The sequence below is a fragment of the Halorarum sp. SLYT50 genome, assembly GCF_059821265.1.
In genome coordinates this window covers 336,377-555,797 of the sequence record NZ_CM187555.1, presented here as the reverse complement: position 1 = coordinate 555,797, position 219,421 = coordinate 336,377, and the positions used below count along the sequence as shown (strand labels likewise).

219 protein-coding genes, 8 tRNA genes, 1 other RNA gene and 8 pseudogenes (2 of these 236 cut by a window edge) are annotated in these 219,421 nt (G+C 69.1%); 132 read left to right on the top strand and 104 right to left on the bottom strand.

The window, feature by feature from the left end; all coding sequences use genetic code 11:
- The 3 genes from AC6RUA_RS02880 to AC6RUA_RS02870 all read left to right on the top strand — a co-directional run.
- Nucleotides 1-589, top strand: the 3' portion of a protein-coding gene (locus AC6RUA_RS02880; protein WP_499814438.1) for a helix-turn-helix domain-containing protein. The gene continues 65 nt to the left of window position 1, outside the view; only the last 589 of its 654 coding nucleotides appear in the window; its start codon lies off the left edge, out of view; the stop codon is at nt 587-589.
- A gap of 45 nt (nt 590-634) precedes the next feature.
- Complete coding sequence (locus tag AC6RUA_RS02875; protein ID WP_499814437.1) at nt 635-1,249, top strand: class I SAM-dependent methyltransferase; 615 nt, start codon at nt 635-637, stop codon at nt 1,247-1,249.
- 217 nt (nt 1,250-1,466) lie between these two features.
- Nucleotides 1,467-2,330, top strand: coding sequence for a lamin tail domain-containing protein (locus AC6RUA_RS02870; RefSeq protein ID WP_499814436.1), 864 nt, complete (start codon nt 1,467-1,469; stop codon nt 2,328-2,330).
- A gap of 66 nt (nt 2,331-2,396) precedes the next feature.
- Here AC6RUA_RS02870 and AC6RUA_RS02865 read toward each other — a convergent pair whose 3' ends face one another.
- Nucleotides 2,397-4,376 carry a 3-hydroxyacyl-CoA dehydrogenase/enoyl-CoA hydratase family protein gene (locus AC6RUA_RS02865; protein WP_499814435.1) on the bottom strand — a complete coding sequence of 660 codons (1,980 nt, stop codon included), beginning with the start codon at nt 4,374-4,376 and terminating at the stop codon, nt 2,397-2,399.
- 202 nt (nt 4,377-4,578) lie between these two features.
- Here AC6RUA_RS02865 and AC6RUA_RS02860 point away from each other — a divergent pair, with 202 nt between their 5' ends.
- Together AC6RUA_RS02860 and AC6RUA_RS02855 are read left to right on the top strand one after the other, a co-directional pair.
- Nucleotides 4,579-4,950 carry a hypothetical protein gene (locus tag AC6RUA_RS02860; RefSeq protein ID WP_499814434.1) on the top strand — a complete coding sequence of 124 codons (372 nt, stop codon included), beginning with the start codon at nt 4,579-4,581 and terminating at the stop codon, nt 4,948-4,950.
- A gap of 54 nt (nt 4,951-5,004) precedes the next feature.
- Nucleotides 5,005-5,628 (top strand): annotated as a pseudogene (locus AC6RUA_RS02855) (DNA-3-methyladenine glycosylase family protein); the annotation flags it as partial.
- A gap of 460 nt (nt 5,629-6,088) precedes the next feature.
- Here AC6RUA_RS02855 and AC6RUA_RS02850 read toward each other — a convergent pair.
- Nucleotides 6,089-7,441 (bottom strand): RimK family alpha-L-glutamate ligase, encoded by a 1,353-nt coding sequence (locus tag AC6RUA_RS02850; RefSeq protein ID WP_499814433.1) that lies wholly within the window; start codon nt 7,439-7,441, stop codon nt 6,089-6,091.
- 226 nt (nt 7,442-7,667) lie between these two features.
- Between AC6RUA_RS02850 and AC6RUA_RS02845 the strand changes: the two genes are divergently transcribed.
- The 7 genes from AC6RUA_RS02845 to AC6RUA_RS02815 all read left to right on the top strand — a co-directional run bounded on the left by AC6RUA_RS02845 (nt 7,668) and on the right by AC6RUA_RS02815 (nt 13,564).
- Complete coding sequence (locus tag AC6RUA_RS02845; protein ID WP_499814432.1) at nt 7,668-8,693, top strand: succinylglutamate desuccinylase/aspartoacylase family protein; 1,026 nt, start codon at nt 7,668-7,670, stop codon at nt 8,691-8,693.
- 24 nt (nt 8,694-8,717) lie between these two features.
- Entirely contained in the window at nt 8,718-9,101 is a 384-nt protein-coding gene (locus tag AC6RUA_RS02840; protein WP_499814431.1) for a hypothetical protein, read from the top strand.
- A gap of 73 nt (nt 9,102-9,174) precedes the next feature.
- Nucleotides 9,175-9,597: a succinate dehydrogenase, cytochrome b556 subunit gene (gene sdhC / locus AC6RUA_RS02835; RefSeq protein WP_499814430.1), complete on the top strand. Its 423-nt coding sequence runs from the start codon at nt 9,175-9,177 to the stop codon at nt 9,595-9,597.
- On the top strand, nt 9,598-9,969 hold the full coding sequence (locus AC6RUA_RS02830) for a succinate dehydrogenase hydrophobic membrane anchor subunit (RefSeq protein WP_499814429.1): 372 nt from the start codon (nt 9,598-9,600) through the stop codon (nt 9,967-9,969).
- 14 nt (nt 9,970-9,983) lie between these two features.
- On the top strand, nt 9,984-10,892 hold the full coding sequence (locus tag AC6RUA_RS02825; RefSeq protein ID WP_499814428.1) for a succinate dehydrogenase/fumarate reductase iron-sulfur subunit: 909 nt from the start codon (nt 9,984-9,986) through the stop codon (nt 10,890-10,892).
- Between the two features lie 197 nt (nt 10,893-11,089).
- The gene (locus AC6RUA_RS02820) at nt 11,090-12,958 is read left to right on the top strand and encodes an FAD-binding protein (protein WP_499815385.1); all 1,869 of its coding nucleotides are present in this window, start codon (nt 11,090-11,092) and stop codon (nt 12,956-12,958) included.
- 348 nt (nt 12,959-13,306) lie between these two features.
- Nucleotides 13,307-13,564: a TrmB family transcriptional regulator gene (locus AC6RUA_RS02815; RefSeq protein WP_499814427.1), complete on the top strand. Its 258-nt coding sequence runs from the start codon at nt 13,307-13,309 to the stop codon at nt 13,562-13,564.
- Between the two features lie 27 nt (nt 13,565-13,591).
- On the opposite strand, the gene AC6RUA_RS02810 is transcribed toward AC6RUA_RS02815, so the two are convergent.
- The 4 genes from AC6RUA_RS02810 to AC6RUA_RS02795 all read right to left on the bottom strand — a co-directional run bounded on the left by AC6RUA_RS02810 (nt 13,592) and on the right by AC6RUA_RS02795 (nt 18,045).
- Nucleotides 13,592-14,428 carry an ABC transporter ATP-binding protein gene (locus AC6RUA_RS02810; RefSeq protein WP_499814426.1) on the bottom strand — a complete coding sequence of 279 codons (837 nt, stop codon included), beginning with the start codon at nt 14,426-14,428 and terminating at the stop codon, nt 13,592-13,594.
- On the bottom strand, nt 14,428-15,273 hold the full coding sequence (locus AC6RUA_RS02805; RefSeq protein WP_499814425.1) for an ABC transporter ATP-binding protein: 846 nt from the start codon (nt 15,271-15,273) through the stop codon (nt 14,428-14,430). The genes AC6RUA_RS02810 and AC6RUA_RS02805 overlap by 1 nt, the downstream gene beginning before the upstream one ends.
- The gene (locus AC6RUA_RS02800; protein ID WP_499815384.1) at nt 15,266-16,687 is read right to left on the bottom strand and encodes a branched-chain amino acid ABC transporter permease; all 1,422 of its coding nucleotides are present in this window, start codon (nt 16,685-16,687) and stop codon (nt 15,266-15,268) included. Before AC6RUA_RS02800 ends, AC6RUA_RS02805 begins: the two co-directional genes overlap by 8 nt.
- Before the next feature lie 254 nt (nt 16,688-16,941).
- Nucleotides 16,942-18,045 carry a branched-chain amino acid ABC transporter permease gene (locus AC6RUA_RS02795; RefSeq protein WP_499814424.1) on the bottom strand — a complete coding sequence of 368 codons (1,104 nt, stop codon included), beginning with the start codon at nt 18,043-18,045 and terminating at the stop codon, nt 16,942-16,944.
- Nucleotides 18,046-18,199: 154 nt separating this feature from the next.
- On the opposite strand from AC6RUA_RS02795, the gene AC6RUA_RS02790 reads away from it, so the two are divergent.
- Nucleotides 18,200-18,718, top strand: coding sequence for a GNAT family N-acetyltransferase (locus AC6RUA_RS02790; protein ID WP_499814423.1), 519 nt, complete (start codon nt 18,200-18,202; stop codon nt 18,716-18,718).
- A gap of 5 nt (nt 18,719-18,723) precedes the next feature.
- Nucleotides 18,724-18,797 (top strand) — tRNA-Thr (locus tag AC6RUA_RS02785).
- Between the two features lie 102 nt (nt 18,798-18,899).
- On the opposite strand, the gene AC6RUA_RS02780 is transcribed toward AC6RUA_RS02785, so the two are convergent.
- Together AC6RUA_RS02780 and AC6RUA_RS02775 are read right to left on the bottom strand one after the other, a co-directional pair.
- A complete protein-coding gene (locus AC6RUA_RS02780; RefSeq protein ID WP_499814422.1) occupies nt 18,900-19,103 on the bottom strand; it encodes an FG-GAP repeat protein in 204 nt (67 codons plus the stop codon).
- 34 nt (nt 19,104-19,137) lie between these two features.
- A pseudogene (locus tag AC6RUA_RS02775) lies at nt 19,138-19,257 on the bottom strand (hypothetical protein); the annotation flags it as partial.
- Between the two features lie 226 nt (nt 19,258-19,483).
- Here AC6RUA_RS02775 and AC6RUA_RS02770 point away from each other — a divergent pair.
- The gene (locus AC6RUA_RS02770) at nt 19,484-19,636 is read left to right on the top strand and encodes a hypothetical protein (RefSeq protein ID WP_499814421.1); all 153 of its coding nucleotides are present in this window, start codon (nt 19,484-19,486) and stop codon (nt 19,634-19,636) included.
- Between the two features lie 152 nt (nt 19,637-19,788).
- Here AC6RUA_RS02770 and AC6RUA_RS02765 read toward each other — a convergent pair whose 3' ends face one another.
- Nucleotides 19,789-20,550 carry a hypothetical protein gene (locus tag AC6RUA_RS02765; RefSeq protein ID WP_499814420.1) on the bottom strand — a complete coding sequence of 254 codons (762 nt, stop codon included), beginning with the start codon at nt 20,548-20,550 and terminating at the stop codon, nt 19,789-19,791.
- A gap of 155 nt (nt 20,551-20,705) precedes the next feature.
- Between AC6RUA_RS02765 and AC6RUA_RS02760 the strand changes: the two genes are divergently transcribed.
- Together AC6RUA_RS02760 and AC6RUA_RS02755 are read left to right on the top strand one after the other, a co-directional pair.
- Nucleotides 20,706-21,680 carry a deoxyhypusine synthase gene (locus tag AC6RUA_RS02760; RefSeq protein ID WP_499814419.1) on the top strand — a complete coding sequence of 325 codons (975 nt, stop codon included), beginning with the start codon at nt 20,706-20,708 and terminating at the stop codon, nt 21,678-21,680.
- A gap of 133 nt (nt 21,681-21,813) precedes the next feature.
- Nucleotides 21,814-22,104 (top strand): hypothetical protein, encoded by a 291-nt coding sequence (locus AC6RUA_RS02755; RefSeq protein ID WP_499814418.1) that lies wholly within the window; start codon nt 21,814-21,816, stop codon nt 22,102-22,104.
- Nucleotides 22,105-22,464: 360 nt separating this feature from the next.
- Here the strand turns inward: AC6RUA_RS02755 and AC6RUA_RS02750 are convergent, their stop codons facing one another.
- Entirely contained in the window at nt 22,465-22,716 is a 252-nt protein-coding gene (locus AC6RUA_RS02750) for a hypothetical protein (RefSeq protein WP_499814417.1), read from the bottom strand.
- Nucleotides 22,717-23,010: 294 nt separating this feature from the next.
- Nucleotides 23,011-23,736, bottom strand: coding sequence for a DUF4013 domain-containing protein (locus tag AC6RUA_RS02745; RefSeq protein ID WP_499814416.1), 726 nt, complete (start codon nt 23,734-23,736; stop codon nt 23,011-23,013).
- A 260-nt stretch (nt 23,737-23,996) separates the two neighbouring features.
- On the opposite strand from AC6RUA_RS02745, the gene msrA reads away from it, so the two are divergent.
- Nucleotides 23,997-24,545, top strand: a complete 549-nt coding sequence (gene msrA / locus AC6RUA_RS02740; protein WP_499814415.1) for a peptide-methionine (S)-S-oxide reductase MsrA — start codon at nt 23,997-23,999, stop codon at nt 24,543-24,545.
- 241 nt (nt 24,546-24,786) lie between these two features.
- Here msrA and AC6RUA_RS02735 read toward each other — a convergent pair whose 3' ends face one another.
- Both AC6RUA_RS02735 and AC6RUA_RS02730 read right to left on the bottom strand, forming a co-directional pair.
- The gene (locus AC6RUA_RS02735; RefSeq protein ID WP_499814414.1) at nt 24,787-24,990 is read right to left on the bottom strand and encodes a hypothetical protein; all 204 of its coding nucleotides are present in this window, start codon (nt 24,988-24,990) and stop codon (nt 24,787-24,789) included.
- Nucleotides 24,987-27,362, bottom strand: a complete 2,376-nt coding sequence (locus tag AC6RUA_RS02730) for a DEAD/DEAH box helicase (RefSeq protein ID WP_499814413.1) — start codon at nt 27,360-27,362, stop codon at nt 24,987-24,989. The genes AC6RUA_RS02735 and AC6RUA_RS02730 overlap by 4 nt, the downstream gene beginning before the upstream one ends.
- A 94-nt stretch (nt 27,363-27,456) precedes the next feature.
- Between AC6RUA_RS02730 and AC6RUA_RS02725 the strand changes: the two genes are divergently transcribed.
- The 3 genes from AC6RUA_RS02725 to AC6RUA_RS02715 all read left to right on the top strand — a co-directional run bounded on the left by AC6RUA_RS02725 (nt 27,457) and on the right by AC6RUA_RS02715 (nt 29,689).
- On the top strand, nt 27,457-27,936 hold the full coding sequence (locus AC6RUA_RS02725) for a methylated-DNA--[protein]-cysteine S-methyltransferase (protein WP_499814412.1): 480 nt from the start codon (nt 27,457-27,459) through the stop codon (nt 27,934-27,936).
- A 69-nt stretch (nt 27,937-28,005) separates the two neighbouring features.
- Nucleotides 28,006-28,437 (top strand): GIY-YIG nuclease family protein, encoded by a 432-nt coding sequence (locus AC6RUA_RS02720; RefSeq protein WP_499814411.1) that lies wholly within the window; start codon nt 28,006-28,008, stop codon nt 28,435-28,437.
- A 121-nt stretch (nt 28,438-28,558) separates the two neighbouring features.
- Nucleotides 28,559-29,689, top strand: coding sequence for a pyridoxal phosphate-dependent aminotransferase (locus AC6RUA_RS02715; protein ID WP_499814410.1), 1,131 nt, complete (start codon nt 28,559-28,561; stop codon nt 29,687-29,689).
- Here the strand turns inward: AC6RUA_RS02715 and AC6RUA_RS02710 are convergent.
- Complete coding sequence (locus AC6RUA_RS02710) at nt 29,686-32,760, bottom strand: FAD-binding and (Fe-S)-binding domain-containing protein (RefSeq protein WP_499814409.1); 3,075 nt, start codon at nt 32,758-32,760, stop codon at nt 29,686-29,688. The two genes, AC6RUA_RS02715 and AC6RUA_RS02710, sit on opposite strands and share 4 nt — an antisense overlap.
- Nucleotides 32,761-32,947: 187 nt before the next feature.
- Here AC6RUA_RS02710 and AC6RUA_RS02705 point away from each other — a divergent pair, with 187 nt between their 5' ends.
- Nucleotides 32,948-33,250, top strand: coding sequence for a PRC-barrel domain-containing protein (locus AC6RUA_RS02705; RefSeq protein ID WP_499814408.1), 303 nt, complete (start codon nt 32,948-32,950; stop codon nt 33,248-33,250).
- A 269-nt stretch (nt 33,251-33,519) separates the two neighbouring features.
- The gene (locus AC6RUA_RS02700; protein WP_499814407.1) at nt 33,520-34,122 is read left to right on the top strand and encodes a hypothetical protein; all 603 of its coding nucleotides are present in this window, start codon (nt 33,520-33,522) and stop codon (nt 34,120-34,122) included.
- 109 nt (nt 34,123-34,231) lie between these two features.
- Here AC6RUA_RS02700 and AC6RUA_RS02695 read toward each other — a convergent pair whose 3' ends face one another.
- On the bottom strand, nt 34,232-35,689 hold the full coding sequence (locus AC6RUA_RS02695) for a DHH family phosphoesterase (RefSeq protein ID WP_499814406.1): 1,458 nt from the start codon (nt 35,687-35,689) through the stop codon (nt 34,232-34,234).
- Between the two features lie 116 nt (nt 35,690-35,805).
- Between AC6RUA_RS02695 and AC6RUA_RS02690 the strand changes: the two genes are divergently transcribed.
- Together AC6RUA_RS02690 and AC6RUA_RS02685 are read left to right on the top strand one after the other, a co-directional pair.
- A tRNA-Lys gene (locus tag AC6RUA_RS02690) sits at nt 35,806-35,879 on the top strand.
- Nucleotides 35,880-36,107: 228 nt separating this feature from the next.
- Nucleotides 36,108-36,626, top strand: a complete 519-nt coding sequence (locus AC6RUA_RS02685) for a hypothetical protein (RefSeq protein WP_499814405.1) — start codon at nt 36,108-36,110, stop codon at nt 36,624-36,626.
- A 274-nt stretch (nt 36,627-36,900) separates the two neighbouring features.
- On the opposite strand, the gene AC6RUA_RS02680 is transcribed toward AC6RUA_RS02685, so the two are convergent.
- The 3 genes from AC6RUA_RS02680 to AC6RUA_RS02670 form a co-directional block, all read right to left on the bottom strand.
- On the bottom strand, nt 36,901-37,293 hold the full coding sequence (locus AC6RUA_RS02680) for a hypothetical protein (RefSeq protein WP_499814404.1): 393 nt from the start codon (nt 37,291-37,293) through the stop codon (nt 36,901-36,903).
- A gap of 59 nt (nt 37,294-37,352) precedes the next feature.
- A complete protein-coding gene (locus tag AC6RUA_RS02675) occupies nt 37,353-37,649 on the bottom strand; it encodes a hypothetical protein (protein WP_499814403.1) in 297 nt (98 codons plus the stop codon).
- A gap of 130 nt (nt 37,650-37,779) precedes the next feature.
- Nucleotides 37,780-38,172 (bottom strand): pyridoxamine 5'-phosphate oxidase family protein, encoded by a 393-nt coding sequence (locus AC6RUA_RS02670; protein ID WP_499814402.1) that lies wholly within the window; start codon nt 38,170-38,172, stop codon nt 37,780-37,782.
- Between the two features lie 120 nt (nt 38,173-38,292).
- Here AC6RUA_RS02670 and AC6RUA_RS02665 point away from each other — a divergent pair, with 120 nt between their 5' ends.
- Nucleotides 38,293-39,555, top strand: coding sequence for an MFS transporter (locus tag AC6RUA_RS02665; protein ID WP_499814401.1), 1,263 nt, complete (start codon nt 38,293-38,295; stop codon nt 39,553-39,555).
- Nucleotides 39,556-39,623: 68 nt separating this feature from the next.
- Here the strand turns inward: AC6RUA_RS02665 and AC6RUA_RS02660 are convergent, their stop codons facing one another.
- The gene (locus AC6RUA_RS02660; protein ID WP_499815383.1) at nt 39,624-40,094 is read right to left on the bottom strand and encodes a universal stress protein; all 471 of its coding nucleotides are present in this window, start codon (nt 40,092-40,094) and stop codon (nt 39,624-39,626) included.
- A 145-nt stretch (nt 40,095-40,239) separates the two neighbouring features.
- Between AC6RUA_RS02660 and AC6RUA_RS02655 the strand changes: the two genes are divergently transcribed.
- Nucleotides 40,240-40,920 carry an SOUL family heme-binding protein gene (locus AC6RUA_RS02655; protein WP_499814400.1) on the top strand — a complete coding sequence of 227 codons (681 nt, stop codon included), beginning with the start codon at nt 40,240-40,242 and terminating at the stop codon, nt 40,918-40,920.
- Nucleotides 40,921-40,971: 51 nt separating this feature from the next.
- Here AC6RUA_RS02655 and AC6RUA_RS02650 read toward each other — a convergent pair whose 3' ends face one another.
- The 4 genes from AC6RUA_RS02650 to queC all read right to left on the bottom strand — a co-directional run bounded on the left by AC6RUA_RS02650 (nt 40,972) and on the right by queC (nt 44,595).
- Nucleotides 40,972-41,820 (bottom strand): TrmB family transcriptional regulator, encoded by an 849-nt coding sequence (locus AC6RUA_RS02650; RefSeq protein WP_499814399.1) that lies wholly within the window; start codon nt 41,818-41,820, stop codon nt 40,972-40,974.
- A gap of 435 nt (nt 41,821-42,255) precedes the next feature.
- Nucleotides 42,256-42,567, bottom strand: a complete 312-nt coding sequence (locus AC6RUA_RS02645; protein WP_499814398.1) for a DUF7344 domain-containing protein — start codon at nt 42,565-42,567, stop codon at nt 42,256-42,258.
- A 133-nt stretch (nt 42,568-42,700) separates the two neighbouring features.
- Nucleotides 42,701-43,879, bottom strand: a complete 1,179-nt coding sequence (locus AC6RUA_RS02640) for a pyridoxal-phosphate-dependent aminotransferase family protein (protein WP_499814397.1) — start codon at nt 43,877-43,879, stop codon at nt 42,701-42,703.
- Nucleotides 43,880-43,944: 65 nt separating this feature from the next.
- Nucleotides 43,945-44,595 (bottom strand): 7-cyano-7-deazaguanine synthase QueC, encoded by a 651-nt coding sequence (gene queC / locus AC6RUA_RS02635; RefSeq protein WP_499815382.1) that lies wholly within the window; start codon nt 44,593-44,595, stop codon nt 43,945-43,947.
- Between the two features lie 219 nt (nt 44,596-44,814).
- Between queC and AC6RUA_RS02630 the strand changes: the two genes are divergently transcribed.
- The 6 genes and pseudogenes from AC6RUA_RS02630 to AC6RUA_RS02605 all read left to right on the top strand — a co-directional run bounded on the left by AC6RUA_RS02630 (nt 44,815) and on the right by AC6RUA_RS02605 (nt 49,037).
- Nucleotides 44,815-45,717, top strand: coding sequence for an NOP5/NOP56 family protein (locus AC6RUA_RS02630; RefSeq protein WP_499814396.1), 903 nt, complete (start codon nt 44,815-44,817; stop codon nt 45,715-45,717).
- Nucleotides 45,710-46,350 (top strand): annotated as a pseudogene (locus tag AC6RUA_RS02625) (fibrillarin-like rRNA/tRNA 2'-O-methyltransferase). The gene AC6RUA_RS02630 and the pseudogene AC6RUA_RS02625 overlap by 8 nt, the downstream one beginning before the upstream one ends.
- A gap of 123 nt (nt 46,351-46,473) precedes the next feature.
- A complete protein-coding gene (locus AC6RUA_RS02620; RefSeq protein ID WP_499814395.1) occupies nt 46,474-47,577 on the top strand; it encodes a glutamate--cysteine ligase in 1,104 nt (367 codons plus the stop codon).
- Between the two features lie 58 nt (nt 47,578-47,635).
- A complete protein-coding gene (locus AC6RUA_RS02615) occupies nt 47,636-48,280 on the top strand; it encodes a helix-turn-helix domain-containing protein (RefSeq protein ID WP_499814394.1) in 645 nt (214 codons plus the stop codon).
- A 36-nt stretch (nt 48,281-48,316) separates the two neighbouring features.
- Nucleotides 48,317-48,814 (top strand): annotated as a pseudogene (locus AC6RUA_RS02610) (phosphopantetheine adenylyltransferase); the annotation flags it as partial.
- Entirely contained in the window at nt 48,813-49,037 is a 225-nt protein-coding gene (locus tag AC6RUA_RS02605) for a hypothetical protein (RefSeq protein ID WP_499815478.1), read from the top strand. The pseudogene AC6RUA_RS02610 and the gene AC6RUA_RS02605, both read left to right, overlap by 2 nt.
- 18 nt (nt 49,038-49,055) lie before the next feature.
- Here AC6RUA_RS02605 and AC6RUA_RS02600 read toward each other — a convergent pair whose 3' ends face one another.
- The gene (locus tag AC6RUA_RS02600; RefSeq protein WP_499814393.1) at nt 49,056-49,364 is read right to left on the bottom strand and encodes a transcription initiation factor IIB family protein; all 309 of its coding nucleotides are present in this window, start codon (nt 49,362-49,364) and stop codon (nt 49,056-49,058) included.
- An 83-nt stretch (nt 49,365-49,447) separates the two neighbouring features.
- Here AC6RUA_RS02600 and AC6RUA_RS02595 point away from each other — a divergent pair.
- The 3 genes from AC6RUA_RS02595 (at nt 49,448) to AC6RUA_RS02585 (ending at nt 51,581) form a co-directional block, all read left to right on the top strand.
- Nucleotides 49,448-49,532 (top strand) — tRNA-Leu (locus AC6RUA_RS02595).
- Nucleotides 49,533-49,934: 402 nt separating this feature from the next.
- Nucleotides 49,935-50,747: a diadenylate cyclase DacZ gene (dacZ, locus tag AC6RUA_RS02590; protein WP_499814392.1), complete on the top strand. Its 813-nt coding sequence runs from the start codon at nt 49,935-49,937 to the stop codon at nt 50,745-50,747.
- A gap of 3 nt (nt 50,748-50,750) precedes the next feature.
- On the top strand, nt 50,751-51,581 hold the full coding sequence (locus tag AC6RUA_RS02585; RefSeq protein WP_499814391.1) for a mechanosensitive ion channel family protein: 831 nt from the start codon (nt 50,751-50,753) through the stop codon (nt 51,579-51,581).
- A gap of 6 nt (nt 51,582-51,587) precedes the next feature.
- On the opposite strand, the gene AC6RUA_RS02580 is transcribed toward AC6RUA_RS02585, so the two are convergent.
- On the bottom strand, nt 51,588-52,142 hold the full coding sequence (locus AC6RUA_RS02580) for an acyltransferase (protein WP_499814390.1): 555 nt from the start codon (nt 52,140-52,142) through the stop codon (nt 51,588-51,590).
- A gap of 69 nt (nt 52,143-52,211) precedes the next feature.
- The gene (purD, locus tag AC6RUA_RS02575; protein ID WP_499814389.1) at nt 52,212-53,513 is read right to left on the bottom strand and encodes a phosphoribosylamine--glycine ligase; all 1,302 of its coding nucleotides are present in this window, start codon (nt 53,511-53,513) and stop codon (nt 52,212-52,214) included.
- 146 nt (nt 53,514-53,659) lie between these two features.
- On the opposite strand from purD, the gene AC6RUA_RS02570 reads away from it, so the two are divergent.
- From AC6RUA_RS02570 to AC6RUA_RS02495, 16 genes are all read left to right on the top strand, one after another.
- Nucleotides 53,660-55,816, top strand: a complete 2,157-nt coding sequence (locus tag AC6RUA_RS02570) for a thioredoxin domain-containing protein (protein ID WP_499814388.1) — start codon at nt 53,660-53,662, stop codon at nt 55,814-55,816.
- 172 nt (nt 55,817-55,988) lie between these two features.
- Nucleotides 55,989-56,072, top strand: a tRNA-Ser gene (locus AC6RUA_RS02565).
- A 20-nt stretch (nt 56,073-56,092) separates the two neighbouring features.
- Complete coding sequence (locus tag AC6RUA_RS02560; protein WP_499814387.1) at nt 56,093-56,620, top strand: 30S ribosomal protein S13; 528 nt, start codon at nt 56,093-56,095, stop codon at nt 56,618-56,620.
- Nucleotides 56,617-57,141 carry a 30S ribosomal protein S4 gene (locus tag AC6RUA_RS02555; RefSeq protein WP_499814386.1) on the top strand — a complete coding sequence of 175 codons (525 nt, stop codon included), beginning with the start codon at nt 56,617-56,619 and terminating at the stop codon, nt 57,139-57,141. Before AC6RUA_RS02560 ends, AC6RUA_RS02555 begins: the two co-directional genes overlap by 4 nt.
- A gap of 3 nt (nt 57,142-57,144) precedes the next feature.
- A complete protein-coding gene (locus AC6RUA_RS02550; protein ID WP_499814385.1) occupies nt 57,145-57,555 on the top strand; it encodes a 30S ribosomal protein S11 in 411 nt (136 codons plus the stop codon).
- A gap of 4 nt (nt 57,556-57,559) precedes the next feature.
- Entirely contained in the window at nt 57,560-58,315 is a 756-nt protein-coding gene (locus tag AC6RUA_RS02545; RefSeq protein ID WP_499814384.1) for a DNA-directed RNA polymerase subunit D, read from the top strand.
- Nucleotides 58,316-58,443: 128 nt separating this feature from the next.
- Nucleotides 58,444-58,528: transfer RNA gene (locus AC6RUA_RS02540), tRNA-Leu, on the top strand.
- Nucleotides 58,529-58,573: 45 nt separating this feature from the next.
- Entirely contained in the window at nt 58,574-58,930 is a 357-nt protein-coding gene (locus AC6RUA_RS02535; protein WP_499814383.1) for a 50S ribosomal protein L18e, read from the top strand.
- Nucleotides 58,930-59,367 (top strand): 50S ribosomal protein L13, encoded by a 438-nt coding sequence (locus AC6RUA_RS02530; protein WP_499814382.1) that lies wholly within the window; start codon nt 58,930-58,932, stop codon nt 59,365-59,367. The genes AC6RUA_RS02535 and AC6RUA_RS02530 overlap by 1 nt, the downstream gene beginning before the upstream one ends.
- Entirely contained in the window at nt 59,361-59,759 is a 399-nt protein-coding gene (locus AC6RUA_RS02525; protein ID WP_499814381.1) for a 30S ribosomal protein S9, read from the top strand. Before AC6RUA_RS02530 ends, AC6RUA_RS02525 begins: the two co-directional genes overlap by 7 nt.
- Before the next feature lie 12 nt (nt 59,760-59,771).
- The gene (locus AC6RUA_RS02520; RefSeq protein ID WP_499814380.1) at nt 59,772-59,966 is read left to right on the top strand and encodes a DNA-directed RNA polymerase subunit N; all 195 of its coding nucleotides are present in this window, start codon (nt 59,772-59,774) and stop codon (nt 59,964-59,966) included.
- A complete protein-coding gene (locus AC6RUA_RS02515; protein ID WP_499814379.1) occupies nt 59,963-60,151 on the top strand; it encodes a DNA-directed RNA polymerase subunit K in 189 nt (62 codons plus the stop codon). The genes AC6RUA_RS02520 and AC6RUA_RS02515 overlap by 4 nt, the downstream gene beginning before the upstream one ends.
- Nucleotides 60,148-61,359 (top strand): phosphopyruvate hydratase, encoded by a 1,212-nt coding sequence (eno, locus tag AC6RUA_RS02510; protein ID WP_499814378.1) that lies wholly within the window; start codon nt 60,148-60,150, stop codon nt 61,357-61,359. Before AC6RUA_RS02515 ends, eno begins: the two co-directional genes overlap by 4 nt.
- Nucleotides 61,356-62,270, top strand: a complete 915-nt coding sequence (rpsB, locus tag AC6RUA_RS02505; protein WP_499814377.1) for a 30S ribosomal protein S2 — start codon at nt 61,356-61,358, stop codon at nt 62,268-62,270. Before eno ends, rpsB begins: the two co-directional genes overlap by 4 nt.
- 518 nt (nt 62,271-62,788) lie before the next feature.
- On the top strand, nt 62,789-63,796 hold the full coding sequence (gene mvk, locus AC6RUA_RS02500; protein ID WP_499814376.1) for a mevalonate kinase: 1,008 nt from the start codon (nt 62,789-62,791) through the stop codon (nt 63,794-63,796).
- Between the two features lies 1 nt (nt 63,797).
- On the top strand, nt 63,798-64,532 hold the full coding sequence (locus tag AC6RUA_RS02495; protein WP_499814375.1) for an isopentenyl phosphate kinase: 735 nt from the start codon (nt 63,798-63,800) through the stop codon (nt 64,530-64,532).
- Between the two features lie 64 nt (nt 64,533-64,596).
- Here AC6RUA_RS02495 and AC6RUA_RS02490 read toward each other — a convergent pair whose 3' ends face one another.
- Together AC6RUA_RS02490 and AC6RUA_RS02485 are read right to left on the bottom strand one after the other, a co-directional pair.
- Entirely contained in the window at nt 64,597-65,502 is a 906-nt protein-coding gene (locus AC6RUA_RS02490; protein WP_499814374.1) for a DMT family transporter, read from the bottom strand.
- Nucleotides 65,499-66,287 carry an MBL fold metallo-hydrolase gene (locus AC6RUA_RS02485; RefSeq protein ID WP_499814373.1) on the bottom strand — a complete coding sequence of 263 codons (789 nt, stop codon included), beginning with the start codon at nt 66,285-66,287 and terminating at the stop codon, nt 65,499-65,501. Before AC6RUA_RS02485 ends, AC6RUA_RS02490 begins: the two co-directional genes overlap by 4 nt.
- Nucleotides 66,288-66,390: 103 nt before the next feature.
- On the opposite strand from AC6RUA_RS02485, the gene AC6RUA_RS02480 reads away from it, so the two are divergent.
- Nucleotides 66,391-69,177, top strand: coding sequence for an ATP-dependent helicase (locus tag AC6RUA_RS02480; protein WP_499814372.1), 2,787 nt, complete (start codon nt 66,391-66,393; stop codon nt 69,175-69,177).
- A 41-nt stretch (nt 69,178-69,218) separates the two neighbouring features.
- Here the strand turns inward: AC6RUA_RS02480 and AC6RUA_RS02475 are convergent, their stop codons facing one another.
- Nucleotides 69,219-70,469 carry a HEAT repeat domain-containing protein gene (locus AC6RUA_RS02475; RefSeq protein ID WP_499815381.1) on the bottom strand — a complete coding sequence of 417 codons (1,251 nt, stop codon included), beginning with the start codon at nt 70,467-70,469 and terminating at the stop codon, nt 69,219-69,221.
- A 692-nt stretch (nt 70,470-71,161) separates the two neighbouring features.
- Between AC6RUA_RS02475 and dpsA the strand changes: the two genes are divergently transcribed.
- On the top strand, nt 71,162-71,713 hold the full coding sequence (gene dpsA / locus AC6RUA_RS02470) for a DNA starvation/stationary phase protection protein DpsA (protein WP_499814371.1): 552 nt from the start codon (nt 71,162-71,164) through the stop codon (nt 71,711-71,713).
- A gap of 202 nt (nt 71,714-71,915) precedes the next feature.
- Here the strand turns inward: dpsA and AC6RUA_RS02465 are convergent, their stop codons facing one another.
- The gene (locus tag AC6RUA_RS02465; protein WP_499814370.1) at nt 71,916-72,056 is read right to left on the bottom strand and encodes a hypothetical protein; all 141 of its coding nucleotides are present in this window, start codon (nt 72,054-72,056) and stop codon (nt 71,916-71,918) included.
- 167 nt (nt 72,057-72,223) lie between these two features.
- On the opposite strand from AC6RUA_RS02465, the gene AC6RUA_RS02460 reads away from it, so the two are divergent.
- The 3 genes from AC6RUA_RS02460 to AC6RUA_RS02450 all read left to right on the top strand — a co-directional run bounded on the left by AC6RUA_RS02460 (nt 72,224) and on the right by AC6RUA_RS02450 (nt 74,968).
- Nucleotides 72,224-73,324, top strand: a complete 1,101-nt coding sequence (locus AC6RUA_RS02460) for an NADH:flavin oxidoreductase/NADH oxidase (RefSeq protein WP_499814369.1) — start codon at nt 72,224-72,226, stop codon at nt 73,322-73,324.
- Nucleotides 73,325-73,585: 261 nt separating this feature from the next.
- Nucleotides 73,586-74,293 carry a DUF7547 family protein gene (locus AC6RUA_RS02455; RefSeq protein ID WP_499815380.1) on the top strand — a complete coding sequence of 236 codons (708 nt, stop codon included), beginning with the start codon at nt 73,586-73,588 and terminating at the stop codon, nt 74,291-74,293.
- A 270-nt stretch (nt 74,294-74,563) separates the two neighbouring features.
- Complete coding sequence (locus tag AC6RUA_RS02450) at nt 74,564-74,968, top strand: winged helix-turn-helix transcriptional regulator (RefSeq protein WP_499814368.1); 405 nt, start codon at nt 74,564-74,566, stop codon at nt 74,966-74,968.
- A gap of 7 nt (nt 74,969-74,975) precedes the next feature.
- Here AC6RUA_RS02450 and AC6RUA_RS02445 read toward each other — a convergent pair whose 3' ends face one another.
- Both AC6RUA_RS02445 and AC6RUA_RS02440 read right to left on the bottom strand, forming a co-directional pair.
- On the bottom strand, nt 74,976-75,302 hold the full coding sequence (locus AC6RUA_RS02445; protein WP_499815379.1) for a nucleic acid-binding protein: 327 nt from the start codon (nt 75,300-75,302) through the stop codon (nt 74,976-74,978).
- 95 nt (nt 75,303-75,397) lie between these two features.
- Nucleotides 75,398-76,552: a thiolase family protein gene (locus AC6RUA_RS02440; RefSeq protein ID WP_499814367.1), complete on the bottom strand. Its 1,155-nt coding sequence runs from the start codon at nt 76,550-76,552 to the stop codon at nt 75,398-75,400.
- Nucleotides 76,553-76,662: 110 nt separating this feature from the next.
- On the opposite strand from AC6RUA_RS02440, the gene AC6RUA_RS02435 reads away from it, so the two are divergent.
- The 6 genes from AC6RUA_RS02435 to AC6RUA_RS02410 all read left to right on the top strand — a co-directional run bounded on the left by AC6RUA_RS02435 (nt 76,663) and on the right by AC6RUA_RS02410 (nt 81,509).
- The gene (locus AC6RUA_RS02435; RefSeq protein ID WP_499814366.1) at nt 76,663-77,076 is read left to right on the top strand and encodes a DUF7548 family protein; all 414 of its coding nucleotides are present in this window, start codon (nt 76,663-76,665) and stop codon (nt 77,074-77,076) included.
- Nucleotides 77,077-77,412: 336 nt separating this feature from the next.
- A complete protein-coding gene (locus tag AC6RUA_RS02430) occupies nt 77,413-77,853 on the top strand; it encodes a HalOD1 output domain-containing protein (protein WP_499814365.1) in 441 nt (146 codons plus the stop codon).
- 246 nt (nt 77,854-78,099) lie between these two features.
- An RNA gene (ffs, locus tag AC6RUA_RS02425) (signal recognition particle sRNA) lies at nt 78,100-78,413 on the top strand.
- Between the two features lie 96 nt (nt 78,414-78,509).
- On the top strand, nt 78,510-78,797 hold the full coding sequence (locus AC6RUA_RS02420) for a DUF7111 family protein (RefSeq protein WP_499814364.1): 288 nt from the start codon (nt 78,510-78,512) through the stop codon (nt 78,795-78,797).
- A gap of 218 nt (nt 78,798-79,015) precedes the next feature.
- Nucleotides 79,016-79,993 carry a winged helix-turn-helix domain-containing protein gene (locus tag AC6RUA_RS02415; protein ID WP_499814363.1) on the top strand — a complete coding sequence of 326 codons (978 nt, stop codon included), beginning with the start codon at nt 79,016-79,018 and terminating at the stop codon, nt 79,991-79,993.
- Between the two features lie 259 nt (nt 79,994-80,252).
- Nucleotides 80,253-81,509 carry a right-handed parallel beta-helix repeat-containing protein gene (locus tag AC6RUA_RS02410; RefSeq protein ID WP_499814362.1) on the top strand — a complete coding sequence of 419 codons (1,257 nt, stop codon included), beginning with the start codon at nt 80,253-80,255 and terminating at the stop codon, nt 81,507-81,509.
- A gap of 63 nt (nt 81,510-81,572) precedes the next feature.
- Here AC6RUA_RS02410 and AC6RUA_RS02405 read toward each other — a convergent pair whose 3' ends face one another.
- Entirely contained in the window at nt 81,573-82,490 is a 918-nt protein-coding gene (locus AC6RUA_RS02405; protein WP_499814361.1) for an alpha/beta fold hydrolase, read from the bottom strand.
- 85 nt (nt 82,491-82,575) lie between these two features.
- Between AC6RUA_RS02405 and AC6RUA_RS02400 the strand changes: the two genes are divergently transcribed.
- Together AC6RUA_RS02400 and AC6RUA_RS02395 are read left to right on the top strand one after the other, a co-directional pair.
- Entirely contained in the window at nt 82,576-83,214 is a 639-nt protein-coding gene (locus AC6RUA_RS02400) for a helix-turn-helix domain-containing protein (protein ID WP_499814360.1), read from the top strand.
- A 59-nt stretch (nt 83,215-83,273) separates the two neighbouring features.
- Nucleotides 83,274-84,308, top strand: coding sequence for a M48 family metalloprotease (locus tag AC6RUA_RS02395; RefSeq protein ID WP_499814359.1), 1,035 nt, complete (start codon nt 83,274-83,276; stop codon nt 84,306-84,308).
- 50 nt (nt 84,309-84,358) lie between these two features.
- Here the strand turns inward: AC6RUA_RS02395 and AC6RUA_RS02390 are convergent, their stop codons facing one another.
- Nucleotides 84,359-85,111 (bottom strand): class I SAM-dependent methyltransferase, encoded by a 753-nt coding sequence (locus tag AC6RUA_RS02390; RefSeq protein WP_499814358.1) that lies wholly within the window; start codon nt 85,109-85,111, stop codon nt 84,359-84,361.
- A 22-nt stretch (nt 85,112-85,133) separates the two neighbouring features.
- The gene (locus AC6RUA_RS02385; protein WP_499814357.1) at nt 85,134-86,018 is read right to left on the bottom strand and encodes an aldo/keto reductase; all 885 of its coding nucleotides are present in this window, start codon (nt 86,016-86,018) and stop codon (nt 85,134-85,136) included.
- A 142-nt stretch (nt 86,019-86,160) separates the two neighbouring features.
- Here AC6RUA_RS02385 and AC6RUA_RS02380 point away from each other — a divergent pair, with 142 nt between their 5' ends.
- The 5 genes from AC6RUA_RS02380 (at nt 86,161) to AC6RUA_RS02360 (ending at nt 92,229) form a co-directional block, all read left to right on the top strand.
- Nucleotides 86,161-87,300: an alanine racemase gene (locus tag AC6RUA_RS02380; protein WP_499814356.1), complete on the top strand. Its 1,140-nt coding sequence runs from the start codon at nt 86,161-86,163 to the stop codon at nt 87,298-87,300.
- Between the two features lie 561 nt (nt 87,301-87,861).
- On the top strand, nt 87,862-88,674 hold the full coding sequence (locus AC6RUA_RS02375; RefSeq protein WP_499814355.1) for a helix-turn-helix transcriptional regulator: 813 nt from the start codon (nt 87,862-87,864) through the stop codon (nt 88,672-88,674).
- A gap of 157 nt (nt 88,675-88,831) precedes the next feature.
- A complete protein-coding gene (locus tag AC6RUA_RS02370; RefSeq protein WP_499814354.1) occupies nt 88,832-90,208 on the top strand; it encodes an FAD-dependent oxidoreductase in 1,377 nt (458 codons plus the stop codon).
- A 145-nt stretch (nt 90,209-90,353) separates the two neighbouring features.
- A complete protein-coding gene (locus AC6RUA_RS02365) occupies nt 90,354-91,646 on the top strand; it encodes a hypothetical protein (protein ID WP_499814353.1) in 1,293 nt (430 codons plus the stop codon).
- A 208-nt stretch (nt 91,647-91,854) separates the two neighbouring features.
- Entirely contained in the window at nt 91,855-92,229 is a 375-nt protein-coding gene (locus AC6RUA_RS02360; RefSeq protein WP_499814352.1) for a hypothetical protein, read from the top strand.
- Between the two features lie 190 nt (nt 92,230-92,419).
- Here AC6RUA_RS02360 and AC6RUA_RS02355 read toward each other — a convergent pair whose 3' ends face one another.
- Complete coding sequence (locus AC6RUA_RS02355; RefSeq protein ID WP_499814351.1) at nt 92,420-93,550, bottom strand: hypothetical protein; 1,131 nt, start codon at nt 93,548-93,550, stop codon at nt 92,420-92,422.
- A 369-nt stretch (nt 93,551-93,919) separates the two neighbouring features.
- On the opposite strand from AC6RUA_RS02355, the gene AC6RUA_RS02350 reads away from it, so the two are divergent.
- The 4 genes from AC6RUA_RS02350 (at nt 93,920) to AC6RUA_RS02335 (ending at nt 98,892) form a co-directional block, all read left to right on the top strand.
- Nucleotides 93,920-94,048: a hypothetical protein gene (locus AC6RUA_RS02350; RefSeq protein WP_499814350.1), complete on the top strand. Its 129-nt coding sequence runs from the start codon at nt 93,920-93,922 to the stop codon at nt 94,046-94,048.
- Between the two features lie 131 nt (nt 94,049-94,179).
- Complete coding sequence (locus tag AC6RUA_RS02345; protein WP_499814349.1) at nt 94,180-96,222, top strand: hypothetical protein; 2,043 nt, start codon at nt 94,180-94,182, stop codon at nt 96,220-96,222.
- A gap of 281 nt (nt 96,223-96,503) precedes the next feature.
- Nucleotides 96,504-96,812 carry a hypothetical protein gene (locus AC6RUA_RS02340; protein WP_499814348.1) on the top strand — a complete coding sequence of 103 codons (309 nt, stop codon included), beginning with the start codon at nt 96,504-96,506 and terminating at the stop codon, nt 96,810-96,812.
- A gap of 1,111 nt (nt 96,813-97,923) precedes the next feature.
- Nucleotides 97,924-98,892 carry a DUF8606 domain-containing protein gene (locus AC6RUA_RS02335; RefSeq protein ID WP_499814347.1) on the top strand — a complete coding sequence of 323 codons (969 nt, stop codon included), beginning with the start codon at nt 97,924-97,926 and terminating at the stop codon, nt 98,890-98,892.
- Between the two features lie 167 nt (nt 98,893-99,059).
- On the opposite strand, the gene AC6RUA_RS02330 is transcribed toward AC6RUA_RS02335, so the two are convergent.
- From AC6RUA_RS02330 to AC6RUA_RS02305, 6 genes are all read right to left on the bottom strand, one after another.
- Nucleotides 99,060-99,653, bottom strand: a complete 594-nt coding sequence (locus AC6RUA_RS02330) for an SRPBCC family protein (protein ID WP_499814346.1) — start codon at nt 99,651-99,653, stop codon at nt 99,060-99,062.
- Between the two features lie 572 nt (nt 99,654-100,225).
- Nucleotides 100,226-100,582 (bottom strand): hypothetical protein, encoded by a 357-nt coding sequence (locus tag AC6RUA_RS02325; protein ID WP_499814345.1) that lies wholly within the window; start codon nt 100,580-100,582, stop codon nt 100,226-100,228.
- A gap of 96 nt (nt 100,583-100,678) precedes the next feature.
- Nucleotides 100,679-101,299: a hypothetical protein gene (locus AC6RUA_RS02320; protein ID WP_499814344.1), complete on the bottom strand. Its 621-nt coding sequence runs from the start codon at nt 101,297-101,299 to the stop codon at nt 100,679-100,681.
- A 53-nt stretch (nt 101,300-101,352) separates the two neighbouring features.
- A complete protein-coding gene (locus AC6RUA_RS02315) occupies nt 101,353-102,441 on the bottom strand; it encodes a tyrosine-type recombinase/integrase (RefSeq protein ID WP_499814343.1) in 1,089 nt (362 codons plus the stop codon).
- Nucleotides 102,438-103,070: a hypothetical protein gene (locus AC6RUA_RS02310; RefSeq protein WP_499814342.1), complete on the bottom strand. Its 633-nt coding sequence runs from the start codon at nt 103,068-103,070 to the stop codon at nt 102,438-102,440. Before AC6RUA_RS02310 ends, AC6RUA_RS02315 begins: the two co-directional genes overlap by 4 nt.
- A 353-nt stretch (nt 103,071-103,423) precedes the next feature.
- Nucleotides 103,424-103,921 carry a GNAT family N-acetyltransferase gene (locus tag AC6RUA_RS02305; RefSeq protein WP_499814341.1) on the bottom strand — a complete coding sequence of 166 codons (498 nt, stop codon included), beginning with the start codon at nt 103,919-103,921 and terminating at the stop codon, nt 103,424-103,426.
- Between the two features lie 244 nt (nt 103,922-104,165).
- On the opposite strand from AC6RUA_RS02305, the gene AC6RUA_RS02300 reads away from it, so the two are divergent.
- Nucleotides 104,166-104,600 carry an archease gene (locus tag AC6RUA_RS02300; protein ID WP_499814340.1) on the top strand — a complete coding sequence of 145 codons (435 nt, stop codon included), beginning with the start codon at nt 104,166-104,168 and terminating at the stop codon, nt 104,598-104,600.
- A gap of 57 nt (nt 104,601-104,657) precedes the next feature.
- Here the strand turns inward: AC6RUA_RS02300 and AC6RUA_RS02295 are convergent, their stop codons facing one another.
- The 11 genes and pseudogenes from AC6RUA_RS02295 to AC6RUA_RS02245 form a co-directional block, all read right to left on the bottom strand.
- Nucleotides 104,658-104,924, bottom strand: a complete 267-nt coding sequence (locus AC6RUA_RS02295) for an elongation factor 1-beta (protein ID WP_499814339.1) — start codon at nt 104,922-104,924, stop codon at nt 104,658-104,660.
- A gap of 2 nt (nt 104,925-104,926) precedes the next feature.
- Complete coding sequence (locus AC6RUA_RS02290) at nt 104,927-105,106, bottom strand: HVO_2753 family zinc finger protein (protein ID WP_499814338.1); 180 nt, start codon at nt 105,104-105,106, stop codon at nt 104,927-104,929.
- 111 nt (nt 105,107-105,217) lie between these two features.
- Nucleotides 105,218-106,436 (bottom strand): annotated as a pseudogene (locus AC6RUA_RS02285) (tripartite tricarboxylate transporter permease).
- A gap of 161 nt (nt 106,437-106,597) precedes the next feature.
- The gene (locus tag AC6RUA_RS02280) at nt 106,598-108,700 is read right to left on the bottom strand and encodes an ABC transporter substrate-binding protein (protein WP_499814337.1); all 2,103 of its coding nucleotides are present in this window, start codon (nt 108,698-108,700) and stop codon (nt 106,598-106,600) included.
- 180 nt (nt 108,701-108,880) lie between these two features.
- Nucleotides 108,881-110,041, bottom strand: coding sequence for an N-methyl-L-tryptophan oxidase (solA, locus tag AC6RUA_RS02275; RefSeq protein WP_499814336.1), 1,161 nt, complete (start codon nt 110,039-110,041; stop codon nt 108,881-108,883).
- A 201-nt stretch (nt 110,042-110,242) separates the two neighbouring features.
- Nucleotides 110,243-110,594, bottom strand: a pseudogene (rpl12p, locus tag AC6RUA_RS02270) (50S ribosomal protein P1).
- A gap of 21 nt (nt 110,595-110,615) precedes the next feature.
- Nucleotides 110,616-111,668, bottom strand: a complete 1,053-nt coding sequence (locus AC6RUA_RS02265; RefSeq protein ID WP_499814335.1) for a 50S ribosomal protein L10 — start codon at nt 111,666-111,668, stop codon at nt 110,616-110,618.
- Nucleotides 111,668-112,306, bottom strand: coding sequence for a 50S ribosomal protein L1 (locus AC6RUA_RS02260; protein WP_499814334.1), 639 nt, complete (start codon nt 112,304-112,306; stop codon nt 111,668-111,670). Before AC6RUA_RS02260 ends, AC6RUA_RS02265 begins: the two co-directional genes overlap by 1 nt.
- A gap of 458 nt (nt 112,307-112,764) precedes the next feature.
- On the bottom strand, nt 112,765-113,850 hold the full coding sequence (locus AC6RUA_RS02255; protein ID WP_499814333.1) for a metal ABC transporter permease: 1,086 nt from the start codon (nt 113,848-113,850) through the stop codon (nt 112,765-112,767).
- On the bottom strand, nt 113,847-114,671 hold the full coding sequence (locus AC6RUA_RS02250; RefSeq protein WP_499814332.1) for a metal ABC transporter ATP-binding protein: 825 nt from the start codon (nt 114,669-114,671) through the stop codon (nt 113,847-113,849). The genes AC6RUA_RS02255 and AC6RUA_RS02250 overlap by 4 nt, the downstream gene beginning before the upstream one ends.
- Nucleotides 114,668-115,675, bottom strand: a complete 1,008-nt coding sequence (locus AC6RUA_RS02245; RefSeq protein ID WP_499814331.1) for a metal ABC transporter substrate-binding protein — start codon at nt 115,673-115,675, stop codon at nt 114,668-114,670. The genes AC6RUA_RS02250 and AC6RUA_RS02245 overlap by 4 nt, the downstream gene beginning before the upstream one ends.
- Before the next feature lie 738 nt (nt 115,676-116,413).
- Between AC6RUA_RS02245 and AC6RUA_RS02240 the strand changes: the two genes are divergently transcribed.
- Entirely contained in the window at nt 116,414-117,268 is an 855-nt protein-coding gene (locus AC6RUA_RS02240) for a fructosamine kinase family protein (RefSeq protein ID WP_499814330.1), read from the top strand.
- Between the two features lie 48 nt (nt 117,269-117,316).
- Nucleotides 117,317-118,042 (top strand): hypothetical protein, encoded by a 726-nt coding sequence (locus AC6RUA_RS02235; protein WP_499814329.1) that lies wholly within the window; start codon nt 117,317-117,319, stop codon nt 118,040-118,042.
- Nucleotides 118,043-118,086: 44 nt separating this feature from the next.
- Here the strand turns inward: AC6RUA_RS02235 and AC6RUA_RS02230 are convergent, their stop codons facing one another.
- Nucleotides 118,087-118,578, bottom strand: coding sequence for a 50S ribosomal protein L11 (locus AC6RUA_RS02230; RefSeq protein WP_499814328.1), 492 nt, complete (start codon nt 118,576-118,578; stop codon nt 118,087-118,089).
- A gap of 155 nt (nt 118,579-118,733) precedes the next feature.
- On the opposite strand from AC6RUA_RS02230, the gene AC6RUA_RS02225 reads away from it, so the two are divergent.
- The 9 genes from AC6RUA_RS02225 to AC6RUA_RS02185 all read left to right on the top strand — a co-directional run bounded on the left by AC6RUA_RS02225 (nt 118,734) and on the right by AC6RUA_RS02185 (nt 129,537).
- The gene (locus tag AC6RUA_RS02225) at nt 118,734-119,711 is read left to right on the top strand and encodes an aldo/keto reductase (protein ID WP_499814327.1); all 978 of its coding nucleotides are present in this window, start codon (nt 118,734-118,736) and stop codon (nt 119,709-119,711) included.
- 138 nt (nt 119,712-119,849) lie between these two features.
- Nucleotides 119,850-120,530: a glycosyltransferase gene (locus tag AC6RUA_RS02220; RefSeq protein ID WP_499814326.1), complete on the top strand. Its 681-nt coding sequence runs from the start codon at nt 119,850-119,852 to the stop codon at nt 120,528-120,530.
- Between the two features lie 137 nt (nt 120,531-120,667).
- Nucleotides 120,668-121,741 (top strand): Gfo/Idh/MocA family protein, encoded by a 1,074-nt coding sequence (locus AC6RUA_RS02215; RefSeq protein ID WP_499814325.1) that lies wholly within the window; start codon nt 120,668-120,670, stop codon nt 121,739-121,741.
- Between the two features lie 150 nt (nt 121,742-121,891).
- The gene (locus tag AC6RUA_RS02210; RefSeq protein ID WP_499814324.1) at nt 121,892-122,857 is read left to right on the top strand and encodes a sugar phosphate isomerase/epimerase family protein; all 966 of its coding nucleotides are present in this window, start codon (nt 121,892-121,894) and stop codon (nt 122,855-122,857) included.
- A gap of 12 nt (nt 122,858-122,869) precedes the next feature.
- Nucleotides 122,870-124,024, top strand: a complete 1,155-nt coding sequence (locus AC6RUA_RS02205) for a Gfo/Idh/MocA family protein (RefSeq protein WP_499814323.1) — start codon at nt 122,870-122,872, stop codon at nt 124,022-124,024.
- Nucleotides 124,025-124,104: 80 nt separating this feature from the next.
- Nucleotides 124,105-125,613, top strand: a complete 1,509-nt coding sequence (locus tag AC6RUA_RS02200; RefSeq protein ID WP_499814322.1) for an NADH-ubiquinone oxidoreductase-F iron-sulfur binding region domain-containing protein — start codon at nt 124,105-124,107, stop codon at nt 125,611-125,613.
- Nucleotides 125,610-128,888 carry a formate dehydrogenase subunit alpha gene (fdhF, locus tag AC6RUA_RS02195; RefSeq protein ID WP_499814321.1) on the top strand — a complete coding sequence of 1,093 codons (3,279 nt, stop codon included), beginning with the start codon at nt 125,610-125,612 and terminating at the stop codon, nt 128,886-128,888. The genes AC6RUA_RS02200 and fdhF overlap by 4 nt, the downstream gene beginning before the upstream one ends.
- A gap of 174 nt (nt 128,889-129,062) precedes the next feature.
- Nucleotides 129,063-129,410 (top strand): hypothetical protein, encoded by a 348-nt coding sequence (locus tag AC6RUA_RS02190; RefSeq protein ID WP_499814320.1) that lies wholly within the window; start codon nt 129,063-129,065, stop codon nt 129,408-129,410.
- Nucleotides 129,403-129,537, top strand: coding sequence for a hypothetical protein (locus AC6RUA_RS02185; protein ID WP_499814319.1), 135 nt, complete (start codon nt 129,403-129,405; stop codon nt 129,535-129,537). Before AC6RUA_RS02190 ends, AC6RUA_RS02185 begins: the two co-directional genes overlap by 8 nt.
- A gap of 165 nt (nt 129,538-129,702) precedes the next feature.
- Here the strand turns inward: AC6RUA_RS02185 and AC6RUA_RS02180 are convergent, their stop codons facing one another.
- Nucleotides 129,703-130,557 carry an eIF2B alpha/beta/delta subunit family protein gene (locus AC6RUA_RS02180; RefSeq protein ID WP_499814318.1) on the bottom strand — a complete coding sequence of 285 codons (855 nt, stop codon included), beginning with the start codon at nt 130,555-130,557 and terminating at the stop codon, nt 129,703-129,705.
- A 148-nt stretch (nt 130,558-130,705) separates the two neighbouring features.
- On the opposite strand from AC6RUA_RS02180, the gene priS reads away from it, so the two are divergent.
- From priS to bcp, 3 genes are all read left to right on the top strand, one after another.
- Entirely contained in the window at nt 130,706-131,884 is a 1,179-nt protein-coding gene (priS, locus tag AC6RUA_RS02175; RefSeq protein ID WP_499814317.1) for a DNA primase small subunit PriS, read from the top strand.
- Nucleotides 131,885-132,692: 808 nt separating this feature from the next.
- Entirely contained in the window at nt 132,693-132,977 is a 285-nt protein-coding gene (locus AC6RUA_RS02170) for a DNA replication complex subunit Gins51 (RefSeq protein ID WP_499814316.1), read from the top strand.
- A gap of 69 nt (nt 132,978-133,046) precedes the next feature.
- Nucleotides 133,047-133,514: a thioredoxin-dependent thiol peroxidase gene (gene bcp / locus AC6RUA_RS02165; RefSeq protein WP_499814315.1), complete on the top strand. Its 468-nt coding sequence runs from the start codon at nt 133,047-133,049 to the stop codon at nt 133,512-133,514.
- An 85-nt stretch (nt 133,515-133,599) separates the two neighbouring features.
- Here bcp and idsA3 read toward each other — a convergent pair whose 3' ends face one another.
- Together idsA3 and AC6RUA_RS02155 are read right to left on the bottom strand one after the other, a co-directional pair.
- Nucleotides 133,600-134,646 carry a geranylfarnesyl diphosphate synthase gene (gene idsA3, locus AC6RUA_RS02160; protein ID WP_499814314.1) on the bottom strand — a complete coding sequence of 349 codons (1,047 nt, stop codon included), beginning with the start codon at nt 134,644-134,646 and terminating at the stop codon, nt 133,600-133,602.
- A 3-nt stretch (nt 134,647-134,649) separates the two neighbouring features.
- Nucleotides 134,650-136,002, bottom strand: a complete 1,353-nt coding sequence (locus tag AC6RUA_RS02155) for an RNase J family beta-CASP ribonuclease (RefSeq protein WP_499814313.1) — start codon at nt 136,000-136,002, stop codon at nt 134,650-134,652.
- Nucleotides 136,003-136,377: 375 nt separating this feature from the next.
- Here AC6RUA_RS02155 and AC6RUA_RS02150 point away from each other — a divergent pair, with 375 nt between their 5' ends.
- The 3 genes from AC6RUA_RS02150 (at nt 136,378) to purF (ending at nt 138,470) form a co-directional block, all read left to right on the top strand.
- Nucleotides 136,378-136,593 carry an LSM domain-containing protein gene (locus AC6RUA_RS02150; protein WP_499814312.1) on the top strand — a complete coding sequence of 72 codons (216 nt, stop codon included), beginning with the start codon at nt 136,378-136,380 and terminating at the stop codon, nt 136,591-136,593.
- A complete protein-coding gene (locus AC6RUA_RS02145) occupies nt 136,590-136,766 on the top strand; it encodes a 50S ribosomal protein L37e (RefSeq protein ID WP_499814311.1) in 177 nt (58 codons plus the stop codon). Before AC6RUA_RS02150 ends, AC6RUA_RS02145 begins: the two co-directional genes overlap by 4 nt.
- A gap of 165 nt (nt 136,767-136,931) precedes the next feature.
- Complete coding sequence (purF, locus tag AC6RUA_RS02140; protein WP_499814310.1) at nt 136,932-138,470, top strand: amidophosphoribosyltransferase; 1,539 nt, start codon at nt 136,932-136,934, stop codon at nt 138,468-138,470.
- Nucleotides 138,471-138,542: 72 nt separating this feature from the next.
- Here the strand turns inward: purF and AC6RUA_RS02135 are convergent, their stop codons facing one another.
- Complete coding sequence (locus tag AC6RUA_RS02135) at nt 138,543-138,848, bottom strand: hypothetical protein (protein WP_499814309.1); 306 nt, start codon at nt 138,846-138,848, stop codon at nt 138,543-138,545.
- 197 nt (nt 138,849-139,045) lie between these two features.
- Between AC6RUA_RS02135 and AC6RUA_RS02130 the strand changes: the two genes are divergently transcribed.
- The 9 genes and pseudogenes from AC6RUA_RS02130 (at nt 139,046) to AC6RUA_RS02090 (ending at nt 149,066) form a co-directional block, all read left to right on the top strand.
- Nucleotides 139,046-139,678 carry a hypothetical protein gene (locus AC6RUA_RS02130; RefSeq protein WP_499814308.1) on the top strand — a complete coding sequence of 211 codons (633 nt, stop codon included), beginning with the start codon at nt 139,046-139,048 and terminating at the stop codon, nt 139,676-139,678.
- A 101-nt stretch (nt 139,679-139,779) separates the two neighbouring features.
- Nucleotides 139,780-139,864: transfer RNA gene (locus tag AC6RUA_RS02125), tRNA-Leu, on the top strand.
- A 161-nt stretch (nt 139,865-140,025) separates the two neighbouring features.
- A complete protein-coding gene (locus AC6RUA_RS02120) occupies nt 140,026-140,949 on the top strand; it encodes an acetamidase/formamidase family protein (RefSeq protein ID WP_499814307.1) in 924 nt (307 codons plus the stop codon).
- 125 nt (nt 140,950-141,074) lie between these two features.
- A complete protein-coding gene (locus tag AC6RUA_RS02115; RefSeq protein WP_499814306.1) occupies nt 141,075-141,662 on the top strand; it encodes a thymidine kinase in 588 nt (195 codons plus the stop codon).
- 173 nt (nt 141,663-141,835) lie between these two features.
- Nucleotides 141,836-142,474, top strand: a complete 639-nt coding sequence (locus tag AC6RUA_RS02110) for a YIP1 family protein (RefSeq protein ID WP_499814305.1) — start codon at nt 141,836-141,838, stop codon at nt 142,472-142,474.
- Nucleotides 142,475-142,621: 147 nt separating this feature from the next.
- Nucleotides 142,622-144,753, top strand: a pseudogene (locus AC6RUA_RS02105) (DHH family phosphoesterase).
- Between the two features lie 96 nt (nt 144,754-144,849).
- Nucleotides 144,850-146,370 (top strand): sensor histidine kinase, encoded by a 1,521-nt coding sequence (locus AC6RUA_RS02100; RefSeq protein ID WP_499814304.1) that lies wholly within the window; start codon nt 144,850-144,852, stop codon nt 146,368-146,370.
- Between the two features lie 54 nt (nt 146,371-146,424).
- On the top strand, nt 146,425-148,125 hold the full coding sequence (locus AC6RUA_RS02095) for a tRNA uridine(34) 5-carboxymethylaminomethyl modification radical SAM/GNAT enzyme Elp3 (RefSeq protein WP_499814303.1): 1,701 nt from the start codon (nt 146,425-146,427) through the stop codon (nt 148,123-148,125).
- 98 nt (nt 148,126-148,223) lie between these two features.
- The gene (locus AC6RUA_RS02090; protein WP_499814302.1) at nt 148,224-149,066 is read left to right on the top strand and encodes a ZIP family metal transporter; all 843 of its coding nucleotides are present in this window, start codon (nt 148,224-148,226) and stop codon (nt 149,064-149,066) included.
- A 158-nt stretch (nt 149,067-149,224) separates the two neighbouring features.
- Here AC6RUA_RS02090 and AC6RUA_RS02085 read toward each other — a convergent pair whose 3' ends face one another.
- Nucleotides 149,225-150,481 carry a M20 family metallo-hydrolase gene (locus AC6RUA_RS02085; protein WP_499814301.1) on the bottom strand — a complete coding sequence of 419 codons (1,257 nt, stop codon included), beginning with the start codon at nt 150,479-150,481 and terminating at the stop codon, nt 149,225-149,227.
- 136 nt (nt 150,482-150,617) lie between these two features.
- On the opposite strand from AC6RUA_RS02085, the gene thrS reads away from it, so the two are divergent.
- Together thrS and AC6RUA_RS02075 are read left to right on the top strand one after the other, a co-directional pair.
- Nucleotides 150,618-152,549 (top strand): threonine--tRNA ligase, encoded by a 1,932-nt coding sequence (thrS, locus tag AC6RUA_RS02080; protein WP_499814300.1) that lies wholly within the window; start codon nt 150,618-150,620, stop codon nt 152,547-152,549.
- 620 nt (nt 152,550-153,169) lie between these two features.
- Nucleotides 153,170-153,538 (top strand): DUF8009 family protein, encoded by a 369-nt coding sequence (locus tag AC6RUA_RS02075; RefSeq protein ID WP_499814299.1) that lies wholly within the window; start codon nt 153,170-153,172, stop codon nt 153,536-153,538.
- Here the strand turns inward: AC6RUA_RS02075 and AC6RUA_RS02070 are convergent.
- Both AC6RUA_RS02070 and AC6RUA_RS02065 read right to left on the bottom strand, forming a co-directional pair.
- Entirely contained in the window at nt 153,535-153,729 is a 195-nt protein-coding gene (locus AC6RUA_RS02070; RefSeq protein WP_499815474.1) for a cold-shock protein, read from the bottom strand. The two genes, AC6RUA_RS02075 and AC6RUA_RS02070, sit on opposite strands and share 4 nt — an antisense overlap.
- 95 nt (nt 153,730-153,824) lie before the next feature.
- Nucleotides 153,825-154,715, bottom strand: coding sequence for a 3-hydroxyacyl-CoA dehydrogenase family protein (locus AC6RUA_RS02065; protein WP_499814298.1), 891 nt, complete (start codon nt 154,713-154,715; stop codon nt 153,825-153,827).
- Between the two features lie 409 nt (nt 154,716-155,124).
- Here AC6RUA_RS02065 and AC6RUA_RS02060 point away from each other — a divergent pair, with 409 nt between their 5' ends.
- Nucleotides 155,125-156,102 (top strand): transcription initiation factor IIB, encoded by a 978-nt coding sequence (locus AC6RUA_RS02060; RefSeq protein ID WP_499814297.1) that lies wholly within the window; start codon nt 155,125-155,127, stop codon nt 156,100-156,102.
- A 79-nt stretch (nt 156,103-156,181) separates the two neighbouring features.
- Nucleotides 156,182-156,361, top strand: a complete 180-nt coding sequence (locus AC6RUA_RS02055; RefSeq protein WP_499814296.1) for a DUF7836 family putative zinc-binding protein — start codon at nt 156,182-156,184, stop codon at nt 156,359-156,361.
- Between the two features lie 64 nt (nt 156,362-156,425).
- Here the strand turns inward: AC6RUA_RS02055 and AC6RUA_RS02050 are convergent, their stop codons facing one another.
- A complete protein-coding gene (locus AC6RUA_RS02050) occupies nt 156,426-156,833 on the bottom strand; it encodes a translation initiation factor IF-2 subunit beta (RefSeq protein ID WP_499814295.1) in 408 nt (135 codons plus the stop codon).
- Between the two features lie 169 nt (nt 156,834-157,002).
- Between AC6RUA_RS02050 and AC6RUA_RS02045 the strand changes: the two genes are divergently transcribed.
- Nucleotides 157,003-157,236, top strand: a complete 234-nt coding sequence (locus tag AC6RUA_RS02045) for a UPF0058 family protein (RefSeq protein WP_499814294.1) — start codon at nt 157,003-157,005, stop codon at nt 157,234-157,236.
- Nucleotides 157,237-157,352: 116 nt separating this feature from the next.
- On the opposite strand, the gene AC6RUA_RS02040 is transcribed toward AC6RUA_RS02045, so the two are convergent.
- A complete protein-coding gene (locus tag AC6RUA_RS02040) occupies nt 157,353-157,841 on the bottom strand; it encodes a DUF555 domain-containing protein (protein ID WP_499814293.1) in 489 nt (162 codons plus the stop codon).
- A gap of 89 nt (nt 157,842-157,930) precedes the next feature.
- Between AC6RUA_RS02040 and AC6RUA_RS02035 the strand changes: the two genes are divergently transcribed.
- Nucleotides 157,931-158,860, top strand: a complete 930-nt coding sequence (locus AC6RUA_RS02035) for a sulfide-dependent adenosine diphosphate thiazole synthase (RefSeq protein WP_499814292.1) — start codon at nt 157,931-157,933, stop codon at nt 158,858-158,860.
- A gap of 49 nt (nt 158,861-158,909) precedes the next feature.
- Here AC6RUA_RS02035 and AC6RUA_RS02030 read toward each other — a convergent pair whose 3' ends face one another.
- On the bottom strand, nt 158,910-159,824 hold the full coding sequence (locus AC6RUA_RS02030; protein ID WP_499814291.1) for a DNA-3-methyladenine glycosylase family protein: 915 nt from the start codon (nt 159,822-159,824) through the stop codon (nt 158,910-158,912).
- 136 nt (nt 159,825-159,960) lie between these two features.
- On the opposite strand from AC6RUA_RS02030, the gene AC6RUA_RS02025 reads away from it, so the two are divergent.
- From AC6RUA_RS02025 to AC6RUA_RS02005, 5 genes are all read left to right on the top strand, one after another.
- Nucleotides 159,961-161,730 carry a M28 family peptidase gene (locus tag AC6RUA_RS02025; RefSeq protein WP_499814290.1) on the top strand — a complete coding sequence of 590 codons (1,770 nt, stop codon included), beginning with the start codon at nt 159,961-159,963 and terminating at the stop codon, nt 161,728-161,730.
- Entirely contained in the window at nt 161,730-162,608 is an 879-nt protein-coding gene (locus tag AC6RUA_RS02020; protein WP_499814289.1) for an alpha/beta fold hydrolase, read from the top strand. The genes AC6RUA_RS02025 and AC6RUA_RS02020 overlap by 1 nt, the downstream gene beginning before the upstream one ends.
- 111 nt (nt 162,609-162,719) lie before the next feature.
- Complete coding sequence (locus AC6RUA_RS02015) at nt 162,720-163,991, top strand: OFA family MFS transporter (RefSeq protein WP_499814288.1); 1,272 nt, start codon at nt 162,720-162,722, stop codon at nt 163,989-163,991.
- Between the two features lie 181 nt (nt 163,992-164,172).
- On the top strand, nt 164,173-164,400 hold the full coding sequence (locus AC6RUA_RS02010) for a DUF8015 family protein (protein WP_499814287.1): 228 nt from the start codon (nt 164,173-164,175) through the stop codon (nt 164,398-164,400).
- Between the two features lie 492 nt (nt 164,401-164,892).
- A complete protein-coding gene (locus AC6RUA_RS02005) occupies nt 164,893-165,891 on the top strand; it encodes an ornithine cyclodeaminase family protein (protein WP_499814286.1) in 999 nt (332 codons plus the stop codon).
- 51 nt (nt 165,892-165,942) lie between these two features.
- Here AC6RUA_RS02005 and AC6RUA_RS02000 read toward each other — a convergent pair whose 3' ends face one another.
- The 4 genes from AC6RUA_RS02000 to AC6RUA_RS01985 all read right to left on the bottom strand — a co-directional run bounded on the left by AC6RUA_RS02000 (nt 165,943) and on the right by AC6RUA_RS01985 (nt 170,262).
- A complete protein-coding gene (locus AC6RUA_RS02000; protein ID WP_499814285.1) occupies nt 165,943-167,010 on the bottom strand; it encodes an mRNA surveillance protein pelota in 1,068 nt (355 codons plus the stop codon).
- 63 nt (nt 167,011-167,073) lie between these two features.
- Complete coding sequence (locus AC6RUA_RS01995) at nt 167,074-167,817, bottom strand: DUF4013 domain-containing protein (RefSeq protein ID WP_499814284.1); 744 nt, start codon at nt 167,815-167,817, stop codon at nt 167,074-167,076.
- Between the two features lie 109 nt (nt 167,818-167,926).
- Nucleotides 167,927-170,020 carry a ribosome rescue protein RqcH gene (gene rqcH / locus AC6RUA_RS01990; RefSeq protein WP_499814283.1) on the bottom strand — a complete coding sequence of 698 codons (2,094 nt, stop codon included), beginning with the start codon at nt 170,018-170,020 and terminating at the stop codon, nt 167,927-167,929.
- 160 nt (nt 170,021-170,180) lie between these two features.
- Nucleotides 170,181-170,262 (bottom strand) — tRNA-Ser (locus AC6RUA_RS01985).
- Nucleotides 170,263-170,422: 160 nt separating this feature from the next.
- On the opposite strand from AC6RUA_RS01985, the gene AC6RUA_RS01980 reads away from it, so the two are divergent.
- Complete coding sequence (locus AC6RUA_RS01980) at nt 170,423-170,944, top strand: hypothetical protein (RefSeq protein WP_499814282.1); 522 nt, start codon at nt 170,423-170,425, stop codon at nt 170,942-170,944.
- 66 nt (nt 170,945-171,010) lie between these two features.
- Here the strand turns inward: AC6RUA_RS01980 and AC6RUA_RS01975 are convergent, their stop codons facing one another.
- Together AC6RUA_RS01975 and AC6RUA_RS01970 are read right to left on the bottom strand one after the other, a co-directional pair.
- On the bottom strand, nt 171,011-171,667 hold the full coding sequence (locus AC6RUA_RS01975) for an AAA family ATPase (protein WP_499814281.1): 657 nt from the start codon (nt 171,665-171,667) through the stop codon (nt 171,011-171,013).
- A 357-nt stretch (nt 171,668-172,024) separates the two neighbouring features.
- Nucleotides 172,025-172,540, bottom strand: a complete 516-nt coding sequence (locus AC6RUA_RS01970) for a CHRD domain-containing protein (RefSeq protein ID WP_499814280.1) — start codon at nt 172,538-172,540, stop codon at nt 172,025-172,027.
- A 355-nt stretch (nt 172,541-172,895) separates the two neighbouring features.
- On the opposite strand from AC6RUA_RS01970, the gene AC6RUA_RS01965 reads away from it, so the two are divergent.
- The 3 genes from AC6RUA_RS01965 (at nt 172,896) to AC6RUA_RS01955 (ending at nt 175,491) form a co-directional block, all read left to right on the top strand.
- Nucleotides 172,896-173,936 carry a hypothetical protein gene (locus tag AC6RUA_RS01965; RefSeq protein ID WP_499814279.1) on the top strand — a complete coding sequence of 347 codons (1,041 nt, stop codon included), beginning with the start codon at nt 172,896-172,898 and terminating at the stop codon, nt 173,934-173,936.
- A gap of 304 nt (nt 173,937-174,240) precedes the next feature.
- Nucleotides 174,241-175,254 (top strand): alcohol dehydrogenase catalytic domain-containing protein, encoded by a 1,014-nt coding sequence (locus AC6RUA_RS01960; RefSeq protein WP_499814278.1) that lies wholly within the window; start codon nt 174,241-174,243, stop codon nt 175,252-175,254.
- Between the two features lie 81 nt (nt 175,255-175,335).
- Complete coding sequence (locus tag AC6RUA_RS01955; protein WP_499814277.1) at nt 175,336-175,491, top strand: hypothetical protein; 156 nt, start codon at nt 175,336-175,338, stop codon at nt 175,489-175,491.
- 80 nt (nt 175,492-175,571) lie between these two features.
- Here the strand turns inward: AC6RUA_RS01955 and AC6RUA_RS01950 are convergent, their stop codons facing one another.
- The 10 genes from AC6RUA_RS01950 to AC6RUA_RS01905 form a co-directional block, all read right to left on the bottom strand.
- Complete coding sequence (locus AC6RUA_RS01950; protein WP_499814276.1) at nt 175,572-176,318, bottom strand: TIGR04282 family arsenosugar biosynthesis glycosyltransferase; 747 nt, start codon at nt 176,316-176,318, stop codon at nt 175,572-175,574.
- A gap of 335 nt (nt 176,319-176,653) precedes the next feature.
- Nucleotides 176,654-177,250, bottom strand: coding sequence for a uracil-DNA glycosylase (locus AC6RUA_RS01945; protein WP_499815473.1), 597 nt, complete (start codon nt 177,248-177,250; stop codon nt 176,654-176,656).
- A gap of 172 nt (nt 177,251-177,422) precedes the next feature.
- The gene (locus AC6RUA_RS01940; RefSeq protein ID WP_499814275.1) at nt 177,423-177,686 is read right to left on the bottom strand and encodes a DUF7967 family protein; all 264 of its coding nucleotides are present in this window, start codon (nt 177,684-177,686) and stop codon (nt 177,423-177,425) included.
- Between the two features lie 47 nt (nt 177,687-177,733).
- A complete protein-coding gene (gatE, locus tag AC6RUA_RS01935; protein ID WP_499814274.1) occupies nt 177,734-179,602 on the bottom strand; it encodes a Glu-tRNA(Gln) amidotransferase subunit GatE in 1,869 nt (622 codons plus the stop codon).
- Nucleotides 179,603-179,705: 103 nt separating this feature from the next.
- On the bottom strand, nt 179,706-181,325 hold the full coding sequence (locus AC6RUA_RS01930) for a hypothetical protein (protein WP_499814273.1): 1,620 nt from the start codon (nt 181,323-181,325) through the stop codon (nt 179,706-179,708).
- Nucleotides 181,322-182,149: an ABC transporter ATP-binding protein gene (locus tag AC6RUA_RS01925; protein WP_499814272.1), complete on the bottom strand. Its 828-nt coding sequence runs from the start codon at nt 182,147-182,149 to the stop codon at nt 181,322-181,324. Before AC6RUA_RS01925 ends, AC6RUA_RS01930 begins: the two co-directional genes overlap by 4 nt.
- A 77-nt stretch (nt 182,150-182,226) precedes the next feature.
- Nucleotides 182,227-182,394 carry an HVO_2901 family zinc finger protein gene (locus AC6RUA_RS01920; RefSeq protein WP_499814271.1) on the bottom strand — a complete coding sequence of 56 codons (168 nt, stop codon included), beginning with the start codon at nt 182,392-182,394 and terminating at the stop codon, nt 182,227-182,229.
- 143 nt (nt 182,395-182,537) lie between these two features.
- A complete protein-coding gene (locus tag AC6RUA_RS01915; RefSeq protein ID WP_499814270.1) occupies nt 182,538-183,680 on the bottom strand; it encodes a citrate synthase in 1,143 nt (380 codons plus the stop codon).
- A gap of 76 nt (nt 183,681-183,756) precedes the next feature.
- A complete protein-coding gene (locus tag AC6RUA_RS01910) occupies nt 183,757-185,175 on the bottom strand; it encodes a class II fumarate hydratase (protein ID WP_499814269.1) in 1,419 nt (472 codons plus the stop codon).
- Nucleotides 185,176-185,267: 92 nt separating this feature from the next.
- Nucleotides 185,268-185,393 (bottom strand): hypothetical protein, encoded by a 126-nt coding sequence (locus tag AC6RUA_RS01905; protein ID WP_499814268.1) that lies wholly within the window; start codon nt 185,391-185,393, stop codon nt 185,268-185,270.
- 342 nt (nt 185,394-185,735) lie between these two features.
- Here AC6RUA_RS01905 and AC6RUA_RS01900 point away from each other — a divergent pair, with 342 nt between their 5' ends.
- Together AC6RUA_RS01900 and AC6RUA_RS01895 are read left to right on the top strand one after the other, a co-directional pair.
- Nucleotides 185,736-185,885 carry a hypothetical protein gene (locus AC6RUA_RS01900; protein ID WP_499814267.1) on the top strand — a complete coding sequence of 50 codons (150 nt, stop codon included), beginning with the start codon at nt 185,736-185,738 and terminating at the stop codon, nt 185,883-185,885.
- A gap of 80 nt (nt 185,886-185,965) precedes the next feature.
- On the top strand, nt 185,966-186,445 hold the full coding sequence (locus AC6RUA_RS01895) for an SRPBCC family protein (RefSeq protein WP_499814266.1): 480 nt from the start codon (nt 185,966-185,968) through the stop codon (nt 186,443-186,445).
- A gap of 1 nt (nt 186,446) precedes the next feature.
- Here AC6RUA_RS01895 and AC6RUA_RS01890 read toward each other — a convergent pair whose 3' ends face one another.
- Nucleotides 186,447-187,295 (bottom strand): DMT family transporter, encoded by an 849-nt coding sequence (locus AC6RUA_RS01890; RefSeq protein ID WP_499815472.1) that lies wholly within the window; start codon nt 187,293-187,295, stop codon nt 186,447-186,449.
- Between the two features lie 243 nt (nt 187,296-187,538).
- Nucleotides 187,539-188,123, bottom strand: a complete 585-nt coding sequence (locus tag AC6RUA_RS01885; protein ID WP_499814265.1) for an NAD(P)/FAD-dependent oxidoreductase — start codon at nt 188,121-188,123, stop codon at nt 187,539-187,541.
- Between the two features lie 149 nt (nt 188,124-188,272).
- On the opposite strand from AC6RUA_RS01885, the gene AC6RUA_RS01880 reads away from it, so the two are divergent.
- On the top strand, nt 188,273-188,506 hold the full coding sequence (locus tag AC6RUA_RS01880; protein WP_499814264.1) for a hypothetical protein: 234 nt from the start codon (nt 188,273-188,275) through the stop codon (nt 188,504-188,506).
- 417 nt (nt 188,507-188,923) lie between these two features.
- On the opposite strand, the gene AC6RUA_RS01875 is transcribed toward AC6RUA_RS01880, so the two are convergent.
- Nucleotides 188,924-188,997, bottom strand: a tRNA-Tyr gene (locus AC6RUA_RS01875).
- 144 nt (nt 188,998-189,141) lie between these two features.
- Here AC6RUA_RS01875 and AC6RUA_RS01870 point away from each other — a divergent pair.
- Nucleotides 189,142-189,936: a hypothetical protein gene (locus tag AC6RUA_RS01870; RefSeq protein ID WP_499814263.1), complete on the top strand. Its 795-nt coding sequence runs from the start codon at nt 189,142-189,144 to the stop codon at nt 189,934-189,936.
- Between the two features lie 13 nt (nt 189,937-189,949).
- On the opposite strand, the gene AC6RUA_RS01865 is transcribed toward AC6RUA_RS01870, so the two are convergent.
- The gene (locus tag AC6RUA_RS01865; RefSeq protein ID WP_499814262.1) at nt 189,950-191,866 is read right to left on the bottom strand and encodes a DEAD/DEAH box helicase; all 1,917 of its coding nucleotides are present in this window, start codon (nt 191,864-191,866) and stop codon (nt 189,950-189,952) included.
- Nucleotides 191,867-192,002: 136 nt separating this feature from the next.
- On the opposite strand from AC6RUA_RS01865, the gene AC6RUA_RS01860 reads away from it, so the two are divergent.
- Nucleotides 192,003-192,785, top strand: coding sequence for a hypothetical protein (locus tag AC6RUA_RS01860; protein WP_499814261.1), 783 nt, complete (start codon nt 192,003-192,005; stop codon nt 192,783-192,785).
- A gap of 63 nt (nt 192,786-192,848) precedes the next feature.
- Here the strand turns inward: AC6RUA_RS01860 and AC6RUA_RS01855 are convergent, their stop codons facing one another.
- The 3 genes from AC6RUA_RS01855 to AC6RUA_RS01845 form a co-directional block, all read right to left on the bottom strand.
- The gene (locus AC6RUA_RS01855) at nt 192,849-193,478 is read right to left on the bottom strand and encodes a hypothetical protein (RefSeq protein WP_499814260.1); all 630 of its coding nucleotides are present in this window, start codon (nt 193,476-193,478) and stop codon (nt 192,849-192,851) included.
- A gap of 89 nt (nt 193,479-193,567) precedes the next feature.
- Nucleotides 193,568-194,128 (bottom strand): TATA-box-binding protein, encoded by a 561-nt coding sequence (locus AC6RUA_RS01850; RefSeq protein WP_499814259.1) that lies wholly within the window; start codon nt 194,126-194,128, stop codon nt 193,568-193,570.
- An 81-nt stretch (nt 194,129-194,209) separates the two neighbouring features.
- A complete protein-coding gene (locus AC6RUA_RS01845) occupies nt 194,210-194,647 on the bottom strand; it encodes a hypothetical protein (RefSeq protein WP_499814258.1) in 438 nt (145 codons plus the stop codon).
- A gap of 103 nt (nt 194,648-194,750) precedes the next feature.
- On the opposite strand from AC6RUA_RS01845, the gene AC6RUA_RS01840 reads away from it, so the two are divergent.
- On the top strand, nt 194,751-195,608 hold the full coding sequence (locus AC6RUA_RS01840) for a hypothetical protein (protein WP_499814257.1): 858 nt from the start codon (nt 194,751-194,753) through the stop codon (nt 195,606-195,608).
- Between the two features lie 137 nt (nt 195,609-195,745).
- Here the strand turns inward: AC6RUA_RS01840 and AC6RUA_RS01835 are convergent, their stop codons facing one another.
- Nucleotides 195,746-196,117: a DUF8124 family protein gene (locus tag AC6RUA_RS01835; protein WP_499814256.1), complete on the bottom strand. Its 372-nt coding sequence runs from the start codon at nt 196,115-196,117 to the stop codon at nt 195,746-195,748.
- Nucleotides 196,118-196,223: 106 nt separating this feature from the next.
- Between AC6RUA_RS01835 and AC6RUA_RS01830 the strand changes: the two genes are divergently transcribed.
- Nucleotides 196,224-196,505, top strand: a complete 282-nt coding sequence (locus AC6RUA_RS01830) for a MoaD/ThiS family protein (protein ID WP_499814255.1) — start codon at nt 196,224-196,226, stop codon at nt 196,503-196,505.
- Between the two features lie 9 nt (nt 196,506-196,514).
- On the opposite strand, the gene AC6RUA_RS01825 is transcribed toward AC6RUA_RS01830, so the two are convergent.
- From AC6RUA_RS01825 to AC6RUA_RS01810, 4 genes are all read right to left on the bottom strand, one after another.
- A complete protein-coding gene (locus AC6RUA_RS01825; RefSeq protein WP_499814254.1) occupies nt 196,515-198,212 on the bottom strand; it encodes an aldehyde ferredoxin oxidoreductase C-terminal domain-containing protein in 1,698 nt (565 codons plus the stop codon).
- The gene (locus tag AC6RUA_RS01820; protein ID WP_499814253.1) at nt 198,185-198,505 is read right to left on the bottom strand and encodes a DUF7967 family protein; all 321 of its coding nucleotides are present in this window, start codon (nt 198,503-198,505) and stop codon (nt 198,185-198,187) included. Before AC6RUA_RS01820 ends, AC6RUA_RS01825 begins: the two co-directional genes overlap by 28 nt.
- 81 nt (nt 198,506-198,586) lie before the next feature.
- Nucleotides 198,587-200,116 carry an MATE family efflux transporter gene (locus AC6RUA_RS01815; RefSeq protein WP_499814252.1) on the bottom strand — a complete coding sequence of 510 codons (1,530 nt, stop codon included), beginning with the start codon at nt 200,114-200,116 and terminating at the stop codon, nt 198,587-198,589.
- The gene (locus tag AC6RUA_RS01810) at nt 200,113-200,745 is read right to left on the bottom strand and encodes a TetR/AcrR family transcriptional regulator (protein ID WP_499814251.1); all 633 of its coding nucleotides are present in this window, start codon (nt 200,743-200,745) and stop codon (nt 200,113-200,115) included. Before AC6RUA_RS01810 ends, AC6RUA_RS01815 begins: the two co-directional genes overlap by 4 nt.
- A gap of 165 nt (nt 200,746-200,910) precedes the next feature.
- On the opposite strand from AC6RUA_RS01810, the gene AC6RUA_RS01805 reads away from it, so the two are divergent.
- Nucleotides 200,911-202,221 (top strand): phosphoribosylamine--glycine ligase, encoded by a 1,311-nt coding sequence (locus tag AC6RUA_RS01805; RefSeq protein WP_499814250.1) that lies wholly within the window; start codon nt 200,911-200,913, stop codon nt 202,219-202,221.
- 214 nt (nt 202,222-202,435) lie between these two features.
- Here the strand turns inward: AC6RUA_RS01805 and AC6RUA_RS01800 are convergent, their stop codons facing one another.
- Nucleotides 202,436-202,630 (bottom strand): hypothetical protein, encoded by a 195-nt coding sequence (locus AC6RUA_RS01800; protein ID WP_499814249.1) that lies wholly within the window; start codon nt 202,628-202,630, stop codon nt 202,436-202,438.
- Nucleotides 202,631-202,944: 314 nt separating this feature from the next.
- Here AC6RUA_RS01800 and AC6RUA_RS01795 point away from each other — a divergent pair, with 314 nt between their 5' ends.
- The 3 genes from AC6RUA_RS01795 to AC6RUA_RS01785 all read left to right on the top strand — a co-directional run bounded on the left by AC6RUA_RS01795 (nt 202,945) and on the right by AC6RUA_RS01785 (nt 206,178).
- Complete coding sequence (locus AC6RUA_RS01795) at nt 202,945-204,180, top strand: low temperature requirement protein A (protein WP_499814248.1); 1,236 nt, start codon at nt 202,945-202,947, stop codon at nt 204,178-204,180.
- 63 nt (nt 204,181-204,243) lie between these two features.
- A complete protein-coding gene (locus AC6RUA_RS01790; RefSeq protein ID WP_499814247.1) occupies nt 204,244-205,092 on the top strand; it encodes a QueT transporter family protein in 849 nt (282 codons plus the stop codon).
- Nucleotides 205,093-205,305: 213 nt separating this feature from the next.
- Entirely contained in the window at nt 205,306-206,178 is an 873-nt protein-coding gene (locus tag AC6RUA_RS01785; RefSeq protein ID WP_499814246.1) for an aldo/keto reductase, read from the top strand.
- A 24-nt stretch (nt 206,179-206,202) separates the two neighbouring features.
- Here the strand turns inward: AC6RUA_RS01785 and AC6RUA_RS01780 are convergent, their stop codons facing one another.
- From AC6RUA_RS01780 to AC6RUA_RS01760, 5 genes are all read right to left on the bottom strand, one after another.
- Nucleotides 206,203-206,400 (bottom strand): hypothetical protein, encoded by a 198-nt coding sequence (locus tag AC6RUA_RS01780; RefSeq protein WP_499814245.1) that lies wholly within the window; start codon nt 206,398-206,400, stop codon nt 206,203-206,205.
- Between the two features lie 76 nt (nt 206,401-206,476).
- Complete coding sequence (locus AC6RUA_RS01775) at nt 206,477-207,202, bottom strand: energy-coupling factor transporter transmembrane component T family protein (RefSeq protein WP_499814244.1); 726 nt, start codon at nt 207,200-207,202, stop codon at nt 206,477-206,479.
- A gap of 3 nt (nt 207,203-207,205) precedes the next feature.
- A complete protein-coding gene (locus tag AC6RUA_RS01770; protein ID WP_499814243.1) occupies nt 207,206-207,925 on the bottom strand; it encodes an energy-coupling factor ABC transporter ATP-binding protein in 720 nt (239 codons plus the stop codon).
- Between the two features lie 7 nt (nt 207,926-207,932).
- Nucleotides 207,933-208,514, bottom strand: a complete 582-nt coding sequence (locus tag AC6RUA_RS01765) for a biotin transporter BioY (RefSeq protein ID WP_499814242.1) — start codon at nt 208,512-208,514, stop codon at nt 207,933-207,935.
- Nucleotides 208,515-208,624: 110 nt separating this feature from the next.
- Nucleotides 208,625-210,319 (bottom strand): NADH-quinone oxidoreductase subunit D, encoded by a 1,695-nt coding sequence (locus tag AC6RUA_RS01760; protein ID WP_499814241.1) that lies wholly within the window; start codon nt 210,317-210,319, stop codon nt 208,625-208,627.
- An 89-nt stretch (nt 210,320-210,408) separates the two neighbouring features.
- On the opposite strand from AC6RUA_RS01760, the gene AC6RUA_RS01755 reads away from it, so the two are divergent.
- Nucleotides 210,409-211,074, top strand: a complete 666-nt coding sequence (locus AC6RUA_RS01755) for a helix-turn-helix domain-containing protein (protein WP_499814240.1) — start codon at nt 210,409-210,411, stop codon at nt 211,072-211,074.
- Between the two features lie 188 nt (nt 211,075-211,262).
- The gene (locus AC6RUA_RS01750) at nt 211,263-211,835 is read left to right on the top strand and encodes a DoxX family membrane protein (protein ID WP_499814239.1); all 573 of its coding nucleotides are present in this window, start codon (nt 211,263-211,265) and stop codon (nt 211,833-211,835) included.
- A 1-nt stretch (nt 211,836) separates the two neighbouring features.
- Here AC6RUA_RS01750 and AC6RUA_RS01745 read toward each other — a convergent pair whose 3' ends face one another.
- The 5 genes from AC6RUA_RS01745 to AC6RUA_RS01725 form a co-directional block, all read right to left on the bottom strand.
- Nucleotides 211,837-212,625 (bottom strand): N-acyl homoserine lactonase family protein, encoded by a 789-nt coding sequence (locus AC6RUA_RS01745; protein WP_499814238.1) that lies wholly within the window; start codon nt 212,623-212,625, stop codon nt 211,837-211,839.
- 86 nt (nt 212,626-212,711) lie between these two features.
- Nucleotides 212,712-213,158, bottom strand: a complete 447-nt coding sequence (locus tag AC6RUA_RS01740) for a luciferase domain-containing protein (protein WP_499814237.1) — start codon at nt 213,156-213,158, stop codon at nt 212,712-212,714.
- Between the two features lie 89 nt (nt 213,159-213,247).
- Nucleotides 213,248-213,697, bottom strand: coding sequence for a pyridoxamine 5'-phosphate oxidase family protein (locus AC6RUA_RS01735; protein ID WP_499814236.1), 450 nt, complete (start codon nt 213,695-213,697; stop codon nt 213,248-213,250).
- Nucleotides 213,698-213,912: 215 nt separating this feature from the next.
- Entirely contained in the window at nt 213,913-214,065 is a 153-nt protein-coding gene (locus AC6RUA_RS01730; RefSeq protein ID WP_499814235.1) for a hypothetical protein, read from the bottom strand.
- A gap of 60 nt (nt 214,066-214,125) precedes the next feature.
- Entirely contained in the window at nt 214,126-216,219 is a 2,094-nt protein-coding gene (locus AC6RUA_RS01725) for a copper-translocating P-type ATPase (protein WP_499814234.1), read from the bottom strand.
- A gap of 295 nt (nt 216,220-216,514) precedes the next feature.
- Here AC6RUA_RS01725 and AC6RUA_RS01720 point away from each other — a divergent pair, with 295 nt between their 5' ends.
- Complete coding sequence (locus AC6RUA_RS01720; protein ID WP_499814233.1) at nt 216,515-216,865, top strand: four-helix bundle copper-binding protein; 351 nt, start codon at nt 216,515-216,517, stop codon at nt 216,863-216,865.
- 231 nt (nt 216,866-217,096) lie between these two features.
- The gene (locus AC6RUA_RS01715; protein WP_499814232.1) at nt 217,097-217,870 is read left to right on the top strand and encodes a DUF4396 domain-containing protein; all 774 of its coding nucleotides are present in this window, start codon (nt 217,097-217,099) and stop codon (nt 217,868-217,870) included.
- Nucleotides 217,871-218,070: 200 nt separating this feature from the next.
- Here the strand turns inward: AC6RUA_RS01715 and AC6RUA_RS01710 are convergent, their stop codons facing one another.
- Nucleotides 218,071-218,586, bottom strand: a complete 516-nt coding sequence (locus tag AC6RUA_RS01710) for an SRPBCC family protein (protein WP_499814231.1) — start codon at nt 218,584-218,586, stop codon at nt 218,071-218,073.
- A 162-nt stretch (nt 218,587-218,748) separates the two neighbouring features.
- Here AC6RUA_RS01710 and AC6RUA_RS01705 point away from each other — a divergent pair.
- Nucleotides 218,749-219,421 (top strand): annotated as a pseudogene (locus AC6RUA_RS01705) (permease) (it continues 730 nt past the right edge of the window).

Below are 219,421 nucleotides of genomic sequence, written 5' to 3'. Positions count from 1 at the left end.
CACGGACGCGGAGTACCTCTCGCGGGTGGAGACGGTGAACTGGAACAACCGCACGTCCCCCGCGGGGTTCCTGCTGCGAATCGAGGGCGACTACCGGCGTCTCGAAGCGGAACTGGAGGCGGACGAGGAACTGCTCGCGTACGAGGTCGTCCCCGTCACCGACGACGAGTGCTACTGCTTCCTGGAGGGCGAGGGACCCGCGGACTCCCGGGCGCTCTGGGAGAACTTCACTCGCGGGAGCCTGATGACGGTCCCGCCCGTGGAGTGGAACGACGACGGCAGCAGCACGTTCACCCTGGTCGGTACCGAGGCGGACGTCCAGGCCGCCGTCCGCGACGTCCCGGGCGGAATCCGGGTCGACGTCGAGCAGGTCGGTGGGAGCAGGGTCGACCCCGACTCCGCCGTCGGTCGCCTGACTGGGCGCCAGCGGGAGGCGGTGCGCGCCGCTCTCGACGCGGGCTATTACGACGTCCCGCGCGACGCGACCACCGCGGACGTGGCACGCGAACTGGGCTGTGCGACGTCGACGGCGGCCGAACACCTCCGGCGGGCCGAGTCGAACCTGGTCGCCGCGCTGTTCGGGGAGTGACGGCGGCCCGACGGACGTTTACCTCCGCGGGAGCGTACCCCCGCTATGGAACCCGACGACGTTCGCCGCGACTGGGCCGAGCGGACGGGGGAGTTCTCCCCGCGCTACTACGCCGGCAAGGGGGCCGACGGCACGAGCGAGTCGCTCCGCTCGACGTTCGAGTTCTACCTCGACGACGACGCCGCCCTCCTCGAAGTCGGGTGCGGGTCGGGCCGGCACCTCGACCACCTCCGCGAACACGGCTTCGAGAACCTGACCGGCGTCGACATCAACGACGAGTCGTTCGAGGTGATGGCCGAGGAGTACCCTGCGCTCGCACGCACGGGAACGTTCCGCACGGGCGCCATCGAGGACCTCCTCCCCGAGTTCGCCGACGGCCGCTTCGACGCCGTCTACTCCGTCGAGACCCTCCAGCACGTTCACCCGGACGACGCGTGGGTGTTCGAGGAACTGGTGCGCGTCGCGGGCGACCTGCTCGTGACCGTCGAGAACGAGGGGAACGGGGCGCGCCGCGGCCGCGAGGGCGCGGAGGTGAGCTACGTCAACGACGAGTTCCCGCTGTACCACCGGAACTGGAAGGAGGTGTTCTCGCCGCTGGGAGCGGTACAGGTGGTCCACGAACCGAGCGAACGCGACACGTTTCGGGCGTTCCGGGTGTAGCGTCGTCGGTCGTCGAACCCGCCTAACTCGTCGAGTCTCGCACGAACGCCACCGAACGTCCACGAGAGTTCGACTACCCGTCGTGTTGTTTCAAAAGCTAATAACTATTAAATAATTCATCGGACAGGTATCTCGCATGTATAATTGTAATAACTACTATGCGGGTCGGTCGTGAGAACCGAATCGGTCGGCAAACTAGTCGGCCACGAGACACATCATGAGACGACGAACCTACCTGCGGGCGGCCGGTGGTGTCGGCGCTGGAACGACGTTCGGTCTGCTCGGGACCGGAGTCGGCGCCGCGGCGGAACCGTGTTACTACCAGGTCGACTTCGTCGCCGGCGGCGTCGAGGAGCGACTCGGCGAGAGCGAGAACGACTTCTACGGCGCACAGAACCGTCTCATCCAGTACCTCCACGGGGAGGGCGACGAGGTGACGAAGCGCGACACGTGGCTCAACTCGCTCGACCCCGAGACGCGCGAGTGCGTCACGTCCGACCCCATCGAGGTGAGCGACGGGACGGCGTCGGTGTCGTTCACCGTCGCGGACGACTGCGAACTCGACCTCGCGCTCGCCGTCTACTCGATGCCCGACTCGACCTTCAGCTTCGGCACCGCCGACGAACAGGAACTGACGGACGCCGAGACGGGGACGTTCGGTCCCGGGACGCACACGCTGGAGGTGACGCTCCCCTGCGGCGGGCCCTCCCCGTCGCCGCCCGCGGAGGGACCGGACGTCGTCATCGGGTGGATACACTACGACGCCAGAGGGGACAACGAGTTCGACAACCTCGACGACGAGTTCGTCGTCGTCCGCAACGAGGACGACGAGACGGTCGACATGAGCGGGTGGAGGCTCGAGGACCCGGAGGACGGACAGGTGTACCGGTTCCCCGACGACGTCACGCTCGACCCCGGGGGACGGCTCGCCGTCGTCACCGGACACACGGGCGGTCCCAACACCGACGTCACGCTCTACTGGGGGCGCGACGCGCCCGCCTGGAACAACAACGGGGACACCGCGGTCCTCCGCGACGCGGACGGGAACGAGGTCGCGAGACGGGCGTACACGGGCAACTGAGGCCGAGCGGACGCGACCCCCCAGAACGGCGTCCGGCGCTGCGCTAGTCCCTGCTCCCTGCCGTTCTCACTTCCCCTCGAACTCCGGCTCCCGGTCGGCCATGAACGCGCTGACGCCCTCCATCACGTCCTCGGTGTCCATCAGGTGGCCGAACGCCTGCGCCTCGACTTCGAGACCGGCGTCGGTGTCGTCGCGTCCGGCGAGCATCGCCCGCTTCGTGTAGCGGTGGGCCACCGGCGGGCCGGCCGCCAGGTCGCGCGCGAGTTCGAGCGCGCGCTCCTCCAGTTCGTCGTTACCGACGACTTCGTTCACGAAGCCGTAGTCGGCCATCGTCTCGGCGTCGTAGCGCTCGGCGGTGAAGATTATCTCCTTCGCGCGGCCCTCGCCGACGATGTGGCGGAGGCGCTGGGTGCCGCCCCACCCGGGAATCAACCCCCGGGCGTGTTCGGGCTGACCCAGTTCGGAGCGCTCGCTCGCCACCCGCAGGTCGGCGCACGTGACGAGTTCCATCCCGCCGCCCAGGCAGTAGCCGTCGATGCCGGCCACGACCGGCATGTCCGAGGATTCGAACTTCCCGAAGGTGGACTGACCGAGCCGCGACGTCTCGACGGAGCCGAGCGGGTCGCCCGCGCCGTCGGCCATGCTCTGCATGTCCGCGCCCGCGGAGAACGCCCGGTCGCCCGCGCCGGTGAGCAACATCGCTCGCACTTCGTCGTCCGCCTCCAGTTCGTCGATGGCGTCCGACAGTTCGCCGAGCATCTCCGTGGAGACGGTGTTCATCCTGTGGGGGCGGTCGATGACGATCCGGCCGACGCGTCCGTCTCGTTCGACCCGGATGGCCTCGTACTCGGTCGCGCCGCCGTCTTCGTCGCCGCCGTCCGACCCGTAGAACCCCTCACCGGCCTCGGCGAGTTCGCGGAGGTGGTCGGACGGGGCGTACCGTTCCTCGTCCGTCTCCTCGTACCGCTCCTCGAGCACGCCGAGGAGCGACTCCAGGCCGGCGTCGTCGGCCATCTTCGCCGGGCCGTCCGGGAACCCCCCTCCGAGTTTCATCGCGCGGTCGATGTCGGCGGCGTCGGCGACGTCGTCGCCGACGAGGCGCGCGACCTCGTTCGCCATCAGGGCGAGAAGCAGTTCCCGGACGTCCTCGCGTATCTCGTCCGTCGGGATTTCGACGCCGCCGTCGTCGTAGTCGTAGAATCCCTCGCCGGTCTTCTTGCCCAGTTCCTCCGCCTCCACTTTCTCTTCGAGCAGGGGGCACGGCTCGTAGGCGTCGCCGAGCGTCTCGTGCATGTACTCCAGCACGTGGTAGCCCACGTCGATGCCGACCTGGTCGGTGAGTTCGAACGTCCCCATCGGGAGGCCCATCCCGAACTTGGTCGTGGAGTCGACTTCGCCGACCGTCGCCTCGCCCTCGTGGACCAGCCACGCCACCTCGTTCATCTGCGGGACGAGCACGCGGTTGAAGATGAACCCGGGCGAGTCCTTGCGGACGCGCACGGGCGTCTTGTCCATCCGCTCGGCGACTCCCTCGACGAGTTCGAGCGTCTCTTCGTCGGTGTGCGCGCCCGCGATGACCTCGACGAGTTGCATCCGCACGGGCGGGTTGAAGAAGTGCATCCCGCAGAATCGCTCCGGTCGGTCCGTCTCCTCCGAGAGTTCCGTGATGGAGAGGCTGGACGTGTTCGAGGCGAACACCGCGTGGTCGGCCGCGGCCTCGGTGAGGTCGGCGTACACCTCCTTTTTGATGTCCATCCGCTCGGGAACCGCCTCGATGACGAGGTCGGCGTCCGCGACGGCCTCCGACAGGTCGACGAGCGGCGTGACGCGGTCGAGCGCGGCGTCCACCTCCTCGTCGGCGATGCGGTCCCTCTCGGCGAGTTTGCCGAGCGACCACTCGATCTGTTCGTAGCCGTTCTGGACGAACTCCTCTTCGATGTCGCGCATCCGTACCTCGAACCCGGCCAGCGCCGCCACCTCGGCGATGCCGTGACCCATGTTCCCAGCACCGAGGACGGCGACCGTCTCCACGTCTGAGGCGTCCATGGAAGAGCCGTCGAACGGGCCGGGATTCAACGTTTCCCTCCGTCTCGACCGGAACGACGGACCCGTTTATCGGCGTTTCCGCTCGCGCGCCGACGGCACACCCGGACACGGGTCGCACCGCTGGCCGGTCTCGACCGACGGCGGCCGCGCTCGAGAGTGGCCGCCGACAGTTAATAGACCTGTACATACACGCGGCCGACTTATGTGCCTCTGCGGCGCGTTCGTTGACGCTATCCCCCACTCCAGAGATTCGAACGCGGTCGACGCCGTCCTCGGCGCGCTGAGCGACCCCTACCGCCGACGGGTGCTCCTCGCCGTCTCCGACTACGGCCCGCGGGGGGACGACGAGTTCACCGTCGAGTCGTTCGCCGCGGGAGGGATGGGCGAGGACGACCCGGACGTTCTGAAGACGAGGCTGTTTCACTCTCACCTCCCGGCGCTGGCGGACCGGGGCTACATCGAGTGGGACCCCGACCGGGGGTGTATCCGGCGCGGGCGGAACTTCGGGGACGTCGCGCCGTTCCTCCGGGTGCTCGTCGAGCGCGCGGACGAGTTGCCGGACGACTGGCCGTAGCCGAGTACCGGCACCGCACGGCTCATGCGTCGTCGCCCGCTACGACCGGTCACGATGAGCGACAGCCTGGACCGCGACGCCGCCGAGGACGCCGCCGAGTTCCTCCGCTCCGACCCGCTGCTCGGTCCCGTCGTCGAGGAGTACGGGACGCTGCGACTGGACCCGAGCGACGACCTGTTCCAGCGGCTCGTGACCTCCGTCCTCCGCCAGCAGGTGTCGATGGCGTCGGCCGCCGCGACCCGCGAACGGCTCTTCGACGCCGTCGAGGTGACCCACGACGGCGTGCTCGCGGCGGAGACGGACGTGCTGCGCGACGCCGGCCTCTCGCGCCAGAAGACTCGGTACGTGCGCGAGATCGCCGAGACGTTCGCGAGTGAGGGGTACACCAAGGAGTCGCTGTCCGAGGCCGACGACGACGAGATCGTCGACCGGCTGACCGCCATCACGGGTGTCGGTCCCTGGACCGCGCGGATGCAGTTGCTCTTCACGTTCGGGCGGCCGGACGTGTTCCCCGTGGGGGACCTCGGGGTCCGAAAGGGGATGGAGCGGCTGTTCGGACGCGAGATGACCCGCGCCGAGATGGTCGAGGCGGCCGAGCGGTGGGCGCCGTACCGGAGCTACGCGAGCCTGTACCTCTGGCGCGTGACGGAGGACGTCACCGCCAGCGTCGACGAGGTGCTGGAGTCGACCGCGGACACCGCGGCCGGTTCCGAGGCCGTCCGAGAGGCAGGCGAGTCGACCGACGGAGACCCCGACTCCACCGACCCGTCCTCCGCCGGCGGGACCGAGAGCCGCTGAGAGGGCGTCACCGTCGACTCCGGGGCTCGCGTCTCGAAGAAATTCGCCCGTTCCCGACGACCCTCGACCATGCCAGGCGAGGGTCGTCGCGGACGAGCGGGCCCGATGGGCCTGTGCGGCACGGCGACCCGGCGCGCATTCCGTCGCATCGGGTCTCGCCGTCTCGGAACGCGATTCGATGCAACTCCGCGCTGCAGTGGGACCACAGCCGACCCACGTTTCCCGCGCTGGGAAAGTCACACCTTCCGACGTTCCAGTTAGGAGCCACTGCTACACACGGTTAAACCCTGGCCGGGCAATCGCAAGCCGACGCCGGAGGGTTCGGTCCCCGACGGGGGCGTCACTCGAGCCGCTCTTCTTCCTCGTCCCGGTCCGGCCGCGCCGACTCGTCAGCGCGCCGCCGGACGTCGACCTGGTAGTGCTCGAGGATGTCGCGCCCGAGCAGCAGCGGGTAGTCCATGTGCGAGCGGTCCTCGACGCTGGCGGTGACCGTGTGCTGTTCGCCGCCGATGCCGATGACGAGGTCGACGACCGGCCGTGCCTTGCCCGACTTCACGCTCCCGGACTTCACGCGCGTCATACTCTTGATGGGACCGGCGCCGATTTCGGCGGCCAGCGACGTGTCGATGGACGACCGGGTCGCGCCCGTGTCCGACTTGGCGAACGACTGGGTCGACCCCTGCGTCCCGGCGACGAGCACCTCTTCGATGTAACCGATGAGGGGGGTGTCCTCCGTGCGGCGCTGGGTGGTGTGGGGCATGCAGGCGGGCGTCGTGTCGTCGAGCGTGTTCGAGAGGGTCTCGACCTGGTCGTCGTCGACGCTCCCGCCGGCGTGCTCGATGGCGAGTTTCGCGATGTAGGGGGCGGGCGAGTGTCCAGTCGCCTTGAACAGCCCCTTGAACCCGGCGGTGGGGTTGACCTCCAGCACGTACCAGCCGTCGTACCCCTGCACGAGGTCGACGCCGGCGTAGTCGAGGCCGACGGCGTCCGTCGCCGCGAGCGCGAGGTCGCGCGTCTCCTCGTCGAGCGAGTCGGTCGCGTCCTCTACCTCGCCGCCGAGCGCGACGTTCGTCCGCCAGTCGCCCTCCGGGGCGTAGCGGTTCATCGCGCCGACGATCTCGCCGCCGACGACGTAGATGCGGAGGTCGTGGTGTCGTCCCTCGTCGCGGTCGATGAGCTGCTGGAGGAACGCCTGCCGGTTCCCGACCATCGGGTTCACCGGTTCCGTGAGGTCGACCTTCCACGTCCCGCCGCCGTGGGTGCCGATGGCCGTCTTGTAGACGCCCTCGTCGCCGAACTGGTCGCGTCCCTCGTTCAGCTTGGCGTTCGAGAGCGCGAGCAGCGCGTCCGGGACCGGGATGCCCGACGCCGAGAGCGCCACCGCGGTCGCGAACTTGTGGACCGCCGTGAGCACCGACGCCGGGTCGTTGAGCATCGGTCGCGCCCGGTTGAACGTCTGAGCCAGTCCCAGCCCCTCGGCGGGGTCTTCGGTGTTCGAGAGCAGCATCCGGTTCGCGACCACGTCGACGTCGGGTTCGAGTTCGACGCCGCCGTCGTTCACCTGGACGCTCGTGTTCTCCGCGCGGAGCCACTCGGGGTCGTGACCGAGCGCCTCGACCGCGTTACAGATGGCTTTCGACTCCTTGCTCGTGTGGAGCGACAGGACGCCCACTCGGACCGATTCATCGCTCATTGGAGGTAGAACCGACCGGGCGGTGAAATGTGTCCCGGTCGGTCCGAGCGGTGGTACGGGTCCACGTATCGAGCCCCCTTCGGCGCTCTCTGACTCGGTGGGATTCGCGGAACTCCCGGGCGTCCCGTCGGTTCCCGGGAGTCTCGGGGACGCCCGAGGGCGCCGGAACTCACCGGTGATAGTTCCCTCGGGACGCTTATCCCGCCCCCTCCCCACCCGGACGGTAATGAGTGCTGACGCGGCTTTCACTTACAACGGGGGGAGAGTGGACCCGGGCGAGCGGCAGAACATCCGGTACGTGGTGAGCGAGACGTATCTCGGCGACCCGGTCCGGATTCCGGTCACCATCATCAACGGCGAACGGGAGGGGCCGACGGTGTTCCTCTCGGCGGCTGCCCACGGGGACGAACTCAACGGCATCGAGGTGGTGCGGGAGGTGGCCCACGAGTGGGACCTCTCGGACCTCGCGGGCACGCTCATCTGCATCCCGGTGATGAACGTTCCGGGGTTCATCGCCCAGCAGCGGTACCTCCCGGTGTACGACCGCGACCTGAACCGGTCGTTCCCCGGGAAGGCCGACTCGACGAGCGCCAAACGGATGGCTCACCGCATCTTCGAGAACTTCATCGAACCGTGCGACATCGGACTGGACTTCCACACGTCGACGCGCGGTCGAACGAACATGATTCACGTGCGCGCCGACATGCGGGACGCCGGCGTCGCGCGGGTGGCGCGCGCGTACGGCAGCAACGTCATCATCGACAGCGAGGGGAGTTCCGGGATGCTCCGCACGGAGGCGGCCAACGCGGGCGTCCCGGCCATCACCGTCGAGATGGGCGAGGCCCACCGGTTCCAGCGCGCGCTCATCGACGATGCGCTGGAGGGGGTCCGGAGCGTCTTCGTCGAGTACGGCCTCCAGGAGACCAGCGCCGTCCGCTGGCCGGGGTGGCGCACGGTCATCACCGACGACCGGGAGAAGACGTGGCTCCGCGCGGACGCCGGCGGCATGGTCGACATGCACTTCGAGAAGGGGTCGCTCGTCCACGAGGGGGACACGGTCTGTACCATCACGAACCCGTTCAAGGACGACAACGTCCCCGTGACCGCGCCGTTCACGGGGCTGCTCGTCGGCGTCCTGGAGAACCCGGTCGTCTACCCGGGCAACCCCCTGTGTCACCTGGTCGAACTCGGCGAGCGCACGCGTCGCGTCGTCGAACGAGAGCAGACGCCGACGAACGACGGGGGAACGTAGGCGCGCCGTAGCGCGCGAGACGACGTGTTCGAGTGGCTCTTTCCCGGCTGGTCGAACCCCGCCGGGGTCGCTGCGCTCGTCGCGGGGAGGCTCCTCGTCGACGCGGCGCTGACCGTACTCGTCGCCCGAGCCGTCGGTCGTCGAGCGGCCCTCACGCTCGCGGCGGCGGCGGTGACGACCCTCTCGGCCGTGACGATGGTGCTCCTGCTCCGACCCGGTGGGCTCGGCTACGACGCGTCGTTCCTCGACCTGTCCGGTCAGGTCGTCCTGCTCGCGTTCGCCTGGTACGCCGTCTACGTGAACCGGTCGACCGGTCGGGTCGTCGCGGCCGCCGCGGTCACCATCGCAGCGGTCGGGCTCCTCTTCGTGACGGTGGTCGTCTACGGCGAGGCGTTCGTCGCTCCCTGACCCGACTCTCTGCGCCGTCGCGCCGCCGTACACGTAACTACTATACCGCGCCGGACCGGAGCGTGGTACACCCATGAGCCAGTCGTACGACAGAGGCCTCGTCGAGGACTTCGGCCGGTGGCGGGAGTTCTCGGCGGGGATGTGGGCCTGGGTGTTCCACAAGTTCACGGGCTGGGTGCTCGTGGGCTATCTCTTTACCCACATCTCCGTGCTGAGCACCGCCGTCTCGGCGGCCGGCAACGCGCAGGCTATCGAGGCGCAAAACGACGTGTACACGGTGGTCATCTCGACGCTCGAGAGCCTCCTCGTCGTGCGCATCCTCGAAGTCGGGCTGCTCGCCGTCGCCGTCTTCCACATCCTCAACGGCTGTCGCCTGCTGCTGGTCGACCTCGGCGTCGGCCTCGACGCGCAGGACAAGAGCTTCTACGCGTCGCTCGCGCTGACGGGCGCCATCGTCGTCGCCTCCGTCCCCACCTTCCTGGAGGGGGTGTTCTAGATGGCCGAGCGCTACTCCTCGTTCGAGCGGGGCGGCACCCGGTGGCTCTGGCAGCGCATCACCGCGGCGTTCCTCGTCGTGGTGCTGGCGTTCCACTTCTTCCTGCTCCACTTCGTCAACCACGCCTACGAGGTGAGCTTCCTGGCGTCGAGCGCGCGGATGGAGGACCTCACCTACTACTCGCTGATGGTGCTGTTCCTCGTCACCGCGACGTTCCACGGCGTCAACGGCGTCTACAACGCGCTCGTCAACCAGGGCCTCTCCGGACGCAGGAAACGCATCGTCAAGTACACCCTCGTGGTCGCGAGTCTGCTCCTCATCGTGCAGGGCATTCGCACCGCGAACGCGTGGGCCGGCATCCCCCTCTACTGAACCCTACTCAATCCATGAGCACACAGATACCCGAACCAGAACGCGAATCCGAGTCCGAGGCGGAGACAGAGACGGGCGACGCGACGGCGGAACTCCCCGCCGCCCAGCAGGAGCGGATGCGCGAGAAGGCCGAGCGGCGCGCCGACCGCGAGGAACGCGCCCGGGAGGAGGCGGAGGAGCGCGCGGAGTCGGACGAGAACAGCTACCACCTGAAGGTGTTCCGGTACGACCCCGAGGTGGAGGGGAAGATGGAGCCGCGCTTCGACGACTTCCACGTCCCGTACACGCCCGGGATGACGGTACTCGACGCGCTCATCTACGCCCGCGACACGTTCGACTCCTCGCTCACTTTCCGCCACTCCTGCCGGCAGGCCATCTGCGGGTCGGACGCGTTCTTCGTCAACGGCAGCCAGCGGCTCGGCTGCAAGACCCAGTTGTCCGACCTCGAGCAACCGGTCCGGGTCGAACCGCTCCCCCACTCGGAGGTGCGCAAGGACCTCGTGGTCGACATGGAGCACTTCTACGAGCAGATGGAGGCGGTCGAGCCGTACTTCCAGACGAACGACCTCCCGGACGACGAACTCGAAGAGCAGCGCCAGACCCCGGAGAACCGCGAGAAGGTCAAGATGTCCACCCGCTGTATCTGGTGTGGCGCGTGCGCCTCCTCGTGTAACATCGCCGCGGGCGACAACCAGTTCCTCGGTCCGGCGGCCATCAACAAGGCGTACCGCTTCGCGATGGACGAGCGCGAAGGCGAGGACATGAAACAGCATCGCCTCAACGTCGTCGAACAGGAACACGGCGTCTGGCGGTGTCAGACCCAGTTCTCGTGTACGAACGTCTGCCCGAAGGACATCCCGCTCACCGAACACATCCAGGAGCTGAAGCGGGAAGCGGTCAAGAGCAACCTCAAGTTCTGGTAGCACGGCCTCAACCCCGGGATTGTTCCCGTTCTCGTGATCTCCTGCTTCCCGAGACCTCGTCGATTCCGCCGGACTGCTCACCTCCCGACGCGGGTCGCGTCCTACTGGTCGCGGCGACCAAATCCGACCGAAGCGCGGGGAGAGGTGGCAAGTCTCAAGTCGGGGCCCACCCAAGCGAGCGTAACCTCAAGATGAGCATCTACGAGCACGACGTCATCGTGGTCGGCGCGGGCGGCGCGGGACTCCGGGCGGCCATCGCGGCCCAGGAGGAAGGCGCGGACGTGGCCATCGTCTCGAAACTCCACCCGGTCCGCTCGCACACGGGCGCGGCGGAGGGCGGCATCAACGCCGCGCTCCGGGAGGGTGACTCCTGGCAGGACCACGCGTACGACACGATGAAGGGGTCCGACTACCTCGCCGACGCTCCGGCGGTCGAGACGCTGTGTCAGGACTCCCCCGAGGAGACCATCCAACTCGAACACTGGGGGATGGCGTTCTCGCGCGACGACGACGGCCGCGTCTCCCAGCGGCCCTTCGGCGGGCTGTCGTTCCCGCGGACCACCTACGCCGGCGCGGAGACGGGTCACCAACTGCTCCACACGATGTACGAACAGTTGGTCAAGCGCGGTATCGAGGTGTACGACGAGTGGCACGTGCTCGACCTCGCCGTCTCCGACGAGGAGCGACCCGAGGACCGGACGTGTCACGGCGTCACGGCCTACGACGTCCAGACGGGCGAGGTGTCGGGGTTCCGCGCGCGCAACGGCGTCATCCTCGCCACCGGTGGCCCGGGACAGGTGTACGACCACACCACGAACGCGGTCGCGAACACCGGCGACGGCGTCGCGATGGCCTACCGCGCGGGCGTCCCGATGGAGGACATGGAGTTCGTCCAGTTCCACCCGACGACGCTCCCGAGCACCGGGGTGCTCATCACGGAGGGGGTCCGCGGCGAGGGGGGCATCCTCTACAACCGCGAGGGCGAGCGGTTCATGTTCGAGTACGGCTACGCGAGCAACGACGGCGAACTCGCCTCGCGCGACGTGGTCGCGCGCGCGGAACTCACCGAGGTGAACGAGGGACGCGGCATCGACGACGAGTACGTCCACCTCGACATGCGCCACCTCGGCGAGGAGCGCATCCTCGATAGGTTAGAGAACATCGTCCACCTCTCGGAGGACTTCGAGGGGGTCGACCCGCTGGAGGCGCCGATGCCGGTCAAACCCGGCCAGCACTACGCGATGGGCGGCGTCGAGACGGACGAGAACGGGGAGACGTGCATCGCCGGCCTGTACGCGGCCGGCGAGTGCGCGTGCGCCTCGGTCCACGGCGCGAACCGCCTCGGCGGGAACGCCCTGCCGGAGCTCATCGTCTTCGGCGCCCGCGCCGGCCACCACGCCGCCGGACGTGACCTCGGCGATGCCGAGATCACGACGGGACAGCGCGGCGAGTACGAACTGGGCACCGTGGACACGCCCGTCGAACCCGGCGAGGTACGGCCGGCCGGCGACGCCGTGGCCGACGGTGGCGGCGAGCGGGCGGCCGACGGGGGCGTCGCCACGGACGCCGGGACCGGGACCCCGACCGACCTGGTCGAGCGTTCGGTCGAACGCCAGCGGGCACGCATCCAGCGGCTGATGGAGAAGGACGACGGCGTCCAGCACGCCGAGATCAGGAGCCGGGTGCAGAAGTCGATGACGCGCAACGTCAACGTCTTCCGCGAGGAGGCGGGCCTGAAGCAGGCGCTGCGCGACATCCGCGAGGCGCGCGAGGCGTACCGCGACGCCTTCGTCAAGGACCCCTCGCGGACGTTCAACACGGACCTCATCCACACCATCGAGACCCGGAACGTCCTCGACCTGGCCGAGGCCATCACGCTGGGTGCGCTGGCGCGCGACGAGTTCCGCGGCGCGCACTGGCGCGCGGAGTTCCAAGAGCGGCGCGACGAGGACTGGCTGAAACACACGATGCTGTCGTGGAACGACGGCACGCCGGAACTCTGGTACAAGCCGGTCGTCCTCCAGGGCGAGGAGAAGGAGTACGAGCCGAAGACGCGGTCGTACTGAGTCCGACCCCGAGAGTTCGTTCGACTCTCTTCTCTCCCTTCCGTCCCGTTCCCGGTCTCTCTCCCCCGGGCGCTCGCGTCGCTCGCCGCCGCGACCGGTCGCGTCGTCTCCCGGTCCGAGCGCCGCAGTCGCGTCCCCGGCCGCCCGTCACCTCCGTCGCGTGATACCTCTTCTCAGTGCGTCAGGAGTCGAAGACGACCCCCGTCCGTCCGCCGTTCGTGAGTTCGCCCTTCGGCGGGTGAGTCGACGGAACACGCGAAATCGGGCGGCTCGGGCCTCGTCGAGCGGTTTCGACCATCGTCGTACCAAGCTTTTACACGTGTCGAAGTCGTGGCGACGTGTACGAAGATGCAGGCACAGACACGACCCGAGACGGCGGTGGACGCGGCGACCGACGCGGAGCGAGCGATGGCGCGCGTCCCCGACGACGTGACCTCGCCGCGCGGAAAGCTGGTCTACCTCTACCTCGCGACGCACGGCGCGGTCACGGAGCAGGACCTCTGTGACGGCCTCGGGATGAAGCGCATCTCCCTGTACAGCATCGTCAAGACGCTCCGGTCGACCGGACACGTCGAGAAGGTCGACGACCGGTACGCGCTGGCGTAATCCGTAGTTCGGCGTATTCGGGTGCCCTCACCCGCCGAGGAAGTCCTTGCGGACCTGTTCGTCGCCCAGCAGCGCTTCCCCCGTGTCCACGTACGCGTTCTCGCCGGCCACGAGGACGTAGCCGCGGTCGCACCGACGGAGCGCCTCCTTCGCGTTCTGTTCGACCATGAGCACCGCGGTCCCGTCGCCGTTGATGCGGTCGATGCGGTCGAACATGTCGGCGACGAGGTCCGGCGCGAGCCCCGCCGACGGTTCGTCGAGTAGCAGGAGGTCGGGGTCGAGCATCAGCGCGCGCCCCATCGCCAGCATCTGGCGCTGGCCTCCCGACATGGTACCCGCCGTCTGGTCGGCCCGCTCTTCGAGGATGGGGAAGCGGTCGTACACCTCTCGTATCCGGTCTTCGGGCACCTCGTCGAGGATGTACGCGCCCATCTCGAGGTTCTCGCGGACCGAGAGGCTCTCGAACACGTTGTCGTTCTGCGGGACGAACCCGATGCCCCGGTGGATGATGTCCTCCGGCGGGAGACCGTGGATGGGTTCGCCCGCGAACTCGACGCTCCCGCCCATGTACGTCGTCAGCCCGAACACCGACTTCATCACGGTGGACTTGCCCGCGCCGTTCGGACCGACGACGGTGACGTACTCCCCGTCGGCCACGTCGAGGTCCACGCCGGTGAGAATCTGCAGGTCACCGTAGCCCGCGTCCAGGTCGCGGACCCGCAACAGCGCGTCGGCGACCGGTTCGGCCTCCGCGGCGGTCCGCGCGCCGCGCGAGGCGGGGTCGGCGTCGGAGTCGCTCCCGGTGTTCGGGTTCGCGTCGTCGGTTCCGGCGTCGACGGCCGTCGTCTCGTCGCTCTCGGCCATCAGACCTCCCCCCCGAGGTACGCCTCGACGACCCGCTCGTTGGTCCGAATCTCCGCGGGCGGCCCCTCGGCGAGCACCTGGCCCTGGTGCATGACGATGACGTGTTCGCAGTTCTCCATGATGACGTCCATGTCGTGTTCCACGAGCAGGAACGTGTTGCCCCGCTCGCGGAGTTCGTGGATGCGGTCGAGCAGTTTCTCCTCGAGCGTCGGGTTGACGCCCGCGAGCGGTTCGTCGAGCAGTACCATCTCCGGGTCGGTCATGAGCGCGCGCGCCATCTCCAGCAGTTTGCGCTGCCCGCCCGAGAGGTTGCCCGCGTACTCCTCGGCGAGGTGGGCGATCTCGAAGAACTCCAGTTGCTCCCACGCCCGCTCGACCAGTTCCCGCTCCTGTTCGACCACCCGGCTCCGGAGGCCCGGGAGCACCGAGTACCAGAACCGCTCGCCGACCTGTCCCTTCGGGGCGAGCATGACGTTCTCGAGGACGGTCATCTCCTCGAGTTCGCGGGCGATCTGGAACGTCCGAACCAGCCCCCGCTCGGCGATCTCGTGCGTCTCCATGCCGGTGACGTCCTCGCCGTGGAACCACACCGTCCCGGACGTGGGGCGGTGGACGCCCGTGATGCAGTTGAACGTCGTCGACTTGCCCGCGCCGTTCGGGCCGATGAGTCCCGTGAGCGTCCCCTCCTCGACGAAGAAGCTCGCGCCGTCGACGGCGGTGATGCCGCCGAACGTCTTCCGGAGGTCCTCGACGACGAGCGGGTGCGCCGCCGGGTCACCCTGTCTCCCGGCGTCACGCTCGCTCTCGTCGGCCGGCGACGCCGGGTCGGGGACGGACTCACTCATCGTTCGTCCCCTCCCCTCCGGCACCGCCGTCGACGACCGCGCTCGCGTCCGGGTCGCCGCCGGCCGTCGGCGGGTTCCGGCGGCGGAGCGGCACGGCCGCCGCCTCCTCCTTGCGGTGACCGAGCAGGCCCTCGGGCCGGTTCTGCATCAACACGACGAGGACGACGCCGACGAGGACGAACCGGAGCGCCGAGACGTTGTTGAGCAGGAACGCGAGCATCGGGAGCACGCGCCCCTCCAGCAGCGGTCCGGCGGCCGCCGGGAAGGTGGCCGGGGTCTGTGCGAACTCGACCGAGTTGAGGACGACCCGCCGGAGGTAGTTCGGCCCTTCCCAGATGAGCGAGGCGAACAGTACCCCCCCCAGCACCGACCCGGTGTTCGACCCCGCGCCGCCGATGATGAGCGCGACCCAGACGTAGAACGTGAGGATGGGGCGGAACGCGCTCGGGTTGGTGAACCCCTGGCTCCCCTGCCAGAGGATGCCGCCCAGCCCCATCAGCCCGCAGCCGAACATGAACGCGACGATCTTGAACCGCCGCGTGTCCTTCCCGAGCGCCTTCGCGACGCCCTCGTCCTCGCGGATGGCCTTCAGCACGCGGCCGAACGGCGAGTTCCCGACGCGCACGAGCAGCGCGTAGAACACCGCGACGGCGGCGGTGAGCACGACCAGTACGTACACCCAGTTGATGATGACGGACGGTTGGACCGCGAGGTCGAGCGTGAACGCCGGGAGGGGGACCAGGCCCAGCCAGTAGGAGTTCGGCGGGACGAGTTCGACTCGGAGGTCCGCGAACAGCGGGAACAGCACCGCACCCAGGCGCGCCGGCTCGGCGCCCGGCGCGAAGCTCTCGTAGAACAGCAGGCGGACGGGGTTCCCGGGCATCGAGATGCCCCCAGCGCCGCCCGTGCCGGTGGGTCGACCGAACACCGTGAACTCCGCGAGACCGCGCGAGGTCAGCGAGATACGGATGATCTCAGAGAGCGCGACGGTGACGATGGCGAAGTAGTCCGCGCGCAGGCGCAGCGCCGGGAGCGCGGCGACCAATCCGACGAGCGCGGCCGCGAGCATCCCGCCGACGATGCCGACCGGGAGCGGGAGGCCGAGACCGGGGACCGACCCCGCTCCGGGGTCTACCGGTGCCGAGAGGATGGCCATGGTGTACACACCGACGGCCATGAACCCGGCGACCCCGATGTTGAACACGCCCGCGTACCCCCAGTGGAGGTTCAACGCGAGCACCATCATCGCGTACACCGCCGAGAAGAAGAACACCGACGCGAGCGCGCCGACGAACCCGTTGAACGGGAGGTCGAGCGCCACCGCGAACACGAAGAAGCCGACGACGACGTGGACGAGGACGACGCCGAGTTTGTCGGGGTCGGACGCCACCCAGCGCTCGCGGAGCCACGCCACGTACGGCTCCGCCGGGGGCGCGGTGGCGACGTAGAGCAGTCCCGCGACGAGCAGTACGTAGAGGAAGCCGATGAGGCTCCCACCGACCGGGAGCGATTCGAGGTCGAAGTCGACGACGAGAGCGACGAGCGCCAGTCCGACGAGCAGGTGACCGACCGCGAGCGTCCACGCGCCGACGCCGCCGGCCGCCCACCGGGCGCGGAACCACTCGCGGTACGGCGTCCACCCGGGGACGTCGCGGTCGGCCGTCCGGCTCACGCCGTCGTCACCCCCGAGAACAGTCCAGACGGCTTGAACAGCAGGACGAATATCATCACGCCGAACGCCGCTACCGTGGTGAGGTCGCTCGGGAGCCACACCAGCGAGAGGTTCTGTGCGACGCCCATTACCACGCCGCCGAACATCGCCCCGTACACCGAGCCGATGCCGCCGAGGATGACCGCCGCGAAGATGAGCAGTAAGAGAAGCCAGCCGAACTGGAAGTTCATCGTCCCGCGTTCGAGCGCGATGAGGAAGCCCGCCGCGCCCGCCAGCCCGCCGCCGATGACCCACGTGAACCGGACGACGCGCTCGGTCGGGATGCCGGTGACGCGCGCGAGGTCCTCGTTGTCGGCCATCGCGCGCATCGCCTTCCCCAGTTTCGTCCGCTGGAGGAGGAGGTGGACTCCGACCATGAGCGCGAGCGCGACGACGACCAGCGTGAGCTGGTGGCCGCCGATTTCGACCGCGCCGCTCCCGACGGGGAGGGTGAACGCGGGCACCGACTGGGCGTCGGTCAGCCCGCGGGTCCGCTGGCTCCAGACGATGTAGACGACGTACCGGAGCGCGAGCGCGACGCCGATGGACGCGATGAGCAGCGAGATGCCCTCCTCGTCGCGCATCGGCCTGTAGACGAGGCGGTCGATGACGAGCGAGAGGACGACGGTGAAGGCGGCGGCGACGACGACCCCCGCCACGATGGCGAGCGGCGTCCCGGCGATGGAGACGCCGAGTTTGCGGGTCGATAGCTGGCCGAGAAACGCCAGCGTGGCGAGGTCGAACTGGCCCGCGCCGGCGACGAGCCACGTCGTCGACCAGCCGACGAACGCGCCGCTCGTCACGTAGTCACCGTGACCGAAGTTGGCGAAGTTGAGGATGCTGTACGTCATCGACAGGCCGACGCCCGCCAGACCGATGGAGAGGCCGACGACGAGCCCGTCCCAGAGGAAGGTCGCGAGCCGCGCGAGCGCGAGGTCGCCGGTCGAGAGCTGCCGCAGGAGGTCGAAGAGGAGTACCACGCAGACGAGCGCGGCTGCGAGCGCGAACGGGCGCTCGATGGCGAACTGCCGCCCGCGCGAGTAGGTTTCGCTGATACCCATTGTGATTCGTTCTCACGTTTTCGGGGTCCCCTCGCGTAGTTAAATGTTCGCTCACGCCGCGACGGGTTCGGTCTCCGTGACAGGACCGCCGCACGCCGGCGAGGGAGCCGTCGCGTCGGAACGCCCAAGCCACGTGGCCGCCTCGGGGACCCCGATGGACGACAGCGACGACATCGTCGTCGAGGACGCGACGGCCGAGGACGCGGAGCGGGTCGCCGAGCTGTGGGTCGACCTCGCGGCCGGCCAGCGGGCGCACGGCTCGCACCTCCGCGCCGACGCGAACCGCGCCGTCGCCCGCGACGCCGCCACCCGCCACGCCGTCGCCGGCGGACTGCTGGTCGCGCGCACCCCCGACGGCGACGTGGTCGGATTCGTCATGTTCGCCCCCGAGACGGGGAGCTACGAGCAGGACGCCGACCGGGGGAGCGTCCACAACATCTACGTCGACCCGGCGTACCGCGACCGGGGGGTCGGCGGTCGCCTGCTCGTGGCCGCGGAGGCGGCGCTGGCGGCGACGGGCGCGGACGTGGTGTCGCTGGAGGTCATGGCCGACAACGCGGACGCCCGCCGGTTCTACGAGCGGGCGGGGTACGACCCCCACCGCGTCGAGGTGGAGAAACCGCTCGACGGCGGGCAAAGCGACACCGATTCAAGGGAGGACGCGGAACGGTAAGCCGCGCCGAGGGAGCATGGGCGGTGCATGCACTCGACTTGTAATCGAGACTTCGCGGGTTCGAATCCCGCCCTCGGCTCTGTTCGGTTCGGCGCTCACGTCGTCGGAGTTTCGGCGCCGGATCGTAGGCTATCGTGCTCGGAGGCAACGCTCTCCGGGAGAGCGAACTGGCTCTACCCGGTTACCTCCCGAACACGTACACCGATCCGGAGAAGCGTCCCACATTGTTGTCTCCCGGGGCCCCGACGAGGGTCACGTCACCGGAGTCGGGAACTGCTACCGACCGACCGAAGAAGCCGTCGGCTGATGAGTCGTTGGCGACGACTCTCGCCTTGGGTCGACGTTTGGTCGGTTCGATTGAACACGTACACCGATCCGGAATCATCCCCCACATCGATGTCGCTGGCCAGCGCCCCGACGGCGACCGTGTCGCCGGCACCGTAAATCGCCACCGACCAGCCGAAGGAATCCCCTCTCGTCGCGTCGGCAGCGGCGAGCGTCGCTCGTTGGTTCCAGTTTCCGTCGGTCCGCTCGAACACGTACGTCGCCCCGGAGAGTCACCCCCCTCGTCGGCTCCCCCATAATGGTGCGATGTCCGATGAATGAGGGGCGATATCCGACGAACTTCTGTTGGGGGTGAGATGTGACGTGGGGCCCCGACGCGCACATCACTAACCACGGATAACTGACAGCAGCGGTCCCAGCTATCAACAGTGATGAGTTGGTCCGCAGGGTTATGTGAGACGAATCACCAGTCCAGGTCGTATGACCATCACCGCCAGGGGACTCGTCGGAACCGTCGCGGACATGCCGGCCGGCCGGCCGATTCTCACGTTCCTGCTCACCGGTGCCGCTCTCGTCGCCCTCGCTGTCGCGTGCGTGACGGATGCTCTCCACCGAGTCGGCGAAGGGTTCTAGTCCCGCGCGAAGCGGCAGTGGGTCGTCTCGCCGCGTCCGACGATTCCGAGACGCCGTCGACGAGCGTGACGGGCGTCTCGGCGACGACGTATATTGGCGCACAGACTCGTTCGACCACCGACTTACGACGCACCGAACCCCCGACCCGACACTTAGCCGCTCGACAGCGTCCACTCCCCGTCCGCCATCACGTTCAGGTACCCCGGGCCGTCCGGCCGCACGGTCGCCGACCCCTCGAACGCGCCCGTCTCGTCGAACACCGTCGGGCCGGTACCCATCGAGTCGAGGAGCACCGTCTCGACCACGAAGTACCCCTCGCCCGCGTGGGTGCCCCGGAACGCCATCTCGTCGTCGAACCTGAACGGGCCGAGGTACGTCGGTCCCGTCCCGCTCGCGTCGACGGGGAGCGACTCCGCCGCGCGGACGACGGTCTGTTCGAGCGTCACCTCCCAGGTCGCGCCGTCGCCGGCCTCGACGCGCAGTGCGAACGTTCCGGGCGCGGTCACGTTGGCGATGCCGGACCCCGCGACGCTGCCCTGTGCCCTCGCGACGGGGACCGCTACGTCGCCGTCGTTCCCCCCGGCGGCGACGAGGTGCATCGAGAAGTCCGCCTCGCCCTCGTAGCTGTACTCCGCGACGAGGGGAGCCGCCGCGAGACCGAACGCGTCGGTGTCCCCGGCGCCGCTCCCGGAGAACGTCTCGGGTCCGAACCCGCCGTCGGGAATCGGCGTCGCCGTGCCCCGGTCCGAAGTGGGCGTTTCGCTCGGCGGCGGCCGCTCGGTCGCACCGTCCCCCGCCCCGGTCGACGCGTCCGTTCCGGCGTCGGTCCCCCGCTGGTCCCCCGAGTCCTCCTCGCTCGAACAGCCGGCGAGGATGGCGCTCCCCGCGAGCGCCAGGTAGTGGCGTCGGTCCACGCCGTCGATGTTCCCACCGTCGGTAATGAAACGTGGGGGAACGCGGGGACTCGCTCCGCACGACCGGCCGTCCGTGAACCCGGAACCGCCGGCGCGTTCGAACCCGTCGCGCGCCACATCGTGTGATTCAAACCCCGTAGCGCGCTACGAGAGGCATGACCGACGAGGACACCCGGGACCACGTCGTTCCCGGGAGCGAGGAGGAACTGGGGACGCCCGACGTCCGCGGCTACGACTTCCGCGGGGAGTTCGACTTCGCCGAACTGCTGGACTCGTACGCGACGACCGGGTTCCAGGCGACGCAACTGGCCGAGGCGGTCGACATCGCGACGCAGATGCGGGAGGCGGACGCGACGGTGTACCTCACGTTCACGTCGAACATCGTCTCCTCCGGACTCAGAGAGACCGTGGCGTACCTGGTGCGCGAGGGGTACGTGGACGTGCTCATCACGACCGCGGGGTCGCTGACCGAGGACGTCATCAAGACCGCGAAACCGTTCAAGATGGGCGAGTGGAACGCCGACGAGTCCGCGCTCCGCGAGCGGGGCATCAACCGCCTCGGCAACATCTTCGTCCCCTCCGACCGGTACGTCTGGCTCGAGGAGTACCTCTACGACTTCTTCGACGACTTCTTCGCCGAGGAGAAGACCCGGACGCCGACGGCGTTCGCGCGCGAACTCGGCGCGACGCTCGACGACGAGGACAGCGTGTTGAAGCAGGCGGCCGACAACGACGTGCCCGTGTTCTGTCCGGCGCTCACCGACGCCGAGGTGGGCAACTTCCTCTACTACTACCGGCAGGGGTACGACTCGGAGGTGGGCATCGAAATCCTCGACGACTACGACGCGCTCATCGAGAACGGGCTGCTCGCGGACACCACCGGTCTCATCGCCGTCGGCGGCGGCGTCCCCAAACACCACGCCATCATGACGAACCTGTTCCGCGGCGGCGCGGACTACGCCGTCTACATCTCGACGGGGATGGAGGGCGACGGGTCGCTGTCGGGTGCGCCGCCGAACGAAGCGGTGTCGTGGGGGAAGATCAAGGAGGAGGACCGGAACTACACGCAGGTCGAGGCCGAGGCGACGCTCGTCTTCCCGCTGCTGGTCGCGGGCGCGTTCACGGAGTAGTCGACTCTCTACCGGTTCGGCCGGTCTGGCCGCGGACCCGTCCGTGACCGCCCCTCTCCGACGACGCAGTCTAGTCGGGCGATAACCACTGTACGCTGTCACTATCTATATCGCCCGACCGCGGGCGCGTCGTATGGGACGCGGTCGCAAGCGAGTCGTCGGGTACGACGTCTTCGAGGACGCGCGGAGGGACCCGGTTCCGTCGAAGTACGTCCTGTCGTTCGAGACGGCCGACGGGTGGTTCTACCAGTACGTCGCGACGCGGCGCGGTGACCCGTTCGAGTTCAGGCACAAACGCCGTCCCGACACCTCCGTTTCGAACTGCGAAGTGACCCCTCGCTCTATCCGCCGGTTCTTCGACCGGCGGCCCGAGTTCGAACTCGTGAACGAACGGCTCCGTTACCTCGGAACGTGGCCCGACTGACTCGGCCTACCGTCGCGTCGCGGACGGTAACTCGTCTCTCCGACGGAGTCGGACGCGCCCACACGAGACGGGGTCCGCGCCGGCTCACGCCACACGGACTGGTAGCGAGAGCCGTGGATTCATCCGCCTCTCCCGGCCGACTTTCCGCTATCGTTGTCGATGCCGTGTCGCCGTCGGACGCGACGGGTCGGCTCCCCGCCGTCGCCGGAGGCGCGACGGTCGAGCGGACGTCTCGCCGACGACGACGCTGTTCTGGTGAGCATCGACGCGGTGCGAGGGACGTCGGGCACCGACCCACGAGTCGTTCCGGTGCGTCCCGAATCGCGGCGGCGACTCGGCGAGTCGCGCGTCGGGGTCGGCTCAGAGCAGTCCGACGGCGACGGCGGCGTTGAGGAGGAACGCCAGCGCGAACCCGGCGACGACGACGAGACAGAACACCGACCCGGCGAGCCAGGCGAACCCGCTCACCCCGCTCGTTCCGACGGAACGGCGGTACGCGTACCGAGCGCTGTACGCGAACAGGGCGAAGAGGGCCACCGCGAGGAAAGTACTCACCGGGTCGAACTCGCCCGTCGCGGCCGGAATCTGTTGGAGCGAACGGGGTGGAGCCACTACTGTCCAATGTCTCCGAACTGTGATACCACTATTCACCAGTTGTTGGCCGTCCGGAACCGGACGAAATCAATCGGAACCGGTCGGAATCTATCGCTCGCGCTCGACGGTGCTCGCGCCCCTACCGCCCGCCGCGTCGTCGCCGTCGGACGACCGGAGTAACCGACCGCAGGTCGGTGCGAGAGAACGCGCAAGAGGAGGACGGCGCTGGACCGACTGGACGGACGTCCGAACTGGGGGGGACCGAACTCGCCGAGAAAACGGGGTACGCGCCGACCGTGAGCGCGTCTACACTCAGACGGTGGGACGCTCGCTGGGCTGGGTCTCCTCCTCGCTCTCGCGGACGCCGGTCGCGCGCCCCCACGTCGTGCCGATGACGTAGTAGGCGGCCACGAGGAAGTAGAACTGGACGAAGACGCCCAGCACCGTCCCGAGGCCGGGAATCACGTTCAACACTCCGCCGATGATACCGCCGACGACGAGCACCCCGAGGGCGATGAGCCATCCGGTCGCGTACGTGCCCGAGAACAGGACGGGCCGGAGCGTCCCGAACGCGAAGCCCGACCCGATTGTCCCGTGCTCGGCCACGTTGGCGAGCGCCGCGGGGATGATGTACGCGGCGACGAGGCTGAGGACGAAGCCCAGCAACCCGCCGAGCAGGAGCGCACCGAACCCGAGGCCGATGAGCCCGTCGGACCCGCTCGCGTCGCCGAGGACGAACGAGAACACGGCGCCGCCGAATACGACGGCCATGATGATGGCGGGGACGATACCGTACGCGAGCGCGACGACGAATCCGGGGAACCCCTCCTTCGTCATCTCGACGACGTCGTCCGTGTCCTCGAACGTGGGCGCCGACTCGTCACCGGCGCTCGTCCGGCGGAGGACGCGCATGAAGTACCCGACCACCGTCACCGTCGGGACGATGAGGAAGCCGAGGATGAGCAGTACGCCGCCGAGGAAGACGGTCTTGAACACGTCTTCGCTGTCTTTCAGGTACGTGAGTGATTCGGTGAACATGGTTGTGTGACTCCCGGCGCGAGCCGTAGAATCATGTACGTACGATGGTCGGATGAGATATTAGCTGTTGCCTGACTCGGCGTCTCACGGCTCGGAACGGCGTTTCGACCGAAACCGAACCAGATATAATCCACTCCCGTCCGTCGCCGTCGGGTTTCGGTCCCCGACGAACCGTGAGCGACGCGACTCGCCGGCCGCGGCCCGGAGCGCGGGGGCCGTCGACGGTGAGCCTTATCCCGCGCAAGCCCGTTCGTTCTCACATGAGCGACCACGAACGGGCGACGTTCGGCGGCGGGTGTTTCTGGTGCACCGAGGCGGCGTTCAAACAACTCGACGGCGTCTCGTCGGTCACGTCCGGCTACGCCGGCGGTCACGCCGAGAACCCGACGTACGAGGCGGTGTGCAGCGGCACCACCGGCCACGCCGAGGTCGTCCAGGTGACGTACGACCCGGACGTCATCGCGTACCCGGACCTGCTCCGGGTGTTCTTCACCGTCCACGACCCGACGCAGTTGAACCGGCAGGGGCCCGACGTGGGGAGCCAGTACCGCTCCATCGTCCTCTACCACGACGAGGACCAGCGAGCGACCGCCGAGGCGTTCATCGAGGAACTGACCGCGGAGGGGACGTACGACGACGACGTCGTGACCGAAGTCGAACCGCTGGAGACGTTCTACGAGGCCGAGGAGTACCACCAGGACTACTACGAGAAGAACCCGGCCGACCAGTACTGCCAGTTCAACGCGGACCCGAAGATACGGAAGGTGCGCGAGAAGTTCGCCGACCGGGTGAAGCCGGCGCAGGGCTGATACGCCGCGCCGGGCGTCGGCGCGTCCGAACCGGCCGCCACACATATATCTCGTCACCCACTCGTGCCGGATGCGGTTCGTACCGGTCACCAGAGTTACCACAGGTGCGAATCGCGCGCATTCCGGCTGACTCGGCCGTCACCCGGCCGAGAGCGTCCGTTACCACAGGCGGGCGCTTTTCGACGCGGCGTCCCCGTGACCGACTCGCCCCCGAGCGACCGCCCTCGACGGGGAACGCTTTTCACGACTGCCCGAACACTCGAAGGGTATGGACGGCGGAGACCTGTTCTTCCTCCTCGGTGTACTGTTCATCTTCCTGCTCGTGGCCGTCGGCGTGCTCCTCAGCCTCCTCTGACCGCACCGCCAGGCGGCGGCGAGCGTGCTCGGAGTACGGACCGCCTCGGGCCGACGGCGGTCCCGCCGCGAACGGACCCGCCTCGCTCACCCGCTCCGGTTCGTCCCCGTCGCCGGGTCCGGAACCGACTCGGCGGTTCCAGCGAGCGCGTTGAGCAGCGTCACGGCCTCCGGTTTCGACAGCGGGTCGTTGGCGTTGCCGCAGTGGGGCGACTGGACGCAGGCCGGACAGCCGCCCGCGCAGTCGCACCGCGCTATCAGCCGGGCGGTCCGCGCGAGCAGGTCGTCGACGGTGCGATACGACTCCCGGGTCAGCCCGACGCCGCCGGGGTAGCCGTCGTAGACGAACACCGTCGACTGCCCGGTGTGGGGGTGAAACGGCGTCGAGACGCCGCCGACGTCAGCCCGGTCGCACAGCAGGTCCAGTGGCATGAGCGAGATGGAGCCGTGTTCGGCCGCGTGGATGCCGCCGTCGAAGCCGTACTCCCCCCCGATGGCGCGCATCTCGCGTTCCACGTCGGCGGGCACGGTGTAGTAGAACGCGCGCGTCCGCAACTCCGTCTCGGGGAGGTCGACCGCTGCCGACCCCAGCGTCTCGCCGGTCGACGCGTCTCTCCGCTCGAACCCGGTCACCCGCTCCGTGATGGTCACGTCCGCGAACCGGACGGCGGTGTCGGGACGGGCGTCGAGCGGTCGACGCTCGATGTCCTCGTTCACCGTCACGTCCTTGTCGGTGAGCACCCGGGTGTAGTAGTCCGCCCACGTGGGCTGGAGGCGGGCGACGTCGCGGTCCAGGTTCAGGTCGGTGACCTCGTAGCGCTGTCCCTGGTGGTGGTATATCGCGCCGGGGTGGGCGTCCCGGAGCGCGTCCGCGAACGACAGCGAGGCGACGCGGTCGTTCGAGCGGGCGTCGAACAGGTCGACCTCTCTGTCGCCGATAGTCCGGAGGCTCATGGAGTGCTGGGCGCTGCCGCCCCCGTCGTACAGCCACCGGGTGCCCCGGTCGGTGTCGCGTCGGTCGAGCCTCCCCTGGCGCGTCAGCGACGCGACGACGTCCGGGAACGAGTCGCCGAAGTGGCGCTCGTCGTCACGCGAAAGCCAGTTCTCGTCGGCCGCGCACGCCACGTGGTCGGGGAGGAGTTCGGCGTTCTCCGGGTCGACCATCGCCCGCTCGGGGTCGCCCGCGAACAGGTCGTCGGGGGTGGCGAGGAGGTACTGGTCGAGTTGGTCCTCGCCGCCGACGAGGACCACGAGCGCGGGGTCGTCGCCGCGGCCGGCGCGGCCGGCCCGCTGGAACGTCGACATCCGCGTCCCGGGGTAGCCGTCGAGCAGCACCGCGTCGAGACCGCCCACGTCCACGCCGAGTTCGAGTGCGCTCGTCGACCAGACGCCGCGCACGTCGCCCTCGTGGAGACCAGCCTCGATCTCGCGCCGCCGCTCGTCGGTCAGCGACGCCTGGTACGCCTCGACCGCCCCCGCGAGGTCGCGCTCCCCTCGCTCGCGCAGGGCCGACGCGGAGTCGCTCGCGTACCGCTCCGCCGCCTGTCGGGCGCGAGTGAACACGAGCGTCTGGTAGCCGCGACTCACCAGGTCGCAGAACAGCCGCTTCGTCTCGGTGTGGCTGGAGCGCCGCCGCCCCGTCTGCCGTTCGGCGGCCGACCCGGTGTACTCCGGCGGGTTCCACAGCACCCAGTGGCGCGGTCCGCGTCCCGAGGTGTCCTCGTCGACGAGCGCGAACGACTCGGACGGCTTCCCGGTCACCCGTGCGGCGTGTTCGACCGGGTTGCCGATGGTGGCCGAACAGCAGACGAACTGCGGGTCCGCGCCGTAGCGCTCGCAGATTCGGTCGAGGCGGCGCATCGTCAGCGCGACGTGGCTGCCGAACACGCCGCGGTAGTCGTGCACCTCGTCGACGACGACCAGTTCCAGCGACGAGAAGAACCACTCCCAGTGCTTGTACGCCCACGGCAGCAGCGCGTAGTGGACCATGTCCGGGTTCGACAACAGGACGGTCGGCCGGGCGTCGCGCACGTTCCGCTTCTCGGCGTCGCTCGACCGGCCGGTGTACTGCGCGACGGAGACGCGCGAGCCGAACCCCAGCCCGCGGGCCAGTTCGGAGAGCGTCTCCTCCTGGTCGGCGATGAGCGCGTTCTGCGGGGCGACGTACAGCGTCCGCCCGCCGTGGTCCATCGCGTTCTCGAACGCGGGGACGGTGTACGCGAGGCTCTTCCCGCTCGCGGTCCGGGTGGCGAGGACGACGTTCTCCCCCTCCCTGACCGCCTCCACCGCCTCGGCCTGGTGGCGGTAGAGGCGCTCGACGCCCTCGTCTGCGAGCGCGCCGGCCAGTCGCGGTTCGAGGTCCACCTCCGCGAACGACGCCGCGCGGCCCGGCAGGACCCGGTGGTCCGTCACCTGCCCCTCGTAGTAGGGCCGCGAGCGCAGCCACTCGACGGTTTCCTCCACGACCGGACTCGGCGCGGGCCGGCTTTACGGGTTCCGGTCGGGTGAATCGCGCTCGCCGCGCGGGTTTATCTTCGGCCGCTCCGTCCGTCCGGGTATGGACGACCCGCTCCCCGTGTCGGTCCCGGGCGGCCGACTCACCCTCGACGCCGGCCTGCTCGACGCCTCCCGCGAGACCGTCGTCCGGCAGGCGGCCGAGTACGCCGCGGGCGAGCGGCGCGCGTTCGACCTCCCCGTCCGCTTCCCCGGCGGGTTCACCGGCGACGTGATGCGCGCGATGGCCGCCGTCCCGTACGGCGAGACGCGGACGTACGGCGACCTCGCCGCGACGCTCGACACCTCGCCGGTCGCCGTCGGCGGCGCGTGCGGGCGGAACCCGGTGCCGCTCGTCGTCCCCTGTCACCGCGTCGTCGGCGCGGACTCGCTCGGCGGCTTCTCCGCCGAGGGAGGGGTGGCGGTGAAGCGCGCGCTGCTGGAACACGAGCGCGAGACGCTCGCGAACGCGGAGGGGGGTTCCGACGTGGTCGAACGGGGCGCGGTGCAGTCGACGCTCTCGGGGTTCTCGGTGTCCGAGTGACGCCCGACTCCGGACACCCGGAGTCGGGGACCGGACGGCTTTTCGCCGGCACGACCCGACCGTCCAGGCGTGACCGACTCGTGTCGCGCCGACGCGGACGGCGGGACGTACACGCTGGTGTTCGCGCTCGCCGACCCGGCGACGCTAGCAGTCGGCGCGCTCGGTGAACGAGAGTTCCCGGCCGGCGGCTACGCCTACACCGGGAGCGCGCTCGGGACCGGCGGCTTCTCGCGCGTCGACCGCCACCGCCGGGTCGCGGCGGGCGAACACGACGGGCGCCACTGGCACGTCGACTACCTCGGCGGCCACCCGGCGACGACGCTCGCGGACGTGATTCGCGCCCCCGGACGCGACGCGGAGTGCGCCGTCGCCGACGCGCTCGCGCCCGGCTCGGTCAGCGGCTTCGGCGCGTCCGACTGCGGCTGCCGCTCGCACCTCGCGCACTATCCGTCGGCCGAGCGAGCGGTGGCGGCGGCGGAGCGCGTCTACGACGGGCTGTGACCCGCGCCGCGCCGTCGCGCCGTCACGCACGGACCGACGACGGCTCCCCGCGTTGCGTCTCGGAGCGCGGCACCGTCGCCGGGACGGGTGCGTTTTTGACCTCCGGCGCGTACCCCGGTGTATGTTCCCGCCGCTCGCGTACCTCGACTGGATCGAGGGCCGCCCGGCGGAGGCCGACCACGACCTCGGGTCGAGCGACCTCCGCCGGACGCCGCCCGGCGACGCCGACGACCCGGTCCCGACCCGGCTGGCCGGACTCTCCGCCCCGACGGACGACACGACGCTCCGGGAGGCGGTCGCCGCCGAGTACGGCGTCGAGCCGTCCGCCGTCGTGCTCGCCGCGGGGGCGACCCACGCCAACTTCGTCGCGGCGGCGACCGCACACGCGCTGGCGGTCGAACGCACGGGGACCGACGACGACGCCGACGTGCCGACGCCGCGGGCGCTCGTGGAGACGCCCGGCTACGAGCCGCTGGCGGCGACGCCGCGCGCGCTCGGCACCCGCGTCGAGCGGTTCCGCAGGCCCCTCCCCGAGGTCGACCTCGACCCGAAGCGCGCCGCGAGCGCGCTCGACACCGGCGACGCGCCCCTCTCGCACGTGACGGTCACCAACCGTCACAACCCCACCGGCCGTCTCGTGGAGCGCGAGGACCTCGCCGCGATGGCCGAGGTGGCACGCGAGCGCGGCGGCCGCCTCCTCGTCGACGAGGTGTACGCCCCCTACGCGGTCGAGAGGCGGAGCGACCGGGCGTTCGGCGCCCCGACCGCGGCCGGGCTCCCGGGGACGGTCGTCACGGGGTCGCTCACGAAGTTCCACGGGCTCGGCGGGCTCCGGGTCGGCTGGCTCGTCGCCCCCGAGGCGTTCGCCGAGCGGGCGCGTTCCGTCGTGAATCACGTCCCGGCGCTCGCACGGCCGAGCGTCGCGCTCGCGCGGCGCTTCTTCGCGAACCGGGACGCGCTCGTCGCCGACGCCCGCGAGCACTGCGCTGCGAACCACGAGCTGCTCGCGGACTTCCTCGCCGAGCGCGGCGACCTGACGGGCGTCGTCGCCGACGGCTCGCCGTTCGGCTACCTCGAACACGAGTCGGCCGACGGCGACGCCGTGAGCGAGGCAGCGTGGAACGCGGACGTGCTCGTCGTCCCCGGCCGCTTCTTCGGCGCGCCCGGCGGGGTCCGCGTCTCGCTCGGGCGCGACCCGGCGGACTGCGACGCGGCGCTGCAGGCGCTCGGGAGCGTCCTCGACGGACTCTAGCTCGCGCTCACCAGCGCGTCGGCCAGTTTCTCGACCGGGTGTGCGGGTTCGTCCGCGCCCTCCCGGTCCCCGAGTTGTCCCCGGCAGGACGCGCCGGGCGCGACCACCTCCTCGCCGTCGCTCGCGTCGACTTGCTCGTAGAGGATGCGGGCGACGGCCTTGCTCATGGAGTAGTGCTCCGCCTCGTAGCCGAAGCTCCCGGCCATCCCACAGCAGGTGGAGTCGAGCGGGTCGACCGCGTACCCCGCCCGCCGGAGCACGCCGACCGCGTGGTGGTCCTTCTTGGTCGCCTTCTGGTGGCAGTGGCCGTGGTAGGTGAGCGACCCCGCCGGTCCCTCGCTCTCCTCGGCGGGGGTGCCGGCGCCGCCCTCCCGGAACGACATGCGCTCGTCCAGGCGGAACGCGTCGACGTACTCCAGCACGCCGTAGCTGTTGTCGGCGACGAGCCGCGCCGCCTCGTCGTCGTGGAAGTCGAGCAGGTCCGACTGGAGCATCACCGCCTCGCTCGGTTCGACCACGACCACGTCCCGGCCGTCCTCGACGCGGGGCGCGAGGTCGTCGACGGCCGCGCGGGTTCGCTCGCGCGCGGCGTCGAGGAAGCCCATCGAGTGGGCGGGCCGGCCGGTGTCGCCCACGTCCGCGAGTTCGACCCGCACGCCCGCGGCTTCGAGCGCGCGGACCGCCGCCTTCCCGGCGTCGGGGTGGTTGTAGTTGGTGTACGTGTCCGGGACGAGCACGGCCACGCGCTCGGCGTCCGACTCGGGGACGGAGCCGTCGCGCGCGTCGTACCAGTCGCGCAGCGTCGTCCGGTGGAACGTCGGCAGGTCGCGCTCGCGGGCGATTCCGAGCGCCCGTTCCGCGACCACCCCCGCACCCGGTAGTTTCGCCGCCCAGTTCGAGAGGGGGGCGAGCGCGCTCGCAATCCCGTTCACCGCGTCGATGTTCGCGAACAGGTGGTCGCGGAGGCTCGCGCCGTCACGCTCGTGGCGCTCGTGGACCACCTCGGCCTTCAGCTTCGCCATGTCGACGCCGCTCGGGCAGTCCTTCTTGCAGCCCTTGCAGCCGATACAGAGGTCGAGCACCTCGTCGGTGAACTCCTCGGAGAACGGGTCCGCGGGGAGGTTCCCCGACATCGCCCCCCGGAGCATGTTCGCCCGGCCGCGGGTCGACTGTATCTCCTCGTTGGCCGCGCGGAACGTGGGGCACATCACGCCGCCGGTAGTGGACTGCTGGCCGCGACAGCCGCCACAGCCGTGACAGAGTTCGGTCATCCCCTGGAACCCGTTCTCGTTCCGCCAGTCGAGTTCCGGTTCGAACCCCTCGTCGAACGCGTACTCCGGGTCGAACCGGAGGTGCTCGGTCAGCGCGTGGTCGCCGCAGACGTTCCCGGGGTTGAGCAGCCAGTCGGGGTCGAACGCCGTCTTCAGGTCCCGAAAGGTCTCCCAGAGCTCCGAGCCGTAGAGCTTCCGGTTCCACTGGGTCCGGGCGCGGCCGTCACCGTGTTCGCCCGAGACGCTCCCCCCGTACTTCACCACGAGGTCAGTCGCCCCCTCCGCGATGTCGCGCATCTGCTCGATACCGTCGAGCGTCTTCATGTTTATCAGCGGGCGGACGTGCAACACCCCGGGACCGGCGTGCGCGTAGAACGACGCGAACGTCCCCGCCTCTTCGAGTACCTCCTGGAAGTCGGCGACGTAGTCCGCGAGGTGTTCGGGCGGCACCGCGCAGTCCTCGATGAACGAGACGTGTTTCTCGTCGGACGTCCGGCTCAGCAGGATGGGCAGTCCGGACTTGCGCATCTTCCAGAACAGAGTCCGGCGCGCCTCGTCGTGCGCCTCCAGCGCCGCGCCCGCCCGGACCGGCGCGCCCGTCTCGACCCGACGGTCGGTCGGGTCGGCGGCCGTCTCGGTCCCGGGGCGGCGGTCCGCGAGCAGGTCGGCCACCCTCTCGCGCCCCTCGTCGTCGGAGTCGGCGTAGAACTCGACGAGCAGCACCGAGTCGCTGCCCTCCGGAAGCAGGTCGACCACCTCGCCGAACTCCGCCGTCTCGCGCGCCAGGTCCAGGAGCACGTCGTCCATCACCTCCACGGCGGCGGGGTCGTGTTCGAGGATGGCCGCCACGTCGGCCAGCGCCTCGGTCAGCGAGTCGTACGTGAGCAGGCCGACGGCTTTCGTCGCCGGAATCGGCTCGAGCGAGAGTTCCGCCTCGGTGACGATGGCGAGCGTTCCCTCGCTCCCCGCGAGCAGGCGCGCGAGGTTGACGACGCCCGCCTCCCCGCGTTCGCCCCGCGCCTCCTGAACCAACACGTCGAGGTTGTACCCCGAGACGTTCCGCTTCATCGGGGGGTACGCCTCCAGCACCGCGTCGCTCTCCTCGTCGACGACGCGCGCGACGGCGGCGTAGATGCGCTCCTTGACGCTCCCGTCGGGGTCGCCCTCGGCGCGGAGGGTGTCCACCTCCACGTCGCCGAACGTCTCGACGCTCCCGTCCGCGAGGACCACCTCGCAGGACTCGACGTACGCGTCGGTCTTGCCGTACTTCAGCGAGTGGGACCCCGTGGAGTTGTTGCCGATGGCGCCGCCCACCGCGGACTTGTCGCGCCACGCGGGGTCGGGCGGGAACTTCAGGCCGTGCGGGGCGAGCGCCTCGTTCAGGTCGGCGACGATACACCCCGCCTGCGCCCGGACCCGTCGGGCGTCGGGGTCGGCCTCCAGCACGCCGTCCATGTAGCGCGTGAAGTCGAGTACGACCGCCTCGTTCACCGTCTGGCCGGCGAGCGACGTGCCGCCGCCGCGCGGGAGGACGGGTATCTCCCGCTCCGCGCAGTACGCCACCGCCGCCGCGACGTCCGCCGTCGACCTCGGGAGGACGACGCCGATAGGGGTGGCCTCGTACGCCGAGGCGTCCGTCGCGTACAACTGCCGGGAGTAGGTGTCGAAGCGGACGTCCCCGTCGACGCGGGTCTCCAGGTCGGCGACGAGGCCGGGTCGGGCCACCTCGTCGGAGGTGAAGTCGTAGTCCGCGCCCGGGAGGTCCGGGTCGCCGTCGGGCGTCGGGGCGTCGGAACTCATGTCGTGGAGGTGTGGACGGGCGAGTCGCATAAACGCACGGAACCCCGACGACGGCGAGCGCCACCACGCCACACGACCCGCGGTCGTGGGTCTCCGGTCGACCCGGTCGTTCCGGGGGAGGACCGCCCCGTCTGACGCGCGTCGGCGGTGGAACGGTTTTAAGACCCGGCGCGCCGTTCCCCGCTGTATGAACACCGACGGTTCGCCACAGGAGATCACCTCCCTCGTGGGGCGTGAGGTCTACTCCAACAACGGGGTCTTCGTGGGTGAGGTGGAGGACGTCCGCCTCGACCTGGACGCCGAGGCCATCACCGGACTGGCGCTGACGGAACTCAACACCGAGCTGTTCGCCGGGCGCGTCGCGCCGGGCAAGGGCGTGATGCTCCCGTACCGCTGGGTTCGAGCGGTCGGCGACGTCATCCTCGTCAACGACATCGTCGAGCGGTTGAAGAACGACGAACCCGACGAGGAAGAAGAGGCGGTCGCGTAGCGGAGCTGGGGCCATCGCTCCCGATATTTTTCCTATTACCGTGGTATTCATCAAATATGGTACTATGAGTAATCGACATCGCGTTCCGTTCGTGAAAATCGACCGACGGACCCCGCGAGTTGGAACCTGGTTACAAGTTCTATCTATCTCGTCTCAATCGAACTGGTAACGAGACCTATCTGACTTCTCGTTCTGAGTAACGAGCCATTACTGCCTTTCCGTTGTCGGGTGTCGGCCCAGTCGACGCTCTCGGAGCGTCATGATCGACCATGTCTGAGAACCAGGAGACGACGCGACGCATCGCACTCAAACTCGCCGCGGCGGCGGGGGCGACGACCGCCGGGGCGGCCACGTTCGGCGGGTCGGCGGCGGCGGCCCCCGGAGGGGACTCCATCACGCAGGAGTCCGGGTCGCTCACGCAGGACGTCTCCTCGAAGGTCACCGACGAAACCGGCTCGCGTGTCGGGAAGTTCACCGGCACGCTCAGCATCGACGAGTTCGGGCTGACCGACTCCGGCGACATCACGGTCTCGGGGACGCTCGACGGCGTGGAGAAGGCCGTCGGGGGAACGACCCAGGCGACCACCACGGCCCTCGACGGTGTCACCGCCCAACTGTCGTCGAACGGCGGGTGTACGATCCTCACGCTCGACCTCGGGCCGCTCGACCTCGAACTGCTCGGGCTCAACGTGTTCCTGGACGAGGTCAACCTCGACATCACGGGCAGCACCGGCGAGGGGAACCTGCTCGGGAACCTGCTGTGTGCCATCGCCGACCTCGGGTCGGGCGGGTCGCTGTCGGACCTCCTCCAGGGAGTTCTGGAGGACCTCCTCGGCGTCGTCAACGACCTCATCGGCGGCCTGAGCGCGTAGGTCGCGCAGTCGGGCGCGGACCCCGTCGTGGAGGCGATCAGACGCTCTCCGTTCTTTCGCCGGCGTAGCGCCACCGAGCACCGTCGACGACGGGTCGGGGGTGGCCCGCTCAGGAGCCGTTCGTGGTCTCGCCGCCGCTCTCGACGCCCATCGCGTCGAACAGCTTCCGTCTCACCGCTTCCTCCGAGAGCGCGAGCAGCGTGTCGCGGTTGGACTCGTTGGCCTCGATGCCGGTGAACAGGCCGAGCGGTATCTCCGCGTTCCCCTGCGTCGAGTGACCGGCCGACTCGCCGATGTCGGAGAAGGCGTCCTGGAGGACGTTGCCGATGTTGATGCGGATGTCCTTCGACCGGGCCGAGAGGTAGATGTTGTCGTCGGCGATGCCGAACACCGCCGAGGTGGTGATTCCCTCGAGGTTCAGGAGCTGCTGGGCGGCCTGCGCGAGCGCCTCCCGGTCGCGGATGAATCCCGCGTTCGAGATGAGGTGGCTCCCCTGCACCTCGCGGTTCTGGATGGCCTCCGCGAGCACGTCCAGCGTCTCGGGCGACATGCTCGGCGACTCCACCTCCTCCAGCGTGTCGTGGTTGGCGAACGGGTGGAGGTACGCCGCGGCCGTCAGGTCGGCCGGGGTGGTGTCGCGCTTGAAGTCGACCGTCTCCGCCCGGATGCCGTACAGCAGCGCGGTCGCGACCGTCTCGCTCGGCGAGAGGTCGAACTCCTGGATGTACTTGGTGAGGATGGTCGAGGTGGCCGAGACGTTCTTGCGGATGTCGGTGAACGCCGCCTCGAACGCCTCCTCCGGCTCCTCGTGGTCGATGTACACGTCCACGTCGGCGTCGACGTCGAAACCACTGGCCTCCGAGTAGTCGACGAGCGCGAGCGCGCCGTACCGCGAGAGCGGGTGGGAGTCGTCGCGGGCGCGAAGGTCGATGCCGAGCGTGTTGACGAACGCCCGGTTCTCCTGGTGGCCGATGTCGCCGTCGTAGAGGATATCGGCCTCGACGTCGTACTCGCCGGCGATGGCGCCGAGCGCCACCGCCGCGGCGATGGAGTCGGGGTTGGGATTGTCGTGAGTGAGGATCGCGAGTTTCCCCTCGGTTCTCTCGAGGATGTCGGCCAGCTGACGCGCCTTGTACTCCAGTTCGCCCGACTCGAGCGAGCGGAGCGCCGAGTCCGCGATGACCGTCGAGGGGTTGATGACCACGTCCGCGCCGAGTTCCACCAGTTCGTCCTCGCTCACCGGGTCCGAGGCTCGGACGACGACGTACTGGTCGTCCTCGCGCCCGCGGATGGCGCGGACCGCCTCCTTGTTCGCGTCCACGTCCGACGAGAGGATGAGGATGACGTCCCGGTCGGCCACGGCGTCGGCGACGCCCTCCTCGGCGATGTCCTGTACCTGCGCGTTGAGGTCCTGGTCGCGGAGTGCCTCGACGCGCGTCTCGTCCTTGTCGAGAATGAGGACGTCTTTCCCCTCCTCGGTAAGTTCGTCCGCCACTGCGTGCCCAACGCTCCCGCATCCGAGGATGGCGTACGTGGACATCGAGGAGATGGTGACCCCGGTACTCATCACGTCGGCGTCGGGGTGGACGACACTTAAGCGGTGATGTTCGGGCGTTCGCGGTGAGGGACGTGGTCGTGAAACGGAAGGCATTTTACGCGGTCGTCGTAACGTGACATCGCCGAGGGCCGGTAGCTCAGTCAGGGAGAGCGACGGACTCTTAATCCGTCGGTCGGGGGTTCAACTCCCTCCCGGCCCGTGCAACGAACCGCCGAGCGACAGCGAGGCGGCGAGTGAACCGGCGGGAAGGAGTTGAAGCAGAGAGTGGAGGGAACCGAGTGAGCGGAACGACCGTGGTTCACCCTCCCTCCCGGCCCGCTTCTGCGAGGCGCACCGGACGACGAGCGGAGTGTTCCATCGTTCTCGCGGCGCGTCCCCACGACCGGCGGCGGCCACTTTTCCGTCCGGAGCGACGAGTGAGGTCACAGTGGTCGCCACCGAATCCGACGACGACCCGGACCCGGAGTTCGACGAACTGCTCGCCGACCTCCAGACCCTCCTGACCGACCTCTCCGCCGAAGTAGACGTCGACCGGGACGACGTCGACGCGAGCGACGGCGTCGTGGAGGTGGTCACGATGGTGATCGGCGTGCCCAGCCGCGCCGACGTGGCCGTCCTGCTGGGCGCCGCCGCGGACCTCACCGACAGGCTCGACGAGCGCGTCGAGAACCCCGACCCACCCTTCTCCGGGGCGCTCAAACAGGCGACTGTCGTCCTCGTGGGCGTCCTCCGCGAGCTGGAGGCCGGGCTGGACGAGAGCGCCGAGGCCGACAGCGAGCACGTCCGCCGCCTCGACGCCCTGACGGACGACGTCGAGTCGTACGTCGACGACGCGGACCTCTCCTCGCCGACCGACGCGCTCGACCGGCTGAGAGACGCCCTCGGCTCCGACCCGGACCGATTCCTTGAGGGGGACGACGTGACCCACATCGAAGTCGAGGACTGACGCCGCTCGGTACCGATTCGACCTCGGCTCGCTACCCGTGGGGCACGAGCGCGTGCACGTCGCTCAGAAAGACCGCCCCCGGGAAACCGGGAGGGAGGAGGCAGCGGTGGATGCCGTGGCGCCCGAAGGGCGGTACGACGAACCGTCCGACTCGCTCCCGACGGTCTGCGTCCCCCGACGCCACGCAGCGTCGAGAGACGCACTCACCGATTCGATTGCTCCTATATAACTGTACCTCACAACCCGCCGGTGAGCGGCTCTGACGCCGTCACACTCACTCCGGACCGAACCGGGCCGTCTCCGCGAGCAACAGCGCGTCGACGACCGACTCCAGGAGTTCGGCCACTCGCTCGGGTCGGTCGGGCCCGCCGAGGAACGACTGCTCCGTCGCGAACCCGACCCAGCCGTCCCGAACACCCCAGTCCAGCCCGTCCGCCGGCGCGTGCAGGTTCCACTCGTCGGCGTCGCCGTCGAGCCGGGTGGTGGTGAACCCGCGGAAGAAGGTGCTCAACAGAGCTTCGCCGCCGTCGGCAACCACGTCGTCGAGCGTGGTTCCGGCCTCGCCCGGCGCGCACGGCGGTCCGCACACCACCACCGGCCTGTCGCGGTAGCGGTCCTCGACGAGGATTTCCTCCGCGAGTACGTGCGCGGGACGGCGGGGAGACATCTCCCGTCCCTTCGCCCGCGTCGGAATTAGTCTTTGCCCGTCTCGGCGGCCCGGTCGAGTTACTTCTCGCCCCGACCGCACCCGACCGAGACGTCGTACTGGACCGGGAGTTCGTCGCAGTCGAGCACGTCCGCGATCTGCTCGGCGGTGAGGCTCCCCTCCTCGCGCGCTCGGCGCACGAGACGCTCGACGCGTCCGCTGGCCGGCTGGCGGCGGTTCTCGCCGCGCATGAAGCAGTAGTACTCGGCGGCCACGTCGATGGCGCCCGACCGCGTGTTCTCACTCGTCGCGTCCTCCAGCGCCTCGAACAGGGTCTCGCGCCGGTCGGTCATCCGAATAGTGGTCGACTCGCCCATGGGACTCGATAGCGTCTCGAACGCCTAATAGCCTCAGTTGACTGAAATCGGCGCTTCACCGACCGACAGTGGCGACCCGGTCACTCCTCGGCACCGCGACACCGAGTCGGCGCGCTCCCCTCGCCGCGCGTCAGTACACGCTCAGCGAGGTGGTGCCGACGGCGACTTCCACGAGCGCCCCCTCGTGTCCGCCGCTGTCGTCCTCCGCGTAGCCGTACTTGCGGGCCAGCCTCGCTCCGACAGCGTCGGCCCGGGTCTCGTCCTCGACGACCCGCGCCGTCCCGAGGAGCGTGACCTGCCAGTCGACGTTCCCGTCGGAGTCGGCGCGCTCGATGGAGACCGAGACGCGAGCGTTCTCACGGAGGTTCCTGAGCTTCCGCCCGCCCGTGAACAGCCACAGCGACCCGTCCTCGTAGACGTACCAGACGGGGGCGACGTGGGGACGGTTCGTCGCGGACGTCGCGAGGTGCGCCGAGAGGGGCGCGTCGGCGATGCGGGCCTCGACTGCGTCGGGAACGACCATGCCCACCGGAGGCCGTCGGCGAACAAAACTCCTCGCCGGTCGCGCGCGAACCGGAGAGTCCTGCCGGGAGCCACGGGGGTGTTTCGACGCGTCTTTGTCCCCCCTCGCCGGAGCGCGACTGTGCCACGCGACGCCCCGTCCCGGCTCCAGTTCTGGACCCTGTACCTCGCCCGGTTCGCGGGCGGGTTCGGGCTCATCACGCTCACGACGCTCATCCCGAAGTACGTCAACGTCTTCGGGCTCTCCGGGACGACCGTCGGACTGCTCTACACCGCGTTCACGCTGGCACAGACCGCGATGGTCGTCCCGCTCGCGTGGGTGGGCGACCGGTACGACAAGCGGGCGGTCCTGCTCGCCGTACTCGCGCTCGGGGTCGTCACGTACGGGCTGTTCGGCTTCGTCGACGGCGGGGCGGAACTCATGGCCGTCCGCGCGCTCCAGGGCGTCGTCGCCACCGGGATGGGGCTGATGACGCTCGCTTTGGTCGGCGAACTCGCCTCGCCGGGGACCCGCGCGAACTACATCGGGAAGTCGAACGCGGCGCGCTTCGCCGCCTCCATCTTCGGCGGCCTGCTGGCGGGGTTCCTCTACGACTACTTCGACGGCTTCCGCGAGGTGTTCCTGCTCATCACGGGCCTGTTCGTCGTCACGCTGGGCGCGACGGCGCTGTTTCTCGCGTCGGACGACACCCGCGTCCCGGGGTTCCCGTTCTCCGACCTCGCGCTGAACCGGCGCATCCTCACGCTGTCGTCGTTCCGCGCGCAGTACGCCGTCGCGGTCACGCTCGTGCGCTCGTGGGTGCCGCTGTTCGCCGGCGTCGCCGGCAGCGGCGTCGGGGCCGGCCTCGGCTACCCCGCGCTCGCCATCGCCGTCATCACCGTCTCCGAGAAGTTCTCGAACATGCTCCTCCAGCCGTTCACCGGCCGGCTCTCGGACTCGGCCGGGCGCGCCCTGTTCGTCTTCGCGGGCGGCGGCGCGTACGGGGTGGTCGCCGTCGTGGTCCCGTTCACGCCCGGCATCGGCGACGCGCTCGGCCTGCCGTCGACGCTCCCGGTCGTCGGCGACGTGTCGGCGGCGTTCCTCCCGCTGCTCGCGTGCAACCTCGCGCTCGGCGTCGCGGACAGCTTCCGCGAGCCCGCGAGCATGGCGCTGTTCGCCGACGAGGGGAGCGACGGCGACGGCGTCGCCTCCAGCTTCGGCGTGCGCGAACTGGTGTGGCGGCCCGGGTCGGTGGTCGCACCCATCGTCGGCGGCTGGCTGATGGGGACCGTCGGCATGGCCGCGGTGTTCTTCCTCGGCGGCGCGTTCGCGGTCCTCGGTGCGCTGACGTTCCTCGGCGTCCTCTGGCACTTCCACGGGGCCAACGCGCTCCGGGAGTGGTGAGCGAGCGACCCGGCACGAGCGGTTCGTGCAATCGAGGCCCGGACGCCGAGCGCAGTCCGCACGGCGGGTCAGTCGGCGGCCCGCTCGCCCGCCTCGTCCACCGGCGTCTTCACGACCAGCACCGGCCGGTCGGCCAACCGGACGACGCGCTCCGTGACGCTCCCGAGGAGGGTTCGGTAGGCGGCCGGGCGGCGCTTGCTCCCCGCCACGACCAGGTCTGCTCCGATATCCTCCGCCGCCGTGACGATGGTCTCGTACGGCACTCCGTGGCGGAGGTGAGCCTCGAAGTCGACACCGGCGTCCGCACAGCGCTGCTCCACGTCCGCGAGCGCCTCCTCGCCGAGTTCCCGGAGGCCGTACTCCGGACCCTCGTGCCCGTCGACGTACTCGTCGCCGCTGTACGCCGAGTAGGCGTCCTCGTCGACGACGAACAGTGCGTGCAGCGTCGCGCCACGGTCGGCGGCGAGGTCGATCGCGTGTTCGACGGCGCGCTCGGAGGCGACGCCGCCGTCGGTGGCGATGAGGATGTCGTCGTACATGCCGTCGGACGGTACGCCCGGCGTGGCAAAAGAGGTCCCGAACTCGTCGGCGACGTCGCGGCCCGCGGGGAGGAACGGGACGACGCCGCACCGAACGAGCGGGGCGGTAGCGACGCTTATTCTGTCGGCGGTCGTACTGGTCGACATGGGTCGCACACGAACGCTCGCGGGCGGCGCGGCGCTCGCGCTCGTCGGCGCGCTCGCGTACCGCACGTATCAGGACCGCACTACCGAGCAGGTGCCCTACGAGACGGTGGACCGCGTCGGCTCGGTCGAACTCCGACGCTACCCGCGGAGCGTGCTGGTAGAGACGACCGCCGACTCCGAGAGCGAGGCGTTCCGGCGCCTCTTCCGCTACATATCCGGGGAGAACCGGGGCGGCGAGAGCGTCGAGATGACCGCGCCGGTCGAGTCGGACCGGGGAACCACCGTCCCGATGACCCCGCCCGTCGCGACGGGGGCGTCGGTGTCGATGACTGCACCCGTCGAACGGGGGACGGGTCCGACCGGCGACACGGACGGGGTGCGAATGGCGTTCTACCTCCCGGCAGCGTACGACTACGACACCGCGCCGCGGCCGACCGACCCCGCGGTCGGGCTCGTGGAGGTGCCGCCGCGGACGCTCGCCGCCGTCCGGTTCTCGTGGTGGCCGACCGACCGCCGCGTGCGGAGGTACGAGCGCCGCCTGCTCGACGCGCTCGCGGACGCCGACGTCGCCGTCGCGGGCGACCCGTTCGTGCTCGGGTACGAGGGGCCGGGGACGCTCCCGTTCCTGCGACGGAACGAGGTGGTCGTCGAGGTCCACCGGACCGCTTCGGCGGCCTGAGACGCCCGACCGCTCCACGCGAGTCGTCCGGGTCGTCCGTCGCTCGTCGCTTCACTCTTCGGTGTCGGCTGCCGGACGGTCGCGGCCCGCCCCGTCGGTCCTGCGCCCGTCGTCCCCGTCGCGGGTCAAGCCGGTCTCGAGAAGCCGCCTCGTGATGAGAACCAGTCCGTTGTCGAACCCCCGACCGAACACCGCCCGCTCGTCCGGCCCGTCGGGGTCGATCGAACTCACGAGGATGCTCTCCCGGTCGACCAGGAGGAGCCGTCCGACGGCGACGTCCCCGTTCGTCGGAACCTCCTCGCGGAGCCACTCCAGCCCCGAGACGAACACGCTCGCGCCGGCGACGGCCGCTTCGACGCGCTCGCGGACGGCCTCGTCAACCACGCCGACGGCGACCGTCACCCCGCGCTCGTCGGCGCTGACGAGCGCGTCGACCAGGTCGTCGTCGAGGGCGGTGTCCGCTCCCACGACGAGGACGACCTCCCGCTCGGCGTCGTCGACGAGCTGTCGGGTCCGGCTGGCGATGCCGTCGTGACCGGCGAGCGACCACACCTCGTGGGGGGCCTCCTCCTCCCCGGTCGACTCCAATCGCTCCAGGACGCTCTGGAGGTCGGCGAGCCGCGAGTCGTACTCCTGGCGGAACGTCTCGACGGCCTCCGCGACGGACACCGCGCGGAACTGCTGCGGCTTGGCGTGCTTGACTTCGACGAGTCCTTTCGCCTCCAGCGTGCGCATCGCGTCGTAGACGCGCGTTCGCGGCACCGTCGACTCCTGGCTCACCTCTCTGGCGGTCGCGCTCGCCATCCTGACGAGCGCGACGAAACACATCGCCTCGTACTCCTTGAGCCCGAGCTTCTGGAGCAGGTCGATCGCCTCAGAGTGTTCCGTGTCCGGTGTCATGGCCTCGACCGGTCGCCGACGTCGGTCGGCCCAGGTAGGACGGTCGGCGGTATATTACCGCGTGATTGTTCGCCGCGGGCCCTGTTACCTTTTGAACGACATTAGTCAACAACGTTCACGATTAACCCCCCTCATACGACGGCGCGGTGTGCCGCCGCGGTTCGGCGCTTCCCCGGTCACGGCCCGCCTCCGTACGCCGGTACGAATCGAGCAACCGGGCGCGCGCCGGCCGTCCACGACGGCCACGTCCGCGCGTTCGCCCGCTCCGATTCCTGACCTCCCCGTCCGTCCGTCCCGACGACCGTTCCACGAGGACGCTCGCTTTCGGCCGGGCGCGGCGCGAGAAAGGGGTCGTTACCGTCGGGAGGCGCTCGGATTCCGCCGGCCGTTCGACGGAGACGGGCCGGGACCGGAGCGGGCGGCCGCTCGCGCTCGTCAGTCGAACTCCTCGTCGAGGAACGCGAGGAGGGCGTCGACTCGTTCGTCGCGGCGATACCTGACCGTCCGCGTCGACGGGTCGTACTCCACGAGGCCGGCCTCGTTCAGGTGCGGGAGGTGGCGGTGGTGGAGCTGGATTCGGAGCGTCGTCTCGCCCACCTCGTCGGTCGGGAGCGCGGCGACGAGCGCGTCGAGGCTCGCCGGACCGTCGTGCTCCGAGAGGTAGCTGACGACGGCGCGTCGCCGCCAGTCGGAGAACAGTTCGAGCAGTGCGTCGGTCGAGAGCGGCTCGGACGGTGAAGGGGACATGCGTCGGTATCAACCTCGGTCGAACCGCTGGTGGCCGACTAACGTCGCTGTGCGGTGGTTGGGCTTCCCCGTGAAAAATCGCTCGCTCGCTCGGCGCTCGCGTCCGGCGCTTGATATTCGTCGCCCCGGCCGGCTACAACCGCTCGGAGACCGTCTCCAGTCCGGTGCCGACGTCGACGTCGGCCCCCCGTTCGCGGAGCACGTTGCCGAGCGCGCTCACGAGGAACGCGACGTTGTCCGGCCTGGCCGAGTGGCCCATACAACCGATGCGGAAGATGTCCCCCTCCAGGTCGCCGAGTCCGGAGGCGATCTCGAGGTCGTACTCGTCGAGCAGCGTCCCGATGACCGCCCCGTCGTCGACGCCGTCGGGGACGCGCACGGCGTTGAGGCTCGGGAGCCAGTAGGCGTCGTCGGCGTTCATCTCCAGTCCCATCGCCTCGACGCCGGCCTTCAGCGCGCCCGCCGTCTCCCGGTGGCGCTCCCACCGCTCCTCGATGCCCTCCTCTGCGACGAGGCGGAGCGCCTCCCGGAGCGCGTACACGTTCGTGATGGGTGCGGTGTGGTGGTACGCCCGTTCCTCGCCCCAGTACCCCTCGAGCAGCGAGAGGTCGAGGTACCACGAGCGCGCCGGTTCCTCGCGGGAGAGCACCTTGTCCATCGTGCGCTCGTTGAGCGTCAGCGGCGACGCGCCCGGCGGGCACGAGAGGCACTTCTGGGGGCCGGAGTAGGCCACGTCGACGTCCCACTCGTCGACGCGGAGCTCCACGCCACCGAGCGACGTCACGCAGTCCGCGACGACGTACGCGTCGTGCGAGTGCGCGATGTCGGTGAGTTCGGGCACGTCCGGCTGGCGGACGCCGGTCGACGTCTCCGCGTGGACGAACCCGAACACGTCCGGCTGGTGTTCGTCGAACGCCTCCTGCACGGCGGCGGTGTCCAGCGGCTCGCCCCACGGCGCGTCCACCTCGACCACCTCGCCGCCGGCGCGGCGAGCCATCTCGGCCATCCGACCGCCGAAGTAGCCGTTCGTCGGGACGAGCATCGTCTCGCCCGGTTCGACGACGTTGCCGATGGCCGCCTCCATCGACGCGCTCCCCGTCCCCGAGACGGGGATGGTCCACTGGTTGTCGGTCCGGAACGCGTACCGCAGCAGGTCCTGCGTCTCGTCCATCACGTCGATGAACGCCGGGTCGAGGTGCCCGACGAGCGGCGTCGACATCGCCCGCAAGACGCGCGGGTGGACGTCGCTCGGGCCGGGGCCCATCAGCGTTCGGTCGGGCGGCGTGAGTTCGGCGACCTCGGGTCGGTCCATGGGGTGTGGTGTAGGGGGCGTCTCAAATGCCGTTCGATATCGACCGGGCGGTGGACCGGACGCGCCTACTCCGCGTACGCCGGTCGTTCGGCGTACGGAATCGAGTCGGTCGCTCCCGCCCGCTGGAACACCTGCAGGCGGAACGCGCAGGCGTCGCACGTCCCGCACGCCGGCTCCGCCGAGCGGTAACACGACCACGTGTACTCGTAGGGGACGCCGAGTTCGAGTCCCCGTCGGGCGATGTCCGTCTTCGACCACTCGGCGAACGGCGCCTCGACGGCGATGGTCGTCTCGGGTCTCGTCCCCACCTCGACCAGTCGCTCGAACGCCTCGAAGAACTCGGGTCGACAGTCGGGGTACCCCGAGAAGTCCTCGCTGTGCGCGCCGACGAACACCGCCGTACAGTCGTTCGCTTCGGCGTACGAGACGGCCATCGACAGCAGGTTCGCGTTCCGGAACGGGACGTAGGAACTCGGAATCTCCTCGCTCTCGACGTCGGCGTCCGCGACGGCCACGTCGGGGTCGGTCAGCGACGACGACCCGACGCGGGCGAGGTGGTCCGTCTCGACGCGCAGGAACGGGGCGTCGAACGCCTCGGCGAGTCGGCGCGCGCACTCGAACTCCTTGCCCTCGGTCCGCTGGCCGTACGACGCATGGAGGAAGTGCGGGTCGTACCCTCGCTCCGCCGCCTCGGCCACGGCCGTCGCGGAGTCCATCCCGCCCGAGACCAGAACGACCGCCGGTCGCTCGTCGGTGCTCACCGTGTCGACACCCCGACAGCGGTCGATTCTTCCTCGAATATCCGTCGGCTCATACCGTGGTGTTCCCTCGGCCGTACGTAAACGTGCGCGTCGGGTCGGAGAGCGACGGGCGGGAGGTCGGGCGAGCGCTCAATTCGGGAACCGATATACGAGCGCGGCGTCTACCGACGAGACATGACCGAGAGAACCCCCGCCGACGCGGGGTGGTTCGCGGGCGTGGAACGCGGCGACGCCGACGCCGCCCGCGAGGCCGTCGAGGGCGGCTCCGCGGACGCGCCGGCAGACTGGCCCGCGCTCGCCGTCGAGTCGGGGTTCGCCGGGAGCGAGGCCGACTACTACGACGCGCTCCGCGAGGCGACGGTGAGCGCGGCGCGAGCGACGGTCCGCGAACGGGAGCGGGCCGACGACCAGCAGTTGAAACACGCCGTCCGCGCGATGGACGACGCCGCCCGGACGGCGAACGAACTCGCCGAGCGGGTGAGCGAGTGGGCCGGGAGCGTCTACGACGAGTCGGGCGACGGCGTCGAGTACGCCCGGGCGGTCGCCGCCCGCGACGCCGAGAGACGAACCGAGGAGCGCGTCGTCTCGCTCGCGGCGCGGGTCGCGGACCTGGCCGACGAGGCGGACGACCTGGAGGCGTTCGTCCGCGAGCGGGCGCCGGTCGCCGTGCCCAACCTCGCCGCGATGGCGGGGCCGGTGCTCGCGGCGCGGCTGATATCGCTCGCGGGCGGGCTGGGGACGCTGGCGCGGAAACCATCGGGCACGCTGCAGGTGCTCGGCGCGGAGGACGCGCTGTTCGCGCACCTCCGCGGGCACGCGCCGTCGCCCAAACACGGCGTCATCTACACCCACGAGTACGTCCGGGGCACCCGCCCGGAGGACCGCGGGTCGGCCGCGCGGGCGCTCGCGGGGAAGCTGACCATCGCCGCGCGCGTGGACCACTACGCCGGCGACCGGCGGCCCGAACTCGACGAGGACCTCGACGAGCGCATGCGGACGATTCGGGCGCGGGCGGACGACGGTGCCGAGGGACCGAGTGGGTCCGCCGACGACGGCGGGGAGGGGACCGATGAGTGAGCGGCGCGAGCTCCCGGCGGGGGTCGAGCGCCGGACGGTCGACGGGCGCGAGCGCCTCCTCACCCGGGGGAGCCGGTGTACGGCGAGCCGACGGACGGCGACTGGCGCGTCTGGGACCCCGGCCGGTCGAAACTCGGCGCGATGCTCGAACTCGGGATGGACACCGGGCTGTCGGGCGGGGAGTCGGTGCTGTATCTCGGCGCGGCCAACGGGACCACGGTCAGTCACGTCGCCGACGTCTGCGGACCGACGTACGCCGTCGAGTTCGCCGCCCGGCCCGTGCGGGACCTGCTGGCGGCGTGCGAGTCGCGCGAAAACCTCTTCCCGCTCGTGAAGGACGCGCGCCGACCCGAGACGTACGCGCACGTGGTGGAGTCGGACCTCGACGTCCTCGTACAGGACGTGGCGACGCGCGGGCAGGCGGCGGTGGCGGTCCGGAACGCACAGTTTCTCGCTCCCGACGGGCGACTGCTCCTCGCGGTGAAGGCCCGCTCGGAGGACGTGGCCGCTCGACCGGAGGCCGTCTTCGACCGCATGCGCTCGGAACTGCGCGAGGCGTACGAGATTCTGGGCGAGGTCCGACTCGACCGGTTCCACGCCGACCACCTCGGCGTCGTCGCGCGGCCGGAGTAGCCGCGGTTCGTCGGCGGGCGTCCTCGAGCCGAGACGCCGGCTGCCGTCCGACCGGTCGCCGAAAGCGGCCAGCGCTCGGGCGTTCAACAACTGATATAGTCGGCCCCCGCAAAGCCGGGGCCGATGGAGACAGGCTCGCCGGAGTCGTTCACGCGGATGGGGACCCTCGGCGTCGAAGAGGAGTTCTACGTCGTGGACAGCGAGGGCCGCCCCGCGTCCGGCATCGACGAGCTGGTGTACGGCGACGACGACCCGCCCGCCCCGCTCGCCGGTCGCATCGACCACGAGCTGTTCAAGTTCACCATCGAGACGCAGACGCCGCTCATCGAGGACCCGGGCGCGGTGCGCGAGCACGTCACCGCCGTCCGCGACGCGCTCGTCGACCACGCGGCGGCGCACGGCTACCGTATCGCCGGCGCGGGTCTCCACCCGGCGGCGAGGTGGCGCGAACTCGACCACGCGGAGAAGCCCCGCTACCGCTCGCAACTGGACCGCATCCAGTACCCTCAGCACCGCAATACGACCGCCGGCGTCCACGTCCACGTCGGCGTCGACGACCCGGACAAGGCCGTCTGGGTGGCGAACGAACTCCGGTGGTACCTCGCGCCGCTACTCGCGCTGTCGGTCAACTCGCCGTTCTGGAACGGCTTCGACACCGGGTTGGCCTCGGCCCGGGCGAAGATATTCGAGGGACTCCCGAACACCGGGATGCCCGGCCGGTTCGCCGACTACGAGTCGTTCGCCGAGTTCGAGCGCCGGATGGTGGAACTGGGGTCCATCGAGGACCGCGGCGAACTCTGGTTCGACGTGCGCCCCCACACCGGTCACGGGACCGTCGAGGTGCGCACGCCCGACGGGCAGTCCGACCCGGACGTGGTGTGCGCGCTCGTGGAGTACGTCCACGCGCTCGTCGTCGACCTGGCCGAGCGCTATGAGGACGAGACCGACCCGCGCGCCGGCGACGGCGCGTCTCACGACCGTGGGCTCCGCCGGGAACTCCTCGACGAGAACAAGTGGCGCGCGATGCGCCACGGCCGGGGGGCGTCGTTCGTGGACCGCGACGGCGAGTCGGTCGTGTCGCTCCTGGACGTCGTCGGCCGGGAGCGCGACCGACTGGGGACCGACGCGCTCGATTTCCTCCTCGACCGCGAGTCCGGGACACGGCGACAGCGTCGCCTCCGCGAGGCGGAGGGACTCGACGCGCTGTGCGCGGCGCTCGTGCTCTGAGTCGTATCCCCCCGTGCGACGGGTTTTTCCGCCCGAAGTCCCCACCGCCGGACGACAGATGGCTACCGACGACGCCGCAGACGACGCCGAACCCGCGGACGAGTCGGACCCGAGCGACGGGGAGACTGTGGGGACGGACGGCGCCGACCTCCCGGACGGCGCTCCCCACGAGGAGGCGCGTAAGGCGGCGGAGCGCATCGAGGAGGGCGCGGGCGACGTGGCGGAGAGCTTCGACGAGCGGCTCATCGACCTGCTCTCGTGGCTCCTCGACACCGAGACGAAGGCGCGAATCTTCGTCCGCCTCCGGGAACACCCCGGGTCGACGAGCGAGGAGATAGCCGACGGGACGGGGCTGTACCCGAGCACGGTCCGGGAGGCGCTCGCCGAACTCCACGAGGAGGAGGTCGTGACGCGGACGAAGCGCGAGTCGGCCGGCGCGGGGAACAACCCCTACGAGTACGAGGCCATCTCGCCCGACGACCTGGTCACGCGGGCGGTCGACCGCGTGCAGGCGGAGTTGAACACCGTCTTCAACCTCGACCGACGGCTCGGCCGCGCGAGCGGCGAGGAGACGGAACCGGTCACCATCACCGTCGCGGAGGTCGACGCCGACGTCGGGGACCGGCCCGACGGGTCGGCGACCGGTCGCGAGCGAGACGAGGCGACCGACGGACCCGACGACGACCCGTCGGACGCCGAGTAACGCCCCTTTTAAGTTTCGCCGCGGCGACGGCCGGGTATGAACGTCGCGCTCGGCGGGACCTTCGACCCGATTCACGACGGGCACCGCGCGCTGTTCGACCGCGCGTTCGAGCTCGGCGACGTGACCGTCGGGCTGACGTCCGACGACCTCGCGCCCGCCACCCGCCACGTCGACCGCTACGTCCGGCCGTTCGACGAGCGCAAGCGCGACCTGGAGGCGGAACTGTCGCGGTTCGCCGCCGAGTACGACCGGCGCTTCGAGGTCCGCGAACTCACCGAGCCGACGGGTATCGCCACCGAGGAGCAGTTCGACGCGCTCGTCGTCTCCCCGGAGACGCGCGCGGGCGGCGAGCGCATCAACGAGATACGCGCCGAGATGGGCTACGGGTCGCTCCGCATCGAAGTCGTCGAACACGTCCCCGCCGAGGACGGCGAGCGCATCTCGTCGACGCGCATCGTGGAGGGGGAGATCGACGAACACGGGAACCTCACCCCGACCGCGAGGGCCGCGGCGCGGCCGCCGACGGGTAGCGATGGCCGCCGACGCGGCCGCGGCGTGGCTCGCCGCCCGGTCGCGCGCGACGCTGGCGCTCCTCGGCGGGGGTGCGCTCGCGCTCGTCGGCTTCCGTCTCGTCCGACTCGGCGGCACGGCCCCCGACAGCCTCCTCGCGTACGTCGGCGCGAGCGCGCTCCTCGTCGGACAGACCGCCGCACTCGCCGGACTGGTCGTGTTCGCGTGGCGCGTGCTCCGTGCGTAGGGTCGCCCACCCGTTCTCTCACCAGGTGGGCGGCGAGAATCCGGCGTCCTCCAGGAGTTCTTTCCAGCGTTGCTGGACGGAGAGGCGCGTCACGTCCATCGCCTCCGCGACGGCGGTCTGCGAGCGTTCGTCGCCGGCGATGAGCGCGCCGGCGTACAGCGCCGCGGCGGCGGTGGCGGGCTTCGACCGGTCGGCGTCGGGGACGTGCGAGAGGAACAGGTCCGTCGCGTTCGACCGCGCCTCGCTCGACAGCCCCAGCGACTCCGCCGCCCGGCGGAGTTCGCCCAGCCACTCCTCGTTCTGTACCTCGTCGCTCGCCCGGTACATGGTCCGGCGTTCGGGGGGAGTCGGGATAAGTGGTCGGTCGTCTCCGACAGCTACTTACGGCGATTTTCGGTAGTGGGTCGTGCGCGCGGGTAGCCAAGCCAGGCCAACGGCGCAGCGCTTAGGACGCTGTCCTGTAGAGGTCCGCCGGTTCGAATCCGGTCCCGCGCAGTGAGCGAGCGGAACGTAGTGGAGCGAGCGAACGAGCAGGCACGGATTCGAGACAGGGAGTGAAGCGAGCGCCGGCGAGCGGAATGACCGCGGTTCGAATCCGGTCCCGCGCAGTGCGAGGCCGAACGGAGTGGGGTCTCGATGCGAACGGGGAGCGAAGCTGCCCGTGAGCGGCGGAGGACGGCGGAGCGAGACCGACGACCCGACGACCAGTCCCGCAACTCTCGGTCCCTCGAGTTACACCGTGTAATAATTTCACGGAAACGTATATCACACTCTACAGTAACTCCCGACGTAATTCGATGTTACTCTGTACAGTCCGAGAACAGACCGACGACCGCGCATGCCTCGCGTCAGACGGGGACGCAAGGTCTTTAGCGCCGCCGAGGGCATATCGGAGCAATGGCTACTCCCGCTGACCTCCTGTCCGACCTGGCGACGGACGTGGACGGGGTCTTCCTCTTCTCGCCGACGGGGTCGATGTACACGGAGTTCGCGGAGGCCGACCCCGACGCCGTCGTCGTCGTCGGCGACGAGAACGACGTCGGGGCCGACCGGTTCGTCGAACTCCCGGTCGAGTTCGAGAACGTCCGCGACCGCATCCGGTTCGGAGTCGAGGGGGCGATAGACAAGGGGTTCTGCGAGGACGGCGACACGGTCGCGTGCGCGGTCGGCGTCTTCGGCGAGGGCGTCGACGCGGTGGTCAGGACGCCTGTGTCGGAGTCGATCCACTCCGGTATCTACGACCTGTTCGCCAACTCGCGGGCCGACCCGAACGTCATCCGCGACGTGTTCGAGGTCGCCATCGAACTCGGCAAGAAGGGACAGAAGGGCAAGCCCGTCGGCGCGCTGTTCGTCGTCGGCGACGCGGGCAAGGTGATGAACAAGTCGCGCCCGCTGAGCTACAACCCCTTCGAGAAGAGCCACGTCCACGTCGGCGACCCCATCGTGAACGTGATGCTCAAGGAGTTCTCCCGGCTGGACGGCGCGTTCGTCATCAGCGACTCCGGGAAGATAGTCTCGGCGTACCGGTACCTGGAACCCGGCGCGGAGGGGGTCGACATCCCGAAGGGGTTGGGCGCGCGTCACATGGCCGGTGGGGCGATCACCCGCGACACGAACGCCATCGCCATCGTCCTCTCGGAGTCGGACGGCCTCGTCCGAGCGTTCAAGGGGGGAACGCTCGTCCTCGAACTCGACCCGGAGGAGTACTGACGCATGTACGCACCCGGCGTCCGCCGCGTGCTCGCCCAGTCCGCGGACCCGTCCCCGATAGACACCCTCCGCGGGTTCGTCGATTCGGTGCCCGCTCGCCTGTGGCTCGCGCTGGCCGTCCTCGCGCTCGGCGCGCTGCTCAGCTACGTCGTCATCGCCGTCAACCGGCGCATCCTCGAGGGCGCCGGCGTTCCGGGGTCCATCGAGGGGACCGCGTTCGAGCGGACCGCCCGCGAACTCGGCACCTCGACCGTCTCCATCATCGCCCGCATCTCGGGGTACTTCATCTTCATCCTCGCCGTCCTCGTCGCGCTCACTATCGCCGACGTGGGGTACATCACGCAGTTCTGGAACCGCGTCGTCCTCTTCCTCCCGCGGCTGTTCACGGCCGTGCTGGTGCTCATCGTCGGCGTCGTCGTCGCCGACAAGGTGGAGTTACTCGTGGACAACCGCCTCCGGGGGGTGAAACTCCCGCAGGTGAGCGTGCTCCCGCTGGCCGCGAAGTGGAGCGTCTTCTACATCGCCGTGCTCGTCGCACTCGGGCAACTCCAGGTCGCCACGGACGCGCTGGTCGTCCTGCTCGGCGCGTACGCGTTCGCGCTCGTCCTCTTCTCGGCGCTCGCGTTCCGGGACCTGCTCGCGTCCGCTGCCGCCGGGCTGTACCTGCTTCTCAACCAGCCGTACGGCATCGGGGACCGCGTCCGCATCGGCGAGACCGAGGGCGTGGTTCAGGAGGTAGACGTGTTCGTCACGCGCGTCGAGACGGACGACCAGGAGTACGTCATCCCGAACCGGCGGGCGTTCACCGAGGGCATCGTCCGCGTGCGGCCGTAGTCCCGGCTACTCCCGCTCGACCGGTTCGGCCGGGACGCCGGCGACCGTCGCGCCGGCGGGCACGTCGTCGGCGACGAGCGAGTTCGCGGCCACCTGCGCGTCGTCGCCGATGTGGACGCCCGGGAGGACGGTCACCTTCGCGCCGAGCATCGCCCGCTCGCCGACGTGGACGTCGCCCAGTCGGTACTCGTCTTGCAGGAACTCGTGACAGAGGATGACCGAGTCGTACCCGACGATGGCGTCCTCGCCGAGGGTGATGCGCTCTGGCCAGAACACGTCCGGTGTCGCCTCCAGACCCCACGAGACCCCCTCCCCGACGGTGACGCCCAGTCCCCGGAGGAGCCGGTTCTTCAGCCGGAGGCTGGGCGAGACCCGGCAGAGCCAGACGACCGCGTAGTTGCGCGCCACGGTCAGGGGCGACTTGGCGTCGGTCCAGTAGCGCAAGGAGTTCCCCCTGCCGGGCGTCGGGTGGCGCTCCAGTCGGTCGTACCGCGCCGGGGGGCCGTCGTCGTCGGCCGCCGGCGCGTCGTCCGTCCCGGCGTCCGCGTCCTCGCGGGTCACACTCGTCGGTGGGCGTCCCGGGTTATCAATCTCGTGCGTTCGGGGCCGGATGCCGCCCGTCCGGGGCGGCTACCGTCCGCGCAGGTCGGCCACGTGGTCGACGCGCGCCTGTACCAGTTCGGCGGTCCCGATGTCGTGGCGGACGTGAAACCCCTCGTCGACGCCCGAGAGCGCCGCCTCCGCGCGCTCCTCGGCGGCCGCGATGGAGTCGCCGAGACCGACGACGGCGAACGAGCGGGAGGTGGTCGTGTAGAGGCCGTCCGGTCGCTCGTCCACGCTGGCGTAGAACAGGAGCGCCTCGTCTCCGTGTCCGCCGTCGTCCACGTTCACCTCGATGCGCGCGCCCGCCTCCGGGTTCGTCGGGTAGCCCGCGGGCACGGCGTACTTGCAGACGGTCGCCTCGCCGGAGAAGTCGAGGTCGGGCAGCGGCTCGCCGTCGCGCGCGGCCGTCAGCACGTCGAGGAACGGCGTCTCCATGACCGGGAGGACGTTCATCGCCTCGGGGTCGCCGAACCGGGCGTTGAACTCGACCACCTTCGGTCCCTCCGCGGTCAGCATGAACTGCCCGTAGAGGACGCCCTTGTAGTCGGGGAGTGCGTCCACGACGGCCTCCAGGACGGTGGCGGCGTCGTCGTAGTCACTCCGATCCATGAACGGGAGTGTCACCTCGGTGTCGGAGTAGCTTCCCATCCCGCCGGTGTTGGGCCCTTCGTCGCCCTCGTACGCGCGCTTGTGGTCCTGGACGGCCGGGGTCGTCCTGACCTCGCCGTCGGCGACGAACGCCTGCACGGTGAACTCCTCGCCGACGAGTCGCTCCTCGACGACCCACTGCTCGTGGTCGCTCTCGCGGACGTACGACGCCGCCTCCGCCGCAGTCACCTGGTCGCCGGTCACCCGGACGCCCTTCCCGCCGGTGAGTCCGACGGGCTTGACCGCCACGTCGCCCTCGACGGCTTCGACGTACTCCGCCGCGCCCCCGGCCGAGTCGAACGTCTCAAAGTCGGGACAGCCGGGGACGGCGTTCTCCACCATGAAGCGCCGCTGGTACGCCTTGTCCGTCTCGATACGGGCGTCCGCCGCTCGCGGCCCGAACGTGTAGACGCCCGCCTCGTCGAGCGCGTCCGCAACTCCCGCCTCCAGCGCGGCCTCCGGACCCACGACGGCGAGGTCCGCGCCGACCGACTCGGCGTACTCGCTGACGCCCGCCGCGTCGCGCTCTCCGACCGACTCGAACCCCTCGGCCAGTCGCGCGATGCCGGGGTTGCGGTTGCTCGCGCAGGCGTACAGCGCGCAGTCGTCGTCGGACGCCAGTGCGCGGGCGATGGCGTGTTCGCGCCCGCCGCCGCCGACCAGAAGCACCGTCTCCGTCATACCCGGACGCGGTACGCACGGAAGTGTAAGTCTTGCTCTACTCGATTCACTATCTGCACACGTTCGTGCATCCACAGCCGACCGGGCCGGCGCGCGCGTCCCGCCCGGCCACCCTCCTTTTCACCCGTCCCCCCGACCCCTCGGGCATGAGCGACCCGACGGCGCGGAACCGGCTGGACGAGGAGGCCAGCGCGTACCTGCGCCAGCACGCGGACAACCCCGTCCACTGGCAGCCGTGGGACGACGACGCGCTCGCGGCCGCGCGCGAGCGAGACGTCCCCATCTTCCTCTCGGTCGGCTACTCCGCGTGTCACTGGTGTCACGTCATGGAAGAGGAGTCGTTCGAGGACGAGGCGGTGGCCGAGGTGCTCAACGAGTCGTTCGTCCCCGTCAAGGTGGACCGCGAGGAGCGCCCGGACCTCGACAGCGTCTACCAGACGGTCTGTCAGCTGGTGAGCGGGCGGGGCGGCTGGCCGCTCTCCGTCTGGCTCACGCCCGAGGGGGAGCCGTTCTACGTCGGGACCTACTTCCCGCGCGACGGGCGGCAGGGGTCGCCCGGCTTCCTCCAGATATGTCGGAACATCGCCGACTCGTGGGCCGACCCCGACCAGCGCGCCGACATGGAGGAGCGCGCGGACCAGTGGACCGCCGCCCTCCGCGACGAGGTGGAGGCGTCGCCGACGCAACCGGACGGCGACCGGACGGCGCCCGACGAGACGGTGCTCGACGACGCCACGACCGCCGCGCTCCGGAGCGCCGACCGCGAGCACGGCGGGTTCGGGCGGTCCGGACCGAAGTTCCCGCACCCCGGTCGAGTCGACCTGCTGATGCGCGCCTACGAGCGCTCCGGCCGGGAGGAGCCGCTGACGGTGGCCGTCGAGACGCTCGACGCGATGGCCGACGGCGGACTGTACGACCAGCTCGGCGGCGGGTTCCACCGCTACTGCACCGACCGCGAGTGGGTCGTCCCCCACTTCGAGAAGATGCTGTACGACAACGCAGAACTCGCACGGCTCTACCTCGACGCCTACCGGCTCACCGGCCGGCCGCGCTACGCCCTCGTCGCGCAGGAGACGCTCGCGTTCGCCGAGCGGGAACTCTCCCACCCCGACGGCGGGTTCTACGCGACGCTGGACGCCGACTCCGGGGAGGGCGAGGGGAGCTTCTACGTCTGGACGCCCGAGCAAGTCTCGGAGGTGATGGACGACCAGACCTCGGCGGACCTGTTCTGCGAGCGGTACGGCGTCGAGTCCGAGGGGAACTTCGAGGGCGGGACGACGGTGCTCACGGCCGCCCGGACGGTGCCGGACCTCGCCGAGCGGCACGAGATGGACGCGAGCGAGGTCCGCGAGCGACTGCTCGCGGCGCGGCTGGTGCTGTTCGACGCGCGCGAGCGGCGCGAGCGCCCCCCCCGCGACGAGAAGGTGCTCCCGGGGTGGAACGGGCTGATGATATCGGCGTACGCGACGGCCGCGTGGACGCTCGACCCGGTGCTGGCCGAACGGGCCGAGGCGGCGCTGTCGTTCGTCCGCGAGCACCTCTGGGACGGCGACCGACTCGCGCGTCGGTTCGTCCCCGACCCGGAGCGGGACGGCGACGAGACCGGAGCGTCGGACGGCGACGTCGCCGGCGAGGGGTACCTGGAGGACTACGCGTTCCTCGCGCGCGGCGCGTTCGACCTGTACGGAACGACCGGCGACGTCGAGCACCTCGCGTTCGCGCTGGACCTCGCCGAGGTGATTCTGACCGAGTTCTACGACGCCGAGGACGGCACCGTCTACGCGACGCCCGCCGACGGCGAGCGGCTGGTCGCGCGGCCCCAGGAGCCGACGGACCAGTCGACGCCGTCGAGTCTCGGGGTCGCGACGGGGCTGTTTCTCGACCTGGACTCGTTCGTCCCGGGCGACCGGTTCGGCGACGCCGCCGCGGACGTGCTCGCGACCCACCGGTCCCGGGTGGAGGCGAGCCCGCTCGAACACGTGACGCTCGCGGCGGCGGCCGCGCGGCACGCGCGCGGCCCGCTCGAACTCACGCTCGCGGCCGAGGAGGTGCCCGAGGAGTGGCGCGAGACGCTCGCCGGACAGTACCTGCCGGGCGCCGTGGTCGCCCCCCGACCGGCGACCGAGGAGGGACTGGCCGACTGGCTGGACCGACTCGGGTTCGACGAGCCACCGCCGGTCTGGGCGGGGCGAGGCGCGCGCGACGGCGAGCCCACGGCGTACGTCTGTGAGGGGTTCGCCTGCTCGCCGCCGAACCACGACCTGCGGGCGGCGCTGGAGTGGGCGGACGACGGACCGGAGTGACCCGGCCGGAGAACCCGGAGCCGCGTCCGTCGTCCGGCGCGTGGCACGCGTCCTCTCGGTTCGGTCACTTCGTGATGCTTAAGTAGGCAACCCGAGATTGTCCGAACGCAGAGATACTGCAGGGGCGGCCGGCCCCGAGTCCACGAGGGCGACGATACCCGAGAACGCAGGTGTTGCGGTAGCCAAGCCTGGCCCAAGGCGCTGGGTTGCTAACTCAGTGGCGCAAGCCTCCGGGGTTCGAATCCCCGCCGCAACGCTGTCACAACCCAACAAGACATGAGTGCAGAAGAACCAGAGGACGCGTCAGACGAGGAGGAGGACCTCCGCTACTTCGTCCGTATCGGCCAGACCGACCTGGACGGGACGAAGACCGTCGAGCGCAGCCTCACCGACATGAAGGGAATCGGCCAGCGGACGGCGCGACTGGTCACGGAAGCGGCCGAGGTTGACCGAACGGCGACGTTCGGTCGCCTCGACGAGGACGACATCGAGAGCGTCGTCGACGTCGTCGAGAACCTCGAAGACCACGTTCCGCCGTGGATGGTCAACCGCCAGAACGACTTCTTCACCGGCGAGACCACCCACGTCGTGGGGACCGACCTCGCGGAGACGCGTCGTCAGGACATCAACCGGATGCAGATGATCGACTCCTACAAGGGCGTCCGCCACCAGCGGGGCCAGAAGGTGCGCGGCCAGCGGACCAAGTCCACCGGTCGGACGGAGGGCACCATCGGGGTCAACGTCGAGGAGATTCGCGAGGAGATGGAGGACGAAGCGGCCGACGAGGAGGATGAAGGGCTGTGACGACCGGCAACTCCACCAAGAGCTACGAGACGCCGAACCACCCGTACCAGGGTGAGCGCATCGCGCAGGAGTCGGACCTGCTCGGTCGCTACGGCCTCTCCAACAAGGAGGAACTCTGGCGCGCGCAGTCGGAACTGCGCGACTACCGCCGCGAGGCCCGGAGCCTCATCGGCGACGCGCAGGGGGACCTCGACGCCGCCAACGAGGCGGGGTCGGCGTTCGTCGCGCGCCTCCGCAAGTACGGCATCCTCGGCGAGAACGACAGCCTCTCTGACGTGCTGTCGCTCGACGTGACCGACGTGCTGGAGCGCCGCCTCCAGACCGTCGCGTACCGGAAGGGCGTCGGCAACACGCCGAAGCAGGCGCGTCAGTTCATCGTCCACGGCCACGTGGTCGTCGGCGACGCGCGGGTCACGCGCCCCTCCTACAAGGTCGAGACGGTCGAGGAGGACCGCGTCGACTTCGACGAGGCGTCGCCGCTCGCGGACGACCTCCACCCCGAACGCGCGGAGGGACAGTAACCAATGAGCGAATCAGAGTCCAACAATCAGCCGCAGGGCGACGGCAAGTGGGCCATCGCCAACGTGTTCGCATCGTTCAACAACACGCTCATCACCGTCACGGACGCCACGGGCGCGGAGACGCTCGTGAAGTCCTCCGGTGGCTCGGTCGTGAAGCAGAACCGCGACGAGGCGTCGCCGTACGCCGCGATGCAGATGGCCGAGGGCGTCGCCGAGGACCTGCTCGCGCAGGGTATCGAGGGCGTCCACGTCCGCGTGCGTGGCCCCGGCGGGAACGCACAGAAGTCGCCCGGGCCGGGCGCACAGGCGACCATCCGGGCGCTCGCACGCGCCGGGCTCGAAATCGGTCGCATCGAGGACGTCACGCCCGTCCCGCACGACGGCACCCGAGCGCCGAAGAAGAACCGCCTGTAACACCATGGCAGACGACTTCGACGTCGAGTTGGTTTCGCGCGACGACGACGGCCGGGGCGCCCGGTTCCTCGTCCGCGGGCTGACGCCGGCGATGGCGAACGGCATCCGCCGGGCCATCGTCGCGGACGTGCCCACCCTCTCCATCGACAGCGTCCGGTTCGTGGAGAACTCGTCGGTGATGTTCGACGAGATGGTGGCGCTCAGGCTCGGCCTCGTGCCGCTGACGACGCCGCTCGACGACTACGAACTGGGCGACACCGTCACCCTCGCGCTCGACGTGAGCGGGCCGGCGACGGCGTACTCGGGGGACATCCAGACCTCCGACGACCGCGTTCGGCCGGCCGACGAGAACGTCCCGATAATCGAGCTCAAGGACGGCCAGCGGCTCGAGTTCGAGGCGGACGCCGTCCTCGACACCGGGAAGGAACACGCCAAACACCAGGGCGGCGTGGCCGTCGGCTACCGGCACCTCCAGCGGGTGCGCGTGGCCGGCGACCGCGGCGAGTTCGACGAGGAGGAACCGCACGTCCTCCGCGGGGTCATCGAGACCGAGGACGGCGAACTGCTCCACACGGAGGAGTTCGGCGCGGACCTCACGAACCGCTACCCCGGCAAGGAACTCGAAATCGAGGACGTCCCCGGTGCGTTCGTCTTCCACGTGGAGACGGACGGGTCGGTGAGCGTGGACGAACTGGTGCTCCGGGCGGTCGACACGCTGCGCGACCGCGCGGACGAACTGGCAACGAAAGTCGCAGTCTGACCGGAACACGATGTCCGCGACCCACCCCACCACGGCGCTCGCGACGGCCCGACGAGCGGCGGCTCACGCCGCCGAATCGGACCGGACCGAAAGCCGTATACCGTGGGCCGCGGTACGCAGGAGTGCACGCAGGGATAGCCAAGTTTGGCCAACGGCGCAGCGTTCAGGGCGCTGTCTCTCAGGAGTCCGCAGGTTCAAATCCTGCTCCCTGCATGGCTCCGTTCTCCGGTCGCCGCACAACTCCACTAGGAGGACCCTATGAGTAGTAGCAAGACCAATCCGAGACTTCAGAACCTCATCGCCGAACTGAAGTCGGTCGCGCGCTCGTCCGACGCCGCCGTCTGGCTGGACGTCGCCGACCGGCTCGAAAAGCCACGGCGCACGCACGCCGAGGTCAACCTCGGTCGCATCGAACGATACGCGAACGAGGACGAGACCGTCATCGTGCCGGGCAAGGTGCTCGGCTCGGGCGTGCTCCGCAAGGACGTCACCGTCGCCGCCGTCGACTTCTCCGGCACCGCCGAGACGAAGATCGACCAGGCCGGCGAAGCGGTGACGCTGGAGGAAGCGCTGTCGAACAACCCCGACGGGTCCGACGTACGGGTGATACGATAATGAGCCTCGCAGAGTTCGACGCCGACCTGGTCGTGGACGCCCGCGACTGCATCATGGGTCGCGTCGCGTCCGAGGTGGCACAGCGCGCGCTCGACGGCGAGCGCGTCGCCGTGGTGAACGCCGAGCGGGCGGTCATCACCGGGAACCCCGAGACCACGACCGAGAAGTACCGCACGCGTGCGGACCTCGGCTCCGACCGCGGCCCGTACTACCCGAAGCGACCCGACCGCATCTTCAAGCGGTCCATCCGCGGGATGCTCCCGTACAAGACGCCGCGCGGCCGCGAGGCGTTCGAGAACGTCCGCGTCTACGTGGGCGAGCCCTTCGACGAGGAGGGCGAGGTCGTGGAGGGAACATCGCTGGACCGCCTGTCGAACATCAAGTTCACCACCCTCGGCGAGATCTCCGAGGACCTGGGAGCCAACGTCACATGGTAACGAACACGTCCGGAAAGAAGAAGACGGCCGTCGCCCGCGCGACAGTCCGCGAGGGCGAGGGCCGTGTGCGAATCGACTCCCAGCCCGTCGAGTTGACGGAGCCGGAGCAGGCCCGCCTGAAGATGCTGGAGCCGTTCCGCATCGCCGGCGAGGACCTCCGCTCGCAGGTCGACATCGAGGTGACCGTCAACGGTGGCGGCTACTCGGGGCAGGCCGACGCGGTGCGGACGGCCATCGCCCGCGGGCTGGTGCAACACCTCAACGACGCGGAACTGCGCGACGCCTTCATGGAGTTCGACCGCTCGCTGCTCGTGAACGACTCGCGGCAGTCCGAGCCGAAGAAGTGGGGCGGGCCCGGCGCGCGCGCCCGCTACCAGAAGTCGTACCGCTGAGGTGATTCCAGCATGATGATTCCCGTCCGCTGTTTCACCTGCGGCACGGTCATCGGCGAACACTGGGAGGAGTTCAAGGCCCGCGCGAAGGAGGGGGACGAAGACCCGGCGGCGGTGCTCGACGAACTCGGGGTCGAGCGCCACTGCTGTCGGCGGATGATGGTGAGTCACACCGACCTCGTCGACGTCGTCTCCCCCTACCAATGAGCAGCCAACAGTACAACCGCTACGAGAAGGCACGCATCCTCGGGGCGCGCGCCCTGCAGGTCGCGTACGGAGCGCCGGTGCTGGTCGAGACGGACCAGTCCGAACCCATCCTCATCGCGGCCCAGGAGTACGACGCCGGTGTCCTCCCGTTCACGGTCCGCCGGGGCCGAGGGGGCGAGCAGTGACGCTCGTCTCCTCGGTGTCGCTCCGGCGCGTGCTCGACTCGCGGGGGAACCCGACGGTCGAGGCGGACGTACTCACCGAGTCGGGCGGGTTCGGCCGCGCGGCCGCTCCGTCCGGGGCGAGCACGGGCGAGTACGAGGCCATCGAACTCCCGCCGCGGGAGGCCATCGCGGCCGCCCGCCAGCACGCGGTTCCCCGACTGGTCGGCGAGGTCCACGCCGGCAACCAGCGCGACGTGGACGCCGCCCTGCGCGCGGCCGACGGCACGGACGACTTCTCCGAGATCGGCGCGAACAGCGCCGTCGCCGTCAGCATGGCCGCCTCGAAGGCCGGGGCGGACGTGCTCGGCGCGCCGCTGTTCCAGCACCTCGGCGGGACGTTCCGGGACGCCACCCACTCGTTCCCGACGCCGCTCGGCAACGTCGTCGGCGGCGGCGAGCACGCGAAGGAGGCGACCCACATCCAGGAGTTCCTCGCCGCCCCCGTCGGCGCGCCGAGCGTCTCCGAGGCCGTCTTCGCGAACGCCGCGGTCCACGCGGCGGTCGGCGACGTCCTCGACGAACGGGGCGTGGCGGCCGCGAAGGGCGACGAGGGCGCGTGGGCGCCCGCCATCGACGACGCCGAGGCGTTCGAGGTGGTCGAGGCGGCCACCGACCGCGTCGAGGACGAAGTGGGGTTCGAGGTCCGGTTCGGCCTCGACGTGGCCGCCGCCGAACTGTGGGACGCCGACGAGGGCGTCTACCGCTACGGCGACGAGACGCGCACGCCCGACGAGCAGGTCGACTACGTCGCGGACCTCGTGACGGAGTACGACCTCGCGTACGTCGAGGACCCGTTCGACGAGGACGCGTACGACTCCTTCGCGGAGTTGACCGACCGCGTGGGCGACCGGACGCTGGTCTGCGGCGACGACCTGTTCGTCACCAACGTCGAGCGACTGGAGCGCGGCATCGAGGAGGGCGCGGCCAACAGCATCCTCATCAAGCCGAACCAGATCGGGACGCTGACGGACGCGTTCGACGCGGTCGAACTCGCACACCGGAGCGGGATGGACGCCGTCGTCTCGCACCGGTCGGGCGAGACGGAGGACACGACCATCGCACACCTCGCCGTCGCCACGGCGGCCCCGTTCATCAAGACGGGCACCGTGGGCGGCGAGCGAACTGCCAAGCTGAACGAACTCATCCGCATCGAGGAGGAAGCCGTATGAGCGAAAGCGAGAACGAAAACGACACCGAGGAGGCGCAGGCCGACGAAGAGGTCGAGGAGACCGAAGCGGCCGAAGACGCGCCCGAGACCGAGGAGGAACAGCAGTCGGAGACGGCCGAGGAGACCGGGGAGGTCGACGAGGCCGACGAGACCGAGACCCAACCCGCCGAGGACGAGACGCGGGTCGACCCCGAACCGGAGACCGGGACGGGCGTCGACGCCGACGACACCGTCGACCCGGACGACGCCGCCGACGCCGAGGCGGTCGACGAAGTCGACGAGGAGGCGGCGGAGGGGCCCCGTTTCGACGAGGACGTCATGCCGGACGACGAGGCGGACCTCCTCATCCCGGTCGAGGACTACCTCTCGGCCGGGGTCCACATCGGGACCCAGCAGAAGACGAAGGACATGGAGCGGTTCATCCACCGCGTCCGCGACGACGGCCTGTACGTCCTCGACGTGAGCCAGACGGACGGCCGCATCCGGACGGCGGCGAACTTCCTCGCCGACTACGACCCCGAGCAGGTGCTCGTCACCTCCTCGCGGCAGTACGGCCGGTTCCCGGCCGAGAAGTTCGCCGACGCCATCGGCGCGCGCGCCCGGACCGGCCGGTTCATTCCCGGAACGCTGACGAACCCCGAGTACGCCGGCTACATCGAACCGGACGTCGTGGTCGTCACCGACCCCATCGGGGACGCGCAGGCGGTCAAGGAGGCCATCACGGTCGGCATCCCGGTCATCGCCATGTGCGACTCGAACAACCAGGTGTCGAACGTGGACCTGGTCATCCCGACGAACAACAAGGGTCGCCGCGCGCTGTCGGTCGTCTACTGGCTGCTCGCCAACGAGACGCTCGACCGCCGCGGCGCCGAACCCGGCTACGCGCTCGAGGACTTCGAAGAGGAACTGTAAAACCGAAGACGTTTTTCCGTTTCTCTCCCGACCACCAGCGGTGCCGCCGTTCCGTCGGAAACGGCCCGGAGACCCCCGGAGAACCCCGCGGACGGGCAGGCACCCCGTCCGGGGTCGTCGCGGCACGGCGGGGACCGGAATACGAGTCGGACGTCAGGCACGCGTCCGTTGGGTTGGGATTCGGTCCCTCGCCGCCCGCGGCGTCGCGCGGTGTTTCGAACCGAGCGCCGAGCGGCCGCGCGACGCGGACACGTCACCGCGTCCCTCTCTCCTCGCTCGGACGCCCGCGATGGGGAGTGGTGAGCGGCCGGCCCCCTCGGGGCGGTCGGCCCGACACCACAGTAACGTCGGAGGAATCTTTCATGATAAAACTACCGCCGCCGACACCGGGTCGACCGCCCGGACGGAGCGGACGGTGGTCCCCTCGGGCCACTCACGAGGTCTCCGGACGCGGCCGACCCCGTTCACCTCGGGGGGCGAGTCGGAACGCCTGTAAGCCCCCGCTCGGAGTAAGGGGTATGACCACTTGCAGCGCGCCGGGGAAGGTGTACGTCCTCGGCGAGCACGCGGTCGTCTACGGGGAACCGGCCGTGCTGTGCGCCGTCGAGCGGCGGGCGCGCGTGACCGTCGACCCCCGCGACGACGGCCGGGTGCGGGTGGACGCGACCGACCTCTCGATAGACGGGTTCACCGTCACGTGGGACGGGTCGGCGGACGAGCCGCCGGACGTGGACGTGCCGACGCCGCTGGTGGAGGCGGCGACGGGCTACATCGACGCGGCGGTCGCGCAGGCGCGCGAGGCGGCGGACGCGCCCGACGCGGGGTTCGACGTCACCGTCGAGTCGGACATCCCGGTCGGGGCGGGACTCGGCTCGTCGGCCGCCGTCGTCGTCGCCAGCATCGACGCGGCGACGCGGGCGCTCGGGGTCGAACTCGACGCGCGGACGGTCGCCGACCGGGCGTACCGGGCGGAACACGAGGTGCAGGACGGGCAGGCGTCGCGGGCGGACACGTTCACGTCTGCGGTGGGCGGGGCCGTCCGGGTCGAGGGCGAGGAGGGCCGGGCGCTCGACGCCCCGACGCTCCCGCTCGTCGTCGGTTACGACGGCGGCGCGGGCGACACGGGCGAACTGGTGTCCGGCGTGCGCGCGCTCCGCGACCGGTACGACTTCGCCGCCGACGCCGTCGCCACAGTCGGCGACGTCGCTCGGCAGGGGACGGACCTGCTCGCGGACGCCGAGGAGGCGACCGAGTCGTTTCTGGACGACTTGGGCGGGCTGATGAACTTCAACCACGGCCTGCTGTCGGCGCTCGGCGTCTCCGCGCGCTCGCTCGACGCGATGGTGTGGGCCGCCCGCGACGCCGGCGCGTACGGCGCGAAACTGACCGGCGCGGGCGGCGGCGGCTGTATCGTCGCGCTCGACCCGACGCCCGAGTCGCGGACGGCGCTCTCGTTCACTCCGGGCTGTGAGGAGGCGTTCCGGGCCGAACTCGCCACCGAGGGCGTCCGGGTGGAGGCGGCCTGAGATGGTGACGGTACTGAAACTCGGCGGGTCGCTCATCACCGAGAAGGACCGCCCGGAGACGCTCGATGGCCCGGCGCTCGACGCCGCGGCCGACGCGGTGGCCGGGGCGGGCGTCGAGGACCTCGTTCTGGTTCACGGCGGCGGGTCGTTCGGCCACCACCACGCCAGCGAGCACGGCGTCACGACGAGCGAGGGGACGCACGACGCCGCCGCGGTGACGGACGTCCACCGCGCGATGAAGACGCTGAACGGGTTCGTCCTCTCGCGGCTCCACGAGCGCGACGCCCCCGCGCTCCCGGTCCACCCGCTGTCGGCGGCGGCGCGCGACGCCGAGGGGACGCTCTCGCTGCCGACCGCGCAGGTGGAGACGATGCTCGGCGAGGGGTTCCTCCCGGTGCTCCACGGCGACGGCGTCGCCCACGCGGGCGAGGGCGTGACCGTCCTCTCGGGCGACGAACTCGTCGTCCACCTCGCGGCGTCGCTCGACGCCGACCGGGTGGGGCTCTGTTCGACCGTCCCGGGCGTCCTCGGCGCGGACGGGGAGGTCGTCCCCCTGATTCGGGAGTTCGACGACGCCGCCGACGCGCTCGGTGCGAGCGACGCGACGGACGTGACCGGGGGGATGGCCGGGAAGGTCCGCCAACTGCTGGCGCTCGACGCCCCCGCGAACGTGTTCGGCCCGGACGCGCTCGCGGGGTTCCTCGCCGGGGAAGACGTGGGGACGCGCGTCGAGTAGCCGCGTGACGGGGGTCGCGGGCGACGGGACAGCTACCGCCGCGACCCGCACCGTCGGCGACGGTCTACGCGACTCGTCGGTACAGCGCTGCCCGGAGTGAGCGGCGCTTCACGAGCAGGAACGCGACGAGGATGCACGCGAACCCGCCGACGGTGCCGGGTGCGAGCGTCTCGCGGAGCGCGAGCCAGCCGAACAGCGCCGCGAACGGCGGGATGACGTACTCCAGCAGCCCAATCTGGATGGGACCGAGGCGGTCGAGCAGCCGGAAGTACAGCAGGAACCCGCCCGCGCCGGGCACCACCGCGAGGTAGCCCAGCCACGCGAGTCCCGCCGGCGTCACCGTGGCGTCCGCGACGCCCTGACCCAGCAGGAGCGCGGCGGCGTGGAGCGCGAACGCGCCGACGAGGGCCATCCACGCCTGTAGCGCGACCGGGTCCAGAGTGGCGTCGTCCTCGCGGGTCGTCACCGCGCCGACCACCCACGCGATGGCCGAACCGAGGACGAACAGCGCGCCCGCGTTCGCCGCGAGCGCACGGGGGTCGGGGTCCGCGATGAGCGCGACGCCGCCGAACCCCACGAGCACGCCCACCGCGCTCACCGCGTCGAGTCGCTCGTCGGGGCGGACCAGTCGCGTCGCCATCGGGGTGAGCACGGGGATGAGTCCGAGCAGCGTGGCCGCGACGGCGCTCGTCACCGTCACCTGTCCCGTGAACAGCAGCGCGTGGTGGAGCCCCATGTTGAACACGCCGCCGGTCGCCACGGGGGCGACGTCGCCGCGCCCGCGCGGGCGGACGCGCCGGCCGGTGAGGAGGACGACGCCGAACAGGAGCGCGGCCGCCACGTCGAACCGGACGGCCGCGAGCAGGAGTGGCGGGAAGTCCGCGAGCGCCGCCTTCGTCGCCACGAACGCGGTGCCCCACAGCGCCGCGAGCGTGAGGAAGCCGACCGCGTCGCGGTCGAACCCGCTCACACCGAGAACCGGAGACCGTCGCGCGCCATCCGCACGTCGCCGTCGAACCGCTCGCGGACGCTCTCGACCATCTCGTCGTGTGTCCCCTCGGTGTGCGGGTAGAGGTGCGTCAGGTACACCCGGTCGACGTCGTGCCCGGCGAGCGCCTCCCCCAACTGGCTCGGCGTCGGGTGGTTGTCCACGTCGATTCCGTCCGGGAACGAGCAGTCGTGCGCGAGCACGCGTGCCCCGTCCGCGAACGACGCCAGTCCCGCGAACGCCTCCGAGTCGCCAGAGAAGACGAACTCGCCGCTCGAACCGTCCGCCTCGGTCGCGTCGTCGCTCGCTCCGCGGTCCGCGAACCGGTAGGCGAGACACTGCATCGAGTGGCGGGTCTCCCTCGCCGTCACGTCGAGGCCGGCCACGTCGAACGACTCGCCGTCGTGGACTTCCCGCACCCTGAGGTCGACCCGGCCGTCGAGGTAGTCGTGCACGTCCAGCAGGCCGTCGAGCAGGCCCTTCGTCCCCGGCGGGCCGACGACTTCGAGGTGCTCCTCGCCGGCGAGCCAGCGCGCCTTCAGGAGCGCGAGCAGGTCCGAGACGTGGTCGAGGTGGTGGTGAGTGAGCAGGACCGACGAGACAGCCTCGTAGCCGGGGTCGGTCTGGGAGACTCGGTGGAGGATGCCCGCACCGCAGTCGACGAGGAGGGGTCGGCCGTCGCCCGCGGCCGTCTCCACCAGCAGTCCGGTCTGGACCCGGTCGGGGATCGGCATCGCCGCGCCGGTTCCGAGGAACGTCACGCGCATGTATCGAGACGCACACGGCCGGCCGATAGGCGTGGCGGTCGGCCGGATTCACTTTCACCGCGCGGGCGCAATCCACTTACCCGCACGGCCCGTGTCGCGTTCAATGACCGGTCGGGAGTTGCTCGCCGCGCGGGCCGACGAGTACGACTTCGACCCCGCGGCGGTCGACATCGCCGACGCCGACGTGCTCGACCGGCTGGAACCCGCGGTCCGGGAGTGGTGGGTCGACCGCTTCGGCGCGTTCGTCCCGGGAAACGGGGGGTTCTTCACGCCGCCGCAGCGAGAGGCCATCCCGCTCATCGACGAGGGAACGAACAGTCTGGTCTGTAGCCCAACGGGGTCGGGCAAGACGCTCGCCTCGTTCACCGCCATCATCAACGACCTGTTCCGCCGAGAGCGGGAGGCGGGGCTGGACAACGCGGTGTACTGCCTGTACGTCTCGCCGCTGAAGTCGCTCGCGAACGACATCGAGCGGAACCTCGCGGACCCGCTCGCGGGCGTCTCCGAGCGGTTGGCCGAACGAGGCCACGAGACGGAACTCCGGCAGGCCATCCGGCACGGCGACACCGCCGACGCCGACCGCCAGCGGATGCTGGAGACGACGCCCCACATCCTCAACACGACGCCCGAGACGCTCGCCATCCTGCTCAACTCGCCGAAGTTCAAGGAGAAACTCCGGAGCGTCGAGTACGTGGTCGTCGACGAGATTCACAGCCTCGCGAGCAACAAGCGCGGCACCCACCTCGCCGTCTCGCTCGAACGTCTCGAACGCCTCTGTGAGGGGTCGCCGACCCGCATCGGCTGCTCGGCCACCGTGGAGCCGCTGTCGACGATGGCGGAGTTCCTCGTCGGCCGCGAGCGCCGGGAGACGACCGGCGACGATGAAGGGGACGAGGACGAGTACGTCACGCGCGAGTACGAGATCGTCGACACCCGGTTCGTCCGCGAGTTCGACCTGCGGCTGGAGTGCCCGACGGACGACCTCATCGGGACGCCCCGCGAGGCCGTGACCGACCGGTTCTACGACCGCCTCCACGAGTTGGTTCGGAGCCACGAGAACACGCTCGTGTTCACCAACACCCGGTCGGGGGCCGAGCGGGTGCTCGGCACCCTCAGGGAGACGTTCGACGCGTACGACGAGGACAACTCCGGCTGTCACCACGGCTCGATGTCGAAGGAGACGCGCGAGCGGGTCGAGGAGGCGCTGAAGGCGGGCGACGTGGACGTGGTCACCACCTCGACGTCGCTGGAACTCGGCATCGACATGCCGCACATCGACCTGGTGGTGCAGGTGGGGTCGCCCAAGTCGGTCGCCTCGCTGCTCCAGCGGGTGGGCCGGGCGGGCCACCGGTTGGGCGAGACGGTCGAGGGGCGCGTACTCGCGCTCGACCGGGACGAACTCGTCGAGTGCGCGGTGATGCTGCGGAAGGCCGAGGAGGGGTTCGTCGACCGCGTGTTCGTCCCCGAGAACGCGCAGGACGTGGCCGCCCAGCAGGTGTACGGGATGGCCATCAACGGCGTGCGCCGCGAGGCCGACGTGCTCTCGACGCTCCGGTCGGCGTACCCGTACCGGGACTACCCGGACGCCGACTGGGAGTCGCTCATGCGGTACCTCACGGCCGACTACGCGGGGATGGAGGAGAAGAACGTGTACGCGAAGGTGTGGCGCGACACGAACGACCCGCCGGACGGCGAGCACCACTACGAGGAGTTCGACGTCGGCGAACCGCTCGTCGGCAAGCGTGGCCGGCTGGCGCGCGTCATCTACATGCAGAACCTCGGCACCATCCCCGACTCGTTCACCTGCGACGTGTCGGTCCGCGGGAGCGACGAGTGGGTGGGCCAACTCGACGAGTCGTACCTCGACACGCTGGAACCGGGCGACGTGTTCCAGTTGGGCGGCGAGACGTACGAGTTCCGCTACCGCCGCGGGTCGAAGGTGTACGTCGACCGCAGCAGTTCCCGCCCCACGGTGCCGTCGTGGTTCTCCGAGCGCCTCCCGCTGAGCTACGACCTCGGCCGGGAGATGCTCGCGTTTCAGGGCGAACTCGTCGACCGACTCGAACGCGGCGGACAACCGGCGGCGCGCGAGTGGCTCCGGACGTTCCCGCTGGACGAGAACAGCGTCCGCGCCGTCACGCGCATGTTCGACGAACAGCTCAGGTACGCGGGACCCGACTCGGTCGCCACGACCGGGCGCATCGTCGTCGAGGAGGAGCGCGACCGGGGAGCGTACCGCCGGCGCTACTACGTCCACTCGGGGTACGGCCGGCAGTTCAACGACGGCCTGTCGCGGCTCGTCGCCCACCGCTGTTCCGACCGGACGAACGCGAACGTGCAGGTGGCCGTCGCAGACAACGGGTTCACCGTCTCGATGCCGCTGAACCGGAAGGTGGACGTGGCGGGCGTGCTCCGCGACCTCGACCCCGGGACGGTGGGGTCGGACCTGCGCGCGGCGCTCGACGGGACGGACCTCCTGAAGCGCTACTTCCGCATCAACGCGACGCGGGCGCTGATGATACTCAAGCGGTACAAAGGGTACGAGAAGAGCGCGGCCCAACAGCAGGTGTCGAGCGAGATGCTCGTCTCGTTCGCCGAGGAGCGCGACTCGTTCGCCGTGATGGAGGAGACGTACCGCGAGATAGTCGAGGACAAACTCAACCTCGCCGGCGTCCGGGAAGTGCTCGCGGCGGTCCGGTCGGGCCACGTGGACGTGGTCCAGCGGGAAGTCGAGTCGCCCTCCCCGCGGGCGTTCGGGCTGGCGACGCTCGCGGCGAGCGACGTGGTGCTCGCGGACGACGAGTCGGCCGCGCTCCGCGAGTTCCACGAGCGGGTGTTGGACGAGATCGGCGACGACGGCGAGAGCGTGGTGGCGGGCGTCGACGACTGACGACCGCTGCGCTTCGGGACGGAACGGCTACTTCTTCGCCGTCACGCCGTCGCTTCCGGACCGCCGTCCTCGTCCGCCGGGAGCGCCGCGCCCGCCTTCTCGGCTTCCGCCTGGACGATGAACGCGCGGTCGTCGGCGTGGGCGGCGGCGGCTTCGAGCGCCTCCTCGGTGCCGATCTGTCGCAGCGCCCACGCCGCCGCGGCGCGGACGTTGTCGCTCTCGTCGTCCGCGAGTGCGTCCGCGAGCGGGTTCACCGCGCGGGTGTCGCCGATGAGGCCGAGCGCGCGTGCCGCGACGGGGCGGACGTTCTCGTTCTCCATGGCGAGCTTGTTCGCCAGCGGCTGGACCGCGTCGGGGTGGCCGATCTCGCCGAGCGCCTTGAACGTCACCTTCTGGAGCGCCGGGTCCGAGTCGGCGTCGACGTACTCCACGAGCGTCTCGACGGCGTCGGCCGCGGCCATCTTCCCGAGCGCCTCGATGGCTGGTTTGTCGCGCTTCTGTGCCCGCTGGTGCATCGCCTCGAACGCCGCCCGGTCGTTCATCCGCACGAGCGCCTCCATCGCGTGTCGCTCCATGAACTCCGACTGGAGCGAGTCGAGCGCGAGCAGTACCATCTCCACGTTGCCGCGCTTCTCCCACTCCTTCAGCGCGGCCCACTCGGGCGGGAAGTCCTTGTAGTGGCCGAGCACGTCGTAGTACCCCTGCGCCTGGAGTTTCTCGTGCGTCTCCAGGTCGTCCCACTCCTGCGCGTCGTCCAGTCCGGCCCGGAGCGCGTCCGTCGCCTCCAACAGCGCCTCGATGGTGTCGGCGTCCTCGTCGGGGTCGAGGTCCGCGGACTCGACGGCTTCGACCGCGGGGTCGAGGTCGGCCGCCAGCCCCTCGGGGTCCTCGCCGTCGCGAGAGAGGTCGGTCCCGAGCGTCTCGTTCACGTCCTCGAGGAACGACTCGACGGGCGCGGCGAGTTCGGTCAGCCCCTGCTCGGTCCAGCGCGTGTCGCGAAGCGTCGACTGGGCCGCCTCGATGTCGCTCACGACCTCGTCGGCGTACGGGCCACGCTGGTCCTCGACGGCGTCGCGGAGGTCCGAGAGGCGCGCCTCCAGTTCCTCGCGAGGGTCCTCGGCGTCCTCGTCGTCCTCGTCGGGTTCCGGGAGGTCGGCCGCTTCGAGGTCCGACTCGACGTCGTCGAGCGTCGCCTCGGCCGCGTCGAGATCGGACTCCGTCTCCGCGGCCTCCACCTCCGACTCGGCCTCGTCGAGGCGCGCGTCGAGGTCCTCGGCCGACACCGCCGGCACGTCCTCGCCATCTTCGGTCTCGTTGTCCTCGGCCTCCTCACCGTCCTCGGCCTTGGTCCTCGCGTCCGCCGTCTCCCCCTGTGTCCGTCTCGTCTGCGGACTCTGCCTCGTCCCCCTCGTCCTCCCGGTCCGGTTCCTCGGGCGACGACTCCTCCGGTCCCCTTCCTCGTCCGCCGGTGACTCTTCGTCCCCTTCGGCCTCCGCCTCCCGGTCCGCCGCGGCTCGCCTCCTCGTCGGCGGGTTCTCCTCGCCACTCTCACCCTCGTCCGCCTGCTCCGTCTCGCCCCCGTCCGGTCTCTCCTCCGTCGACGCCTCGTCGCTCTCGGCGGAGTCGGCGGCGTCGGCGGACTCCTCGACCTCCTCGTCGTCGGCCTGCTGCTGTGGTCCTCGACCTCCTCGTCGTCGGCCCCGTCGGCTCCCGCCTCCTCGGGGGCGTCCTCGGCGGAGTCGTCCTCGCTCATACCCGTGAGTCGGCGTGTCGCCTCCAAGAGCGTTTCCATCTCTCGCAGTTCGACCCGGGTCGACCGGCGGCCGGTACTGCCTTGCAGGTGCAACTCGTACCCGGAGGCGAGCGGGTTCGACGCCCGTCGCGAGCGATAGGTGCGCAAGTAGCCAACGACAGTTGGCGTATAGCAAAAGATTTTTGCTCAGTATCTAGGTTTAAGGCGGTTGGCGGCCAACTACGAGTCACGATGAGCACCCAGAAAGAAGTACGCAAGCACGCCGGTGAGGTCGAGGGCAGTCAGGCGCTCCGGATGGAGGCCGACCGGGCCGAGCAGGTCGTCGACGCGCTCAACACCGACCTCGCGGCGTCGTACGTCCTCTACCACCAGTTGAAGAAACACCACTGGAACGTGGAGGGTGCGGAGTTCCGCGACATCCACCTGTTCCTCGACGAGGCGGCGGAACACGCCGAGACGTTCGCGGACATCCTCGCCGAACGTGTGCAGGCGCTCGGGGGCGTCCCGCACGCCAGCCCCGTCGCCCTGCAGGAGGCGTCGCCGGTCGAACCCGAGGACGAGGACGTGTACGACATCCGCACCTCGTTCCGGCACGACATGGAGATGTACGGCGACATCATCGAGACGCTGCGCGAGCACGTCGAACTCTGTAACGGTCTCGGCGACCCGGCCTCGGAGGAGATACTCCGCGAGAACCTCGTGCTCGTCGAGGAGGACGCCCACCACATCGAACACTACCTCGAGGACGACACCCTCGTCTTCGAGGGCGCGATGGAGCGGTAGGCGTCCCGCCCGCTCCGGCGTCCGAGTCCCCCGTTCTCCGTCGTCAGGTCCCGTAGCCAAGCCTCACCGTCGTCCGTTCTGTGCCGCGAGCGCGTCGCTCGGACGAGCGAACGTCCGTCGGCGCCGGTCGACCGTGGTCCCGACCCAGAGTCGGTCGACCACCGATCCGGCGAGGCGGAGAGAACGAGCGTCGGTCCCGACCCTATCTGACGAGCGAGACGGTGTGGTCGGTCGATATCCAGCCGTCCGCGTTGCCGTCTTCGGTGAACACCGTCCGCTCCGGGGAGGTACAGAGCGCGGACACGAGCGGCGTCTCCTCCCCGGCGGCGTGCGTGTCTGCCATCGACTGGATTAGGTCGACCTAATCGTTTATACCTTTTGGTCCGCCTAAATGAGGCCTCCTCGACGCGTCGTCGGCGCACTCGGACGGTGTCCTCCCGACTCGGCCGCGAACCAGGCAAGCGCGTCGCCCGACAACGGTCATTTACTCGGGGGTGCCGTACCGCGCCCATGGTCGAAACGTTGTTCTCGCCGCTGAGGCTCCGCGGGACGGAGCTACCGAACCGCGTGATGGTCTCGCCGATGTGTCAGTACTCCGCGCCCGAGGGCACGGCGACCGACTGGCACCTGGTCCACCTCGGGTCGCGCGCGGTCGGGGGTGCCGGTCTCGTGATGGCCGAGGCGACGGCGGTCAGCCCGGAGGGTCGCATCACGCCCCACGACCTCGGCATCTGGACGGACGAGCAGGGGGACGCGCTCGCGCCGGTCGCCGACTTCGTCCGCTCGCAGGGGTCCGTCCCGGCGATTCAACTCGCGCACGCCGGCCGGAAGGCGTCGACCACCCGGCCGTGGGAGGGGAGCGAGCCCATCCCGCCGAGCGAGGGTGGCTGGGAGGTGGTCGCGCCGAGCGAGCGACCGTACCCGCGCGACGGGGACGAACAGCCCACCCGCGCGCTCTCGCTCGGCGGCGTCAAGGACGTCGTCGCCGACTTCGCCGACGCCGCGGAACGCGCGCTCGCGGCCGGGTTCGAGGTGGCGGAGGTCCACGCCGCCCACGGCTACCTGCTCCACGAGTTCCTCTCGCCGGTCGCGAACGACCGCGAGGACGAGTACGGCGGGAGCTTCGAGAACCGGACGCGCCTGCTCCGCGAGGTGACGAGCACCGTGCGCTCCGTCTGGCCCGACGACAGGCCGGTGTTCGTCCGGGTCTCCGCGACCGACTGGCTCGACGACCGCGCGTCGTGGGACGTCGACCAGTCCGCGCGGCTCGCCCCCCTGCTCGCGGAGGCGGGGGCGGACCTCGTCGACGTGAGTTCCGGCGGCATCTCGCCCGACCAGCGGCTCCCGTACGGCGGGCCGAACTACCAGCTTCCCTACGCGGAAGCCATCAAGGGACACGTCGAGGAGGTGGGGGCCGACATCGCAGTCGGCGCCGTCGGCGGAATCACGGAACCGCAGCAGGCGCAGGCCATCGTCGCGAACGGCCGCGCCGACGCGGTGCTGATGGCGCGGGAGTTCCTCCGCTCGCCGTACTGGCCGCTCCACGCCGCCGCGGACCTGGGGGAGGACGTCGAGTGGCCGGTGCAGTACCGGCGCGCCGTCGGGAACTGAGGTGACGGACGACTCCCGCGGGTAGGTTTTTCGCGCGTCGCTCCCAACGTCCGGGCATGAGCCGCCGACGCGACACCGACGACGAGGAACTGGAGGCGCTCCTCTCGGACCTCCAGTCGACGCTCGAGGAACTCCGCGGCGAACTGCGCCGCGACCCGCGCGACGGTCGCGACCGCCGCGACGGAGCGAGCGGGGGAGCGGGACGAGCGACGGCGCCGGCCCGGTCCGCGGCGGCGCGCCCCCCGCCGTGGACCGGGTACCCTGTCTCGCCCACCGCGTCCGCCGCGCCCGCCGAGCCCCGGCGAACTGCTTCGGTTCACGAACGACTACACCATCCCGACGGTCATCGCCACGCTGGAGGCGACTATCGAGGCGCTCGAACTGTTCCGACGGTTCCTCCAACTCGCCGGCGGGAGCGCCCCCGACGGTCGCGTGAGTTCGCGCCGGTCGAACCGGGCGGGCGGGTCGCGACTGGCGGACGAACTCGCCGGCGGCCTCTCGGACGCCGGGTCGCGCGCGGCGACGGACCTGACGGACGTGCTCGCCGACCTCCGGACCGAGCTCTCGGAGTCCGACCTCCCCGCGGACGAGGAGTCGCGCGACCTGCTCACCGAGGCGCGCGAGTTGAGCGCCGAACTCGAACGCCGCGTCGCCGAGTCGCGCGACTCCGTCGCCCGCGAGCGCGACCGGGAGCGCCGAACCGACCGCTCGGACGACGACGCCGTCGTCATCGACGTGACCGCCGCGGACGACGGGAGAGCGACGCGGACGAGGAAGCCGACGACGCGCCCGAGGTGGACGTGGACGCGGAACTCCGCTCCATCAGGCACGAACTCGGCAAGGACGAACGAGAGGAGTCGGAAGACGACGCGGACGACGCGAACGGCGGTTCCGTGGGCGACGCTCGAGACGGGACGGACGACGGGTCGCGCGACGACGCTCGCGGTGAGTGACGGGCGTCGGGCCTAACAGCACGCGGAGCGCTCGTACCCGCAGTCACACCGACGAGTCGCACATCCACAGTCACGGCCGCACGCGAGTGCCGCGAGCACGTACGCGGGGAGTTCGACGGTATCCGTCGGGTCGATGCCACAGGAGCAGGTCTGGTCGTCGGACATGCACTCGGGTCGAGGGGGTGGGTCGCCTTCGAGTCGGCGGACGACTGTCGGGTTCGACGGCCGCTGTCGCGGCCGACAGTCGGCGGGGCGTTTATTCCCGCGGCGGTGTTCCGGGTCGGGTATGACGACCGAGGCGTCCGAGGACGACTGGCGTGTCCGGCTCGCCGACCTCCACGACGTGCTGTCCGGGAAGTGGGCGTTCCACGTCCTCCGCGCGCTCGCCGACGGACCGGCGGGGTTCGGCGCCATCCGCGAGGCGGTCGGCGGCGCGCCCGAGAAGAGCCTCGCGCGCAGGCTCCAGGACCTCCGCTGTCGCGGGTTGGTCGTCGCCGAGTGCGCTCCCACCTCCCCGCCGCGCCGGCGCTACCGGCTGACCGAGGAGGGGGAACTGCTCGTCTCGCTGCTGCGGGGCGTCGAACGGGAGGTGGAGTACGTCGACTGCCCGACATGCGAGCGCAGAGACGACTGTCGCGTGGCGACGCTGAACCCGGCGGCGACGCGGCGGGCGATGGCGGAGGGATGCTGACCGACCGTCACTCGACCGGCCGGAACCGGAACCCGTCCCACGCCTGACTCTCCGGCTCGCGGATGCCGGCGTCGGGGTCGCGCAGTTCCTCACAGTACACCGGCTTGACTTCGTCACCGATGGCGACGTCGTCGGTCGTGAGTTGACCGAGCGCGCGCACCGGTTCGCCGTCCACGTCGAACGCGACGATGGCGAGCGAGTTCGGCTCTCGCACGCCCGGCGGCGTCGCCGTCGACGTGGTCCACGTGACGACCTCGGCGGCGTACTCGCTCAGGTCGACCGTCCCGACGGGTTCCTCGCCGCCCGGCCCGACGGGGTGGGGCGGGTAGGTGATGGAGCCGTCGGGGTACCGGGCCGCCTCGAAGGCGTGCCCTCCGTCCGCGGCGCGGTCCGCGCCGTCCCCGTCCGCCGCGTCGGCGTCCGAGTCGCTCACGCGCCCGCCTCCAGGATGGTCGTGGTGACGCAGTTGCCGAACCCGCCCACGTTGCACGCGAGGCCGACGTCGGCCTCGACCTGCCGTTTCCCGGCGTCGCCGAGCACCTGCTCGTACACCTCGTACGCCTGCGCGACGCCGCTCGCGCCGAGCGGGTGGCCCTTCGACTTGAGACCGCCGGAGGTGTTGATGGGGAGGTCGCCGTCGCGGTCGGTCCGGCCCTCTTCGACGGCCTTCCACCCCTCGCCCTTCTCGGCGAACCCGAGGTCCTCGAACTGGAGGAACTCCAGGATGGTGAACATGTCGTGGAGTTCCGCCACGTCCACCTCCTCGGGCGTGCGGTCCGCCATCTCGTACGCCTGCTCGCTCGACTCCGCGACGCCGCGCATCGTCGTCGGGTCCGCGCGCTCGTGGACGACGTGGGTGTCCGTCGCGCCGCCGATGCCGGTGACGAGCGCGTACTCGTCCGTGTACTCGCGCGCGACCGACTCGGGACAGAACAGGAGCGCCGCCGAGCCGTCGGTGATGGGACAGAAGTCGTACAGGCGGAGCGGGTCCGCGACGACGGGCGAGTCGAGTACCTCCTCCAGCGTGACCTCCTTGCGGAACTGGGCGTGGGGGTTGTCGACGCCGTTGCGGTGGTTCTTGACCGCGACCTTCCCGAGACTCTCGCGCGGGGCGTCGTACGTGTCGAGGTAGAGGCGCGCGGTGAGACCCGCGAACGAGGGGAGCGTGACGCCGTGTTTGTACTCGCAGGGGTGCGTGAGCGAGGCGATGACGTCCGTCGCCTCGGCGGTGCTCCGGTGGGTCATCTTCTCCCCGCCCACGAGCAGCGTCGTCTCCGACGCTCCGGAGGCGACCGACTGCCACGCGGCGTAGATGCCCGCGCCGCCGGACGAGGACGTCTGGTCGATGCGCGCGGTGTACGCCGGCACCGCCGAGAGGTCGTGTGCCAGCGCGTTCGGGACGCCCGTCTGGCCCTCGAACTCGCCGCTGGCCATGTTCGACACGTAGAGGTGGTCGACGGCGTCCGGCGGGACGCCGGCGTCGTCGAGGCAGGCCTCGCCCGCCTCCGCGAGCAGTTCGCGTATCCACGCGTCGCGCCGCCCGAACTGGGTCATCGACGCGCCGACGACTGCGACTCGGTCCATACGGGTCGAACCGGCCGCGACCACTTCGCCGTTTCCCCTCGGTCCCCCTCGCTCTCCTCGCGCCGGGGGAACGAGAACCGATTAAGTGGCCGCCGGCCCGACGACCGGCCATGGACACCGCCGACGCCGCGCCGACCGCCGGCATCCTCGCCTGCCTCGTCGTCCTCCTCGTGTTGGCCGCGCCGTACCTCCTCCTCTCGGGAACCGAGAGCCCCCTCGGCGTCTACTACGCCAGCGGTCCGGTCGGCGCGGCCGGCGTCGCCTTCCTCGCGGCACTGCTCGTCGTCGTCTTCCTGTCGGGCAAGCAGGGACGCTCGCCGCCCGACACGCTCGCTGGCGTCGCCGTCGTCGCCGGTCTCGCCCTGTTCGCCATCGCGCTCTCGTGGGCGGTGGCCGTCGAGCGAGACGTGCTGTTCTCGTTCCCCGCGGGCGCGGAGTGGATACTCTATCACCGCTGGGCCGTCCTCGCGCTCGCGGCACTCGTCCCGGCGAGCGCCGGCGCGTACGCGCGCGCCGTCCTCTGAAACGGGGGAGGGGGCTGGGCGCGACGCCGAAATTCGGCCCGTTCGGTCCGAACGAAACGGTCGGGAACGATGAAACAGTGTGACACGTTCACGCTGGCCACCCGCGTATCCCGCTATCGATGATATCGCCGCCGAACACGAACCGGAGGTCAGGTGAGTCCCCGCAGTGGCGGGAGCGACAGTCGAGACGACGCCGCTCTCGTCGACGGGGGTCCGAGTGCCCGTGCGAACGGTCCGTCGGACGGTCGAAGGCTCGGCCACCGTCGGGCGGACGGTGGTATACCCGCCCCACTATCGAAGGGGTGGGACTATCGGTCTCCGGGCACCTGATGGAGTATGAGCGACCGCGGTGAGCGAGGGGACGAGGGGAACGGGCTCTCCCCCGCCATCACGACCGAGGCAGAGTTTCAGGAGGCGCTCCGCGCCGTCGTGACGGCGGCCGAGTCGAACGGCGTCGACGTCGACGGGCGGTGGCCGGTGCCCGAGCGGAACGGCGGGGGCGAGGGGTGGACCGTCGAGTTCACCGAACTGTCGCAGCGGTCGACCGCGCACTCCTCCGGGAGCCGGATTACCGTTCCGGCCATCACGGAGGCGGTGATGGCCCGCGAGGGCGCCGAGCCGACCGACCTTCCGCCGCTTCACGACGTCATCGACCCGGAACTCCTCGAACTGTTCGGCGACTCCGACGACGAGCGAAAGCGGTACCTGACGTTCCGGTACTACGGCTACCGCATCACCGCCTGTTCGGACGGGTCCATCGTCCTCGACGGGGACTGACCGCGGCCTCGGAGCGTCGCGTCTCGCTCCGCCGACCGTCGGTCGAGCCGGCCTCTCCGGACCCGTCGGACGCCGCTTCGACGTGCTCGCGAACGGGCGTCGCCCGCCCGCCTCGCCGCGTCGGTTCGGCGTCCCAGACGGCGCGCACGGCAGCGTTCCTCCGATTCGCGCGGTGAGAACGCACGACACGAACCCGACGAGCCGCGGCGCGACCGCAAGGCCCTTAAGTCGGTCCGGCCTACGTCGTGGTGGACTAGGTCGGGCAGTTAGGCCCTGCTCGTCACCCGCCATAGAGTCTTCAGCGGGGACCGAACGCCGGCGGCGTCCGGGGCGCCCGTCGCGGGCCCCGGAAGCCGACGTCGAAGCCTCGTCCGACGGGGACAGCGGTCCGCCGGGACGCACCCGCAGGGGTGCGCTCCCGCGGTTCACCGGCGGCAGCGGGTCAGGCGCGGAAGCGAGCAGCCCACCATCGGACGCCGGTCGCTCGTCGGGTCGCGGGGCGGAGGAGGCACCCGGGATTCCCCACGGCGGAACCCCCGGGCAATGCCGGCCGTCCGCCACTCATACCGATTCTACTCCGAGTAGCCGCGGGCCCGTCGAACCGGACGACCCCGGCGACCGGAACGGTCGAATACCGGGCGACCCAAGCCGGCGACATGAGCGACGCCGAGGGCGACGAGGTGGTCGAGTCGGACGGCATCACCGCGCGCTACTACACGACGGAGGCCGAGCGCGTGGTGACGTTCGAACGCGACGGTCGGACGGCCGCCGTCGCGCAGAACGTCGAGGGGTACGCCATGCTGAAGGTGCGACCGACCGCCGACGGCGACGAACTCGAGCGCTACTACGGGTTCGACATGGCGCTCGACCACGCGGCGGAACTGCTCGGCGTCCCCCCGAGCGACCTCCCGGTCCCCGAGGCGGCGGCGGACATGGGGATGTGAGTCCCGTCGGGGAACGCCGCTCCTCGCTCCGCCTCGTCCTCGCTCGCCGGCGACGGCGGCGCTCGCCCGCCCCGGTCGCTCGTGCGCCCGCCGCATAGTGACCTCACGTGGGGTCCCCGGAGCGCGTTCGCGGGGACCGGTGGCGGGACGGACGGCTGACAGCAACACAGCAACACGTGGTCCGTATCGCTTTCCCCTCGTCGGTCGTAGGTGTCGGCATGAGAGAGGGAGACACCGAAAACACCGACCCCCGACCGGCGTCTCTCTCGGACTCCGCCGCGGAGGCGTTCGCCAGCATCGCCAACGAGACGCGACTGCGAACGCTGCTCGTGCTCTGGGAGGCCGGCGACTGGCCGGTCCGGTTCACCGACCTCAGGGCGCGTGTCGGCGTCGCCGACCCCGGCCAGTTCAGGTACCACCTGCGCAAACTCGAGGACCGGTACGTCCGCAGGACGCCCGAGGGGTACGACATCACGATGGCGGGCGTGAACGTGGTCTGGGCCGTGCTCTCCGGGGACGTGACCGGGAACCCGGACGTCGGCCCGTTCCCGGTCGACGGGACGTGTGACGCCTGCGGGTCGGGGCTGTACTGCGCGTACGAGGACGACATGCTGTTCGTCCGGTGTTCGTCCTGCGAGCACAACCACGTGATGACGCCGTTCCACGCCAGCGGTCTCGTGGGACGGACCGACGAGGAGGTGGTCGCGACGCTCGAACAGGTACTGCACGCGCAGCTCCGACTACTGGCGCACGACGCCTGTCCGCGGTGCTTCGGGTCGGGGTCGCTGGCACTCCCCACCGACCGCGAAGCGGTCCCGATGGGACTCCGCGAGCAGATTTCGGACGAACGGCTGTTCGAGTTACTGGACGCCGACCCCGAAACGGGGGACACCGAGGTGGTCTGGACGTGCTCTCAGTGCGGACTCTGGGCGGTTCACCACCTCACTCTCGTCGTGTGTTACCGGCCGGCGGTCGCCCGATTCTACCGCGACCACGGCGTCGACGTCGGTTCGATTCCGACGTGGGAACTCACACGGCACCTGGGCGAGTGTCACGTCACCGTGACCGAGGCGGACCCGCTCTCGCTGGGCGTGACCGTGACCCTCGACGACGAGACGCTGTCGGTGACCGTCGCGGACGACTTCGCGACGGTCACGTGCGAGCGAGCGCCGGCGTCGCTCGACTCGACGCCGTGATGGTTGCGCGGAGAGCCGGATAGTGTCGGCACTCGTATAGAACCGAACTTCTCATCACTGCCCGATAGAAATATCGTTCGAACAACACGTATCGTTCGAGACGGCGTTCGATCATCCGAGGCGAACGGACCGGTTCCCTCGGTCCAGACCCGCCGATACGGCCACTCGCGCAGGTTGGGAGGGCGAACACGCACAGTCAGTGGACACGCCGGGTCGCCCACGGGACGCGCCGGACCGCTCTCTTCCGCTGAGCACACTCATGTCACCCACTGTCGTCCGGATACTCGCCGCCGTCGTGGCTGTCGTCGTCGTCACGGCGTCGTTCTCCTCGCCGGTTCGCGCCGGCCCGGAGGCCGTCGAACTGCCCGCGTCCGTCACCGACCCACTCGAAAGCGCGTCGTCTGCCACCCCCGTCGACTCGTGTCGCGCAATCGAGACGCCGGGCCTGTACCGACTCGTCGCCGACGTCGAGAGCCAGTCGTACACCTGCTTCACGATTACCGCCGGCGACGTCGTCATCGACGGCGGCGGCCACGCCCTGACCGTCGCCGAGCGCGCCCGCGCGTACGGCGAGTCGCTCTACATGCCGATATCCCTCCCGTCGGGCGGGGTCACAGCGCCGACGCCGGGGCAGTTCGGCGAGGCGGTGGTGGTCGCGGGCGACCGGTCGAACGTCACTGTGACGAACCTCTCGCTCGACGGGTTCGACGTCGGACTCCGCTCCGAGGGCGGTTCCGACCTCCTCGTCAGCGACGTCGCGGCGTCGAACGTCGGGACCGGCGTCGTCGTCGACGGGACCGCCGGCGTCCGCATCGACTCGCTCACCGTCGCCGGGAGCGTCAGGGACGGCGTCGTCGTCCGGGACGCGACCGACGTGGAGTTGGCGAACGTCGTCGCCGGACCCGGCCTGTTCGCGGGAATCGCCGTCGTCGGGTCCGACCGGGTCGCCGTCGTCGACTCGACCGTCGGACGGAACCACGGGGACGGCCTGTTCGTCCACGAGAGCACGAACGTCGTCGTCGACCGGTTGGCCGCGGTCGAGAACGGCGTCGGCGTCCTCGTGGTCGCCGCCGACGGGACGACGGTCACGGCGAGCACCGTCGACCGGAGCGGCGTCGCCGGCGTCGCCGTCGTCGACTCGGACGGCGTGACCGTCGCCGACGGCGCCGTCTCGCGGACCGTCGGCGAATCCGGCGTCGTGACCCACCCCGCCGGCCTCCTCGTCGTCGACGCCGTCGTGACGCTGCGAGACGTCCGCGTCTCGGAGAACCGCGACTGGACGGTCGCGGCGACCGAGGGGTCCGTCGTCTCCGTCGACCGACTCGCGGTCGGGTCGACGGCCGTCTCGTTCGTCGCCACCGGCGCGGCGGTCGACCTGAACTGGCTCGCGGAGACGCCGTGCGACGACGCGACCGCGAGTGGGAGTTCGACCGAAATCTCTGACGCGGACCACGGCGCAGTGTCGGCGGCGTCGGGCGCCGTCACGAACGTCACCGTCGCGTGCACCGCTGACTGACGCGGAACGCCCCCGACTCGCCCGAGTAGCGGCGCGACTCGTCGACCCGGCCGAACGGTCGGACTACCCGTCCGCGGGCGCGTGGGCGTCGACGACCCGCGGCACGCTCCGGAGGAGAGTGTGGAGGTGGTCGGCCCCGTCGAACACCGTCGCGCGTCCGTCCGGCAGTCGGTCGGCGACGCGCCGCGCGCCGTCTACCGCGACGTTCGCGTCCGCGTCGCCGTGCCAGACGCGCACCCGAGCGTCGACCCGGTCCAGGGGGAAATCCCAGTCGCGAGCCAGTAGTCGCGTCTCGGTCACGAACCCGCTGCGGTGCGTCGAGAGCGCCTCCGCGAAGTCGTCCCCGACGAGTTCGGCTACCTCGTCCGACAGGGCCGCCCGTCCGTCCGGCGTGGTGTACTGCGAGACGACGAGCGAGAGCGGGGCGTACCGAGCGACCCACGCTTGCACCCGCACCAGTCCCGACAGGAGAGGGGGCGTCGCGCCTGCGAGCGTCTCGAGAAGGCGCAGCGCCGGCGGCGAGGGTGACCCGAGCGCCGGCGGCGGCGCTCCGGCGACGACGTCGACGCTCTCGACGAGGTCCGGTCGGGTCGCCGCGAGCGAGAGCGCGTGCGGGCCGCCGCCGGAGAACCCGACGACGCCGGGGCGACACGCGCCGGCGTCGTCGAGGACGGGAGCGACGAACCGTCCGGTGTCCGCGAGCGTCCGCTCCGGCCACGGCGTCGAGCGTCCGTACCCCGGCCGGTCGGGCGCGAGCACGCGGACCCCCCGGCGTCGGGCGGGTCGGTCGAACAGCGCGCCGAGCAGGCGCGACCCGGGCGTCCCGTGGAGGAACACCAGCGGTACGCCCTCGGGCGCGCCGTACTCCGCGTACGAGACGCGCCGACCGTCGGACGCCTCGGCGACTCGTGACCGCTCGCGTCCCGACCGCCCGTCTCGAATCGACTCCGCGCCGGCGCTCGCTCGGTGCTCGTCGTTCATCGGTTCCGAGTTCGGGCCGGGGACGCTAACGACTGCTACCGGATGGGTGCGGTGTTTTATACCGACGGCCGGAGTCGTCGCCGGCGTGAAGCGAGTCGAGTTCCGGGTCACGTACCCCGAGGCGGTCGCGCATCCGCTCCACCGCCGGCTCATGGGGGCGGAGTCGGCCTCGCGCATGGAGTTGCTGACGTGGGGACCGACCGCCGACGTGACGACGCTCTCGTGGTACGACGCGGACCGGGGGACGGTCCGGGACCTGCTGACCGCGCTCGATACCCTCGTCGAGGCGCACCTCGTCGCGGGGGACGGCGGGACGTACGCCTTCCTCGACCAGACCGGGTTCGAGTTCGACGAACGGGTGCTCGGCCTCGTCGCGGCCGCGGAGGTGGTGTTCCTCCCGCCGGTGACGTTCACCGCCGACGGCGACGCGACCGTCGAGGCGGTGGGTGACCGGTCGGGGCTGAGCGCGTTCCACGAGCGCCTGCGCGAACTGCTGCCCGTCCGCATCGAACGCGTCGCCGAGTTCCGGCGGGGCGGGTCGCCGGCGACCCTCACAGAGCGGCAGCGGGACGCGCTCTCGGCGGCGGTGTCGGTCGGCTACTACGACGTCCCCCGCACGGGGTCGGTCGCGGACGTCGCGGCCGAACTCGACTGCGCCCCGAGCACCGCCGGCGAACTCGTGCGGAAGGCGGAGGCCGCCGTCGTGACCGAGTGGGTCGAGTGAGTACGGGCCGAGGCGACGACCTGCAACACTCAAGGGGCGACGGTCGATACCGGTCGCCGATGCAGTGGTCCCCCGACCGCGGGCTGCAGGCGCGGATGGCGCTCGCCGTCGTCCTGCTCGCCGTGCTGCCGTTCGCGTTCGTGTCCACCCTGAACTGGGCGTTCGCGACCGTCGTCGTCCCCCTCGCGGAGGTGCTGCTCGAGACGCGCATCGACTGGCGGCTCTCGGTGAGCCTCCCGGTGATTCTCGCCGCGACGCTCGTCGGTCTGACCGTCCAGTTCCTGTTCGGCGACCGGTTCGCCCTCCGGTCGGTCGGCGCGAGGCGGTTCGACCATTCGGCGTACCCCGACGTCGCCGCCCGACTCGACCGACTCTCCCGGCAGGTCGACCTGCCGACGCCCCGACTCGCGGTGTCGCCGTCGGCGGTGCCGAACGCGTTCGCGACGGGCCGCTCGCCGGCGGCCGCGACGGTGGTCGTCACCGAGGGGTTGCTCGACTCGCTCGACGGGGACGAACTCGACGCGGTGCTGGCGCACGAACTCGCGCACGTGAAGAACCGCGACGTCGCCGTGATGTCGGTGGCGTACCTGCTCCCGTCGTTCACGTACGTCGTCGCGGTGACCGCCTACACGCTGCTGGGCGGACTCTGGAGCGTCATCGGCCACTTCCACCACGGCGACAGCGACGACGCCCGGCCGCTGCTCGCGCTCGTCGTCCTGTTCGTCGTCTCCGCGCTGCTCACCGTCCTCGTCTCGGCCGTCTTCTGGGTCGGGAGCTTCCTCCTGTTCCGCCTGCTCTCGCGCTACCGCGAGCGCGCCGCCGACCGCGGGGCCGCCCGAATCACGGGGGACCCGCTCGCGCTCGCGAGCGCGCTCGGGACCATCGAGACGGGGATGGAGCGCCTGCCCGACCGCGACCTGCGCGACCTGGACGGCGGCGTCGAGGCGCTGTACGTCTCGCCGCTCGACCTCCCCGCGTTCACCGACGACGACGACGCGCTCGTCAGCCGCGACCTCTTTCCCGAGAGCCACCCGCCGACGGCCGACCGCGTCGAGTACCTGCGAGGGCTCGCGGCCGAGCAGGAGCGCGTCTGACGCCGCGACGACCGTCCCCCGTCGGGTCTACACGCTCACGAGGAGTCGAGTCACTCCGACAACCGGAGCGCGACGCTGTACATCCGTCCGGCGGACTCCGACCCGATGGCCGCCGCGAGGCGGTCGGTCTCCGCGGTCAGCGGGTCGCCCAGTTCGGCCGGCAGGGTCGCGGCCGCCTCGCGCGCCACGTCGGCGTGTGCCTCGACGTGACTCGCGGTCCACGGAACCGGGTCGAGCAGCGTCAGTTCCCGGTCGAACGTCCAGCCGTAGCCGACGAACAGACGACGGAGCACTGCCGCCGGGTAGAACGTCAGCGCGGGACGGCCGGCGGACAGTTCCGTCGCCGCGTTCTCGACGGCGAACAGTTCGCGCACGGCGGCGCTCTCGGGGAGCGGGTCGTAGTCGTCGACGACGAGGTGACAGCCGGGGGCGGCGACGCGCGTGAGTTCCGACGCGACCGCGTCGAGCGACGGGGGAGCGAGGACGTTGAACAGGCCGTGTGCGGTGACGACGTCGACGCCGTCGGTCGCCAGCGGGAGCGCACGGAGGTCGGCCTCCAGAACCGCGGTACGGTCGGCGCCCGTCCGCTCGGCGTCGCCGCTCGAACCCCCGTCCGCGTCGTGGACCCGCGCCCGGACGGTCGCCGCGTGGTCGGGGTCGTTCGTGACGGCGTAGACACGGTCGGCGCCGGCCGCGAGCAGGCCGGTCGTCGCGTTGCCGACGCCCGCTCCCGCCTCGAGACAGACCGCGCCCGCGACCGGCCGGTCGGCGAGCGCCGCCGTCACCGTCCGGGGAACGTCCATGCGGTCGGTAACTCCCCCCGCGTCAGTGGTGGAGCTGCTGGGGCACCGGGCTGTCCTCGTGGCGCAGGCGCTCGACGAGCGAGCGCTGGGCGGCGTCGTCCATCCCGTCGTAGCGGGCGGCGGCGTCGAGCACCATCGCGGCCAGTTTCGGGTCGCCCGCGTTGATGACGCTCGTCAGCCCCTGCGAGGCGGCGAAGTCGAACCGCTCCCGTATCTCGTCGGGCGTGTCAACCGGTTCGTACCAGTTGCAGTACGGGCGGTCCTCCTGTGGCAACTCGTCGGTCGAGGGCCACGGTCCCCCGGCGAACGCCTTGATGCCGAGCGTCCCGATGCCCTCCTCGTTCGCCCGGTCGAGTACCGCCGCGTAGTCGTGCTCGTCGTCGTCCTTCCCCACGACGACGGGGTTCATCGGGAACATCAGCGTCTCCAGGTCGTCGATGCGGTCGACGGCGTCGAGGATGAGTTGGGGCGAGGCGTGGCTCGTCAGCCCGATGTGGTCGACGAGTCCCTCCTCCTTCGCCTCGCGGAAGGCCTCGAGCGCGCCGCCGTCGTCGGTTATCGTCTCCAGTTCGTCCTCGTACTCCAGTCCGTGGACCTGGTACAGGTCTATCTTGTCGACGCCGAGGCGGTCCAGCGAGCGTTCGAGCTTGCGTCTGGCCCCCTCGTACGTCCGCTCTTGCGTCTTGCAGCCGAGGAATATCTCCTCGCGGTGCTGGCGGAGCTTCGGGCCGAGTTTGAGTTCCGCGTCGCCGTACGTCGGGGCGACGTCGAAGTGGTTGACGCCGTGGTCGAGCACGAGTTCGACCATCTGGTCGGCGCCCTCCTGTTCGAGCCAGTTGAGGGCGATGGCGCCGAACGTCATGACCGTGCTGTCGTGACCGGTCTCTCCGAGCGGGCGGGTCTCCATGGCGGCTGCTCCGGGGGGAGCGCACAAAAGCGTACGTCCCGCGTCGCTCCCGTCGCCGAGTTCGGTCCCGGTCGGCGGCGGCGGGGACCGACCGCTCGACCCGGTGCCCCTGATTTATCCGCCCTCGGGTGCCTCTCCCCGCATGACGAGTTGGACGACGGACGAGGCGGGTCCGAACCTGTACCAGTCGGTGACCGACGTGGAGACGCCGGCGTTGCTGGTCGACGTGGACGCCATGGAGCGCAACGTCGAGGAGTACGCCGCGTTCGCGCGCGAACACGGCGTGCGGCTCCGGTCGCACGTCAAGACCCACAAGAACGCCGAACTCGCGGCGATGGAAGACGAGATGACCGACGGTGGCGGCGTCTGCTGTCAGACGCTCGGCGAGGCCGAGACGATGGCGCGCAACGGCCTCGACGACATCTACCTCTCGTACCAGGTGGTCGGCGAGCCGAAACTCGACCGACTCTGCTGGCTCGCCGACAAGGTCGACGAGTTCGCGACGACCGTCGACTCGGCCGCCACCGTCGACGCACTCGTCGACGCGACGGAGCGCAACGGCGTCACGCTGGGCGTCGTCCTCGAAGTCGACGTGGGGCTCCACCGGACCGGCGTGAGTCCGGGCGGTGCGGCCGTCGACCTGGCGGGGCGAATCGCGGACGCCGAACGGCTCCGGTTCGACGGCGTCCTCGCGTACGAGGCGCACGTGAAGTCCGAGGCGACGACGGAAGCCGAGTTCGACGAGCAGTGCGGGGAGGCGATGGACCTCGCGGCGGACGTGGTCGACGACATCGAGGCCACCGGCGTCCCCGTCGACGAGGTGAAGGTCGGTGGGACGGCGACGTCCCGCTACAGTGGGACACACCCCGTGGTCACCGAGGTCAACCCCGGGATGTACCCGTTCAACGACGTCGGCGAACTCGAACTCAGACCGTGGGAGGTGTCGAAGGCGGACTGTGCGGCCACCGTCGTCACGACGGTCATCTCCGTGCCGGACGAGGACCGACTCGTCGTCGACGGCGGGAGCAAGACGTTCTCGCTCGACAAGCCCCAGATGCCCGTGGCGAAACACCGCGACGACATCGCGTACGCGAACGCCAGCGAGGAACACGGCTGGATAGACACCAGCGAGTCGAGCGAGACGTTCCGCGTCGGCGATCGCCTGGAGTTCATCGTCCCCCACGTCTGTACGACCGTCAACCTCCACGACCGCATCGTCGGCGTCCGGGACGGCCGAGTCGAGGAGTTGTGGGAGGTGCAAGCGCGCGGGAAGGTCAGGTAGCCTCCGAGCGGGAGCCGAGGCTCCGCGTCGGTGAGTGTCTCCCGGGACACATATCAATTGTAGGTAATATACTCTGTTGATATTATGTCAGATAAACCATGGGGAGGAACCGCATCAAAGTATCGGTAGCGATTTGATATCAGATATATGGGTAAAAACAGAGTAGTTGTTTGGCGTACAGATATCGGGGGCTACAGGGGGACTATGGATCCGAGCTCCGGCTCCCAGCACGTTCCCTTCCAGGTGAGCGAAACTCAAGGGGGAGGAAAGAGGGCCCCCGAAACGGCGCCCCTTTAACCCCCGAAAATTCGCGGACTCATCCGAATCGCGTTCCCCAAACACACACTTGATCAAGGATTCATCCGAGCCTGATAGTCGAGACTGGTGGCAGGGGGCATCGGCTTTGGAGACGGTCCGTGTCATCGTTCTGACGTCGGTCCTCGTCCGGCTACCACTCGGCCGAGATCGGTGTCGAGACACGACTAGGGGAGTCTCAGGCTGTCTCGGACGGGGTTCTCGGCGCGAAAACCTATCTCGAACGGTCCCCAATCCATCGACACCATGGGATCGTTCACCGCACTCCGGGGGCCCCTCGAGGAGATTGAGTTCCTCTCTCGCTCCCCGAATCGTGTTACGGTGCTCAAGGAACTAACGACGGGACCGCTCGGACGGTACGACTTGGAGGAGGCGACCGGCGTGAGTCGGGCTACGCTCGGGCGCGTCCTAGACGATTTCGAGGAGCGGGGGTGGATCGAGGAGGAGGACCGGACGTACGGGGCGACCCAACTCGGAGCGTACGTCTCGCACGAATTTTCCGCCCTCTTGGAGCGCTTCGAGCCCGTTCCCGCGCTCAACGGCGTGGCCCAGTGGTTTCCTGAAGAGGGGTTCGACTTCGATCTGGGGTGTCTCGCCGGGGCGCGGATCATCCGTTCGACGAAGAGCGACGCGCTTGCCCCGACGACACACATCTCGAGACGGGTCCGCTCCGCCGACCGGGTCAGACTCCTCACGTATTCGGTCCTCCCCGACGTGATGGAGGCGTGTTGGCGCGGGACCGTCGACGGCACTCTTGAGCTCGAGGGCATAGTCGGCGGGGACGCGCTCGAGAACGTCGGAACGGACCCGGAGACGATCGACCGTGCACGTGAGATGATCCAGGCTGGAACGTCTGAAATCGTCGTGTACCCCGGAGAGATCCGGTCTACGGTATTCATCGTGGACGACGTCGTGTTGCTGTGCCTCTCCGGGGGCGAGGGGGCACCGCTCGCGGTCATCGAAACCGACGACGAGACAGTCCATACGTGGGCCGGGTCGACGATCGACGACCACCGTCGTGCGGGAGAACCGCTCGATCCCTCGCTGTTCACTCGGTGAGAATCGCTCACGGTGGGAGACCCTCCCAGCGCGAATCTATACCGTCGCGGGGGAGGGTTGTTCGCTCGTGAGTTCCCGTGACGACGCCAACTCCCGAACCTGAACCGATCTTAGGAGCCGAGGCGGAGAACCGAGGCGACGGAGGGGGACAACAACCGTGACCCTGGCGACCGTTCCCCGGTACGATAGCGACCGGACCGACACGGTCGGCGAACACGCGGTCGTCGTCGGAGCGAGCATGGCCGGCCTTCTTGCCGCCCGCGTCCTCGTTGACGTGTTCGAACGCGTCACGGTCGTCGACCGGGACCAACTACCCGACGAGCCTGGTCCGCGCGACGGAACACCCCACGCCCGGCAACCACACGTGCTGTTGGAGGCCGGCCGCGCGACGCTCGAAGACCTGTTTCCGGGATACGGCGAAGCGCTCGTCTCGGCCGGCGGGCTCCTGGTCGACGGCGCGACCGACTTCAGGTATTTCGACGGTGGAGCCTACCTCGCCGACGGTCCGACGCGGCGACTCATGTACTTCGCCAGTCGGCCGTTGTTCGAGTCGGTCGTACGGCAGCGCGTCACCGCGCTCGACGGCGTCCGCGTCCACTCCGGCAGTCAGTTCCTCGACTACACCACCGACGAGTCGACGGCTGTGAACGGGGTCGTCGTCCGGAGCGGAGGGACCAGTCGGGAGGAGATACACGCTGATTTGGTGGTCGACGCCACGGGCCGGACGAGTCGAACGCCGGCGTGGCTGGAGAGAAACGGCTACGCACGGCCAACCGTGGACGAGGTGCGCATCGATCTGGCCTACGGTAGCGTCCTCCTTGAGCGCCCCCCGACCGACCATCGCACCTGGTACGTTCCCCTCTCCCCGCCTCGGACCCGTGGCGGCGCAGCGTTCCCCATCGAGGACGACCGCTGGCTGGTGAACCTCCACGGGATACACGGCGACCACCCTCCGACGGACATCGACGGCTTCTCCGAATTCGCGGCGAGTCTCCCCACCTCGGCACTAAAGCGTCTACTCGACGACAATCGGCTGGTCTCCCCGGACGTCGAGCGCTATCCGATCCCTTCCAATCGACGGTACCGATACGAGGGCCTCGACCGGTTCCCCGACGGACTGGTCGTCGTCGGCGACGCGGTCGCCAGCTTCAACCCGACCTACGCGCAGGGAATGTCGGTGGCGGCACTCGAGGCGGTGGTGCTCCACCATGTCCTCGATGCGCACGGCCGCGAGGGCCTCGCACGGCGCTTCTTCGAGCGCTCTTGGACGGTCGTCGACGTCGCGTGGACGATGGCAGTCGGAAGGGACTTCGGCTTTCGACGGACCACCGGTCAGAAACCCCACGGCACTGAACTCGTCAACCGGTATCTGTCCCGGCTCGTCCGGAGGGCGCACACGGACGGCGAGTTACGGGACGCGTTCTACGAGGTAATCGTGATGGAGCGCCCTCCGCGTTCGCTGTTTCGGCCGAGCGTACTGTGGCGCGTACTCGGGCCGACCGGCCGAATCCGTGACGATCGGGGACGTATCTGACGACCGAAGGTCGGTTCGTACCACCCGGATGAGAGAGTCGATACTGGTGGCAGGGGATTTCAGCCGTAAGGACAGCGCGTTCGATGGTTTCGTACGGGAACTGGCGCGGTTATGCTCTGAGACGCTGTACTGACAGTGATATCAGATGAATCGGCGCACGTTCCTCTCGGCGGGCCTCGGGGCGGCTCTCCTCGGGGTCACCGGCTGCCTCGCGAATCCCCTCCCCTCTCCCCTCGTTCCTGACCCCCTCCCACCGGACCCGACCCTCCGGTGGCTCCGACGCTATGGGAGGGCGAACAGCCACGAGTCGTTCGAGGTTCTCCTCTCTCTCGCGGACGGCGGGTTCTTCGCCGCCGGCGCGCAGATGCGGACCGGCGACGCCGCGTTCCTCGTGCGGACGACTCAGGGCGGGGAGGAGCGCTGGCACCGACTGATCGACGGCCCGCACGCGGTCGCCGCGGTCGAGACGGCCAACGGGGGAGTCCTCCTCGTCGTCGGCCCCGAGGCACCACGTCTGATCGCCCTCGATACCGACGGAGGAACGATCTGGAGTCGTATCGTACGACCGACCTCGACCGCCCGGTACGAGTTCACCGATATCGAAACCGCGCTCGACGGCGGGTTCGTCCTCGCCGGCACGCGAATCGACCCGGTCGAATCGAACACCGACGGCGGACCGACTGAACGGCGAAGCGCCGTCGTCGTCGCAGTCGACCCGGAGGGACACGTCCGCTGGGAACGACTATTCCCCGCCCCCGACTACGCGTGGGCGACCGACGAGGAGGGGAACATCGAGTGGGGCCCGGGTTCGGAGCGAGCGAACGCCATCGTTGCCGCCGCCGACGGGTACCTCCTCTTGTGTGAGGATACGGACAGCGTACCGTACGTTCGCCGACTGGCCGTCGACGGCACCGAACGCTGGCGACGGTCGTACGGAGAGGAGTACAACCAGTCCCTCTGGGCGGTCGCCCCGACAGACGGTGGATACGTCCTCGCCGGGCGGAGACTGGTCGAAGGGGGTGACTACATCGACGTCCCGTGGCTCCTCGCCATCGACACCGAAGGGAATCCGGTGTGGAGCTACGGCTACCAGTTCAACGAGGAACAGTCCAGTGAGGCTGGCATCTCGAACCTCGTCGTCAACACCGATGGGTCGATCGTCGTCGCCGGGTCGTATCATCCGGACGGCCACTGGACCGGGAGCTCCAGTCCGATGCTCATGGGCGTCGGTACGGACGGGACCTTCGAGTGGAGCCGGCGGTACGGCGACCGAGGTGGCATCGGAAGTGCCGTCACAGAAGCCTCGGACGGCTCGTTCATCCTCGCCGGGCAACTCGACGAGACGGGACCGTGGACCGACGCCGTACTCGTCAATGCCGGTCGCCCTACTGAATCGAACATTGACCTCGTACGCCAGGTGAGTGTCCCACTGGGGTAATTTCGACGATTCGACTAGCTGGGATGACCTCCAGTCATCTCGGGCTCGATTTACTCATGGCCCCCCGAAATCAGGCCCCTTTAAACCCCGAAAGTTCGCGGACTCACCCGAATCGCGCTCTCCAAACACACCCCATATTCGATATCGAGACCGGAGATCGGAAGCGCGGAGGAAGTAGTAATATCCATCGGTGAATCGACCATCCTTCATGGAGGTCACTACTACTGACTTGGCGGAACTTCGAGACCTATGTTTGGAGCACTATGACGATGACCGCTCAGATATCCGCTCCATCATCCTCTATGGTGGAGCTGCGAAGACCTTCGTTGGTCAAGACCACAATCCAGGCGACTTTGACCTGAACGTATTCTTTTCAGACGAGTCATCAATCTCATCCACCCATGGAATGCCCGAGAAGATCGGGAAGTACAACGGCTTAGAAGTAGAGGTGATGCGGAACAGGATCCCCGATGATGTCTCTCTCAACCAATTTGTTGAAGTACAGAATTCCAAAAGGTGGACGAGAATCAGGGCGGAGCCAATCGTTCAACTCTTCCCGGAAATCAGGCGCCTGAATTGGTAGTCAACTCCCGACTGCACTTTCATCAGTAGCATCGCGAACTAGAGGTTTTCACGGTGAACTGACCAAAGCCTCGCTCACAGTTACTTGCTACGACAACCGTCCGGACACAACAGGCACGGCGACCGGAACCCGTGACTCCCCTCTGGGGACTGGCCACTGGTGGCAGGAGAGTGTGGAGGTTTGGGGGCTCTCAGTCCCCCGTGGATACGTCCGAGGTCTGGCTCTCGAGTACCTCGTGCCCGGTCTCGACGAGGGTCACGAAGCGCTCGGCGAACCGTTGCTGGAACTCCTCGGTCATGAGCTCATCTGCGTGACCGATCTTGAACTCGGTCATGACGATCCGATACTTCTTCCGACTGTGGCTCACGTCGAAGCCTCGGTCTTCGAACATCACCGCATGCTCTCGGATTCGAGCAAGTGTCTCCTCATCGTTGTCGACATCGAGCGAAACGCGTGCAGTTTCGTTCGAGGGCTTGAGTCGGATACTGTACGAGACCGACTCGGGATGGGCAGGGTTCTGCGACTGAAGCGCCGGTTCACGGGCTGCCAAATCTTCAGGGAAGACATCGGCGGGCGTCTCGGCCTGGACGAGCGACTTGACCGAGGGAAACGCGCGAGCGATGATCGACTCGACTGCCTCGGGGTAGGTGGGATTGCCCCGCCGCTTTGGCCTGACGCGGCTCGTATCGTAGTTGACTACCGTCGCAGTCGTGAGAATTCGTTCCTCCCCCCCAGCGCCACCAGCGACGAACTGTTGAACTTCCACGCACTGAACGTGAAGTCCCTGTTCGAGGAGGTAACGGACGTTTGCTTTCGTTCGCTCAGTAACCGTCTCGGCGACGATCACCATCCGCTGATATTGGTTACAGGCAGTCTCGTCGAGAGGGGTCCCGAACGTTGCCTCGAATGCGTCAGCCAGTGACTCCGCGTCTCTTACTGCCGCTGGTACACTCCAGTCGCCCTGTCGATACTCTTGGAAGACGGCATTCAGTCGGTCGTAGTCATAGGCACTGATCGACTGAGCATAGGTTTGAGGCTGTGAGAGGATCGTTTTCTCGCTTGCACTTTTGGTTCCACTCGATCCCTTCTTGATCCCGATCACGAGTACGTTTCCATACTGGTCAAGTCCCAAGAGGTCAGGTCGCCCCGTGTCGAGAGAGTACTGTCGACCAATGATCAACACCCGCTCGTTGAGCAACGCAGTCGGGTTCGCGTTCAGAACGGACTCAAGAGCGTGTTCTGACGCAACAGGGGACCGTGTACACTCGCGCAACTGTGGTTCGTCACCCGTCTGCCCCTCTTCGACTGTGAACGTCCGCATGAGAGTATTTCACAGCCACGACTAGTTAGCAATCACTCATATTCTCGTCTCGGATTTCGCTCATCCAACCCGAGAACGACCAAGACAAGTGGTAGTCCAACTCATGATCTGGTCCAACGGCTGGTCCCCGGAAGGGTTCGGTTCTCGACATGGTATTTCCACGAGTGCCTATCACGCGGCCGGCACAGGTTTCCGGCAACACCCATTTACAGCGGTAACTGAGAACTGACTCTATTTCCTCACATATCCAGCAAGACGCTGACAGTCAGTCCAACTCCTGTGAGAGACCAAGAACCGGCAGAAGTCACACATGTCCGACGAAGCTACCAAAGTATTATATATTCATAGCATCATTAGTTTCATGAGGAAATGTCAAGTAATTTGACCTCGGTTGCCTGCACACCAGAAACGCTCACCCGGCTTCGAGCACAGAAGCGGGGCGGTGAAACCTACGAGGAACTCCTCCGACAGATGCTTGACCAGTACGACCCCGACTAACACCTTCACGACACGATGATTTCAGCCGAGTACCCACGAGGAGCGACGCGTCCAGCCTCCCGATGGATGGGTGGGACTGGCTCCGAGCCAGAACAACGGCGAGCTCGGAAGAGCAACCGGAGCCCCGACTGATGACCACCGTCAGAGCCGTGCCCGACCGACTCACTGTCACGAGTCGACAGGACCTTGCCGTTAACGGGACCGAGGTGCTTCGAGCGTTTGCGAATCATGCAGCATCAGCTGACCGAGTCCCTGCCGGAGACCAATCCAACGAGACTCTGACGCTCACGCTCGACGTGCCACCAGATGCAATTCGAAACGCGATCGGCGAGCTGGGATATCGGGTGGCAGAGGTCTGGTCGCCCGATACGCCGTTCGTAGTGCTCGTCAAGACCGTCCAGGGTACGGGGAAAACGACAGGGACGATGGATACGACCGAGTTCGCGTTCGGGCCGACAGCCGCCTTTGGACCGCGTCACGAGGACATCGAAGAGGACGCGAGCCGGTTCACCGGTCGCTACGAGGTCCACTTCGAAGGGAAGGACCGAGCGTGTCTCCATCCGACGTACAAAGGTCACCACAGCGATGTCGATCAACGGATCAGCCATCAGTGGTGCATGGAGTGCGAGTATCGCGAGGCGTGTCCGTGGGCCACCCCATACGAGGCCATCGACGACTCGACGTCCGTGCCGAGCTTCACCGCTACCCACCATCACCTCTCGTTTCTCCCGCACGCTCTTCGAGCGGCCAACAGCTGGGAGGCGATCGAGGCGATCGTCATCGACGAAACGCCGTGGGATGCCGTCGTCGACCAGTCGTGTACCCTCGAGGTATCGGACATCTGTGCGACGCGTGAGACCCTTCGCTCGATTCGCGACGAGGACTTGGTGGCACTCCCGGACTCAGAGTGGGCGGGACTGTTCGCCGCGTTGGACGCACTCGTAGCGGAGATCGCCCAGGATGGTGCCTCCGCGTTCGACGAGCTCAAACGCGCCTGTCACCGGTTCGAATCAACCGATGGGCTTCGGCAGGCGGTCGCCGAACAGCAAGCTGCGGCCGTTCTCCACGGAGACCCCTACGAGGACGTCTTCCTCACGCTCACGGGAGCGATCCCCGCCCTCGAACGTACGTGGGAACGGGCGCTTGCAGCCGACCGCACGCTTCCTTCCGACGTGCCACCACCACCGTTTTGGGATGTCTCGAACGCCGAACTCACCGTCAGCTGGATTACGTCGACCCTCGATACGCTCGCGCGTGAGAAGCCCATGTTCCTTCTTGCGACGGAGCTCCCGGTCGAAAAGGCACGCGCTGCGTTCGACCTCCCTGTGGTAGTGGTCGAAGATACGGTTCGACCGCCGCTCGACACGGTGCAACTCAAGACGAAACCGGCTGGTATCACGGAACTTCGGAAGGAGACCCGCGTCTTGGACACCCTCTGTGAGTTAACGACGCTCGCGATTCGCCGGGAGGTTCTCACTGGACGAAAGACACTCGTCGTCGCGAAAGAGACACTCGGCACGGACATCCGCGCACGTCTCGAAGCGGACGGGCTGGCCGAGGGAGATGCGTTCGAGTTCGGCAACTACTACGGCCTCACAGGCAGTAACCGATACGAGGAGTGTGAGGCCGTCGTCCTTCTCGGCAGTCCTGGTTGGCCGAACGATCTCGTCAGGCGGTCACAGGTGTTGACCGGTGTCTCTACCGAGGAACTCCACTTCGAGATGCGACAGGGAGAGATGCGTGACGCCCTCCATCGAATCCGACCGGTCTGGATGGGGGCTGATCACGGCGATACTGATGATGACCCGCCAGCTCGAGCGTACATCTTCTCGAGCTCGCTCACCGACTACCTCGAGGAATCGTTCGACGTGGACGAGCGGGGGTCGCTATTCTCTGGTGGGGTGCCGGACATCCGTCAGCACTTGACTCGAACGCTCAAACCACTTAAGCGACGCTGCCGCGCTCGGGCGGAGATATTGCGGCACGTCGACGAGGCAGAGAGCCCGGTGACGACCACCGATCTCGTGACGGCGGTATCCGGTGAGTACGCGTTCGTGCGCTCCATCGTCGACGACCTCGTAGACGAAGGTAGTCTGGAGGAACGGACGGGGACGACGACCTCTCCAGGTCGGCCTCCGACGACGATCAGTCGTTCGACTTCCTCCGCGAATTAATTTGAGGAACGCAGTGTTTCCCTCTTTTACTATTAATAGGGAAATCGGAACTCAGTCAAAATAATTCGCGAGAGTCGGGGTGGAACACGTTTAAGAGAATTTCAGACCCTGAATGATCATCGAACGACAGAACCTGTGAGACTAGTTCAGGTTGACACGATATATATTAAACACTCACAACAGGTAGTATCGACAATAGTTTTGTTTCCAGCGTACGTATCCCTCTTGCACTTCCTTGATACGGGTAGCCACTTCTGTGTCGGGGAAGTGAACTCCTGACTATGCCAACTGACATTCAGAAACTCCACGACGACGCAACAGGATTCGAAGCGCTCCGTGTTGACCACTGGGATGCGACCGGTCGGCACTGGCTCACGTACTTCAGACAGGACGACGACGGGGTCTGGTATCCGTACACGACTGCCGACACCGCCTACAACCCTCGTCAGGAAGGATTCGACCGCCAAGGGCTCCCGACTGCAATGGCCGCGCTTGAGGAGATGGGTATTGAGGTCGAAGATCGGCTTGCCGACGAGGATGGAACTGGAACCGACGACGAGGAACGGGATACTGCACTGATGGACGAGTGACAAGAATACTACTAGGGACTCACACCTAAGGCTCACTGCCGTTTTTCACTCGTGCTTGACTCAACCACCACGGGCCGTCTGCCCAAGAGAGCTTGATCACCATCGGAGGAATCTTTGTACTGGTCTTCGTCGCGTGAGTGTTCCTCCCGGATGGCCGAGCCGATCGGGCTTCCCTCCTGGATCTGAATGGTCATCGGTACTGGTGGCAGGGAGGGAAAGCGGTCTCGGACTGACCATATCAGCGTTGGGTTGGTCCTGGCGAAGATATGCACGTATCTCACGACCCCCTCACCTGTTTTCCTGTACGTACGTACATACGCGTACGTACGTACGTACGTACGTACAGTCTGATGGGAATTTGGAGTTCCCGCTAAGTGCATATCCCCTGAACACGTTTAAGTGTCAACATACCTCGTGATTAAGTGTCGGTCGACTAGCGACCATAGTCGGCCGATGTCGACACAGAACCTGGTTTTGGCACCCAGGAACCTCCGTTCCACACCCGCCCTCATGGGCGGTTTTACTCAGAGCTTCATACTGTATATTCCCCAAACAACACGTTGATAGTGTAGCTGTACTAACTGGTAATCGGTGACGACGACCGCAAACGGTCGGGGTGGTTGGCTGGGTGGAGGATGGTGTACTGTATCGGCAGACAACCAAGACAGCTGGTCCTGTGGGAACCGCCGGGATCGGGCTGCCACGGCCGATGGCGCGGATCCGCCGCTTGAGGCCACGGTAAGTGGTGCCGGCACTACGCTTCCCGGGTAGGACTAAGCCGTCCTGCCCTTTCCTCGTCCACCGACGCTCTGTCGTACCGCCCGCAGTGATATCGGGTTCTCTCCCTGCCACCAGCAACGGAAGATAATCCATCGGGAGAGATTCCTTCTATTGTGGAGGCTTCCAAGACCGAGACTCAACGACTCGCGTTCCTCCATACGTTACGCCGTGTACGGTGGGAAAGATACACGGTGGGAGCACGGTGAACAAGCGGTAGATGCCAATCGAATTCGGCCTGTGGCGAGTCGACGGAGACGGGTTCCAACGGCTCTCATCCACAAAGTTGGACGACGAATCTCGGCTCGAGCGTCTCCTCGTCGAGGATCCGGGCATGCTCGGGCGCAATCTCCTCATCGTCGGTCAACAGGTACGGACAGCCAGCGGAAAGCGGCTCGACCTCCTCGGTATCGACGTCGACGGAAACCTCCACATCATCGAGCTCAAACGGGATCGAACGCCGAGAGACGTCGTCGCCCAAGCCCTCGACTACGCGTCGTGGGTCCGGGGTCTCGACTACGAGGACGTCGTCGACATCTACGACGAACTCGGTACGGACGACGAACTCGAGGTGGCGTACAGCGAGAAGTTCGACTCTGCACGGCCCGAAGGAAAGTCAGGCGTTCCCGAGGACATCAACCAGTCGCACAGCCTCACCATCGTCGCGTCGGAACTCGACGCCGGGACTGAGCGGATCATCGAGTACCTGGCCGAGGAGTACAGCGTTCCGGTGAACGCCGTTCGGTTCAACTACTACGAGGACGGCGGTCGGGAGTATATCGGACGAACGTGGCTCATCGACCCTCAGGAGACGGTAGGGTCGCCGAGCAAACGCGAGTCGTGGAACGGACGAGATTACTACGTCTCGTTCGGGCAGGGAGTGCATCGCGACTGGGAGGACGCACGCAAGTACGGATTCATCAGCGGGGGCCAGGGGGAGTGGTACAGCCGGACGCTCGGTCAACTCGACGTTGACGATCGAGTGTTCGTCCACCTACCCGGGGAGGGCTACGTCGGGGTCGGTACCGTAACGGCGGAGAAGACTCCCGTCACCGAGTTCCGAGTCGACGACGAGGGTGAAGAGCGACCGATCTTGGATGTCGACCTACAGACCGAGGCGATGGACGACAACGTCGCTGACCCAGAACTGCGCGAGTACCTTGTCCGTGTAGACTGGACGGAGACGCTCCCTCTCTCGGAGGCGTACTGGGAATCGGGGATGTACGCGAATCAGAACACCGTGACGAAGCTCCGGAATCAGTTCACCTTGGACCGGCTCTACGAGACGTTCGATGTCGAATAGGTCGACTGGATTGCACTCCGGTGGCCTCGTTGAAACTCTCGATAAGTGATTGGGTTCGGGAGTGGTGCTGAATACACCAGAGCGTATGGAGCACGTGTGGCTAGCGAGCTTCTGAACTGTCGCCAGAAGACATACGAGAAGACTCAATTCGAAGCTCGCGATCCTCGTTAGACCGCTGACTCGATCAGGTTCTCGATGGTCCGACCGGTTCGTTCCATCTCGCTCTGAATCAGCGCTTCGTCGACCGAAGCTGGAACGGTGGCGCTCCGGGTGACCCTCGTTTGCGATGGACTCACTTCCTCGAACGTGACCCGCCCGGACATCTCGAATCCTCCTTCTTTGATGACCGTACCCATCACTTCGTTGGACTCGTACTCCACGATCTCCATCGTTCCCTCGACGGGGTCCTTGTAGCGAGTATTACGCCGTCGAAAGACGGTCCCAACGCCAATCGGGCCATCGGTCTCCTGTTCCAGTTCGATATTCGGATCCCAGCGTGGGTGATTCTTGGCGTGGTTTTCTGCAATAAACGAGAACACGTCCGATACCGATCGGTCGATCACCTGGGAGAATTCGACGGTTACAACGTCCTCTTCGCCGCGACTCGGATGGGATGCCATTTTATCATCAGTGGTAAATAACGCCTCGAAGGAGGATAAGGGTAGTTGCCCGTGTGAAACTCCTGATGTCCCCGAATCCTCAGTTGCTGAATTGACCTCTGTATTTAGCACGCAATTCCTGTCAGATATTGTTGTTATCATAGAGTCCTTCGTTCCCATCGTGTCTGGTGGCAGAGGGGCTTACTCTCACGATCTCGTCGCTCATCCCATCCGTTCGAGCGCGTCGCACCGGACTGGAATAAGAGCAAGACGAGCTCGTCGGCATCGCATACCGGGAACGGAACTCACGACCTACCCCAATGATGACCCCGCCCTGACACCAGCCCGAGCTGAGCGATTACCGATCGGGTTTCTTCGGCCAATCGACCGTTGGACACCAACTCGAGTTGTTTCGAGCACCTCCCGATTTCCCTCTTTTACTATTAATAGGGAAACGTCGGGTCGTCCGAACTAATTCGCAACAGCGTCGGAGAGTTCCGGGAATGGCCCGCGACCATCCAAGCTGTCTGTCGCTGGTGGCAGGGAGACGAGAGCGACAACTTCACCGACTGGAACTGATTCTCGAGTCCCGCCGCCCTTTCGCTGCGACCAACTCTTTCTTCACCGCCACGAGACGACTCCACTTCGGTGGACCTACATTGAAGTATCCACTGTCCTCCTCTGCCACCAATACCGATCAAGAGAGCGTCTGAGCTACCGTCTCTTCGAACACGTTATTCCCGCTGTCGTGTCGTCGCTGAGCGGTCGGTTCCGCTGACCTCGCTGTTTCTGAGGTCTTGGAGCGTTCGACCCTCAAATCCAGGGTGACACCAGTACTTGTACCCGTTCAGCGATCGTGACTCGTCACGGCCCACCAGTTCGTGTAGAAGTTGTTTCGCGATCCCGGTGAACGAGTAGGTCTCTCCGTCCCAGTCCCACGTGACGTTGTTCGCTCGTCCCGTGTCTCCGGTGACCGTCGCCGACCAGAATCCCTCCTCAGGTTCGATGTGCCACTCCGAGTCCGGTGGTTTCCGGTTCTCGTTGAACACGACCGCGTCGCCTTCTCTGAGGACGTCGCGGTCGAGAAGCACCTTGATCGCCGCGGGTCGTCGGCTGCCTGTCTTCTGTTGTTCTTGTTTCTCACGCCGCCTCGTCATGTACTCCTCGGCCTCCGTGACCGGGATTACCTATTGACTGTTCAGGAGGAGCCGTCCCTCGTGCTCGTGGGCGCGGACTCGAACGCAGGTCACGTCGAGACTGTACTCCTCGAGGAGCCACATGACGGGTGCCGTCACCTCGATCCCGAAGTCCCCTGCCACCAGAAGGATTCGAGGCTGATCGTCGAGGTCGAACTCCGCCCATCCCTCATCAGTCGTGACGACGTCTTCGACACGGTCACTGAGGAACTCGACGAACTTCTCTCCGACATCCTCAGACGTGAGTGACTCGCCGTCTCGTCGATTCCAGAAGTCACGATACTCTTTCTGGATGTCTTCGGCGGTGAGCGTCGAACAGTACGCCGCGTACTTGATCGCTTGGAGGTCGGTCGTCTCGTCCGCTCGGTCGCGCTTCAACTCAACGACGACGAGCTTCCCGTCCTTGTCGAGCGCGAGGATATCGAGTCGGTCGCGGGTCTGTTCGAAGTTCGAGTACTGGTTCGAGATAATCAACATGTCCTCGCCCAACACTCTTGGTTCCCGTATCGCCCACTCCTCGAAGTCCCGTTGCTCAAGAACGTCAAGGTCGACGAATGCCTCTTCAGCGAGATGTTGGAGGTCACCGGAGTCACGGTCGACAGAGAAAATCATAGTCTCGATGGCAGTGCCTCGGTGATAAGCGTTTGTCAGGATGGGGATCGAGGCTATATCCCGATCGCGGGGATCGCTTTCTCGTACTCCTCTCGAACGTGGTCCTCGCCGTATCGCGTGTAGAGTGCTATCATATCGCCCTCAGCGTCACCTCGAAGCATCGCGATGATGTCCCGGGGACAGTTGTTCCAGTTCAGCCACGAGGTGAAACAGCGCCGTGCGTCGTGGGGAGTGAGCTCGCTGATCTTCTCGGCGAGCTCGGGATCTGTCTGTTTGAGTGCAGTCCTCGCACGGTCAGTCGCCTTGTTCCACCATCGAGAGATGGTCATGGCAGTCAGTTGCCCTCCGGTGCGGTCGGTGAACAGCCAGCCATCATCACTTCCGTTCGATTGTGCTACCACAGTCGCCCGGGTTTCGAGCCACGATTCAATCGCTGAAACGGTCTCGTCATCAATCAGTTTCTGGTCGGCGGCGTCTTTCCGGAGGCGTTCGTCCCCGACTCCCTTCGGCGAGCGGTTGTAGACCTTCTTCGCGTTCAGATCCACGTCGTCGGTTTTTAGATAGACGAGTTCTTTTCGGCGGAGACCTGTCTTTGCGGCGAGCATGAGGAGCGCATACATACGCGGGTTCCGATTGTACTTGATGAACGAAAGGTACTCGTGCGGTTCAAGTACCGTTCCTTTGTTTTGACCGGCACGGCGGAGCTGAGAGCTGTGATCCCGTTTGAACTGATCGATTCCCGGTTGTACGACGTTCTCCTCCGGCCCCCACACTTGATCTCCCATCCAGTCGAAGAGCTGTTTGATGCGTCGAAGGTAGGTTACCATGGTATTCGGGGTGACCCCATCGCTCCCGTTCCAGTTGTTGGCGAAGTCAAGCACGTCGGTGGTCGTAGTGTCACAGAGAGGTTCGTCGTCTGTGTATCCCTGGAAGTACCTGACAGCGCATCTAGAGGATCGTTCAGTCGACTCGGCGAACTGTCTCGCCTCGAAGAACCCCTCGACGATATCCTCGTTCGAGGGTGCATCGGGTTTGGTCGCTTCTTCGCGAAGCTGACCGATCTCTTCGTCGCGAGCCTCGAGTTGCTTCTGCAGACCGTTGATCGTCTCGATCAGCCCGGAGATGTCATCGTCGGCGCTCATCGGTCACCATTCAACGTCTGGATGTCCCCAGATGCAAGCCCAACCGCCTCGCAGTATGCCCCAAACGCACTCTGGATGGACGCCTTTGCTTTCTCGCCGTACTCATCGAGGATGACGCGTTCGCCCGCATGAGGCTGTGAGAGATACTTTGCGTACTCGACGACAGTCCCGTATTCAAGGCCAGTCTCCTCGGTCACTTCGTAGAGGTCGACGTAATTCATCGACCTCCGCCCCTGATACTCGGTGCGACAGAGCACCTGGAGGATGCGAGCCTCAATCCGATGAACACGTTCGGCGGCGTCAAGGTGACCGTCAGTTTGACGGCGCTTGTCGAGTTCCTGTTCAAGTCGCTCTGTCTTCAGCCGGTAGTCGACAACCTTCTCCTCCAGTTCCTCAATGCGCTTTCGGTCCTCGGGGCTGATCGCGTCGAGTTCGTTCTTCCAGGCGTCCTTACCGAGGCTGAGCAATTCACCAACTCCCTGAGACCATTGAGGTTTGTCCGCCCCTTGGACGAGTCCCATCTCGTGTTTGATGAATTCTGCCATCTCGCTCTTCGTCGGTCGATTGTCGCCGGGCTGTCCGAAGTACAGACGGATCATTCGGTCGGATGGGTTCGTGTTCGACCCCATGTCTGTCCATAGACCTATTCGTATTTGAACCTATCTATAATCAGAAGTATGTCGCCCGGGACACTAACGAGCCGGCGTCATCCCGTGGCGGCGTGCCGCGTCGGCCGGGAAACCCTCGTGCCGGGCGGGTGGCGCTCGGCGCCACCAGTGGCCGCGGATGCGGTCCGCGGCGGCCGGTCGCCGTGCGGCGACGGTGTCGCGCGCGTGGGTTCTCCGCGCCGTCATCGCACCCGAACGGGTCTACTGGGGCGGGGACTTGGTGCGCGCACCACCCGTACGCGGGCGACCCACAAACGACTGTCGGCTCCGTCCGGCGCAGTCGACCCCGAACCGCCGAGCGAGGGTCGACAGGCTCAGCGCAGGAGGCCAGAGAGCCGTTCGGTCAGCCCGCCGGTGCTCCCGAGTTTGAGGTAGTAGGCGTCGCCGCCGTCCTCGTAGTAGTTGCCGATGTGGCGCTGTACCTCGAAGCCGAGGTGGTCGTAGAACGCCAGTGCCGACTCGTTCGTCGTCCGGGCGTGGCAGGTGACGCTCCGGTTGTCGTCGGCCACCTCAGCGACCAGCCGCTCGCCGTACCCTCGCCCGCGCGCCTCCGGTGCGACGGCGAGAAAGAGGATGTAGCCGTCCCGGCGGGCGGACGCGAACCCGGCCAGGTCGGCCCGGTCGTGGTCCGCTCTTCCCGGAGACTCGTACAGCAGGTGCGTCGTCGACCGGCGGTAGGCGTCCTCGAAGAAGCCGCGTCGCTGCTTCAACACGCCCTCCGCCTCTCGGATGCGCTCTTTCAGCGCCCAAGCGTCCCCTACGTGGGTGGCGTCCCCCGGGCCGTCCACGCGCTTTTGAAGGTTGACGCTCACTAGCACCCGGTAGTATGCTCTGGAATATAACTCCACCGTCGATTCGCCCGCTTGTGGGCTGTTTCGACCCGTAGAACTGTTTATACTGTTGATACGTATCGACGCGTATTCGGCCGCTCCCCGAGCGATACGCCCGTCGGGAGCCGGCGTCTGGACGCCCGCTCACACCTAGGAACCCGCGGCCGTCGCGTCGTGCGAGAGGGTCAACGGAACACTGTTGCCCGGACGAGTCCTACTCGGACCCGTGTCCGACCAGAGCGGCCGCTTCCGGCTCAGGGACCACACGGCAGACGTCGCCGTCGAGGCGACCGGGCCGACCCTCGGCGCGACGTTCGCGGCGGTGGCCGACGGGCTCGCGGCGGCCATGTGCGACGAGGTGCCGGCGACCGGCGACCGCTTCGAGGTGACCGTCACCGCGGAGCGCCTCGAGGCGGCGCTGTTCGACTACCTCGACTCGCTCATCTACGAGCGGGACGTCCGCGGCGTACTCCCCGTCGCGAACGAGGCGACGGTCACCGGCCCGAGCGACGCCGACGCCGCGTGGACCGTCGAGGCGAGCGCGCGGGGCGTCCCGCTCTCTGCGGTGACCGCGCGGGAGGTGAAAGCCGTCACGTACTCGGAGATGCGCGTCGAACGGGTCGACGACGGCTGGACGGCGTACGTGGTCTTCGACGTGTAGTGGGACACGGCGCTGTGCGACGGGAGAACGGAGAACGGAGTCGACCGCGCCCGGCGTTCAGATGCGGCCGACGTTCTCGACGGCGACCGACTCGACGCCCTCGACCCCGGAGAACGCCTCTTCCACGGCCTCCGTGCCGCCCGCGTCGTCCGGGACGACCACGGTCGGCAGGAGCGCGACCAGACCGAACGCCACGTCGTCCCGTTCGACGCCGCGTATCTCGGCCCCCTCCGGGAGCGACGCCTCGAGCTTCTCCTGGAGTTCGTCGAGGTCGATCTCGGGGTCGTTCGGCATGACCTTCATCTTGGCTGCGACCTTCCCCATCGCTACGGCCCCCTGAACCCGCAGTCGGGGCACTCGTAGAGGTTGCTCTGCTTTCGACACTTGGCGCAGCGACTGATCTGCGTCCCGCACTCGGGACAGTCGAACGTCGCCGCACTCATTCCCGCGACGTTGATGCCGCAGGACACGCAGCGCCGCTGCGACTGCTGCTCGGCCTCGCTCATACCTACACGGACCGGCGCGCGGCTTTTAACGGTTGTCTTTCCGACGGCCGCCACCCGGTCGGTGCGGTCCGTTCTCCCGTCCGTCGGGCCGACCGGGTGCGTCCGCTCGGCTCACAGTCCCAGCGCGATGGGACCGAGCAGGACGCCCATCAGGTGGACCCGGCGGCAGCCGATTCGCGGGGGAACGAGTCCGATCGTCGCGGCCGCGAACAGCACGAGGACTCCGAGCGCGCCGGCGAACGCCCACGAGAGCGCGAGCAGGCCCGCGAGCACGCCGCCCACCAGTCTCCGGTGGTCGAGTCGGCCGACGACCCGGAGCGTCGCGTCGCCGACCACCAGCACGGCCGCGACGCCGACGGCCGCCGCGAGTACGGTCACCGCGAGCAGGGTCGACAGCGCGGCCGGCACGCCCACGTCGGCCATCGCCACGAGCACGCCCGACCGCGGCTCGTCGAGGACGGCGAACGCGAACAGCGCGAACACGGCCGTCGCCGAGTTCGCGCCGCTCGTCGCCACGACGTACTCGCGGTCGGGGTCCCCACCGGGCGTCGCCGGCAGCGCGAGCACCGACGCGACGCCCGCGGAGACGCCCGGCAGGTAGCCGACCGCCGCTCCCGCCCCGGCACCGGCGGCGGCCGCCGCGCCCGCGCCCCTCCGCGACAGGACGACGCGCGGGTCGTCCTGCGGGGGGACGCCGCCGCCGTCGAGCGCGTCGACGAGGACCGGCACGCCGAACAGGCCGGCGAAATCGGCGTCAACACACCCCCACCCCGAGCGGCGAGCGCGGCGCGGCGTCGAGGACCGCCGCCCAGCGCCGCAGAGAGACAGACGCGACCGCACCGCCGAGACGCGCCGGCCACGTCCGCTCGGTCGCGACGAGGAGGACCGCGACCCCGAGCAGCACGACCGGGAGCCACCCCCGGAGCGTCGGGTACGCCCGCTCCATCGCCGCGGTGAGCGGCACCGCGACCGGGAGCGCGAGCGCGACGGCGACGCCGCTCCCGAGCGCCGAGAGCCGGAGCGCCTCCCGTCCCCGTCCCGCGACCACGAGTCGGTGGCCCGGGAGCGCGCCGGCGGCCATCGCGGCGTCCGGCACGCCGAGCGCGAGCGCCGGCACCACGTCGAGGAACGTGTGGACGACGCCCGCGGCGAGCATCGCACAGCCCAGCGGGAGCGGCGGCGCGTCGAGCGCCGGCGCGGCGGCCGCGAGCAGGAGCGCGAAGTTGTTCGCGTGCAGGCCGGGGAACAGACCGCTGACGCAACCCAGCGCGCAGCCCGCGAGCGCGAACGTGACCGGCGACAGCACGGCGTCGACCGCTGGCGAGACCATCGCGTCGGGGTGGGCTCGTTCTCGGCGTTAAACGTTCGCGCCGGCGGGGCGTCCCGGCCGACCGTGGACTGGCGGGTACAGGTGTGTCCCCGGTGGCGTCGTGACTCGGACGGAGCCGGGCCGCGAAAAAGCGGAGTCGGTCGGACGGTGGCGGGGTCGAGCTACTCGCTCTGGTTCTGGTGGACCTGCATGACCTCGGTCGTGAGGTAGGTGTAGCCCGGGTCGGGGATGTTCCGGAGGAATCCCGTCCAGTCGGCGGAGTTGACGGGCCACTTGACCACCTCGTAGGCGTCGACCATCGTCGGGAAGTCGAGGTAGATGCGCTCGACCGCCTGCCGCGAGAGGTTGTTGCGCTCCTCGGGGTCCAGCGTCGTCCGCGCCTGCGAGATGAGGTCGTCCGCGGTGGCGTCCTCGAACAGTCCGTACCCCATCGGGTTGTTCAGCGACACCTCCGTGTTGTTCTCCTCGTCGTCGGACTCGGCCACCGAGTGGTCGTCGGCGTTGTCGCTGTGGAACAGCCCGTACAGCGTTCCCGTCGCGAACGGCGAGAGGCCGACCCACCCCATGGGGAACATGTCGAAGTCCTCCTGAGAGTACACCCGCGTCAGCATCGTGTTGAACGACATCACCTGTCGCTCGACCGGAATCCCGATGCTGTGGAGCGCGCCGATGTACGTCTCTATCATCTTCGCGGTCTGGGGACTGTCCTTCGCCGGGTAGACGAAGTGGATGAGCGGCCCGCCGTTGAGTTCGGTGATGGTCTCGCCGTTGACCCGAAGCTCCTGGTCGGGGTCCTGGTCGGACTGCCGGAGGATGGCCGACTGGACCGGGCCGAACGAGTACTCGTGTTTCGGCTCGGTCTGACTCGCCGTCACGCCCGTCAGGCTCCCCGGGTACTCCTGGCCCAGGAACGTCCCGCTCTCGCCGGTTATCATCCCGCCCTCGGTCAGGAACTGCCGAATCCCCTCCACGTCGGGGACGCTCGGCGACGACTCCCGGAAGTGGAACGCCTGCGTCGCCGGGTCGGTGAGTAACTCGGCGTCGGTGCCCGTCTCGGGCCGGACCGCCGTGTACCCCGGCGGCATCACGAAGTCACCCTCCTGCGCGTAGCCGCGCTGGAGCTGTTCGATCCAGTAGACGTCGTCGTACGCGAAGCCGAGCGCCTGCCTGAACGTCAGGTCGTCCAGCGGCGTCCGTCGGAGGTTGAACGAGATGTGTCCGTACCCGGTGTCGAACCCGTCGACGAGTTCGATTCCCTCCGTGTTCTGCGCCTCTTCGATGCGTGAGGTCCGGATACTGCCGTACAGCGTGTCGATGTCGCCCTCGAAGAGCGCCTGGTTGAGCGCGGACGTGCTCGAGTACACCATGACGCGGAAGGCGTCGATGAACGGCCCGCCGGCGACGAGTCCCTGCACGTCGCCCATCCAGTCCAGGTCACCGAGCACGTACTCGCCTTGACGCTCGGCGAACGATATCTCGATGGACGTGTCGGGTTCGTACCGCGTGATGACACCCGGTCCGAGACCGACGGGACCGTCGTTCTCGTACGGCTGGTACGTGTTGAAGTCCGAGACGCCTTCCCACTGGAACTTCGGCAGAATGGGGAGGTCGAGCTGGGTCGACGCGTACGTCCCGATGGGCTTGTCCATGTGCATCACGGCGTCCCAGTCGTCCCGGTCCGACGTCTCGACGGACGTGATGGGGTTCAGGTCGGCGGCGTACGCGCCCGGCATCTGCTCGAGCAGGTAGTTGTACGACCAGACCACCTGCTCGACGGTGAGTTCTTCCCCGTTGTTCCACGTCACGCCTTCGCGGACGTTGAAGAAGATGTCCACGTTCGGCTGGTCGTTCTCGTCGTCGCTCCCGTCTTCCACCTCCTCGGAGGTCCAGTCGGTGAAGACGTTCGGGTGGACTCCGAAGTTGACCGGGTCGACTCGCGTCCCACCCTCGTAGATGAGGTTGAGGATGACGCCCGAGTACGCCGAGTTGGTCGCGAGTACGTTGACGGAGTCGGGAGCCGTCCCCATTCCGAAGGTGAAGACGCCCCCGGTCGGGATGTTGCTCGTGTCTTCCGGTGCGTCCGTCGGCGTCTTGTCTTCCGTCGGCGTGTCGCCGCCGGCCGATGTCGTTTCCGCCCCGCCAGTCGTCTCCGCTCCGCCCGAGTCACTCTGATTCGAACAGCCAGCGAGGCCGAGCGACACCGCGGCGACGCCCGTTCCCTTGAGGAACCGGCGACGCCCTGAGTCGGTTTCTGTGTCCGGCATCAGCACAGTGTTAACGTACCCCAATATAAGGCTAGGGGGACCGTTCTATTCGTCGACGTTCCGACCGCCGCGGGTCACATTCGGAGTCTTCCTCGACGCTCTATTGCGTTTTCAGTCATATTTTCGCCGATATTCGTGTTGGATATGAATCACGCACGTACATACATCGGCTCGGCGACGTCACTCGTCGTCCACGAACAGACGGCGGACGTGGTGGAGGTCGATTCGCTCGTCGGTGTCACCGTCCGCGACGAAGTCGGCGAGCACCTCCCCCACGACGGAGGTGAACTTGAACCCGTGACCGGTGAACCCGGCGGCGACGTGGACGCCGTCGTACTCGGGGTGCGGACCGAGGAGGAAGTGGCGGTCGGACGACTCGGTCATCAGGCACGTCCGGAGGCGCAGCGTCGGCCCCGCGCCGGCCGGGAAGTACGTCTCCGCGAACTCCCGGTGGAACGCCTCGTCGCGCGGCGTCGGCTCGCGGTTCCAGCCGTCCGGGTCGACCGGGTTCGTCGAGTCGAACGGTTCGTCTGGGTTCGGTTCGCGGCCGAACTTGAACCCCGGAACGTCGTACGTCGGGAAGCCGTACCCGTACCCCTCGCGGCCCGACAGGCTGAACACGGGGAACGCGTCGGGCCGGAACGCCGCGGGCCGTTCCGGCTGGAGCCACGCCATCACCCGCCGGACGGGCGTGAGTTCGTCCGCCAGCGAGGGGAGCAGGTCGTCGCTCCACGCCCCCGCCGCGACCACCAGGTCGTCGGCGACGTAGCTCCCCTTCGTCGTCTCGACGCGGACGCCCTCGGCCGTCTCGCGCCACTCCGTGACGCGCTCGCGCGCCCGGACGGTCGCCCCCTCGGCGTGGGCCGCCTCGACGTGCGCGCTGACCGCGCGCTCGCAGTCGACGAAGCCCCCGTCCGGCTGGTACACCGCGCGGTAGTCGGCGGGCAAGTCGTACCCCGGGAACCGCTCGTTCACCTCCTCGCCCGACAGGAGTTCGTACCCCACGTCGTGCGCGTCGAGCGACGCGCGCGCGTCGGGGACGATGTCGGCGCCCGGGTGGCCGGCGTGGACCGACCCGGTGGTGGTGAGGAGGCTGCGGCCGGTGACGGCTTCGAGTTCGCGCCAGTTCTCGAAGGCGGCCCGCGCAAGCGGGACGTAGCTGGGGTCCTCCGGCTGGGTGAGCCTGACGATGCGCGTGCTCCCGTGACTCGACCCCTGGTCGTGGGGGACGTCGAACTGCTCCAGACCGAGCGTGTCTAGACCTCGCGCGGCGAGTCGGTAGACGGCGGCGCTACCCATGCCGCCGACCCCGACGACGATACAGTCGTATCGCTCTCTCATGCCTACCGGTGGTTCCGGGGGTGGTATAGTTCCCACTCACACGCGTCGCCGGGCGGACGCGTCACGGGGCGACCTCGCGGCGCCGGCGCTAGCGAGCGACGCGCCGCCCGCGGTGCGGTCGCCCCGCTGTCGGTGAGAGCGCGAAAGAAACGTCGATTCGGAGAGTCGGCGGACCGCGCGACTCCGACGGCGGTCGCCGGTTCAGCCGAAGAGGTCGCCGAGACCCTCGCCGGAGGGCTCCTCGTCCTCGTCTTCCTCTCCGCGGCGGCCTCCTCCTCGGCGGCCTCCTCTCCTCGTCCTCGTCGGCCGACTCGTCGTCGCCCGCGGCGCCGCCGGCGCCGCCGGCGCCGCCGGCCGCACCGCCCGCGGCGGGTGCCGCGGCGGCCGTCTCGATGGCCTCCTCGATGTCGACGTCCTCGAGCGCGGCGACGAGCGCCTTGACGCGGGACTCCTCGACGTCGACGCCGGCCGCCTCGAGCACGGCCGTCACGTTGTCTTCGTTGATCTCTTCGCCCGTCTCGTTCAGGATGAGTGCAGCGTAAACGTATTCCATTGGTGTACAGTCGAATTCTGGTTATCCGAACATCGCGCCCAGACCTTCCGCGCCGTCGTCCTCGTCGTCGTCGTCATCGTCGTCGGCGGCGTCGGCCTCAGCCTCGGCTTCCTCGTCTCCTTCGTCGCCCTGTTCGTCCGGCTCCGCCTCGGACTCCGCCGCCGGTTCGGGCGCGGCGGCGCCGCGGAGTTCCTCGGGGAGTGCCTCCTCGTCGTCGACGGCGGCCGCGAGCGCGCGCAGTTGCGCGTCGGCCTTGCGCACGAGGTCCGGCATGAGCTCCTCGTCGGCGATGGCGGCCTGGAGACCGACCGACTTGGCCTCGCCGGCGGCCTTCGCGAGCAGCGTGCCGGCGGTGCGGTCGGTCGGGTACGCCGCGTTGACCGAGAGGTTCCGGGCGGCGGCGGCGGCCGACTGCACGTCCGCGCGGTACTCGTCCACGTCGATGGAGAGTTCGTCCGCCTCGAACAGCACGCCCTCGGAGTACACCGCCTTGAGGTCGAGTCCGACCTCCTTCGGCTCGATTCCGAGTTCGGCGAGCACGTTCGCCAGGTCGTCCGAGACGGCCTCCCCCGCCTCGAGCACCGTCGAGTCGGACATCACCTGAATCGAGCCGTCCTGGATGCGGGCGTCCGCGCCGACCTGCTGGAGTTCCCCGACGAACGGGCCGGGGTCGACGCCGGTGTCGCCCTCGGGGATGACGATGTCGTTGGGGGCGACTTCGCCGGCGTTGATGGGCGCGGGCGTCTTCGAGGCCTCGAGCTGCCTGAACAGGCCGAACGGGTTGTCGTTCGTCCCGATGAGCCCCACCTCGCCGCTGACGTACTCGACCAGTTCCTCGAGCCCGTCGTCCTCCTCGTCGAGCGCGTAGGTGACGAGCGTGTTCCGGCTCATCCGGAGTTCGGCCTCCCCGTGGAGGTCGCGCCGCATCGCCTGGAGCTGCCGGCTCGGGATGCCGGTCACGCCGACGACGCCGATGGAGGAGTACCGCCCGAGGAACTCGGCGAGCTCCTCGACCTCCTGGCGCTTCCACTCGGGGATGGTCTCGGTCTTGCGGACCTCCTCGGCGGAGCTCATCAGACCGGCACCTCCACGGACGGGCCCATCGTCGTCTTGACGTACACGCCGTCGAGGTTGAGCGGCCCCTTCTCGAGGTCCGCCTCCAGCCGACGGACGATGACGTCGATGTTGTCCGCGATCTCCTCCGCGCTCATGTCGTCCGCACCGACGCGCGTGTGGAACGTGCGCCGGTCGCGCGAGCGGAGTTGGACGGTGTTTTTCATTCGGTTGACGACTTCGACGACGTCGTCGTCGGGCTGCAGCGGCGTCGGCATCTTCCCCCGCGGGCCGAGAATCCGCCCGAGGTTGGACGCGACGTCCTGCATCATGTCGGCCTCGGCGATGAAGAAGTCCGTCTCATCGGCGAGGTCCTTCGCGGTGTCCTCGTCGTCCGCGAGGTCCGACAGGTCGCTGCCCGAGAACACGTCGTCGGCGACGTCCTCCGCGCGGAGGGCGGTCTCGCCCTCCGCGATGACGACGATGCGCGTGTCCTGGCCGGTTCCGCTCGGCAGGACCACCTCGTCGTCGACACGATTCGCCGGGTCGTTGAGGTCCAAGTCGCGTAGATTGATGGCGAGGTCCAACGTCTCCCGGAAGTTCCGCTCCGGGGCCTCGTCAAGCGCTTGGGATACAGCGTCCTCGATTGAATCTGCCATTTTTCACCTCCGTAGTACGCAGGAACTGCTCCTACGGGTCAGTGAAACAGGCGTACGCCTGTCTCACATCGGCGGACGGTCATGAGCCACTTAAGGCCTCCGAACCGACCCCGGCGAGCCACCGCCTCGCACGGCGTCGCCACCGGAACGACCGTCTCGGGTTCGGTTCCGAGACCCCGGTACGCGACTACCTACCCGGATTCACTCCTACCACCATCGGGCGGCCCTCCGGGTCCGCAAGGCCGTCAGACTCGGTACCGGAGCGCCAACTTCAGCGGTCGAAGACGACGCTGGTGGTCGACCGGCGATCGACGCTGTTCCCGCTCGATGACAATAGACTGCTTTGATATACTCCTCCGTGACCGCACTCTGGGTTCCCGTCGATAGGTTCGGTCGAGCCTCCTTGTCGCTTCGGCTGGTCTCGTTCTCCGGCGAGCCGTCGTCACTGGCCGTGATCGTCAGTCGCCTCCAGTTCCGGTTCCGACGTCTGCACCCTCAGCCTCGATACTCCCCATATCAGGCGCCTGCTGGCTGCCTCGAACGGATTGAACCTTGCCTAGCGCGACGGCGCAGACGTAGATTCCCACGGCGGTGAGGACGATGACTCCGCCGGCCGTGACACCGCCGTAATAGGCAACGCCGATCCCCAGCAACACCGCGAGTTCCGCGAGGACGACCGAAACCACCAACGACTCGGAGAAACTCCGGGACACCTGGGTCGCACCGGCCACTGGAACCACGAGCATCGCCGCGACGAGGATGACACCCATAATTTGCATCGCGCCGACGACGACCATCGCCGTCAGCATCACCATCACCCGATTGTACCAGTTGACGGAGATGCCGGAGACGGCGGCTGCCGTCTCGTCGAAGGTCACGTACAGGAGCTGGTTGCGCGTCACAGCCACCGTCCCGACGATGACGACGAACAACACCAGGAGGATAGCCGCACTCTGAGGCGACACCGTCGAGAGGTTGCCGAAGAGGAACTGGTTGACGCCGACGGCGAGCCCGCCCGCGTTGAGACTGATGAGCGTCGTCCCCAGCGCGAATCCGGTCGACAGGACGATAGCCATCGACACGTCGTTGTAGGCGTCCGTAACCTCGGAGATGAGTTCGATGAACAGCGCGGCGATCATCGCCACGACGACGGCGGTGAGGTACGGCGATACTCCGAGGTCGATGACGGCGTTCAAGAACAGGCCGACGGCCACGCCGGCGAATCCGGTGTGGGCCAGCGCGTCGCCGATGAGTGCGAGCTGCCGGTGTACGAGGAACGTCCCGATGAGCGGCGCCATCACGCCGACACAGAGCCCGACGAGTATCGCCCGGTGCATGAACCGGTAGCGCGGGTTCAGCATCTCGAGACCCGTGAAGTAGTACACCCAGTCCATCAGCCAGTACCACTGCTCTAGGAGCCACAGGAGGACACCGAAGACGAGGTCGCCGACGGCGCTCAGCCCGCTTTGCAGCGGGACCACCAGCGACGGGTCCACGACGACGAGGCCGCTCGCCACGAGCACGGCGGCCACTCCCGAGCTCATCCGTTCACCTCCGTGAGGAACCGTGCCTCGGTTCCGAACGCCCGGGCCAGCGCGTCGCTTTCGACGAACTCGTCGGTCGGGCCGTCGAAGTACACTTCCCGGTTCAGACAGACGACGCGGTCGGCGTGTTCGACGACCGCCCCGAGGTCGTGTTCGATGAGGAGGACGGTGATGCCCTCCGCGTTGAGCGCCGCCAGCAGACTGTAGAAGGCGTCGACCGACTCGGCGTCGACCCCGACGGTCGGTTCGTCCAAGACGAGCAAGTCGGCTTCGCTCGCCAGCGCCCGCGCGATGAACGCCCGCTGGCGCTGGCCGCCCGAGAGCTGCGTGACGCGCCGGTCGGCGAACGCACTCATGCCGACGGTGTCGAGGGTGTCGTCGACAATGGCCCAATCCGCCGCCGACAGCCGGCCGAACCCGACGTGCGGGAATCGGCCCATCTTCACCACCTCGCGGACGGTGATGGGCATCTCCTTGGCGGCGCTGGCGTGCTGGGCGACGTAGCCGACCCGTTCGCCGTCGTCGAAGCGGTCGGCGTGCTCGCCGAACAGGCGAGCCGTGCCCGCGTCGGGTTCGAGCAGCCCCAACATCAGCTGCATCAGCGTCGACTTCCCCGAACCGTTCGGCCCGACGACGGCGACGTACTCCCCCGGGTCGATGGTCAGCGAAACGCCCTCGACGACGGGCGTCGCCGTGTAGCCGAAAGTGACGCTCGCGAGGTCGACGACCGGGTCGCCCGCCGTGGCGTCCGGGTCCGTCTCGGTCGTCGCTCGCTCGTCCGTGGCGGCTGCCGTCGTGGGGTCGGTGTCCTGTGTGCTCATATCGGTTCGAAGTTCCGCCACTGCTCGAGCCAGTCCGCCGACGGGGCCGCGTCCTCGGGAGTCTCGGTGCCGAGGACGATCTCGAGGGTGGGGATGTTGATGTTGTAGGCGATCTCCTCGTAGCCCCAGTTCTCCTCGACCCACTCCTCGCGGACGCCGGCGTACGGCGTCATGGGAAAGTACGCCTCCACGTCCGTCTCGCGGACGAGCTGCTGGGCGGGGCGCTGGGACTCGAAGACGCCGTTGGCGATGTACCTGATGTCGTTCTCGCGGATGACCGCCGCCGCTTCGCGGATGTCCGCGGGTTTGACGTCGCCGCTCGCCGCGAGGCTCGTCACCAGCGGGCGCATCCGCACGCCGTAGCGCACCCCGATGTACTGGAAGGCGTTGTGCGCGGCCAACTGGACGATGTCACGTTCGGCCGCCTCGAAGACGGCATCGTAGTCGCTGTCGATACGCTCCAGCACCTCGGATTTGTACGTCTCGGCGTTCTCGCGGAAGGTGTCGGCGTGCTCCGGGACGACCTCGGCGAACCCGTCGGCGATGTTGTCGACGGATTCCTTTGCGCGCCGAGGATCCAGCCAGAAGTGCGGGTCCTTCCCGCGCTGAGCGCCGACGCCCTCCTCTTCACGATCGAGGGACGAGGCGAGATCCACCAGGTCGATGCCCTCCCGGGCGTTGATGAGCGCCGTGTCCACGTCGTCCCCGTTGATTGTTTGGATGGCGCGGTCGGCCCAGGGTTGGAAGTCTTCCCCGACGTGAATGAACGCGTCCGCCTCGATGATTCGTTGGGTGATACTGGCGTTGGGCTCCCAGCCGTGGCCGTGCAGTCCCGTCGGGACGAGGTTCTCCACCGTCAGCGGGGTATCGTCGGCGATCTGCCGTCCGAAGTCGAAGAAGCTGAAGAACGAGGCCACGGCGACCGGCCCGTCACTTCCGTCGTCACCGTCATTCCCGGCCTGTCCTGGTGCGCTCGGCAGTGCCGTGCACCCGGCCAAACCCACGAGCGTCGCGGCACCGCCGGCGCGTAGCGCGTCGCGTCACTGCTGGTTTGTCGTATTGTTTTAGTGACATGATTGAGTAATCGGACTCTCGAATTAGACTCGTCTAATCATTGGTTGGGGATATATATGGTATACGTTTCGGTTTATGAAATAGTGGGGTAGACGGGACGCACCACCCGGGGGGATTGCGTCGGTTCTCTCTGGCCCGGAGGGCGTCCACCGTTTGGTCTCTTTAATTACCGATTCACTACTTTTTTATTACCCCAGACATTTGAACATAACTCGACAAGGCCCGAACACGATACACTCTCACCGACCACCGCGGCGAACGCTCGCTCCGACGACGGTGACTTCGATAGCGAGCGTAACGATTCCGACGCTCAACCAGAGTACCGAGGGCTCGGTCAGCGGGTCGCGGTACGCGACACACAGGAACGACGCGACGTGGAGCACTCCGCCCCTTTCGGCAGAGCCTACAGGAGGCCGAGAAGCGACAGCAGCCCGCCGAACGGCGCTCCGCGTCCGTCTTCCGGTTCGTGCTCGAGTTTCGGAACTGACCTGCCGTTTCGAACGGGTCCACCCTCTCGGGTGCTGTTTCGTTCGGCTCCACTTGGCCACCAGCAGTGTGGGCGTTCGACGGAGGACTCGTGCGTTCGTTCCGGGAGCGACAGGGGGGCGGAGCGGGGTGCGTGTCGTGCGGACCGAACCGTCTTGTCGTCCCCGACCGACACCGCAGGTATGCTGTCGGACACCGAGGCGGTCGGCCGGGCGGTCGCGCGCGCCCTCGACGCGGAGGCGACGGCGGTCACGGACCTCGACGGGGGGATGGTCGGAGGCGTCCACCGGGTCGACCTCGCGGACGGGCGGACGGTCGCCGCCAAGACGGGCGCGACGCCGCTCACCGTCGAGGCGCGGATGCTCCGGTATCTCGGCGCGCGCGGACTCCCGGTGCCGGAGGTGCTGTACGCCTCGGACGCGCTGCTGGTCCTCTCGTTCGTGGCTGGCGGCGGACCGCTCGGCGACCGGGCGGTTCGGGACCTGGCGCGCCGCCTCGCCGCGCTCCACGACCACACCGCCGACCGATACGGCTTCCCGTTCGACACGCTCTCCGGGCCGTACCACCAGCCGAACCCGTGGACCGACTCGTGGGTCGCGTTCTTCCGAGACCACCGCCTCCTGTACGTCGCCCGCGCCGCCCGCGACGAGGGGAGCCTCCCGCCCGCGCTGTTCGACCGCGTCGAGTCGCTGTGTGCGGACCTCGACTCGCTCGTCCCCGACGGCCCGCCCGCGTCGCTGCTCCACGGCGACGTGTGGGCGAACAACCTCGTCGTGAGCGGGGACCGGGTCGCCGCGTTCCTCGACCCGGCGTGCAGCTACGGACACGCGGAGGTGGACCTCGCGTACTGCGAGTTCGTCGGCTTCGGCGACGCCTTCTTCGACGCGTACGACCGCCACCGAGGCATCGACGACGGGTTCCACGACGGCCGATGTTCGGCGTACGCGCTCTACCCCGTGCTCGAGCACGTCCGCTACTTCGACACCGACGACTACCGCGGGCGGGCCGACGCGAGGCTGGCGGACCTCGGCTACTGACCGTCGGTGGGCCGCCAGGTTTTGGGCCGTGCCGGGTCGACTGTCGACGTGGCAGTCGGTCTGTTCCCGTCACTGGTCGCCGTCGTCGCCGTCGCGGCCGTCCACGTGGCCGCCGCGCACCTCCGCGCCGCCTCGCTGCTCCCTCGCCGCCTCTGGCTGTCTGCGGCCGGCGGCGTCTCCATCGCGTACGTGTTCGTCCACGTCCTCCCGGAGCTACAGGCCGGTCAGGAGACGTTCAGCGAGGCCGGTGCCGGCGTCGTCCCGTTCCTCGAACACCACGCCTACCTCGTCGCGCTGACCGGGTTCGCCGCCTACTACGGCGTCGAGCGGTTGGCGCGCCGGACCGCCGGTGAGGGCGACGGGGACGCGGACGGTGGCGTGTTCTGGGTTCACCTCGGGTCGTTCACCGTCTACAACGGTCTCATCGGCTACTTCTTCGTCCACCGCATCGAGACAGGGATGACCGCGCTGGCGACGTTCACGGGCGCGATGGCGCTCCACGCGTTCGTCACGGACGCGGGACTCGACCGGCACTACGACGAGGCGTACCGGCGCTACGGCCGGTGGCTGCTCGCCGCGGCCCTGCTCGGCGGCTGGGCGGTCGGCGCGGTGACCGAACTCCGCGAACTGGCGGTCGCCGCGCTGTTCGCGTTCCTCGCCGGCGGTGTAGTCCTCAACGTCGTGAAGGAGGAACTCCCGGAGGAGACACGCAGCAGTTTCGCCGCGTTCGCGGCCGGCGCCGCGGGCTACGCGACGCTGTTGTTGGTGGTGTGAACGTCCAGCGGGAGCGGGAAAAACGGCCCTCGTGATCTCGACGCCTACGCCGCCGCCTCTTCCGCTCCGAGGACGTCGTCGTACTCGCCGTCGTCGACGCGCCGTTTGAACGTCCGCGCGTCCTCGCCCTCGATGGTGACGCCGAGGGTGACGCAGGTGCCGCCGACCTCCTTGGCCGCGTTGCGGGTGTCGTACGACAGCAGGTCAGAGCTCTTCTGTTCGGCGATCTTCTTCACCTGTTCGATGGAGAGGTCCGCGACGAAGTCGCTCTGCGGCTCGCCGCTCCCGGTCTCGAAGCCGGCCTCGTCCTTGACGAGCTCCGCCGTCGGCGGGACGCCCACCTCGATGTCGAACGAGCCGTCGTCCTCGTAGTCGACCGTGACGGGCACTTCCATACCGTCGAACGCGGCGGTCTCGTCGTTTATCTGTTGGACGACCGCCTGCACGTCCACCGGGGTCGGGCCGAGCTCCGGCCCGAGCGGCGGGCCGGGAGTGGCCTGTCCACCGGGGACGAGCACTTCGATGGTTCCAGCCATGATTGGAAATCCCCGTCGCGTCGTTTAAGGATTGTCTTCCGCGCCGACGGTGTGTGAACGCGGCACGTCCCCGGCTGCGGTCACTCGGAGGCCGGTGACGGCCGCCCGCCCCCGCCTCCCGCACGCTTATGCGCCGGCCGGGCGATGCAATGCCGATGACCGAGATGGAGTACACCAAACTGGGGAGCACCGGACTAGACGTCTCGCGGCTCTGTCTGGGCTGTATGAACTTCGGCTCCGGCCAGCCGTGGATGATAGCCGACGAGGACGAGAGCGTCGACCTCATCCACGAGGCGCTGGACGCCGGCGTGAACTTCCTCGACACGGCGAACGTCTACTCGACGGGGGAGTCCGAGGACATCGTCGGCACCGCCATCGACTCGGCGACCCGCGACGAACTCGTTGTCGCCACCAAGGTGTACGGCGACATGCGCGACGGACCGAACGGCTCCGGGCTCTCGCGAAAGCACGTCGTCGACCAGTGCGAGGCGAGTCTGGACAGGCTGGGAACCGACTACGTCGACCTCTACCAGATTCACCGCTGGGACGACGAGACGCCCATCGAGGAGACGCTCGCGGCGCTGGACTACCTCGTCGAGTCGGGTCGCGTCCGCTACATCGGCGCGTCCACGATGACGGCCTACCAGTTCACGAAGGCGCTGTACACGAGCGACGTCGAGGGCTACTCGCGGTTCGCCTGCATGCAGCCAGAGTACTCCGCCGTCGCGCGCCACGAGGAACCGAACCTCCTCGAAGTCTGCGAGGAGGAGGGAGTCGGCGTCATCCCGTGGTCGCCGCTCGCGGGGGGCTTTCTCACCGGGAAGTACGAGCGCGAGAGCGACCCCGAGGAGGGGACCCGCGGGGCCGCCTCCGAGTCGGTGCGGTCGTACTTCACCGAGGAGAACTGGGCGGTCCTCGACGCCGTCCGGGCCGTCGCCGACGAGGAGGACGCCACCCCCGCGCAGGTCGCGCTCGCGTGGCTGCTCCACCGCGACCCGGTGACGGCTCCCATCATCGGTCCCCGGACGAGCGAGCACCTCCACGAGAACCTCGCTGCGCTCGACGTGTCGCTCTCCGCCCAGCAGGTCGAGCGCATCGCCGACGCGAAGACGCCCCGGTATCCGAAGGCGTGAGCGGAGCGGTCCGCGTCGCTCGCGTCGGACGGCGTCGTCGGCCCTCGGTCGCTCGTCGGCGGCCCGAACTCGTCACCGGTACTGGACCGCCCCGCGGGCAAGAGTGATGTCCTCGACGGACGTGGGGTCGACCGACCGATGAGCGACCCGGACGTCTCGATACTGACGGCCACGTACGAGTCCGCGGCGTTCGTCGAGCGCGCGCTCGAGAGCGTCCGCCGGCAGACCGTCGACCACTCGCGCATCGAGCACGTGGTCGTCGACGACGGCTCGACGGACGAGACGGTCGACGTCGTGCGCGGGTTCGACGCGCCGTACCTCCGTCTCGTGGAGACCGAGCACAGCGGGCAGTGGAACACGTTGAACCGGGGAATCGAGGAGGCGAGCGGCGAGTACCTCGTCGTCCTCGACTCGGACGACGAGTTCCTCCCGGAACTGGTCGACCGACTGGCGGGCGTCCTCGACGAGTCGCCCGACGCCGACTTCGCGTACAGCGACTACTACGAGCAGTCGACCGACGGCGAGCGAGTCGTCGTCGACACGGGCGCCGACGTGATGCACACCGTCACCAACGGTATCGTACACCGGGCGGACCACCTCGAGCGGTTCGGGGGGTTCGACCCGGAGATGTACCACGCGGAGTACGACCTGCTGTTGAACTACCTCGACGCGGGCCTCGACGGCTACCACGTTCCCGAACCGCTGTTCGTCTACCGCCGGCGGGCCGAGAGCGTGACGGGCGACGACGAGGCGGTGAGCGCGGGGCTGGCGGAACTACGGGAGCGCCACGGCGAGGACGTCGAGGTACGCGACTACTGACCGAGAGCGGGCCGAGGCCGGCGAGCGGACTGTCTACCGTCCGACGAGTAGCGTAGAGAAGGACAATACCTATACCGCCACCTTCACGACTCGCTTATAATGGATACCCCACCGAGAGCACCGAGGGAGGGAGGAGTGTGAGCCGCTCGGCGTACGGCGACGTGCGAGTCGGGGTGGTCGGTCTCGGCGGCATCGGCCACCACCACGCCGACCGGTTGGCGGACATCGGGGCCGACATCGTCGGCGGCATGGACGTCGCGCCGGAGGCCAGGGACCGGTTCGCGCAGACGTACGGCGTCCGGGCGTTCGAGGACGAACAGGAACTGTACGACCAGGTCGACGCGGTGTTCATCACGACGCCGAACCGCTTCCACGAGGAGTACGCCGTCTCGGCGCTGGAGGCGGGACTGGACGTCCTCCTGGAGAAACCGCTCGCGCACACGCTGGAGTCGGCCGAACACATCGCCGCCGCCGCCGCGGACGCCGCCGGCTTCTGCATGGTCGGGTTCAACAACCGCTTCTCCGCGCCGGTCGAGGTCATCAAACACTACCAGGACGAGGGACGGTTCGGCGAGACGAGCCACGTCGAGGCGAACTACATCCGCCGGCGGGGCGTCCCCGGCCGGGGGTCGTGGTTCACCACCGAGTCCGTCTCGGGCGGGGGCGCGCTCATCGACATCGGCGTCCACGCCATCGACCTGGCGCTCCACTTCCTCGACTTCCCGCCGGTGGTCGAGGTGTCCGGCGTCGCGCGCTCGGAGTTCGGCTGGCGCGAGGACTACACCTACATCGACATGTGGGGGAGCGACTCGGGGGCGGAGGACTTCGACGTGGACGACTCCGTCTCGGCGTTCTTCCGCACGGCCGACGGCCACACCGTCTCGCTCGAGGCAGCGTGGGCGACGAACCGGCCCACCAACAACGAGTTCTTCGTCCGCGGGACGAACGCGGGCGCCCGGTTCGACCGCGAGACGGGGGAGCTGACGCTGTTCGAGACCGGTATCGGCGGCGGTCCCCACCTCTCGGACACCGACATCGAGACGGGGTCGGTCGACACCCACCGCGCCGAACTGGTGACGTTCCTGCAGGCGGTGTCGGAGGGCCAGCGCCCCGCCCGGAACACCGTCGAACAGGGACTGCAGGTCCAGCGGGTCATCGACGGCATCTACCGGTCGAGCGAGACCGGGCGGTCGGTCCGACTCGACGAGTAGTCTCGGGGACGCGCTACTTCTCGACGCGTCGAACCCGGCCGGCCAGAGCGAGACCGACCAGTTGGTCGAGACTGACCGAAAGCGACCGGGGGTGACCGAGTGGCTACCGGTGCGGGAACATTTATTCGCCACCCACTGCACGGCCCTCGTATGGACATCGGAGTGTTGACCGTCCCACTCAGCGACCAGTCACGCGAAGAGGCGTTCGAGTACCTCTCGGGAATCGGCGTCGACGCCGTCGAACTCGGCGTCGGTGGCTTCCCCGGAGAGACCCACGTCGACCGCGAGGAACTCCTCGCGAGCGAGGACGCCCGATCGGACCTCGAGGCGGACTTAGCGGAGTACGACCTCCGGGTGAGCGCGCTCGCGACGCACAACAACCCGCTCCACCCCGACGAGGACGAGGCGGCCGAGGCGGACCGCGAACTCCGCGAGGCCATCGAACTCGCGGACCACCTCGGCGTCGACGCCGTCACCGGCTTCTCGGGGCTCCCCGCGGGCGGCCCCAACGACGAGGTGCCCAACTGGGTGACCGCGCCGTGGCCGAACGTCCACAGCGAGGCCCACGAGTACCAGTGGGGGGTCGCCGAGGAGTACTGGAGCGACCTGGCGGCGCACGCCGAGGACCACGGCGTGAACGTCGGCATCGAGATGCACCCGAACATGCTCGTCTACGAGCCCCACGGGATGGCGAGGCTCAACGAACTGACGAACGAGCGCATCGGCGCGAACTTCGACCCCTCGCACCTCTACTGGCAGGGTATCGACGTGACGGAGGCCATCCGGTTCCTCGGGGAACGGGACCTCATCCACCACGTCCACGCCAAGGACACCCGGGTGTACGAGGCGCAGGCCCGCGAGAAGGGCGTGCTCGACACGAAGCCGTACACCGAGGAGGCGGACCGCTCGTGGCTGTTCCGCTCGGTCGGCTACGGTCACGGCGAGGAGCACTGGAAGGACGTGGTGTCGACGCTTCGGATGGTCGGCTACGACGACGTGCTCTCCATCGAACACGAGGACTCGCTCACCTCCTCGAGGGAGGGGATGGAGAAGGCCGTCGACGTGTTGCAGCGCGCCACGTTCGAGACGACGCCGGACGAGGCCCACTGGGTGTGAGGTGAGCGGAACATGACCGACACACACCTCGACGTCGGCGTCCTCGGCTACCGATTCATGGGGAAGGCCCACTCGAACGCGCTCGCGCGCCTCCCGATGTTCTTCCCCGACGCCCCGGAGGTGACCCGGCACACGCTCGTCGGGCGCGACGAGTCCGCGCTCGCGGACGCCGCCGAGGAGTTGGGCTTCGAACACACGGCGACAGACTGGCGCGGCGTGGTCGACGAGGTGGACGTCTTCTACAACCTCGGCCCGAACCACGTCCACCCGGAGCCGTCCATCGCGGCGCTCGAAGCCGACACGCCCGTGCTGTCGGAGAAGCCGCTCGCGCCGACGCTCGAGGAGGCCGAGCGGATGCGCGACGCCGCCGCCGGCACGGACGCCGTGGCGGCGTGCGCGTTCAACTACCGCTTCGTCCCGGCCATCCGCTACGCGAAGGGGCTCATCGACGACGGCGAACTCGGCGACGTCCGGCAGGTCCGGGGGAGCTACCTCCAGGACTGGCTCGCCGACCCTACCGCGCCGTGGTCGTGGCGGAACGACGAGGAGATGGCGGGGTCGGGCGCGCTCGGCGACCTGGGCGCACACACCGTCGACCTCGCGCGGTTCCTCGTGAGCGACCGGGCGGGCGAGGCGAGCCGCGTCTCTGGACACCTGCAGACGTTCACCGAGGAGCGCCCCGTGAGCGAGGGGGGCGACGCGCTCGACTCCGCCGGCAGCGACTCCGTCGAGACGCGGGCGGTCACCGTCGACGACGCCTACTCGGCGCAGGTCGAGTACGACAACGGCGCGATGGGCACCTTCGAGGCGTCGCGGGTGACCGAGGGTCACAAGAACGACCACACCATCGCCGTCCACGGCACGGAGGGGTCGCTGAAGTTCTCGCTCGAACGGCTGAACGAACTGGAGGTGCTGACGGGCGACGCGCGCGGCTACGAGACGGTGCTCGTCACCGACGCCTCCGACCCGTACGTCGACCACTGGTGGCCGCCGGGGCACGTCCTCGGCTGGGAGCACACGTTCATTCACGAGAACTACGAGTTCCTCTCGGCGGTCGCCGAGGGCGACCAGTTCTCGCCGTCGTTCGCGGACGCCTACGAGGTCCAGCGGGTCCTCGACGCGGTGGAGCGCTCGGACGACGCCGGCGAGTGGGTGTCGCTCGACTGACGCCGTCGCCGGCGCGTCCGGACGTCCGGTGCGGCCGCCCGAACCGAACGTTTTTGCGCGACTCTATCGAGTAGTGGCGCATGTCACCCGACGCGGCGACCGGCGACCCGACGGTCCGGGTCGCGTTCGACGACGCCGACGGACGGGCGCTCCTCGACGCCGCCCGCACGGCCGCGGAGACGGTCGACGTGCGCGAGACGGGGTCGCCCGGAACGAGAGCGCTCCCGCTCGTCGCCGCGACGCGCGGCGGACGGACCGCGCTGTTCGAGTCGACCGACGCCGACACCGCGGTCCGCGTCGTGGAAGCGCTCGACGCGGGCGAGTTCCCGACGGACGGCACGACGAGCGTGTCCGACCACGACCCGGCGACTGGCGACGTCCCGCTCCCCGACGACGGGCGGGCGGGCGTCCGGCGCGTCCTCGCCGGCGCGGGGTGGGTTCGACCGGCGAGCATCGAGGAGTCGCCGCTCCGGGCCGGGGACGCGGACCGCGACCCGCTGGCGGCCGTCGACCGACTCGGCCTCCGCGGCCGCGGGTGGGGCGACGCCCGGCAGGACGACCCGCTCGCGCCGGCGTGGCGCGAGGCGCGCGCGGCCGACGGCGACCCGGTCGTGGTGGTGAACGCGCTCGACCCGGACCCGCGGGCGGACGGCGACCGACTCCTCTGCGGGTCGCTCCCGCTCCGCGTCCTCGACGGCGCGCTCGCGGCCGCCCGCGCCGTGAGCGCCGAGGACGTCGTCGTCGCGCTCCCCGCGGACGGCTCGGTCGTCGCGGGGCGGGTGCGGGCCGCGGCCGACGCCGGAGTCGACGAGGCGGACGCGACGGTCGAGGTGACCGCCGGCCCGGCGCACTACATGGCGGGCGAACACACGGCGGTCCTCGAATCGCTGGAGGGCGCAGACCGAATCGAGGCGCGACGCCGCCCGCCGGACCCGAGCGAACACGGCCTGTTCGAGCGACCGACGCTCGTCCACACGCCGCGGACGCTGGCACAGGTTCGCGCGGCGGTCGTCTCGGCCGACTCGGACGAGGAGGAGGGGTTCGACCCCGACGCCGCAGACCCCGGCACGCGCCTCGTCACGGTCCACGGCGCGACCCGGCGGACGGTCGAACTCCCGACGGACGCGCCGCTCGCGCGCGCGCTCGACCCGGACGAGACCCCGGTGTTCGCCTGCGTCGGCGGACAGTTCGGCGGACTGACCCGCGACCTGGACGTGCCGGCGAGCGCGCCGGCGCTCCGGAGCGCCGGACTCGGGACGAACGGCGCGCTCGAACCGTTCGACGGCGACGGCGCGTGCCCGCTCGCCGTCGCCGGTCGCCGGGTGAAGTTCGCCCGCGAGGAGAACTGCGGGCGGTGCGTCCCGTGTCGCGAGGGGAGCGTGCAGGCGCACGACCTGCTGCGCGCGGTGTACGACGGCGAGTACGACGCGACCCGCCTGCGCGAACTCGCGCGGACGATGCGGGCGACGTCGCTGTGCGGCTTCGGTCGCGACGCCGCCCGGCCGCTGTCGACCGCGCTCGACCGGTTCGAGGCGGACCTGCGCGCGCACGCCGACGGCCACTGTCCCGCGGGGGTGTGTTCGCCGTGAGCGTCGACGACGCCCCCGACGGGCCCGGAGACGCGGTCGACGGGGAGACGCCGCTCCCCCGGGTGCCGGACGTGTCGGACCCGCGGACCAGTACGCCGCTCACGGAGTCGTTCGAACCGGGAACCGCCGCCGACCCGCCCGTCGGCGGGCGCGCGGCGGCGACGGTCACCGTCGACGGCCGCGCGGTAAGCGTCCCCGCGGGGTCGACGCTCCTGGACGCACTGGAGCGCACCGAGCACGAGGGGACGGTCCCGGCGCTCTGCTCGTACGACCGCGAGGGCGACTGTGGGGACGACGTCGGCCCCCGCTCGACGTGCCGGACCTGCACCGTCGAGGCCGACGGCGACCTGGTGCCGGCCTGTTCACACCCCGCCGAGGACGGCGTGACGGTCCGGACCGACGCGGCCGACGCGCGCGAGGCGCGCGAGGTGAACCTCGACCTGGTGCTGTCGGACCACAACCTCCGGTGTACCACCTGCAACCAGAACGGCCGGTGTGAACTCCAGGACGCCGCCATCGAGGCGGGCGTCGAGGAACCCCGGTTCGGCGTGCTCGACGACCGGAGCGAGTACGAACCGCTCGACGAGTCGTCGCCGTTCATCCAGATAGACCGAAACAAGTGTATCACCTGTACGCGCTGCGTCGACGCGTGCAACGACGTACAGGTGTCGGGCGTCCTCCGGGTGGAGGGAACCGGGGAGGACACCGAAATCGGGTTCCAGACCGACGCCGAGACGATGGCGGACTCGACGTGCGTCTCGTGCGGCCACTGTGCGACGGTCTGCCCCACGGGGTCGCTCACCGAGAAGGGACTCGCCGGCGTCGCCACGCTCCCCATCCCGGGGTTCACGCACCGCAACAGCGTCGGGAAGACGCTGGAGTCGGGCGAGTCCGGACGCGAGGGGGATGCGAGCGGGGCAGAGCGCGGGCGCGAAGCCGAGCGCGCTCCCACCGCGCGCCGGGCGGAGCGCGACGGTCTCGCGTCGGCGCTGTCGTGGGCGAAGTCGCGCGCGGGCGACGCCGTCGGGTCGCTCGGCCGCCGCGCGCTCCTGGCGGGCGAACACACCGCCGAGTCGCTCGCCGCGAACGCGATGAAGGAGGGGTGGCTGTTCGACGTCGCCGACCGGGTCTCCGAGCGCCGCCTCCGGGACGTGGAGTTCACCGAGACGACGTGCGGGTTCTGCGCCGTCGGCTGCCGCTTCCAGGTCGCATCGAAGGACGACGACGTGCTCGGGGTCGTCCCCACCGCCGACCCGGCGGCCGCGCCGGCGAACGACTTCTCGACGTGCGTGAAGGGGAAGTTCGGCTACGAGTTCGCCAACAGCGACGACCGCCTGACGACGCCGCTGGTGCGCGGCGCGGACGGCGAACTGCGCGAGGCGTCGTGGGAGGGGGCGCTCTCGCGGGTCGCCGAGGAGTTCGAGCGGGTCCGCGAGGAGACGGGGCCGGACGCGCTGGCGTGTTTCGCCTCCTCGAAGTGCACGAACGAGGAGGACTACCTGATGCAGAAGTTCGCGCGCGCCGTCCTCGGCACCAAGAACGTCGACAACTGCGCCCGCCTCTGTCACTCCTCGACGGTCGCCGCGCTCAAACAGACCGTCGGGTTCGGCGCGATGACGAACCGCATCAACGAGGACGTCGGCGAGGCGGACGCGTACCTCATCACGGGGTCGAACACGACCGAGAGTCACCCCGTGCTGGCGACGCGCATCAAGCGCAACGTCGACGCCGGCGCGGACCTCGTCGTCTTCGACCCGCGGAAGGTGGAGATAGCCGAGCACGCCGACCAGTACGTGCGCACGAACCCGGGGTACGACGTGGCGTGGATAAACGGCCTCGTCCGCTACGTCGTCGCCAACGACCTCCACGACGAGGCGTTCGTCGAGGCGCACACCCGGAACTTCGAGGCGGTCCGCGAGAAGGTGGAGCCGTTCACCCCCGAGGAGGTGGAGCGGCTGGCCGGCGTCGCGCCCGCGGACCTCGCGCGGGCGGCCGAGACCATCGCCACCGCCGACGCCGTCGTCTTCGGGTGGGCGATGGGGCTGACCCAGCACAGCCACGGCACCCAGAACGTCCTCGCGCTCGCCGACCTCGCGCTCGTGACGGGCAACGTCGGCAAGCCCGGCGCGGGGCTGTCGCCGTTCCGCGGGCACAACAACGTCCAGGGGGGCGGCGGCGACATGGGGACGCTCCCCGACAGTCTCCCCGGCTACCGCGACCTCACCGACGAGGCGGTACTCGACGAGTTCGAGGACGCGTGGGGCGTCCGCCCGCCCGACGAGGCGGGCCTGAAGGTGCCCGAGGTGTTCGACGAGGCGCTCGAAGGAAACGTCCGCGGCCTGTTCGTGATGGGCGAGAACCCCGCACTGTCGGAACCGAACGTCTCCCACGCCGAAGAGGCGCTCGACGCGCTCGACTTCCTCGTCGTGCAGGACGTCTTCGAGACGGAGACGACTGCGCACGCGGACGTGGTACTTCCCGCCGCGGCGTTCCCCGAGAAGGACGGCACGTTCACCAACACCGAGCGGCGGGTGCAACTCGTCAACGCCGCGACCGACCCGCCCGGCGAGGCGAGACAGGACTGGGAGATACTGCAGGCCCTCGCGCGGCGGCTCGGCCACGACTGGAACTACCCCGACCCGGCGGCCGTGATGGACGAGATAGCGACGCTCGCGCCCATCTACGGCGGCATCACCCACGACAGGCTCCGCGAGGAGGGCGGCTTGCAGTGGCCCTGCCGGGACGCCGACGACCCGGGGACGCCGTACCTCTACGCCGACGGGTTCGCCTTCGAGGACGGGAGGGCGCGGTTCGTCCCCGCGGACATGGGCGAACCGGGCGAACTCCCCAGCGAGGAGTTCCCCCTCACGCTCACCACCGGTCGGGTGCTGTACCACTGGCACACCGGCACGCTCACCCGGCGCGTCGAGGGAATGTTGGACCACGTCGGCGAGTCGTTCGTCGAGATTCACCCCGAGACGGCCGAGCGCCTCGGCGTGCGCGACGGCGAGTACGTCCGCGTCGCCTCGCCGCGGGGCGAAATCGAGGTGCGTGCGGCGGTGTCGGACCGACCCGGCGTCGGGGTGGTGTTCATCCCGATGCACTTCGCCGTCGGCGCGGCCAACGCGCTCACCGGCGAGCGGTTCGACCCGACGAGCGGCATCCCGGAGTACAAGGTGTCGAGCGTGCGGGTCGAGCCACTGGGCGGGGAGAGCGAGCCACCCGCCGGGGAGGGTGCCTCCGATGTGGTCCATCGCCGGGATAGGGACCCTTAACTCGCGCACGGCGGGGACGTTCCGGCCGGCTGGTGGGACCGAGACTACGTAGAACTCGATACTCCACATAGTGAATCGTTACCAATCGTAAGACGGCCGTTACTCTTCGGGATATCACTTTAGAAATTTTAACCAAACGATAGCTAAGTGTAACCCGACAGAAGAGAGAACTGCATGTTCAGGCGAATGCTCGCGGTGGCACTGGCGGTACTGACTCAGGGGTACCAGGAGAGTCCCCGAGAGAACATCGGCGGTCGGTGGGTCTGTCGGCTGGTTCCGTTCATCGTCGTGATACCCATCATTCGGTGGGTCATCCGCGTCGTAATCCGACTCATCACGCGCTGCTTCCGCATCCCCTTCATCGGCCGGATCTGCGTGATCGTGGGCGTCCAGTTCGTCGTGATAATCTCGTGGGTGATAGTGAGACTGGTTCTCGTGTACTGGCGGTGGGTCTGTAACTGGGTGCCCACGCCCCCGCGGCTAGAGCGAGACCGACCCGACGTGGACCGCGACGATGAGTGAGGCAGGCGAACGGGGCCAGACGAGCGAGAACGACGGGATGTGCGCCCGCTGTCTCGCGGCGCAGGCGTTCCTGTTCGCCCTGCTCGTCGGGTACGGGGTCCGTCGGTACCGCCACCGGCGAGCGTAACCGGGCCGTGCGACCAGGGAGACCGCCGGGCGCGGCGGCGACTCCGGCGCTCCGTGGTCTCACCGTGTCGTGAGCGGCCCAGTCGATTACTTCGTCGGCCCTCTCGCGGACGACGAAGCCTTCGATTCCGAAGGGACGAAACGAGAGGTACGGTGGAGGCGGGACTCAGTCGTCGAACTCGCGGACGCCCTCGTCGGTGACGACCCGGTCGAGGAGGCGCGTCGGCGTCGCGTCGTACGCGGGGTTGTCGACGGTGACGCCCTCCGTCGGTTCGAGAAGCACTTCGCTCCCCGGGCGGTACTCGTTCTCGAACTGGAAGCCGTCGTCGATGAGTTTCGCGCTCGACCCGACGACGACGACGGGCACGTCGAGTTCGTTCGCCGTGGCCGCGATGGGGAACGTGCCGACGCGGTTGTACAGCGTGTCGCCGACGATGCAGTCCATCCCGACGACGACCCGGTCGCAGTCGGCCAGCCAGTAGCCCGCCGCGCCGTCCACCGAGAGGTGGGTGTCGACGCGGTCGAGTTCCGCGAACGCCCGGGCGCACTTCCGGCCGAGGTAACGGGGACGCGCCTCGGTGACGCGCGCGGTCATGTGCTTGCCCGACGCGGCTGCCGACTCGACGGCCTCCAGCACCGTCGAGGAGTAGTCGTGCGTGAGGAACGTCTCGCCGTCCGTGAACGTCTCCGCGGCGTTCGCGGCCGCCTCGCGCTTGCCCGTCACGACGCGCTCGGTCGCCCGGTCGATGGCCTCGTCGAGGCGGTCCTTCGCGTCCGCGACGGTGTCGGCGGTCCCGACGACGGCCTCGCTCACCTCGTGCATCACCTTGTGGAGCGAGGCGTGCGACGGGTTCGCCCGACGGAGCGCGCCGACGTTGTACTCCAGGTCGCGCTCGAACTCGTCGAGGGTGGCGTACTCCCGGTCGATGAGTTCGCGGAGGGCCCGTGCCGCCTTCACCGCGACGACAGACGAGGAGTGCGTCTGCATCTCGCGGATCTCGGCGACCGTCTCGTCTATCATGCTTCGTGAGTGGACGGTTCGGGAAATAGGTGTTCCGGGCGGGAGGTGGGCCGTGGTACCGTCCGACGACGACCAGCCGACCGGCGCGCCGGGGTCGGCGCGCGACGGCAACACTCTTGAGCGAGACGGCGAAACGAACGGAGCGCAAATGAACCGCCGCACGCGCGAGTACCTCAGGGGTCGCTTCGGCGACTACTACCGGAGCGCGACCGTCTCTCCCCCGCCGGCGGCGAACGAGCGCGAGTGGGGCCACATCCCCTTCACCGAGGGGGAGGGAACGACCATGGTCCGCCACCAGTCGCTGCTCGACGTGGCGGGCGGCCCCGGCGACCTCGGCGAGTTCCTCGCGCGCGAGGCCCCCAGCCACGTCTACTTCTCGGCGGCGCGCTACGACGACCCGGGCAACCGGAGCATGAGCGGCAAGGGGTGGCGCTCGGCCGACCTGGTCTTCGACCTCGACGCCGACCACCTCCCCGGCGTCGACGCCGAAGCGGCGTCCTACGGCGAGATGCTCGCGGCGTGCAAAGACGAGTTGTTGAACCTCCTCGACCTGCTCGAGACCGACTTCGGGTTCGGGGGCGAGGACCTCGCCGTGGTCTTCTCGGGCGGGCGCGGCTACCACGTCCACGTCCGCGACCCGGTGGTCAGGGGACTGGATTCGGCGGCCCGCCGGGAGGTGGTGGACTACGTCCGCGCGGTCGACCTGAACTACGACGGCCTCGTCGAGCGGCGGCCGAACGAGCGCGGCACGCTCCAGAAGACGCTCCGCGCGGGGGGCGGGTGGGGCCGGCGCGTCCACGAGGCGCTCGTGGCGTACGCGGACGACCTCCGCGAGATGAGCGAGGCGGACGCGCTCGCGACACTGCAGGAACTCGACGGCGTGGGCGAGAAGACCGCCCGCACCATCCACGGTGTGCTCGAACGCAACCCCGACGGCCTGCGCGAGGGCAACGTGGAACTCGGCCCCGGGGCGGGTACGCTCGTGCGCGCCGTCGCGCGCGAGGTGGTCGCGGCCGACACCGCGCCCATCGACGAACCCGTGACGACGGACCTCCGCCGGCTCATCCGGCTCCCGGGGACCATCCACGGCGGGAGCGGCCTCGTGGTCCGCCCGCTGACGCGCGACGCCGTCGACGGGTTCGACCCGCTCGTGGACGCGATTCCCGACCGCTTCCGGGGAAGTCGAATCGTAGTCGACGTGACCGACCCCGGTCCGGTCGGCGTCGGGGACGACAGGACTAAGGTTCAGGAGGGTGTGCAGTCGGTTCGTGAATACGTCGGCGTGTTCCTGATGGCACGCGGGCGCGCGGAGAAGGCGGCGGAGTGAACGGGGGTCACGAAGATGGACATAGACGAACTGCGCACGGTCCAGTCGAAAGAGCGGAGGAAGGACAGCCTCCAGCACCTGCGCGACTCGTTCTACGAGGACGTCGCCACGTACATCGCCGAGCGGAAGTCCGAACGCGACGACCGCGCGGCGTCCGTCGACAACCCCTTCTCCGACTCGCGCGTCAGGAAGCTCTCCGACGAGATAGAGACCGCCGAGGAGGTGGCCGAGTCGCTGTACGAACGGCGCGTCGGCAAGGTGGTCAAACTCGCCTCCTTCGCCGCGGCCGACGCGCCGGTCGAGACCGAGGGGATGACGACGCAGGAACTCGACCTGTTCGAGGACCTCGTCGCCCGCATCCGGGAGAACAAGGAGGTGGTCCTCGACGTCCTCGCCGACGGACCCGGCACCCCGGCGGCCGACGCCGACCCGTCCGCCGCGGCGGGCGCGAGCGACGGGCCGGCGAACGCCGTCGACGCTGCGAGGGACGAGACGGCACCCGACCCCGTCTCGGACGCAGCCGACGCCGGCGGCGTCCTCGCGGACGCGATGGGCGGAGGGGGAACGGGCGACGACTCGGCGTCGACCGACGGGTCGCCCGCCTCGGCCGACGACTCAGAGCGCGAGGCACCGGCCGGACCGCAGACCGACGCGGCGGACGACCAGCCGATTCCGCCGGACCGACCGCTCGACGACCCGACCGGACCCGCCGAGACTCCGTCGACCGACGCCGACGCGGCGGGATCGCCGGACCGAGGGCGGGACGCGACCGACGAACCCTCGGCAGGGGGCGGAGCGACGACCGACCGTGCGGCGACGAGTGAGACGAACGGGACGGAGGAGGCGACCGGGGGGAGCGAGAGACCAGCACGCCGAAGCCGGAGCGGGAGAGCCGAACGGCTCGGACGCCCCGGATACGGCCGACGCCGGCGGGAACGACGACCGGACCACCGTTCGCATCACCCGCGACGTGGGACAGATACTCGGTGTGGACGAACGGGAGTACGACCTCGAATCCGAGGACGTGGTGTCGCTCCCGGCGGCCAACGCCGGGCCGCTGGTGGACCGGGACGCGGCCGAACCGCTGGAGTAGCCGCGTACTCGGACGGCGCGCTCGTGGGCGACCGCAACCGCTTTTTTCGCCCCCGCCGCAGACGTACCCATGCTCGACACCGGAACCGACGCGCCCGCGTTCGAACTGCCCAACCAGGACGGCGAGACGGTCGCGCTCTCGGCGTTCGAGGGCGAGTACGTCGTCGTCTACTTCTACCCGCGCGCCGACACCCCGGGCTGTACGACCGAGGCGTGCGGCTTCCGCGACGCCATCGAGGAGTTCCGCGAGAAGGGGACGAACGTCGTGGGCGTCAGCGACGACCCGGTCGCGGACCTCGAGGCGTTCGCCGAGAAGTACGACCTCCCGTTCGACCTGCTCTCCGACGAGGACGGGTCGGTCGCGAGCGCGTACGACTCCTACGGCGAGAAGACCGTCTCCGGCAACGAGGTGACCGGCGTCTTCCGGAACACGTACGTGGTCGGTCCGGACGGGACCGTCGTCCGCGCGTACGAGGGCGTCTCGCCCGACGGCCACGCGGACGAACTGCTCGCGGACCTCGACGAGTTGGGGGTCTGACCGCGCCGGTCGGTCGTCGCCGGGAGAGTGACACCGACGTCGGACGGAGAGTACGGAGGATAAGAGCGCGGGAACGAGCGACCGCTCAGTGTCCGCGCGTGACGAGGAAGTCCGCGATGTCCACGAGCAGCGAGCGCGCCTCGTTGTCCGGGAGGACCGCGAGCCGTTCCTTGCTCCGCGCGGCGAGGTCCTCGGCCATCTCGCGGGCGTACTCGATGCTGCCCGCCTCCTCGAGTGCCGCGACGGCCTCGTCGACTTCGGCCTCCGTGGCCTCCGCGGGCGTCGACGCGGTGACGAGCGCGTCCACGTCGACGCCCTGCTGGCGAGCGTGGAGCGTGATGAGCGTCTCCTTCGCCTCCACGAGGTCGGAGCCGCGCTGTTTGCCGAGCGTCTCCGAGGACACCGTCAGATCGAGGACGTCGTCGTGTATCTGGAACGCGCGACCGGACTCGATGCCGTACTGGTAGAGCGCGTCGACCACCTCCCCGTCGGCGTCCATCAGAATCGCCGGGATGGCCGCGCTCGCGCCGTAGAGGACGGCGGTCTTGAGTTCGACCATCTCCAGGTACTCCTCTGGCGTCACGTCGTCGCGGGCCTCGAAGTCGACGTCGAGCGACTGCCCCTCGCAGATGCGGGTGCAGGTGGACGCGAGCGTGTTGACCGCCTCCAGCCCGTTGGCCGGGTCAGCGCCCGTGTCGGAGAGCAGTTCGAACGCCTTGGCGTACAGCGTGTCGCCCGCGAGGATGGCCGTCTCCGTGTCGTACGCCTCGTGGACCGCCGGGACGCCCCGGCGCAGGTCGTCCTCGTCCATGATGTCGTCGTGGATGAGCGTGAACGACTGGATGACCTCGACGCTGACCGCCGCGCGCAGCAGGTCGAACCGCTCCCCGTCGAGCGCGGGGAACGCACGGTAGTCGGCCGACAGCGGCTCGACGTCGGCGAGCGCCTCCCCGGTGAGCAGCGAGACGGTCGGCCGGAGGCGCTTCCCGCCGGCTTCGAGGATGTAGCGGGTCGCCTCGTAGAGCCGCTCGGGTTCGGCCATCGGGAGGTCCTCGTCGATGGCGTCGTTGACCAGTTCGCGCCGCTGACCGACCGCCGAGCGGACGCGCGCCTCCGTCTCCTCGTGCGTCATCTCTCACTCCGTCAGCTGGATCATGTTGCCGTTCTGCGTGACGTGCAGGTCCCGCCCGAGCGCGTACCCCCTGCTCGACGCGAGGTCGACGTACGGCGCGAACCCCTGCATGTCCTGGTGGGCCGGGATGATGTGCTGGGGCTGGAGCGCGTCGAGCATCTGGTAGTGCCCCTCCTCGCGGAGGTGACCCGAGACGTGAATCTCGTCGTAGATGCGCGCGCCCTGCATCTTCAGGAGGCGCTCGGACTGGTAGCGCTGCCCCTCGTTCGTCGGCTCCGGGATGACCCGCGCCGAGAAGATGACCTTGTCGCCGTCGTCCAGTTCGTAGGGAGTCTCGCCGCGGCCCATCCGGGTGAGCATCGCGCGCGGTTCGCCCTGGTGGCCGGTGACGATGGGGAGGTAGTCCTCCTTGCCCTCCTTCATGATGCGCTTGAACGTGCGGTCGACCGACTTGCGGTGGCCGTACATCCCGAGGTCGTCCGGGAAGTCCACGAAGTCGAGCCGTTCGGCGGTGCCGCTGTACTTCTCCATCGACCGGCCGAGCAGCACGGGTTCCCGACCGATGTCCTTGGCGAACTCGACGAGCGAGGAGACGCGCGAGACGTGCGAGGAGAACGTCGTGGCGACGATGCCGCCGTCGTAGTCCTCGACGGACGTGAGCACGTCCTTCAGGTGGCGACGCGCGACCGACTCGGAGGGGGTACGCCCCTTCCGCCCGGCGTTCGTACAGTCCTCGATGTACGCGAGCACGCCGTTCCCTTCCCTCCCTATCTCCCGGAACCGCTCCATGTCGATGGGGTCCTCGAGGACCGGCGAGTGGTCCATCCGCTTGTCCAGCCCGTAGACGACCGCGCCCTCGGGCGTGTGGACGACCGGGTTGATGGCGTCGATGATGGAGTGGGTGACGTGGACGAACTCGAGTTCGACGTTGCCCGTGTCACCGATGGACATCGTCTCGCCCGCCTCCATCTTCACGAGGTCGTTGTCGACGTTGAACTTGTTCTCGCCCTTCACCTGCTGTTTCACCAGTTCGATGGTGAACGGCGTGGCGACGACCGGCGCGTCGTAGCGGTGCGCCAGCTTCGAGATGGCCCCGATGTGGTCGAGGTGGCCGTGCGTCGGCACGATGGCCTGCACGTCGCCCTCGAGGTCGGACATCACGCGGTCGTCCGGGATGGCCCCCATGTCGATGAGGTCCAGGCTGTGCATCTTCTCGGTCTCGACGTTGTCGTGGATGAGGACCTGACTCAGGTTGAGGCCCATGTCAAACACCACGATGTCGTCGCCGGTGCGAACTGCCGTCATCTGGCGGCCGACTTCCTCGTAGCCGCCGATGGTTGCGATTTCGACTTCCATCTGTCTGTATTCGTCTCTGTGTTGCGAGCGTTGGAACCCCGCCCCGCGCCGGTCGCGCGGCGAGCAGGCTCGTATGGAAAGCCCCGAGCACGGGTCGCTGTGGACCCCGGCGTCTTGCAGCGCGTCGGTCCGCAATCCCGCTATCCGCACGACGGCTCGCCGTTCGAACCGGGTGCGGAGTTACCCGCGGGCTCTGTTACCCGAACCAAGACGAGCCGCTCTTAAAACTGTGCGGGTTCCGTGCCCGGCACGTGACCCTCCATCACGGCGTGGTCGGGCCCGGCCCGGAGTTCGCCCGTCGAAGCCGGGCCGGCGAGCGGCGCCGTCACCGCGGAGTCCGGTATATTTAAACCGTGGTCGGCCGACGCCCGGTGTATGAGCGGCCGACCACTCGACGTGCTCGAGGAGGCGCTGGACACGCCCGTCACCGTCCACCTGAAGGACGGGACGGCGCACTTCGGCGTCCTCGCCGGCTACGACCAGCACATGAACGTCGTCCTCGAACCCACCGACGTGGACGAGGCCACGGCGGACGAAGTGCAAGACACAACGATTATCCGTGGCGACAACGTCGTCTCGATAAACGCATGACCGGCGCAGGCACTCCCTCTCAAGGCAAGAAGAACACCACGACGCACGTCAAGTGCCGCCGCTGCGGCGAGAAGTCGTACCACGTCAAGAAGAAGGTCTGCTCGTCGTGTGGCTTCGGCAAGTCGGCGAAGCGACGCGAGTACGAGTGGCAGTCGAAGGCCGGCGACAACTGAGGCCCCCGATTCTCGGCGCGTCCGCTGCACCCGCAGAGCCGACGGTCCACCGCCGAGCCCCGACTCGGCCGGCGGATTGCACGTTCGTGTACAGGCGGCGCGAGCGTACTGGCGCAGTAGGCACGATAACGAGGATTTTTGTGACGTCGGGGCGACCCATCGTCCATGCAGGACGGGGACCGCGGCGACGGCGTGCCGACCTCGGTCACGGAACCGCTCGGTGACGGGGAGGGCGGTGGCGAACGGCCGGCCCGCTCGGGACCGACCGAGAAGTGCGGGGTGGTCGGCGTCTCGCTCGCGGACCGCGCCGCCGCCCGGCCGCTGTACTACTCGCTGTACGCGCTCCAGCACCGCGGGCAGGACTCCGCGGGCATCGTCACCCACGACGGGTTCCAGCAGCACAGCCACGTGGGCATGGGGCTGGTCGGCGACGCGTTCGACGGGTCGACCCTCGACGACCTCAACGGGTCGGCGGGCATCGGGCACGTCCGGTACGCCACGGCCGGCGGCGTGAACGAGCGGTGCGCCCAGCCCTTCTCGGTGTCGTTCAAGTCGGGCGCGCTGGGACTGGCGCACAACGGGAACCTCGTCAACACCGACGAGATACGCGAGCAACTCGGCTCGCTCGGGCACGCGTTCACCACGAACGGGGACACGGAGGTCATCGCGCACGACCTGGCGGGGAACCTCCTCGACGCGGACCTCATCCGCGCGGTGAAGCGGACGATGAGTCGGATGCACGGGTCGTACTCGCTGACGGTGATGCACGACGACACCGTCCTCGGGGTGCGCGACCCGCAGGGGAACCGCCCGCTGTGTCTGGGCGAACTCGACGACGGCTACGTGCTCGCCTCCGAGTCGGCCGCCATCGACACGCTCGACGGCGAACTCGTGCGCGACGTGAGGCCGGGCGAACTCGTCGTGCTCGAACCCGGCGGGTCGGGGTACGACTCCTACCAACTGTTCGAGACCGACCACTCCGCGCACTGTTTCTTCGAACACGTCTACTTCGCCCGCCCCGACTCGGTCGTCGACGGGTCGCTCGTCTACGAGGTGCGACGGAACCTCGGCCGGGCGCTGTGGGAGGAGTCGGGCATCGACACGGACGCGGTGATGCCGGTACCGGACTCGGGACGGGCGTTCGCGTCGGGGTACGCCGACGCCGCCGTCGAGTCCGGGGCGGACGTGGAGTTCGCCGAGGGGCTGATGAAGAACCGCTACGTCGGGCGGACGTTCATCATGCCGACGCAGGACGAACGCGAGCGCGCGGTCCGGCTGAAACTCAACCCCATCAAGTCCACCGTCGAGGGGCGCACGGTCACGCTCATCGACGACTCCATCGTCCGGGGGACGACGTCGACGCAACTGGTCGACCTGCTCCGCGACGCCGGCGCCGAGGAGGTCCACGTCCGCATCGGCGCGCCGGCCATCGTCGCGCCGTGTTATCTGGGTATCGACATGGCGACCCGCGAGGAACTCATCGCCGCTGACCGCTCCGTCGAGGAGGTCTGCGAGGCGGTCGGGGCCGACTCGCTGTCGTACCTCTCCATCGACGCCGTCGCCGACGCCCTCTCGGAGTCGCGTGCCGACCTCTGTCTGGGCTGCGTCACCGGCGAGTACCCGTACGACATCGAGGGCGAGGCCAGCGACCGCGACGTGGAGCGGCCGCCGGTCGAACCGTCGGGCGCGCGAGCCGGCGACTAGACCTGGGCCTCGGCGAGCGACAGGTGAGAGAAGAGTCGCGTTCCGCGCGTCCCGGACGGTGCGAGCGCCGTGTTACGCCGGGGCGTCCTGTCCGACCGCCGCGTCCGACTCCGTCTCGTCGATGAGGTCGAGGAACGGCACCGCGGCGTCGAACGCCGGCCCGCGCGCGACGACGTCCCGCTTCCGGTTCCAAGTGACGAGGTCGGCCTCGACCAGCGACGGGAGCAGGGAGTGACGGAGACGAATGCGTTCGTCCTCCCCCCCGTTCGCCGGTAGTTCCCCCAGTTCGACCGTGGCGGCCGGCCGCTCCGACCGAAGCCGTGTGAGCACCTGGCGTCGCTCCTCGCCCACCAGTGCCCGGATGAGCTCGTCTACCATTCAGGCCGTCTAACCGACGATTTATACATAAAGATGGTTCCTCTATTAGTACACTACTACACACAAAATATACAATTTAGGAATATATTAAATACTAAGTACATACCATAACCAGCCTCGTATGTGCTGTATGAGTACTGATTCGATTCGACGTTCTCGGAAAATCCTTAACAGGCGACGCGGCGTTACCCCGACCAATGCGACGTCGTCGATTCCTGGCAGTAGTCGGCGTGAGCGGTCTCGGGGGCTGTACGGGCGACGAACGCGAGACGCCGACGGCCGGACCCATCCCCGCGCAGTACCGTGCGCAAACGGCGACGGTTAGGACCGCGACCGAGACGCCGACGGCGACGGACCCGGCGACCACCTCCTCCCCGTCCGCGGAGACCGCTTCGCCGACGGAAACACCCTCCCGGACGGAGACGGCCACGGCCGCGCCGGCGGGTCCCGAACTCCTCGACGTCGCTCTGGTCGACGAGTGGGAGGAGGCCGGCGACATCGACGACGAGCGGATGGAGTCACTGCGGCCGGGAGCGCTCGTGGCGGGCGCGGCCCGCTTCTCGATTCCCGTCCACGACGGCTGGGTCCGCGCACGACTCGAAGCGCGGGTCAGTCGGGACGACACGCTGGTCGCCGAGGGGAGCGAACACGTCGAGGTCACCACGGACGAGACGGGCACGGCGGAGTGGGAGACCGCCGTCGACTTCTCCACCGGCCCGTGGCAGCGCGGAACGCACACGCTGGAGGTGCGAGTACAGGACCTGGTGACCGGCCGAACGTCGGAGCCGGCGACGACGACGTTCGAGGTGCTGGCGGCGGCGGGGACGTGACGCCGCCGTGGAAGCCGTCCCCACGGCTTCCCCAGATGGAAAACCCTTTATCCGTCTCGGGAATACGGTGGAGTGCGCACCAATGCGCGCTGATACGCGGTGCGTGGGTAGCCAAGCCAGGCCAACGGCGCAGCGTTGAGGGCGCTGTCCTGTAGAGGTCCGCCGGTTCAAATCCGGTCCCACGCATCCACCCGGATGCAGGTGCTGTGCGCCCCCTCGGGGGCGCTCTACAGACAGCACCCACGCACAACTTCCTTCGGTCGCAACGTCGAACGGCGGTAGCTCCGTCGACGGACCGCCGGCCGGGACGAAGGTATATGCCCGACGGTGGTCGATACCGTGTCCGTATGACGACCCACGAGTTGACCGAGGCCGACCAGGGCGAGTACCACTACACGGTCGGTCCCTACCCGGACCCGGTCCTCGAAATCGACCCCGGCGACACGGTGACCGTCGAGACGCACGACGCGTTCGAGGGCGCCATCGAGACGGAGGACGACCTGCCGAGCGAGGTGCTCGGTGACTACCTCAACCCACAGAACGGTCCCATCCACGTCGCGGGCGCCGAACCGGGCGACGCGCTCGCGGTCACCGTCGAAAGTATCGTCCCTCGGGGGGAACAGCCGCGCGGGACGACGTGTCTCAAGGAGAACTTCGGCGGGTTGACCGGGACCGACCGGACGGCGCTGTTGAACGACCCGCTCCCGGAGATGGTGAAGAAGCTCGAGGTGACGACCGACGGCGTGACGTGGGACGAGGGGGTCGAAATCCCCTACGAACCGTTCGTGGGGACGATCAGCACCGCCCCCGAGTTGAACTCGATCGACGCGCTCACGCCGTTCAAGCACGGCGGGAACATGGACCTCCCGGACGTGCGGCCGGGGAATCGCGTCTACCTCCCCGTCAACACCGAGGGCGCGTACCTCTATCTCGGTGACTGCCACGCCAACCAGGGCGACGGCGAACTCTGCGGGGTGGCCATCGAACACCCGACCGAGACGACGATAACCGTCGACGTGGTCGACGACTGGGAACTGACGTGGCCCCGGGTCGAGAGCGAGGAGTTCATCATGAGCGTCGGGAGCGCCAGGCCGATGGAGGACGCCGCCCGCATCGCCTACCGGGACCTCGTCGACTGGCTGGTCGCGGACCACGGGTTCGACAAGTGGGACGCGTACCTCTTCTTGACGCAGGTCGGTCGCGTTCGCCTCGGGAACATGGTCGACCCGAACTACACCGTCGGGGCGAGCATCGCGAAGGAGTACCTGTAACCGGGGAGGGTCGACTCAAGACCCCCCGGTCCCCTCGACTCCGGCGCCCAGCCGCGCCGTCCGAGGCGCCCCCCGAGAACCCGAGAGGGGAACGGTTTTGTCGCCGGCCCGGGTCCCGAAGCGGTGTGCACGCGATAACGGGGTCCGGGTGGCTCGAAGTCATCTCCGGGTCGATGTTCTCCGGAAAGACGGAGGAACTCCTCCGCCGTCTCCGTCGCGCGGAGATCGCGGGGCAGGAGGTGGCGGTGTTCACGCCGGCGCTCGACGACCGGTACGGCGAGACGCGAATCGGGTCGCACAACGACCGCACGTGGGAAGCCGTCGTCGTGGACGAGGACGGCGACGGCCCGTGGGACGTCCTCGACCACCTCGACGGCGAGAAGGTCGTCGCGGTGGACGAGGCGAACTTCTTCTCCGACGAACTGGTCGCGGTCTGTCAGCGACTGGCCGAGGACGACCGCCGGGTCATCGTCTCGGGCACCGACCAGACGTTCCGCGGCGACCCGTTCGACCCCCTCCCCGACCTGATGGCCGTCGCCGAGTACGTCGACAAACTCCAGGCCATCTGCTCGGTGTGCGGGGAACCGGCGACTCGGACCCAGCGGCTCGTCGAGGGAGAACCCGCCCACGTCGACGACCCGACCATCCTCGTCGGCGCGGCCGAGAGCTACGAGGCGCGGTGCCGGAACTGCCACGTCGTCCGGCGCGACTGAGTCGGTCGACGCGACGGTTCGCCGGGAGCGCACTACCACCCCCGGAGCGACATCGCTCTCGGCACACCATATTTCCGTTGAAAATTGTCGCAAGAAAGGCTCGGTTCCGCCACACCCGACCGAGCGCACGGCCCATCGGAACTGTCATGCGCGCCGCCTCACAACGCCAGGGCGTGACGACGTGGGTGGAGAACCCCTCGGGCGGACGGGCGCGCGGGCCGCGCGGCGTCGCCCGCGCGTGGGTCGAAGTGCTCGTCCGGCCGACGCGCTTCTTCCGGACTGGCGTCGCGCCCGGCGACCAGGCGCCGGGACTGGTCTTCGGGGTGTGCGTCGCGCTTGCGTACGCCGCCGGACGGTTCTGGGTCGCCCCCGGGACTGTGCCGGCGGTCGCCGGCGGGGTCGCCGCCTCGGCGCTGTTGACGCTGGCGTTCGTCGCCGTGCTCGTCGCGCCGGCCGCGCTCCACCTGACCGCCGCGCTCCAGACGCTCCTGCTGCTGCTCGCCTCGCTCGACTACGAGCGCGGCGGACGTGGCGTCTTCTTGCGCGAGCGAGCGGGCGTGAGCGAGACGGTGCAGGTGGTCGCGTACGCGAGCGCCCCGTGCGCGCTCGCCGGCCCGCCGGTTCCGGAACTCCGGGCGGTCTGTGCGCTGTACGGGACCGTACTCCTGGCGCTCGGCGTGTACGAGGTTCACGCGACGACCCCGCGGCGGGCGGTGCTCGCGACGGCGCTCCCTTCGGCGCTCCTGTTCGGAGTCGGGTTCCGCGGGTTCGCGGCGGTCGAGACGCTGCTGGTTCGGTGGTACGTCGTCTGACGGGCCCCCGCACGCGGAGGCCCCGGAACCCGTTCGACGCCGGCCGCCACCGACGTGCCTCGACGGGTTCGAGCCGTCCTCGTCGGCGCTCGGCGCGCGCCGGCGTTTCGACAACCGTTTTAGGGCGGGGGTACAGGTTGCGCACAAATGGGTTCATGCATCATCTGCGGTACGCCCGTCGACGGGCGTGTCTGCGACTCCCATCAGGAGGACGTCGTCTTCGAGTTCCGCGGGAACGACCCGAACCAGTTGGTTCCGAATCGGTTCTACCGGGGGACCGTCGACGGGTACGCCGAGTTCGGCGTCTTCGTCGACCTCTCCCCGAACGTGACGGGCCTGCTGCACCGCTCGGAACTCGACCAGCGACTCGAATCGCTCGACTGGGAACCCGGCGACGACGTGTTCGTCCAGGTGAAGAACGTCCGCGACAACGGCAACGTCGACCTCGCGTGGTCCATCCGGCAGTCCGAGCGCGAGTTCCGCGGGGCGCTCCTCCAGGAGGGAACCGAGGAGAAGGACGCCGAACCGACCGAGAACGACGACGAGGGTCCGGTCCGACACACGCCGACGCCGGACGCCGAGAGGCGACGCGGGGAGCGTCCGACGGAGGCGAGTCCGGAGGCGCCGCCTCGGCGCGCGACGGCGGTGACGGTGACGAGAGCGGCGCGTCCGCGGACGCCGAGAGAAACGAGACCACCGACGCAGTCGAGAACGAAGTGGCCGACGCGGCCGACACGACCGACGCCGGGGCGACGCCCGAGGGCGACCGCGAACGCGTCGAAATCGGCTCGCTGGGCGACCGCGTGGGCGAGACGGTCCGAATCGAGGGTGAGGTCGTGAGCGCGCGCCAGACCGGCGGGCCGACCGTGTTCGAACTCCGCGACGAGACGGGCGTCGTCGACTGCGCGGCGTTCGTCGAGGCGGGCGTGCGCGCGTACCCCGACGTGGACGTGGACGACGTCGTCCGCCTCGACGGCGAGGTGGAGGTCCGGCGCGACGAGATACAGGTCGAGACGGAGGCGCTCGCGGTGCTGACGGACGGGGAACGCGACGCGGTCAGACAGCGGCTCTCCGACGCGCTGACGGCGGAGGCGCGCCCCGACTCGGTGACGACGCTCGCCGACCACGAGTCGCTCGACGGCGTGACGGACGACCTGCTCGACGCGGCCGAGGCGGTCCGCCGGGCCGTCCTGGAGGCGCGTCCCATCGTCGTGCGCCACGCCACCACCGCCGACGGCTACGTCGCCGGCGCGGCGGTCGAGCGAGCGGTGCTCCCGCTCATCCGCGAGGAACACGCCGAGAGCGAGGCGGAGTACCACTACTTCACCCGCCGCCCCCTCGAGGGAACGGTGTACGACATGGACGACGCGACGAACGACGTGACCCGGATGCTCCAGGACCGCGACCGGCACGGCGAGAAACTGCCGCTCGTCCTGCTTCTGGGCACCGGGTCGACCGTCGAGTCCGAGGACGGTCTCGGCCTACTCGGCGTGTACGGTGCGGACCGGGTCGTCGTCGACGCCGCGGCCGCCGACCCCGAGATTCGCGACGCCGTGGCAACGCTCGTCAACCCGGACCGCTCGGATACGGACGCCGACGCGCTCTCGACGGGCGCGCTCGCCGCCACGCTCGCCGCGACGGTGAACGGCGACGTGAGCGACGACCTGGCGCACGTCCCGGCCGTGAGCTACTGGGAGGGGACGCCCGACGCGTACGCCGACCTCGCAGCGGACGCCGGTTTCGACGCCGAACGGGTCGCGGAGCTCCGGGAGGCCGTCGCGCTGGAGGCGTTCTACCAGAGCTACGAGGACAAGCGCGAACTCATCACCGACATCCTGTTCGGCGACGACGGCGGCGACCTCGCCGGTCACATCTCGGCGCAGTTCCGCGAGAAACTGGAGACGGAACTCGACACCGCCGAGGCGAACGTGGAGGCGCGCGAGGCGGACGGCGTCGAGTTCACCGTCCTCGACGCGGACGCGTACGCCCACCGGTACGACTTCCCGCCGACCGCGCTGCTGGCGGACGAACTCCACCGCCGCGAGCGCGAGGGCGACGGGCGTCTCCACGCGACGCTCGTGCTCGGTACGGACGACCTCTACCTCCGCGCGACGGACGACCTCGACGTGCGTCGGGTCGCCGCGGACGCGGCCGAGCGCGTCCCGGACGCCGGCGTCACCGCTCGCGGCGTCCGCGAGGGTCGCGTCGAGTTCCTCTCGGGCCGGCGCGGTGCGGTCGTGGACGCCGTCGTCGAGGCGGCCGCCGACCAGTTGGCGTAGCGTCGCACGCCCGCCGCCGTCCCACGGCTGATATGTGAGCGGAAAGATATTTATACGGGACGTTATTGGTAACTACTGGGTATGGTTGGGTAGATGATGGGTTCGGGAGGGGATGCCGACGAACGAACGGGGGGAGCGTCCGACGCCGAACCCGTCGGGGTCGACTTCGACCGTCTCCGGCGGCGGGCGACGTCGCTCGCCGAGCAGGGGTCCGGTCGCGCGGTCCGCGAGGCGGCGGTCCGCGTCGTCGTCGAGGAACTCGGTTCCGAGGCGGCGGTGTTCGACCGGGAGGCCGACCGGTACCGAGCGTCCGTCACCAGCCCGGCGTTCGAGGACCGCGGCGGTCCGGTCACGCTGTCGGCGTCCGACTCGGTCCTCGCGCGGGCCGTCCCGGCGGGCGAGGCGCGGACGGGCGCGGCGGACGACGGAGGGGACGAGCGGGTCGCCGCGGTGCCGATCGGAGACGCGAGTGCGCTCGTCGCGCTGGCGGGCGAGGGAGACGGGTTCACATCCCTCCACGCCGGGGCGCTCTCGCTCGTCGCCGGCCACGCGGAGGCTGCGCTCGTCGGTCTCGAGGGGGGCGTCCCCCGGCGGGCGGCCGGAACGCCCGCCGTCGACGACGCCGACCTGGTCGACGCGCTGTCGCACGCGCTCCCGGAGTACGCGTTCGTCTACGACGGGGACGGGACGTACCTCGACGTGATACTCGGCCTCAGAGGGCCGGTCCCCGAGTCGGCGGAGACCATCGTGGGGAGGGGGGTCCGCGACGTGCTCGACGACCCGGCCGCCGACCGGGTCCTCGGCGCCGTTCGCGCCGCCATCGACGAGCGGTCGGTCCAGACGGTGGCGTACCCCGTCTCGACGGGCGACGAGCAGCGCCACTACGAGGCGCGGGTCGTGCCGCTCCCGCGCACGGACGGCGGGAGGGACACCGCCGTGCTCGTGGCCCGCGACGTGACCGAACGGCACGAGCGCGAGCGCCGTCTCCGGCAGCAGAACGAGCGGCTGAACGAGTTCGCCGGCATCGTGAGCCACGACCTGCGGAACCCACTGAACACGGCGACCGGGTTCCTCGAACTGGCGGCCGACGACTCCGACGACGAGCGACTCGACCGGGTCGCGACGGCGCACGAGCGGATGGCGACGCTCATCGAGGACCTGCTCGCGCTCGCCCGTCACGGCCGGGGCGTCACCGACTCCGCGTCGGTCGAACTCCGGACGGTAGCCAACCGAGCGTGGCGGACCGTCGCCTCCGACGGCGACCTCACCGTCGAGGACGACGCGACGGTGCGCGCCGACCCCGACCGACTCCAGCAGGCGTTCGAGAACCTCTTTCGCAACAGCGACGACCACGCCGGGCCGAGCCCCTCGGTCCGGGTCGGCACGCACGCGGGCGGCATCTACGTGGCAGACGACGGTCCCGGCGTTCTCGCCGCCGAGCGCGACGTCGCGTTCGAGCCCGGTCACACCACCGACCCGAACGGCACGGGACTCGGGCTCGCCATCGTCCGCCGCATCGCCGACGCGCACGGGTGGGACGTCGCGGTGACGGGGAGCCGCGACGGCGGCGCGCGGTTCGAGTTCGACGGGGTCGAGTCCGACTCGGGCGCCGACTGACGCCGGCCGCGGCGTCCGAAACCCTTACCCCCGGAACCACCCCACGTTTCGCCGATGAGCGGCGCAGCGCCCCCCGAGGAGTCGGACGCCTTCGACCGCGCGTGCGAGGAGCTAGTCGCGCGCATCCTCGACGGGCGACTCGACCGGGACGGCCTCGAAGCCGCGAAGCGGGAGATCTGTTCGGAGTTCTCGGCGCCGAAGGTCCCACAGAACACCGACCTGCTGGGGTACGCACCGGAGGGGCGCCGCGAGGAGGTCGCGGACGTGGTGCGGCGAAAACCCGTCCGCACCGCCTCGGGCGTCTCGCCGGTGGCCATCATGACCTCGCCGCACATGTGTCCGCACGGGAAGTGTCTCTACTGTCCCGGCGGGCCGGCCTCGGAGTTCTCCAGCGCCCAGAGCTACACCGGCCACGAACCCGCGGCCGCGCGGGGCGAGCAGAACGACTACGACCCGTACGGACAGGTGACGCTGCGGCTCGAACAGTTGCGGCACATCGGCCACCCCGTCGACAAGGCCGAACTCATCCTGATGGGCGGGACGATGACCGCCCGCTCGCACGACTACCAGGAGTGGTTCGTCAAGCGGGCGCTGCAGGCGATGAACGAGTACGACACGGACGCACCGCCGGACCCGGCGGAGGGGCGGAGCTTCGCGCAGGAACCGGACGAGTACGAGTTCGAGTACCTCGAGGACGTGAAGGCGCGCAACGAGTCGGCGGACGTGCGCTGCATCGGCATCACGTTCGAGACGAAGCCCGACTGGTGCGACCCCGAGCAGGTCGACCGGATGCTGCGTCTCGGCGGGACCAAGGTAGAGGTGGGCGTCCAGACCACGTACGAGCGGGTGAACCGCGAGATGCACCGGGGGCACGGCACCCGAGCCTCGGTCGACGCCAACCGCCGGCTGCGCGACGCCGCGTTCAAGGTCGGGTTCCACATGATGCCCGGCCAGCCGGGGATGACAGCCGAGATGTGCCGCGAGGACTTCGGACAGCTGTTCTCGAACTCCGACTGGCGACCGGACTACCTCAAGATATACCCGACGCTCGTCGTCCGCGGCACCCGCGTGTACGACGCGTGGCGCCGCGACGACTACGACCCGCTGTCGAACGAGGAGGCGGCCGACGTCGTCGCGGACGCGATGAACGAGATACCGAAGTACTGCCGGCTCCAGCGGGTTCAGCGCGACATCCCCGCGGACTTCATCGACGCGGGCGTGTGGAAGTCGAACCTCCGCCAGTTGGCCGAACAGCGGGCCGAAGAGAAGGGGTACACCCTGCGGGACATCCGCGCCCGAGAAGTGGGACACAACGACGCCGACCCCGACCCGAGCGACGTCGAGTTGGACACCGTCGAGTACGAGTCGGGCGGCGGCGTCGAGCGGTTCATCTCGTTCGCCGACGCCGAGCGGGACCTGCTCGTCGGCTTCTGCCGGCTCCGGTTCCCCTCGTACTCGCACGCCGCCCCCGGGACCCCCGACGGTACCGACGACCCGGTTCGGCGTGAACTCCGCGACGCCGCGCTGGTGCGGGAACTCCACGTGTACGGCTCGCCCGCGACGTTCGCCGGCGACGGGGACGGCGACTGGCAGCACCGCGGCTACGGCCGCAGGCTCGTTCGGGAGGCGGAAGACCAGGCGGCCGACGCCGGGTTCGAGAAGCTCTCGGTCATCTCTGGGCTCGGCGTCCGCGGCTACTACCGCGACCACCTCGGCTACTACCAGGACGGACCGTACGTCAGCACGCGGCTGTAGCTCCTGCCGGCCGAGACGCGTGCCGCGGCTCGGCCTCCCGGACGCGATAACCCGCGCCGACCGACACGTTTGATACCCCCGCATCGAGTGTGAGCGGTATGGTGGTCGAAGAGCTGTTCGTCGGTCTCGTCGGCTCCAATCCGGTCGTTCAGGGCCTGGCCGGCGGTGTCGTCATCGCGTCGCTGAACATGCTGGGGGCGTTGCTCGTGCTCGTCTATCGCGACCCGAGCGAGCGAACGCTCGACGCCGCGCTCGGGTTCGCCGCGGGCGTGATGCTCGCCGCCTCGTTCACGAGCCTCATCGTCCCCGGTATCGACGCGACGGAGATAATCGTGCCCGGTGTGCCCGCGACTGGCGCGCTGAAGCCGCTCCCGGTCGTCGCCGGTCTCCTCCTCGGCGTCGCGGTCCTCGACCAGGCGGACCACTGGGTCCCGCACGTCCACGTGCTCGTGACGGGGCGAGAGCGGGCCGACCAGACCGTCTCGGACGCCGGAATCGCCTCGGTCGTGCTGTTCATCGTCGCCATCACCATCCACAACATGCCCGAGGGGCTGGCCGTCGGCGTCGGGTTCGGCTCCGGGGACGTGAGCAACGCCATCGCGCTCATGCTCGCCATCGGCATCCAGAACATCCCCGAGGGACTGGCGGTGTCGGTGGCCGCCGTCAACGCCGGGTTCGAGCGCACCACCTACGCCGTGCTCACCGGGATTCGGTCGGGCCTCGTCGAGATACCGCTCACCCTCTTCGGCGCGTTCGCCGTCGCCGTCGCGGCGCCGATACTCCCGTACGCGATGGGGTTCGCCGCCGGCGGCATGCTGTTCGTCATCTCCGACGAGATCGTCCCCGAGACGCACGCTCGCGGCCACGAGCGACTCGCCACGCTCGGGACGATGCTCGGCGTGGTGACGATGCTGTACCTCGACGTGGCGCTCGCGGCGTGAGTCGCCTTTCCGAGTGGTGTTCCCGCTGAACCGACCGGGCAGCGCCAGTTGCGGGCGACCCCGAAAGCCCCCGACCGCTTTCAGTCCCACCCGGCGAACTCGACCCGAGCGTCGCGCCAGCCCCGGGTCCGCCGCGAGTAGCCAGGTCGCTCGCCCCGTCACTCCGCCGCCGCGTCCGCGATTGCGCCTGCCAGCACGCGCGTCGCCGCCGCGCAGTCGTCCCAGTCGGTCCACTCGCGGGGGTTGTGGCTCACGCCGTCCCGGGAGGGAGCGAACAGGAGCGCCGCGTCCGTCACGTCCGCGACGTGCATCGTGTCGTGGGCCGCGCCCGAGTGGAGGTCCGTCGTCTCCACGCCGGCCGCCGCGCCCGCCTCGTGGGCGGCGGCGCGCAGGCGCTCGCTCATCGGTGTCGGTTCGAGGTCGAACGGCCGGGCGAACGACGTCTCGACGCCGCGCCCGCGTTCGAGCAGCGAGAGCGACGCCCGCGCCGCCTCGACGATGGTCTCCATCGACTCGTACTCGACGTCGCGGACGTCGACGCCGGCCTCGACCCGGCCGGGGACGACGTTCGTCGCGTTCGGCGACACGTCGAACGAGCCGACGGTACCGACTGCCGACTCGCTGTCCGACTCGACCACGTCGTTCGCGGCCGCCTCGACGTCGAGGACGAACTCCGCGGCGGCCGCGAGCGCGTCCGTCCGCTCGTCCATCGGCGTCGCGCCCGCGTGGTTCGCCTCGCCCACGATGTCCACCTCGCAGTGCGTGATACCGGTGATGGTCGTCACGACGCCGACCGGCACGCCGGCACGCTCCAGGCGGGTGTCCTGCTCGACGTGGAGTTCGTACCACGCGTCCCACTCGCTCGCGTCCAGTTCCCCCTCGCCGCGGAAGCCGATGCCCGAGAGCGCTTCCTCCAGGGTGGTCCCGTCGTCGGCTTCGAGCGCGAGCGCCTCCGCGACCGACCGCTCGCCGACCGCCACGGAGGAGCCGAGCAGGCCGTCGGCGAACCGCTGGCCCTCCTCCTCGGTGAACGAGACGACGACGACCGGCCGGGACGGTTCGACGCCCGCCTCCCGCATCGCGCGGACCGACTCCAGCGCGGCGTACACGCCGAGCGGCCCGTCGAAGATGCCGCCCTCGGGGACGGAGTCGAGGTGGCTCCCGGCCGCGACCGGCGCGGCGCCCGGGTCGGCGGAGTCGGGCGTCCACGTCCCGGCGACGTTGCCGACGGCGTCGACGGTCACGTCCAGCCTCGCTTCGTCCATCCGCTCGACGAGGTACTCGCGGGCCGCCCGGTTCGCCTCGGTGCCGCAGAGCACGGTCCGGCCGCGCCCCTCCGCGGCGTCGACGTCGCCGAACCCGGCGTTCGTCTCGATGTCGTCGCGGAGACGGTCCGTCTCGACGGTGAGGTCCATGTCCGGAGGTACGCCGGTCGGGGCTTGGTTCTTTCCGGTCGCGGCGGCGGAGAGGCGGCGGGCGCGAGTCGGCGCCGACGGCGAGCGAGTCACACGGTTCGACAAGACTTATTCGCGCGGTCCGACTGCGAACCGTATGAGCGATATCGCGGTCACCCTGCCGGACGGCTCCGAACTGTCCGTCCCGGCGGGGTCGTCGGTCGAGGACGTCGCCTACGAGATCGGTCCGGGCCTCGGGCGGGACACTGTCGCTGGGGTGGTCGACGGGGAACTCGTCGACAGGACCGCGCCCGTCCACGACGGCGCGCGCGTCGTCGTCGTCACCGACCAGTCCAACGAGTACCTGCAGGTGCTTCGCCACTCGGCGGCGCACGTGTTCGCGCAGGCGCTCCAGCGGCTCTACCCCGAGGCGAAACTCGCCATCGGCCCGCCGACGGACGACGGCTTCTACTACGACGTGGCCGGCGTCGACCTCGACGAGTCGGACTTCCCCGCCATCGAGGCGGAGATGGCGGACATCGTCGCGGCCGACTACGACATCGTGCGCCGGGAACTCCCGCGCGAGGAGGCGCTCGCCCTGTACGAGGACAACCCGTTCAAGACGGCCATCCTCCACGAGGAGGCCGCCGGCGAGGACCCCGTCTCCGTCTACGAACAGGACGACTGGCGCGACCTCTGTCGGGGACCGCACGTCGCGTCGACGGGGGAGGTCGGCGCGTTCGAACTGCTGAGCATCTCCTCGGCGTACTGGCGGGGCGACGAGGAGAACGAACAGTTGACGCGGGTGTACGGCACGGCGTTCGAGTCCGAGGGGGACCTGGAGGCGTTCCTCGAACGGCGCGAGGAGGCGAAAGAACGCGACCACCGGAAGATCGCCCGGGAGATGGGTCTGTTCACCATCGACGAGACGACGGGACCGGGGTTGCCGCTCTACCAGCCGAACGGGAAGCGCATCCTCTCGGAGTTGGCCGACTACGCCGAGGCGCTCAACCTCGAGGCCGGCTACGACCCCGTCGAGACGCCCCACCTGTTCCGGACGGAACTGTGGAAGAAGTCGGGCCACTACGACAACTACGTCGACGACATGTTCCTCCTCGACGTCAACGACGAGGAGTACGGGCTCAAGCCGATGAACTGTCCGGGCCACGCGACCATCTTCGACGACAACTCCTGGAGCTACCGCGACCTGCCGGTGCGCTACTTCGAGGACGGCAAGGTGTACCGCAAGGAACAGCGGGGGGAACTCTCGGGGCTGTCGCGGACGTGGGCGTTCACCATCGACGACGGTCACCTGTTCGTCCGGCCCGACCAGATAGAAGACGAGATCAACCTCATCATCGAGAACATCCTCACCGTCTTCGAGACGTTCGACCTCTCGGCGCACGTCGCGCTCGCGACGCGCCCGGAGAAGTCGGTCGGGAGCGACGATATCTGGGAGAAGTCGGAGTCGCAACTCGAAGACGTGCTCGACGCGCAGGGGATGGAGTACGACCTCGAACCCGGCGACGGGGCGTTCTACGGACCGAAGATAGACTTCTCGTTCGAGGACGCGCTCGGACGGAAGTGGGACGGCCCGACGGTCCAGTTGGACTTCAACATGCCCGACCGGTTCGACCTGACGTACACGGGCGAGGACAACGAGGAGCACCAGCCGGTGATGATTCACCGGGCGCTGTACGGCTCCTACGAGCGGTTCTTCATGGTGCTCATCGAGCACTTCGACGGCCACTTCCCCCTGTGGCTCGCCCCCGAGCAGGTTCGCGTGCTCCCCATCTCTGACGACAACCTCGGCTACGCCCACCGGGTCAAGAACGACCTGGACGGGTTCCGCGTCACGGTGGAGGACCGCGACATGACCATCGGTCGGAAGATACGCGCCGCGCACGACGACCGAGTGCCGTACATGCTCGTGGTCGGCGGCGACGAGGAGGCGGCAGAGACCGTCTCGGTGCGCGACCGCTTCGAGAACGAGGTGAACGACGTCGACCCCTCGGCGTTCCGCGAACACCTCCTCTCCGAACGCGACGAGAAGCGCGTCGAACCGGACTTCGTCCGCGACGCCGAGTAGCGGAGCGGTCACCGACCCTCGTTTCTCGCCGTTCCCCGTCGACGAGCGCCGTTCGCGGCGGCTGGACAATCGACAATCGGTCCGCCACAACCCACACGGGTCCGCCGACCGACTCGTCGGACGTGAGCACGCGGTACGACAGCGGTGACGTGGTCGCCACCCCGGACGGTCCGGGCGTGGTGACCGCCGCACTGACCGAGGCGTTCGAGTTCCCGCAGGGGAGCGACGAGACGGCGACGGTGGACGCGAGCGACGACGCCCACGTACGTCGTCGGTCTCTGCGCCGGCGGGTCGTGGGAGTCGGCCGTCGACGACCTGAGCGACGAGTTGGGGGAGGGCCGGGCCGAGCGGTTCGCCGCGGCGACGAAAGACGAGGTGTTGGGGACGACCCGGTGGCGGAACCGGTTCTGAGCGGTCGAGGCCCCGGTCTCGGAACCGACGCCCCGGTCCGTGCCGTTTCGAACCACGGTAACACTTAACAGTCGGACGCTCGAAGCGGGGGTGATGGTCCAACGACCCTTCGTCTGTGTCGAGTGCAGTCGAACGGTGAGCGTCCTCTCGTACCGCGCCGCCTGCCCGGACTGCGGGGGCGGTCTGGAGCAGACGGTCGCGACCGGGTCGTGAACGACGCCGACTCAGCCGACCCCACCGACATCCACACCCTCGCAGTGACGACCGACGACCTGGTGGCGGCGCTCGAAGCGCGCGACCGGGGGCGGCGACGGGCCGTCCTCCGCGTCACGCCGCCGTTCGCGGGCCGGATGCGTGCTCGGCTCCACGTCGAGGGTGGGGAGGGGGAGTACGAGTCGAGCGAGGGGCCCGACCCGATACACGTCCCTCCCCGAGCGTTCCTCCCCGACGACTTCCCGCGCTTCCCCGGCCGCGGCGCCGAACGCTGGCGCTCGGCGGTTCGCGACCGACTGCAAAAACGGATCGAACTGGATGCTCCCGCCGGACCGCAGGCGGTCCGGGTGACGTTCCTCGGTTAGAGCCGTTGCAGGTTCGTCGCCCGCGGGCCCTTATCTGCCTGCTCGATGTCGAACTCCACCTCCTGTCCTTCTTCCAGGTCCGGGCCGCCGACGTCTTCCATGTGGAAGAAGACGTCCTCGTCGGACTCTTCGGTTTCGATGAAGCCGTAACCGCCAGTGTCGTTGAAGAATGCAACCGTACCTTTCGCCATTCGCAGTAACCTCACTTCTCTCAAGGTCGTTCGAACATATATACCTGTGGGTTGCGTGCCCATGGCTCGGTCGACCGAAGCCGGCCCGAGCGAACTCATCCTTCTCCGCTCACGCCGGCGATATCGCCGTCCTCCCAGACGTAGAACCCCTCGCCGGTCTTCTCGCCGAGTTTCCCCGCCCGGACCTTCCGCCGGAGCAGCGCCGGCGGCCTGAACCGCTCGCCGAGTTCCTCGCGGAGGTGCTCGAGGACGTCGAGCCGTACGTCCAGACCGACCACGTCGCCCAGTTCGAGCGGACCGACCGGGTGGTTGTACCCGCGTTCCATCCCCGCGTCGATGTCGCGCGCCGAGGCGACCCCCTCCTCCAGCATCCGGATGGCCTCGACGCCCTGTGCGGCCCCGAGCCGCGAGGTCGCGAACCCCGGCGTGTCGTCGACGGTGATGGCGGTCTTGCCCAACCCCGCGACGAACTCCTCGGCCCGTCGACGCGTCGCGTCCGCCGTCTGCTCCGCACGGACGAGTTCCACGAGCGACATGGCGGAGACGGGGTTGAAGAAGTGGAGGCCGACCGCACGCCCCGGGTTCTCGAGCGCCGCGGCGATACTCGTCAGCGGGAGCGACGAGGTGTTCGAGGCGAGCAGCGCGTCTTCGGGGGCGTGCGCCTCGGCCTCGCTCAGCACCGACCGCTTGAGGTCGAGGTCCTCCGGAACCGCCTCCACGACGACCGACGCGTCGTCGACGGCCGTCGCGAGGTCGTCCGTCGCCGTCAGGCGGTCGAACGCCTCGACCGCCGCCTCCCGGTCCAGTTTCCCGCGCTCGACACCGTCGTCGAGCAGGTTGCGGACGCTCGTGAGTGCCTCCCCCAGGGCGTCGGTGTCGACGTCGCGCAGACTGACCTCGTGGCCCGCGACGGCGCAGGCGTGTGTGATCCCCCGCCCCATGGTTCCCGCGCCTAACACACAGACGGAACCGCTCGTCTCGCTCATGCCGTGAGCGGGCCTCCCCAGCGGCAAAAGCGACGGGGCCGGCCGGGCGGGCACGCCGCTCCGAAGACGGGGGTTAGCCCCGAGTTTCGCGCCGTAATCGTCCGGTTTCGGCCGCCGTCCGGACGACCGCGGCGTGCGGTCACACACCGGGGTGACTCCCCGTCCGCGTCCGCGGCGAAAGGTACTTGTTTCCGTTCGTCGGTCTCGACCGAGTCGTTTTTATGTGACCCGTATTTATAATCCGACTATCACTAACTCCCCGTACGAGCCGTTTGTGTGCCTCTCGACGGGTGTATCTCGGGTGCACTCTTACAAAAGATTTAAGTACTTTCGGAGATAACTGTTAGTAAGGACGACTGCCGTCGGGACGCTTTTCTCGCTCCGGTCGGGGTCGCTCCGGGAGTTACCCATGACAGAGACACGAACGACCATCAGCAGCTACGAGCGGGAATCGACCGCCGACTCCCGCGTCGAGTCGACCGAGGAGCGCGTCCGGGCCGAGTGTCCGGAGTGCGGCGGCAACCTCGTGACGGACGAAGAGCACGGCGAGACGGTGTGTGCCGACTGCGGGCTCGTCATCGAGGCGGACGCCATCGACCACGGGCCGGAGTGGCGCTCGTTCGGTAACGAGACCGACGACAAGTCGCGCGTCGGCGCCCCGACGACGAACATGATGCACGACAAGGGGCTGTCGACCAACATCGGCTGGCAGAACAAGGACGCGTACGGCCGGACGCTCTCCTCGGAGCGCCGCCAACAGATGCAGCGGCTCCGCACGTGGCACGAGCGGTTCCGCACGCGCGACTCGAAGGAGCGCAACCTCAAGCAGGCGCTCGGCGAAATCGACCGCATGGCCAGCGCGCTCGGCCTGCCCGAGAACGTCCGGGAGACGGCGTCGGTCATCTACCGGCGCGCGCTCGACGAGGACCTCCTCCCGGGCCGCTCCATCGAGGGCGTCGCCACCGCCAGCCTCTACGCCGCCGCTCGACAGGTCGGGACGCCGCGCTCGCTCGACGAGTTGACCGCCGTCTCGCGCGTCGACCGGATGGAGCTCACGCGGACGTACCGCTACCTCGTCCGCGAACTGAAACTGGAGGTCGCGCCCGCGGACCCCGCACAGTACGTCGGGCGGTTCGCCTCGGACCTCGGTCTCTCGGACGAGGGCGAGTGGCGCGCCCGCCAGCTCCTGAAGAACGCACAGGACGCCGGGGTCACCAGCGGGAAGTCGCCAGTCGGGCTCGCGGCCGCCGCGGTGTACGCCGCCGCCCTCCTGACCAACGAGGCGCTCACACAGAGTCAGGTCAGCGAGGTGGCCGGGGTCAGCGAGGTGACCATCCGCAACCGGTACAAGGAACTCCTCGACGCCGCCGAAGGGCTCCCGGCGTAATCGACCTCCCCACCGTCCCGCGGTTCCGGTCCCCGCGACGCGAAAACTTTTATTGAACGGCCGCCCGTCGGGTGAGCGTATGGTCGAGGCCTTCGTCCGGCTCATCTGTCCCGAGTGCGGGAAGGACTGGGAGGAGAACCCCAGCAGTCTTCCGGGTCACCGTCGGAACTACTCGTGTCCGTCGTGTCACGCGACTCGGCGGCTCGCGGAGTTCATGCGTACCGAACGCGACCTGGACACGGTAAAACAGTTCGAGTAGCGCCGCCTCCCCGCCGGCCACGGCCCGCTCGTTCTCCCGTCGTACACGGCGCGTACGACGACGGTCAGAACGTCTCGACTGGCGAGCGTGCGCCACAGGCGTCACAGGCTAGTCGCGTCGTCCCGTCCTCCGTAACGAGGCGCGTGTCCGGGAGCCCGCACTCCGGACAGACGACGTACTCTCGGGTGTACGACTCCACGACGACCGCCACGCGCTCCCGTTTGAACCGTCCCGTGAGGCGGGCGCGTCCCCGGTCGTCGATGCTCGCGGCGGTCCCGAGTTCGTCCTGGAGGTACCGGAGGAGGTGGCGCGGTTCGCGGGCGAGTCGCTCGACGACTGTCGGGAAGTTCTCGACGACCGTGGTGCTGCCGTCCTCGCGGACCGACGGGGTCGGCACCTCGAACCGGGAGTCGCCGGCCGCCGCCTCGGGACTCTCCTCGACCGCTCGGTCCAGCATGTCGTCGTACTCCATGCCGTTCCATCGTGTTCGGCGACCAAAAACTCTCTTGGCAGATGCTCGTCACGAGTGGACGTAATAGCCTCCTAACCCTGTGGGTAGGCGGTATGAAAACCTGTCGGGTAGCGTGCTAACGAGCCTCAAGATAAGTCTTTAACCCTCCAGAGGCAAGCCTGACTCGTCCATGAAGAAGCAGGAACTCATCCACCTGCACGGCCTTCTCGCGGAGGTACAGAGCGAGTGTGAAGCGCGAGACGAGGAAATCGACCTGACAGAGTACGATGAGTTAGGCGTCAAGCCCACGTCCATTCACCGCTCGAAGACGGACCACAAGGCTGCCGTGTTCAAACTGGCCGAGGGGATCACCTCCTCGGTCGAGGAATCGAAGCGCGAATCGGTCGCCCCCCAGGCAGACTGAACCGAATCCCTTACTCCCACCGCCGACCGGCGATCACCAGCCGTCCGAGTCACACCGCCCGCCGCGTACGTCGTGTCCGAGGGTAGTCGTCGATAGACAGGTCGGAGCAGCCGGTCTCAGTTGTCCTCGCCGACCATCTCCTCGAACTCCGGGAGCAGGTCACCCTCGCCGTCGTCGGTCGCGTTCTCGTCCGTCCCGCCCGGGTCTTCGGGGTCGTGTGAGTCCCCCTCGTCCCCCCGACCGTCCGCGTCCTCCTCGTCGTCCCCTTCCTCGTCCACGGGTTCGACGCGGAGGACCTTCAGCGGGATGTTCTCCAGCCGCTGTCCGATCTCCTTTCGCGCGATGCGCGCGGCGTGTTCGTCCCGTTCGACGTTGAACACGACCATCTCCAGTTCGAGCGCGACCAGGGCCTCGTCGGCGGCGATGAACGCGGGGTCGACCTGCTCGCCCACCTCGTTCTCCCGGTAGGCCATGTTTATCTCGATGTAGTTGAGGTCGGGGTTCAGCATCTCGCCGGTCTTCGAGATGGCGATGCGAACCGCCTCGTCGGTCGTCTCCACGTCGTAGACGGGTACCGCTGCCTCGACGACGACCCTGCGGTCCATGGTGGGTGTATCTACTCGCGCTGGCGACATGAAGCTTCGCCCGACGCGACGCCAACGTTTAATTACTCGGTAGTACTACTCGGTGTTGCATGGAGTTCGACGGATTCAGCGGCGCGAACGAGGCAGCGGTGACGCGCGCCATCGGCGACGCGTGGCACGAGGAGTTCATCGACGGGACCGAGACGGACGTCATCGTCGTCGGCGGCGGGCCCGCGGGGCTGACCGCGGCGACGGAACTCGCCGAACGCGGCGTCGACGTCACCGTCGTGGAGAAGAACAACTACTTCGGCGGCGGCTTCTGGCTCGGCGGGTTCCTGATGAACAAGCTGACCGTCCGCGACCCGGGCCAGACGGTGCTCGACGAACTCGGCGTCCCCTACGAGGAGAGCGAGGAGGCCGAGGGGCTGTACGTGGCGAACGCCCCCCACTGCTCGTCGGCGCTCATCGAGGCCGCCTGCGCGGCCGGCGCGCGGATGCAGAACATGACGGAGTTCACCGACGTGGTCGTCCGCGAGGACCACCGCGTCGCGGGCGCCGTGGTGAACTGGACGCCGGTCCACTCGCTCCCCCGAGAACTGACCTGCGTCGACCCCATCGCGGTGGAGTCGGACCTCGTCGTCGACGCGACGGGCCACGGGGCGGTAGTCGTCTCGAAACTCCACGAGCGCGGCGTCGTCGACGCGCCGGGCGTCGAGCACGCGGCGGAGCACAACGCCGGAATGGACACCACCGCCGACGGGGAGTACGGCGCCCCGGGGCACGACTCGCCCGGCCACGACTCGATGTGGGTGGCCGACAGCGAGGACGGCGTCGTCGAGAAGACGGGGTTCGTCCACGACGGCCTCCTGACGGCCGGACTCTCCACCGCGACGGCCCACGGGCTCACCCGGATGGGACCGACGTTCGGCGCGATGCTCGTCTCGGGCAAGCGCGCGGCCGAACTCGCCATCGAGGAGTTGGGCGTCGACGCCCGACCGGTCGAACTCGGCGGGCGTCGGCCGGTGTCTGCGGACGACTGACTCGTCGCGGGGGTACGGGCAACCGCCCGTTTGTGCGACGGCGACCCGTTCACTCGCCGCCGTTGCGGAGGTGGTGGAAGAGGTACGTCTGCGCGTAGCCGGCGTACGCGCCGCCGAACCGCTCGCGGACGGCGCGGGACGTCTCGGCGTAGTTCCCCCGGTCGCAGTCGGGGAAGTGGTCGGCGATGGCCGACCGAATCCACGTGTCGAGCGGGACGGCTTCGAGAAACCCCAGCGAGAACAGCAGCACGCAGTCGGACACTTTCTCCCCGACGCCGACGAACCGGGTGAGGAACTCCCGCGCCTCCTCGTACGGGAGACTCCGGGCGGCGGCGGGGTCCGCCTCGCCCGTCGCCACCATCTCGGCCGTCCGCTGTACGTACGGCGCGCGGTAGCCGAGCGAGAGGTCGCGGAGGTCGGCCTCGGTCCGCGCGGCCAGTTGCTCGGCCGTCGGGAACGCGTGGTACGACTCCCCGCCGAACTCGACAGAATCGCCGAACGTCTCGGCCATACGCGTCTGCATCCCGTGGATGCGCGAGACGCGCATCTGCGCCGAGCAGATGAACGAGACCAGACACGCGAACGGCGGGTCGCGCACCAGTCGCAACCCCCGGTAGCGCTCGTACGCCCGGTCCAGCAGCGGGAGGTCGGGCGTAGCGCGGAGTATCGCGTCGAGGTCGTCGTCCAGTCGGAGCAGGTGGGTCAACACCGGCACCGCGTCGGTGGTCGACGCCCACTCCAGTCCGCCGTCGACCTGTCGAACCCGGACCACCGCGCGCTCCTCGCTCACGCCGTCGAGCGGCGGGACGACCGTCTCGTACCAGTGGTCGCCGCCGTGGGCGGCGGTCGTCTCGTACATCCGCCCGTCGGCGCGGTCCCACAGGTACGACTGCCCGCTCTCGACGGTCGCCTGCAGGTCGAACGCGCCCGCGACGTCGGCGAGCGGAATCTCCCCCGTCTCCATTGGCGGAGCGAGGGGGGCGACGGGGTTGCCGCTTACGGTTCGTTCTCGCGCGGTTCGCGTGGGAGGCGGCGACGGCCGACCCACACGTTCGTTCCGCGGTCCCAACCCTCATGGTCCGGTCGCCCGAGCACCCGGTATGTCGATGGCCGACTACGACCTGTACGACCGCGACGACCCCGACCTCTCGGGAGTCGAACGGGACCTGTACGACGCGGTGTCGGCGGACGAGCCGTGGGCGCTCGTGGAGCGGTTCGCGGAGTTAGAGCGCGTCTCCGGGAGCGACGACGAGGAGCGCGCCGCCGAGTACCTCGCCGAGCGACTCGACGCGCTCGGAATCCCGCACGAGCGGCACGACCCCGACCTCTACCTCTCGGTGCCCGAGTCCGCGAGTCTCGTCGCAGACGGGGAGTCGTTCGACGCGGTCAAGACCGTCGCGTTCGGCGGGGGCGCGGCGACCGGCGAGGTGGTCCCGGTGGACGACCCGCCGGACGGGGACGGCGGCGGCGTCGACGACCTGCTGTCGGCCGACCTCGGCGACCTCTCAGACGTGACGGGGGAGGTTGCGCTCCTCTCGGGTATCCTCCCCATCGAAGCCGTCGAGGACCTCGAGAGGGCGGGCGCGGCCGGCGTCGTCGTCCACCACCCGCACGAGCGGGAACCCCACGAGGGAATCGCGACGCCGGTGTGGGGCGGCGCGCCGACGCCGAACGGGGCGGCCCGCGCACCCGACATTCCCATCGTCACCGTCGCGAACCCGGTCGGCGAGCGCCTGCGCGAGATGGACCGACCGGAGGTGTCTCTCGAGGCGACGACGACGACCGGGTGGAGGTCGTGCCCGCTCGTCGAGGCGCGCGTCACGGGACGCGCCGACCCGGACGACGACGACTTCGTCCTGCTCCACGGCCACTACGACTCCTGGCACGTCGGGGTCGCGGACAACGCGACGGGCGACGCCGCGCTGCTCGAACTCGCGCGGGTGTTCCACGAGCACCGGACGACCCTCGCGCGCGACCTGCGGGTCTGCTGGTGGCCCGGCCACTCGACCGGCCGGTACGCCGGCAGCACGTGGTACGCCGACGAGCACGCCCTCGACATCCGGGAGTCGTGCGTCGCGCAGGTGAACGTGGACTCGCCGGGGGCCGTCGACGCCACCGAGTTCGAGGACATGGTCGTCTGGATGCCGGAAGCCGACGCCCTCTGTCGGGACGCCCTCGTCGACACCTGCGGGAAGGAGTCGACCGAGAACCGCCCGCCGCGTGCGGGCGACTACTCGTTCTCGAATCTCGGGGTGACGGGCGCGTTCATGCTCTCCTCGAACATCCCGCGGGCGGTGCGCGACGCGCGCGGCTACCACGCGGTCGGCGGCTGCGGCGGCCACGCCGACGCGTGGCACCTCTCGACCGACACGCTCGACAAGGCCGACCCGGACGTGCTGGTGCGGGACGTGCGGGTGTACGCCACCGCGCTGGCCCGCCTGCTGCGCGCGGACGTCCTCCCGCTGGACCACCGCCACACGGTCGAGAACCACCGCGAGACGCTCGCGGCGTACGACGACGCGAGCGGGTTCGACCTCTCGTCCGTCCGGTCGGAGGCGGAGGCGCTGGCGGAGGCGCTCGACGCCTTCTACGCCGTCGTCGAGGAGGGGGGCGTCGACGACCGGGTCGCCAACGAGACGGTGAAGCGGCTCTCGCGTGAACTCGTCCGCGTGAACTTCGCGACCGAGGGCGCGTTCGCACAGGACCCGGCGTACGACCGGCCGCCGTACCCCGGCCTCGCGCCCGTCCGGGAACTGGACACGCTCGACGACCACGAACGACGGTGTCTGGAGGTCGAACTCGGGCGCGAGCGGAACCGCGCGGTGGCGCACCTCCGGCGGGCGCGGACGGCCGTCGAGGGGGTCGTGTAGTGCCCGTCGCGGACCTCCGTGGGACCGATATCTACTACGAGACGCGCGGCGACCCCGCGGACCCACCGGTGCTCGCGCTCCACGGCGGGCCGGGCATCGGCGACGGCCGCAAGCCGCTGTCGGCACTCGAATCGCTCGCAGACGACTACTTCCTCGTCGTCCCGGACCACCGCGGCTGCGGCCGGTCGGAACTCGTGCCGCCGTACACGAACGAGCGGTTCGCCGCCGACGTCGAGGCGCTCCGGCGCCACCTCGACCTTCCCCAGGTCGTCCTCGTCGGTGGCTCGTACGGCGGGTTCGTCACTCAGCAGTACGCTACCGACCACCCCGAGCACCTGCGCGCGTTCGTCCTCCGGGACACGGCCGCGACGCCCGAGTACGACGTCGCCGCGCGCGAGGCGGCCAGCGAGCGACTCCCCGAGGTCCGCGAGCGGGGCATCGACGTGCCCCACATCACGGCGGAGGAACTCGACCGGGTGATGGACGGGGAGGTGCGCTCGGACGAGGAGTTCGCCCGCCTGTTCCACGGGATGCTCCCGCTGTACGCCCCGTCGCTCGACGCGTTCGACGCCGACGCGGCCCGCGAGCGCATCGAGGCGCTGAACTTCCACCACGAGACGCACAACCAGGTGTTCGCGGACGTGTTTCCGGCGATGGACTACACCCCGGACCTGCCCGGAGTCGAGGCGTCGGCGTTCGTCACAGTCGGCCGACACGACTGGATAACGCCGGTCGCGGCGAGCGAGGAACTCGCCGACCTGCTCCCGGACGCCCGCCTCCGGGTGTTCGAGGAGAGCGGGCACAACCCCCACCTCGACCAGTCCGCGGAGTGGTTGGCCGAGACGCGGGCGTTCCTCGACGCGGTCGGGCACCGGTGACCGGGACGGGCGAGCGGTGAGGGGAACCGGTCGCCGGTCGGTCGACGGTCGTCCCGGCACGACACCGACCGAAGACGGAACCCTGATTTGTCGGACCCCGTACCGAGTCCCATGAGCAGCGACGCCGGGTCGACGGGCGGCGGGGACATCGCCGCGCGAGCGCGCGAGGAGTTGGGGTTCTCTCGGTGGTGGCAGGTGGCCGCCGCCGCCGTGATGATGGGGCTGGTGAGCCCCTACCAGTACGTCTGGTCGTCCATCCAGTCTCCGCTGGCGGAGTCGCTGTCCATCTCGCCGGAGGCCATCGGGTTCGTCTTCACGCTGTTCGTCATCTTCCAGTCCGGGTCGCAGTTCCCCGTCGGCTGGATACGCGACCGGCACGGCCCGCGGGAACTCACGCTGGTCGCGGGCGTGCTCGCGGGCGGCGGTTACGTCGGTCTCTCGTACGCGACTGCGGTGTGGCAGCTCTACGTGCTGTACTCGCTGGGGGCCGTCGGCGTCGGCATCGTCTACACCGTCGCCGTCAACACCGCGCTGAAGTGGTTCCCCGACCGCCGCGGGCTGACGACCGGCATCGGGACGATGGCGTTCGCGGGCGGGTCGGCGCTCGTCGTGCCGTACGTCCGCGCGAACGCCACCGTCGGCGCGTACGCCGACGTGCTGTTCAACCTCGGGCTGCTCATCGGCGTCGGCGTCCTCGTGGGGGCGGCCGTGTTGCGCGACCCCCCCTCGGGGTGGCTCGACGGCGTCTCGACCGACGGCGGCGCGGACGAGAACGACGAGGACGAGACGTTCACGCGGGGCAAGCAGTACACCGCCAGCGAGATGCTGCGGACGTGGCAGTTCTGGCTGATGTACGGGATGTTCATCGGCGTCTCGGCGGCGGGGCTGATGCTCACCGCGCAGGTGGTCCAGTTCGCCGACGCGCTCGGGTTGACCGCCGTCACCGCCACCGCTTCCGCGACGGTGCTCCCCATCGCCGGCGGCATCGGTCGCCTCGTCGTCGGTGACCTCTCGGACCGGGTGGACCGCGAGCGGGCGATGGCGGCGTCGTTCGCGCTGTGCGGGTTGGGCGTCCTCGGCGTCGTCTACTTCGCCCAGCGGGGGGCGGCGCTCCCCTTCCTCGGGGCCGTCGTCGTCGCGACGTTCTTCTGGTCCCCCCAGTACACGCTGTTCCCGAGCGTGGTCGGCGACTACTACGGCCGACAGCACTCCTCGGCGAACTACGCGCTGCTCTACTCGGGGAAGATGTGGGGTGGCGTCTTCGGCGGTGCCGTCGTCGGCTGGCTCGTGGGCGTGACGTCGTGGCCGGCGGCGTTCGCCGTCGGCGGCGCACTCGCGCTGCTCGCCGGCGGTGGTGCGCTCGCGCTCCGCTCGCCCCGCTAGCTCCCCGGTAGGGTCGCATTTCTCACGCTAGAACCCCCTATTCTCCAGAATCCGGGCGTGTGAGACACTCACTAGCTGGTTCTCTCATAACTTATGAGTACCCAACGGGTTCTATCCGGAAGAAGTACAGAGGAGGTATGCAAAACATTATATGGCCGGTGTGCCTACTGTGTAGTACGTTATGACTGGATACCACGACTACGTTCTCGGCCTCATCCCGGCCGCGCTGCTCGGAATCACCGCTCTGCTCGCGATGACCGGGTTGCCCGTTCGGATGGCCGTACCCGTAGGGGGCGGCGCCGCGGCGCTGCTCATCGCGCACGCCATGTTCGTGCGCGGTCCGGTCACCGCCTCGCCCGAGACGCCCGACGTCAGCGCGGGCTCCGGACCGGCTCCGAACGCCGACTGAGCGGGTTCTTCCTGTTTCTCCGACTCCGACTTTCGATTTCCGTGCCTCCCCGAAGCTCTCGCTTCGCCAACGAGCCTTCCCGTCTCTCTCGCCGGCGTCGTCGAACCGCGAACCCGAGGTTGGTCGGCTCCCGGGTAGAGGAGAGCGCCGAGCGCCAGACTCGACCCGCGAGACTCCCGTCGTCAGCCGACGACTCAGGAGTCGTACCCTGCCGACTCGGTCGGCAGGTTACCTCGACGGTAGGTGAGCCGGAACCGAACGTCGCCGTCGTCGCGTCTACCATCTCCTGTTGACCCGGGTGTCGAAGTCGAAGGAGAACGTCCCGTCGGGGAGCGTGTGGGACACGAGCGAGAGCGCGAGTTCACAGCCCTCGGCGACCGTGAACTCACCCGTCGCCGTGTCGCCGGTGACCTGACTGGGTCCGACGAGAGACAGTCGCCGACCGTGAGGAGAGCGGCAGGGCTTTTCTCCCCGGCCGCCGAACCGCCGCCGATGACCGACGCGCTGTACCTCTCTCACGACGACCTCTCGGGGCTGGCGACGACGGACGAGTACGTCGACGCGGTCCGCGAGGCGTACCGACAGGTGGGCGAGGGCGCGCCCGCCGAACCGCGGACGAAACTCGTCTCCGAGGACCCCCCGGGGATGTTCACGACGTACGCGGCGGTGCTCCCCGACACCGGCGCGATGGGCGGCTACATGTACAGTGCGGGATTCGGCGCGCGCGACGCCTGGTTCATGACGCCGCTGTTCGACGCCGAGTCGGGCGAACCGCTGGCGCTGCTGGACGGCGCCGGCATGAACCCGTTCAAGACCGGCGCGGCCGGCGCGGTTGGCGTGGACGCGCTCGCTCGGGAGGACGCCACCTCGCTCGCGCTCATCGGGAGCGGCGCGCAGGCGCGGGGGCAGCTCAAGGCGGCCGCGACGGTCCGCGACCTCCAGACGGTCTGGGTGTACTCGCCGACGAAAGAGCACCGCGAGGCGTTCGCCGGCGAGATGAACAAACTCCTCGACGCGTCCGTCGCGGCGGTCGCCTCGGCGGCGGCCGCCGTCGAGGACGCGGACGTCGTCGTCACCGCGACGAACGCCGACGAACCCGTGTTCGACGGCGACGCGCTCGACCCGGGCACGCACGTCACCGCGATGGGCCAGTACGACCCGGAGAAGCGCGAACTCGACCACGAGACGATTCGCCGCGCGAAGTACGTCCCCGACCTCCGCGCGCGCGTCACGAAGGACGCCGGGTCGTTCATCTCCGCGCTGGAGGCCGGCGTCGTGACCGAGGACCACGTCCACGCCGAACTCGGCGAGGTGGTGGCGGGCGTCGAACCCGGCCGCGAGGACGACACGGAGGTGACCGTCTTCGACTCGGGCGGGACGGGCGTCGAGACGGCCGCGGCCGCCTACCTGCTGTACAAACGGGCGGTCGAGGAGGGGCTGGGGACGACCATCGAGGTGTCGCCGGCGAGTCGGGCGCTGACCGGCGAGTAGCGCGCGAGGACCCGCCTCGTAACGGAGGGAGCGTGATTCGCGCCGGCGCGACTACTGCAGCCGGTAGCGCAACAGCGCCGCGACGCCGCCGAGGTTCTTCAACTGCTCACCGGGGGCGAACTCCGCGGAGAACACGACCACGTCGCCGCCCTTCTGCTCGACCGTCTCGATGAGGTCGTTGGCGTCGACGTCCCACTCGCCCTCGCCCTGTCGCTCCTCGCGGAGTCGGTCGTCGAGCACGAGCAGCGTCTCCACCGCGCCGAACTCGGCGGCCTCCATCGTCTCCGCCGCGCCGTACGTCGCCTTCGCTCCCTGCGCGATGCGCTCGGTCAACTGGTCGATGAGGTCCGCCTCGCGGGCGATGCGCGTCTCCTTCTGCACGTCCGCGACCGCACCACGCTTCAGCACCTCGTGGACGCCTCGGTCGCCCGCCGCCGACGTGTCGACGACGGTGATGCGGTCGTCCAACTCGCGGAACTCCTCGGCGATGTGGTCGCGGGCGTCGTTCTTGGTGAACCCGGGTCCAGCGAGGATGACCGCGTCGGGGTCGAGATGCGCGAGCGCGCTCCCGAGTTCCGCGAACAGTTCCTCGCGCGGACGGGCGTACTCGCCCTTCCCCGTGGGCTTGGTGAAACTCGCGTACTCCTCGGTGCCGTACTGCTGGACGGTGTGGATGTACGCCGCGCCCTCCTCGACGGTGGCGATGGCGACGTCGGGCGCGCCCGCCGCCTCCTCGGCCTCCTCGATGCGTTCCATCTGGTCGGGCTTGAAGTACTTCTCGACGGTGAGTTCGGTGCGCTCCTCGACGTTGACCGTGTGGTGGTGACCCACCTCGTCCTCCCGCGACGCGCTCACGATGACGCCCCCCACCCGGAGGCGGTTGGCGAAGCGGGCGAACTCCACGTCCTCCACCTCGATGGTGACGCTGATGTGCTCCCGCTCGCCGCCGCTGTCCCGGAGGTTCTCGTCGTCCCGCTGGATGCGGCGGGTGGTGTCGGCGTCGACCAGGTCGCCGGGTTCGAGGACGTGCGAGAGGTGCCAGAGGTCGTCGGTCGTCTCGGGGACCAGCGTGAGGCGCGTGCGGCCCTCCGCGCCGCGGCCGCGACCTTCGATTCGCATGCCTCCGAGTCCGGCGGGCGGCTACAAAGGCCTTCTTGGACGCCGGTCGTGTGGTCGCGTCCGTCAGCTGACTCGTTCGCTCGCGGGCGACATCGACGCGCGCGCCTCGGCGAACCCGCGTCCGAAGCAGTAGTAGGACGCGACCTGCGCGTAGAACAGCAGCGGGATACCGACCAGGAGCGCCGAGAGCGGAGCCGCGACGGTCCCGACGACTGCGGCGAGGAGGACGCCGAGGACGACGCCGACGAGGTAGTCGGAGGTGAAGACGACCTGTCGAATCGTCCCGAGTTCGAACGCCGCGCCCAGCCGGCCCTGCACGGCGAAGTTGGTCATCGCGGCCGGGAGGACGTACGCGAGCAGCAGCGAGAACACCATCACGACGACCACGAGGAGGAGCGTGACCGTGCCGAGCGCGGCGACGTTCGGTTCACCTCCGTTCCCGCTCGACAGCACGCCGACGCCGAGACCGGCCACTGCGACGAGCGCTATCGTCGGAACGACGACGACCAGGCCGTACACCAGACTCACGACGAGGAGTTTCACCCCGTCGACGAACAGCCCGCCCCAGTTCGTGAAGGAGGGAGCGGCCGTCTCGCCGTTCGCGGCCGAGCGCAGGACGCGCAGGAGGTACCCCTGTACGACGAGCGAGACGGGGAGCGTGAGGAGCACGGCGACCAGCGCCAGCGGACCGAGCACGACCGTCGACAGCGACGCGAAGAACGGGACCGCGAGCAAGACCCCCCCGATGAGCAGCGTCGCAATCCGGTCGTCGCTCTCGAGCGGGTACCGGAGCGCGTCTCCGAGCATACCGACGACTCACCCACTGCCCGCAAAACACTTTCCCTCACCGTCACGCACTCGTGCGGTCTTCGCACACCCGGCCGCTCGGAGCGAGCGGACTCGCGTGCCCGCGGGCTCAGCCGTCGACGAGGTCCGACCCGCCGGGCGGGAGGAACTCCTGGATGCGGTCCGCCGAGGCGACCTTCCTGACGAACGACTGGTCGGCGAACCGTGACTTGAACTCGCGGTAGCACTTCACGGCGGCGTCGTTCTGCGCGAACTTCCCGGGGCGGAGTTCGACGGAGGTGGCCGTCCGGGGTTCGACGGCCGACGGTGGCCCGCCGACCACGCGGGTCTCGGGTTCGACCTGAATGCCCACGGCGACGCGGGCGGGCACGTCGCGGTAGTAGTCCCGGTCGCCGCGGATGACGAACCCGCCCTTCTCGATGTACTCGCCCGACTCGGGCGTCTTCGACACCTGGTCGGGCGTCACGAGGTAGGCGTCGCCCGCGCCGCGACCGTCCTTCCAGACCGATGAGTACGAGACGGCGAACTGCGCCGCCTCCTCCCTGCTTCGCTCGGGGATGGTGACGTCGGTCGCCGGTTCCGAGGGGCCGGTCGCCTTGACGACCGTGACGGGCCCGCCGTGCGCCTGGGCGTGGAGGAACAGGTCGTCGCGGTTCAGGTACTTCTTCACGAGCTCCTCGTTCTGGTCGGCGTTGCGCCCGCCGATGACGAGGAAGTCGTCGCTCGTGTGGAACCACCGGAACCGGTCGTACCACTGGTCGCGCTCGCGGACCGGGACAGAGGGCCGCGAGAGCCAGTCTACGTCCTCCGTCTCCTCCTCCCCGTCGCTCTCGTCCGCTTCGTCGTCGTCGCGAGTCCACTCCTCGCGCCGCCGCTTCACCGCTTCCAGTTCCGCGCGGGTGTTCTCGATGGCCTCCTCCGCGCCGGCCTTCTTCTCCTCGACGCGTTTCGCCTCCTGGTACAGTCGGTCGGCGTTCTTCTCCGGCCCGGTCGAGGCGTCGAGCGTGACGGTGGTGCCGCCGAGGTCGACCGTGACGGTCCCGTCCGAGCCGTCGACACCCTGCACGGCTTCCGCCTCGGGGATGCCGCGGTCGGCACCCTCGAGGAACGTCTCGTCTATCTCCTCCCAGCTTCGTCCCTCCTCGCGGGCGCGCTGAATCGTGTCGACGACGGCGGCCACGAGGTCGTAGTGGGCGTACACCGACTCGGCCTTCTCGCGTTCGGCCTGCGCCTGCTCCTCGAAGTCGTCGATGGCCCCCTCCTGCTGCTGGATGATGCGCTTCTGTTTCTCGATCTCGGCCTGGAAGTCCGGCGAGTCGTCGACGTCCTCGTCCTCGGTGAGGTCGAGTCGGTGGAAGTACTCGTCGAGGGCCGCATTGAAGTCGTCGTACGCCTCGCTCTCCAGCCCCGCGCGCTCCTCCAGCGGGAACGGCGTCACGTCCACGACCGACCCGTCATCCAGGTAGACGCGCGGGTCGAGGTCGCCCGCCCGCAGGCGCTCCGCGAGGCGGTCGATGGCGTCGTACACCGCCCGGTACTCCTCTTCGGTCGCGTCGGCGATGTCGCGGGTCTTCTCGACGCCCGCCCGGGTGCAGAACTCCTCGGCGTATAGGCCGCCGAGGTTGAGTTGCGTAGCCAGCGTCCGCACGACGTCCGTGTCGGACTCGTCCATCCGCGCCGCGAACGCCTCGAAACGCACGTCCAGCGGATTCATCCGCGACTGGGGGTACTCGTAGGTGCTCCCCGGCGCGACGGTTCGAGACTTGAGTCGGACCGTCTCGATGCTCCGTTGCACCTCGCGGTTCTCGTCGAGGACGACGACGTTCCCCTCGCCGAACAGTTCGGCGACGACGGTAGTGTCCTCGTCGGGCCGTTCGAACGCGAACGTGAGGATGCGGTCGAACTCGTACTGTTCGACGCCGGCGAACTCGCCGCCTCCGAGGCGCGCCCGGAGGGTCTTCGCGAACTCCGGCGGGCGGCCCGGCGCGTCGGGGACGTGTTCCGGGGCGGCGACGTGACACCGCTTCACCTCGCCCGTCTCGACGAGGAGTTCGACCCGCCCGCGGTCGAAGTCCCGGAGTTTGAAGCGGACCAGGCCGTCGCCGTAGAGGTAGACCTTGTCCACCTTCGCGCCCTCGTGGCGCCGGAGTTCCCCGACGAGGGCCGCGAGGTCGACGCTTGTCATCTCGCGTTTGGGGTCCATCTTGGACACCCGTTTCGGGGGGCGACGTTTGGGCGTTGCGGGATTGTGCCGTCTGGTTCCCGTTTGGAGGGCTGTCGGTGTGATGACAACCTCGCAACGGTGAGGCCGTACACCGTCGGTCGGGGCGACGGCTCGCCCGTGTAACGTCCACGACAGAAGGCGGTGGGGCTGGGATTCGAACCCAGGAGGCTTGCGCCACCTGCTTTCAAGGCAGGCGCAATGGGCCACTCTGCCACCCCACCTCGTCGATGGGTACCGATTCTGGTGGCATAGGCCTGACGGTCCCCGAATTCGCTCGCTCGCGCCCACTCACAATGCACCCAACTCACTGGCTCGCTGGGCCATCCAAGCTCGTTGAATCGACGAAATCGACTGCCGTATGGCGATTCCGGGGTTCACATCATGCCATCTACAGGTAGCCACCACGAATACGAGTACGTCGAGGGGGTCGTCGTCGTCTCGGAACCCGCGCGAGCACTCCTGAACGACCGCCAGCTGGTCGACTACACGCACGAACGGACCGAGCTCATTCGCTGGATGACGCACCTCGGCAAGGACCCCGACCAGGCCGAGGGCTACTCGTACGACGTGGTGAAGCGGCGCGCGACCGACATCGATCGGTTCCACCGCTACATTTGGCGTGAGCACACCGACGGGTACACGACGGCCGTGACTCACGAACACGCGGACGCCTACACGCGCGAACTCGCGTACTCCGACTACTCGGACAGTCACAAGGCGAACACTCAGAAGTCGATCCAGCCACCGGTCACCGGAGACGACCATGAAGTACGACCAGACGCCGACCGAAGACCGCCGCGACGCGCTCGAACGGATGGGACGAACGACGAGAACGTGAGAGAAGTTCCTCTGCCGCCAGACGCAATGGGGACGAAGGACTCTGTTGAGAAGGTCAACATCTGAGAGGAACTGCGTGCTGAATACAGAGGATGGATTCACCGATCCGGTACCTACAGGAAGAGATGCACCTCAGTAGGAATCAAGGACGATTCGTAGCCACTGGCGTGTGGCGGCAACGGACTCTCCGAGAGTCAACTCACTCGTGTTCAGTGTCTCGTAAGGAACCTCTTCGGGGACGAAATCGGCGTCTTTCAGCGCCTGATTGTAGGAGACGTGGTTGTCGATGTACTCCTCGGTGTGGGACTCGCGCCAGTCGGGGCGGCCGCGCAACCGCTCGGTAAGGTCTGCGTCGTTGGCGACGAGTGCGAGATAGTGGATGGCCGGAAAGTAACGCCGGTGAGTCGGCGACTCCAGGTTGTCCGGGTTCATTCCCGCGCCGAACAGGAGCACCGGACGTCCCGACTGGTGGAGATTCGCACAGAGGCGTAGGTAGAGGTCTCTGTACGTCTCATCCTCCATGTTGGCACCGGCGTCCCACAGCATGTCAGAGTCGAGCGGGACGACGGAGTCGGTCACGTCGTCGCCGTCGGTGATGGCCTTCCGGACGAACTCGCGGAGCACGGTTGACTTGCCGGCCCCGCTTGCCCCCGTGACGACGAGCAAGGGAAGGAACTGGCACGGATGCTCGTAGCCGCAGTCGGGGCAGACCGCGGTCGCGTGCTCGCTCGTCTTCTTGACGGCCTTCTCGGGCGTCAACTCTCCACAGTTCCAGCAGACGTCGAACATAGGAGATGGATTAACTGGGACGAGAAATGTATTCCGCAGAGGTCAGTAATTCGTGCGAACGTGGCGACTCGCTCCTCACGTTTGTCTTCTTACCGCGTCCGGGCTACCTACCGACGGTTTCGCTGAGGGAGAGTCCACGAGATACGCTCTGTGTATCCAGCACGGCTCCCGAAGATCACTTATCGAGAGTTTCAACGAGGCCACTGGAGTGCGATCCAGTCGTCCCATTCGACGCCGAGCGTCTCGTAGAGTCGGTCCAAGGTGAACTGGTTTCGAGGCTCCGTCACGGTATCCCGATTCGCGTACATCCCCGCTTCCCAGTACGCCTCCCAGAGGGGGAGACGTTCGTCGGGAGTCTCAGCGAACCTGTCCTCTGACTTCGCCGCCCGGGTGAGCGACGGTGTGAACGTTGACGTAGGCGTTACCCGATCGGAGGAGCGCGACGAGATCCGCCATCGATCCCCCGCTGAGCGGTCCGACCAGGTCGTCGGCGGTGAGCGTCGATTCCGCGAGCACCCCGTCGAACCGACCGTCTATTTGCCGTGACGGTGGGCCACCCGCCGGGTACAACCAGGCGACGACCGAGCCGTTCGACCCGGCGGGAGCACTGTGGACGTGGGCCATGAACACGTCTTCTAGGTTGGCGACGATCAGTTTGTAGCGGAGTTGGTCGCCCGCCTCACCGAGTCGAAAGACGGTCTGTCCCCGAGCCTTCGTTTCGACCGGCGGGACTTCGTCGTCGCCCGACAGGTGCGCCCGAAAGTTACGATCGTGGCCGCGCGCAGACGCCACACCGGTACCGGCTACTGTCAGTCCCCCGAGTCCGACGGCTCTGAGGACCCGTCGTCGTCGCAGCATGGTGTTCGTGTTCATACCGCGTACAGGGACGGCCGGTGGCTATATTGTTATTCTCCCTCCACGATTCGAAATTCAGCGCTAACTCCCGGTGGTCTTCCGGACGACTCGATTGCTGTGCACCTCGTTCCGACTCAGCGCGTCGCTTCTATCCGGTGTCGAGTTTTCGACGAGGTCGTCCCGGTGGGGGTTCGAGAGACGCGCTGTCTTCAGAACTTGAGGACTCCCGGCACTAGGGCCGACTATCGTGTCGGGGTGGTCCCCTGACTAGGTGTGTGTTCGATAAACAGTTCTGCGAGCCGGTCCGTCCGATTCGCTACACTCTGTGATACGTGGTAACAACCGGTATGACAGTAGAAATTCGACCCTCGATATGGTCAAGTTCGCACCTCGGCCCGGGCAGATTGACCCGACCATCGACGCGCCCAATTCGCCTAGAACTGGCGTCCCGATGAAGCCGCCGCCGCTCGACGACGGTCCGTTCGACGACGCCGCGGAGTGTCTCGCCAAGGTCAAACTCGAACGGTTCTCCGCGTCGGGCGCAAGTTTCGGTGGACAGGCTACCATCGCTTGGGAGACGGAGATGCCCGCGGACTGCGCCGGGATCCGGTTCGAGATCGACCACCAGCGCGTGGGGCCGTCCGGGGAGATGACGGTCAGTCCGTCGCGGACGAGGACCTACACGCTCTCGGCGGTCCCGTTCGGGGCGCAGACCGGCACGGTACTGGGGAGCGCCACCGTCGTCGCCGGGAAAATCGTCGGTCACAGCCGGGTGAACGGCGAGTGGGTCAGTACGCCGTACCCGGCCACTCACGACGCCGCGGCCACGGCCGCGAAGGAGATTTTCGACCGTCTCGACGAAGCCCACCGTCGGTGCCTCTTCGGGAAGGTGATCGAACTCCACCTCGTCCCCTTCGGCGCGAAACTCACCGACCTCCCGCCGTGGGAACACCTCTCCGGCAACACGAAGGGCGGCACTCCGTGGGACGAGGCCGAGGGAGCCGGCGGTCGCCTCCGCGGGGACGGTCGCATCGTCATGGCCGTCGCCGAGAAGGAGACCATCGACCTCGGCTCGGACTGCCACGAGTACCCCGTCGGCTACGTCGTGGCTCACGAGATGGCGCACACGATCCTCGGGACGCCGACGAACGGGTCGTTCCGTCGCCACGCGGTGTTCGAGGAGGACCTGGACCGGCTACGGGACGCGTTCGACGGGCGGGTGGACGCCGGCGGACCGTTCCTGCCCGGTGTCGCGGTTCTCGGTGGGAACGTGGACTTCGAGGAGTACTGGGCGGAGGGGACCGCGGCGTTCTTCGGGTACCCGTGGGACGCCACCGACGCCGGGATGTACACGCCTGGATGGCTCGAACAGAACGACGAACCGCTGTTCGACCTGTTGCAGTCGGTCTACTAGTCTCGGAACTCACGGATCCTCGTTTCGTCCCGGTCCGGTCCACCCACGCGCGCTCGCCCGGCAGGGGCAACCGATCGGCGAGACCGACCCCGTCTCGCTCCCCGAACTGGCGACCCGGCTGGTGGCCGCCGGCGAACCCGTCGCGGTGGAGACGGACCCCGCTCTCGACCCCATCGTCGGCCACCCGAGCCGGGTGGGGGAACTCCTCGAGAACCTCGTGCGGAACGGGTACGAACGACGGGGTCGTCCCTCCGACGTTCGGCCGCGCGAACACCTATCCGTCCCGTGGTCCAACCGAGAGTCGATGCGCGCCGCAGCATTCACCGAACTGACCGGGCCGGACGGCGTCGAAGTCGTCGAACGGCCGACCCCCGACCCGGGTCCCGGCGAGGCGGTCGTCGACGTCGAGGCGTGCGCTCTCAACCGCCACGACCTCTGGATTCTCGAGGGCGACTCCGCGATGGTCGACGCCGACGACCTTCCCTTCGTTAGCGGACTCGACCTGGCCGGCGAGGTTCGTGACGTCGGCCGAGACGTGACCGCGGTCGTCCCCGGGGACGCAGTCGTCCTGTGTCCCAACGAGACCTGCGGGACCTGTCGCTTCTGCCGCGAGGGTCCCGAGACGCTGTGCGAGCGCTTCTCGCTCTATCACGGCGGCCTCGCGGAGACCGCGCTCGTGACGGCCGACCGCCTCGTGGCGCTCCCCGAGTCGGTCGACGCCGTGACGGCCGCCGCCCTCCCGACGGCGTACATGACCGCGCGCCAGCTGCTCAGGCGCGCCGAGGTGCGGTCGGGCGACCTCGTGTTCGTCCCCGGCGCGACCGGCGGGGTGGGCGTCGCCACCGTCCAACTGGCGGGTCTCCTCGGCGCTCGGACCGTCGGGACCTCCTCGTCGGCGGCGAAACTCGACAGACTCGACGTTCTCGGACTCGACCACGGCGTTCGCGCGACCGACCCCGACGAGATACGGGACGCGGTACGGGCGGTGGGAACGCCGGACGCCGTGGTGAACCACCTCGGCGGACCGTACACCGAACTCGGACTGGACCTCCTGCGCCGCGGAGGGCGGATGGTCGTCTGCGGGCGCACCGCCGGTCGGCGCTCCGAACTCGACGTGCCGGACCTGTTCCTCGGCCACAAGCGCGTCGTCGGGAGCACGATGGGAACCCAGCCCGACCTGGAGACGCTGGTGGACCTGGTCGCCGCCGGCGACCTCTCGCCCGAAGTCGACGCGACGTACCCGCTCGCGGAGACCGGCGACGCGTTCGCCGCGATGCGGGACCGCGAGAGCGTCGGCAAACTGGTCGTGACGACCTGACGCTCCGAGCGCCGTCCGCAAGTATCATCGGGGATACTCGTGGGCGAACGTTTATCCGTGGGAAGTCCTCAGCCGTCGCTGATGACGACCTCGAACACGCAGTGTGAACACTGTCACGCGGAGTTGGGACCGGCCGACATCGCGGAACCGAACGCGGGTGACCACCGCTGCAAGCGGTGCGGGGGTCGCGCCCTCCGGAACCGGAGCGCCGTGAAGCGAGTGTACGGGGCCGACTGAACTGCCTCACGCCGAGAAGTCCCGTTCTCCGGGTTCCGGTACGCCGAACGGTTCGGGGCGCCGGCCGACAGATGTCCGATTCAGCCGTCGAGTACGAGCGTCTCCTCGCGGACGCGCAGACCGCGCTCGTGGACGAACGTCGCCGTGTGTTCGGGGACGACGCGCTCGGCGGCGACGCGCGCCCACAGCGTCGGGAGCAGGTCGCGCAGGTCCCGCCCCGTCTCGACGGCCACCTGGAGCGGGAGGAACTCCACGCGGTGGTCGGCGTCGCGCGCCCGGTCCGTCAGCACCTCCAGTTCGGCCCCGCCGAACGCGTCGGCGTAGTCCACCGGCGCGGTGAACCCCGCGAAGTACGTCCGGCCGCGCGTGCTCGGGCCGAGTACGGCCTCGTTCGTCCGGAGCTTCATCGCCGCCGAGTCGACGACGGTCCGGGTGAGCAGCGGCGCCGTCCCCCTGACGACGGCGACGGAGCCGGCGCCCTCCTCGCGCAGCAGGTGGGTCGCGGTGTTGCCGGCCCGCGCGGAGAGCGTCGACCCCACCTGTCGCTCGAAGCGCGCGTCCGTCACGTCGCCCAGCGCGTCGCCCGCGAGCGCGCGGAGTTCGGCCTCGCTCGCGGTGTCCGTGACGTGCTCGTCGGGCAGCAGGTCGTCGGGGCGGAAGTTCACCAGCAGGTCGCCGCCGGACCGCTCGACGGCGCGGAACGTGTCCTTCAACAGGGCGGCGTAGAGGTCCGCGGCGTCCGTCGGCGAGAGCGGCGACGTCTCGGCGAGCGCCGGGAGCGCCAGTCCGGGGCGGGGCGGGTCCGCGAGGACGGCGACGACTGTCATGGTGGGGGTCGGGGCGGGGCGTCCTTACCCTTTATCAAATCGCGCGCCGGTACGTCGCCATGGACGCCACCGCCGCGCTCGTCCGTCTCGGCTCGCTCGCCGTCTCGCTGCTCGCGGTGCTCGCGCTCTGGGCGCTGCTGTCCGCCCTCGTCTTCGGCGTCCCGGGGTCCCGCTCGTCGGTCTCCTCGCGTCGCTCGCGCTCCTCGTCGTCGGCGTCGTCGCGGCCGTCGCGTGGGGGCGCCGGAGCGCACGCGCGTCGTGGGAGACGCCGTACTGGTGACCCTCGCTCGAGCGCGCGGTCGGCCGCGACGGCCGTCCCCGCCGTCGGCCGGCCGCTACCGACTCCGCCGTCCCTTCGTCTGTCGGTAGTCGCGCGAGAAGACGTTCCCCAGGACGTGCTCGACGAACGCGTCCGCGCGCTCCTCGGTCAGATTCGGGAGGTCGACCATCGGGAGGAGTTCGAACCCCCGTCCGCGGACGGTGGTCGCGTGTTCCTCGGTCGCGTCGAAGCTGTCGGGCGCGCGGGTGGTGTACTCGACGGCGAGCGCTTCGAGCGCCCGCTGACCGACCGGGACGATGAGTTCCGGGTTTATCATGCGGGCCTCGGCGTTGAGGAACGGCTCGCAGTTGGCCTCCTCCTCGTCGGTCGGCGGGCGCTCCGGGTGGCGACACCGGGTCAGGTACGTGAGGTAGACGTTCTGGAGGTCCGGCTCCGGGTCGTCCGGCTCCGAGCGCGACAGCCCCAGGTCGCCGAGGACGCGCTGGAGGCGCCGCCCCGCCTCGTCGCCCGTGAACGGGACGCCCGTCTCCTCGGCGCCCGCCGAGGGCGCCTCTCCGAGCACGAGCACCTCCGCGCCCGCGTCGCCGTAGCCGTGGACGACCCGCTCGCGACAGTCGACGAGCGCCGGACAGTTCCGGCAGTCCTCGTCCATCCCGAACGGGTTCGCGAGGTCGTCCTGCGTGAACACGGGTCGACTCGGGGCTTCACGGGAATAACGGTGGGGGTTCGACTCCGAGTGGCCGCGAGCGCCGAGCGCGGGAGCGAAGCTTCACGGGAACAACGGTGGAGGTTCGACCGACCGGACCGGTCGGCCCGCACCCGGCTCAGAGTTCGTCGTCCGGGTCGTGGTCGCTCGCGACCCGTTCGGCCTCCGCCGCGTAGCGCTCGCGGGTCTCGGGGTCCTCGACCGCCTCAAGGTTCTCCGGGTCGACGTCCTCGGCGGCGGTGACCGTCTTCGACTCGATGGCGCCCGCCGCGAGTTCCTGACGGAAGACCCGGTCGCCCTCCGGCGTCGCGTACGCGAGGGTGACGAGGTCGCGGTTGTTGTAGCCCCGTTCGACCAGCCAGCAGCGCACGGTGTCGGCCATACCCGCGGGTCGAGTCCGAACGGTATCGCGTTTCCGGCCGTCTCCGGCTACGACCACTCGGCTATCTCCTCGCGGAGCGCGTCGCTCACGACTTCGCCGTCGGCCTTCCCGCGGAGCGCGCCCATCGCCTCGCCCATCAGCGCGGAGAACGCGCCCATCCCCTCCGCCTCGACCTGCTCGGCGTTGCGCTCGACGACCTCGGCGACCGCCTCACGCACCGCCTCGTCGTCGACGCCCGCGAGGCCCGCCTCCTCGACGGCCGCCTCTGCGTCCATCTCCGGGTTCTCCGCGAGCACGGTCAACACCTCCCCGACGCCCTCCTTGGCGAGGCTGCCGTCCTCGACCAGTCCGAACACGTCGCGGACGTGGTCGTCGGACAGGTGTTCGACGGGCACTCCGTCGCGCCGGAGTTCCGTGACCGTGGACTCGAGCGTCGTCGCGGCGAAGGTCGGGTCGACGCCGTCCCCGACGGCGACCTCGAACAGCGGCATCCGGCGGCCGTACGCGACCTGCTCGGCCAGCCCCGCGTCGAGGCCGTACTCGGCGGCGTAGCGGTCGGCCTTCTCGGTGAGCAGTTCGGGCGTCTCCACCTCCGATGGGTCGGGTTCGACCGGCGGTACGTCCGTCTCGGGGTACAGCCGCGCCGCCCCGGGGAGCGGGCGCAGGTAGCGGGTCGTCCCGTCGTCGTTCGCCCCGCGCGTCTCCTCGGGAACGCCCTCGATAGCGACCGCGGCTCGCTCGGCGACCGCCTCGATGGCCGCCTCCGCGACCGCCGGGTCGTCGGCCACGAGCGCGACGGCGTCGTCGGGTTCGGCGTCGACCGAAGCGCGCAGGTCGTCGACCTCCGCCTCGGTGACGCCGTACGCCGGGAGTTCGTCCGTGTGGAACACCCCGCCCGCGCCGTGTCGCTTCGCGTGGTCCGAGAGTTCCGTGCCCAGCCGGCGGTCCGGGGCGAGTTCGCGGCCCACCAGCCCGTCGAACCCTCCGAGCCTGACGGCCATCACGCGCCCGCCGCCGTTCAGCGCGCCCGCGATGACCCCCGACTCCGTCCCCTCGAACGCGTCGCTCGCGTCGACCGGGTCGCCGACCGCGGCGTCGCGCTCGTCGAGTTCCGCCGCGACGTCGACGAGTTCGGCCTGCCTGTCGACCTCGGTGGCGACGATGTCGTCGATGTCGTCGAGCGCCTGCACGCCCTTGATTTCCACGCGCGCCCCCTCAGCGATGGAGACGTTCACGTCCTGCCGGATGGTGCCCAGCCCGCGCTTCACCTTCCCGGTCGAGCGCAGGAGCATCCCGATGCGTTCGGCGGCGTCGCGGGCCTGCTCCGGCGTCCGGATGTCCGGGCTGGTGCCGATCTCCACGAGCGGGATGCCCAGCCGGTCGAGCGAGTAGCGGACTCCCTCGTCCGTCTCCTCGACGCGCTTCGCGCTCTCCTCTTCGAGCATCAGGTCCTCGACGCCGACCGACCCGGCGTCGGTCCGAATCTCCCCCTCCTGTCCCAGCAGGACGGACCGCTGGAACCCCGAGGTGTTCGACCCGTCGATGACGATCTTCCGCATCACGTGCGCCTGGTCGACCACGGTGAGGTCGAGCAGGTCGGCTATCTGCATCGCCACGTCGAGCGCCTCCGCGTCGAGTTCCGCGGGCGGTTCGTCGTCCTCCTCGACGAGGCAGGTGGTGTCGTACGCGAGGTACTCGAACTCGCGTTCGACCTGCGACTCCTCCAGTGCCGCCTCGTCCACCTCGCCCAGTTCGGACTTCGTCGGGTGGAGGAACCGAGTCAGCGTCCGCTCTGATTCCTCGGGTTCGCGCAGCGTCGTCGGCGACCCGCAGAACAGCTTCGTCGCGGTGTCGAGTTGCTGGTGGATCTCCAGCCCCGCGACGAGGCCGAGGTCCTCGTAGTCCCGGTCGGTCATTGTCGGCTCTCCGGTGGCCGGGGGCAAAAATGGTGCGCGTCCGCCGCGACGGGCGAGGACGGGCGGCGGAGTCGTCCGAGCCCGAACACCCGCGCGTACCGCGTCAGCGCACCTCGAACCGGTCGAATCGCCGGGCGGCGTGCGCCAGCGAGAGCGTGCCGGCGACGGCGACGAGGACGACGGTGAGCGCGAGTCCCGCCGCCGAGAGGACGACCGGCGCCAGCCCGAGGAGGTCACCGAACAGGCCCGCGAGCAGCGGGAGTTGCGCGGCGATACCGGGCGACGCGAGCGCGAGGAACGCCAGCGAGTAGCCCGCGAACGCGAACAGGCTCGGCACGACCGCCGAGCGACTCCGCGTGATGCGCGACGTCTCGTGTTTCGGGAACGTCGCGCCCACGCCGGTGGCGAGCGCGGGCGCGCCGACGCCGAGCGCGACGGCGGTCCCCGCGAGCGCGGCGAGTCGGACCGGTCCCAGTCCGCTCGCGACGCCCAGTCCGAGACCGAGCGCGAGCGCGAACGCCGTCCCGACAGCCGCGCCGGGCAGCGCGACGCCCCCGACGAACGTCCGACCGCGGACGCCGGAGGTGACCGTCACCGGGAGCACCGCCCCCTCGTCGCCGAACGGGTTGAGCGCGAACGCCGCGCCGCCGGCCCACGCGGCGTACACGACGCAGAGCGCGGGGAGAGTCGGCGACACCTCCCCGGTCTGGAACGCGACCGAGAGCGGGCCGAGCAGGCCGAACGCCGGGTACGCGACGTAGACGAGTTTGATGGGCGAGCGCCGCGCGCGGAGCCACGACTTGCGGGCGACCCACGCCGTCCGCCTGCCGGCCACCCGGCCGAACGCGCCGGTGTCGAGGGACGTGTGGTCCGCGCTCGCGCGCGCCTCGTCGGCGCGCGCCCGGTCGGCGTACCAGAGCGCCCCGGCGAGGCGTGCCCCCGCGGCGAATAGACCGACCAGGCCGACGCCCGCGACGAGGAGGGCCGCGGCGGCACGGACGGCGGAGGCCGCGGGGTGGACTGCGAGGAGCGCGAGGTCCGCGAAGTACGTCAGCGGCGGGCGGGCGAGCGCGTCGACGACCGGGTCGAGCACGGCGCCCTGCGAGTTGGTGGCGAAGACGCCGAAGTAGGCGACGAACGCGGCCGCCCAGATGATGACCCGAAATCGCGCGACGAGTTCCGACCGGACGGCGACGTTCTTCACCGCGAACCCGAGCGCCGTCCCCCCGACGACGCCGAGCGCGACCAGCAGGCCGCCGGCGAGCAACGCCGTCGCGACGACGCCGACCGACCCGCTCCCGACGCCGAGCGCCACCGCCCCGACGAGCAGGGGGAGGCCCGCGTACGCGAACGTCCCGACGAGTTCGACGCCCAGGACCCCCGCGAACACCTCCGCGTGTGGGACGGTCGTCAGCATCCCGTCGAGGTTGTCGGGAGCACTGGTCTCCGAGACGGCGCGGAACGCCGCGAGCACGGCGAACAGCGCGAACAGCCCGGCGGCCGCCTGCCGGGCGTAGCCGGCGACCGCGGGGTCGTCGACGCGACTCCCCCCGACGTACCCGAAGAACCCGATGGCGGCCACCGGGACGAGGAGGAACACCGAGGCGAACGCGAGCGCCGCGAGCCGCGCCTTCCGGTCGAGCAGGCCCCTGACCCGCCGCCGGAGTTCGACGCCGACGATGCGCCGGACGTGGTCGGGTGAGACGCGGACGCTCTCTCTCATTCGGCCGTTCGCCCGTCGGGGACGTCGGAGTCCTCGCGACTTCCGTGACGCTCTCGACGCCCCTGGCCCCCGCCCCCGCCGTCGCCGACGCCGTCGGTCACCTCGAGGAACACGTCCTCGAGCGTCCGCTCCTCGCCCGACTCCGCGCGTCGCTTGAGCGTCTCGGGGGCGCCCTCGGTGACCAGCCGGCCGTTCGAGAGCACGCCCACCGTGTCCGCGAGTTCGTCGACGACCGGGAGGATGTGCGTCGAGAGGAAGACGGTCGTCTCGCCCGCGGAGAGGTCCGCGAGGGTGTCGCGGACGGTGCGGGCGGCGCGGGGGTCGAGCCCGCTCGTCGGTTCGTCGAGGAACAGGACCGCGGGGTCGTGGAGGAGCGCCTGCACGATGCCGGTCTTCTGTTTCATCCCCCTGGAGTAGGTGTCGATTCGTTCGTCGGCCGCACCGGTCAGCCCGAACCGGTCGAGGAGCGCGTCGATGCGCGCGACCGCCTCCTCGTCCGGCAGGTCGCGGAGCGCGGCGACGTACTCCAGTTGCTCACGGCCGGTGAGTTCGTCGAACAGCGGCGGTTCGTCCGGCAGGTAGCCGACGTTCTCGACGACCGCCCGACGGTCGCTCACGGGCGCACCGGCGACGCGGGCGCTCCCCTCGGTGGGGGTGGTGAGCGTCGTGAGCATCCGCATCGTGGTGGTCTTTCCCGCGCCGTTCGGGCCGAGGAACCCGTAGACGCTGCCGGGTTCGACCGCGAGGTCGAGCGCCTCGACCGCGACGGTGTCGCCGTACCGCTTGGAGAGCCCGTCTACGTCGATGGCGAGCGGGGGAGTCACGTCTCGTGGGGGGTGAGGTGGAGGCAAAAGGTGCGGTCCGCGCCGCCCGCGCCGGGCGACGCCGACTCGCGCTCGGGTCAGTCGATGCGATGGAGGCCTTCGCCGATACCGGTCGCGTCGCAGCCGTCCTCGGGACAGGTGAAGTGCCACCCGTCGCGCGTCGCTCTCCCCTCCGGGAACTCGGCACCGCACTTCCGACACCGGAGCAGGTCTCGGCCGGTTCCTCGGGCCGCGAGTTGCTGCATACTCGTCCCTTCGCGGGAGACATGTTGAACGTATCGGTTCACGTGAGCGAACGAATCTGGCCGCCCTCTCCCGGTCTCGCCGAATCTGTGAGAGAAGCGGTCACATTGCGCACCCGTGTCTTGCGGGCCCGCTTCGGTCCGGGCTACCGGTCGACGACCGGGGTCCACTCGCGGTCGGTCGCGCCGACGTACCGGGCGCGGGGGCGGACGATTCGGTTGTCCGACAGCTGTTCGAGACAGTGGGCGGTCCACCCGCCGACGCGCGCGACGGCGAACGTCGCGGTGAACAGTTCCCGCGGGACGCCGAGTCCGTGGAGCAGGACGGCGGTGTAGAACTCCACGTTCGTCTCCAGCCGCCGGTCGGGCTTGCGCTCCGCGAGCAGGTCGACGCCGGCGCGTTCGGCCTCGCGGGCCGTCTCGAAGAACCCGGCGTCGTCGGCCCCCTCGTAGAACGACTCCGCCGCGTCCGAGAGGACGGCGGCCCGCGGGTCCCGGACCCGGTACACCCGGTGGCCGAACCCCATGAGCCGCTCGCCCGCGTCCAGTCGCTCGCGCATCGCGCTCTCGGGGTCGCCCGACTCGTGTATCTCCAGTAGCATCTCCAGCACCGGCCCCGGCGCGCCGCCGTGGAGCGGCCCCTTCAGCGCCCCGATGGCGCCGGTCACGGCCGAGAACACGTCCGACTCGGTCGAGGCGACACACCGCGCGGTGAACGTCGACGCGTTGAGGCCGTGGTCGACGACCGAGTTGAGGTACGTCTCCAGCCCGCGGACCGCCTCCTCGGCGGGTTCCTCGCCGGTCAGCATGTAGAGGTAGTTCGCCGCGTGCCCGAGGTCCGACCGCGGGTCGACCGGCTCTCTCCCCTCGCGGTACCGCCAGTACGTCGCCACCGCCGTCGGGTGGCGGGCGACGGCGGTGAGCGCGTCGTCGGCCGGGTCGTCGCCGCCGCCCTCGAGGTTCGCGCTCGCGAGCGCCATCCGGAGCGCGTCCATCGCGGGCAGGTCCGCCTCCGCGGCGGCCCGGAGCGTCTCGCTCGTCTCGGGAGCCAGTTCGCGCCGGCCCGCCAGGTCGGCGCGGAAGGCGTCGAGTTCCTCGGCGTCCGGCAGGCGGTCCTCGCGCAGGAGGAACACCGTCTCCTCGAACGCGGCGTTCGCCGCGAGTTCCGGCAGCGGGAACCCGCCGATGACGAGTTCGCCCGCCTCGCCGTCTATCCGGCTGAGCCGCGTCTCCGCGACCGTCACGCCCTCCAGTCCGCGAGCGACGTCGCCGGCCTCGTCGTCGGTCATACCTCCCGATGGTGAGAGAGGCACAAAAAGGCGGGTTCGCCGGCGGACGCTTCCCCCTCGCGCGACGGGACTCCCGCTACTCCTCGTCGCCGAGGATACCGCGGTGGGTCATCGCCTCGGGGTCGAGCACCTCGTCGGCCTCCTCCGCCGAGAGGTACCCCTTCTCGACGACCACCTCGCGGACGGTCTTGTCCTCCTTCAGCGCGGTCTTGGCGACCTCGCTGGCTTTGTCGTAGCCGATGGCCGGGTTGAGCGCCGTCGCGAGCGCCATCGACTGCTCGACTCGCTCCGCGCAGTGTTCCTCGTTCGCCTCCAGTTTGGCGACGAACTTCTCGGCGAAGACGGCGGACACGTTCGTCAGAATCTCCGCCGACTGGAGGAAGTTGTGCGCGAGCACCGGCTTGTAGAGGTTGAGGTCGAGTTGACCCTCCGCGGCGCCCGCGGAGACGGCAGCGTCGTTGCCGACGACCTGTTTGTGGACCTGATTCACCGACTCGGCGACGACCGGGTTTACCTTCCCCGGCATGATGCTCGACCCGGGCTGATTCTCCGGCTGCTCTAGCTCGCCGAGGCCGTTTCGGGGGCCGGAGGCGAGCAGGCGGAGGTCGTTGGCTATCTTGTTCAGGCTCCCCGCGACGGTGCGCAGCGCGCCGTGCGCCTCCGACATGGCGTCGTGAGCCGCCTGCGCCTCGAAGTGGTCGTCCGCCTCGCGGAACTGCGTGTTGGTCTCCTCGGAGATGTACTCGGCCGCCAGTTCGGGGAACTCGGGGTCCGTGTTGAGGCCCGTCCCGACGGCGGTGCCGCCGAGCGCGAGTTCCCGGAGGTGGTACCGCGCGTCGCCGACCCGTTTGATGCCCTTCTGGACCTGCGCGCGGTAGCCGCCGAACTCCTGTCCCAGCCTGACGGGCGTCGCGTCCTGGAGGTGGGTCCGGCCGGTCTTGACGACGCCGTCGAACTCCGACTCCTTGGTCTCGAGCGCGGCGTGGAGTTTCTCCAGCGCCGGCAGGAGGTCCTTCTCGACGGCCTCGAGGCTCGCCACGTGCATCGCCGTCGGGACGACGTCGTTGCTCGACTGGCCGAAGTTGACGTGGTCGTTCGGGTGGACCACCCGGTCGCCGACCTCCTCGCCCATCATCTCGGCCGCCCGGTTGGCGATGACCTCGTTGGCGTTCATGTTCGAGGAGGTGCCCGACCCGGTCTGGAACACGTCGACCGGGAACTGGTCGTCGCGCTCGCCTGCGATGACCTCGTCGGCCGCGTCCGCGACGGCCTCGGCCGTCTCCTCGTCGAGGTGGCCCAGGTCGCGGTTGGCACGCGCCGCCGACTTCTTGACGACGCCGAGCGCGCGGACGAACCGCCGCGAGAACGTGATGCCGGAGACGGGGAAGTTCTCGACTGCGCGCTGGGTCTGTGCCCCCCAGTAGGCGTCGGCCGGGACCTCCATCTCTCCGAGGCTGTCCTCCTCGATACGGAACTGGTCGCTCGAGTCGCTCATGCGCGGGGGGTCGGTCGGGGTCGTCGTAAAATGGTGTGGTCCGGGGCGGCGCGGCCGTCCGGTCCGCTGTCCGCCGTTCGCACGGCGTCCGACTACCCGAACAGGACGAACAGCGCGAACAGCACCAGCACAGCCGCCACGACCAGCGCCGCACCGACGTACGTCCCGTCCGTCACGCTCTCGTCCGGCCGCCGTCCGCCGCCTCTGAGTCCACCCATGGGGGTCGTTGTGGGGGCGTGCCGGCTCCTCCTCGCCCCTGCCGCTCGACGACGCTGCGCGACACGGACGCACGCGTCGCCCCACGTCACCGGCTGTCACATCCCACACAGGTTCAAGTGAGGGGCGCGCATCGTGTCGAACGAGGTGAACACGACGTGCGCACCCGCTCGGTCGACGTTCTCCGCGGCGTGACCGCCGGCGTCCTCGGGACGCCGGCCGACCGCCGCCGTGCGCGTGTCGTCCCTCCGCGTTCCGAGTGACGGCCCGCTGACGTACCGCCGTCCGACTGCCCTCAACCCACCAGACAGATGTTCCCGCAGACGTCCACGCAGAGCCGAACCGTGACCGACCACCACCGCACCGACCCCAGCCTCGCGGTCGCCGTCGCACTCGCAGCGGTCGTCCCGCTCGCGCTCGCGGTGACGACGAACCCCGCGTTCGCCGTCGGCGCGCTGGCCGGCGTGCTCGCGAGCGCGACCCTCCGGCGGTGACGCGCCGCCCGTTCTTCTCGACCCGACGACCGACGGAGGAGCGCCGGTGAGTGTTTCAGTGCGCCGACCCAGCGACCAGTATGAGCACGTACCGCCGACGGACGCGCGTCGCCGCCCCGCTCGCGGAGGTCTGGGCGTTCCACTCGCGAATCGAGGGGCTGGAAGCGCTCACGCCGCGGTTCATGAACCTCCGCGTCGAGTCGGTCGTCGGCCCCGACGGGGAGACGGACCCGGAGGTCCTGGAGGCCGGGACGCGCATCCGGATGAGCGTCCGCCCGTTCGGCGTCGGCCCGCGTCAGCCGTGGGTGTCGCGCATCGTCGAGCGAGAGGAGACCGACGGCGCCGCTTACTTCGTCGACACGATGGAGGAGGGGCCGTTCCCCGAGTGGCGCCACAGCCACCGCTTCTACGGCGACGGCGACTCGACGGTCGTCGTCGACGAGGTGCGCTACCGGCTGCCGGGCGGTCCGCTGGGCGAGGCGGTCGGACCGCTCGGCGTCGTCGGCTTCGAGCCGATGTTCCGGCACCGACACCGGCGGACGAGGGACCTGCTGGAGTGACTCACCCCGGCGCGCCCTGTCGCGCGGCGGCCGTCACGTACACGCCCGCGAGGACGACGGCCCCACCGACGAGCGTGACCGGGGTCGGGAACTCCGCGAGCAACAGCGCCGCCAGAAGCGTGCTCCCGACCGGCTCGCCCAGCAGCGAGACGGAGACGACGCTCGACTCGACGTGCGCGAGCGCCCAGTTGATGACCGTGTGCCCGAACAGCCCCGGCCCGGCGGCCATCGCGGCGAACAGGGCCCACTCGCGCGGCGGATAGCCGAGCAGGGGCGTTCCGCGCACGAGCGCCGCGGCGAGGAGCGCAGCGGCGCACGCCGTGTACACGACGACGACGTACGGCAGCAGGGGAAGCCGCTGGCGGAGCGAGCGCCCGATGAGGACGTACCCCGAGACGGTGACCGCCCCGAGGACGGCGAGCGCGTTCCCGTACAGCGGTCGCTCGCCCGCGACTGCGGCGCCCAGCACCGCGTCGCCGCCGCTCATCACGAGCATCCCCGCCAGCGCGACGGCGATACCACCGACCGTCCGCGCGGTGACCCGTTCGTCGAGGAGGGCCCACGCCCCGACGACGACGAACACCGGTTGCGACTGTACGAGCGTGACGCTCGCGGCCACGGAGGTCCATCGGAGGCTCTCGAACCACGAGGCGAAGTGGACCGCGAGCGCCAGCCCCGAGGCCACCGCGACGACCGCGTCGCGCGGACGGAGGCGACCGAACGCGGCGCGGTCGCTCGGCCGGGCGAGCGCGACCGGGAGGAGCAGCGCCGTGGTGAACAGCACCCGGTAGAACGCCTTCACCAGACTCGGCGCGCGGCTCCACTCGACGAGGATGGCGCTCGTGGACATGGCGAGGACGGCGACCCCGAGCCCGACGAGCGGGGGTACCCGGTCCTCGACGGCGGCGAGGCGCGACACACCGTCGGCTACGCGGGCGTGGCGTTAGGGGTTGTGATTGTGTCCTGCCGGACGTCGCGGCGGTGGCGAGGCGTCCGAGCGCGAGCCGAGCCGCGAATCCGCGAGCCGCGAATCTCGAACCCCGTGTCCGCTACGGGCGCCGAGCAGTCGGCACGCGGTGGCGTTCGTGTCGCATCACCCCTCGTCGATGAGGTCGCTCATCACCTCGTCCGCGTCCGCCGGCGTGTCGAAGTCGTGGAAGTGGTCGCCCCGCTCTTTCGTGAGGACGTTGAGCGCGGCGGCGGCGCCGTCGCCCGCCGAGATGACCGCCTGCCACTCCTCGGCGCGGACCATCGCGCCCGTGGCGTAGGCGTCCTCGACGCTCGTCTCCATCGTCACGTCGACGTCGACCACGTCCCCGTCGAACGCACAGCCCAGCGACTCCGCCAGGTCGCGGTTCGCGCCCGTCGCGAGCACCACGTAGTCGGCGTCGTACTCCTCGTCCTCGGTCGAGACGGTGAAGCCGTCGTCCGCCCCGCTCACGTCGGTCACCTCCGTCTCCCGGTGGAGTTCCGCGCCGAACACCTCCGCCTGTCGGCGCGCCGTCTCGAGGAAGTTGGTCCCGTCGGCTGAGCCGATTCCGAGGTAGTTGAACAAGTGCGCCTTGTGCAGCCAGGTCTTGTCGGTGTCGAACACGTGGGTCTCCAGCCCGTTCTTCGCGGCGAACAGCGCGGACGAGAGGCCGGCGGGACCGCCGCCGACCACTGCTACGGTTGCCATACCCCTCGGTCCGTCCGGAACGCCGATAAAACGGTCGCCGTCGGCACCGGTCACCGACTGACGAGGGCACCGTTCGATGCGGTCGCTCACCCCACAGACATCATAATTGTAACCATTAACTTAACTGTACAAAGTATAGAAATCCGCATATGGTCGCTCCACGGGGCGGACCGACGACCATCCGCGCTCGGTGCACGACCGACGGCTGTGCGTGGGGACCGCTCGGTACCGAGGACCCGGACGCGTGGGACGTAATCGAACGCGCCCGACTCGACCACGAACGGGACGCCGGTCACCGGACGACGGTCGAGACGGTTCGACGCGAGGGCGCGGCGGACGCGTCCCCCCTCGACGGCGCGGTGCACGGTCCGGCGGACGAGTAGACGGCACCGTCGAGCGAGGGTCGAGGAAGCGCTCGAACGCCTCCCACTCCGTCTCCGTCCGAACACGGGAACTCCGACGGCCGCCAGTCGAGTGTGACGACGGCCGAGGGTAACTCCAGGCCCACCTCGCGGACGCTCCCCCGTCGACGAACCGGCGCAGGGCGTCGACGTCGCCCGTCACGGTCTCGGTCACGGCCCGAACGTCACTCCCCGCCGACGACCCACCGTCGGTCAGTGTTCTCGGTGTCCCGTGTCTATCGGTCGTCTGTGCGGAACGAGCACGCTCCCGCACTCGGGCGAGTCGCCGTCGAGTACGGCGATTGCCGACCACGTCTATCGGAGGGAAAACGCGATAAACGCGTACGGACGACCCTGCTGGGAGTGCCGCCCTCGGCGGCGATGGCGCGCCACGAGGAGTCCGGGTTCCCCGATTTGAACGGGGGGCAAGCCGATCTACAGTCGGCTGCTCTGCCAGGCTGAGCTAAACCCGGTCGCACCTGATACTACCCGCCGACTGGGACTTAAGGATTCTCATTCGACCGCCGTACGTCACGGCGCGTCACGCTCCCGTCGCGGGGTTTTCGCGGGGAGTATCGGAACGGGGTTTTATCGCTCCCGCCCAACACCGCTCCGGCATGACCGACGACGGGCGACAGGCCACGTTCGGCGCGGACGGCGAACTCTCCGACCGCGCGCCCGACGCGGACGAGACGAACGACTTCGGGGAGCCGAAGGCCGACGACGAGACGGACGGCGGGTACAACCGGTTCGACGTGTCGAGCCTGCTCCAGAAGGCGGTCCGCCGCTCTGACGAGGAGGTGGCCGCGTGGGCCGCGTGGGAACTCGCGCGCTCGGGGTTCGCGTGGAACCTCTGGGACCGGCTGAACCTCTACGTCGTCGAGGACCTCCGGGCCGGCGAGGAGGTTGCGCTGCTCGTCGGACGGTACGAGGAACTCGCGACCGAGCGCTGGGAGCCGAGCGAGTGGAAGGGGCGAATCTGCGCGGTTCACGCCGCGCTCGCGTGCGCCCGCGCTCGCTCCTCGCGCGAGGCGTCGAACGCGGACGAGTACTTCCGGAACGTCGCCGCGGAACGCGCCGAGGCGGCCGCCCGCGGGGAGGACCCGGAGCGGGAGTTCCCGGCCGGCGACCTACAGCCGGGCGGCCGGTTCGACGTGGCGTTCGACACGCACACCGGCGAAGGGACGCGCATGGGCCGCGGCGGGCGGTTCTTCAAGGTCCACGGCGCGCGCGTCGGTCCCGACGGGGAGGACGAACAGTCGGCCCGCTGGCAGCGCGAGAACATGGCGATGCACGAGGAGGAGTTCTCGGCGGCCGAAGTCGAACACGCTCTCTCGGCGGTGGACCCGGACGACCGGTGGGACGAACCCGCGTTCGACGGGGGCGCCGAGCCAGACGACGCGGACGACTGAGCGGTCGCCCGTCTCAGTCGACGGTCCGTTCGCGGACGCGGACGCCCTTCTCCGCGAGGTGGTTCATCCGCCGCTGTGCGAAGTCCTCCTCGCTCGTCCCCCGCGTGGCGAGCACGTACACGAGCGCGGACCCCGCGGGCCGCATCGTCCGTCCGGCGCGCTGTGCGCCCTGCCGGCGGCTCCCGCCCAGTCCGGAGGCGACCACCGCGAGTTCGGCGTTCGGCAGGTCGATGCCCTCGTCTGCGATGCGCGAGACGACGAGCGTCCGCCGCTCGCCCTGTCGGAACTCCTCGAACAGCCGCTGGCGGACGTGGTGGCGCGTCTCGCCCGAGACGAACGGCACGCCGAGCGCGGCCTCTAGCGCTCGTCCCTGGTCGAGGTAGTCCGCGAATATCAGCGCCTTCGCGTCGGGGTACTCCTCGCGCAGGCGGCGGACCTCCTCCGCCTTCGCGGGGTTACACGCGGCGAGTTGCCGCTTCTCGCGGCGGTCCGCGCTCGCCCACTCGTTCCGTGCCTCGTCGTCCCGCCACGGCACGTACCGTATCTCGACCTCCGGCTCCTGGACGAACCCGGCGTCGAACAGCGCCCCCCAGTCGGTGCCGATTGGCGGGCCGACGAGCGTGAATATCTCCTCCTCGCGGTCGTCCTCGCGGACCGGGGTCGCCGAGAGGCCGAGCCGGTGTCGCGTCTGGAGGTCCGCCGAGCGCCGGAACACGTCGCTGGGGATGTGCTGGACCTCGTCGTACACGATGAGGCCCCACTCCCGGGAGTCGAACAGCGAGCGGTGGCGGTCCATCCCGGCCGTCTGGTAGGTGGCGACCGTGACCGGTCGAATCCGCTTCTCCCCGCCGTGGTACTCGCCGATCTGCTCCTCGTCGAGGTCAGTGTGGCGCAGCAGTTCCGCGCGCCACTGCGCCGCGAGTTCCCGCGACGGGACGAGCACGAGCGTCTCCCCGCCCACGGCCTCCAGCACGGAGATGGCGGCGACGGTCTTTCCCGACCCGGGCGGGCCGACGAACACGCCCGCCTGTCGCTCCATGAACCGGTCGCGCCAGTCGCGCTGGTAGGCTCGCAACTCGACGCGCATCTCCACGTCGAGCGGGTCGCCCGACTCCAGGTCTCGCTCGTCGCGCACGGGGTAGCCCGCCTCGTAGAGGGTGCGTTTTATCGCGCCGAGTTCGTCCTCGTTGACCCACGACGACGTGTCCGAGAGGTCCGCACGCAGGTGGTGGTCCGCGAGTTTCTGGCGCGCGACGTTCCCCATCAGTTCTTCCCTGTCGGCCTCCAGGACGACGTAGCCGTCCTCGTGAGTCCGGAGGGTGAACTGTCTCGCGCGCTTCCACTGGTCTTCGACCCACGACTCGAAGTGGGGCGACCGGCGCGGGAGCACCGAGCGCATCCGCGCGAGCAGGTCCGACAGTTCCTCGAACGGCGCGCCCCAGACGTCCTCCTGTCTGACCCGGTAGAGGTAGCCGCGCGTCCCGGGGTCGGTGCCGGTGGAGTCGACGAGGTGCGCGAACTCCGAGAGGCGCGCGCGCGTGAACTGCGTCGGCTGGTCGACGACGAGTTCACGCCTGTTCGGGAAGAACACCACCCGCTCGCGCGCCGCCAGGTCGCCCCACGAGGTGGGGTAGAACACGACCGGGTCGGTCTCCACGTCCACGCGCTCCACGTCGCCCGCGCCCGCGAGCGCGGCGAGCTGGTCGACCGCCTCGGCCTGCGAGCGCCCCGTCCGCCGAGCCACCTGCGACGCCGTCAACACCGGGCGCTCCTCCGCCTCGACGGCGTCGTAGAACTCGTCGATGGTGAGGTCCGCCCGCCCGTCCGTCCCGCCCGCCCCGTCCTCGGTTCTCCCGTCGTCGGTCGCACCGTCCCCAGTCGACCCGGATTCGGCGGCGTCGGTCCCGTCGACGCCGGCGTCGTCTGTCATCGGCCGGGTTACGCGCCCGGGCGGTAAATGGGTCGCGTTCGCCCGCGGGGGGCGGCACCGGCCGACGACAGAGCCGGGCCGCGGGGGTCCGCTCGTCGCGCAACCGACTTGACCCCCGAACCCGAACGGTCGTCCGATGGAATCGGACCTCCTCGGGACGGGGGCGGCGTACTGCCGGGAACGCGGGTACGAAGTGACGTACCCCGACAGCGGCGCAGACCCGCCGGGGCTCGCCGCGCCGACGGCCGACGCGCGCCCGCCGTTCGGTCCCGCTCGGCCGCTGGCGCTCGACCCGCTCTCGACGGCCGACCCGACGACGGTGCTCTCGCGCGTCTGGACCAACCGGGGGCGCGAGCGCGCCACGCTGTTCGTAGTACGGGACGCCGAGACGGCCGAAGCGGTCGCGGACCTACTCACGCCGCCGGTCGGCGTCAGGGAGGAGGACGCCGACGGCTGCCGGACGTTCTTCGAGGGTCCCGACCGCGTCCGCCTCGCCGAGGGCGGGTACGCCGCCGTCCCGGCGGGCGACGACGTGGAGTGGCGCGAGGTGCCCTGTGCCGGGACGGGCCACGAGGGTCGGCTCGGGTCGGACGGAAAGCGACTCGAACTCCGGGCCGGCGAGGAGACGCTGACGGTTCTCGGCGGAGTAGACGAGTTGGACTGCCCGCCGCGGGAGTCGTTCCCGTTCGCCTACGAGCGCGACGAGGACAAGCAGATTCGGGTGCGCGACTTCCTCGGGCGGCCGGTCTCGCGGTACGTCGGCGTGAAGGCGATGCGCGAGGGCGGGTTCGCTCCCGTCGCCGCACCGCTCGTCCCGGAGCACATGTTCGACGGGTCCGTGGCGGACTGGTGGGGCGTGCTCGTCGTCGGCGAGGAGACGGTTCGCACCGGACCGGTCAGGGGACGAACGGAGCGGTAGGCGGGAGCGCCCGACGGGTTCGGTGGGCCGGCCACCCCTTCCTCTCCCTCGGTGCCGCCGCGTTCAGTCGCAGTGGCTCTCACACAGCGCGCGCTTCGAGCGATAGCGGCCGCCGCAGTCGGCACACGCGACGAAGCCGTCGCCGGCGTTCGTCCGGACCCGGTGACCGCCGACTTCGAACGCGCGCGTCACCACGCGCGGGCGGATGCGGCCGGGAATCTGGCGCTCCTTGTGCGCCGAGAGGTCGGCCCGGAGCTGGATGGTGTTCACGTCCGCCTCGGTCCACCGGTCCGACGCGACCGCGGCCTCCCAGTCGGCGATCTCGGTCCACCCGGTGACGAGCACCGGCGAGGGCGTGTCCGTGTCGCCGACGACGATGACGTAGCGGACGCCGTCGCGCACGAGCGCGAATCGCCAGCCGTCGGTGGTGTTCCACCGAAGCTGTCCGCGCTCGATGGCCTCGCCGGCGACGGGCAGCGAGACGTACCGGCCCTGCTGTCTGAGACGTTCCCGGAAGTGGTCCGTCTGCGCGTACAGCGTCGGGTCGCGCGGGGGCGCGGAGGAGATGTCGCGAGTCGCGCCCGTCGGAGAATCCGGGGACCGGGTCCGGACGGGGGCGTTCGGTGACGACACGCCACGGCTGTTGTGCTCCGACACCCGGTCGGTGTCGGGGCTGCCCTGTCGGGAAGCCACTATGTCCCGTGGTAAGGTGTGACCCTATAAACGTGTTTCCCCCAATTCGCCGGCTCTGCGACCGCCTCGAGGTTCCCGACCCGGTGTGCTCAGCCGAGCAGGCCGAGCGCCTCGATGCGCTCGACGATCTCCTCGACCGCCTCCTCGGCGTCGTCGGTCCGCTTCCCGCCCGTGATGACGATCTTCCCGGAGCCGAACAGGAGGATGACCACGTCGGGTTCGTCCATCCGGTAGACCAACCCGGGGAACTGCTCGGGCTCGTACTCCACGTCCTCCAGTCCCAGCCCGATCGCCAGCGCGTTGAGGTTGAGCTGGTGGCCCAGGTCGGCCGACGAGACGATGTTCTGGACGGTGATGTCGGGGTCCTCCTCGACGGGGATGGAGAGGCCCCGGAGCTTCTCGAAGATGATGCCGAGCGCGTCGTGAACGTCGGCGATGCTCTTCGCACCCGTGCAGACGATCTTCCCCGAACGGAAGATGAGTGCCGCCGCCTTCGGCTCCTGCGTTCGGTACACGAGGCCGGGGAAGTTGTCCGGGTTGAAATCCGCACCCGGGAGGTCCTCCGCCAGCGCTTCGAGGTCGAGTTCCTGCCCGATCCCCGTCGATGCGACCACGTTCTGAATCTCGATTGAGTCTGCCGGGTCCGTCATGCGTCGTCGTTCCTCGTCCGTTGTTTATAAACCGAGGGTTTATAAAGACGGGTGTCTCCGTCGTCGCTCGCGGTCGGTTCCTCACCGAACCGGGCGACTTTCCCGGGCGTCGACCCGGAGCGCGACCGCTCCGGGCCGGCACGCGGCCAGCGACGCCGCTCGCGCGACGGCGACGTCGAACCGTTCGCACGCCAGCGCCGCCCCGACGACCGCGGGGTCGTGCCCGCCCGCGTGCTCCGTTCCCGGACCGGGCGGTTCCGGCGGCGCCACCGGTCCGTTCGGGCCGAACCCCGGTCCTTCCCGGAGGCCGAGCCACGCTGCCACCGCGGTCAGTAGCGTCGTGGCGACCGGGTCGGGGTCGGACGATTTGCCCGCCGCGTCCCGACGCAGGGGTTCGAGCGCACCGGCCAGCGCCAGTGCGCGTCGGGAGTCACCCGCGGTCAGGGCGTGTTCGACGGCGGCGTCCTGAACGGCCGCTACCGCCGCCCCGGCGTGCGCGTCGCACTCGCGCCCGTCCATCGTCCGCCGGTAGCGGCCTCACGGTGAAAGCGGCGTCGCTCTCGGGAGTGGTTAGAAGTTACCCATAATTTTATGACCTCTTAGATACATACAAAAGCCGAGTATGGCGTCAGAGGGGTACACGGAGAGCGAGCGACCGACCGCGTCCGGCACCGTTCACGCCGCGCCGTCGTCGCTCGCGGCCGCCGCGACCGGGGAGGGAGGACACCACGTTGCGGTGCTCGCGCGCGAAACCGTCGACGAGTGGCACCGTCGGCTGGAGGCCGCCGGCGTACCGCCGGGACACCGACACTTCGTCGCCGTCGACGACACCGTCCGGAGCGCGGCCGGCACCGCCTCCGGACCGCGGACGCGACGGCTCGGCAGCGACGTGTACGTCACCGTCGTCGAACGGCCGCTGGGAGCGGGGTTCGCCGAGTTGCTCGAAGCGGCGCTCGCCGACGCGGACGGCGCGCACGGGTCGCTCGTCGTCGACGACCCCAGCGTGTTCGACGGCGCGGACCTCGGGGACCGACTGACAGGCCTCGCGGGGACGGCGGCCGACGCGGGCGTGGCGCTCCACCTCGGCGTCCCCGACGCCGACGCCGACGCCGCGACGCTCTGGCGCCTGTTCCGGCCGGTCGACGGGGAGACCGAGCGACGCCTCGCTACCGCGGCCCTCGCGCACCTGCGCCGGACGGACCCGACGAACTTCGGGTACCTCCGGCGCCACTGGCGAGAGGCGCGCCGTGGGCTGGAGGCCGTGGGGATGACGTACCCGCAGGCGAGGCAGATTCACGCCGCAATCCCCGACCCAGACACCACGACCCGGACGCTCGGCGCGGCGCTCCAGGCGTTCGTCAAACTCGGCGCACTCGGCGTGTGGGGGGAGACCGTCGCCGCGAACCGCTACGACCTGACCGGCTACGACCCCGAACGCGTCGCCGCCATCGGCGACGCGCTGGACACGCTCACCGACTGACGCCACGCGCTCCTGCGCGCGACGCACAGACACCGCTGGACGAACTCGACGTCCTCCGATTTTAGCGGCCGGAGGGTGACCGAGTCGCCGTGAAGGGACGTTGACCGGGAGTACCCCGCGGTCTCGCGAGTCGACGGCTACGGCCGCGCGTCCGACTCCCCCGGCACGGACAGCGAGTGGCCGAGGACGGTCCCGTCGGGGCGCATCGTGACCGTCCCGAGCGTGACGGTGTCACCCTCGGACGCCCGCGCGCCGACGGCGCGCAGCGTCTCTCGCTTGTCGAGGACGTCCCACGTCGCCGCCTCGATGCGCCGCTGGAACGACTCGGGGTCGCGCCACTCCGAGTCGATGGCCGAGGGGACGTGGACGACGAAGCGGAACTCCGCCTCGGTGACCTCGATGCCGACGCCGAACGTGTCCCCCTCGTCGGCGCCGTCCCCCCCACCAGGCTCCCGTCGCTCGACACGCTCGCCGCCCGCGTCGTCGGTGTCGGTCGGGTCGTCGCTCATCGGCGGCCGTTGCGGGTCGACGGGTAAAGCCGCTCCGGAGCGCCCGTCGCCGCGGGCGTCGTGAGGAACCGTCGGCTACAAGACGACCGCCCGCTTCGTTTCGAGTGTGCAGGTGGAGTGTCGATTCTTCGGCCCGTTCCGGGACGACACCGGCGAGTCGGTCGTCGTGCGAGAGACAGACGCCGGAACCGTCGGTGAACTCCTCGCGGAACTGGAGGACGCGCATCCGTCGCTCGCCGGGCGACTCGTCGCCGAGAACGGCGACGGGACCGCCGGGTCGACGGTCGTGACGAAGGAGAAACGCGACGTGCGGCACCTCGACGGTCTCGACACCGTACTGGCCGAGGGCGACGTGATTCGACTCGTTCCGTCGGTGTACGGCGGGTAGGCGGACCGGTCAGTCGCCCGAGACGGCCTGGACTCCGACCGCGCTGTCGTCGACGGCGTCGAGGCTCCCCTCGGGCACCGTCCCGTCGTCGTTCCAGCCGCGCGCCTCGTAGTACTCCTGAATCGCCGCGTCGAGGTCCGGCACCTCCTCGTCGTACGGCAGGCCGTCGGCGTCGGCCGCGGTGCCGCGCCGGTTGTTGAAGTGTCGCTCGCGCGCGACGACGCGCGCGCCGATTTCGAGCAGGTGTTCGTACTCCGTCTCCAGTAGTGTCGCGAGGCGGTCGTCGGTGACGTAGTCGCCCGCGAACGCGCAGACAACACCGGAGTCGCGGATGACGTTGCGGTTCTCCTCGTGGACGAGACGCTCGGCCTTGCCCAGCGTCCCCTCGGGGTCGAGTTCGCCCGAGTACTCCAGGCCCAGCATGCCGCCGTACATGTGGTCCGCGCCGCGGTTCGCCACCGCGTACGAGAGCCCCTGTCCGTGGAGGACGCGCCCGTCGTGTGCGGCGAACTCCATCCCCTTGACCGTGTAGTCGTTCACTCCGAGGTCCTCGTGCGCTCGGGCGACGCCCTCCGCGAGCAGGTCGCCGACCCCCTCGCGGCGGGCGATCTTCTCGGTCACTTCCTGTGCGAGGTCGGCGTCGCCGAACGCGTCCTCGCTCTTGAGGTAGGCGGCGACGGTGACGCCCGCCGAGATGGTGTCCATCCCCAACTCGTCGCAGAGTTCGTTCGCCTTCATCACCTCCACGATGTCGCCGACGCCCTGGCACGAGCCGAACGCGTACACCGTCTCGAACTCGGGCCCCTCCGTCTCGACGCCCGTCTCCTCGTCGCGCGTGGGCAGTTTGCAGGCGTACGCGCACTGCGAGCAGGCGCCCTTCTTGTACTTCTTCGACTCGACGGCGTCGCCGCCGATGCCGTCGGCCGACTCGAACTCGTACTCGTCGAAGTAACGCGTCGGGAGCGCGAAGTTGTCGTTGATGAACTCCGTCCCGCCGGTCGTCCCCTGCCGCTTCATCTGGTCGTCGCTCGTCGCCGCCTCGCGGTGGACGTCCATCGCCGGCGGGTTCGACACCTCGATGTCCGGCCGGGAGTCGCCCTCGAACGTGACGCACTTGACGTTCTTCGAGCCGAGCACGGCGCCGAGTCCGCCGCGGCCGAACGCGCGCGAGTCGAACGTCATCACCGACGCGAAGCGGACGAGGTTCTCCCCCGCCGGGCCGACGGTGATGCAGTGCTCCGCGCCCAGGTCGTGTTCGGCGGCCACGTACTCGGACGTCTCCGACACCGTCGCCCCCTCGAGTTCGGGCACCTCCTCGAACGTGACTCCCTCGTCGGTGACGTGGACCGCGAGCAGGTCGTCGCTCGCACCGACGAACTCGACGACGGAGTAGCCCGTGTCGGCGAAGTTGCGCGAGAGGTACCCCCCGGCGTTCGTAGAGACGAGGCCGTCGGTGAGCGGCGAGAGGCCCGTCATGTTCATCCGACCGGTGAAGCTCATCTGCGACATCTGCATCGGTCCCGTCGAGAGGTACGCTCGGTTCTCCGGGCCGAACGGGTCGGCGTCGAACGGGATGCGGTCGTGCGCGAGCGCGGTCGCCGCCGCTCGCCCACCGATGAACTCGGACAGTACGTCGGAGACGTCCGTCTCCTCGACGGTGCGCTCCGAGAGGTCGACGGTCAACAGCGGACCCTCGGCGTGAAGCATGGTGTATCCATACGTGTAGAGGGGCAAAACCGTGGTCCATCCCCCCAGGGGGTTGCCGGTACCGTGGGGTACCGGGGCTCTGTTCCCGGCCGCGCGGCGGCTCGGACGTCGCCGTCCGAGTCGCAGCGCTCGGCCACCCGGGTCGTCCCGGCGGCGTACCGCGTGCGGTCTTCGGGGTCGGTCACGGCGCCGAGTTCTGCGGTCGGGACCGACGGCCGCGCGTCGGTCGTCGGCGAACCTCGCGAGCGCGCTCCTCGCGGAGGGAGTGCTCGCCGTCTGGGCGTCGCGCACACGAGGGCGACGAGGTCGGGTTCGCGTCGCGCACACCCGCGCCGGTTCTCGACCGGTCACAGAGCGAGGCGTCTCCGCCCCGTTCAGTCGTCGTCCGCGGCCGGGGCGGTGCCGGGTTCCCCGTCGTCGTCGAGCGTCGGGGCCCCGCGCGGGTCCGCGTCGCGCCACGTCCCCCGCTGGTACCACGCGTACGCGATGAGCGCGCCGGCGGCGTTCGAGACGGCGAACGAGAGCCAGATGCTGGTCGACCCGAACGACGCGACGTCGAGGAACGCCGGCGGCCGGACGGCGAAGTACGCTATCGGCAGCCGGATGAACCCGAGCATCGTGATGGCGATGACCGCGGCCGTGAGCGTCTTGCCCGCGCCGCGGAAGCTCCCGGTGTACGCGCGCATCACGCCGATGAACCCGAACGAGGGGGCGACCCAGCGGAGGAAGTCGCGGGTGACGGCGATGACCTGCGGGTCGTCGGTGAACACGTTCGCGATGGGCGCGGCCGCCAGCCAGACCACGACGCCCGCGCCGGCGAGGATGACGAACATCCACTTCGCGGCCACCCGCGCCGCCTCCGCGGCCCGGTCGGGCTCTTCGGCCCCGATGTTCTGGCCGGTCATGGTCTCGACCCCGCGGGCGACGGCGATGGCCGGGAGGAAGATGACCGAGAACACCCGGACGCCGATGCCGTAGCCGGCGACGACGGCCGTCGGGAACAGGCCGACGATGACGAGCATCAGGTTCACCGACAGTGCACGGCCCGTTCCCTCGATGGACGCGGGAACGCCGATGGCGACGATCTTCCGCGCGTACGAGAAGTCGGGCGCCATCTCCGAGAGGTGGATCTCGACGCCGCGCGTCCCGCGGAACATGATGGCGAGGCCGACCACGAGCGCGACGGCGCGCGAGAACACCGTCGCGTACGCCGCGCCGGCCATCCCCGACCCGGTGTAACCGGTGGCCGCGAGGAGGCTCGATTCGACCTCCCGCAGGCCGAGCATGCCGAACAGCGGGTTGGCGTCGAAGCCGAAGATGAGCAGCGGGTCGATGACGATGTTGAGCACGACCGTCCCCAACATCACGAGCATCGGCGTGATCGTGTCGCCGTACCCGCGCATCAGCGCGATGAACACGAAGAAGCCGAACATGAACGGCAGTCCCCCGGAGATGACGCGCATGTAGTCGGTCGCGAGCGGCAACACGTCCGGCGACGCCCCGAGCAAGCCGAGGAAGTCGCCGACGACCGCCACCCCGACGGCACCGAGGACGGCCGCCGCGCCGATGCCGAACGTCACCGTCTGGGAGGCGGCGTACTCCGCTTGCGCCGGCTCGTTCGCGCCGGTGTGCTGGGCGACGAGGACGCTCCCCGCGACGCTGATACCCATCCCGAGCGCGATCAGGAGGAACACCATCGGGAACGCGAACGAGATGGCCGCCAGCGCCTCCGTGGAGAACTGACCGAGCCAGAACGTGTCGGCCAGGTTGTACGCCGTCTGGAGCAGGTTGGTGATGACGATGGGGAGCGAGAGGTAGAATAGCGGCTTGCCGATGCCTCCCGACGTGAGGTCGAACTCGTCGCGTCCCTTGAACACCGACGACAGCCGTTCGCGGACGCTCACGCGGAGTCCTCCCCGTCGTCGTCTCCGTCCACGAACGAGACGCTCGCGTCGGCCGCGAGCAGCGAGTCGACGTAGCGGACGAGCAACTCGCGCATGGCGTCGACGTCCGACCCGACGGCCGCGGACCGAGTCCACGTCCCCTGAACGTACGTGACGACGTGCCCCGCCACCTCGTCGGGGTCGGTGTCGGGCGCGAACTGTCCGTCGTCGACGCCGGCCGCGACGAGGTCACGGACCTGCTCGCGCACGTGGTCGTCGACACGGCGAAGCCGGTCGCGGTAACCGTCGCGGTACGGCGCCTGCGCTTTGATCTCCATCAGCGCCGTCGTGAACTGCTGGTCCGCGCCGTCGTCCGGCGTCGAGAGTATCGTTCCGAGGAGGGCGACGAGTCGCTCTGCCGGCGTGTCACCGGCCGGGTCGGCCGTCCGCTCGAGGAAGTCGTCGTTGAGGTGGTCGAGGAACCGGAGCAGGAGGTCCCGTTTCCCCTCGAAGTGGTAGTGGAGGGCCGCCTTGCTCTTGTCCGTCTCGTCGGCGATGTCCTGCATGGTGAGGTCGGCGTACCCGTGCGCGCAGAGCGCACAGTACGTCGCATCCATGAACTCCGTCTCGGCGTCGTGCTCCTGACTCATCTGGTGAACCGGCCGGCCGGTGGCCGTCGTTGTCAAAAGCTGACTGGCCAGTCAGTCAAGTGTTTCGGTTCGTAACCCCCCGTGGACGCCTCCCCCGGCGTCGTCTCGGAGACGGCCTCTCGGGAGGTTGCCGATTTATGTGCGACGCGCGGGAGTGGAGGAACCATGGACGCCAAGAACTTCCTGTTCCTCTCGCTCGACGCGGCCCTCGTCGGCGACGTCGCGTGGCAGGTGGTGAAGGAGGGCCACGACGTCAAGTACTACATCGAGGCCGAGGCCGACCGGGAGATCACCGACGGGTTCGTCCCCAAGACCGACGACTGGCGGGCCGAACTCGACTGGGCCGACGTCGTCGTGTTCGACGACATCTGGGTCGGGAGCGACGTCGGGACCGGCGGACTCGCCCGCGAACTCCGGGCGGAGGGGCACGCGGTGGTCGGCGGGACCCCAAACACGGACGAACTGGAGGACGACCGGGGGTACGCGATGGAGGTGCTGGAGGCTCACGGGGTGGAGGTCCTGGAGCACCGGGAGTTCTCCGACTTCGACGAGGCAATCGAGTTCGTCCGCGACAACCCGAGTCCCTACGTCATCAAGCCACTCGGGGAGGTACAGAACGTCAAGCGACTGCTGTACGTCGGTCAGGAGGACGACGGGAGCGACGTCGTCGACGTCCTCCGGGCGTACAAGAAGGCGTGGGGCGAGCGGATGAAGGGGTTCCAGCTCCAGCGCCGCGTCTCCGGCGTCGAGGTGGCGGTCTGTGGCTTCTTCAACGGGGAGACGTTCCTCGATCCCATCAACTTCAACTTCGAGCACAAGAAGCTCTTCCCCGGAAACATCGGCCCGGCGACGGGTGAGATGGGGACGAGCATGTTCTGGGCCGGACAGAATCAACTGTTCGAGCAGACGCTCGGGAGGCTGGAGGACTGGCTTGCCGACGAAGGGTACGTCGGGAGCATCGACCTCAACTGCATCGTGAACGGCGAGGGAATCTACCCGCTGGAGTTCACCCCGCGGTTCGGATATCCGACAATTGTACTACAAGAAGAGGCCATGAATACACCCACGGGTGAATTCTTCTACCGGCTCGCGAACGGCGAGGACTTCGATATCGACGTCCACCAGGGGTACCAGATAGCGGTCCGCATCTGCGTTCCCCCGTTCCCGTTCGACGACGAGAAGACGTTCGACGAGAACTCCCGAAACGCGGCCATCGTCTTCGATACCGACGACAGGGAGGGAATCCACATCGAGGACACGAAGCGAATCGACGGGCAGTGGCGGGTCGCGGGGGAGTCGGGCATCGTCCTCGTCGCCACGGGCAAAGGCGAGACGATGCGGGACGCACAGGAACAGGTGTACGACCGCGTCGAGAACGTCCTCATCCCGAACCTCTACTACCGCGACGACATCGGCGAGCGGTGGATAGAGAACGACGGCGACAGGCTACTGGCGTGGGGGTACCTGGGGCCGTAAGGCGGGGCGGGAACTCCGCCACGGCGAGGGGTCCGCTCGTCGTTCGCGACCGGTACGAGAGGGCGACGTCGGACCGCGGGTCAGGCGCCTCCGGTTCGCTGGGACGGCTCGCCCCTCGTTTCGACTCCGACCCAGAGAGGGGTGAGGACTGGTGAGCGCGGGCGTGCATCCCCTTCACTCGGAGCCTCCGATCGTTCGCGCCGACCCGAGAGCGCTACTCCGTCGGAGCGGGGTGCGGCTCGGCGTCCAGCGTGTAGGCCCAGGGGACGACGTACGCCAGCGTGACCGACACGGCGGACCCGGCGAGCAGGGCGCTGAGACGGTCGGCCTCGGTCGGGCGGGGGGCTCCGACGAGGAGTACGGCTCCGAGGAGGAGGAAGAACGCGACGGTCTGAACGAGACGGGGCATGCACGGACACGGGGGTCGCTCAGGGATAGGAGCGTCGGTGGTAGGCGAGGCGTCGAACTCCACGCCGTAACCGCCCCTGTGACGGCCGTGCCGCCGCGGCCGTCTTCCCGTAATCGCCGTGGGTTTCCAGACGGGCTGGCGTGTCGAATGGGAGTCGTCCTCGGCGCCGGTGGGACTTCGTCTCCCGGCAGACTAGGAGTGAAGTATAAGCCGACCGACTCGTATACTGACGAACCGCTCATGATGACTGCGGCAGCGAACACGCACAGAGGCGGGCTGGTGTTTCGGAGCCGGATACGGCGGCGTGACCGGCGATGAGTTCGTTCGCCCACTCGTTTCTGGCCTCGCTACGACGGCCGGTGTCGGTGTACGCAGAGCAAGGAGGTGTGCCGCGACACGCGACGTGGCTGGAGTTGTTCTTCGACCTCGTGTTCATCGTCGCCGTCGCCGAACTCGGGGCGTTGCTCCGCGAGGGGTTGTCGCTCGGGGCGCTCCTCGAGTACGTGAGCCTGTTCATCCTCGTCTGGTGGGCGTGGGTCGGGTTCAGCTACTACGCCGACGTCTTCGAGACGAACGACCTCTTCTCGCAGGTGGCGCTCATCGTCGTGATGTTCGGCGTCATTATCATGTCCCAGACGATCCGGGACGCCCTCCACGGCGGGTCGTTTGGGTTCGCGGCCGCGTTCCTCTTCTTGCGCCTGCTCTACATCGGCCTCACGGTACGAGGCTGGTACCTCGTGTCCGGGTCGGACAAGTTCTTCAGGTACTGGGTCACGTTCAGCTCCCTGTCGACCGTCACGTGGGCGTTGTCGCTGTTCTACTCCGTCCCGAGTCGGTACGGACTCTGGATATCGGCGTTCCTCTTGGAACTGGCTGGCATCGGCATCGTCTACCTGGTCTTCGACAAGGTACCGGTTCAGTCGTCCCACTTCCCCGAGCGACTCGGACTGTTCACGATACTCGTCCTCGGCGAGACCATCCTCGCGGTCGCCGCCGGGGCGGAGGGCGCCGACTGGATCCTCCGGTCGGGACTGACCGCTCTCGGTGGGTTCTCGGCCGCCGTGTCGGTGTGGTGGCTCTACTTCAACAACTTCGACGAGCGGACCATCGACCGGGTCCTCGGGGGAATCGAGGTCCACTGGATACGGATGCGAGAACGGATGTTGGTCTACGTCTTCGGGCACTTCTTCGTCTTCACCGGTATCGGCGCCACGGGCGTCGGCATCGAAGCAGCGATCGAAGCTTCGATCGCCGGTCACGAGATGGAACCCATCGCTCGGGTGGTGCTCGCCAGCGGCATCGCCGCCTTCCTCCTCGGGAGCAGCGTCACTCACCGGGTGATGCCGACTCCGCTCCACCACCACCTGTTCCTGGCCCGACTCGCGACGGCGGTGTTCGTCGGTGTCGGCGCCTTCGTCGGGAGTCACGTCGCCCCGGTCGTCGCGGTCTGGAGTATCGCGCTTCTGCTGTTCGGACTCGCCGTCTTCGAAGGCGTCTACCGACACGCCCGCTCGCGCTCGGCCTCGTCGGAACCGGGAGCGGACAGATGATACCGGGCGCGCTGTTCGCCGTGGTCACAGCGACGGTACCGAACTCACGGGAGGGTGGGGCTGGTGCGTGAGGTCGTACTGATGTGGCGGGACTTGCGGATGATCATCCTCACGGTGGTCGTGACCGCGGTGTACACCGCCGTCCTCATCCCGTTCAAGGGGTTCGTCCTCGTCGAGGGGTTCACCGAGGTTCGTGTCGCGAACGTGTTTCCGGTCGTGTTCAGCCTCATGTTCGGTCCTGCGGCCGCGTGGGGAGCGGCGTTCGGGAACCTCATCGCGGACGTGTTCGGCGGCACGCTCACCCGCGGGAGTGCCTTCGGATTCGTGGGGAACTTCTTCTTTGGGTTCGCGGGCTACAAGCTCTGGGGGAACCTCGGACGCCTCTCCTGTGACCGGGAGCCGACCATGCGGTCCGCGAACCAGGTGGTCGAGTTCGTCGTCGTCGCGTTCGTCTCCTCGGCCGGGACCGGCGCGATCATCGCGTGGGGGCTCGAACTCCTGGGCCTGCTCCCGTTCTCCGTACTCGGCACCGTCATCCTCGTCAACAACTTCCTGATCGCCGCCGTCCTCGGTCCCCCGCTGCTCCACTTCCTCTATCCGCGGGCCAAGCGGGACGGGCTCCTCTACCCGGACCTGATGCGGGCCGGGGACCTCCCGTCGGTGAGCGACTCCCGACAGCGGCGCGCCGGCACCGCCATCGCCGTCGTCGCCGTGGCCTGGGTGGTAGTCGGAATCGGGATAAGCGTCGGCGTACAGGGAGTGCCGCTCGGCGCGACTCCCGGGAACGTCCCGCCACCCCTCCCCGGAGAGGCGCGGATACAGTTCGTCGTGGGTGCGGTCGCACTGGCGGCGCTCCTCGTGTCGAGTGCGGTCTCCGGCGAACAGCTGTCGAAGTTCCGCTCGGAGAGCTAGGACCCGCCCCCGCGGTCGCCTGGGTTCGAAAAGCTCGCCGTCGGTCCGGCCGTCCCGCCCCGGCGCAGTCGGCTCGTAGTGGCTGACGGACCGCCGACTGCCTCGGCGGCCGTCCCCCGACGGACCGAAATCCCGTCGGGCGGGACCGCGGGTCGTCGTCTGGACCCCGGACGGCCGTCAGGTCCATCCATCACGCGTCCCTCGCTCGAACCGATGAGCGATACCAGCGAGACGCCGGACGCGAGCGCCGCGGGAACGTTCGAGTTGGACGGGGAGACGACGGTGACCCGCCTCGGGTTCGGCGCCATGCGCCTCTGCGGCGACGACATCATCGGTCGACCGGACGACGAGGAGAACGCCCGCGAGGTGGCCCGCCGGGCGGTCGAACTGGGCGTCGACTTCGTCGACACCGCCGACTCGTACGGCCCGGGCGTCTCCGAGCGCCTGCTCCGGGAGGCCGACGTCCCCGAGGACGCCGTCGTCGCCACCAAGGCCGGCCTCCTCCGCGACGCCAGCGGCGAGTGGAAGCCGCACGGCGACCCGGAGTACGTCCGGAACCAACTGCTCGTGAGCAAGGACCGCCTCGGCGTCGACGCCATCGACCTCTACCAGTTCCACCGACCGGACCCGGAGACGCCGTTCGCGGACAGCGTGGCGGCCTTCGCGGAGTTGAAGGACGAGGGGCACGTCGACCACGTCGGCCTCTCGAACGTCTCGGTCGAGCAGTTGGACGAGGCGCGCGAGCAGGTCGAAGTGGCGACGGTCCAGAACCAGTACAACGTGACCGACCGCGAGGACGAGGCAGTCCTCGAGGCGTGCGAGGAGAACGACGTCGGCTTCATCCCGTACTTCCCCATCGGGGGCGGCGGGGGCGACTTCGGCGACGTGGGGGACGCGCTCGACGACGTGGCCGACGCGCACGACGCGACGCGACGGCAGGTCGCGCTCGCGTGGCTGCTCGACCACTCGGACGTGACGCTCCCCATCCCGGGAACGTCGAGTCTGGACCACCTCGCGGAGAACGTCGCCGCCGCCGACCTCTCGCTGTCGAGCGAGGAGACGGAGCGGCTGACCGACGCGACCTGAGGCGGTCCCTCCGGTCGTCCCCGGTCAGGCCGACCGCCATCGCTGCAGGTCGCGGACGACGAGCGCGCCCGCGACCCCGAGCACGAGCAGGCCCACCGCGGCCGCGATCATCGAGTTACCGATGGAGAGTCCGAACAGCACCGCGAGCCCCGCGACTACGGCGACGACGCCGATGACGAGATATCGAATCAGCCAGTCCTCCGCTCCTCGCGTCTCGCTCATTCTCGTCCGTGCGTTGCCGCACGGGCGGTAAAAAGCCCGTCGTCATCCGTTCGGCGGCGCGGCCGGAGCCGTCGGGTCACGCGACCCCGGGCAGCGCCGGCGCGAGCGCCCACGCCGCCAGTCCGAGCGCGAACGCCAGTCCGGCGTAGTCGGGACGTGACCACGCCAGCGGGGGCGGCGTCGGGTTCCACGAGAGACAGCGCGCTCGCAGCGCCAGCGCGAGGCGGTCGGCCCGACCGAGCGCCCGGCCGAGTCCCGCGGTGGCGACGAGACGGACCCGCTCGCGGACCGGCCGTTCGGTTCCGAGACGGGCGTGCATCGCCGTCCGGGCGCGGCGAACGTCCTCCTGTAGTACGGGGAGGAACCGGAACACCAGCGCGACGCCGACGGCGAGGAACCGGCCCGGGCGGCCGGGGACGGCCCACGCGACGGCCGCCTCCGACTCGCGGACCGGCGTCGTGCGGACGTACGCGGCCGCGAGCACGAGTAGGAGGAGCGTCCGGTACGACGCGAGCGCCGGTGGAACCGCCTCCACCGGCACGACCCACGGCGGCCCGAGCGTCGCGGCTTCGAGCGCGGGCGCGGCGAGCAGGAACGGGAGGACTGCCCGGACCTCGGCGAGCGCCGCGACCGGCGAGAGTCGACAGCCCGCGAGCGCGAGCGCCGTCGCGCCCGTGAGCACCGCGAGCCCGCGCGGCGTGGTGTGGGCGAACGCCGCCGCGGCGAACGCCGCCTGCAGCGCCAGTTTCGTCCGCGGGTCGAGCCGGTGTCCGACCGACTCACCCGGTTCGTAGCGGAGCACCCGTCACCCTCCGTCGGCGGCCCCCGCGGGCGCGCGTACCGGAAGCCCGTCGAGGGCCGCAAGCGCCTCGGCCGGCGGGGCGTCGAGCGCGACTCGGCCGCCGTCGAGAACGACGATTCGCTCCGCGAGCGCCGCGAGGTCCCTGAGGTCGTGCGTCACGACGACTACGCCCGTCCCGTCGGCGTGCAGGTCGCGCAGGTGACCGAGCACCGCGCGTCGGGCGGGGGCGTCCAGGCCGGCGAACGGTTCGTCCAGCACGAGGTGTGCGGGGCGCATCGCCAGCGCGCCCGCGATGGCGACGCGCCGCCGTTCGCCTCCCGAGAGTCGGTCGATGCGCTCGCGCCCTCGACCCTCCATCCCGACCGCCGCGAGCGCGCCGGCCACGCGCGCGTCGATTTCGTCCCGCGGGAGACCGAGGTTCTCCGGACCGAACGCCACGTCCGCGCCCACGGTGGCGGCGACGAAGCAGTCGCGCGCGTTCTGGAACGTCATCCCCACCGCCGTACGGGCGGCGACCAGGTCCTCCGCGACCGGCGTCCCGTCGACCAGCACCGCTCCCTGGTCGGGGGTGAGCAGGCCGTTGAACTGCCGGACGAGCGTCGTCTTTCCGGAACCGTTCGCGCCCGCGAGCACGAGGAACTCCCCGTCCGAAATCGCGAGCGAGACCCCGTCGAGCGCCGTCGCGTCGCCGTAGCGGTAGGTCAGGTCGCGGACCCGGATCACGACCGTCTCACCGGGCGACGACCGCGTCGCTCCGGACGATGGCGACGGCGGCGGCGGCTTTCAGCGCCTCGGCGGGCACGAACGGGACGGCGGCCGCCAGCACCGCCGTGGCGAGACTCACGTCCCCGACGAGCGCGAACCCGACGGTGCCGAACGCGTAGACGAGCAGCGTGGCGGCGGCCATTCCGGCGACGAGCCTCCCCACCCCGACCGTCGACGGGTCTCGCAGGTCGCCGGTGCCGTGGACCGCGAAGCCGACCACCGCCGCCGCGGGCGGGTACGACCACAGGTACCCCCCCCACTGTCCGAACAGCGAGCCGAGTCCGGCGGTGCCGGCCGCGAACACTGGTGCGCCCACCGCGCCGGCGAGGAGGTACAACGAGAGGGACGCGAACCCCCAGACCGGGCCGAGGAACGCCCCGGCGAGGAAGACGCCGAGGACCTGGAGCGTGAACGGAACCGACGTGACCGGTAGCTGGAACGAGACGTACGCGAACACGCCCGTCAGCGCCGCGAACAGCGCCGCGCGGGCGAGGTTGCCGACCGCCTCCTCGCCGACGAGTTCGACCGCTTCGGTGCGAGTGCTCATACCGGACCGTCAACCGAGTACGGGATGAGGTTTACGGACTCCGACGGGACGTCACGGGCGGCGGTGCTCCGTCGTCGAACCCGGCCGAGACTCGGCGGTCGTTCGCCCGCTCAGCGGTCCACCTCCCCCATGATGGTGTCGAGGCTGCCGAGCGACGCGATGAGGTCCGGCACGTACTCCCCCTCGGAGAGTTCCGGGAGTGTCTGGAGGTTCGAGAACGACGCGCCGCGAATCTTGAACCGCCCGGGTTTGTCGGTGCCGTCGGCGCGGATGTAGATGCCGAGTTCGCCCTTGGCGGCTTCGACCGCGCGGTACACCTCGGTGTCCGCTTCGGGCTTGAGCGTCCGGGGGACGTTCGCCTGGATGGTCCGGTCGTCCTCCGGCCAGTCCTCCAGCAGGTCCACGCACTGCTCGATTATCTTCGCCGACTCCTCCACCTCCCGCAGACGGACGAGCAGGCGAGCGTAGTTGTCACAGCCGTCCTCGGTGACGACGTCCCAGTCGAGTTCGTCGTAGTAGCCGTACGGGTCGTCCCGGCGCAGGTCGTAGTCGACGCCCGACCCGCGCGCGACCGGACCGGTCGCCCCGTAGCTCTTCGCGACTCCGGGCGGCAGCACGCCCGTGTCGACCGTCCGCATCTGGATTATCTCGTTCGCCGAGAGCAGGTCGTGGTACTCCTCGAGCGCCTCCGGGAGGTCCTCCATGAAGTCGCGTATCTTCTCGAAGAACTCCTCGCGGGGTTCCGGGAGGTCCCAGACGACGCCGCCGAGCCGGAAGTAGTTGAACATCAGCCGCTGGCCCGTCAGGTCCTCCAGGATGTTCTGGGCCTTCTCGCGGTCCCGGATGGCGTACATGAACGTCGCGGTGAAGTCCCCGATGACGTCCAGCGCGTACGCGCCGACCGCGAGGAAGTGCGAGAGGAGCCGCGAGAGTTCCGCGCTCATCGTCCGGACGACCTGTGCGTACTCGGGCACCTCGATGTCCGCGAGGGTCTCTGCCGTCCGCGCGTACGCCCACTCGTTCAACAGGCCGGCCCCGCCCCAGTCCCAGCGGTCGGGGTACGGCATTATCTGGTGGCGGTACGTGTGAGTCTGGCCCATCTGCTCTTCACACCGGTGGATGTAGCCGATGTCGGGGTCGGCGTCGACCACCTGTTCGCCGTCGAGCGTCACCTCGACGTGGAGGACGCCGTGGGTCGCCGGGTGGTGCGGCCCGATGTTGAGGAGCATCGTGTCCGTCCCGCCGTCTCCCTGGCTCTCGACTCCGTCTCCCCCCTCCACCCGCCGGTCCGCCTGGAGCGGGTTGGCGTTCTCGACGTACGGGACGACTTGGGGCCGGTTCTGGTCGTAGTCGAGCGAGAGGGGGTGGCCCTGCCAGGTTTCGGGCAGGAGGATGCGCCGGAGGTCGGGGTGGTCGTCGTACTCGATTCCCACGAGGTCGTACGCCTCTCGCTCGTGCCAGTCGGCGGTCCGGAAGACGGGTTCGGCCGACTCGGAGACCGGGTTCTCGCGGTCCGTCGGGACGACCACGCTCACCTCCTGTGTGGGGTCGTCGTACTTCTTGAGGTGGTAGATGGACTCGTAGCGGTCCTCGTACTCCTGGGCCGTGACGCACGAGAGGTGGTCGTACCCCGCCTCCGTGCGGAGCGTCGAGAGCACGTCCTGGACCGAATCCGGACCGATGACGTACCCCGGCGCGTTCATGTGCTCCTCTCGCCCGACGACGTGTTCGCCCAGCAGTTCCGCCAGCCCGTCCGCGTCGCGGTCACCCGTCGCGTCCGCCGACTCGGGTGATTCGAGGCTCATACCGGACGTCGCGTCGCTACCGTCCAGTCGGTTCTGCCGCGCTGATGGGGTCCTTTATGTGAGACGGCGCGTCACCACCCGAGCGAACGATGAAGTACGTCCGTCTGACCCTGCGGTTCTCCGGGGCGGCGCTCCACCCGATGCACGAACTCATCGACCGGAGCGACGCGGTCGAGCGCGACCTGCTGTTACACGGGAACACCGCGTCCGAGGGGTGGGACACGCTCCTGTTCTACGTCGACGGCGAGCGGGCGCCGTACGAGGCGGCGCTGGAGCGGACCGACCGCGTCGTCGAGTACGAACTCACGGACCTCGGCGACGGCTCCTTCTACGCCTACCTGAAACAGGAGGGGGACGCGCTCGACGCCGACCTGTTCGGCCGGTTCTCCCGGACCGGCGTCATCCTCGTCCCGCCGGTCGAGTTCGTCGAGGGCGGACGTGCGAACCTGACGGTCCTCGGCGACCCCGACGCGCTCCAGGCGGCGCTCGACGACCTCCCGGACGGCGTCGACGCCTCGGTCGACCGCATCGGCGAGTACGACGACAGACAGGCCGTCTTCGACCCGGGTCTCACCGCCCGCCAGCGCGAGGCGGTCGCCGCCGCCGTCGAACGGGGGTACTACGCGGTCCCGCGCGCGTGCACCGTCGAGGCGGTGGCCGCCGACCTCGACTGCTCGGCCGGGACGGCCGCCGAACACCTCCGGAAGGCCGAGCGCAACGTGATGCGGACGCTGGTCGACCTGCGGTCGTTCTGAGCGCGCGACTGTCCGAACCCGCGCGAGTCACGTCACGGTGGATTCGGAGCGGAGACGCGACCGGCCGGGTTCCGTCGGCATCGGTGTGGTGACAATTAACACTTGGATGCGGGCTGGACGGTAACCAGCACAGTCGACGCGTCGAACCCGTCGTCAATTCATAGCACAATCCGATATCCATTCGAAACATGTCGTCTGAAACGACTCTCCGAGCGGAACTGTTCGGGCGCGACGTTCGGTTCGACTACTCCGAGACGTGGGTCGGGTACTCGCTCGTGCTGTTGCGCGTGCTGATGGGGTGGACGCTGTTCCAGGGCGGCGTGACCAAGCTGGTGACGTACCTCGACGGCGACCCGGCGAACAACTGGACGGCGGCGGGGTTCCTCAGCGGAGCGGTCCCGCCGGGGAACCCGTTCGGGGGGGTCTGGGGTGCCATGGCGGGGAGTCCACTCATCGACCTGTTGAACATGTGGGGACTGACGCTCACCGGGCTCGGGCTCATCCTCGGCGCGCTCGTCCGGTTCAACGCCTTCTGGGGGGCGGTGATGATGCTGTTCTACTGGGCGGCGTCGCTCACGGGGGGGCTGCTCCAGGGGCTCCCCGTCGCGCACGGCTGGGTCGTCGACGACCACCTGGTGTACGCCGTCCTGCTGTTCGGACTCGGTGCGTTCGGCGCCGGCCGAATCCTGGGGGTGGACGAGTACCTCGAGGACACCGGACTGGTACGGAACAACCCCCAGTTGCGGTACGTGCTGGGGTGAGTCAGTACGTCGACGCGAGGTCCTCGAACCGCTCCAGGTCGTGACCGTACAGGACGTCCGCGTCGTGGACGCGTTCGAGTTCCCGCACGGTCTCGAGGCTCTCGCGCCACGCCCGCTCGCTCCACAGTAGTCCCGGTCCGAGCGGAACGCCGTCGGTGTAGTTGGCGTCGACGTAACACTCGTCGCCGGCGACCAGCAGCGTCCCCTCGGGCGTCTCGATTCGCGCGCCGAGCACTCCCGGCGTGTGCCCCGGCAGGTGGAGGAGTTCGAACCCGTCGGCGAGCGTGTGTCGGTCGCGGTGGACGAGTTCCCAGTTCAGGTCCCGGTCGAAGTCCGCGGCGAGGTACGCGATGGACCCCTCGGTCGTCTTCGCCGAGTAGTAGGCGAACTTGAGTTCCTCCGCGTGGACGTACACCGGCACGTCGGTCCCCTCGAACGCTGTCAGACCGCCGGCGTGGTCGAGGTGGAGGTGGCTCATCACGACGGCGTCGATGTCGGACATCTCGTAGCCGGCGTCCGCCAGGTCCTCGTCGAGTGAGTGGTCCTCGGCGTCGTACGCCTCGAACGCGCCGTAGAGCGGGTCGGGCCAGTACTCCGCGGCGTTCTGTGGACAGCCGGTGTCCCACAGGTACGTCGCGTCGTCCGTCTCGACGACCGCGTTCCAGACGACGAAGTCGATGCGTTCGTGTTCCGGGTCGGGCGTCTCGGCGGAGGCCATCGAGTAGCCGTCGACGACGTACCCGACGTCGGCGCGGACGCGCCCGCGGTCGAGGAGGGTGACCTGTGGCATCGACCGGTGTAGGGGCGGTGGGGTGAAATAACGGACGGACCGGGCGCGGCCCGGGCCGTTCGACTGCCGCGCGCCCGGCGGCGCGGTCAGGTCCGGCGGCGTTCGAACGCCGCGCGGACGGATTCGTCGAGACCCATGGCGCCCACCTCGGCGTCGGCGTCCACGTCGGCGAACTCCTCGGCTCCCGCGGGCGTCCGCTTCAGGACGTTCACGTGGTAGAGGTACGACAGTCTGAGGAGCCACCGGGCGTGGTCGAAGTCGTCGGCCGACTCGACGTAGTACGTCGTCCAGCCGGAGTCGGTCAGCAGGTGGTGGACGCCGGTGTGCCCCCCGTCGACGAGGGCGTCGCGGAGTTTGCGGAGAAAGGCGATGTCGAGCATCCCCCACGCGTGGACGTGACCGATCTCGCGCGGGCCGACCCGGAACTCGGTTCCGCCGAACCGGTGTTCCCCGACCGTGACGTGAGGCCACTCGCCGGCCTCGGTGACGAGTCGGTCGACGGTGTCTGCTACCTCTTCGCGCCGGGATACCATGCGGAAGATACGCCGGTCGACGGCATAACGCCGCCGGAGCCCCCTGCTGCGCGCCGGTGCGTCGGGTCGCGGTCGCGTCGGCGGGTGGGTTACTGACCGGCGTCTACCTCTCTGCGCCCCGTGAGCGTCTCGGGGACGAGGCGGAAGTGGCGGAACGGTATCTCCTCCGGGGGGCGGTCGAACACGTCGACCTCGGGGATGTTGACCGCCCACATCCCCTGGACGGCGGTGGAGTCGTACGGCATGTCGGACACCTCCTTGAGGCGACCGGCCGCGACGACGCTCCGCCACCCGGCGTCCGTCTGCCGGTGGGTGACGAACGTGGCGGGGTTGTCGGTCACCTCCGACTTTCCGCTCCCGTCGGGGAACGCGAGCCGGAAGTACAGCGCTCGCGTCTCCGCGTCGTACCCGTACGACACCGGCAGGGAGAACGGGGGGTCCTCGAGTTCGGTCGAGAACGACAGTGTTCCCGTCCCGCCCGTTCCGAGGAACTCGTTCACTTCGTCTTCGCTCAGTTGTACCCAACGGAGGCCCGCCATAGTCGGCCATAGGGAACGAGCGACGAAAAGATTCGGGAGTCCACTAGAGACAGCCACGGCCGACACGGGCCGTCTCGGGACCGAGTGTTCGTCGCCCCGACGTCCGCCGGCACGACGGACCCCGCCCGATATCGGGCCGGTGCCCACGACGGGTCGAGTTCCGACCCTGCGACGGTTGCTGTTCTGTTGACGGTCCCTCCTGAACCGGGTGCTGGTCACGACGGTGCTCGGAACGACTCGCGCCAGTCGAGCGCGGCGACGTCGAGTAGGCTCGCGAAGTAGCCGATCCACGCCGTCCCGCTGAGCCAGAACGTCCAGTTCCGGTCGCCGTGGGGCCAGAACCGGTGGCTCGAACTACGAATACTCACTGCGAGCCCCATTCCGAACACCTTCTGCGTCGAAGAGCGTGTTGTTGGTGTCACGAGTACTCACCCCTGTATCGACAGGTCGACGTTCCCGAGTCGACGGGCGTTGATGGCGACGATGATCGTCGACAGCGACATGAACACGGCACCGATCGCCGGCGAGAGGAGGATGCCGATCGGTGCGAGAATCCCGGCGGCCAGTGGGAGTGCGAACACGTTGTAACCCGTCGCCCAGACGAGGTTCTCCTGCATCTTCCGGTAGCTCGCCTTCGAGAGCTTGACGAGTCTCGCGATGTCCAGCGGGTTGTTCTCGACGAGGATGATGTCGCCCGACTCGATGGCGACGTCCGTCCCGGACCCGATGGCGATGCCGATGTCAGCGCGGGTGAGCGCGGGGGCGTCGTTCACACCGTCACCGACCATAGCGACCATCTTTCCCTGTTCCTGGAGTTCTGCGATCTTCTTGTCCTTGTCTTCGGGCAGAACCTCGGCGAAGTAGACGTCGATGCCGAGTTCCTCGGCGACGGACCGGGCGACGTCTTCGGAGTCACCCGTGAGCATGGCCACTTCGAGATTCATCTCGTGCAGCGCGTCGACGACGCGGTAGCTCTCCTCGCGGACGACGTCCGCCAGCGCGAACGCGCCGACGATGTCTCCCTCCACAACGACGTAAATGACCGACTGTCCGCGGGAACCTGCGTCGGCGGCGAAGTCGGCGAACGCTTTCGGCGCGTCGAGTTCGAGCGACCGGAGCAGGTTCGGACCGCCGACGTAGACCTCTCGTCCGTCCACGTCGGCACGGACGCCGCGACCCTTGAGTGCCTCGAAGTTCGAGGCAGCAGGGACGTTGACGCCGGCCTCCTCTGCTCGCTGCCGAACGGCACGAGCGACGAAGTGTTCGGAGTCTCCTTCGACGGCTGCGGCGAGTTCGAGGACCTGTTCGTCGCTCCAGTCACCGGCAGTTACCGACTCTACGACGCCGTGTTCGCCTTTGGTGAGGGTGCCCGTTTTGTCGAATACGATCGTGTCGAGATTGCGTGCCTCCTCCATGGCGATGCGGTCGCGGATGAGCATCCCGTTCTTCGCTGCGGTCGAGGTGTTGATGGCGACGACGAGCGGAACGGCGAGTCCGAGTGCGTGTGGGCAGGCGATGACGAGGACCGTCACCACGCGTTCGACGACTTCTAGGTTCAGACCGACCGCGATACCCCACGCGATGGCGGTGATTGCAGCGACCGCCAGTGCGACGTAGAACAGCCAGCCTGCCGCGCGATCGGCGAGCAACTGCGTCCGGGACTTGCTCCGTTGTGCCTCAGCGACGAGACGCATGATACCCGCGAGAGCCGTCTCGTCGCCGATCGCGGTAACCCGGACTCGGAGACTGCCGTCACCGCTATTGACTGTCCCACCGATGACGTCGTCGCCGGGTGCCTTGTCCACGGGTCGGGACTCCCCCGTTACCATCGACTCGTCGGTGGAGGAGTCACCCTCGACGACCTCACCGTCGGCGGGCACGCTCGCGCCTGGACGAACGAGTACGACATCGTCCTCTTGAAGCTCACTTACTGGAACCTCCTCGGTCCCACCGCCCTCGGTGAGACGCTCGGCGGTATCGGGCATCAGCTTCGCGAGTTCGTCGAGCGCGCCGGATGCCTGCCGAACGCTCCTCATCTCCATCCAGTGGCCCAGCAACATCACGTCGATCAGCGTGACGAGTTCCCAGAAGAAACTCGACGTCTCGGGGATGAACAGCGACGCGAGGCTGTAGACGAACGCGACGGTGATCGCCAGCGAGATGAGCATCATCATCCCCGGTTCGCGGTTGGCGAGTTCGGTCCGCGCCATGCGGAGGAACGGCGTCCCGCCGTAGGCGAAGACGACGACGGCTAGTACGGGCGTGACGTACGTACTTCCCGGGAATTGGAATGCGGCGTAGCCGAAGACGTCCTGGATGAATGGGCTGAAGTAGAGGACCGGGACCGAGAGGACGAGCGACACCCAGAAGCGGCGGCGGAACATCGCTTCGTGGCCGGTGTGGTCGACGTGCTTGTTGTGGTCGGTTCCGTCGACCGCCGGTTCCTCGTGGACGTGTGCCATCGGAACCGTCTGCTCGCCGTGCTCGTGCTCCTCGTGGTGGTCGTGAGACTGCTTGCTCATACTCGGGGATACGGTAGCCGTCCCTTTGCCGATTTGTGTTTATTATTGGAGGTTTCCTGAGTCGAATACCTTCGAATATAAAGCTACGTTCTGTCCGTACTCATTAGGTACGGCGGCGTTCTCGTTTCGCCGTTACGACGGAGAAGAGCACAACGCGGTTGAGAGGCCAATTAGAACTCTCGATTAGAGATATGTCTTGGTGGTCGTGCTAAGTACGAGGCATGCTCACCGTTCGATCTGACTTGCCTTGGCAGGCCCAACCCTGAACATTCGTTCGGACGTGGATTACGACGCAATGTCACTTGCCGAGACGGTATCCAATATCGACCACCTGAGCGACGAGGAACAGGAATGCATCGAGATTTGCAACGAGGCCGCGCAGGTCTGCGAGTGGTGTGCCGACGAGTGTCTCGGTGACGAGGAAATGGAGCAGTGTGCCCGGCTCTGTCGGGACGTCGCCGACGTCGCCTCGCTCCACGCCCGGTTCATGGCCCGTGACTCGAACTACAGCCCCCAACTGGCCGAAGCCTGTGCCGGCGCTTGCGAGGAGTGCGCCGAAGAGTGCTCGCGCCACGACGCCGAGCACTGCCAGACCTGCGCCGAGGTCCTCGAAGAGTGCGCCGAGCACTGCCGCGACATGATCTGATTCGGTCGGGGGATATCGACCACTGCTGACAAGCGTTCCCGTATCTGACCACGATTTCCTTTCTCGAAACCTCTTTCTTGACGAACGTTACGCATCGCAGACAGAGTCATTATCGAGTGACCAGAAGCGGGTTTTACAAATAAGGTATGCCCCGGGTTCGTCCTTGGTCTCCAAGCCAGAACGAAAAAATGGAGCCACCGCTAATAGCGGGATATGCCTGAACCAGCACTGATGGTACTGGCAAGTTCACCGGTCCCCGAGTGGGCAATCCAGTGGGCACATCAAATCGAACAGGTGCTCGCTCCCGCTCGTTCGGTGGTTAAACCAATCCTATCGAGCTGGTGGACGCTTGGGATATGGCTATCGCTCAACCTCGTCTCTCTGGGCGTGCTCTGGTACGATATGTTGGAGAACAACGAGAACATCCCATCGCTGATGAAGTTCGTCTGGTCGCTAGTCATCGCGTACTCGGGGCCGTTCGGACTGACTGTCTACTGGCTCACCGGTCGCACGCAACTCGATAGTGATTCACTGTGGAAGAAGGGATTCCGCTCGACGTCTCACTGTTACTCCGGGTGTGGCGTGGGTGAAGTCATCGGCATCACCGCCGCGACCATCATCCTGAGCGTCTCAACGCTGTGGCTAGTCGCGCTAACGTTCACTCTGGCGTTCATCGGGGGGTTCGCCCTCACCGTCGGTCCGCTGATGCAGGAGGGTGTCGGGTTCAGGGAGGCGACGTGGGATGCCATCTGGAGCGAGACACCGAGCATCACCATAATGGAGATCGTCGCTATCGGTACCGACCTCCTGCTCGCGGGTGACGCGGGGTGGACGACACCACTGTTCTGGACGGCGCTGCTGTTCTCGCTCACCGTCGGGTTCTTCGCTGCTTACCCGGTGAACATCGCGCTCATCGCTGCCGGGGTCAAGGAGGGGATGGGCAACCCCGCTGAGATGGATGGCGGCTCCGGTGGTGGATCGAGTAGTGCTTCGAGCGCCGGTTGAATATCGGATAGTCTCTGCGATCTCGTAGTCACGGAGCGATATCGGAAATAGCACCAGACTCTACCTCGTCCGGTTGCTGACTGTAACTTCTCTAGCCAGTAGACGATTCGATAAGTTATGAAGTTTCAACAGAGTCGGTTAAGATACTACGAGTAGTTGATTTGTACCTCCTGCTTACGTAGGCGCTGTTCGACGGGTGTTCACGACGTCGGCGAGGATGCTTCTGACTCCAGCCGTTCTTTGAAGAACACCAGTTCCTTGTTAGTGTGGTCGTAGAGCTTTGCGGGACCGCCGAGGACGTTCGTGAACACCCATTTCAGGAGACGCCCTCGCCGCGAGTTCGGGAAATCCATCCACACGGCGTGCGACATCCGCGTCCCCCCATCAGTCTTCTCGAGACGAATCGTCCCACCCTCAGGAATTCGCACCGTAACGAGGCCACGGAGGAGCGGGTAATACGCCGTCCCCGCCCAGACCGCAACTGACGGGTAATCGGTGTACTGGAACCGACCGTGCAGGTCGGCGTACATCCCGGCAACCTCCTCGCGCTGGTGGAAAGTAGCACCCTCACGTGGACGGTTGTCGGGGGTATCGTACTCGAGTCCGTAGTGTTCCTCGGGGTTCGACGCGGTCCAGTGGACCGGATCGGTCACGTACTCCCAGATCTCTTCGGGAGGTGCGTCGATGACGATTTCGGCTTCGTCGGTGACGTACATGAGCCTACACCCGTGGTTGTCGTATCGGACTGAGCAATTGAATAGTCTCCCAATATAATTCTGACATATAGGGGAGGTTACCTTCGAACCGTTGCTGACGGGGCGATGAGGTCTCATTTTTAAAGGGGAATTGACAGAACACACGGCTACGAGAGTCTAGACATGCAAACCACCCTCGTTAATGGAGTCCTCGAGTCGTTACGGATCGGGATCGGGTTCCTCTGGACTGCGGCGTGGGCGATCATCATGGGTTTGGTGATCACGAGCCTCGTCCAGGTGTACGTCTCGAAGAAGCGGATGGCTCGCGTCCTCGGCGACGACGACGTCGGGGCACTCACCAAAGCGACGCTGTTCGGCGCTGCGAGCAGTGGGTGTAGCTTCGGCGCCGTCGTCATCGGAAAGGGATTGTTCAAGAAGGGCGCGCACGCGGTGAACGTCCTCGCGTTCATGTTCGCCTCGACGAACCTCATCGTCGAACTCGGGCTGATGATCCTGATTCTACTTGGCTGGGAGTTCCTCGTCGCAGAGCTCCTCGGTGGCCTCGTCCTCATCGCCGTGATGGCCCTCATCGTTCACCTGACGCTCCCCGAGAACCTGTTCGATCAGGTCCGAGAGGAGTTGAATCGGCACGACCAGGGCGAAGGAATCACGGAGGACCCGACGTGTGGGATGGAGGGGAAAGACAAGTACTCGCTCGTGACAGACGGAGGCGAGACGCTGAAATTCTGTCCAGCGGGCTGTATGGAGACCTAGCAGCAGGAGGCGGCGAGTAGCGGTGGATGGCGCGACGAACTGCTGTCGTGGGGTGCTGGTACAAAGTCGGGAACCAGTACCG

Excerpts from the sequence above, each read along its gene's own strand:
- AC6RUA_RS02875 (WP_499814437.1), top strand. The coding sequence starts at position 635 with ATGGAACCCGACGACGTTCGCCGCGACTGGGCCGAGCGGACGGGGGAG.
- AC6RUA_RS02870 (WP_499814436.1), top strand. The coding sequence starts at position 1,467 with ATGAGACGACGAACCTACCTGCGGGCGGCCGGTGGTGTCGGCGCTGGA.
- AC6RUA_RS02865 (WP_499814435.1), bottom strand. The coding sequence starts at position 4,376 with ATGGACGCCTCAGACGTGGAGACGGTCGCCGTCCTCGGTGCTGGGAAC.
- AC6RUA_RS02860 (WP_499814434.1), top strand. The coding sequence starts at position 4,579 with ATGTGCCTCTGCGGCGCGTTCGTTGACGCTATCCCCCACTCCAGAGAT.
- AC6RUA_RS02850 (WP_499814433.1), bottom strand. The coding sequence starts at position 7,441 with ATGAGCGATGAATCGGTCCGAGTGGGCGTCCTGTCGCTCCACACGAGC.
- AC6RUA_RS02845 (WP_499814432.1), top strand. The coding sequence starts at position 7,668 with ATGAGTGCTGACGCGGCTTTCACTTACAACGGGGGGAGAGTGGACCCG.
- sdhC (WP_499814430.1), top strand. The coding sequence starts at position 9,175 with ATGAGCCAGTCGTACGACAGAGGCCTCGTCGAGGACTTCGGCCGGTGG.
- AC6RUA_RS02830 (WP_499814429.1), top strand. The coding sequence starts at position 9,598 with ATGGCCGAGCGCTACTCCTCGTTCGAGCGGGGCGGCACCCGGTGGCTC.
- AC6RUA_RS02825 (WP_499814428.1), top strand. The coding sequence starts at position 9,984 with ATGAGCACACAGATACCCGAACCAGAACGCGAATCCGAGTCCGAGGCG.
- AC6RUA_RS02815 (WP_499814427.1), top strand. The coding sequence starts at position 13,307 with ATGCAGGCACAGACACGACCCGAGACGGCGGTGGACGCGGCGACCGAC.
- AC6RUA_RS02810 (WP_499814426.1), bottom strand. The coding sequence starts at position 14,428 with ATGGCCGAGAGCGACGAGACGACGGCCGTCGACGCCGGAACCGACGAC.
- AC6RUA_RS02805 (WP_499814425.1), bottom strand. The coding sequence starts at position 15,273 with ATGAGTGAGTCCGTCCCCGACCCGGCGTCGCCGGCCGACGAGAGCGAG.
- AC6RUA_RS02795 (WP_499814424.1), bottom strand. The coding sequence starts at position 18,045 with ATGGGTATCAGCGAAACCTACTCGCGCGGGCGGCAGTTCGCCATCGAG.
- AC6RUA_RS02790 (WP_499814423.1), top strand. The coding sequence starts at position 18,200 with ATGGACGACAGCGACGACATCGTCGTCGAGGACGCGACGGCCGAGGAC.
- AC6RUA_RS02780 (WP_499814422.1), bottom strand. The coding sequence starts at position 19,103 with ATGATTCCGGATCGGTGTACGTGTTCAATCGAACCGACCAAACGTCGA.
- AC6RUA_RS02770 (WP_499814421.1), top strand. The coding sequence starts at position 19,484 with ATGACCATCACCGCCAGGGGACTCGTCGGAACCGTCGCGGACATGCCG.
- AC6RUA_RS02760 (WP_499814419.1), top strand. The coding sequence starts at position 20,706 with ATGACCGACGAGGACACCCGGGACCACGTCGTTCCCGGGAGCGAGGAG.
- AC6RUA_RS02755 (WP_499814418.1), top strand. The coding sequence starts at position 21,814 with ATGGGACGCGGTCGCAAGCGAGTCGTCGGGTACGACGTCTTCGAGGAC.
- AC6RUA_RS02745 (WP_499814416.1), bottom strand. The coding sequence starts at position 23,736 with ATGTTCACCGAATCACTCACGTACCTGAAAGACAGCGAAGACGTGTTC.
- msrA (WP_499814415.1), top strand. The coding sequence starts at position 23,997 with ATGAGCGACCACGAACGGGCGACGTTCGGCGGCGGGTGTTTCTGGTGC.
- AC6RUA_RS02725 (WP_499814412.1), top strand. The coding sequence starts at position 27,457 with ATGGACGACCCGCTCCCCGTGTCGGTCCCGGGCGGCCGACTCACCCTC.
- AC6RUA_RS02715 (WP_499814410.1), top strand. The coding sequence starts at position 28,559 with ATGTTCCCGCCGCTCGCGTACCTCGACTGGATCGAGGGCCGCCCGGCG.
- AC6RUA_RS02710 (WP_499814409.1), bottom strand. The coding sequence starts at position 32,760 with ATGAGTTCCGACGCCCCGACGCCCGACGGCGACCCGGACCTCCCGGGC.
- AC6RUA_RS02705 (WP_499814408.1), top strand. The coding sequence starts at position 32,948 with ATGAACACCGACGGTTCGCCACAGGAGATCACCTCCCTCGTGGGGCGT.
- AC6RUA_RS02700 (WP_499814407.1), top strand. The coding sequence starts at position 33,520 with ATGTCTGAGAACCAGGAGACGACGCGACGCATCGCACTCAAACTCGCC.
- AC6RUA_RS02695 (WP_499814406.1), bottom strand. The coding sequence starts at position 35,689 with ATGAGTACCGGGGTCACCATCTCCTCGATGTCCACGTACGCCATCCTC.
- AC6RUA_RS02680 (WP_499814404.1), bottom strand. The coding sequence starts at position 37,293 with ATGTCTCCCCGCCGTCCCGCGCACGTACTCGCGGAGGAAATCCTCGTC.
- AC6RUA_RS02675 (WP_499814403.1), bottom strand. The coding sequence starts at position 37,649 with ATGGGCGAGTCGACCACTATTCGGATGACCGACCGGCGCGAGACCCTG.
- AC6RUA_RS02670 (WP_499814402.1), bottom strand. The coding sequence starts at position 38,172 with ATGGTCGTTCCCGACGCAGTCGAGGCCCGCATCGCCGACGCGCCCCTC.
- AC6RUA_RS02660 (WP_499815383.1), bottom strand. The coding sequence starts at position 40,094 with ATGTACGACGACATCCTCATCGCCACCGACGGCGGCGTCGCCTCCGAG.
- AC6RUA_RS02655 (WP_499814400.1), top strand. The coding sequence starts at position 40,240 with ATGGGTCGCACACGAACGCTCGCGGGCGGCGCGGCGCTCGCGCTCGTC.
- AC6RUA_RS02650 (WP_499814399.1), bottom strand. The coding sequence starts at position 41,820 with ATGACACCGGACACGGAACACTCTGAGGCGATCGACCTGCTCCAGAAG.
- AC6RUA_RS02645 (WP_499814398.1), bottom strand. The coding sequence starts at position 42,567 with ATGTCCCCTTCACCGTCCGAGCCGCTCTCGACCGACGCACTGCTCGAA.
- AC6RUA_RS02640 (WP_499814397.1), bottom strand. The coding sequence starts at position 43,879 with ATGGACCGACCCGAGGTCGCCGAACTCACGCCGCCCGACCGAACGCTG.
- queC (WP_499815382.1), bottom strand. The coding sequence starts at position 44,595 with ATGGACTCCGCGACGGCCGTGGCCGAGGCGGCGGAGCGAGGGTACGAC.
- AC6RUA_RS02630 (WP_499814396.1), top strand. The coding sequence starts at position 44,815 with ATGACCGAGAGAACCCCCGCCGACGCGGGGTGGTTCGCGGGCGTGGAA.
- AC6RUA_RS02620 (WP_499814395.1), top strand. The coding sequence starts at position 46,474 with ATGGAGACAGGCTCGCCGGAGTCGTTCACGCGGATGGGGACCCTCGGC.
- AC6RUA_RS02615 (WP_499814394.1), top strand. The coding sequence starts at position 47,636 with ATGGCTACCGACGACGCCGCAGACGACGCCGAACCCGCGGACGAGTCG.
- AC6RUA_RS02605 (WP_499815478.1), top strand. The coding sequence starts at position 48,813 with ATGGCCGCCGACGCGGCCGCGGCGTGGCTCGCCGCCCGGTCGCGCGCG.
- AC6RUA_RS02600 (WP_499814393.1), bottom strand. The coding sequence starts at position 49,364 with ATGTACCGGGCGAGCGACGAGGTACAGAACGAGGAGTGGCTGGGCGAA.
- dacZ (WP_499814392.1), top strand. The coding sequence starts at position 49,935 with ATGGCTACTCCCGCTGACCTCCTGTCCGACCTGGCGACGGACGTGGAC.
- AC6RUA_RS02585 (WP_499814391.1), top strand. The coding sequence starts at position 50,751 with ATGTACGCACCCGGCGTCCGCCGCGTGCTCGCCCAGTCCGCGGACCCG.
- purD (WP_499814389.1), bottom strand. The coding sequence starts at position 53,513 with ATGACGGAGACGGTGCTTCTGGTCGGCGGCGGCGGGCGCGAACACGCC.
- AC6RUA_RS02570 (WP_499814388.1), top strand. The coding sequence starts at position 53,660 with ATGAGCGACCCGACGGCGCGGAACCGGCTGGACGAGGAGGCCAGCGCG.
- AC6RUA_RS02560 (WP_499814387.1), top strand. The coding sequence starts at position 56,093 with ATGAGTGCAGAAGAACCAGAGGACGCGTCAGACGAGGAGGAGGACCTC.
- AC6RUA_RS02550 (WP_499814385.1), top strand. The coding sequence starts at position 57,145 with ATGAGCGAATCAGAGTCCAACAATCAGCCGCAGGGCGACGGCAAGTGG.
- AC6RUA_RS02545 (WP_499814384.1), top strand. The coding sequence starts at position 57,560 with ATGGCAGACGACTTCGACGTCGAGTTGGTTTCGCGCGACGACGACGGC.
- AC6RUA_RS02535 (WP_499814383.1), top strand. The coding sequence starts at position 58,574 with ATGAGTAGTAGCAAGACCAATCCGAGACTTCAGAACCTCATCGCCGAA.
- AC6RUA_RS02530 (WP_499814382.1), top strand. The coding sequence starts at position 58,930 with ATGAGCCTCGCAGAGTTCGACGCCGACCTGGTCGTGGACGCCCGCGAC.
- AC6RUA_RS02525 (WP_499814381.1), top strand. The coding sequence starts at position 59,361 with ATGGTAACGAACACGTCCGGAAAGAAGAAGACGGCCGTCGCCCGCGCG.
- AC6RUA_RS02520 (WP_499814380.1), top strand. The coding sequence starts at position 59,772 with ATGATGATTCCCGTCCGCTGTTTCACCTGCGGCACGGTCATCGGCGAA.
- AC6RUA_RS02515 (WP_499814379.1), top strand. The coding sequence starts at position 59,963 with ATGAGCAGCCAACAGTACAACCGCTACGAGAAGGCACGCATCCTCGGG.
- rpsB (WP_499814377.1), top strand. The coding sequence starts at position 61,356 with ATGAGCGAAAGCGAGAACGAAAACGACACCGAGGAGGCGCAGGCCGAC.
- mvk (WP_499814376.1), top strand. The coding sequence starts at position 62,789 with ATGACCACTTGCAGCGCGCCGGGGAAGGTGTACGTCCTCGGCGAGCAC.
- AC6RUA_RS02495 (WP_499814375.1), top strand. The coding sequence starts at position 63,798 with ATGGTGACGGTACTGAAACTCGGCGGGTCGCTCATCACCGAGAAGGAC.
- AC6RUA_RS02485 (WP_499814373.1), bottom strand. The coding sequence starts at position 66,287 with ATGCGCGTGACGTTCCTCGGAACCGGCGCGGCGATGCCGATCCCCGAC.
- AC6RUA_RS02480 (WP_499814372.1), top strand. The coding sequence starts at position 66,391 with ATGACCGGTCGGGAGTTGCTCGCCGCGCGGGCCGACGAGTACGACTTC.
- dpsA (WP_499814371.1), top strand. The coding sequence starts at position 71,162 with ATGAGCACCCAGAAAGAAGTACGCAAGCACGCCGGTGAGGTCGAGGGC.
- AC6RUA_RS02465 (WP_499814370.1), bottom strand. The coding sequence starts at position 72,056 with ATGGCAGACACGCACGCCGCCGGGGAGGAGACGCCGCTCGTGTCCGCG.
- AC6RUA_RS02460 (WP_499814369.1), top strand. The coding sequence starts at position 72,224 with ATGGTCGAAACGTTGTTCTCGCCGCTGAGGCTCCGCGGGACGGAGCTA.
- AC6RUA_RS02450 (WP_499814368.1), top strand. The coding sequence starts at position 74,564 with ATGACGACCGAGGCGTCCGAGGACGACTGGCGTGTCCGGCTCGCCGAC.
- AC6RUA_RS02440 (WP_499814367.1), bottom strand. The coding sequence starts at position 76,552 with ATGGACCGAGTCGCAGTCGTCGGCGCGTCGATGACCCAGTTCGGGCGG.
- AC6RUA_RS02435 (WP_499814366.1), top strand. The coding sequence starts at position 76,663 with ATGGACACCGCCGACGCCGCGCCGACCGCCGGCATCCTCGCCTGCCTC.
- AC6RUA_RS02430 (WP_499814365.1), top strand. The coding sequence starts at position 77,413 with ATGAGCGACCGCGGTGAGCGAGGGGACGAGGGGAACGGGCTCTCCCCC.
- AC6RUA_RS02420 (WP_499814364.1), top strand. The coding sequence starts at position 78,510 with ATGAGCGACGCCGAGGGCGACGAGGTGGTCGAGTCGGACGGCATCACC.
- AC6RUA_RS02415 (WP_499814363.1), top strand. The coding sequence starts at position 79,016 with ATGAGAGAGGGAGACACCGAAAACACCGACCCCCGACCGGCGTCTCTC.
- AC6RUA_RS02410 (WP_499814362.1), top strand. The coding sequence starts at position 80,253 with ATGTCACCCACTGTCGTCCGGATACTCGCCGCCGTCGTGGCTGTCGTC.
- AC6RUA_RS02405 (WP_499814361.1), bottom strand. The coding sequence starts at position 82,490 with ATGAACGACGAGCACCGAGCGAGCGCCGGCGCGGAGTCGATTCGAGAC.
- AC6RUA_RS02395 (WP_499814359.1), top strand. The coding sequence starts at position 83,274 with ATGCAGTGGTCCCCCGACCGCGGGCTGCAGGCGCGGATGGCGCTCGCC.
- AC6RUA_RS02390 (WP_499814358.1), bottom strand. The coding sequence starts at position 85,111 with ATGGACGTTCCCCGGACGGTGACGGCGGCGCTCGCCGACCGGCCGGTC.
- AC6RUA_RS02385 (WP_499814357.1), bottom strand. The coding sequence starts at position 86,018 with ATGGAGACCCGCCCGCTCGGAGAGACCGGTCACGACAGCACGGTCATG.
- AC6RUA_RS02380 (WP_499814356.1), top strand. The coding sequence starts at position 86,161 with ATGACGAGTTGGACGACGGACGAGGCGGGTCCGAACCTGTACCAGTCG.
- AC6RUA_RS02375 (WP_499814355.1), top strand. The coding sequence starts at position 87,862 with ATGGGATCGTTCACCGCACTCCGGGGGCCCCTCGAGGAGATTGAGTTC.
- AC6RUA_RS02365 (WP_499814353.1), top strand. The coding sequence starts at position 90,354 with ATGAATCGGCGCACGTTCCTCTCGGCGGGCCTCGGGGCGGCTCTCCTC.
- AC6RUA_RS02360 (WP_499814352.1), top strand. The coding sequence starts at position 91,855 with ATGGAGGTCACTACTACTGACTTGGCGGAACTTCGAGACCTATGTTTG.
- AC6RUA_RS02355 (WP_499814351.1), bottom strand. The coding sequence starts at position 93,550 with ATGCGGACGTTCACAGTCGAAGAGGGGCAGACGGGTGACGAACCACAG.
- AC6RUA_RS02350 (WP_499814350.1), top strand. The coding sequence starts at position 93,920 with ATGTCAAGTAATTTGACCTCGGTTGCCTGCACACCAGAAACGCTCACC.
- AC6RUA_RS02345 (WP_499814349.1), top strand. The coding sequence starts at position 94,180 with ATGACCACCGTCAGAGCCGTGCCCGACCGACTCACTGTCACGAGTCGA.
- AC6RUA_RS02340 (WP_499814348.1), top strand. The coding sequence starts at position 96,504 with ATGCCAACTGACATTCAGAAACTCCACGACGACGCAACAGGATTCGAA.
- AC6RUA_RS02335 (WP_499814347.1), top strand. The coding sequence starts at position 97,924 with ATGCTCGGGCGCAATCTCCTCATCGTCGGTCAACAGGTACGGACAGCC.
- AC6RUA_RS02330 (WP_499814346.1), bottom strand. The coding sequence starts at position 99,653 with ATGATAACAACAATATCTGACAGGAATTGCGTGCTAAATACAGAGGTC.
- AC6RUA_RS02320 (WP_499814344.1), bottom strand. The coding sequence starts at position 101,299 with ATGATTTTCTCTGTCGACCGTGACTCCGGTGACCTCCAACATCTCGCT.
- AC6RUA_RS02315 (WP_499814343.1), bottom strand. The coding sequence starts at position 102,441 with ATGAGCGCCGACGATGACATCTCCGGGCTGATCGAGACGATCAACGGT.
- AC6RUA_RS02310 (WP_499814342.1), bottom strand. The coding sequence starts at position 103,070 with ATGGGGTCGAACACGAACCCATCCGACCGAATGATCCGTCTGTACTTC.
- AC6RUA_RS02295 (WP_499814339.1), bottom strand. The coding sequence starts at position 104,924 with ATGGGGAAGGTCGCAGCCAAGATGAAGGTCATGCCGAACGACCCCGAG.
- AC6RUA_RS02290 (WP_499814338.1), bottom strand. The coding sequence starts at position 105,106 with ATGAGCGAGGCCGAGCAGCAGTCGCAGCGGCGCTGCGTGTCCTGCGGC.
- AC6RUA_RS02280 (WP_499814337.1), bottom strand. The coding sequence starts at position 108,700 with ATGCCGGACACAGAAACCGACTCAGGGCGTCGCCGGTTCCTCAAGGGA.
- solA (WP_499814336.1), bottom strand. The coding sequence starts at position 110,041 with ATGAGAGAGCGATACGACTGTATCGTCGTCGGGGTCGGCGGCATGGGT.
- AC6RUA_RS02265 (WP_499814335.1), bottom strand. The coding sequence starts at position 111,668 with ATGAGCTCCGCCGAGGAGGTCCGCAAGACCGAGACCATCCCCGAGTGG.
- AC6RUA_RS02260 (WP_499814334.1), bottom strand. The coding sequence starts at position 112,306 with ATGGCAGATTCAATCGAGGACGCTGTATCCCAAGCGCTTGACGAGGCC.
- AC6RUA_RS02255 (WP_499814333.1), bottom strand. The coding sequence starts at position 113,850 with ATGAGCTCGGGAGTGGCCGCCGTGCTCGTGGCGAGCGGCCTCGTCGTC.
- AC6RUA_RS02250 (WP_499814332.1), bottom strand. The coding sequence starts at position 114,671 with ATGAGCACACAGGACACCGACCCCACGACGGCAGCCGCCACGGACGAG.
- AC6RUA_RS02240 (WP_499814330.1), top strand. The coding sequence starts at position 116,414 with ATGCTGTCGGACACCGAGGCGGTCGGCCGGGCGGTCGCGCGCGCCCTC.
- AC6RUA_RS02230 (WP_499814328.1), bottom strand. The coding sequence starts at position 118,578 with ATGGCTGGAACCATCGAAGTGCTCGTCCCCGGTGGACAGGCCACTCCC.
- AC6RUA_RS02225 (WP_499814327.1), top strand. The coding sequence starts at position 118,734 with ATGACCGAGATGGAGTACACCAAACTGGGGAGCACCGGACTAGACGTC.
- AC6RUA_RS02220 (WP_499814326.1), top strand. The coding sequence starts at position 119,850 with ATGAGCGACCCGGACGTCTCGATACTGACGGCCACGTACGAGTCCGCG.
- AC6RUA_RS02210 (WP_499814324.1), top strand. The coding sequence starts at position 121,892 with ATGGACATCGGAGTGTTGACCGTCCCACTCAGCGACCAGTCACGCGAA.
- AC6RUA_RS02205 (WP_499814323.1), top strand. The coding sequence starts at position 122,870 with ATGACCGACACACACCTCGACGTCGGCGTCCTCGGCTACCGATTCATG.
- AC6RUA_RS02200 (WP_499814322.1), top strand. The coding sequence starts at position 124,105 with ATGTCACCCGACGCGGCGACCGGCGACCCGACGGTCCGGGTCGCGTTC.
- AC6RUA_RS02190 (WP_499814320.1), top strand. The coding sequence starts at position 129,063 with ATGTTCAGGCGAATGCTCGCGGTGGCACTGGCGGTACTGACTCAGGGG.
- AC6RUA_RS02185 (WP_499814319.1), top strand. The coding sequence starts at position 129,403 with ATGAGTGAGGCAGGCGAACGGGGCCAGACGAGCGAGAACGACGGGATG.
- AC6RUA_RS02180 (WP_499814318.1), bottom strand. The coding sequence starts at position 130,557 with ATGATAGACGAGACGGTCGCCGAGATCCGCGAGATGCAGACGCACTCC.
- priS (WP_499814317.1), top strand. The coding sequence starts at position 130,706 with ATGAACCGCCGCACGCGCGAGTACCTCAGGGGTCGCTTCGGCGACTAC.
- bcp (WP_499814315.1), top strand. The coding sequence starts at position 133,047 with ATGCTCGACACCGGAACCGACGCGCCCGCGTTCGAACTGCCCAACCAG.
- idsA3 (WP_499814314.1), bottom strand. The coding sequence starts at position 134,646 with ATGACGCACGAGGAGACGGAGGCGCGCGTCCGCTCGGCGGTCGGTCAG.
- AC6RUA_RS02155 (WP_499814313.1), bottom strand. The coding sequence starts at position 136,002 with ATGGAAGTCGAAATCGCAACCATCGGCGGCTACGAGGAAGTCGGCCGC.
- AC6RUA_RS02150 (WP_499814312.1), top strand. The coding sequence starts at position 136,378 with ATGAGCGGCCGACCACTCGACGTGCTCGAGGAGGCGCTGGACACGCCC.
- AC6RUA_RS02145 (WP_499814311.1), top strand. The coding sequence starts at position 136,590 with ATGACCGGCGCAGGCACTCCCTCTCAAGGCAAGAAGAACACCACGACG.
- purF (WP_499814310.1), top strand. The coding sequence starts at position 136,932 with ATGCAGGACGGGGACCGCGGCGACGGCGTGCCGACCTCGGTCACGGAA.
- AC6RUA_RS02135 (WP_499814309.1), bottom strand. The coding sequence starts at position 138,848 with ATGGTAGACGAGCTCATCCGGGCACTGGTGGGCGAGGAGCGACGCCAG.
- AC6RUA_RS02130 (WP_499814308.1), top strand. The coding sequence starts at position 139,046 with ATGCGACGTCGTCGATTCCTGGCAGTAGTCGGCGTGAGCGGTCTCGGG.
- AC6RUA_RS02120 (WP_499814307.1), top strand. The coding sequence starts at position 140,026 with ATGACGACCCACGAGTTGACCGAGGCCGACCAGGGCGAGTACCACTAC.
- AC6RUA_RS02100 (WP_499814304.1), top strand. The coding sequence starts at position 144,850 with ATGGGTTCGGGAGGGGATGCCGACGAACGAACGGGGGGAGCGTCCGAC.
- AC6RUA_RS02095 (WP_499814303.1), top strand. The coding sequence starts at position 146,425 with ATGAGCGGCGCAGCGCCCCCCGAGGAGTCGGACGCCTTCGACCGCGCG.
- AC6RUA_RS02090 (WP_499814302.1), top strand. The coding sequence starts at position 148,224 with ATGGTGGTCGAAGAGCTGTTCGTCGGTCTCGTCGGCTCCAATCCGGTC.
- AC6RUA_RS02085 (WP_499814301.1), bottom strand. The coding sequence starts at position 150,481 with ATGGACCTCACCGTCGAGACGGACCGTCTCCGCGACGACATCGAGACG.
- thrS (WP_499814300.1), top strand. The coding sequence starts at position 150,618 with ATGAGCGATATCGCGGTCACCCTGCCGGACGGCTCCGAACTGTCCGTC.
- AC6RUA_RS02070 (WP_499815474.1), bottom strand. The coding sequence starts at position 153,729 with ATGGCGAAAGGTACGGTTGCATTCTTCAACGACACTGGCGGTTACGGC.
- AC6RUA_RS02065 (WP_499814298.1), bottom strand. The coding sequence starts at position 154,715 with ATGAGCGAGACGAGCGGTTCCGTCTGTGTGTTAGGCGCGGGAACCATG.
- AC6RUA_RS02060 (WP_499814297.1), top strand. The coding sequence starts at position 155,125 with ATGACAGAGACACGAACGACCATCAGCAGCTACGAGCGGGAATCGACC.
- AC6RUA_RS02055 (WP_499814296.1), top strand. The coding sequence starts at position 156,182 with ATGGTCGAGGCCTTCGTCCGGCTCATCTGTCCCGAGTGCGGGAAGGAC.
- AC6RUA_RS02050 (WP_499814295.1), bottom strand. The coding sequence starts at position 156,833 with ATGGAGTACGACGACATGCTGGACCGAGCGGTCGAGGAGAGTCCCGAG.
- AC6RUA_RS02045 (WP_499814294.1), top strand. The coding sequence starts at position 157,003 with ATGAAGAAGCAGGAACTCATCCACCTGCACGGCCTTCTCGCGGAGGTA.
- AC6RUA_RS02040 (WP_499814293.1), bottom strand. The coding sequence starts at position 157,841 with ATGGACCGCAGGGTCGTCGTCGAGGCAGCGGTACCCGTCTACGACGTG.
- AC6RUA_RS02035 (WP_499814292.1), top strand. The coding sequence starts at position 157,931 with ATGGAGTTCGACGGATTCAGCGGCGCGAACGAGGCAGCGGTGACGCGC.
- AC6RUA_RS02030 (WP_499814291.1), bottom strand. The coding sequence starts at position 159,824 with ATGGAGACGGGGGAGATTCCGCTCGCCGACGTCGCGGGCGCGTTCGAC.
- AC6RUA_RS02025 (WP_499814290.1), top strand. The coding sequence starts at position 159,961 with ATGTCGATGGCCGACTACGACCTGTACGACCGCGACGACCCCGACCTC.
- AC6RUA_RS02015 (WP_499814288.1), top strand. The coding sequence starts at position 162,720 with ATGAGCAGCGACGCCGGGTCGACGGGCGGCGGGGACATCGCCGCGCGA.
- AC6RUA_RS02010 (WP_499814287.1), top strand. The coding sequence starts at position 164,173 with ATGACTGGATACCACGACTACGTTCTCGGCCTCATCCCGGCCGCGCTG.
- AC6RUA_RS02005 (WP_499814286.1), top strand. The coding sequence starts at position 164,893 with ATGACCGACGCGCTGTACCTCTCTCACGACGACCTCTCGGGGCTGGCG.
- AC6RUA_RS02000 (WP_499814285.1), bottom strand. The coding sequence starts at position 167,010 with ATGCGAATCGAAGGTCGCGGCCGCGGCGCGGAGGGCCGCACGCGCCTC.
- AC6RUA_RS01995 (WP_499814284.1), bottom strand. The coding sequence starts at position 167,817 with ATGCTCGGAGACGCGCTCCGGTACCCGCTCGAGAGCGACGACCGGATT.
- rqcH (WP_499814283.1), bottom strand. The coding sequence starts at position 170,020 with ATGGACCCCAAACGCGAGATGACAAGCGTCGACCTCGCGGCCCTCGTC.
- AC6RUA_RS01980 (WP_499814282.1), top strand. The coding sequence starts at position 170,423 with ATGCCATCTACAGGTAGCCACCACGAATACGAGTACGTCGAGGGGGTC.
- AC6RUA_RS01975 (WP_499814281.1), bottom strand. The coding sequence starts at position 171,667 with ATGTTCGACGTCTGCTGGAACTGTGGAGAGTTGACGCCCGAGAAGGCC.
- AC6RUA_RS01970 (WP_499814280.1), bottom strand. The coding sequence starts at position 172,540 with ATGAACACGAACACCATGCTGCGACGACGACGGGTCCTCAGAGCCGTC.
- AC6RUA_RS01965 (WP_499814279.1), top strand. The coding sequence starts at position 172,896 with ATGGTCAAGTTCGCACCTCGGCCCGGGCAGATTGACCCGACCATCGAC.
- AC6RUA_RS01960 (WP_499814278.1), top strand. The coding sequence starts at position 174,241 with ATGCGCGCCGCAGCATTCACCGAACTGACCGGGCCGGACGGCGTCGAA.
- AC6RUA_RS01955 (WP_499814277.1), top strand. The coding sequence starts at position 175,336 with ATGACGACCTCGAACACGCAGTGTGAACACTGTCACGCGGAGTTGGGA.
- AC6RUA_RS01950 (WP_499814276.1), bottom strand. The coding sequence starts at position 176,318 with ATGACAGTCGTCGCCGTCCTCGCGGACCCGCCCCGCCCCGGACTGGCG.
- AC6RUA_RS01945 (WP_499815473.1), bottom strand. The coding sequence starts at position 177,250 with ATGGACGAGGACTGCCGGAACTGTCCGGCGCTCGTCGACTGTCGCGAG.
- AC6RUA_RS01940 (WP_499814275.1), bottom strand. The coding sequence starts at position 177,686 with ATGGCCGACACCGTGCGCTGCTGGCTGGTCGAACGGGGCTACAACAAC.
- gatE (WP_499814274.1), bottom strand. The coding sequence starts at position 179,602 with ATGACCGACCGGGACTACGAGGACCTCGGCCTCGTCGCGGGGCTGGAG.
- AC6RUA_RS01930 (WP_499814273.1), bottom strand. The coding sequence starts at position 181,325 with ATGAGAGAGAGCGTCCGCGTCTCACCCGACCACGTCCGGCGCATCGTC.
- AC6RUA_RS01920 (WP_499814271.1), bottom strand. The coding sequence starts at position 182,394 with ATGCAGCAACTCGCGGCCCGAGGAACCGGCCGAGACCTGCTCCGGTGT.
- AC6RUA_RS01915 (WP_499814270.1), bottom strand. The coding sequence starts at position 183,680 with ATGACCGACGACGAGGCCGGCGACGTCGCTCGCGGACTGGAGGGCGTG.
- AC6RUA_RS01910 (WP_499814269.1), bottom strand. The coding sequence starts at position 185,175 with ATGAGCGACTCGAGCGACCAGTTCCGTATCGAGGAGGACAGCCTCGGA.
- AC6RUA_RS01905 (WP_499814268.1), bottom strand. The coding sequence starts at position 185,393 with ATGGGTGGACTCAGAGGCGGCGGACGGCGGCCGGACGAGAGCGTGACG.
- AC6RUA_RS01895 (WP_499814266.1), top strand. The coding sequence starts at position 185,966 with ATGAGCACGTACCGCCGACGGACGCGCGTCGCCGCCCCGCTCGCGGAG.
- AC6RUA_RS01890 (WP_499815472.1), bottom strand. The coding sequence starts at position 187,295 with ATGTCCACGAGCGCCATCCTCGTCGAGTGGAGCCGCGCGCCGAGTCTG.
- AC6RUA_RS01885 (WP_499814265.1), bottom strand. The coding sequence starts at position 188,123 with ATGGCAACCGTAGCAGTGGTCGGCGGCGGTCCCGCCGGCCTCTCGTCC.
- AC6RUA_RS01880 (WP_499814264.1), top strand. The coding sequence starts at position 188,273 with ATGGTCGCTCCACGGGGCGGACCGACGACCATCCGCGCTCGGTGCACG.
- AC6RUA_RS01870 (WP_499814263.1), top strand. The coding sequence starts at position 189,142 with ATGACCGACGACGGGCGACAGGCCACGTTCGGCGCGGACGGCGAACTC.
- AC6RUA_RS01865 (WP_499814262.1), bottom strand. The coding sequence starts at position 191,866 with ATGACAGACGACGCCGGCGTCGACGGGACCGACGCCGCCGAATCCGGG.
- AC6RUA_RS01860 (WP_499814261.1), top strand. The coding sequence starts at position 192,003 with ATGGAATCGGACCTCCTCGGGACGGGGGCGGCGTACTGCCGGGAACGC.
- AC6RUA_RS01850 (WP_499814259.1), bottom strand. The coding sequence starts at position 194,128 with ATGACGGACCCGGCAGACTCAATCGAGATTCAGAACGTGGTCGCATCG.
- AC6RUA_RS01845 (WP_499814258.1), bottom strand. The coding sequence starts at position 194,647 with ATGGACGGGCGCGAGTGCGACGCGCACGCCGGGGCGGCGGTAGCGGCC.
- AC6RUA_RS01840 (WP_499814257.1), top strand. The coding sequence starts at position 194,751 with ATGGCGTCAGAGGGGTACACGGAGAGCGAGCGACCGACCGCGTCCGGC.
- AC6RUA_RS01835 (WP_499814256.1), bottom strand. The coding sequence starts at position 196,117 with ATGAGCGACGACCCGACCGACACCGACGACGCGGGCGGCGAGCGTGTC.
- AC6RUA_RS01825 (WP_499814254.1), bottom strand. The coding sequence starts at position 198,212 with ATGCTTCACGCCGAGGGTCCGCTGTTGACCGTCGACCTCTCGGAGCGC.
- AC6RUA_RS01810 (WP_499814251.1), bottom strand. The coding sequence starts at position 200,745 with ATGAGTCAGGAGCACGACGCCGAGACGGAGTTCATGGATGCGACGTAC.
- AC6RUA_RS01805 (WP_499814250.1), top strand. The coding sequence starts at position 200,911 with ATGGACGCCAAGAACTTCCTGTTCCTCTCGCTCGACGCGGCCCTCGTC.
- AC6RUA_RS01800 (WP_499814249.1), bottom strand. The coding sequence starts at position 202,630 with ATGCCCCGTCTCGTTCAGACCGTCGCGTTCTTCCTCCTCCTCGGAGCC.
- AC6RUA_RS01795 (WP_499814248.1), top strand. The coding sequence starts at position 202,945 with ATGAGTTCGTTCGCCCACTCGTTTCTGGCCTCGCTACGACGGCCGGTG.
- AC6RUA_RS01785 (WP_499814246.1), top strand. The coding sequence starts at position 205,306 with ATGAGCGATACCAGCGAGACGCCGGACGCGAGCGCCGCGGGAACGTTC.
- AC6RUA_RS01780 (WP_499814245.1), bottom strand. The coding sequence starts at position 206,400 with ATGAGCGAGACGCGAGGAGCGGAGGACTGGCTGATTCGATATCTCGTC.
- AC6RUA_RS01765 (WP_499814242.1), bottom strand. The coding sequence starts at position 208,514 with ATGAGCACTCGCACCGAAGCGGTCGAACTCGTCGGCGAGGAGGCGGTC.
- AC6RUA_RS01760 (WP_499814241.1), bottom strand. The coding sequence starts at position 210,319 with ATGAGCCTCGAATCACCCGAGTCGGCGGACGCGACGGGTGACCGCGAC.
- AC6RUA_RS01755 (WP_499814240.1), top strand. The coding sequence starts at position 210,409 with ATGAAGTACGTCCGTCTGACCCTGCGGTTCTCCGGGGCGGCGCTCCAC.
- AC6RUA_RS01750 (WP_499814239.1), top strand. The coding sequence starts at position 211,263 with ATGTCGTCTGAAACGACTCTCCGAGCGGAACTGTTCGGGCGCGACGTT.
- AC6RUA_RS01745 (WP_499814238.1), bottom strand. The coding sequence starts at position 212,625 with ATGCCACAGGTCACCCTCCTCGACCGCGGGCGCGTCCGCGCCGACGTC.
- AC6RUA_RS01740 (WP_499814237.1), bottom strand. The coding sequence starts at position 213,158 with ATGGTATCCCGGCGCGAAGAGGTAGCAGACACCGTCGACCGACTCGTC.
- AC6RUA_RS01735 (WP_499814236.1), bottom strand. The coding sequence starts at position 213,697 with ATGGCGGGCCTCCGTTGGGTACAACTGAGCGAAGACGAAGTGAACGAG.
- AC6RUA_RS01725 (WP_499814234.1), bottom strand. The coding sequence starts at position 216,219 with ATGAGCAAGCAGTCTCACGACCACCACGAGGAGCACGAGCACGGCGAG.
- AC6RUA_RS01720 (WP_499814233.1), top strand. The coding sequence starts at position 216,515 with ATGTCACTTGCCGAGACGGTATCCAATATCGACCACCTGAGCGACGAG.
- AC6RUA_RS01715 (WP_499814232.1), top strand. The coding sequence starts at position 217,097 with ATGGTACTGGCAAGTTCACCGGTCCCCGAGTGGGCAATCCAGTGGGCA.
- AC6RUA_RS01710 (WP_499814231.1), bottom strand. The coding sequence starts at position 218,586 with ATGTACGTCACCGACGAAGCCGAAATCGTCATCGACGCACCTCCCGAA.